Origin of the sequence: Candidatus Tisiphia endosymbiont of Thecophora atra, from assembly GCF_964026395.1 — a bacterium.
GTDB lineage: Bacteria > Pseudomonadota > Alphaproteobacteria > Rickettsiales > Rickettsiaceae > Tisiphia.
Genome location: NZ_OZ032145.1, coordinates 865,071 through 1,095,756 on the forward strand (window position 1 = coordinate 865,071; position 230,686 = coordinate 1,095,756).

Consider the following 230,686-nt stretch of genomic DNA (forward strand, 5'->3'; position numbering starts at 1 on the left):
CATGGATTGCCACGCTCACGTACGTTCGCTCGCTAATAGACGATTTAAGTCTTACAACAGCACTTAGCAATGACGATTTTTGAACTTTCGACAGTTGTGGGGGTTATGCGTAAGGTGAGTTTGTAAGCAATTAATTATATACAACTCTAGACAATATAACTTAAGGGTTTAAGCACTAATATGAGCAAATTTGTACGAGCAGATGGCAGAGTTATCTATACCCAGACCAGCCTAACTAGAGAACAAAAACAAGCTGTTGGGTTGCTGTCGATCGGGACGTTCCTAGAATATTTTGACTTGATGTTATATATTCATATGGCGGCTTTTCTTAATGAGATCTTTTTTGAAACCACTGATTCTCATACAAGCTCTTTAATGACATCTTTTGCCTTCTGTTCTACATTTGTTTTTCGGCCAGTTGGTGCGTTAATATTTGGTTGGTTAGGCGATAATATAGGTCGTAAGTCAACAGTGATCATCACAACTTTCATGATGGCTGCATCCTGTCTTGTCATGGCTAACCTGCCCACTTATGCTCAAATAGGCAGCTTGGCAGCTTGGATATTGACCATCTGCCGTATCGTGCAAGGCATATCTTCTATGGGAGAAATAACAGGAGCACAGCTTTATATAACTGAAACGATTAACCCACCAGCCCAATATGTAGGTGTGGGATTGATGTGGGCTTTCTCTTCTTTAGGAGAGGTAGCTGCTTTAGGGGTTGCCTCACTTGTTACTGCTTATGGTTTTAATTGGCGTCTAGCATTTTGGCTAGGTGCAGTAATTGCACTAATTGGTTCTGTTGCGAGAACGAGGCTACGAGAAACACCAGAATTTGCTGATGCCAAACGTCAACTAAAGAAAGTTTTTGCAGAAACTAATACAGATACCAGTACTTTAGCAAACCATCCTATTTGGACAATAAAAGTTACTAAAAAAACAGTACTAGCTTTCTTTTTATTAAAATGTGCTGTCCCGGTATGTTTTTATTTTGTCTATGTATATTGTGCTAATATTTTACAAACTAGCTTTGGTTATACAACGGTTGAGGTTATTCATCATAATTTTATTATCTGTATAATAGAGTTCTTAACAATATTAATATTATCTCGTTTAAGTTTAAAAGTGTATCCATTATTAACCGTGAAAATTATACTCATAATATTTTCTATTTTTATCATATTTTGTCCATATTTGCTGAATAATCTTCATTCTCCCTATGAGTTATTTTTGATTCAATTCGTTATCGTTTTATTTTACGAATCCTCAGGTCCTGCTATGCCAATTTTTTACAAAAACTTTCCGGTATTTAAACGTTTTACCTGTGCTAGTATGACATTCGCTATATCTCGAGCTTTGATGTATGTTATTACTGCTTTTGGCTTTGCCTACCTTATTGATCATTTTGGCAATTATGGATTATGGATTATTATGATTCCTATAATTGTGGGGTTCGCATACGGGCTATTACATTTTGAAAAGTTGGAGAAAATGGCTGGGAATTATCCTCAGCCAAATGTTAAATTGGCAACAAAGGTTGGATAATATATAGGTAAATATTGATAACATAAAGTAAAGGTTTAAATACTAATATGAGCAAATTTGTACGAGATGACGGCAGAGTTATCTATACCCAGACCAGCCTAACTAGAGAACAAAAACAAGCTGTTGGGTTGCTGTCGATCGGGACGTTCTTAGAGTACTTTGACTTGCTATTATATGTTCATATGGCGGCTTTTCTTAATGAGTTATTTTTTGAACCTACTGATCCTTATACAACCTCTTTAATGACAGCTTTCGCCTTTTGTTCAACCTACGTTTTTCGACCTATTGGGGCATTAATATTTGGTTGGTTAGGCGATAATATAGGGCGTAAATCTACCGTTATTATTACAACTTTTATGATGGCTGCATCATGTCTTGTCATGGCTAATCTACCTACTTATGCTCAGATAGGAGTAACAGCTACTTGGATAGTAACCATCTGCCGTATTGTCCAAGGTATGTCTTCTATGGGAGAGATAGTAGGGGCAGAACTATATATAACTGAAACGATCAATCCACCAGCCCAATATGCAAGTGTGGCATTGATAGGAGCTTTCTCTTGTCTAGGGGGGGGTATAGCTGCTTTAGGAATTGCTTCATTGGTTACTTCTTATGCTTTTAACTGGCGTGCAGCATTTTGGCTAGGTGCAATAGTGGCATTAATCGGTTCTATTGCTAGAACAACACTACGAGAAACACCAGAATTTGCTGATGCCAAACGTCAACTAAAAAAAGTTTTTGCACAAACTAATACAGATGCTAGTACTTTAGAAAGCCATCCTATTTGGAAAGAAAAAGTTAAGAAAAAAACATTTATAGCCCTCCTTTTGATACAATGTGTCACACCAGTATGTTTTTATTTTATCTATATGCATTGTGGCACTATTCTCAAGACCAATTTTGGTTATACAACATCTGAGGTTATTCATCATAATTTTATTGTTGCTATAATACAGTTTTTAAGTGTGTTAACATTAGCTTACTTAAGTTATAAAATTTATCCATTAGTAATCCTGAAAATTATACTGATAATATTTTCTATTTTTGTTTTATTTTGTCCATATTGGCTGAATAATCTTCATTCTCCTTATGAGTTATTTTTGATTCAGTCCATTGTTACTTTGTTTGCCCAATGTGAGGCACCTGCTGATCCCATTTTTTATAAAAGTTTTCCTGTTTTTAAACGTTTTACTAGTATTACCGTCATATTTGCTCTATCTCGAGCTTTTATGTATGTTATTACCTCTTTTGGTTTTTCCTACCTTACTAAATATTTTGGCAATTGGGGGTTATTGATTATTATGATCCCTATAAATATAGGATTCGCATACGGGCTATTACATTTTGAAAAGTTGGAGAAAATGGCTGGGAATTATCCTCAGCCAAATGTTAAATTGGCAACAAAAGCTGGATAATATTAGGTAAATGTTAATAACATAAAGTAAAGGTTTAAACACTAATATGAGCAAATTTGTACGAGATGACGGCAGGGTTATCTATCCCCAAACCAGTCTCACTAAAGAACAAAAACAAGCTGTTGGGTTGCTGTCGATTGGGACGTTCCTAGAATATTTTGATCTGATGTTATATGTACATTTAGCAGTATTACTAAATGAATTATTCTTTCCCAAATATGATCCTTTTACCACTTCATTGCTTTCGGCTGCTGCCTTTTCTTCTACTTACATATTAAGGCCTTTTGGAGCGTTATTGTTTGGTTATATTGGCGATTATTTAGGTAGAAAGACTGTCGTAATCATAACTACTTTTTTGATGGGTATTTCGTGTGTTATTATTGCAACTTTGCCTACTTATGCTCAAATAGGGATTACTGCGTCTTGGATACTTGTAATTTGTCGTATGATACAAGGTTTGTCAGCAAGTGCTGAAGCATGTGGAGCAGAAATTTATTTAACTGAAAGTTCAAGCCCACCTATTCAATATTCATTAGTTGCCTTAATAACTGTGTTTTCAGCTGTAGGAACGACAGCAGCCCTTGGAGTTGCCTCGATTTTTACTAGTACACATATTTATCAAAATGAATTCAGCTGGCGTACAGCTTTTTGGGTTGGGGCTGGCATTGCATTAATTGGTTCTGTTGCTAGGACTAGTTTAAAAGAAACCAGAGAGTTTGTGAATAAAAAAAAGAGGTTAAAAAATAGATTTATAGATAATAAAGTTGAATTTAATAAGCTGAATGAAGAAATTATTAATCAGCCAGTGCCAATTTCAACTTCAATCGCATATTTTTTTATTCAATGTGCTAGATCGCCATGTTTTTATTTCATTTATATATATTGTGGAGACATATTAAAACAAAAATGTGGTTTTTCGGCTAATCAAGTTATTAATCAAAATTTTTGGGTGTCACTGGTAGATTTATTTGGTTTAATTATGCTAGCTTATCTTAGCTATATAATCCATCCTTTAAAGATACTTAAAGCAAAGCTCTATTTATTTTTTGCTTCAATTATTTTATTCCCCATGGTGTTATCTTATAGCCTAAATTCGAATTATATTTTTATTTTTCAATGTTTGGCTGCTTTATTTGTGTTTGATAATGTGCCTGCAACACCAATATTTTATCGACATTTTCCTATCTTCAAAAGATTTACTCATACTAGTATATTAAGTGCCATAGCCAAATTATTCACTTATTTTATAACATCGTTTGGTTTAGTATTTACTACAGAATACTTAGGTTATTGGGGATTATTTTTAATTCTAGTACCTGTGGGTATAGGCTTTTTTATAGGAGTGTCTTATTTTGAGAAAATGGAGAAGCAATAACTTGAGATAGTTTAGTAAAAATATCAGCGTTATTTTTTATAACTCCCAATCTTATGTTATGCTTATAACATTTCTCATATAGGATATCGCAAAGCCATGGTAGCTCTACTACTTCACATAAAATTAAAGAATACTTTAAAGTTTCTTCAATTATCTTCTTCGCTTTTTCTGGAGACTTAGCTTCTAGAGTCTCAATATTGTGAAGCCTATCAAATATCTTAATAATTAAGGTATCATATTTCTTTTGTCTATATAACGATTCCATCATCTCCGCCGAGCTAATCTTCCCGTGAGGCTTGTTCCTGCTTAAGTCTTCTACTTGACTAGCAACCTGCTCCCCAAAAATATAAGCAATCATCTTTTCGGTAAGTTCTGTATCCTCGATGGTATCATGCAGTATGCTGGTAACAATAATGTCAGTGCGGAAAAGATAATCAGAAATCATATAAGCCACCTCTAGTGGATGGGAGTAATAAGGCTCACCAGACTGCCTCATTTGGCTGCCATGATATTTCTTGGCGTAATAAATAGCCTTTCTAACCTCATCAATATCTATTGGCCTATTTACTTCCTCATTCATCTTACGTAATTTGTCCAGTAACCTAGTAGCATATTGACAAGGTGCATACTTTGAGTTGTCCCAATAATTGATCTCTTCTTCTTCCATAAAAAAACCATACTCTATATTTTAAATATATAAGTTAAACTAAAAATTAGAATATTACTAGGAATTTATTATATTTTTTTGAAAAAGTGTAAGCTGTAAGTGACTAGACAAATATTATCAGCTTTTTAGGATAAACAAAAAAAAATGTAGAAAACATTTTGAAAAATAATAATATTATGCTACTATGTTATAATACTAGACAACTAATGCGATTTTTAGATTATAGAAATGTCAAAAGATAATTTAGATACTGGCAGAAATACCGATAGTAAATTTGTTGAAACAGAAGAAGAAAGAGAAAAACGACTGGATCGTGAAGAATCAGCTAGGAAACTAAAGGCAATTCTCTTTGTATTTATACCGCTTTTAGTTGCTTTCCTAACCTTCACTTATTTCTTTCTTAATTCAATAGAAGAAAAAAGTAAACTACTAAAAGAACAAACAAGTCAAAATATATCAACACCAAATAGCTCAGCAAAATAGGTAGGTTTGGCTAAAAAAATTAGTTTATTGGTTGAAAGGACAACATAAGACTGTTTTTAAGAGCGATAGAGTTGTTATATGGATTTAAAATTTGTTACTTTAGAAACGCTTTAAATCAGATGGTATTTTTAGGAAAAAAGTAAAAATTGCAAAGTTACCAAGAACGCTAACTATTCCATAGATGATCCATCCATAGAACGTTCTACACGGTTACAACAATGTTGCACACTGATATTATTTTTATACTCAGGCAATTTGTTTACTTTATACACAACATTGATTTCTTCACTTCCAATTTCGATTCTTTTCACCACACATCTAATCATATTTCGTTTACCATGCCAATCCAATTTGTCAAGATTCTCATCAATTCCGACTGTAAAATTCTCTAAATTAGTAACAATCAACCCTATTTCTTTTGTTAAAGTTTCTTTCTCAACTAATTTATTTTGCTGCTCTTGAGTTCTCTTTAGACTTTGTCTCATAGTTTGGATTCTTGGCTCAAACTCATCTTTAATAATATATTGTTGTGCATAACTGTCAATCAACAATGAAATACCTTTTTCTAATTTTATTTTTCGTTTTTCAAGAGAAGCATATGCTTCATCTATAGGAGACTTTTCCAGTTCTACCAAACGTCGTTGATATTCTTCAAAAATACGCTTGGGATTTTTTAGCATTTTTTTTACTTCTTCCACACAACCAATTCTATTGCAGTAGAACCCACTTGTTTATTATTGCACATTTTTGTGCCACCAAAGCGAGCAGAATCTGTGCCAGTACAACGATAATATAAATAAACAGTCTCATTTTTTGCATAACGTTTTGTAGATTTCCCACCACAATAAGCCCGCCCACAATACTTGCATACTAACAAACCTTGCAGTAAATAGGTTTCACCTTTTTTATGAATTCTTGCTCTTTTTCTATTTTCTTCTATTTGCTCTTGTACAGCATCAAACAATTGTTCATCTATAATGGTAGGTACAGAAATATAAATCCAATCTTCTTTATCCACAGAATACCTAGATGAATTGTTTTTTGGCTGCTCGCTCGAATCTCTTCGTGGTCTTATGTAGGATAATCTTACTCCAGTTTTTCTTCTTCCAAATGCAGCTTGCCCTTTATAGGTAGGATTTTTTAGCATGTACCAAACCGTACTTCTATCCCACCACATTTTGCCTTTCTTGGTCAAAATCTTATCCTTATTTAACAGGCGTATCACTTCTCCAATGGTTAGGCGATCTTTTCCAACCCAGTTGAACATTTTTCTTATAATTTCTGCTTCATCATCAATAACCTCAAAAGAGGCTTCTCCCTGACCTGTATGTTTGTCAATATAACGATAACCATAGGGTGCAACCGAAAGTACATTGACAGAACCTCTTTTTGCTGCATGAATTTTTCCCCGGCGATGTCGCTCCATAATTTTTGAACGTTCATATTCAGCAATCATTCCCTGCATTTGTAATAATAACTGTGACTCTGGATTTTCATTCGATTTTTGAAAATTTAAGAAAACAACGTCCGCACCATACCTCTCAAATTCTTCTATTAAAATCATTTGGTATGCGTATTTTCTCGATAATCGATCAGGTGAGTGAATGTAAATTTTGTCTATTATACCTGCTGCAACTTGATCACGTAGTTTTTCTAATGCGGGGCGAACAAGGTTTGAGCCACTATAACCATTATCAATAAATTGATGCTCGTCTAATAGAGGTAAACTATCAGCAATTATTCTCGATTTTAAAGCTTCTACTTGACTTGCTACTGTATTTTCTTGAGCTTGTTTCTCCGAAGATACCCTTGCATATAATGCTGCTGTTATCATTTTAAATTTTCTCGAAAAATGGTTAAACAAGGTTTCAATTCAATATTCATTTCAGATTCTTTATTTTTCACTTTATACTTTTTTCTAGGTAATAATTTTTCATAAGCGTCTATTAAATTGTTTAACGCTAGTCGATTTGGTTCATAGTTGTTAGATATATACCATTTTTTTTCACTTCTTTACTCCATTAAATTTAAACACGGATACACGATTTTCAGAGTAGAACTCAATGAATTAACTTCATAAGTAAATTTTTTCCCTGGATTATTGAATGTAAAAGCTCGTGGAATAATTTGCATGATTTCTAGAGAGTTTGCAATATTATTGTAACTGTATAGTCTAGTTTTAGGGTATGATGGTTAGTAATATGTAAGATTAAATCTCCGGGCTGTTGAAAAAGTCATAAGAAGAAGTGGAAGAAAGTTAAGATAAGAAATAAGATGTATTTTTATGCTTAAATGCAGGTGTAAAGATGCAGGATTATAAATCTGATCAAGAAGGTGTGAGCTGTGATAGAGTTAGCTTAAGGTGCATGATACCTGATGATCATTTATTAGTGAGAATTCATGAAAGTAAAGAATTAGATAGTACTAGGGAGTTTGCTACTTATGCAGGACTTACACCTAAACATAGAGTATCTAGAAAAGTGCTATATCAAAGATTGGTTCAGCTAAACTACGTAAAGCACTATACTTTCCTGCTATAGTAGCTAAAAATCATAACCCTATATTTAAACAATTTACCCAAAAGCTATCTAGTAAGGGTAAACCTACTAAGGTTATTATTGTTGCTATTATGCGTAAACTATTACATATTGTCTTTGGAATAATTAAAAATAATTCTATCTTTAATCCTATTTTAGTCCTTGACTCTTAAGACAGTATCAGAACCCACCGTCAAGTTAACTTGAATTTAACAAAAAATGAGTATTTTGTGAACGATACTATGCTGCTTACAGACCGAAAATTTTGTTAAAATTGGCGTTTTTCAGTTAACTTGACGGTATCGTTAAAACTTATATTATATTTTTATATGTTTCTTTGTAAAAAAATATTATAAAAATAGCTAAAATAGCTAGGAAGGTTAAATAATAAGACATCGCTAATCTATCTCCTGTAACCTGATATATCCAAGCACCAATCATAGGGACTGTCCCTCCAAATATTGCTGCACTTATGTTGCATGATAGTGCTACTCCTGTAAAACGAACACTAGTTGGAAATAGTTCCACTAGAATCGTTGGTATTGCACCCATATGAAATGCTACTATTACAGCAAATAAAATTTGTGCTGTAGTTGCAAGATAATAAGATTTAGTATTTATCATGAGAAAAATTGGGTAGGTGAGTATTATAAGTGCTAGGCAACTAAAAAGAATTACAGGTTTGCGTCCTATCTTATCTGAGATGTAGGCAGTAATAGGAAAAGTAATGATCATGGTAACTAAAGTTAAGCTTCCTAATGTTGAGCATTCAGTTTGGCTATATCCAAGGGACAACATGTAGTTTGGAATGAAAATAGTTGCAGCATAGAAAGGTGCTGTAACATTAATATAAAGACCTATTGCTAACCAAAGTTTTTTCTTATAGTTTAATAGTAGTTCTCGCAAAGGGTATTGTAAGACTAGTCCACAATCTCTTACCTTGGCATATATTGGGGTTTCTGAAATGCTATTTCTTATGTACATTCCTATCATACCAACAAAAAAACTACTAATAAAAGGTAATCGCCACCCAAAAGACCATAAATCTTCTTTTGATAACAAGGAACTGAGTAAATAAGCAATTATTATCCCTAACAACATTCCTAAGCATTGACTAATATATACAATACTTCCAATTATACCCCTGTTATTTGCTGGTGCATGTTCTGTAAGGTAAATAACGCAACCACTAAATTCCCCACCTAATGAAAATCCCTGAACTAACCGTACTATAGTTAAAATTATTGGAGCAACTAAACCAATTGAATTATAACTAGGTAGTAATCCTATTATGGTAGTGGGAACTACCATTGTCAAAATACCTATAACCAAGGAAATACGTCTCCCAAATTTGTCACCAATATTACCAAAAATAATTCCTCCAAACGGTCTTACCACAAACCCAGCTGCAAATATTGCAAAAGTCAGTATTTCACTAATAGAACTATCTGGCAAAAATTTTTGTTTTAGTATATAAGCAAACTGAGCATATAAAATAAAATCATACCATTCCAATGCGTTGCCAATCATACAGGTCAAAACAATTTTTTTCATAGAAACCTATTTTGTAGACACAGGAATAATACTATTTGGAATGTAATGTAGGAAACCACTATTAATTGCTTTTTCTATAAGTTGAGATTTATTACTGCACCCTAACTTTAATTTGATTATCGCAAAGTATGATTCCACAGTACGTACTGACAGGTTTAATATAGTGGCGATTTCTTTCATGGATTTACCACGTAACAATAAGAATACACATTCTTGTTGTTTTTTGCTTAAAGGAAGAGGAGAATGCTCCTGATTTAAAATATAAATTATAGGTTTATCCTGCGAATTTATAAATTTTTTATCAAATTGATTTAATGCTAGATACCAATTAAACATATTAGTGTTAGATATGTCCATAACTTGACCAAATATCCCAGTGATTTTCCCATCTTCTTGTTGTATGGGGATCTTATGGCTCATTAAGGTTTTCCAGCCAGATGAATAATTGCAAATATATAAGCTTAATATCGCCTTAGTAGTATCGATAACTTTCTGATCAAGGGTTATAAATTGCTCAGCTGCTTTTACGGCTTCACAAGGTATGTCAAAATCTGTTAAATCAATGCAGTGGTCTGGACTCTTCCAACCCAGTAGTAGAGCATAATCTTTACTAATAACGGAATACTTAGAATTGATGTCTTTAGCGATAACAAAGCCAGGTACATTTACTATAGAAGCAAATTCAGATTTTAAATCATTTTGTTTAGTACAAATGATTGATGTATTTTGTACTGAGCTTTTATCTTGGACAGGCTTCAACATAATTTGTTACACGAATATTTTGTTGTTATAATTAGCTGGACACTTAGTTGGACACCTCTACACTATAAACTATTTTTTCAATATTACCATTATATCCTAGTTCTCCTATAATAATCTTGGAAGCTTTACATACCATATTTTCTTTGAAAGAGGCTGCTACTCTCTTTGCGGTATCCTGTAATTCGAACCTTGGTGGGTATTGGTAAAACAACGTCATATGAGGATTATATAACTCCAAAACTCCACTAACGCCATAATTATCGACTTGTTCACGTTGGACATTTGACATATCTTTATAAACATCTTTAGAGCGAGCTAATGGATGTTTGTGGAAAGGGCTAGCTAAATGAACGATGGATGCGTGTAATTCCTGAAGATATTTAGTTTTTTCTGCTCCTAAGTCTATCCACCTATCTGCAGTAGAGTAAATTTTACTAAGATTTAAGGTAACAGGTTGGAGCTTTAGTCCTTTAATTTTGTTATATATTTGTTGTAGATCTTTTGTTTCATATGCTCCGTGATATAAGGTAACATGCCAATAATTTTTAACATTATTTAAACGACTTAATATTTTTGCAATATCCTGATTTAGTTTTTCAGCTACTCTTACACATTGTTTCTTTTGGTAATATAACAATCCCATATTCTTTTATATTATACTCATTCAAAATGAAGATGCTTTTGTAGATGCTTGTAAATGCGGGAGTTTAGGCTATTATTTAAAGCATCTTCATTTTGAATGAGTATATTATTTTTTCCTGCTGCTAATGTTCTGCTACTATACGCAAATACAAACCAAACTATAACAAAAAAGAAGAATGATTTTTTAATTAAACTCCTAATAGTTGCATGTGACATAGAGCATTTTCCTAATAAATCCTATACTTGAAATTGCATAATTTATACCTCAAAATTATTTTTTCATTATCGGATGACTAACTTTATACATAAATAATATGTAAAAAATCAACTCATATCAATACCGTAAAAAATACTGTAGTAATTAATACATCAGTAAGTTATAATAATATTTTTTCGAATATTAAGTAAAGTAAAAAATAGGATTTACTAAATGATTAAAATAAATACGTATAGCAGCAATCAATCAGCCGACCTTATCTAGCCTTACAACAGGCTATACGGACAAACATAACATTAGCAAACAAAAGAAGTAGAACATGAATTACCAAATATTAGCCCTGGTCATTGGAGTATTTAGCCTAATCATCGGACAGATATTATTAATACTACTCTCGGTCAAATGGCTTAATCAAATCAGATCAACCTGTAGTGACATCAAGGTTATTTGCAATAATTTTTCTAACGTCTACATCAAAGCACAAGATGAAATAGTAGCTCTATATCAAAAGAGTACAGAGCTAGCTAATAGTACAGTTAAGAAAGAACATCATATATTACATGCTACCTTTCAGTTAGAAGACATAAATGTCAATCTTAAAACACTACTTGACGAGTGTAAAGTATTTACTAGCTCTAGCAATACTACGCCACAGACCAAGGAACAAAAATAATTAACATTAACTAACTAACCCCAGTTGATTCTGTCGCATCTGTAAATCGTGGTCTAGCGAGAATCGTAAAACCTCAGATTTTGGACATTATGATGCCATGAGCATAACAAAATTTTCAAAAGTAGAAAAATTATTATTAGCTCCAGTAATTTGTCTTTTTTGAATCATACGAATATTTTCTATATCAGTGATAGTAACCACAGCAGAACAAAAAATTTTAAACCAAGCATTGGTTTAGCTCGTTTCTTGATAAAGCGGTGTTCTTGTTCAGCTATATTATTCAGATATACTCTTCTGCTCCTACGAATTGTTTTTTGAAAATATCATGGATTCGCATGCGTAACTATACTATATGTACGCTACGCCTTCTCACCATTCATTTTCAAATCCAATTCTTCAAATCATTTGAGTATAGTTGCAAGAATGGAAGATATAAAAGATTAGAGAAATTAAGATTGATCAATAAATATGGACTTTACTCCTAAATAGTAAACCTATATGTATACAAGATATTTCAAATTAAATTTAAATCACAAGCAAACAGCTTTCTTATGGGGAGCTAGAAAAGTAGGAAAATCAACTTACTTAAAAAACCTATACCCTAATTCAATATATTATGATCTATTAAAAACTGACTTATATTTTAAGTATCTAAAACAACCATCAAATTTTAGAGAAGAAGTATTAGCACTACACTCAGCTAAGCTTGATCTTTCTATAATAGTAGATGAAATACAAAAAGTACCAGCGTTACTTGATGAAATACATTGGCTCATAGAAAATACTGATAGTTATTTTATTTTATGTGGTTCAAGTAGTAGAAAATTAAGAGCATATGGTACAAATTTATTAGGCGGTAGAGCAATAAAATATAATTTTTTTCCATTAGTATACCCTGAGGTGAAGGAGGATTTTGATCTTTTAAAAATATTTAATAATGGCTTAATTCCATCGCATTTTATCAGTAATAATCCTCGTAAATTACTAAAAGCATATGTTGAGGATTATTTAACTAATGAGATTTGGGCTGAGGGACTGGTAAGAAATATTACAGCGTTTAGTAGATTTATAGATAGCACGGCTTTTTCCTCTGGCGAACTAGTGAATTATTCTAACATATCTCGCGATTGTTTTATTGATGCTAAAACAGTTAAAGAATATTACCAAATATTGGTTGATAGTTTGGTAGGATATTTAGTTTATCCCTATCAAAAAAAAATTAGTAGAGAAATTATATCATCTAATCCTAAATTTTATTTTTTTGATGTAGGCGTTGCAAGTAGTATTAGCCAAAATCATTTTAATAATACCAAAGGATCAGAAGCAGGAAGGGCTTTAGAACATTACGTATTTACTGATACTAATTATCTTTCAATATAGAATGTCGGATGCTATATTAAAATATGAAGCAAGTCCTCAAATTATTAAGTCTATCACTCGTTGGAACTGGATTATTAATCCTATTAATTCTGTATTGAAAGATAATTAGTATGAGTTGATTATACAACTATCTCTTTATTACTCGTCACCCAATTCAATGTATTTAACTATATTTGGTACTTTTGTAAGTTCTCTAATTAAATGGCGTGAATATGGGGTTCTATGTCTTATTTCCTGTAGTTTCACTAGAGTAGAGCTGTAACCATGATAGCATTCTAGCCATCTCTTTAATTTTTCTTTAACTCAAATACCGGTCTATGTTTTCTTTAGTACTCTATTTTTTAGACCAAAATAATATGAGTTTCTTTAACTAAAAATTATACTTTAATCAAAAAAAATGTTATATTTAAGATGTAGTACTTTATTAATTTGATAGGAACAGCAATTGATAACGAAGAACATTTTATGAAGTATAAAAATTATAGCATATCTAATCATATAAAACTTGCACTACAAAAAGCAAATTTTATAGTTTATTATTTTAATAATTTGCCTGATAGGTATCAAATTACAGAAGACAGTTTTAGAGAAGAAAACATGTGCCTAGATTATCCAAGGAGTTCTTATAAAATTAAGCTACATGATAAATTAACAAAAAGTACTATTGAAGTAAAACAGTTTAATTATGACTGGGCTCCTCCTGCTTATGATTGTCCATCTCTTTGGGCTAATAATATAATATTTGACCATACATTAATTCCAAAACCTTTACATTTTGTAGTTAATAGTAAAGTAGGTTGGATAGGAAAGAACTATAGAAATGAACAAGCATTATCAGTTATACAAAATAGAACTACAACTGAGATTTGTATTAAAGACAGTGCTGGTAAAGAAGTAGATGTTGATTTACAGGAACTAACAAGATATTTAAAGCCCGCTGATTTAAAAGCACAAAGTCAGTTACTTGATAAAACTTATGCAGAATTAAGCTATGCCGGTTCAGGTAGTGTAAATATAGTTGATGTACCATTTAGTTTTTGGAGAACCTCTTCAAGTAAAGAGCTAAAGTATCAGAAAGCTTTTTCATATCCTAATTTGCCTGATTTTATGGCTAAATTAAAAATTAGCATACCTGACAGTTATAAATATAACCTTGATACAGTTTTTTACTATTTTAAAACTTCAGAAATGGAGAAAACAGGTAGGGTAGAATTTATATATTCATACCAAAATGATAGAGATGTAAATATTAGGGTTGTGGTATGGTCTAGTTCTGAGAATCATAGTATAAAATATCCCCCAGAACCAGACATTACTCAAAAGTTTGAGTATTCTGTTTTAAAGATAGGTGATAAAGAAGTTTATGTTGCATATAGAAACAAAGAGGTGGGACCATTTGAAGCAGTGTGGAGTAGAGAAGACTACAATTACCTGTTAATTACTAAACCTGAGGTGTTCACGGACGATAAATGGTTTCAAAATTTACTATGGGATGTGATTCAAGATAATAATTTTGATACATGACTAGAAACAACCTAGGTGTCTTTTTGGAAACAGACATTACTCCTTATGAACAAAACAAGAAAGAGTTAACAGATACTAATTATAAGCATTGGTATACCCAAAAAGGATGAAGAATAACTATTTTTTTCTTATGAATTCACAGCAATTATCTTTTTAAAAAAATTATGGAATCATGAGATTTTTAAGTGAATATTTAAAATAATATACTCAAATGATTTGAAGAATTGGATTTGAAAATGAATGGTGGGCATACTAGGCGTACATATAGTATAGTTACGCATGCGAATCCATGATATTTCCAAAAAACAATTCGTAGGAGCAGAAGAGTATAACACTATTATTCATTAGAGTTATATAATTTCATTCCTTCATGTGTTGCTTCAAAACCAAGTCTTTCATAGAACTGTTTGGCTCTTGGACGTTTTTTATTAGTTGTAAGCTGAACAATGGAGACACCTTTTGATTTGCCATATTTCATTGCAATACTCATCATCCATTCACCGAAATGTTGTCCTCTATACTTTTCTGAGATACGAACAGCTTCAATTTGCATCCTAGTTGAACCTATGAAAGTTAGCGATGGCATGATAGTCAAATGGCAAGTGCCAACTATTTCTTTATTCATTTCAACTATCATCAAATATTGATTTGGATCACTATCTATCTTGTAGAACGCATCAATATAAGCTTGATCCAATTCTTCTGAAAACTGTTCTCTTGTTTGTCCAAGTTCATCTTCTAAAAGAAGGTTGACAATTGTTCTTAAGTCAGCAATTGTGGCTTTGCGATGGGTAAGGTTTTGATTCATTGTAATCCTACTTCACTCTATTAGTTTCAACTTGCTTCAATAACTCCTCAACTTTGTAAGCATTATCAAATCCGTGATCATAATGAAAACGAATTTCCGGTGAATATTTTAAATTAATTTTAGCAGTTATAAAATTTCTTATAGCATATTTCGAATTATTTAAAGAGTCAATAAGTTGTATCTCATTAAAAGTAGTATTAAATGGTAGAAAGTAACAATCTGCTACTTTTAAATCAGCAGTAACTAAGACTTTAGTAATAGTTACTGGGCAATTAATCAGACGTTCATCTAACATCTTACCACGCCTTAGTACTTCCACTAATGCTTCATTTATTAATATTGCCACTTTTTTTTGCCTTTGTGACCTATTTTGTGACTTGTCTTTATCAGAAAGTTTTTGCATTTACAATAACTGTTTTTTTTCTTCAATAATTTCGAAGACTTCTACTATATCACCTTCTTTTATATCATCATAATTTTCAAAAGCGATACCACATTCAAAATTCTCGTGAACTTCTTTGACATCATCTTTAAAACGTTTTAGAGTCTTAAGTTTTCCTTCGTGAATAACAATATTATCTCGTAACAAGCGAACTCCAACACCTCTTTTAATAGTACCCTTGGTAACATAACTACCTGCAACTTTACCAACTTTTGAGACAGTGAATAGCTGTCTAATCTCTGCTGTACCAATATATTGTTCACGAATAATTGGTGAAAGCATACCACTCATTATTGATTTAATATCATCTAACAAATTATAGATAATGGAATAATATCTAATATCCACTTTTTCTTTTTCTGCCATAGCCAAAGCATTATTATTAGTTCTAACGTTAAAACCAACAATAATAGCGTTGGATGCTTTAGCTAAAGTAACATCTGACTCCAATATTCCACCTACTGCATGATGTAAAATCTTTAAACGAACTTCATCATTTGGCAACTTTAATAGACTAGTGATAATTGCTTCAATTGAACCTTGCACATCACCTTTAACAATTATCGGTAACTCTTTTATCATACCGCTATTACCGGAGGCTTTTAGGAATAATTCTTCTAGAGTTGATCTTTGGGTAACAGAAATTTTCTTTTCTTTTGCAAGGCGTTCACGATACTCTACAATATCTCTAGCCTGCTTTTCATTCTGCACTACATTAAACTGATCTCCTGCTCGCGGAACTTCATTTAAACCATAAATCTCTACTGGTAAAGTTGGTTCTGCCTCGGTAAGATCTAATCCTTTGTCATTATTCATCCTCTTAATTCTACCATATTTCGTTCCAGCAACTACTATATCTCCATTTCTTAGAATACCACGTTGTACCAATATAGTAGCAACCGCTCCTTTACCTTTATCAACTCTTGCCTCTATGACTACCCCAGCAGTGAGTCCGCTAAAGTTAGCCTTAAGATCCTGCATTTCTGCAACCAATAATATAGCCTCTTCTAACTTATCTAAATTAGTTTTCTTTAAAGCTGAAATTGGTACAATTATAGTATCACCTCCCAACTCTTCACTAACTAAATCATAAATTAATAGATCATTTTTAATTCGGTCAAGATTAATATCCGGTTTATCTATCTTATTTATTGCAACGATTATAGGAACATTTGCCGCTTTAGCGTGATTAATTGCTTCAATCGTTTGCGGCTTTATTCCATCATCTGCAGCAACTACTATAACCACTATATCTGTTACCTTTGCCCCTCTAGTTCTCATATCTGAAAACGCTTCATGTCCTGGAGTATCAATGAAAGTAATAGCCCTCCCATCAGCCAAGGTGACTCGATAAGCACCAATATGCTGGGTAATCCCACCTGTTTCCTGACTTGCCAAATCAGTTGACTTTAAAGCATCAAGTAACGAAGTTTTACCGTGGTCGACATGTCCCATAATCGTTACAATAGGAGCCCTATGCTTTAAATCTTCTTCCTTATCAGCTTCACTAATCAATATATTTTCAACATCGGACTCTTGAACCCTTTTTACTGTATGCCCTAAGGTCGTAGCAACAAGCTCTGCTGTATCTGCATCAATTGTTTGGATGGTTGTAGCCATAATACCGAGCTTCATCAATTCTTTTATAACATCTGTGGCTCGCTCAGACATTTTATTGGCTAGATCTCCTACAGAAATAGCTTCCGGAATAATAACTTCCCTGTATACTTTATCTGGTGTTTGTTGCTCGGCTTTACGTTTTTCTTTTTTTCTAGCTCTTTTTATTGATGCAAGGCTTCTAGTTCTACCAGTATTATCGCTTCCATCTGCATCAAGCATATTGAAGATATCTGCCTTTTTTAATTTTTTAGACTCCTCAACTTTAACCTTTGGTACTACTATTTTATTATCACCAGTCTTATCCACCCCAAAAACATCTTCAGGTGCAACGCCAAAATTACTCTGAGAACCAATCAGTGTTGATCTAACAAAAGACTTGGATGGGTTGTTATCCTGTGAAGATGTAGGTGCTAATGTAGTAGGTGGTATTTCAGAATCATTTTCGATATCTTGTAACTCATCCTGAACATTTTCTTCAATATCGTCTATATAGTCTTTTTTCACAGGTTGATTGATAGTTGCAAGTTTACTCAGAGTGCTAATCTTACTATCAGTACTCTGAGATTTTGCATCTTCTGCTGCTTTTTTTAAAATAGTTAAGCGTCTGTTAAATTCTTCTCCAGCAGTAGATTCGCCGCCTTGAGAAGTAGAACCACTAGACCAAAGTTTGTTAAAAGACAAAGTATTAGCTGGAGTGCTACTCTTCCTAACTTCTACAATTGTTTTTGCAGAACTAACAAAACCTCTAGTAACATTGGTGGGTTGGGTTGGCTTACTAAGCGATAGTTTAGGACCACCAAGTGTTAGTTTCTTTGGTTTAGGTTCTTGGTTATTCGTCATAAATATTAAACCTTTAAATAGCAATTATATTTGTGATAAAGTTTTTTAAATAATTTTGCTATGTGATTAATGATTAACAGATATACTCTTCTGCTTTAAAGAATTGGCTTCTGCAAATATTTGTGGGGAATAGTAAGGTACACTCACCCCTTGTTTGTTGTCTCCATTCTTCAAATCATTTGAGTATATCGAATAATTTACAAATTTCTAATTTATCATTAGACCTTTTGTAGAATTCACTTCTGTTAGGGAATTTGTAGGAGACACGAAACCTTGACCCGCAACATACTCTAGAGTACGTGAGGAGCAGAGTACCGGTATCACACACAAATTACCAGTAGAAGTAGAATGATGCAAGAGGTCTATTAGATTTTCTCTTGCACTTGACTTGCATCTCATGCTTACACTATAATACCATTTTTTTTAAGGGAATTGTTAATTTTTTCTTTACCCAAAATTAAATTACCAAGTTTCTGTTATTAGAAATGGCTAATTTTGCTAGTAGTTCTTCAGTATATCAATAAAATTCTTAGCACTAATACTTAATGCTAAATTTTTTAAAATTTTCTTGCTTTGACTGACAACTAATTAAACATTTTATATCCTCGTCTACGCACATGGCAACTTAAGTAGTTTAGGTAGCATCCCCACAACTGTTGAAAGTTAAAAAATCGTCATCGCGAGGCGTCGATAGACGCCGTGGCGATCTCATGAAGTAAGCTCTTCTTCACAAGATTGCCACGTCGTCGCTTACAGCGACTCCTCGCTAATAGACGGTTTAGGGCTTACAAAGCTCCTCGCGATGACGGCTTTTTAACTTTCAACAGTTGTGGTAGCATCCCCTGTCAGGATTGATACTGAGGTTGCTTAAATTTATTCATCTTCACGAGTACGAGCTGTACGAATCAGTAATTCTATATCATCATCTACCATGTTAGAATTAGGCACTAATGATTTAAATTCATTAACTGTCAACTCTCCCAAATCTTCTATAGTCTTTACACCATACTCAGCTAATTTTAATATGAATTCTGGTTGTAAATCCAATACATCAATTAATTCTTGTTCAACACCTAAAGCTTCGAGTTTAATAATAATTTTTTCATTTTTAGCATTTACATAATTTATTGCTCGTTCTCTTATCTCAGTTGCTAATTCTTCTTCAAAGCCTTCAATATTCATTAAAGTTTCAATTTTACTGGAAGCTAACTGTTCTAGAGAGGTAAAACCTTGTGCAGATAACAGTTGTGCTATCACTTCTTCAACATCTAAGGTCTCCATAAATAACTCAGTAGCAGAGCAAAACTCATCATTTCTCCGTTTGGATTCTTGATCTTCCGTCATTACATTAATATTCCAGCCAGTAAGTTTAGAGGCTAAACGAACATTTTGACCTCTTCTACCAATTGCAAGACTCAAATTATCTTGAGACACAACTACATCAACTATATTCTTATCTTCATCAATAACAATTTTTGCAATTTCTGCAGGAGCAAGTGCATTCATAATAAATTGGGCAATATTCTTGCTCCATAATATTACATCTATTTTTTCGCCATTAAGTTCATTAGTAATGGCCTTAATCCTATTACCTCTAATTCCTACACATGAACCTATAGGATCAACACTGGAGTCAGAAGCAAAGACTGCAACTTTTGCCTTTGATCCAGGATCACGAGCTATAGCTCGCAATTCAATTATATTATCATAAATCTCTGGAATCTCTAATTCAAATAATTTTATTAGCATTTGGTCGTCAGTTCTAGATAGAAAAATTTGTGACCCTTTAGACGATAATCTTACGTCTTGTACATAAGCTTTAATACGATCATTAACCTTAAAGCTTTCTCCTCTAATGAGCTGCTCCTTTTTAATCATTGCTTCAGCACGACCACCAAGGTCAACTATGATATTATTAAACTCTACTCTCTTAACAGTGCCGTTTAAAATCTCACCTTTCTTATCTTTAAAATCTTCATATTGTTTTTCTCTTTCCGCTTCACCAACGCGTTGTATTATTATTTGCTTAGCGGCCTGAGCTGCAACACGTCCAAGATCAATAGGCGGTAAAAATTCATAAATCTCATCGCCAATTTTAGCATCGACTTTCTTTTCAACAGCATCCTTTAAAGAAATTTGAGTAAAATAATTCTCCACATCATCCACTACATCAAGGATTCTAAAAAGATTAATATTACCATTTTTCCTATCAATCTCAGCTTTTATATTATGTTCATTTCCATATTTTCTGCGTCCTGCAATCTGTACAGCCTGTTCCATTGCCAAAAGTAGTGCTTCCTTAGGAAGATTCTTTTCTCTAGCTACAGAATCTATGATCTGCAGAATTTCTATGTTACCAATATTAATCATAAATTCACTGCCTTTTAATGTTAAACTTCTTGCATCTACTTGCTACTGGTAATTTGTGCGTCGGTATACTCTTCTGCTCCTACGAATTATTTTTTGAAAATATCATGGATTCGCATGCTCATGTACTATATGTACACCTAGCATCATAGTACATTTTTTATATAACCACTATTAAAATGGCTGCTGATCGTCTATTAGCGAGGAGTCGCGAAAAAGCGGCGACGCGGCAATCTAGGATACACGAAGCGTTACTCTAAAAAAATTCGCTGTTTACCTAGATTGCCACGGCATCTAAAGAGCCTTGCTATGACGATTATAGAAAAATATAGGGTACTATGACCTAGCATGCTCACCATTCATTAGACTTCCTGCATAATTCTACTTTTGTTGGTAATTTGTGCGTCGATCCGGCACTCGAATCCGTAACGGAATTTGAGTACGCTGTGGGTTGAGGTTTTGATCCTCCTACAAATTCCCTAGCAGAAGCAAATTATCCAAGAAGTCTATTTTTTATTCATTAAATTCCTAAACATTTCATCTGTTAATACCAAAGAGGCTTTTTTTATCATATCAAATGAAAACACTATGTCTTCACCATGGTTATTCAGATGAATTTTATTATCTTCAGCTTTAACTATCTTTCCCTGATATCGAGTTTGACCATTTAATAATTCTTTTAATTTTATGGTAGCCTCCCTACCGAGGAATCTAGTATAATCTTCAAATTTTATTAATGGGCGTTCAATACCTGCTGAAGAAACTTCTAAAAAATATTTATCACTAATTATATCTTCAACATCTAAAAGGGCTGAGATAATTCTACTGCTATTCCGACAATCTATTATAGTAACCTTTTCACCATCCAACCTATCTATTAATATTTCAAGTACTTTATGGGTTGAACCCTTTAAAGTTACTTTTACTAAGTCAAAACCAAGATCTTTTAGGTTATCTTGCACCGCATCAATAATTTGTTGCTCTATAGTTTGCATTACAACATAAATATTTAAAGATTTTAATAAAAAAGGTGGGGTTAACCCCACCTTTGTTTTTTCAACTTTATTTACAAAAATTTCAACCCGCAAAGCTAGAATACAATATTTTTATGATATTAGCAACAATTAAAAAAAATGTTATATTAGTTGTAATTTTATCATTAAAATAACAAAATTTGTCTGAATAATCATAGTTATTTACAAAAATTTGTTACATTATGGTTTATCTTCTGCTATAAATACTCTAAAATAGAAATGTATTATGTTCAATGAACTCGACTACATAATAAAGAACATAATGAATAAAGAGTTTTGGTATTACTATGAAAAAATTAATAATGTTGCTTTGTGTCTCTTGTTTGTCTAGCACAGCCTTTAGCAGTTCTACTCCTTCAGCTGAAGCTGCTTCAGATACTGAAATAAAATTAGAAGGGTTTTTTGGTTTCCAAGCTGGTTATAGTACTCAAGGCAAATTGTCGTCAGAACAAAGTAAATATATTACTGATAATAAGAAAAAGCTTGGATTTTATAGTGAAGCAGCTTTCTCTGCCACTGCTAAGCAAGAATTTAATGATGTAATAGCTGGAGTTAAAATGGTTTTACTACCAACAACTAAACCAAAGGGTTCTGCAAGTGTCAATGGCTCTTTCATATTCTTAGAGACAGATTATGGTAAAGTAGAGCTAGGCTCTCCTTATGATGCTGCAAATAAGATGGGTATTAGTGGTGCTAAAGTTGCAGCAGCTAGTTGTGGTTTTGGTTGGAGTAAGTATGTATCACTAGACGATAGCAGTATGCAATATGAAGGTATGAAGCCACAATTTGAGGTAGTCCCACCCTCTGTCATAGACTCATTTACCAATGGCTTCGATGACATAAATAAAGGAACAGAGCCAGCTAGAAAAGTATCTTATTATACACCAGAGATGCAAGGCTTTCAGTTTGGTATTTCTTATATTCCTGATTCAGCAAATACTGGTGGTCATCGTAATATAAAAAATTTAGATAGTAAAACGGGTCGCAGTACATTAAAGACTGGTATAACTGAAGTAGAACTACCTGGTATAGATGGTGGTAAAGGTGATACAGTAATTTATAATTACAATGTCAAAGATGCGATTTCTGCAGGGATATCCTATAAGTATGAGATTTTAGATGATATGGCAGTAGAAGTTGGTGTTACAGGAGAACATGCCAAACCAGCTCGCAAACTTATAGTATTAGATCCTAATGGAAAGATACTATCTAGCAACAAGCTATCAGATCTAAACGCTTACAATTTAGGTGCAGTCTTAACTTATGGTAATATTTCTTGTGCTGGTTCTTATGGTAGTTTAGGTAAAAGTTTGACTTCAAAAACTTACCATAAAGTTGGTCGTGATACGAAATATTATAATGGTACAATTGCCTATGGGCAAGGTCCTATAAAAACAAGTCTTTCCTATTTTAAATCACTAAAGTATAAAAATACGGTGGATACAGTAAGCCTAGGTACTGAATATAAGATAACCCCAGGCTTGTTGCCTTATGCTGAAATCTCTTATTTCCAAGCTAAGGGTAAGCCAGTTTACCTTATTGAAGCTCCTAAGAAAAAAACCAAAGGTACAGTTGCTCTTATTGGTGCAAAGCTTAAATTTTAACCTTTAATAAGCCTTCGTTGTCATTCCAGCTTTTAGCTGAATGACAACGTTTTTGGTTATGTAAGTACCATTACTTATGTTGTTTTTTTGATCCACGTGGGCAAAGGTTTCGCAGGAATGACAGCTTTTTTACATAAGATATTTTTGTAATAATGCTTCTAAAATTGCCACGGTCTCGACATCTAATATTCCAGAAAAATTCTTTGGGCGGAAATGCATTTGGAACGATACTACAACATCCGTTGTCTGTTGATCAATTATTCCTGTCGGCTGCAACACATAACCATATTTGCTAAATTGTTCTTGGATTAACTTTACATTAGACAGATCTACCTTGGGCATTAGAGCATTAACAGTATCTTGATCATACCAAGCTCCGATATTATTATCATATAATTGTTTCCATGGAAATAGGGGACCTGGGTCTTGTTTCCTTCCCGGAGCAATGTCAGAATGCCCAACCACGCAAGTAGGGTGAATATTGTAGCGGGCTATAATATCTTGACAAAGGGCAATTACTGATTCAACCTGATCTGATGCGTAAGGATGCCAAGTGATCTCTCCTTGAGTATTTTGAGTGTAGCCAAGATGTACTATTTCAATACCGATAGAAGTATCGTTTAGCTTTTGATGTCCTTGCCAGCTACTAGTACCAGCATGCCAAGCTCGTTTGGATTCGTCTACTAATTGGAATATATGATGTGGGTTAGTATCAGAAACTAGGTAGTGACTACTAACTTCTGAACCCAATAATAGCTTTAAGGATATCTCTAGATATCTTTCAGTGTAATGCAGTACTAAGAATTTAACTCTTTCATTAAAGGACGAAGCTCTGTAGGTTGTTCTATCAACTATTATCATTTCTGAAAAACCTATTTTATAAGTTGCATTAATTCATCCCATTCTCTTTTGTTTATGCCACTAGATTCTTGAGTAATTTCTTCATTATTGAGTAGTTTTTTTATAACAGCAAGTCCTTTTTTAGAAATATTATTTCCTCCTAGCCTATATTCCTCGAAAGCATCATAAGTGAAAGGTACCCAAGCTTTTACTATTTCTAGCATTTTCTCTGCATATACTCTGATTTCATATTGAGCATGAGAATCCCCACGTAACAGTAAAAAATGTAATAGATTATGTAAATTAATTTTCCAATACCATTCTGTATAATAGTTTAAGGTTAAATTCATTCTCGCAAGTTCCCTAGTAATACCTATAGTATTTTCATCGATAATATTGCCATGTTCATCCTGGTTCATCATTTCAGTATAATGCTGATAGCATAGTTTAGCATCTTTTTCTAGTAGCACTAAGACTTTATCTGCAATTTCTTTTGGAATTTCTTCATCACTTCTTCCTTGTTTATTTATTGTGGATTGAGCAGCAAGATTCTGTTTTTCTGGTAAATAAAATTCATTTCCTAATATAGAATATCTAGCTGAATATTCATTAACACTAGCAGTTCTATGACGTATCCATTGTCTTGCAACGAAAATAGGCAGTTTAATATGAAATTTGATATCACACATTTCAAATGGTGTTGTATGGTGGTGACGCATTAGGTAATTGATTAAACCTTTATCTTGGCTTAGTTGTTTTGTACCTTTACCATATGATACTCGTGCTGCTTGGACGATGCTACTATCATCACCCATATAATCAATAACTCTGATAAAACCATGATCTAGTATTTTTATGGGTTCAAATAATAATTCTTCTAGAGCTGGTACTGTGGCTCTTCTTGTCTTGTAATTATTGTCGTGCATTCTTTTCTCTATTATTCTGTTTGAAAATTTGTTAATTCCAGCATCAAATATTCATCCATAGGAATCTTATCTTGATTAAGCATTTTGTTGATATTAGAACCAAGTGCCTTAAATGACTTACCTTTGGCAATTACTGTTCTAGTGCCAACTGGCACTTTACCATGTAGAGCATATGAAACGATTAATGGATAATTAATATCACCAATTTTTATATCTAATTTCTTACCTTTCTGTACTGAATCATAAATTACCTGACCATTCGATAGTTTAGTAATCTTTACGTCAACCCCTACTTTATCTCCGCATAATAATGGCATTCTATAAGCTATTTCATCATCAAATATCTTTACTTCATTACTATCAACAAAATTATTAGGTAATATTGAATTTAAGACAATATTAACTCTATAAGGTGCATCATGATCTCTATCTTCTTCTTTATATTGCTGGTTATAATATGCATATTTTGCAGGAAGCACCGCTTGTCTTGTTTGTCCAACCATCATACCTACTACTACAGAATCAAGACCTAGCATGATCGCTCTAGAACCAAGTGTAAAGGTCTTGGTATTTTCGCTAAGTAAATTATTGTTAATATCCAATAATTGATAACGTAATGTGACTACGTGACCACAAGTAGCTGGTCCTTTAGTCCCATTACCAAAGCTATTGATCTTAAACATTGGTTGTATTAAGTCTCTATTAACCTCTATAGTATATTTACCATCAGTAATAGGTTTGTTCGTTGGTTGTAGTAAATGCTCAAAAAATAGTCGACCTTCTTCTGTCTTAAGAGCATTTATCAAAACCTTTGAAACAGTTTTTTCAAGAAAATTACCAGTTAATGGTATATTTGCTTGTTCAGGAGCAGCTTTAGTATTTTTATTATTTTCAGCATCATTAGTCGTCTGAACTTTAGGGTCTTTGTCCTCGGGAGGAGAGAGCATCTTCATTTGGACAATAGAGTAAATAATTGCTGCAGCAATTATAAGACTTAAAGCTTTTTGCATATAATATTTCTTTCTTAAGTATTTCTTAGTTTGTTTTTAAAATATATAGCTAACTCCGATTAGCATTACTCCGGCTATTAGCGAAGAGTACATAAATCCTAGTGTCATTGCGAGGAGGCGTGAGCCGACGAAGCAATTGTAAGTTAAAAGTATGATATAATAGATATTGAAGTCAATGTAAATAATGATTTATACTGACTTATAAGGGGGTATTACAGCGATAGTCATTAATAATATAAATGACTATCGCTGTGCAGGCGTGAGCGACCGTGAAGCAATTGGTTTTAAGACCGAATGGATATTGGTACTCTAGCCCAAATCCCCGAGACGTTTGAATAGTTGATTGGGATGCCTTTGCACGCCCGCTTACAATCGTAAACAACATTAAAAGTCTTCGAGGTATTATGCTATTATATAATAATTTTATCGGTCTTGATATAGGAAAATTCAATTTTGTTGTTGCTATTCATGGAAAAAAAGAAACTAAAGAATATAATAACAACTCTAATGGAATAGCTGATTTTATCAAGGATTACAAAAAAGAGATTAGTTCTGCATTGTGTGTTTTAGAAACTACTGGTGGATATGAAATGGAACTATTACTAACGCTTTGCAATCAGGGTTTTGCTGTACATAGAGCCAATACTCGTAAAGTTAAAAACTTTATTAGGTCTTTTGGTAATGCAGCTAAAACTGACAGTCTTGACGCTAAAGCTCTAGCACTTTATGGTTTTGAACGATCAGAAAGATTAGAGCTATTTAAAGTACAATCTAAGCAAGCTTTAAACTTGTATGAATTAGTAGGACGTAGGAACGATCTTAAACAAATGTTGATTGCAGAAAAAAATAGGTTTCAGTCCCCGAGAGCTGATTTAATCAAGTCTAGTTGTGTTAAAATGATCGAAGTACTAGAAGAACAAATTGCATCTATTACTAAAGAAATAGATGACTTAATAGCAAAAGATAAGCTCTTGCAAGCTAAGAAAGAGACTCTGCAAACTATTAGTGGTATAGGCGCAGTAGTATCTAATGAGCTTATAGCTTTGTTACCTGAACTTGGTACATTGAACCGCAAACAAATAGCATCATTAGTAGGTGTTGCACCAATATCTAATGATAGCGGTAGATATAGCGGATATAGACATACAGGTCATGGTCGAAATTTTGTTAGACCTATGTTGTTTGTAGCTGCTATGGCTGCTAGAAATTCTAACTCTGAACTGAAGGTATTTTATGAGAAATTGATCAATAGAGGAAAAAAGAAAATGGTGGCGATGGTAGCATTAATGCGTAAAATCATTGTGATTGCAAACGCTAAGTTACGTGATTTAACTAGCTCTGCACAAGCAATAAAAATTTAAACCAAATTTATTTAAATTTTTATTGCGAACATAGTTGATCCATATGATAAGCTTCATGGATTGCGCGCTCACGTACGTTCGCTCGCAATGACGGTTTAGGGCTGACAACGCTCATCGCAATGACGTTTGTTGAACTTTCGACAGTTGTGGTGACATTGTAGGATCGTATCTAACCTCAATTAGCCTTTTTTAGGGTGTTTTTCCCGCCATTGGCTAAGAATGACATCGTTTTTGTCATATAACTACCTCCCACATCTTTCCAAAAGCAGAATTTTAAACCACCTGACAAACAGCAGTCATTTCTTCTATATCACCACTACAATGTAGCACTAAGTCGCAACCAGCTACAATAGTTTGCCTAGCAACTTCAGCTATACTTGCAACAAATTCTGCCTTCAGTTTTGGGAATTCTTCTACTAAATATTTTTTTAGTCCGGTTTGGTCGGATTTGTCTTTAATAATTCCGTATTCAATAAGTTTTTCTAAATCTTGATCACTTATCGTAGTCGTAGAATCCTGCTTTTCAAAAATCGTCAGAGGTTTTTTAACTATGGAGTATTTAGCTCCAATTTCACCATGCAGGGCAAGCATACAAATATCATCTGAAACTAACATACCTTTAAAACCAATGTCATTTCTAATGAACTTTATGGCAATTGGCGATAAAGTTACTGGTAGTTTGGTATCTAAAGCCTCAAATACAATGTGAGCTGTCATAGCCCATCCTGCTTTAGCATTTTTAGATAATTGTCTAAACACTTCAAAATCTGTATTATTTAATTCAGCAAGTGAACTGGTAACACGCGGCAACTTATAATGACTATCACACGTAGCTCTGCCATGCCCTGGTATATGCTTAATAATGGCAACGCCTCCCTGCCCTTCTATCGCCTCTATTGTTTTTGTACATAAGTCAACTACTTTTACTACAGAATCTCCAAAGCTACGATCTCCAATAGCATTATCAGTATAAGGGTAACGCAAATCAGCAACTGGACAACATGGCGAGTCTATTCTATATGCTTTTAAACTCTTCATCAGGCTTGAATAATTTGCAAAAACTTTTAAATATGCATTCTCTGCACCTTCTTGATCATATATCTTAGCGAAATCACCAGCAGGGGGATATTCTATATCTATGATAGGTGGCTTCAACCTTGCAACCCTGCCTCCTTCCTGATCGACAAAAATCAATATCTTATAGTCATATAAGCCTCTTAAATCTTGTACTAACTTTAGTAACTGTTCTCGATCTACAATATTTCTCTTAAAGAGAATAAAGCCATATATTGTATTTTTTGACAATAATTCCTTTTCTTGCACAGTCAAACTAGTACCAGCAATACCAAATATTAAAGGTTTCTTGAACATTTATTACCTCTATAACATGAATTATAGATTGCTTCGTCGACCTACGGTCTCCTCGCTAATAGACGTTTTATAGACGTATATGTCTATTAGCGAGCGAACATGCGTGAGCGTGGCAATCCATTTTGCTAAAAATATGATTTTAATCTTTTAAAATCATGTTTTTAGCTTTAGAAAGGTTTAAAATGCATTCGTAAAACCGCTTTAAGAATGCATTTTTCCTTCGTCATTGCGCATAGGCGTCAACTTAAGAGCGTAATGATTGAACATGTATAAACAAATTAAACACAGCCGTCATCGCGAGGCATCGTTAGATGCCGTGGCGATCCAGATAAACAGCGAAGCTGTTTTTTAGAGTAACGCTTCGCGTATCTTAGATTGCCGCGTCGCCGCTTGCAGCGGCTTCTCGCAATGACGTTTAGGTTTGATTTACTTATACATGCTCAATCATTACGCTCTTAAGTTGACACCTATGCGTCATTGCGAGGAGCTACTTTAGTAGCGACGAAGCAATCTAATGAATAGTGGATTGCCACGACCACTACGTGGTCTCGCAATGACGTATGCACCAAATATTAAAGCCAATTTGGGATAAGAATTAACTAATTCTTATCCCGCCCGAATGGGGGTCTATAGTGTTTTCTGTAAATTACTAAATTTTGAATATTGACCATCATAATGAAGCTTTATGCTACCAACACGACCATTACGATGTTTTGCTATTATAATATCGGCAATATTATATACTTGATTTAAATTACTCAACCATTCTGCGTGTTTTTCTGCGTATTTTGCATCACTCGAAGGAGGCTCTTTACGAGTTAGATAATATTCTTCTCGATAAATAAACATCACTATATCCGCATCTTGTTCAATAGCCCCAGATTCTCGCAAGTCAGATAACATTGGTCTCTTATCTTCTCTAAGTTCTACAGCTCTAGATAATTGTGATAAAGCAATTACTGGGATATTTAATTCTTTTGCTATAGCTTTTAATCCTTGAGTAATTTCTGAAATTTCATTTACTCTATTATCAGATTTATTTATTCCTCTAATCAACTGCAGATAATCTATAAATAATATACCAAGATTATGTTTACGCTTCATTTTTCTTGCCCTAGTACGAATAGCCGCAATGGATAAAGATGGCGTATCATCAATAAAAAATGGTATGTCAAGAGCTATAATTTCTCTACGTAATCGATTATAATTCTCTTCTGTCACATGACCAGACCGTAAGGCTGAAGAGTCAATGTTAGTATGCATGGAAAGAATACGAGTAGCAAGCTGCTCAGATGACATTTCAAGAGAGAAAAAACCTACTGACTGATCTTTTTCTTGTTCCTTATTTTTTAACTTCATAGAATTACAAGCATTTATCGCAAGATTTATGGCAAAAGCTGTTTTCCCCATTGATGGGCGTGCAGCAATGACAACTAAATCTGAATTATGAAAACCTGATAACTCCCTATCTAAATCAATTAATCCTGTAGAAATACCTATTACATGATTAGAATTCTTCATAGCTCTGTCAATATTGGCAAGGGACTCCGAGAGAGACACAGCAATTTTAACAAAACTCTTGTCATTAATTCCTTCACTAGCAAGGTTATAGAGTTTACCCTCTGCATGCTCTATTTGTTGACTTGCATCATATTCTAAAGAGGAGTCATAAGCATTATTAACTACCTCCTCCCCTATCTGAATTAAATTACGCCTTATTGCCAAATCATAGATTATTCTTCCATAATCAAGGGGATTAATTACCATCATCGATAAAGTAACCAGCTTATTTAGGTATTCGCTGCCACCTAATTGCTGAAATAATTCATCTCGTTCTAACATACTTCTAAGCGTTACCGGAGTAGCAATTAAGCCTTTTTCGGTAATAACCTCAATAGCATTATATATCTTTTGATGTATCGGCTCAAAAAAATGATCTGATCTTAGGAATTCTGAGACAGTATTTAAGTAATCATGGTTGACTAAAATTGCTCCTATCAACATTTGCTCGGCCTGAACATTTGCTGGTAAAGTTCGAGCAACAGGTAAAACTATACTTGTCTCATTTGATCCACTTAACTTATCTGCTTTATCACTCACTTTTTTACTACGAGGCATAATTTTTTATTTAATGATTTAAAAACTTTTCTACTTCTAAAGCCGCCATACATCCTGTACCAGCAGCGGTAACTGCTTGTCTAAAAATTTTATCCTGTACATCTCCAGCAGCGAAAACACCTTTAACACTGGTTTCCGTTGAATTTGGTTTAGTAATAATATAATTATCACTATCTATATCTAATTGTCCTTTGAACAAACCAGTATTCGGCATATGACCAATTGCTACGAATATACCAGTACAATTAATTAAACTAAGCTCACCTGTTTGAGTGTTTTCAAGCTTGGCTGAATTAACCGATTTAGGATTATCAGTACCAATGACCTCAATCAGTCTATGATTCCACATGACCGATATTTTGGGATTTCTAAATAATCTCTCTTGTAAAATCTTCTCGGCTCTAAAACTATCCCGGCGATGAACAATAGTCACCTGACGTGCATGATTAGTTAAATATAATGCCTCTTCAACAGCACTATTCCCCCCACCAATAACTAATACATCCTGATTCTTGAAAAAAAAACCATCACAAGTAGCACAAGCTGAAACACCATACCCTTTGAATTGTGCTTCGGAAGGAATATTAAGCCACCTTGCTTCTGCACCGGTACATATTATAACGCCGTCCGCCCTAATTATACCAGACGAGGTGGTCACCACTAAGGGTTTTTTTGAAAAATCAACCTTTTCTACATAATCATAGATAATTTCCGCACCAACATTTTTTGCCTGTTGCGTCATTTGTTCCATTAACCATGGACCTTGAACAGGTTCTGCAAAACCTGGATAATTTTCAACATCTGTAGTAATAGTTAGCTGCCCACCTGGCTGCATACCATGCAATAATATCGGTTTTAGTGCTGCCCTAGCTGTATAGATTGCTGCACTCAGTCCAGCAGGACCTGAACCTATAATAAGTACTTTAGTAGAACGATTCATAGCAACCTAAATTTTTATATTTTCAAAGCATTTACCCAAGATTTTATATAACTAATCTGATCATCGGTCATTAATGAAGGTGTATGACCAGCATAATCAACAACGAAAAGATCAAAATCTTTGGTTTTCTTCATCTTCTCAATAGTAGATTGTTGTAAAATTTCTGATTTAGCCCCGTGGATAACCAACAATTTACAAACAATCTTATTCCATATAGTCCATATATCAACATTTTTTGGCTTATTTGCATTAGCATTCATACCTTGTACTATGGCAGGATCATAATTCATTTTATATTTTCCATCTTGGATTTTTATAAAACTATATTTGGTAAGATGATCCCAATCTTCCTCACTACTAATACCGAATTGGCTATATATTAGCTTTAAATGTTGCTTGGCACTAACTAAATCAACAAATGAGGGAGTTTGACCTGCATATTGACCGATTTTAACTAGAGGAGAGGCTGGAATAAAAGGCCCTACATCATTTATAATCATTGCTTTGATAAGTTCCTTATATTTACTAGCTAGCACATAACCAATTATTCCACCCATGGAAGTACCAAGGCAAATACAGTTGTTAATACCTAATTTTTTTAAAAAAAGCACTGTATCTTTTACATATACTTGATAATTATAATGCTTTTTCGTTTTAAAAACATCACTATTCCCACGTCCTGGATAATCTATAGCAATTACTCGAAAATTATCACTTAATGTCATAGCGATTTTATCAAAATCATGAGCATTCCTAGTTAAACCATGGGTACAAATTATTACATTTTCATTATTAGGGTCACCAAACTCAAGATAAGCTATTTTATGAGCTGGAATATATTGTGAGCCTAACCAATTAATATAAGGTCCAATTTGGATAAATTTTTGTATCATTTTTTTCTACTAATTAATTTTAAGTCGGGGATGTCATCCACAACTGTTGAAAGTTAAAAAACCGTCATTGCGAGGAGGCACAAAGTGCCGACGTGGCAATCTCATGAAGTAATATCTGCTTTTGTTAGGCGGCCTCGAGGTGATTTGAGCACTACTTCACAAGATTGCCACGTCGGCACTTTGTGCCTCCTCGCAATGACGGTTTTTTGGCTAAAACCTTTCCAGTTTAGCTATATGTCTTACATCAATAGCTGAGGTTAGTTAATTCAAATCGCTTAAAAATATAGTTACCATAACTGGTATATATACTACACCAAAAAGCAGGGAAAGAAATACTGTGGTAGCAACTTTTTCTGGATAAAATTTTTGTAAACTGGCTATGACAATTACGTTTGCTGCCATAGGAGCAGTTGAAAGAAGCCTTAGAGCATTGTAATAATTCTCATCATACCATCCTAAAACAAACTTATCCAAAAGAATAAATATGTTAACCCCTAATGGATAGAATAAAAATTTTGCCATGAAAGTAGCTAAAGTAAACTTTATGTCTATTTCAAATTTTTGCAAAGCTGAAAGAGCTAAACCAACCATAACCATACCAAGTATAGAAAATGCCCCCCGCATGTTATATATAAAATCATCTAGGAAATCAGGTAAAGTAAAACCAGCAAAACTAAATAAACAACCAAGTAAAAAACCGTTTAAAATTGGTAACTTTACAACCTTCAAGATACTTTCACTACTATTAGCAAAGCTCCTAGCACAAATATAAAAACCTACTGATGATTCGAAAATATTTATTCCTATAACTGCCATCATATAGATGCTTAAAACATAATCATCAAAGAGAGCAGCGGCTATTGGCAGCATAAAATAACCACCATTAGCGGTACCCGCAGATAATGCTATAATGTTTCGTGTATGATCAAGCCAATATCGCCCAAAAAAATAGTAAGAAAATATTGATAACAAAGTGGCGATGAAAAAAACAACTACAGTAACGCTTAATGCCGATAAAGTCAAAGTAGTACTGGCGGGAATAGCAAAAAAAACAATAGGAGATATAAAATAGAATAACAAAGAAGCTATACTATCTCTCTCAACTTTAGAATATCTTCCTGCTAAAAAACCAATTACTACGCTCAGTAATACAGAAATGGTTTTAAAAAAAACTATAGTAAAAATTGCCATGCTATAAAAGCCAAAAGATATCAGATGCTGTTTTACTCGATAATCAAGTTTTTTAGAATTATTAAAAAATACGTCTATTAGCGAGGAGTCGCGAAAAAGCGACGACGCGGCAATCTAGGATACGCGAAGCGTTACTCTAAAAAAACAGCTTCGCTGTTTACCTAGATCGCCACGGCATCTAAAGAGCCTTGCTATGACGGTTAAGGAAAAACTTGATTATCGAGTATAAATCTACTCATTAGACTTCCTGCAGAATTCGCTTTTGCTGAGGAATTTGTAGGAGACACGAAACCTCGACCCGCAACGTACTCAAATGTACGTGAGGAGCAGAGTACCGGTATCACGCATAGGCGTCAACTTAAGAGCGTAAAGATTGAACATGTATAAACAAATTAAACATAGCCGTCATCGCGAGGCATCGTTAGATGCCGTGGCGATCCAGATAAACAGCGAAGCTGTTTTTTAGAGTAACGCTTTGCGTATCTTGGATTGCCGCGTCGCCGCTTACAGCGGCTTCTCGCAATGACGTTTAGGTTAATTTACTTATACATGCTCAATCATTACGCTCTTAAGTTGACACCTATGCGGATCGACGCACAAATTACCAGCAAAAGTAGAATTATGCAGGAAGTCTATTACATAGAAATGTTCATAGAACCTACTTAACCTTTTAGAAAATAGCAAATTTATTCCACAATTAACATAAATAAAGTACCTTTATTCACCTAATTCTTGTATAGCAAGACACAGATCTGCTAATTGAGTTCTATATTTTTGTTTACTAAGATAGCGACTATTTAATTTAAGATTTTCAAAATCTTTATTACTGGTAGGTAAATATTGACAAATCTGTACTAATTCCTCATCAGAAATAAAATGTCTCCTTGGTAAATCTATTGTACTTGCTTGTTCTTCCCGATAAGCTGCCATAATTTTCATTTTATGAATAAAAGACTCTGAATGATTATCGAATCTGACTTTTTGCCAAGCTTTTTGTGCATTAACAATATAATTTTCAATATTAAGCAAAGATTTTATTTGCTCATCATATTCGTTTTGTAAGTTATTATCTTGAATTATTTGTTGCAATACCTTGTAAATCGGTTCTAAATATTCAACATCTTTAATAGCATAATTTAACATATTAGCATTAATTGGACGCTTTAACCAATCAGACCTTTGGTAAGTTTTATCAATGTGAACGAAGCAAATTTTGCTACATATATCCGAATAACTCAAATATTTACCAAAATCACAAATACCAGCTGCAATTTGTATGTCAAAAACATTTTTTGGCAGTTTCTTAAATAAATGATAAAATATCTCAAAATCCTCTCTAGGGGCGTGAACTATTTTAAGAATCTTATCGTTCAGAAATATTTCGTTAATAGGAGAAAGATCCAAATTGCTCAAAGTGTCAATTATCACTTTATAACTACTGGCCATAATTTGAATTATGCTAAGCTGAGCAAAATAGGTATTTTTACGCAAGAACTCAGTATCAACACTTATAGTCTTACAATCTAATAACTGTCGACAGAATTCATTTAATGCTTTCTGATTATCAATAATAAGTATTTTTGAAGTATTAGTAATTAAATTGCTCCTATATAATAAATTTGGTATTTTTCTATACGCGAATTTGGGATAAGAATTTGTCAATTCTTATCCCAAATTGGGATTCTATGCTTTTTTGTGGTTAAAAGTAGCGTAACACTTTTACGCTACTTTGTCAAAGATGGAATCCTTAATTTATAACACTTATCTTAAAATAAGTGTTTCATAAGTGCTACAATTAAAAAAACAATTAAGACATTTCAAGAAACAGATAATCGGAACTATTAAACTGATGTCTCCCATCGAACTAAGGTAAAATAGTCAAATAAGATTCTAATAATAACCTGAATTCGATGTAACAAGTTACATCGAATTCAATGTTATATATAGAAACAATCAGGTTTGAAGCGGCTGCCCACCTGATTGTTAAAATATAACACTCCATTCAATATGTGATTTTAATTATTAAAATCACATATTGAATGATGAAAAAAGTTAAAATGCACTCGTAGAACCGCTTCAAGAGTGCATTTTTCCTTATAACAAAGCAAGTATCGATATAAGAATTATTAATTCTCCTAACAAACTGGTTTGAAAGAAGGTTTTATTTTTACCATAGCTCACCACCAACAGTTTGTTTATGTTATTACATAATGCTTAGCATTTTGTTTGGTGCTTATATCGAACTGAGGTTAATAATACTATTAGAATTTCATAAGTGTGAATTTTAACTATATCAACTCTTTCAATTCTTTTATATTACTAATTGGGCAAATTAGGTTATTACTTAACTTTTCAAGTTTGGAGCAAATTAATTTATTGAATCCTAATTTCGTTGCTTCTTTTATTCTCATTTCTGCTGCATTGACTTTTCTTATTTCACCAGATAAACCAATTTCTCCAAAAAAAACACTATGTTCTAGCACAGCTTTATTATTTGCTGCAGAAATTAAAGCAGCTGCAACAGCTAAGTCTGAAGCTGGTTCTGAAATTTTAAGCCCACCAGCAACAGTTAAATATACTTCCTTAGAAGTTAAGTTAAGCCCAAACCGTACATTGAGTACAGCTATTATCATTGATAATCTATTTAAATCCCATCCTACAACCGAACGTCTTGGCATTGGCATATTGGAAGGAGCAATTAATGCCTGAATCTCAATTAATAACGGTCTAGACCCTTCAATTCCAGCAAATACCGTTGTCCCGCTAACATTTTTATCCCTTTTCATTAGAAATAGCTCGGAAGGACTAGAGACTTCCATAAGACCACTAGCAGTCATCTCAAAAACACCGATTTCTCCTATTCCACCAAATCTATTTTTAATAGAACGCAAAATACGAAAATGACTATTAGGATCACCTTCAAAATATAGTACGGTATCAACAAGATGTTCAAGTAACTTAGGACCAGCTAATTGCCCATCTTTTGTCACATGACAGCTAAGTAAAATAATAATATTATTTTGCTTAGCATAGCTAACCAATTCATTAGCACAGGTTCGAATCTGCGAAATAGTGCCAGGTGGTGATGATAGTGTGCGAGTTACCATTGTCTGAATTGAATCGATTACTACCAAATCAATATTGTTTTTATCAGCATCAATAGTTGAGATAATATCTTCGATATTAGTGGCAGCTAAGATAGATGTTGTTTCATTATTAAGGCCTAATCTTAAGGCTCTTAGCTTTATTTGGTCAATGGATTCCTCACCAGTTATATATAAGCAATTCATTCTAATTTTATCACAAAAAGAACTTGCCACTAAGTGTAATAATAAAGTTGATTTACCAATGCCAGGATCACCACCAATTAAAATTGCCGAAGAGGAAACCAACCCGCCACCCAACACCCTATTTAATTCATTTATAGGCGTAGGAGTACGTAATGATTCCACAACAACACCATCAAGCTTTTGTATTTGTTGTTTATTGCCTAACCTAACTTGTACTTGACTAATTACCTCTTCCTCAATTGCTCCCCATAAGCCACAATCAAAACATTGTCCTGCCCATTTTGATGTACTATTACCACAATTTGTACATATATATTGCTTTTTAATTTTACTCACTTTCCTAATTTTAATTCCTAGTTAACCTAGATTCAATGTAAGACATCGGTTTAATAGCCTATTACGCGAATTCAGGATAAGAATTTGTCAATTCTTATCCTGAATTCGCATTATATGGTATTATGCATAGTACCCATTTTTCTATAATCGTCATCGCGAAGCATCTTTAGATGCCGTGGCGATCTAGGTAAACAGCGAAGCTGTTTTTTTAGAGTAACGCTTCGCGTATCCTAGATTGCCACGTCGCCGCTTGCAGCGGCTCCTCGCAATGACGGTTAAGGAAAAAATTGATTGTCGAGTTATATGGTATTATGCCGCCAATAATTGCTCCAGCAGACTATTCGCTTCCTCTATAATATCCTTTCCTACCAATGTTTTGGTAAATACTAACTTAGTATCCGGTTTTATTTTGGTTTGTTGAGGATATTTTATAACAAAATTTCTAATCTTATCAGCTATATCTGATTCTTTATAAAATTTTAAAACAAATCCTCGATCACCAGAGTCTAAATTTTCAATATTAAGCTTACTGCATTTATGCTTTATTTTTACTATATTAAGTAGATTATTAAACTCTGATGGGATAGGACCAAAACGATCAACCATTTCGTCCTTAAAATTTTCAATATCTATATCATCAATTAAATTTCCAACTCTTCTATACAAACTTAGTTTAAGAGCAGAATCTGCAATATAATTGTCAGAAATGAAAACAGGTAATCCCAAATTAATTATTGGAACAAAAGCTTTTGGCTGCTCAATAACTTCATCCTTAAGAATTGCTATTTGTTCATCTAACATCTCCTGATAAAGCTCCACTCCTACTTCTTTAATCTGTCCGGACTGTTCTTCTCCTACTAAATTGCCAAAACCACGTAAATCCATATCATGGCTGGCAATGGTAAAACCAGAACCAAGAGTACAGCTACTCTGCATTATTTCTAGACGTTTTATTGAATGTGTGGTCATTTTCTTATAATTAGCTAAGGTTAAATAGGCATAACCTCTGACTTTACTTCGTCCTATTCTACCCCTGAGCTGATATAACTGACTCAAACCAAGCATATCAGATTTATGAATAATCATTGTATTAGCTTCGGCAATATCTATACCTGACTCAATTATTGTGGTAGAAACGAGTATATCAAACTTACCATCACAAAATTCACTCATAATCTCATCTACTTTGGCAGCTGGCATTTGGCCATGAGCAACTTTGTACTTTAGTTCAGGTACACTTTCCTGTAAGTATCTCTCTATATCCGGGATGTCCTTAATTCTAGGCACTACATAGAAGCTTCTACCACCACGGAAACGTTCTTTAAGTAAAGCATCTCTAATAATCACTGGATCAAACGGCATAACTGTTGTCCGAACTTCTAGCCTATCAATCGGTGGTGTGGCAATGATACTAAGGTCTTTCAGCCCTACCATAGACATCTGCATTGTACGAGGAATTGGGGTTGCCGAAAGAGATAGAACATGCATTGTAGTTCTTAGTTTCTTTAAATGTTCCTTTTGAGCAACACCAAAATGTTGTTCTTCATCAATTATTAATAATCTGAGGTTACTAAATTCTATATTCTTACTCAGCAAGGCATGTGTACCAATTATTATATTAGCTGTACCATTTTTGATTTGTTCTTTAATAATTTTAGCCTCACTATTGGTAACTAGGCTAGATAATTGTACTATATTCAGCCCTAAATCCTTAAATCTTTTGCGAAATCTTAAATAATGCTGCTTACCTAGAATAGTAGTTGGTACGACAATGGCTACTTGAGAGGGGGTGTCACAGTTTGCGTTACAGTTTGCATCATAGTTTGATTTAGCTACCATAAAAGTTGCCCTTATGGCCACTTCAGTTTTTCCAAAACCAACATCACCACAAATTAATCTATCCATTAAAAGACCTGAGTCAAAATCTTTTCTAATATCATTTATGGCATTTAATTGATCTTCAGTTTCGGTATATTTAAATCTCTGGCAGAATTTGTCATATTCTTCATGATCAAACTCTATTGGATTAGTTACAGTTAATTTCCTCTTAGCGGCTATTGCTAATAATTGTTCGGCAATTTCTGTAATACGATTCTTGAGTTTAGCCTTACTTCTTTGCCAGCTACTGCTACCTAACTTGGCTAGCTGTGCTTCACTACTACCATATTTCTTAATTAGCTCTATATTTTCAACAGGAATATATAATTTATCATTATTCTCATATAAAATTTTTAAGAAATCATGAGCTTTGCCTTTAACATCTAGTGTTTCAACATTAAGAAATTGACCAATACCATGATCCTTATGAACAACTAACTCCCCTTCACCTAAATTATCTAATTCCATTAGAATGTTTTTAAGCTTACGTTTAGCACCTTGCTGGCGAACGTTTGCCGCACTTTTTCCTAAAATATCGTGAGCTGCAATAAACAAATATCTATCACTATAAAATCCTTGACTCAGTTGGACATATGCAAGATTTATCACACCAATTTTTGCCTGTTGTAGATTGTCTATCTCGATATATTCTCGTGAGTAGCTATTTATCAAGCTCTTCAGTCTTTCCAAATTACTTTTAGACTGACAAAAAATAATTGGTATTTTAGTATTATTGTTCTCTATAATCTCAAATAGCTTATCAAAAACTGTCTTATCCTCAATAAAACTAGTTGCAATAATTTTTTCTAATGAATATGCATAAGATGAATCTTCAGGAGTAATTAAAATATTCTTATCCTGTTCTAGTAAAGTTTGTATTTCCTGACTGGTAAAGTAAATCTGCTCAGGAGGCAACGCAGGATAGAATGTGTTTAATTTTATTTTATTAGACTCAATACGGGATCTGTAAAGATCTGTATAATTATTCTCCTGCTCAAGAATTGATTGTAACGACAAATTATCATAAATAATAATAGGATCATCTAAATAATTAATTAAACTACTGAAAGAATTATAGAATAAAGGAGATAAATGTTCATATCCTTGAAATTTTTTTCCTTCAGTTATTGATTCATATAAAGGGCTATTCACGTAATTAACACCAAAAGCTTTTAGATAATTATCTCTAAAATTCTTTATTGTTTCTAGATTTAATATTACCTCACTGGCAGAATTAATTATTAGCTCCGTGCAGCTATTAGTAGAAATTTGACTATCAATATCGAATTTTTTTATTGACTCTATGTGATCCCAACTAAAATTAATACGATAGCCCTTAGAACCAGGTAAAATTATATCTACTATCTCTCCTCTTACTGAAAATTCGCCACTATCAATGCTACTACTACTCCTTGTAAAACCATTATGTACTAGGAATTCAGCGAGCTTACCCGCTGAAAGCTTCATTTTATTATGTAATTTCAGAAAAGACTTAACTAGGAATTCCGAAGGCGGTAATTTGCTCAGTAAATTCACCGCATTAGTAACTACCAATTTTTTTTCATTATTAGTTGCTAAATAACTTAGTGTATTAGCTCTTTCTGATAAAATGTTAGACTGGGGTGAAATGCGATCATATGGTATAGTATCAAAACTAGGAAAATATAATATATTACTAGTCTTAATGCTTTGTGCAAAAAATAATAACTGTTTATGGCTATTAATTGCATCATCTTCACTAGCAAAAATAAGTAAAATATTCTTGGTTGGTTTATTTGAGAAATACTCATTAGCAAAAAAACTTTTTGCACTGAGCGGTAGAGGTTGTTGTATCATTGTTTATTAAGCTTATAGGCGGTTAATATCAAAATTAAGTATTTGTAACATCACTTTTGACTTTAAGTGAACAGGAGGAGTTGTTTTATTGGTAATCCAATCATAAATATCTATATCATTTTGATTAAGTATTAAAGCAAAATCTGTTAAACTATCTATGTCCATATTAGCAAGAAATTGTTCAGCAAATTTACCTAATATTAACCCGGTTTCTTTGCAACCACGATTTTTGCTTTGGTATAGTAATTTTTTAGTTAGGAATGCTTTTTTTAAATAGTCCATATTGATAATCTGACAAAAAAATATCATAATATGATTCAGATAGTTTGACAATTACCAAATATAAAATATAAATTGTATATGTAGTATATACTCAAATTTAATTAGTCTAAATCTTGTTCTTATTCAATAAATTTTAATATATTCAAAAAAATGCAGATGCCTATAAGTATCAAAAATATATCTTCCTTAGAAGCTTATAAGTTGCTAGGAATGGATGAGTGTACCATTGTTGTTGATGTTAGAACTACTGAAGAATGGCAAAAAATAGGTATTCACAAAGCTTGATAAAGATCAAGTACTTTTTCTTAGCTGGCGTTTATTGCCTGATATGTCCTTAAATCATGAATTTAACAACCAGTTCATATCGAAAGTCAGGAATAAAAATAATGTATTATTCCTTTGCCGTTCAGGTGTACGATCTCATGAAGCGGCATCGTGTGCTGGTGGTTTAGGTTATCCAAACTGCTACAACATCATTGATGGTTTTGAAGGAGGAGATAATGGAGCTGGTTGGAAACAAAATAATTTACCATGGCAAGTTCTGTGAATACTAACCAAAATCAATTGACTGTAGAAAAGGAAGTAGCTCATTATAGAGATATTTGGCAGCATGTTTGTTCTGATCTTAATAAACATTATGGTGAGTCTTTGTATAAAAGTTGGTTCAGTAAGATTAACTTTCTAGAAGCTTCTACTACTACTGTTATACTTTCTACACCAACAAATTTTATTCGAGATTGGATAAAATCAAGATATGCACGTGATATATTGCAATCTTGGCAGTCCTACGACAAAGATATTAAATCAATTGAGATAGTTACTAAAGAATTACTAGAACAAAATCCAAATATACCTGAATATTTAGCAAAAATTCCATCAATAAAAGAAGGAATGGATATCAATTCCGAAGGCATTTTTTCAGCATTAGACTTACGATTTACTTTTGAAAATTTTGTAGTTGGTGGACCAAATGAGTTAGCATATGCAGCCTCTAGAGCAGTTGCTGAATCAGAGAGTGCCGTAGCTGAATCTAACCCCTTATTTTTGTATGGGGGTGTTGGCCTTGGTAAGACACACTTAATGCATGCTATTGCTTGGTATATAAGACATAATAACCCGACTCGCAAAGTAATTTACATGTCGGCAGAAAAGTTTATGTATCAATTCATCAAAGCACTTCGTAATAAAGATGTTATGTCCTTTAAAGAAGAATTTCGTTCAGTTGACGTGCTAATGATCGATGATATTCAATTTATATCTGGTAAAGATAGTACTCAAGAAGAGTTTTTTCATACTTTCAATGCTTTGATTGATAATAATCGTCAAATGGTTATATCATGTGACCGTTCACCGTCTGATTTAGATAATATTGAAGAGCGGATTAAATCTAGGCTTGGTTGGGGATTGGTTGCAGATGTTCACAGTACTACTTATGAACTAAGATTGGGAATATTAGAATCTAAGCTTGAACAGATGAATATTCACATACCTAAAAATGTTGTAGAATTCTTGGCATCAAAAATAACGTCAAATGTTAGAGAGTTAGAGGGGGCTCTTAATAAAGTTATTGCTCATTCAACTTTAGTTGGTAGGGAGATAACTTTAGAAAATACCCAAAATATTTTACGTGACTTACTACGTTCCAATGAAAGAATTATAACGATTGAAGATATTCAAAGAAAAGTAGCTGATCGTTATAATATTAAATTTTCTGATATGTCTTCTCCTAGACGTATTCGCTCAATAGCTAGACCAAGGCAAGTAGCTATGTATTTAAGTAAAACATTAACCCCAAAAAGCCTTACTGATATTGGTAAGAAATTTGGTAAGAAAGATCATACTACAATAATGCATGCCATCAAAAAAGTAGAAGAATTATGTGAAATTGATGCAGAATTTCGAGAGGAACTTAGTCTGTTAATGAAGATACTGCAAAACTAGATTACTATGAACTTAAAGAAAAGCACGTTTCCCATAATAGAAATATTGTCTTATCCCAAATTCGCGTATCTTGAAAATATATTAGACTTACCTAAATAACTTATCTATATTAGAGGTATATAAGCTATATTAAACTCATAAATTAAAAAAGCGGAATCATGTCAGGGGAAGTTGGAAAAAAAGAATTAAACTGTTCTTTTTGTGGTAAAAATCAATATGAAGTAATAAAATTAATTGCTGGACCAACAGTATTTATTTGTAATGAATGTATTGAACTTTGCCGTGATATTATAAAAGAAGAGACTAAAGTAACTCTTAAACAAGTTGCCTCTTTAATTCCAACACCACAAAGAATTTTTTCTACTCTTAATGATTACGTAATTGGTCAAGATCAAGCAAAAAAAGTCTTATCAGTTGCGGTATATAATCACTATAAACGATTAGAATATATCGAGTCAGGTAATAATGATGTCGAATTAAATAAATCAAATATCCTAATTATTGGTTCTACTGGCTCTGGTAAAACCCTTTTGGCACAAACCTTAGCAAAAATTCTTGATGTACCTTTCACTATGGCAGATGCCACTTCTTTAACCGAAGCTGGCTATGTTGGTGAAGATGTTGAAAATATCTTGCTAAGATTATTACAAGCAGCAGACTTTAATATAGCCAAAGCCCAACGAGGCATTGTTTATATAGATGAAGTAGATAAAATCGCTAGAAAATCTGAAAACCCTTCCATAACAAGAGATGTATCGGGAGAAGGAGTCCAACAAGCATTACTTAAAATCATGGAAGGAACTATTGCTTCTGTTCCCCCCCAAGGTGGCAGAAAACACCCACAGCAAGATTTTGTTCAAGTAGATACTTCCAATATTTTGTTCATATGCGGTGGAGCTTTCATGGGGATAGATAATATCATTAATGCCCGTACTGCTCAAAGTTCGATTGGTTTTGCGGCAAATGTCCAATCAAAACAAGAAAAAAAACACAGTGAAATACTCAAATCATTAGAAATTGAAGATCTAGTAAAGTTTGGGTTAATTCCAGAATTCATCGGTAGGCTTCCAGTAGTAGCAACTTTAGATGACCTAGACAAAGCATCTTTGGTGGCAATTTTAACTCAACCCAAAAATGCTGTTATCAAGCAATATCATAAATTATTTGAGTTAGATGATGTTGAACTATCAATTGATAATGATGCTTTAGAAGGAATAGCCGAGAAAGCACTGGCACGAAAAACCGGAGCTAGAGGCCTTAGATCGATAATTGAGACACTGCTACTTGACAGCATGTATAATGTTACCAATCTGAAAAAAATGCATGTACATATTTCAAAAGATGTTATAGATGGCAAAGCTACCCCCATAATTACACCAAGAAACTACGGAAAAGCTACTAAAAAGCGTATGGCGGTATAGAATAAAGAATTTATTAATTCATTTCTTAATTAATAGTTGACATTCTTTTTGCAAATAGTTACAATTTTCTTTATATTTCAAATTAACAGAGGATTATATATGATAAATAATGATAATGATGCAATAATGATTCAAAGAATAATTAACCGGAATTGTTTACATCCTGAGCATGTAGCAGCTTTAAAAGCCGCTCTTATAAATTATTTCAGAAACAACGGTGATAATAATTTTAATGCTAACAACAGGGTAGAGGATAATGATTTAAATGTTAACAACCAAAATGTTGGCAACTTTATTACTACAGAGGTAGCTAGTCTTAATACATCTGATGCCACACTACCACTAGCAGGAGAAGCCGAACATCCTACAGAATAACTACAAATACTACCGCTTCAAGAGCTGTAAAAACAGCTCTTGAAGTTAGTTGCAATGTAATTAAAAAGGTTTTACTAATTTGTCATAAAGTAACATGATTCCCGTAGAAAAAAAATGGGGCAAATATACTCTTTACTTCCAATAATGAGGATTCATTACTAATTTCTTGTTGTAAATCTCCTCTGATTAAATCAAAGATTTCCTGTAAACTTTTACCACCATCTATCATTTGTTTAAAAACATATTTGGTATAATTAGAAATTGGTATAGTAATATTGATATTTTTTAATAATGAACTATTTAATGTAAAGTTAACCTCAAATATTGATGTAATAAGTTAATAATAGGCTCAAGTAGTCATCGCCATTAGGGGTAACATCCATAACTGTCGAAAGTTAGTAAATATAGCTTCCCTAACCTGAATTCGATGTAACAAGTTACATCGAATTCAGTATTATATATAGAAACAATCAGGTTTGAAGCGGCTGCCCACCTGATTGTTAAAATATAATACTCCATTCAATATGTGATTTTAATAATTAAAATTACATATTGAATGATGAAAAAAGTTAAAATGCACCCGCGTCAGCCGCTTCAAGAGTGCATTTTTCCTTATAACAAAGCAAGTATCGATATAAGAATTAATAATTCTTATATCGAACTGAGGTTCCCTATACGTCTATTAGCGAGGAGGCAATGGAATCGCCAACGCGGCAATCTTGTTGTGAAGTAGGGACAAGTATTACTTCAAAAGATTGCTACGACGACGCTTTTCGCGGCTTCTCGCTAATAGACAGTTAAGGAAAAACTTGATTATCGAGTATAATGAGATATGCATAAACTAATACAGCTAATAAAATGGGAATACTTAATTCAAAATCGTATTAATAATCTTAGCAAATATCTATTTATATTTTTTTTATTTTGTATTTTCAGCACTGCTTTAATCAATGACCAAGTAGATATTAAGAAATTTGGGATTATTTTTTCAGTAATTTTTTTACCAATAGCCCTAATTGGCTTCTCTAGTCTAATATTAAAGCAAGATGTGGAGGATGGAAGTTTAGAGCTACTATTATCCAGTTTCAGTGAGAGTGAAATTGTTACATCTAAATTATTTGCTATATTTTTTAGTTCACTTACTAGCTCTTTATTAAATATCCCAATAATTTATATTATTTTCGATCTTGATCTAATAACAGTAACCTATCTTTTTATCACTCTAACTTTGCTATTAACTTTGTCCAGTAGCCTACTAGTTTTAATTGGATCTATTCAAAGCTATTTTAGGTCAAATACTAACCTACTAGCAATATTAATCATGCCACTATTAATACCCAACATAATACTTACCGGTCTTGTTTTACAAAATCTTGAGAATATAAGTCTAATTTTTGTTATGATTGGTATCAATATGCTTCTTTTACCAACCATATTTTATCTCTCATCATATCTAATTAAGAATATTTACAACATTTAATTTATATTATACACCATACTGACCCCTGCACTAATAAAAAAATTGTTATTTTTTTATTATTCATGTAATTTAATCGTAGTTTTTTAACCATTTTTCGGTAGTTTATATATGTGGCAAGCTTTAAGAAGACTAATAGCAGCTAACCCTATGGGGGTGTTTTTATGGAGTATCATAGCTAAATGGTACTTTATGATAGCAGTTGCCTCTTTGATAGTATTATTTTGGGTAGCCAAGGGTCTTGAACAAATTGGATTTATAAAATATATGACCGATGCTACAATTGAAATTCTTGATACATCTAAATCAATTGCTCAAAATTGTACTACAAAATTAGGTCCCAACTTTGAGAGCTTAACCAATTTTTGGAAATGTTTAGGAGACCCACCAAAATACGAAATTAGAGAAGAAGAAACAGGGGAAAAAGTTTTAGAGGATGGATTAAATAAGTTATTGCCTAAAGATAAGACAGTACCGGAAATGCTTCCATATCGCAATCCTTATGATTCTCCTAACGATTCTACAGATAGTGATGATAAATAAACCGATGGTAATTAACCTGAATTCGATGTAACAAGTTACATCGAATTCAGTATTATATATAGAAACAATCAGGTTTGAAGCGGCTGCCCACCTGATTGTTAAAATATAATACTCCATTCAATATGTGATTTTAATTATTAAAATCATATATTGAATGATGAAAAAAGTTAAAATGCACTCGTAGAACCGCTTCAAGAGTGCATTTTTCCTTATAACAAAGCCAGTTCGATATAAGAATTATTAATTCTTATATCGAACTGAGGTTAATTAAGTAAATTATCTAAACAATCAGATTTGAGACGGCTCTGCATCTGATTCTCGATAATCAAGTTTTTCCTTAACCGTCTATTAGCGAGAAGCCAAGCCGCGAAAAGCAGCGTCGTAGCAATCTTTTGAAGTAATACTTGTCCCTACTTCACAAGATTGCCGCGTCGCCGCTTCCATCGCCTCTTCGCAATGACGTATCTTTTAATAATTCTAAAAAACTTGATTATCGAGTTAAACCTTTTCGAGTTAGCTATACTAAAACTAAATCAAACAATAATAAACCACATACAGCCAAGAAAACAAGCCATGTACGATTGCCCATAATACAGAGTGGTTTATATTAAATGAAATAGCCATAGCAAGTGCCGCACCAAATGACACGCCATGCTGCATAATAATGTTTATTTTCTTCCTTGGTGGATAAACTCCATAATCTTCAGTATTCATTTTACTCATTTTTTTTCCTCATATAATTCTAGAACAATTTATAACATAATTTATGCTTACCACTAAGTATATTTAAAAAAAATTATTCACTCACATTACACATGACAGTTTAAAATCGTAGGGAAAACAGTCTAGCGTCATTGCGAGAAGCCACTTTAGTGGCGACGAAGCAATCCATTTCTAGTCATTTTCCTAGATTGCTTCGTCGACCTACGGTCTTCCTCGCAATGACGTCCTGTACTTTCCAGCAACTTTAAATTGCTATGGGTTACGCGTAAGGCGAGTTCTTTAAATATGAATAGCCCTACCATAAGCCTGTAATACCGCTTCTCCCATCATTTCAGATAAAGTTGGATGTGGAAAAATGCTATTCATTAAATCAAGTTCCGTACCCTCCATAGTTCTAGTGATTACATAACCTTGAATTAGTTCGGTAACCTCTTCACCTATCAAATGAGCTCCTAACAATTCTCCAGTCTTTATATCAAAAATCGTTTTTATCATCCCTTCATTATAACCATCAACCAAGGCTTTACCGTTAGCGATAGATGGGAATCTGCCAATTTTTACTTGGTAACCATCTTTTTTCGCTTGTTCTTCAGTAAGCCCTACACTAGCAATCTGTGGTGAGGAATAAGTACAGCCTGGAATATTACGTTTCTCTATAGGATGAGCCTTAAGACCCGCTATAGTTTCCGCAGCAATAATACCTTCATGACTTGCCTTGTGGGCAAGCCATGGCGCTGATGTTACATCACCTATTGCATAAATGCCTTCTTCCGAAGTTTGCATAAACTGATTGGTAATAATATGACCTCTATCTATTTTGATATTAGTTTTTTCTAAATTAAGGTTTTCCGTGTTACCAACTATACCAACGGCTATAAGCAAAATTTCAGCTTGTATCTTGTAATTTTTTCCATCTATCTCAACTTCAACTACAACATGGTCTTGGGTTTTGCTATGATTTAACAATTTGCTATTAGTATGAATTTTTATACCTTTCTTTTCAAAGGTTTTTCGTGCCATTAAAGAAATTTCCTCATCTTCACTAGGTAAAATCCTATTTTGTGCTTCAATTACAGTGACATTTGTTCCTAAATCATTATAAAATGAAGCAAATTCTATACCAATCGCTCCTGATCCAACAATAATCATAGATTTTGGTAATTTATCAAGAACCATAGCCTCTTTGGAGGTAATAACTTGCTTGCCATCCGGCTCAAATCCATCTAAGATTCTAGATCTTGCACCTGTTGCAATTATTATGTCCTTTGCTTTAATCGAAATCTTTTGACCATTATTATTGATATCTACTACCTTGCCTGTTCCTAGCCTAGCCGTGCCATCAATTATCGTAACCTTATTTTTTTTTAGCAGAGATTTAATACCAAATGTTAACTGTGTCGATATGTCTCTAGAACGCTGTACTATTTTTTTTAGGTCAAAACTTGCTTCACCTACTATAATACCATAATCTTTAGCATGTCTAATTTTTTGAAATAATTCAGCTGATTTAAGCAGTGCTTTTGTTGGGATACAACCCCAATTTAAGCAAACTCCCCCTAAATGCTCCTTCTCAATCAACACAACTTTTTTATTTAGTTGTGCAGCCCTAATCGCAGCCACGTAACCACCTGGACCACCACCAATAATCGCTAGATCGTAATTTTCCATTAATATATCCACTCATTCTTTCTAGATTTCTTTTATAACTTAATTTAACGGAAGAGTCTATTATTGAAATTTATAACAAGTTTGATTTTTTATACCTTTATGAGTTAGGATACCTTCCTTAACTCCAAAGATTAGATCACGACTGGCCGACACAGAAGAAATATCCTTATGTAATAGAATATAATCTTTCCTTGAAAACCAACTATTTGGTAATTTTATTTTAGCAAATTCTAACCTAGACTTAGGAGTTTTGACTTGAGATACTACATTATTAACATATAGTTGCAGAGCTTTTAGTATCTGTGTTGCCATAAATTCAATGAATAAGGTAGACTCCCCTACTTTATCACACTCAGCTAAAACGTTATAGTACTCACTTTGTTCGTTTTTTATTAGTACCTCTACCGAAATATATTTAAAAATTGGATCTGCTTTCATTAATAATAATTGTTGCCATAACCTACCCATTCGCCCATTACCATCTGAGAAAGGATGGATAAATTCTAGCTCATAATGAAATACGCAAGCTTTAATTAGCCACGGAATATCCTTATTTTCTTTTATGAACTGAAATAATTTATCCATTAATAATGGGATACGACTCGCTTTAGGAGCTATATGAGATATTTCATTGCCTTTAAATATGCCAACTCCGCTGGCTCGAAAATAGCCATTATCAACTATTAACTCTTGCATCAATAATCTATGTGCCTCTAGTAAACAATCTATTGATAATGGATTTAATTTATGTAAATTATTGTATAATTTAATGGCATTGTTAACTTCAATAATATCATTTTTAGAACCTAGCACCAGTTTTCCGTCAATTATATCGGTTATTTGGTCTAAACTTAAACTATTGCCTTCAATTGCTAAAGAAGAATGGATCGTCTTTATTTGGTTACTTTTTCTAAGTTTTACTGCAGGCAAAGGAAGCTTAGCTCCGGATAAAATACCAAGCTCATATGCAATATCTTGCAGTAATGTAAGTATTTTATTACTTACTTGAAAAGGTGGGTTTTCCTGACTTCCGCAGATTTTTTGATATTAGTTGTTATAAGTGGCATTAGTAAGGAGGTGAAGTGGTACTCTCGTTCTGTTGTGCCTAGTAGATATTTTATTATTGACTTTAACTGCGATGTTGTTTATTATTTAATTAATTGAATATAGCCTCATATTTTATAGCCCTAATATGTACATACGTCGTAAAAAAACTCCTAATAGTCCAAGGCAATCTATTCAAATAGTGGAAGGTTATCGTGATAGTAAAGGTAACGTCAAACAGCGTATAGTACGTCATTTAGGAGTCTTCATAGATGAAGTAGAAGAAGCTAAATTAGTTGCCCTAGCACAAGATTTGATTGCCAAGATTAAAGCTGAGAGAGAAGCTGCAATTGGGCAGAGGAATTTGTTTACTGATGATACTAACGAGGTTAAAAGAGGTCGTCCAACTAACAAGTTGTTAAAAGATATTCTACCTGTTAACGAAGTAAAACTAAATGAGGTTGTAGAAGTCAAGCGAGTTGTTGAAGGAGTGCATCAAATAGGGGGGCATGTTTATGATCAAATGCATTTTAACCAGTTACTAGCAAGGAAACGTGACGCTGGGATGCTGAAGGATTTAGTGTTAGCCCGTATGGTAAGACCAAATAGTAAAAAAGGGATAGTTGAGTATTTAAGCGATCAATTTGACAGGCATCATGATCTAGATGCTACTTATCGGATGATGGACAAATTACATGAGCAAATACCTAAAATTAAAGAATTATGCTTTAAAAACACCCTAACCCTGATTCCTAATAAAGAGATTAGCCTAGTATTTTTTGATGTCACTACACTATACTTTGAATCAGTAGAAATAGATGAGCTAAGAGCCTTTGGCTATAGTAAAGATCATCGCTTTAATACTACCCAACTAGTTCTTGCCCTAGCAACTAATGAGGATGGATTACCACTTGGCTATGAGCTGTTTAGTGGTAATACCGCAGAAGTTAGCACCTTAATTAAATCAATTAACAGCTGGCAAGCGTATCTTAAAGTTAAAGATGTCTGTTTTATTGCTGATCGTGCAATGTTTAGTAAAGCTAACTTGCAAGCTCTCGATGAAGGTGGTTATCGTTATATTGTGGCAGCAAAGCTTAAAACACTCAAGAAAGAAAAGAAAGAAGAAATATTATCAGAGGAAAACTATAAGCCTACTGTTATAGGCAATGATCTTACTTGGATTGCCGATCTAGAGCATGATGGTAAACGTCTAATTACCAGTTATAAATCTAAAAGGGCTATTAATGATGCACAGGAGCGACAAAAAATTTTAGATAAAATTAATAAGACTATTGGTGAGTCTGGTAGTACTAAAAAACTTATATCTAATAGTGGAGTAAAAAAATATACTTCTAGTGAAAATGGCAAGAGCTATATTGACGCAGAGAAGATAGAGCAGGATGCGTTGTGGGATGGCATACATGGGGTAATCACCAATGACCAAACTATAACTCCACATGAAGCAATAGCAAAATATGCTAGATTATGGGTAATTGAAGAGCAATTTAGAATCAATAAACATAATTTACAAATGCGTCCAATTTTTCACTGGACTAAACAAAGGATAGAAGCACACATAGCTGTGTGTTATATGAGTTTTGCAGTGCTTAAAACTATAGAATACAAGGTTGCTCTGACCCAAAAGATCAGTGTAACTAACATCGTTGAATTATTAATATCAGTACAGGCTTCAATCTTAAGACATACAAAGACTGGTGATCTTTATAGACTACCAAGTGCAATAAAAAACGAAGCTAGAAAAATCTATAAAACCTTTAACATCAAGCGTTCAGACCATGCTGAAATATATTTAAAATAACAAAATAATGTTGTGCCTAAATTTTAAAAATCCTAGCACTATGAGCCTTCTAAGCTTATGCCTTATTAAAAAATGCGGAAGTCGGGGGATAAAATACCAAGCTCATATGCAATATCTTGCAGTAATGTAAGTATTTTATTACTTACTTGAAAAGGTGGGTTTTTATTCATAAAATGATAGTATCATATGATACTATCATTGGCTATAAAATAATATTAGCTAGTATTTATACTACTCGTAAATGAAGAGTTGATAGACGAAGATTAAAATCATGAGGATTAATAGAGATTCTGCTTTCCAAATAGTGAATTATACGCTGTTGTATATCTTTATTTAATTTTGAAAATTGTTTTCTACTACGATCCGTAAACAGAATACTATAAGCCATTTTCCTTTTTAATTTGATTTAATGAATAAGTTTTAAAACCATCGTTATAAAACTCATCTAAAGCTTGCCTGCCAATTGTAAGATCCTTTTGATCGACTAAATATAACTCTACAGCTTTTCTTAATACATAGGCTTTACTACGGTCATGTACTTTAGCAAAAGTTTCAATTTGTTCATTTAACTGATCATCTACGTTAAAAGATAAAGTATGCATAATTAAGTTACTCTTAATAAATTTAATTAACTATTATTATCAATATACTATATTAATAATAATTTTTAAATTAGATTTTAAACATGAAACATCAGCAGATTACTTTAGACAAACTAGGGGCTGATATTGACATTCCAGTAAGATATAGTAATAAAGCCAAACGAATTAGCATTAGAATAAACCACAAAGGAGCTGAATTAGTTTTACCTAATAAAAATTTTAATACAGGATATAAATTTTTATTAGAAAAAGAATCTTGGGTTAGGCAAAAACTACAAAAATTCTTAAACAAACCCCCCTTTGATTATAACACAATAACAGTCTTTGACGAAGTATATTCGTTATTAAATATTGATGCAGATTATAAAAAAGTACAAATCACAGATGATGTTATTCAAATATATTCTTTACCCTCACAACACAAAAGTACTTTAGTAAGGTTTTTGAAAGATATGTTGTTACTAGAAACCACAAAACTTGCTACTCTTCTAGCGAAAGAACATAATATAAACTTTACTAAAATTAAAATTATGAATAATAAGAGCAAATGGGGAAGTTGCTCTAGTAAGGCTGTACTTGCTTTTAATTGGCGTCTTATTTTTGCTCCAAAAAAAATATTAAAATACTTAGTGGTCCATGAAATATGTCATATAATTGAAATGAATCACAGTCCTCATTTTTGGAATTTAGTAGCAAAACTTTATCCAGACTATAAGTTGGCTAGATTATGGCTTAAGGAAAATGGCAATAATCTCCATCAATATTTAATGTCTTAGTAAGTCCATTTGTTTTTGATAATCTTTTGATTGGAAAATAAAATTACCTGATACTAAAATATCAGCTCCAGCTTTTATACAGTTCTTACCGGTAACATCATTTATTCCTCCATCTACAGAAAGCATTATAGGTTTACCAAAATTTTTGATTTTTTCTGAAATAATTTTGATTTTCTCTAGCTGATTCTCTATAAATTTTTGGCTAGAAAAACCGGGATTTACGGTCATTGCTAGAATTAGATCTATTTTATCAATAATATAATCTATAAAATTTGGACTTGCAGAAGGAAGTAGTGCCACCCCAGCTTTTAACCCTAAATTTTGAATAATACTTAAAGTTCTGTCAAGATGAATAGTGGTTTCAGGATGGATAGTGATAATATCCGCTCCGCTACTAGCATAGTCTTTAATCGAATATTCCGGGTTATTAATCATTAAATGTACGTCAAATGGTAATGTAGTATGAGGTCTTAAAGCTTTTATTATAGGAGGCCCAAATGTTAAGTTAGGTACAAAATGTCCATCCATAACGTCTATATGGATCATATCAGCACCAGCTTCTTCTAAAGCACTGATTTCTTTTTGCAAATTAGCAAAATCTGCTGATAGTAACGAAGGTGCGATCTTAATTATTTTCACTTTTGTTTTTATCCTCAATATGAACTTTTTGGCTATTTTTTCTTCTTGCTATATTCTGTTTTAAAGCCCTAGACAGTTTTTGAAATTTACTGTCACTATAGTTAATTGATTTGGACTTGCATACGTTGTTGCTCGGTTGCTTACCTAGTAATTTTCGGCTTCGATCCTCGCTCCTAGTATCAAGTCCAACTGAATTAACTATAAAACTTTTTTGCTTCTGCTGTTTTTCCTTTGTTATAAAACCCTTCCTATAAACTTTTTTAAGTTTTTTACTGCATTCTATAAAATACATATCACTTATGTTATACCACCCAAAAACTATAGATATATATACTCGGTGAACTTCAAGAATTGACGTCGTCGTGTCTAAAGATCTCCGCTGCTCACGTACTAATGTACGCTCCGCTGCTCGACTTTGACACTCCTAGCTCTTCTTGAAGTTGACCTTCGTCTACCAACTCTTCATTTACGAGTAGTATACCCACAGTTAAAATGTTTTTAAGCTTATAGCTATTCTATTTAAGGCATTCATAATTGAAATACAAATAGTAATATCTACAATTTCTCTCTCAGAAAAATACTGTAATATTTCATCTTTCATTGCGTCAATTTCCTCGAAGAAACCCCGCGTTATTAATTCACACCATCTTAGAGCTATAATTTCTTTTTCACTAAATACCTCTTTACTAGAAGACCAAATTGGTAATAAATCTAACTTCTTTTGAGGGACATTATTCTTTCTAGCATCTGTAAGATGTAAATTGCAACAATAAAAGCAGCTATTTATTTGTGATACCCTCAGTTCAATTAAGTATCTTAGTCCCTTATCAAGAGGAGATTCATTAAGACTTTCATAAGATTTATATATACATGACATTGTGTTCTTAGAGATTTCGACATAGTTCATTTTTTTCCTTTGGATTTAGTTATTTAGTAAATATTATTCCTGAACAATGTCTATATCTAAACCATTTCATCTGTCAAGTAAAGAACTGACAAATTCAGTAGTAAGTTACATTCTATAACTATTCAAATAAATTTCTACTATCTTTTCGACATTTTATTATTATACTACAGGTTATGATTTTATAATGAACTAGTATAGCCATAATGAATCAACATATTGTAAATTCTCCTGAATCACTTGATGAAAAACGTAACAATGCCCGTCAAGGTGGGGGGGGAGAGAGAATCGCCTTACAACATAAAAAAGGTAAACTTACTGCAAGAGAAAGGATAGAAGTATTGCTAGATCCTGAGAGTTTTGAAGAAACAGGAATGTTTGTTGAACATAGATGCAGTAATTTTGGCATGAACGACAAAAAATTCCTAGGGGACGGTATAATAACTGGACATGGCACCATAAATGGTAGGTTGGTTTTTGTGTATAGCCAAGATTTTACGGTGTTAGGTGGATCTCTTGGAGAATATCACGCTAAGAAAATTTGCACTATACTCGATTCTGCTTTAGCAGTAGGAGCACCAGTTATTGGCATAAATGATTCGGGAGGTGCAAGAATTCAAGAAGGGGTTGACGCCCTTGGTGGTTATGGAGAATTATTTCAACGTAATGTAATTGCTTCCGGTATTATTCCACAAATCACCTTAATTATGGGACCTTGTGCTGGTGGTGCTGTTTATTCTCCCGCCTTAACAGATTTCATATTCATGGTTAAAAATACTTCTTATATGTTTGTAACAGGACCAGACGTAGTTAAAACTGTTACAGGTGAAGAAGTAAGCCAAGAACAACTTGGCGGGGCAAAAATGCATACTACCAAGAGTGGTGTTGCTGACCTTGCTTTTAAAAATGATATAGAGCTACTTCTAGAAACTAGAAGATTTTTTAATTTTTTACCTCTATCAAATCGTAGCCCCCTGCCACATCGTCGTACCGAAGACCCAGCTGATCGGGTTGATATGTCCCTAAACACCTTAGTCCCAAGCATTCCGAACAAAGCTTATGACATGAAAGAATTAATTGAGCGTATTGTTGATGAAGGGGAGTTTTTTGAGCTGCAACCAGATTTTGCTAGAAATATTATAATCGGCTTTGGTTATATGGAAGGAAGACCTATAGGATTTGTTGCGAATCAACCATTACATTTAGCTGGCTGTTTAGATATTAACGCATCAAGAAAGGCAGCAAGGTTTGTTCGTTTTTGTGATGCGTTTAATATCCCAATAGTAACTCTAGTTGATGTACCAGGTTTTTTACCTGGCACTGATCAAGAGCATAACGGAATTATTAAACATGGAGCAAAATTGTTATATGCGTACGCTGAAGCGACTGTACCAAAAATTACCATAATCACTAGGAAAGCTTATGGTGGAGCTTATATAGTGATGAACTCAAAACATCTTCGTGGTGATGTAAATTACGCGTGGTTCAACTCAGAAATTGCAGTACTTGGGGCTGAAGGAGCTGCTGAAATAATATTTAAAGAAGAATGCAAAGATCCAGAATCAAAAAAACGAAAAATCCAAGAGTATAAAGATACTGTTACTTCTCCTTTCGCTGCAGCATCTAGAGGATACTTAGACGATATTATAAAGCCTCAAAATACTAGATGGCGTATATGTAAAGCACTAAACTTTCTTCAAAACAAAAAAATACAATTACCATGGAAGAAGCATGATAACTTACCACTTTAGTATACTTAAGCACGAGATTTTATGACTAAACCATTATTTGATAAAATTTTAATCGCCAATCGTGGTGAAATAGCTTTGAGAATAATGCAAACCCTAAAGAAGATGGGTATTAAATCAGTTGCCGTATACTCTGAAGCAGATACACATTCAATGCATGTACAATATGCTGATGAAGCGTATTATATCGGCAATTCTCCTGCCACTGAGAGCTATTTATCAATTAAAAATATTGTAAATGCTATTAGAGCAAGTGGCGCTTCGGCAGTGCATCCAGGATATGGATTTTTATCAGAAAATTCAAATTTTGCAAATATCTTAAAAAGGGAAGGAGTTGCCTTAATAGGTCCCAATGCTTCTGCTATTAAGAAAATGGGTGATAAAATTGAAGCAAAAAAAATCGCTATGGAAGCAGGAGTCAGCCTAGTCCCTGGCTATATTGGTACTATCAGCAATATAAATCAGGCCATAGAAATTGCAGAAAAAATAGGTTTCCCTGTTATAGTTAAGGCAACAGCTGGTGGTGGTGGTCGTGGAATGAGAGTGGTAAAAAACTCTGAAGAAATGGCTAATGCCTTTGAATCAGCTAAGCTTGAGGCAGTAAATAATTTTAGCGATGGTAGATTATTCATTGAAAAATTAATTCAGTCCCCAAGGCATATTGAAATACAATTATTAGCTGATCAGTATGGTAACAGTGTTTGTCTTGGTGAGCGAGAATGTTCAATTCAACGTTATCATCAAAAAGTGATTGAAGAAGCCCCAAGCTCCTTTATTACCGAGGAAATACGGCAAAAAATGTATAAAGAGACCTTAGCTTTATCTAGCAAGGTCGGTTATTACTCAGCCGGTACAGTTGAATTTATAGTTGATTTAGATAAGAACTTTTATTTCCTTGAGATGAATACTAGGCTACAAGTTGAGCATCCAGTAACTGAACTGATCACTGGTATTGACATAGTAGAAGAGATGATAAAAATTGCTGCTGGTGAAAAATTATCATTTTCTCAAGAAGATATAAAATTAAAGGGGCATGCGTTTGAATCTAGAATTTGTGCAGAAAATCCAATGCGTGGATTTCTGTCGTCTAGTGGCAGAATTACTGAATATGCAGAACCACCAAAAAATGCTAACATACGTGTGGATACAGGTCTTGGACTTGGTGGAGAAGTCAGTATGTTTTATGATTCAATGATTGCAAAACTTTGTACTTACGGAGAGACTAGAGAACAAGCTATTGAGGTTATGCGTTCTGCTTTAAGTGCTTACATAATACAAGGTATTTCTCATAATATTAGTTTCTTAGAAGCAGTAATATCACATCCTCGTTTTATAGCAGGTGATATAAATACTGCATTTATAGAAGAAGAATATCCAGATGGTTTTTCTGGAGCAAGCTTAACTTCTGAAATCACTAAAATATTTCTAGCTACAGCCATTTTTGTTTATATTGCCGAACAAAAACGTGCTTCGTTAATCTCTGGTCAAATAGTCGATCAAACTCACAAAATCGGTACTAGATGGGTTGTATCAATTGATGACAAACTATTTCCAGTTTTAATTAAATCAGTAGATTATGGTTATAATATAAGACAAGAAAATGATAGAATTTATATACGTAGTAACTGGAACTTAGGTAGTAGACTCTTTTCCTGTATTGTAAATGGTAGAAAAGCCAATGTAAAAATTGGCAATATCTTAACAGGTTATATGTTATCACATTCAGGTATTACTGTTAAAGCCTATGTCCGTTCCCCACGGATGTCTGAACTAGAAGCGTTGATGATTACAAAAAATATCCAAGAAGAGCAAACAGAACTGCACGCCCCGCTTGCAGGACAAATTATTGCAATTAAGGTTCAAGAAGGTAGTAAGGTAGTTATTGGTCAAGAGATTATGGTTTTAACTGCCATGAAAATGGAAAATATACTTGTTGCTGAGCGTAATGGGAAAATTGCTAAAATCCTAGTTAATGAGAAAGATCAGGTGATTAGTGGGCAGGTGTTACTTGAATTTGCTTAGGTTTAAATTAGGTAGGGGTAGAACTTCAAATATACTCAAATGATTTTGAATAATAAAAATGTTGAATTACTTTTATCGAGATATTAAAAAATATTGTAGTAGCGGTAAATTAATATTTGTTCTAATAATTGTAGCCATTATATTGGCTTGCTCGACTTATTATGTGATTTCAATTGAGTCGAAATCTCTTGGTCCAGACCCAAGTAGAGTTATAGGGCTTATATTAGTAGATCTTGCTGTATTCTTACTTTTAGGCATTTTATTAGCTCGTAAATTTTTACGAGATTTTATTGATAAAGGTGAAAGGGAGACGTCTTCGAAATTACAAAATCGTATCATTATTGCCTTTAGTTTAATTGCTACAATTCCAACCATTATTGTTTCAGTCTTTTCAGCATATTTCTTTAACTTTGGTATTCAATCTTGGTTCGATAAAAAGATTTCTGCTGTGCTTGATCAGTCGATAATAGTAGCAGAATCTTATATAGACGAACATAAACTACAGTTACGCGAAACAGCATTATCCGTCGCTGATGATTTAACTGAAATGTATTATAATTTAATACATAATCCCCTTTCATTTAATGAAGCATTAAATACTGAAGTTGAGATGCGCTCTCTTGACGAAGCTATGGTTTTACATAGACCTACTAATACTGTTATTGCTAATACATTCTTAAGTTTCGCAATTTCATTTGCTACTATTCCAGCTCATTTAATGAAAAGAGCTGAGCTAGGAGAAATTGTTGAGATAAAATCTGATCCTAAAAAGATTCGAATGCTTACAAAACTTAAAGATCATAATGATATATATTTGTTGGTAGGTAGATTGATTGATGCTAAAATTATTGATCATATTGATAAAACTAACGGTGCAGCTGAAGAATATTATCGTCTTAAAAAACATATATCCAGTATGCAGATCAAATTTTCTATAGTATTTATTTTTATTGCTTTATTACTGCTATTAGCTGCAATAAGCTGGGGGATGATTTTTGCTACAAAGATAGTAAAGCCTATTCGGAAATTAGTGATTGCTACTGAAAAGGTTAAAAATGGTGACTTAACTATTCAAGTACCAGAAGACCTTGTTAATAAAGATGAAATAAGCGTTTTATCCTCAGCTTTTAATAGGATGATTAAACAAATTGACCATCAACAAAGAGATCTAGTTATAGCTCAACGTGCACTTGCTTGGTCTGACGTAGCAAGGAAAGTAGCTCACGAGATTAAGAATCCTTTGACGCCTATTCATCTTGCCTCCGAAAGATTACTTAGGAAATTTAGTAATCAAGTTGAAGATAAGACAGAGTTCAACAAATACATACAGATGATTGTACGTCATACTGACGATATTAAGAAAATTGTCTCTGAATTTGTTAATTTTGCAAGACTACCAGCCCCAATATTTATGGATTGTGATCTAGTAATTCTTATAAAGAATATGGTTGAATCACGAAAATTAATTAATGATAAAATATTATATAAGTTCCTCACAACTGATCAGCACATAGATTTTATCTGTGATACAACTCAAATTAATCAGATTATGGTTAATTTATTAAAAAATGCCGAAGAATCTATAGGACTTACTAGATTTCAACAAGGTGTTATTGCTGTTTCTATAACCAAGTCTAACCATCAGATTACTATTACAGTAAATGACAATGGAGTAGGATTCCAAGCAAATTTAATTGATAGGGCTACAGAAGCCTATATAACAACTAGATCTAAAGGAACTGGTTTAGGGCTAGCCATTATCAAAAAAATAGCACAAGATCATTGTGCAACACTAGAGTTAGCAAACAAGCACGAGGGCGGGGCCATTGTCAACATAACGTTCAACCCTGATGAATTAAAATTAAAGATCAATAATTCGAAGTCGATAAATCACATTTTCACTTAATATTCTTTCCTTACTTTACTTTTTTCTTGGTAACTCTCTTATATTTAAAGTCATACTTTATAACAATATACTTAATCTGCAATCGTGATTTTTATCACATATTAGTAAATTTTCCTTTAAAAATAAAATTACAAATACACTTTTTACTTTCCCTTACTATGACAATTGCGTTAACATTAATTAATCTTTAATAAATAAATTAACTAATAGGTAATACAATGGTTTTATTTAACAAGCTACAAAATAACTTTCTTATTAAGATATCTAATAGATATTTAGTAACAAGGTGCATAATTGTTCTTTTTTTGTTTATTCTATTTTTTTTATTACAAGGGTTTGGTACATCTAATGTTTTGGCAGCAGGAGTGAATAATGAGCAAATAAATCTACCTCATTTAGACCCAACTACTAATAGAGAATACTTTGAAAATGAAATAGAGGCAACTCGGCAACTTATTGATGAAGCTCGTGGTGAGTTGAAAACACTAGAACAAGAATACAATTCACATAGAGTAACAAAAGCATTGGGTAAAAAAAACAATTATTATTCAGAAGCAGTTGATTTACTAGAAAAGGAGTCTTTAAAGTCTCTTGAGTTAATGAAAGAATATACTTTTGAGCAAGAAAAAATTTTAGACGAGATATCATATAATGAAACGCTGCAAAGTATAAAGAAGAAAGGTTTAATACTAATAAATCAATTAATAAAGAGAAATGATGAAGAATATTATGAAGAATATTATAAAGCTCAATCAGAAGCTAAACTAACGGCTTTGGTGGAAAAGGACGAATTATTATTAAAAATAAAAGAAGAATTAGAGAAAACCTTACCTCAAGATGCTGTATACTTGGATAATTTGCAGAATGAGAACAACAAACAAGGAGGGAGCGAATATAACGTAGTAAACACAGACCCCGAAATTTACGAAGACAATTTTTCAGATCATTCAACTATAGTTGAAATTCTAAAAAAAATAGACATATCTCCACATCCACAAGACCTAAAGTACGATGATAACAAAAAAGAAACTCTCGATACTGAACTTAATAAAGTAAATAAAAAGTTAGGAGATTTGGCACAGAAGATAAGGGAGATAGAACAGCAAAGTCAATACTCAACCAAGAAAAAGATAATTACGACCGACTATCAAGTTCTATTGATATAAAAAAAGATAGAATCCGCAAGTTAAAAGAAACAAAAAAATACTTTGCATCTAAGTTAAATTGTAAAGAGGCTAATAATTCATTACCTACTTTACCAAAGAAGAAACTACAGTTTATGGATGTGGCAGCACACATTATTTCTATTATCAAAGCACAACCTCAAACTTCTAATAGTTTGGTGTCAGTAAAATCACCTTATATATCTCCTGATGACCAATCTCCAACTCCAAGCTTAAATATGCAAACAGAGATATTACCATACCAAGTAGAGGATTCTGTTGTTACGCCTCTACTATTAGATACCACTCAACCTAATAATGAAACGCTAACCGATAAAGCTATACCACAAGTAAACACTAAAAGTTTACACGATGAATTGCAAGAATTTTCAACAGAAAATGACGGTAATAATCAACGTAAGGAGATTATTACTCGCAGGCATAGCATCGAAACAGAACAACCTAAACATTATAAAAATAAGAAAACTATTACTCGTACGTTTAGCCTCCAATTCCCCCGACCCCAATCACTAGACGAAGGATTTTTTTCTCATCACAGCACACCAGAATCTGAAGAGGAAGAGTGGAGCGACTCTGAAGATGAATCCCTCATAGATATTCCCTTAAAAAGGTTTTCACGGTCATCTTCATTAGCCCCACTTGATCCACAATATTATTCAAGAAGATCATCAGATGCTTCAAATCTTGATTCTAGTGATGAAGTAGCAGTAGTAACGTTTCCCCCCCTACCAATAACTCAAGAACAATCTTCAACAACGCACACAGTAGTTGACCAAGTTGTAGTATACAATGTGGACAATAAACAAGGGGTAAGCGAAAACAACATAGAACTACATGAATATGAGAATCCATCGAAACTTTACAAAACTAAAAGGCAGAAAAGGAGTATAGCTGTACAGGATATATTTGATGAAAATAATCTTGGATTAGAAGAATTGTTTAAAGAAAAGGCTGTGCCAATAGTAGCTAATGTTCAACTTCCTGAACCTGAATATCACACAGTTGAACAGTTTGTAGATAAGCCTGTATATCATACAGTTGAACAACTTGTAGCTAATGTTCTACCTCAGCAGGCTGAATATCATGCACATGAACAACATCATACAGTTGAATATCATGTAGCTAATGTTCTGCCTCTAGTAGCTGTTCATCAAGCCCCTACTAAAAGGCAAAAAAGGAGTATAGCTGTACATGATAATGTAGTTGTTGTTCAAAATGAAGTATTTGATGAAGATAATCTTGGGTTAGAAGAATTGTTTAAAGAAAAAGCTGTGCCAATAGTAGCTAATGAGCAACTTCCCGAGGAAGAACATCATGCAATTCAACCTCTTGAGGCTGTACCTCAACCTCCTGCAGATGTAGTCCACGTAGAAAATAATCCTCCTGCAGTTCAACCTCTTGAGGCTGAACATGATATATTTGATGAAGATAATCTTGGGTTAGAAGAATTGTTTAAAGAAGATGCTGTACCAATAGTAGCTAATGATCAACCTCAGGAGGCTGAACATGATACAGATGGACAACATGTAGATGAACAACAACACGCAGATGAACATCTTGCAGCTAATGATCAACCTCCTGAGGCTGAACATCATGCAGATGGACAACATGTAGATGAACAACAACACGCAGATGAACATCTTGCAGCTAATGATCAACCTCCTGAGGCTGAACATCATGCAGATGGACAACATGTAGATGAACAACAACACGCAGATGAACATCTTGCAGCTAATGATCAACCTCCTGAGGCTGAACATCATGCAGATGGACAACATGTAGATGAACAACAACACGCAGATGAACATCTTGCAGCTAATGATCAACCTCCTGAGGCTGAACATCATGCAGATGGACAACATGTAGATGAACATCAGAAGGATGAACATTTTGTAACTAATGAGCAGCCTCTTGCAGCTGCACCTCAAACTCCTCTAGAAACTATAGCATTAGTTGAAAAAAAATCTTATATCCCACCTATTAATTTTGATATCGAACAAAATATAGCAAAATATACTACATATATAGAATTTGATTACTTGGATTTAATTTCAAATGCTTTAAGTAGTCGAAATAATCTATTAAAACATGATTTTACGGTAAATATGGTAGCGGCAGGGGATAATGATTATTATATTAAAAAAGGAGGGTGGATTCAAGTTATGAGGTCTACTAGCAAACAAAAAGGAAATACTTTACCCTTTAAAAATAATCAGCAAGGCTTCGTTCTAGGTTTTGATGCACAGCCTCTTGATGAACTTATTATAGGAATCGCATATGCTAATGCAAATTCATATACTAAATTTCAAAATATCTTTAATGACAAGCAAAATATTATTTTACATGTAGCTGCAGTTTACAGCAAATATACATTATCACCAAATATGTATCTGAGTTCTTATCTTAAATATGGTAAAGCCTTTATTAAAAATCTAGGGAAAAGAGATACTATATCCATTAATAGCAAGACTAACGGTTATGTAGGACGTGCGAAGCTTGAAACTCACTATAAAGTTGATTTAGATAAATTTTTGTTCAAACCAATGGTAGGAATAATATTTGATCGTTTTCTAATCAAAAATTTTACAGAATATAGGAAAGATTTTAATATTAATGTACCAACTAGGAAAGGAAAAAGAGTATCATTTGAAACTGGCATTGATTTCAGTAAACGCATTTTGGTAAAAAATATTTCAATTATTCCTAAGGTACACTTTAAACTAGATCAGACTATTCTACTAAATAATTCAACCGACATTATTAATTTTACTAGCATAGAACACCATACTCAAACAGTAGCTATCACAAAATCTCTAAGACCATCTCCAAAAAATGTTATGTACACTTTAGGAGGTTGTATAAACATGCAATCTGTATCAGCACTTGAATTAGGTGCTGGTTATGATTATAGTTTAAAGAAAAGTTTTACTACCCACTCTTTCTATGTTAATGGATCAGTGAAATTTTAATATAAGTTGCTAATTATTACATAATTAGCAACTCTCGTTAACAATCTCTACCACCACCTACATTTCGGTTAGGTTGTTTATTAGCAAGTCCTTTCTTATCTAGAGAACCATCTAGAGCAGGGGTAGCATTAGCATCATGTAATAGCTGAGACGCATCCTTAAAAAGAGGGTCAGCTGTTACACGATCAGGTTGCAACCCGGGAACAGCAGCTGAATTTACCCTAATATTACCTCGGGCATTTTTAACTATTCCTACATATTCTCCTTTGTTTTTAAGAACTTCTTGCTCAAGTTTCTCAAGAGTGCTTTTATCTACTGGTAAAGTATAAGTTTTACCCTTACGTTTCAAATATAAAGGTGACTTATTGTCCTCAGAACAAGAAAATATTTCTGTAGGTTTGGTCAGATGCACCAACTTGCCATTCTTATAGTGAGCAGTCAAATATACAGCATCTTCTTTACTAATATTACGTCCATTTGTATCTTGTACTGCAAAAGACATATGGCACGCCCCCTGCATATCTATAGATAACGGTATATTTACCATACGAGCATTTTTAATTTCTTCTCCCTCACTAGTTTTATATTTAGCATTTTTGTCATCATGACTCAATATTGTTTCATTTATTGTCACAACATCCTTACCGTTTTGCTGCAAACTAAAGCTCTTATCTGCTCCTTTATCTTGCCATTCAATATCTTTATACTCAGCTGCAAATTTTTTATGAATATCTGTATAGCCTCTTTGTTCAATATTTTCTATCTCTCGTAGTACTTCTGAGTCCCGCAATACTTCGGATAATCCGCCAACATTTTTTTGGGCAAATTGAGCAAAACTGCTTGTAGATTCCAAAGAAAATTTATTAACAATTGGCTGGACTTGCTCTCTTGACAATTCCTTAAAAGCTTGCAATATTTTATCATCGTCATAAACACTACCCTTAGTTTTATCCTGAACTAATACTTTATCTACAGACATGCCACTATCCATCCTAGGGCTATACTCTGTACCTACTGATTGATACAACTTTTGCCTATTATCTGTTTGGCTATCAACTGCTCTAAACTCTTTAGTAATAATCTCTGTTTCCGTACCTATTGACTGACTAACTATCTTATCTGTTTGTACAGAAGCTCCTTGTACTTCCGCCTTAATTTGTAATTTTTCCAACTGCTCTAGAAGTGCAGCATTTTGCCTTTCAAGAGCAGCTATCTTAGCATTCTTATCTTGAATATCTTTTATCCCAGCCTGCTCAACTCCTTGCATTATTTGGTTATGTTTCTCAGCATCCTTCAACCGTCCATAAAGTTCATCCATACTCCTTTTTTGTTCTTCTTTTAAGGCATTATACTCTAAATCTTTTCTTGCACTAAGTGTTTCTAGCTGATTTTTTGTATCTTCTTTTATTTTTTCTAACTGAGATTTTAAACCCGCATTCTCGTCGGTTACTTTATTTAGCTGAGTTTTAAAGTTTTTATTTTGGTCATATTGCTCATCAGAAATAGCTTTTTCCAACGTTAGTTCTTCTTGGGCTTCGGTTAATTCTTGTTGAATTTTCTTTAGCTCTGCCTGTTGTTTTTCGTATTCTGCCTCTAAATAATTATACTCTAAATCTTTCTTCCCACTAAGTACCTCTAACTGTTTTCTTTCATTTTCTATTTCTTCTAACTGAGTTTTTAAACTATTATTCTCATTGGTTAATCCACCTAGCTGAGCTTGTAATTCTTTAGCTTGCTTACTTTCTACACCATATTCTTGCTCAGCTGCCTTTAGGCTTTCTTGAACGATTATTAATTCTTGTTGCTTCTTTTCTAGCTCACTCCAACTTTTTTGCTGTTCTAATTTTAGTTGTGATAATTCCTCATTTAGTGTTCGCAATTCTGCTACAGCTACCTCTGATTGTCCTTTAAGCATTGCTGCATATTTTTCTTCTGCTGCCTGTAAATCCAAATTGGCTGCTTCTTTTGCTTCAGTAAGAGCCTTTATCTGACTTTCTTTTTCCTCTCTTATTTCTTTTAACTCAGTCGTCAATTTATGCTGAACCTTGGTTAATTCATCTAGCTGATCTTGTAATTCTTCAGCCTGCTTACTTTCTTTTCCATGCAATTCTTCAACTTTAACCAATTCTTCACGAGTATTGGTTAATTCTGCTTTCGTCTTTTGTAGCTCTGCCTGCTTTGCTTGCTGCTCTGATTTTAGTTGTGATAATTGCTCATTTAGTGTTTGCAATTCTGCTGCAGCTACCTCTGATTGTCCTTTAAGCATTGCTGCATATTTTTCTTCTGCTGCCTGTAAATCCAAATTGGCTGCTTCTTTTGCTTCAGTAAGAGCCTTTATCTGTCTTTCTTTTTCCTCTCTTGTTTTTTCTAACTCAGTCGTTAATTGACGCTGAGCCTTGGTTAATCCATCTAGCTGATCTTGTAATTCTTTAGCCTGCTTACTTTCTTGTCCATGCAATTCTTCAGCTTTAACCAATTTCTCACTAGTACCGGTTAATTCTTCTTTTGTTCTCTCTAACTCTGCCTGTTTTTCTTGCTGCTCTGATTTTAGTTGTGATAATTTCTCGTTTATTGTTTGCAATTCTACTGCAGCTGCCTCTGATTGTCCTTTAAGCATTGCTGCATATTTTACTTCTGCTGCCTGTAAATCCAAATTGGCGGCTTCTTTTACTTCTGTAAGAGCCTTTATCTGATTTTTTACATCTTTTTCTGTAGCGTCTAAGTTAGTCGTTAATTGATGCTGAACCTTGGTTAATTCCTCTACCTGATCTTGTAATTTTTTAGCCTGCTTACTTTCTTGTCCATGCAATTCTTCAGCTTCAAGCAATTTCTTACTAGTACCGGTTAATTCTTCTTTTGTTCTATCTAGCTCTGCCTGTTTTTCTTGCTGCTCTGATTTTAGTTTTGATAATTCCTTATTTATCTCTTGCAATTTTGCTGCATAATTTTCTTTTGCTTTATACTCTAAATCTTTTTCCTCACTAAGTACCTCTAGCTGTTCTTTTGCATTTTTCTCTGTAGCTTCTAACTTAGCTCTTAATTTATCATTTTCACTGGTTAACTTATCTATCTGATCTGACAAAGATCCATCTGATTCACCTAGCTCCTGTAGTTCATCTGCCCAACTACGTCCGTGAGATATCGTAGATTGTTGTTGCTCTTCCTTTTCTCCCTCCAGTTCCCTAATCCGTTCTTGGAATTCACTTATTCGTTCTAGATTTTTTTTGCTTTCTTGTTCTGCAGATAATTTTTCCGTATCTATCAATGATTTTAATTGCTGTAATTGATGATCTTGATCATCTATTTTACCCTGTGCAATCTTAAGCTGTTCATTCAACTTATTAATCTCAATTTGACGTTTCACTGACGCCTCAGCATCATTAGCTCTTTCTTGTAATATAGAATACTGGCTAACTGAACCTTGTTGTTGTTTTGCACTGGATAGAGGGGGGTAAGATTTTTGTTCCAATTGCTTTAATTCTTCAAACAACTGCTCTTCTTTTTGCTTGCTTTGTTCAATGATTTTAGTCTTTGCATCTATTTCGTCTTGGATTGTCTTTATTTCTTCTTCTCGTAGTTTTACATTTTCATATTGCTCCACTATTATAGGATTTTCTGCTAATATAACGTCTATTTCTTTTGTTATCTCCGCTTGCCGTGCCTTAAACAATTCTTGTAGTTTTGGCTGAACATAAGCTGTCAAATTATCAGGTAAATCTTTCTTTTGTAACTCCTTTTTTAGCTCTATTAAATTTTTATCCCTTTTTTCTAAATTCTGCATACTGGCATTAAGCTCGACCATAAGCTGCGAATTTTTCTCAAGTAATTGTTCTTTGTTATCTTCGCTAAGTAATTCATTTCCTGCAAGAAATTGAGCAAATGCCTCTTTGTGTTCAATGCTCCTATGAGAAGTATCTTTTCCATCTCCATGTAAAAACTGCTCAAACTCTCGACATAGCTCAAGATTTAATACAATGTTTTCATATTGCTGCTTGATCAGTTCTAACTCTGAATCTATAAATTCATTTTGTTCTTGAACTGCTTTTTTTATTTCGTCTGCTGATTGAGCAGCTAGGTGTCCTTTTATTTTTTCCTGCTGTTTCCAAAGTTTTCCCAACAATTCTGATGCATCCTTATCTTGTTCCTGCAAATTCTCTCTTAGAGTATCTAATGCTGTTTGCTTCTCTCGGATATCTCTTTGTAGCACTTTGAGGTCTTTATTAGCTTCTTCAAATATACCCTGCTCAGTTTTCATCTTTTCTCGAAGTTGTTTTATTGCGGATAAAGCTTCTTCTGATTCTGGTAATGACATTTTATTTACCCATAGTTTAAATTATCTAAATTAATATTATAAAAATTATTTGAGTATAACTATAACTTCAAAAGTTGTTAAAAACAACTTTTAGAAGTAAAATCTCTAGATTATTGGAAATTCTTTATGTTAATTTCGTGGATTTATAAGAATTATTGCTAAAGCAAGAGCCCCTCAACTGTTGAAAGTTTACAAATACCTATACCACAACGTCATTGCGAGCGTAAATGAAGCAATCTAGGAAACAATCTATAGATAAATGATGTTACTGGATTGCTTCGTCGGCCTTACGGCCACAACTGTCGAAAGTTCAACAAACGTCATTGCGAAGAGACCGTAGGTCGACGAAGCAATTGTAAGTTAAAAGTATGATATAATAGATATTGAAGTCAATGTAAATAATGATTTATACTGACTTATAAGGGGGTATTACAGCGATAGTCATTAATAATACTAAATGACTATCGCTGTGCAGGCGTGAGCGACCGTGAAGCAATTGGTTTTAAGACCGAATGGATATTGGTACTCTAGCCCAAATCCCCGAGACGTTTGAATAGTTGATTGGGATGCCTTTGCACGCCCGCTTACAATCGTAAACAACATTAAAAGTCTTCGAGGTATTATGCTATTATATAATAATTTTATCGGTCTTGATATAGGAAAATTCAATTTTGTTGTTGCTATTCATGGAAAAAAAGAAACTAAAGAATATAATAACAACTCTAATGGAATAGCTGATTTTATCAAGGATTACAAAAAAGAGATTAGTTCTGCATTGTGTGTTTTAGAAACTACTGGTGGATATGAAATGGAACTATTACTAACGCTTTGCAATCAGGGTTTTGCTGTACATAGAGCCAATACTCGTAAAGTTAAAAACTTTATTAGGTCTTTTGGTAATGCAGCTAAAACTGACAGTCTTGACGCTAAAGCTTTGGCACTTTATGCTTTTGAACGATCAGAAAGATTAGAGCTATTTAAAGTACAATCTAAGCAAGCTTTAAACTTGTATGAATTAGTAGGACGTAGGAACGATCTTAAACAAATGTTGATTGCAGAAAAAAATAGGTTTCAGTCCCCGAGAGCTGATTTAATCAAGTCTAGTTGCGTTAAAATGATCGAAGTACTAGAAGAGCAAATTGCATCTATTACTAAAGAAATAGATGACTTAATAGCAAAAGATAAGCTCTTGCAAGCTAAGAAAGAGACTCTGCAAACTATTAGTGGTATAGGCACAGTAGTATCTAATGAGCTTATAGCTTTGTTACCTGAACTTGGTACATTGAACCGCAAACAAATAGCATCATTAGTAGGTGTTGCACCAATATCTAATGATAGCGGTAGATATAGTGGATATAGACATACAGGTCATGGTCGAAATTTTGTTAGACCTATGTTGTTTGTAGCTGCTATGGCTGCTAGAAATTCTAACTCTGAACTGAAGGTATTTTATGAGAAATTGATCAATAGAGGAAAAAAGAAAATGGTGGCGATGGTAGCATTAATGCGTAAAATCATTGTGATTGCAAACGCTAAGTTACGTGATTTAACTAGCTCTGCACAAGCAATAAAAATTTAAACCAAATTTATTTAAATTTTTATTGCGAACATAGTTGATCCATTTCTAATAACTTTTTTGGATTGCTTCGTCGCCACTAAAGTAGCTCCTCGCAATGACGGAGTAATGTTACTCGGGTTAGCTATACATTCTATAATTTTTAATGTTTTGCCCTAAGTTGCTTTGCCTTGCTAAATGCTTCTTCTGATTGCGAGTATTTACCTAACTTGTTCAAGGCAACACCTTTGTTATTATAAGCTTTAGCAAGATCAGGTTTATATTTAATTGCTAAATCAAAGACTATAGGAGACGACATTGAACTAAGCGGGTTTTTCTGTTGTTTTATGTTGATTATTTTCATAAACTACCTCTTTGTAACTGTAAATTACTATATTCCAAGATGGTCAAAGGCATTTTTAGTAATAACTCTACCTCTTGGGGTACGTTGTAATAACCCTATTTGTATTAAATATGGTTCTATAGTCTCTTCAACAGCATCACGTTGTTCTGATAGAGCTGCTGCAATTGTCTCTATACCAACCGGACCACCAGCATAATTATCAGCTATAAATTTTAAGTATCTATAATCATTACTATCTAAACCTATTTTGTCAACTTCTAATCGATTTAGGGAGATATTGGCAATATTTTTATCAATTTCTAGCTTATCATCGACAGAAGCAAAATCTCTCACTCGTCTAACTAGCCTAAGGGCAATTCTTGGAGTTCCTCTACTACGCCCCGCTATCTCTTCTAATGCCTCATCGGTTAAATTAATTGCTAACAATTTACTAGCTCTACTCAAAACAAGTTTTAATTCAGCCATATTATAAAAATGCAAACGCAATGGTATACCAAATCTATCTCTCAAAGGGTTGCTGAGTAAACCGAGCCTAGTAGTTGCTCCAACTAAAGTGAAATTGGGTAGATTGATTTTTACTGACCTTGCTGAAGGTCCTTCACCAATAACTATGTCTAAAGCAAAATCTTCCATTGCTTGGTACAATACTTCTTCAATATTTGTACTAAGACGGTGAATTTCATCGATAAATAACACATCATTATCTTGCAAATTAGTAAGTATAGCAGCTAGGTCAGCTGCTTTTGATATAGCAGGTCCTGAGGTGGATTTAAAATTTACTCCCATTTCCTTAGAAATAATTTGTGCAAGAGTGGTTTTACCAAGTCCAGGAGGACCGTAAAATAATGTATGATCTAAATGTTCAGACCTATTTTTAGCTGCTTGGATAAAAATGGATAAATTCTCCTTAATTTGTTGTTGTCCGACAAATTCTCTTAAATAGCTAGGCCGTAGAGAAAATTCTTGATCACTCGGAAGTATATCAGCTGACAAAATATTTTTAGACATTGGATCCACGTGCTTTTAGTGCAAGTTTAATTAGTTCATTAATAGAGAGATTAGAATTTTCTGCAATAATTCCCTGTACTAAATTCTGTGCTTCAGTTTTACCAATACCAAGCGAGGTTAACACTAATGTGGCATCAGATGATATCTTAGCTAAGTCAGTATCATTGTTATCCATGGTAAGGTTGTTAGTAAAATTAGTTAAAGCTTTATCCTTTAACTCTATGATAATTCGTTCAGCTAGTTTTAGCCCAACACCAGAAATAGCTTTAAAAGCTTCTTTATCCCTTCTTGCTATCGCTGATTGGATTTGCTCGGGTGATAAATTTGATAAAATAGCTAAAGCCATTCTTGTACCAATACCGTTTACCGATTGTAATAAATTAAAAAAAGCCTTCTCTTCAAGAGATAAAAAGCCGTAAAGATTAATATGATCTTCTCTTACATGTGTTTCAATAAATAATTGACAAAACTCATTAACGACTAACTTATTTAAAGTTTTACTAGAACAATACACTAAATATCCAACACCACTAACATCAATAATGACATAATCATTAAAACATGCATCTATTTTACCTTTTAATTTACCAATCATAATTTATTTAGTATCAGACTTTACTTTTGGTTTACGATTTTTTGTACATATATGTGCTATTACTGGCAATATAGTTACTATCGAAGCTAAAATATAATGCAGTAACGTTGGAGTTTCAGTGCAATGGCATTGACCATCATCAGGAAATGTTGATATAAGTATAATTCTCGCAGTAACCCAAGTAATCACTATATATATAAGCAAGTATACTACATATTTAACTTTTGCCCAAATACTCTTAATCATAATTTCCTCTTCTGCTATAGCTAACCATTACATAACAATAATAGAATATGTTAGTAAATGATAGTAAATGATAAATTTGAGGATCGTAAGTCATTTTAGATTTTCTATTTGAGATTTACTTAACTTAGTGTATTTAATAATTTTTTCCATCGGCTCATTGTTTAATAGCATTTCTTTTGCTATAGCTATTATACCTTCCTCTCTACCTTTCTCCAGTTGTTTTTTCAGAGTATTAGCTTCGATACGCAGCCATTTAAGATGGTCTTCATAGGTCTCTCTTTCTTCGTCAGTAAAGTTCATAACATCTAGCACTGTTAGAGCTTTTTTTAAGGCAACATTGTCTAATTCTTTAGGCAAATTATCTTTGTTAAGTAGGTCATGTCTTGTTAGAAAAGCTGTCCACATGTCTAGAGAGTTTTTTACTTTTTTCAGTATATCAGGTAATTCCTCATAAGAATTATCAGTAAACTTATTAAGCTCAATAGTATGTAATTCGAGGTCCTTGAAATACAACAATCCACTATCTTTTTCTACTATATGGAAAACATTGTGATACTTAGTTACATTCGGAATAGAAGTAAAGTTTAGAATATGAATACCGATGGCTTTGCTTAGGGTAGAATAGTCCTGAGCTACCTTTAATTGCTCGGTATATAATTTAGCCCAATAATATAAAGCTCGCTTATCATAATCAGCTTCGTCGCTAATTTGAATTTCAATATTGAACCTTTTGCCATCAACGGATTTGGCTTTTACATCTAATATTGAGAGTTTATCACTCTTAAAGTTCTTTGGATTATATGGATTAAGCAGCGTTAGTTCTGCCACTTGATCTTCCTTAGATACAATTGAATTAATCAAGGATATCAGCAAGTCCTTATTCTCTTCTACACCAAAGATTTTCTTGTAGAGTAAGGGGCTACGGAATGGTAGAACTAACATTCTAAACCCCTCCTCGTGGAACTGAACGTGAACCTTTCAATTCATTCAGCTCGAGCCATCTAAAATACTTGCTATAAGTACCGGCAACCATTTTTGATGTAATATTTTTAGTTTTATCTGACATTTTCACTCTATATTCTGTTCAGGGTAGGGTAACGTTCTTTAAAATAAGAGATCCACTCTCTACAAAATGGGTTAGCTGCTGCTCTGATTTTTCTGTGTCTGCGAATTGGAAGGCTCGTAGCTTTAAACAATTCTTTAAATGCGACTTTACCTTCTTTGGTAGTCTTTAGCAAGAAACACCAACTTTGCGTGCCTTTTGTCTTAAAGTATTTCTCTTTAATCCAACATAACCCTTTGTTAGGATGTCTCCTTTTAGACCATCTCCACAACATTTGAAAAATCTCGTGATCTACTTTCTCAAAAACTTTTCTTGCACATACTTTATGGTGGTAATAGGCCCATCCTCTAATGAGAGGATTAAGTATATCTATTAAATATCCTTGAGTTTGTGCTTGATTATTCTTAATTGTCTGACGCACTCTATCCAGCAATCTCTTAATACCTTCTTTAGATGGTTTAATAATTATGCTTGAGCCATATTTACGTACATTTTGGCTAAGAAAATCAAAACCTGACCTTACATTTGTTATCTTTGTTTTCTTAGGTGAAAGAGTTAGCCCTCTTGTTGTTAAGAATTCTTGTAGTAACGGTAACACTTGAAATTCTAATATTTCTTTAGTTTTTCCTGTGATTATAAAGTCATCTGCATAACGTATCAAGTGTACACCACTTTTCTTTCGCTTCTTTTCATCTTTCTGACCGAATTGTTTTGATAAAATATCTTCTATCCCATCAAGGGTCATATTAGCAAGTGTAGGTGATATGATACCACCTTGTGGAGTACCCCATTTTGTAGAACAAAACATTTGTTTCTCTATATAACCAGATTTTAACCACTTTTGTAAAATCCTTGTTTCCATAGGAATATTATTTAGTAGCCAGTTATGGTCAATTTCATCAAAAAATTTCCTGACATCTATTTCTAAAATCCATTCCGCACGATTCTTTCCAGCCAAAGTTTTAAATATTTGGCTCATAGCATCAGCAGTAGAACGATAAACTCTAAATCCATATGAGTGATTATCTCCTGTAGTTTCTGCTATTGGGGATAATCCCATAAGATGTATTGCTTGCATCGCCCTGTCTTTCATTGTTGGTATGCCAAGAGTTCTTTTACCGCCATCTGATTTAGGAATATATATTCGTCTTAATGGTTGAGGTTTATAACCTTTATGCTTTAATTCAGTAATAGCTTGAAACTTAGAACTTAAAGATTGCCACAACTTGCCATCTACGCCAGCTGTACATTTTCCTCTGTTCGTTGTAACTCGTTTTACTGCTAAAGCTTTACTACTAAAACTACGAGTTAAAATGTGTTATAAAGCTTTTACTTTATTCCATCTTTTCTCTTTTGTTGCCTGAACAATACGAGTTTGTAGCCTTCTAATGTTTTTATCACATCGTTGCCAATTAATTTGGCTCCAACTAGTTATCTCATTGAAAGATGCACTTACAATTTTATTTGTAACCATTTGCTTTCCTTTCTTCAAAGGTTCTATAAACGCTCTTATCCAAGATGACCAAGTGGAAGTGGGCTCTTTTTCAAGTCAAGTAACATTTAAACTTGTATCTTGTTCATTACAAACAAGCATTCGCTTTTTCCACCATCCCATTCCCGCACACCGATAAGCATTTCTTGCGATTTGCTATACGACAATATACGGGGTTTCCATGTTCCACCAATTAAACAATAGTACGGGTTAGGATTGATCTATACACCGATGATATTTTGTTTGCGTATCAAATGCATTCATTTTGATAACCTATCATATACCTTTTGGTTCAAGCCTGTCAGTGTCTTTGGCTTGCTTAGATTTTACGATGCTTACAATCATTCGCTTATGCTATCCATACCGTACACCCTAGCCCCCATACCGATTTGACACTATCAGCATCTTGTCCTCCTCACGGATTCTTCTTCTCCCTAACGGGTGGGATTCATTGTCCTAAACGCTTTACGCAAAACATTACTGCAAGTACGTAGTTTAGTAGGGTACAAGTGGCAAAACACTTGGTTTAGTCAGATTTAACTCAGCTAAACAATTCAATTAGTGACTTCATGTCACACAAATGCCAAATCTACTCGAGGAGTTATTTTATCCATATATGTTGCTATTAGTAGTTATCAATTATAAAGCTAGTATAGCACAGAAATTATAAAGCACTAAGATATAATGTGGAAAATATAATAGATATCTTTGGCAAACTCTACTTCTGCTGGTAATTTATTCGTACTACCGATACTCTGCTCCTCACGTACATCATTGTCCGCTGTGGGTCGAGGTTTCGTGGCTTCTTTAAATCCCTCAGCATTATGTATTTAAAATAAAAGAAAGTGTTGCAATAATTAGTTATCTAGGATAGATTGGTATTAAAAGATACTGACACCGTGAATTCTAGGAACAGATAAAAAAATGCAATATAGTCAAATACATTGAGTTAGGTGGAAAGATAATTGATAAAATCAGTTGATTGTAAAAACTACTTCTATGTTTTTACCACCTAATTCAATGTATTTGACTATATAATTTATCATTAGAGTATCTAATTTTATGTAAGAAAAAGAAAGGTCAATCAAATCAGTTAACTTTTGGGATAATGTTAGTGTATTTCAAAAAATACATATACTCTTCTGCTCCTACGAATTGTTTTTTGAAAATATCATGGATTCGCATGCGTAACTATACTATATGTACACCTAGCATGCTCATCATTCATTTTCAAATCCAATGCTTCAAATCATTTGAGTATACATTTTCCCTCTAATAAAGCTAACACAGTTTCGATGTAATTATTGTTACAGCCGTACTAATCAAAAGATTTAGTAATAATAAATATAAGAAATTAAAATTAATAAAAAATAAGATTATGACAAGGGTAAAACCCCATAAAAAAATTATATCTTTCGCTGAAAACAAATCTGATTTAGATAAAATTACTCAATTTATTATGGATGGTTGGGCAATAGTAAAACTAATGCCACATGGTAATTATTTTATTGGTGTCATGGAAAAGATGCATCATGACGTTACTATAGATGATCAAGATAAAATTGTTTATATCCCTCCAAGAAAAAAGATCATTTTTACTTAGGGGTCTCTATTTTTTAGTTTATAATACCTTATAATGCTGGTAACTAAGGGGTATTTCTTTATTTTTAGGATTATTTATAATGACTTATTTAAAATTTTGTCTTCGTCTAATATTATTAGTATTTTTAATAAACTACTCCGCTCAAGGAAGATGGAGTAAGTACGAAGATGCTCCTGTTGAAATAAAATTTTGTAACAACGATATTACTATTAACCAAGATGGTACTTCTGAAGAAATAGCGGAAATGCACGCAAAAATACTAAAAGAATCAGGACGTAGTCAGTTCTCTCAATATAGATTGACTTATAATAACTATAGTTCCAAAATCTCTATATTAGAAGCCAAGACTATTTATAATGGGCAAGAATATGTAGTTTCTAAAGATATGATTGAGGATAAACCGTTAGCTAGTTTTGGACAAGGTTTTGATCAGCTAAATCAGATAACTATCTCATTCCCTAAAGTGGAACTTGGTGCAGAAATATACTTAAAATATAAGTATCTTGAAACAAAAGTTGCTATAGATGATTTTTATGGTGATACCATATTCTATGGTAGGGAAGGTTACTGGCAAGCAAGTAGAACTAAGATTAATTCCAAATTACCTCTAAATATCAAAGTAAACGACCCAAAAGGCGTATTAAAAGTTATTACCGATGCTGAAAGTGACTTTCATTCGGCAGAGATTATCCTAGAGAAACCTGTTTATAATCAATTGACCAATGAACCAAGTAATGGTATATTAAATATTAAGCAAAAAACTTGGGTATCTTTATCAAGTTTAACCAAATGGCAAGATTTGGTCAAACAATTAGCTCCTGGCTATTCTAAGGTAATCAATCAACCACTTCCTACAATTTTCATGAATATAGCGGAATCTGCTCTAGATAAAAATACCGATGAAGAAAAAATTAATTTTGTCACTTCTTCATTAGCTGAGAAAATCCAATATATGGGCGATTGGCGAACAGTATCAGGTCGGTATTTTCCTAGAGATTTAGAAAAGATTGCTACTTCTCAAATTGGTGATTGCAAAGATTTTTCTGCAAGTACTGCTGTTATCTTGCAAAAGCTTGGGTTTAAGGTTCAACCCATTTTAGTAATGCGAGGTATTACTAATTTTTCTAACCCAGATGCACTACCTAATATGGGAAATTTTAATCATGTGATGCTTAAAGTAGCTAATAAAAATGGAAAAATATATTGGATTGACCCAACAAACTTTGTCAGTATGGCACAAGGAATTTTTCCAGATGTTGCAGGTAAGTTAGCCTTGGTATTAGATATTCAACAAGCAGATTATATCAAAATTCCTGAAATAGCCCATCAAAATTCACAAGCTATAATGCACAATGAGTTTGTAATAAGAAATAATATTGTAGATGTGCATGGTCAGCTTGATTTACAAGGAGAAACAGCAGCAAATATAACAGGTGCTGGGTTATATGAATCAAATGAACAGCTAAGGGATTTTACTTTCCACATGTTGACAGGAGTATATCTTGATGAAGAAGACAAGAAATTTCTAGAATTACCTGATCTTACTTCTCGTATTGTCAAGGATATTACAATTAAATACGCATATCAGCAAAAAAATCGAATTTTTAAAACCAATAAGGGGTCCGGTTTAAGGTTAAGATTATATGGAATGGAGGATATTACAAATACAGCTTTTGACCAAGTATCAGACCTTTTTATAGGTGTACCTAACACTAATATAAGACATATAATTATAAAAGATATTATAATTAAAGACTGTAAAAAATTAAACTTTGAGGTTGATACTCCGTGGATATATGTCAATAGATCATGTAAATATCAGAATAAAGATACTGAATTCACAGATATAATATCGATAAAAAAAAGCTTGATTACCAATAAAGAGTTAAAAACTCCTCAATATAAAAACCTTAAAAGCAACTTAGAAAATAAATTTGAGCGAGCTGCGATAGTTATTGAATGAGTATAATTATCCCACAACTGTTGAAAGTTAAAAAACCGTCTATTAGCAAAGAGACCGTCGCACAACTGTTGAAAGTTAAAAATCGTCATCGCGAGGCGTCGATAGACGCCGTGGCGATCTCATGAAGTAAGCTCTTCTTCACAAGATTGCCACGTCGTCGCTTACAGCGACTCCTCGCAATGACGGTTTAGGGCTTACAAAGCTCCTCGCGATGACGGTTTTTAACTTTCAACAGTTGTGGTCTTACAGCCTCCTCGTAATGACGCTGTGGTATAGGTGTTTGTAAACTTTCAACAGTTGTGGTGTTATACCATTTCCGAAAACTAATCATCACGTCGTCGTACTTCATAATCTCCGCTCCTCACGTACTAGTTGTACGCGACTCATCTTCTAGACGAAAAAGTGCTTAAAACACCTAAAGAATCAGGTTTGCAGTGGTTTTGGCATGAAGTTTGTAGTCATGTAAATGATATTTTTTATTTGACAATGCTGGAATTTAGAGATATAATCTCTTTCATGTATATTACAACTGTTCCAAATAGAAATTCTCGTCCTGCAATATTGCTTCGTACCTCTTATCGCGAAGACGGGAAAGTATTAAATAAAACCATAGCTAATCTAACTAATTGGGATGAGTTACGTATTGAAGCTTTTAAGAAGATGCTTAAAGGTGAATTTGATGGTTTAGATGGTGTTCCTGAGGTTGGTGAAAGTTTTGGGACTATTTTTCTACTAAAAAGAATTGCTGATGAAATTGGTATTACTAAGGCTCTTGGTACTAGAAGCAAAGAAGCTTTATTGAGTCTATTTTTGGTTTTAGCACGCTTTGCTCACCAAGGGTCTAGACTTTCCAGCGTGAAATGGGCGAAATCGCATGCGATATCTGATGTATTATCTGTCGATTCATTTGATGAAAACCATTTATATCAGGCTCTAGAATGGTTAGAAGAGAACCAAGAAAAGATCGAATTAAAATTATTTAAAACTTATCAAAAGAAAAATAACAAGCCGCCTGTTATGCTTTTATATGACGTCACTTCCAGCTATTTCGAAGGAACAGAGAATGAACTTGCGGAATATGGGTACAATCGGGATAAAAAGAAGGGTAAAAAGCAAATAGTGATTGGTCTATTAACTGATGATCATGGCGAACCTTTGGCTGTTAGAGTTTTTAAGGGTAATAGTGCTGATCCTTCTACCATTTATGAGCAGATTGAGCTAGTAAAATCTAATTTTGGTATTAAGAATATCGTCTTTGTTGGTGATAAAGGAATGATTAAGAGGACAGGCAAAGAAGCCCTGAGCAAAGAAGGATGGGACTATATTACAACCTTAAGTAAAGTTGAGATTGAAAGCTTAAAGAAAAGCGGAGTTTTGCAATATAGTTTTTTTGAAGAACAGCTATGCGAAGTAACCAATAATGGCAAAAGATATATTTTAAGGAAAAATGGTTCTATAGCCCGAAAAGTTGAGTTTGATAGGAATAACCGAGTTGAAAAATTGGTTGCAAAGATTGAAGAACGTAATATATATGTATCAACCCATAAGAAAGCAAAGCTAGAACTTGGTTTAAATAATATTCAAAAAATTGCCAAAGAATGGCGGATAGATAAATTTATCAACCTAAAATTAGATGGCAACCAAATAGTGGTTGAAATTGATCAAGATAAGAAAAAAGAGTTGTTTGCTCTTGATGGTTGTTATGCGATTGAAACACAGATTGAAATTAAACTGATGAGTAAAGAATTGGTTGATAAAGCTTACCATAATTTACATGAAGTAGAATCGAATTTTAGCAGTATGAAGACAGGATTACTCGAAGTAAGACCGATCTTTTTAAGGAAAAGCAACAGAACGAAGGGACATGTATTTGTTTGTATGTTGGCATTAAAAATATGGCACTATATGAAAAATAAGTTGAAACAAGGTTGTGGCGTAACCAAGGATGGTAAATATAATGTGACCATTGAGGAAGCATTAAGAGAGCTGGATAAAGTATGTTTTTTATATTACACAATCAAGGGTTGCAAAGTTGCAAGATTACCAAAATTAAGCGAGTTTCAACAAAATTTATTCAATTTATTTGATTTAACGATGCCCCAAATGACAAAATCTGCAAAATGATAAAATAATGGTATGGACCTCCTGATATACAGAATGAAAAGCAGTTGCTAATCTTCTAAAGTTAATATTAAATATTAAAATAACAATCAGGAGGCTAAGATGGAAGTTACCACAATTGGTATAGATATTGCAAAAAGAATTTTCTAAATTCATGGTGTAGATAAAAATGGTAAGACGGTATTAAAGAAAAAATTAATGAGAGATCAAGTTTTAACATTTATGGCTAATTTACCAAAATGTTTGGTAGGGATGGAAGCTTGCGGCGGAGCTAGTTACTGGGCAAGAGAAATAACTAAATTGGGGCATACAGTAAAACTAATGGCAGCACAATTTGTCAAACCGTATGTTAAAACTAATAAAAATGATCAAGCTGATGCAGAAGCTATATGTGAAGCGGTAACAAGACCAAATATGAGGTTTGTACCAATTAGAACTGTAGAACAACAAGATATTTTATCAATTCATCGAGTAAGAGAGAGATTGGTAAAAAATCGTACTGCCCTTGCTAATGAAATTAGGGGTCTACTACATGAATTTGGTTTTATTATTCCTCAAGGGATCAATAAGGTTATGACAAAATTAACCGAGATTTTAGATGAAGGGAATTTAAGCCAGCTGGGTTATCAAACATTTAGTGAACTGAAAGAGGAATTTTTGGATAATGACAAAAAAATAAAAGAGATAGAAAAAAGATTAAAAATAATAGCTAGCAACTTAACTCAATATCAACGATTAACAGCTATACCTGGTCTTGGTTTAATTACTGCTACTGCTTTAATAGCATCAATAGGTAATGCTACAAGTTTTGAGAATGGTAGGCAATTATCGGCATGGTTTGGATTAGTGCCAAGGCAGCATTCCAGTGGAGGGAAAGATAAGTTGCTTGGAATTAGCAAGCGAGGTGATGTTTACTTGCGTACTTTATTGATCCAAGGAGCTAGAGCTGTACTAAATGCCAAGATAAGATTTACATCGGAAGAACAAAAATCTAAAAAAGATTTTAGCAAATTTACGCAGTGGATGTTTAATTTATCTGAGCGAAATGGACATAATAAAATAGTAGTTGCTGTAGCTAATAAACTGGCAAGAGTGGTGTTTGCAGTACTAAGGTCAGGGGATGATTATGTAGAGAGTAAAGTTTGTAGCACAAAGCTATTATAATTAACATAAAATAAATAGTGGTTTATTAATTAATAGGTAAACAAAGAATATGTAAGAGATTCCAACCCGGAATATGCGTGAGATAATAATATTGATGGTAAATAAGACAAACCTTAGCTTACAAAAAAACTGATGACTACAATGGCTCTTTGAAGCCGATAAAATGATAAGTATATAGTAAATTTGTAAGCCAGCGAATTCCATCAGGGCTGTAGGATAAATTACACATAATTTATTAACTATAAGCCGGATACATGTATGCATTTGCATTTTTGCTATTAGATGTTATTTTTTTCTTGCATTTTACAGGAGGTTCATACATGTAGTCAGTAACGAGAATTTAATTCTACACTCCACTCGTCGCATAATACTCACGTTCTATAGCATAATTTCTGCTCATATTTATCTCGAAGATGAGTCGCGATGACGATTTTAACTTTCGACAGTTGTGGTTGATGACACCTAGGCTATTAAACCGATGTCTTACATCAAACTAATGAGGTTAATTAGTTTTTTTTAAATTAGTATTTAATTTTGTCTGAATATAATTTTACCTATAACCCTTAAGCTAAAAATTTCTTTCTTGCTTTTCTACTTGGAAATAGTGTTTTCAGGAAAATAGTGTTATCATCTTCTTTTATATAAGGTACAGCATATATTTCAGTTAGTATCCTTACATATAGAATTTGCTGATCAGGATATTGTTCTTGATTATGATGTTTAGTTATATCTAATAGATTCCCATCTGCTATAGCTTGAATTATTTCTTCAAAACCTATTCCCCTTTCAAGCAACAATTTTGAATTCTTTTCATAATTATATCTGAATTTAATCAACTTAAACTACCTAATAACTACAATTTTGTGGCTTCTTTATGAATTAACATATTAATATATGTTTGATATGCTAACCCAAGTTTTGAAGCCTTAATTTTTATAGCTTCAATATCCTGCTCAGCTACTCTTATAGTAATAGGATACTTTCTCTTTAGGTGTGTTTTAGCTGCATTTTGAAATAGTTTAATATCATTTTGATTTTTAATACTAGGTTGTTTTTCAAAATTAATCTCTATCTCCTGCTCATATTTATCTAATTTGTAGCTCATAGTTTCATATATTTTATTTAATATAATAATAAATAGTACATACTATGTCAATACATTATACGCGAATTCGATAAGCGAACAATAGTGTACTGCTCGTAAATGAAGAGTTGGTAGACGATAGAATCAAAATCATGATAGTAGCAGGAGTCAAAGGGTTGAGGTACACAACTGTTGAAAGTTAAAAAACCGTCATTGCGAGAAGGCCGTAAGGCCGACGAAGCAATCCAAGAAAAATCGGTTAAACAATATTTTCATATAAATCATGCCATCCTGGATTCATTATCTCAATTAATTGTAACTTTTTAGCTCTGCTTCCAACTTTAATTTGTTTTTCTCTAACAATAGCAGCATTCATTGTATCTAAGATTTCATAAAAGACTAATAGTATACAATTATACCGTGAAGTAAAACCTTTGATCATAGAATTCTTATGCTCATAAACTCTTTTAACCAAATTTGAAGTAACGCCTACATATAGAGTACCATTCTTTTTGTTTGTCATAATATAGACTGTAGGTTGTTTCATATTTTGCCTATCTAGGTTTTCTGGATTGCTTCGTCGGTGCAAGCACCTTCTCGCAATGACGTTTTATTTAGGCAATTTTCTTATACTCAAAGTATATTTTTCTTACCGAGTGAATCCATACAATACAAACAATGGTAAATACCACCATTAAAAATGGTGATATAGAGCTAAAAGTGGCTGTTGGTATTAATGTGAAAATAATTGACTGTATTAAACCGCTCGAAGATTTACCAACCTTCGAGCTAATGACGTCTACAGCTGCCTTACCTTTTGTCTTTAGCTCTTGGTCAAGAGGAATATATAACATTTCTCTTGAGGTATCCCAAATTGAATATTTACTACCTTTCACTAGAATGTTTTGTAAAGCACCAATTGACACCGCAAGAGCTAAGGGTGTCATGAGAATGCTACTATCAAATATCGATAATACTTGGTGGTCAAATACGATTAAGATAAAAAACAATATACCAGTAATCATCATGACAATTGGTGGAATTACTGCAGCAACAAACCAGCCATGGCTACGCATTATATTATTGCCTATTATAGTCATTACCATAATAGCAACTCCAGTCCAAAGAATGTAAAGACTATTGAATTCTGCATAACTATTAACAGTGGGGTATAGTTCCTTAATTTTTGCTTTCCATACTGCTTCTACCAAATTCATTGATAAACCAAAGGCAGCAGAGCAAATTAGCATTAACCATAAATATTTTGATCTTGTTATATATTTAAAACTTTCAATTAAACCCATTCCTTCTTTAGTGGATCTACCACTTTTAGCATTTGCATAAAATGTTGGATTTGTAAAAACATTTTTAGTAATAAATTTTACAAGTAAACATGATATAACAGCAGAAACTACCACGAGACTTGTTGATATTTTTATAAGTGTAGTTTTGTTGTCCGATACGGTTAAGAAATATTTAGCAATACTGTTCTCAGATGATAAGTTCATCATCAAAAAGCCCACAAATATTAAAGAAGAATTGCCAAATAATGAAAAAAGCGTGTAAAACCTTTTTGCTTCTTCTGTTGTAGTAAGTTCATTAGCAAACTGCCAAAAAAGTAAAACATAAAAGATATTTGGCCAAAGTTCAGATAATGTATAGAAAACCATATAACTCCAATTACCAATTAAAGCTATATACCATTTAAGATGAGGATAAGCCCCCATAACTTGTTCTAGCGAATTTGGATTAATATGGAAAATATCGACATTTGGATAAATAATGAAAGCAAAAAGAATGAAGAATCCAACAAAGAAAGTGATTAAATAGCAAAAAATCTTTTCAAAACTAAAATGATTAAGCATCTTAGCATAGATTATAACGAATAAAGTTGCTGCAGGTGTTACACAATAAACTTTAGTAAAACTTACTACTTCAGCACTAATCTCTGAAATTAAAATACTATCTTTTAAAATTCTTAATATGTTTTGATTGAATAGGACACAAAACATCAGACCGCACATAGGTATGAATTTTCCAAGTTCATGATTATGGATAGGCCAAAATATAGTTCTGAATTTGCTTTTAAATAAGTTTGACTGTATATTAGTCATAATAAGGATTCCCTAAGACAAAAAAAAAACTTGAGGATATGTTCAAGAGTTTCTCTATAATGGCTTAAGGCTATTATGAAAACCAAAGAAAGTTAGGAACTTATATATTATTAGCCTCCCTATGTCAAGATATTTAATATTGGTCTTTAAATTGGTTCTTCCTAGTAATTATTAGTGTATAAAAAAACATGTTGGACAATGACAAATATCAAAAATATTTTGATCAATATAGTGATTATTCATCAAAATATTTATTGGGTAATAAGTATTGTTCCTTGGGTAAGGAAATAACTAAAACAAAATATTATCAAATTTTATATTATAAAACACTGGCATCGCAAGATTACATTATCAGTAAAAAAAGAACATTTTTAGTTATTCCTTCGATCTTTAACTCCCCGGAAATTCTCTTCTTAGCTAAATCAAAAAGCTTTGTTGATAATTTAAGACATTATGGAGAGGTGTTTCTAGTTGATTGGTTTGAAGTTGATGAAGCTGATTATTTGTTAGAAGACTACGTAAAGAGGGTAGTTGAAATTATTAGCAATTTAAGACAAAAAAATTATCAAATAGACTTAGTGGGACACTGCATTGGTGGTATTATAGGAGTGGCAGCCACTATAATAGTACCAAACATGATAAGAACATTAACATTACTTTCAACACCTTGGGATTTCTCCCATTTTGCTACAGCAAGGAATATATATCAATATCTTGGTCTAGATTATTATGTACGAAATTTGCCAATGATTCCCAAACTACATATTCAGATTCTTTTTTTCCTATTAATGCCAAATTATTTCAGTACAAAACTTGATAAATTTTTTACCATAACTGTACCAAAAATAAGAGATTTATCTTTTAGAGTAGAAAATTGGTTGATGTCTGGAACTGCTTTGTCTAGAAATACATATATACAAATTATGGATGATGTAGTAGGCAATAATATGCTTGCAAAACTTCAATGGAAAGTCAATAATATCATCATTGATCCGACATTAATAAATAAACCAGTATATCAAATAATTGCAACTAATGACAAAATAGTACCAAAATCATCTATGTTATCCTTACACAAATTATTTAGAGAATCTATGATCTTCGAAGTACCAAGTGGTCATATTAGCTATTTGATTAATGATAATTTAGATACCTTATTTAAGGAGTATACTCGATGAGTAAAAAGGCAGTTTATATAACTCATGCAAAAAGAACGGCAATAGGATCTCTGCTAGGAAGCCTAGGATCAATTCCAGCAACCAAACTTGCAGCTATCATTATAGAATCAATTTTAAAAGATAGTAAACTAGATCCAGCCATTATTAATGAAGTAATAATGGGGCAGGTAATCACTGGTGGCGTAGGACAAAATCCTGCTAGGCAAGCTCTAATCCAAGCTGGATTACCTAAAGAAGTTACAGGCTTCACAGTTAATAAAGTATGTGGATCTGGGTTAAAAACGGTATGTTTAGCGGCAAGTAGCATTATTGCAGGTGATAATGAGATTGTGATAGCTGGCGGGCAAGAAAATATGTCTTTGGGTTTACATGGATCGTATATTCGTGCTGGTCATAAGTTAGGTAGTACACAAATGGTAGATTTGATGCAGTATGACGGTTTGACCGATGTATTTTCTAATAATTTAATGGGGATTACCGCTGAAAATATATCTAAAAGATTTAATATTACTAGAGAAATGCAAGATGAGTTTGCACTAAAATCACACCAAAAAGCACGTGAAGCACAAGCAGAAGGTCGTTTTAAAGACGAGATCTTACCAGTAGAAGTTAAGATGCAAAAAGCTACATTAGTGTTTGATCAAGATGAGGGAATTAGAGCTGATATTAAATTAGAAGTTCTAGCTAAACTACGTCCAGCTTTTGACAAAGAAGGTACTGTAACAGCTGGTAATGCTTCTTCTATTAATGATGGAGCAGCTTGTTTAATGGTAGTATCTGAAGAAGCATTAAAGAGATATAATCTAAAACCTCTTGTGAGAATTGTATCATATGCTGAAGTAGGGGTAGATCCAAATATTATGGGAACAGGTCCAATACCAGCATCGAAGAAGGCTTTGGATAAAGCTGGTTGGAAAGTAGAAGATTTGGACATAATAGAAGCTAATGAAGCTTTTGCCGCTCAAGCTATTTATGTAAATCAACAGATGAATTGGGATATTAATAAAGTCAATATGAACGGAGGGGCTATTGCTCTTGGTCATCCAATAGGAGCAAGTGGGGCAAGAATTTTAGTAACATTAATTCATCAAATGCAAAAAATTAACGCGAAAAAAGGGCTAGCAACACTTTGTATAGGTGGAGGGATGGGGATAGCTATGTGTATTGAAAAGGTAAATTAATAATGCAAAAATTTTCATTTGACTTAAAATTTCAACATAAAAAAGCAAGAACTGGTGTTATTACTACTAGGCACGGTCAGATACGTACCCCAGCTTTTATGCCAGTCGGTACGAAAGGTACGGTAAAAGCCATGTTACCCGAAGCAGTGGAGTCTACCGGAGCTGATATAGTACTTGGTAATACTTATCACTTAATGCTGCAACCAACTGCTGAAAGAATTGCTCAGCTTGGGGGCTTGCGTAAATTTATGAACTGGTCAAAGCCTGTACTTACTGACTCAGGTGGTTTTCAGGTCATGTCCCTATCGAAATTACGTAAAATTACCGAAGAAGGTGTAATTTTTAACTCTCATATTGATGGTAGTAAGCATATGTTAACTCCCGAACGTGCAACTGAGATACAATATCTTCTTGATAGCACTATTACTATGGCGTTTGATGAATGTACCCCATATCCTGCAACATTTGAGCAAGCAAAATCATCTATGGAATTGACATCTAGATGGGGAGAGAGGTCAAGAAAAGCCTTCGTTCAAAGAGAAGGTTATGGTCAATTTGGTATTGTACAGGGGAGTATATATCAGGAGTTACGTGTTCAGTCAGCACAGAATTTGGTAGAATTAGATTTTGAAGGGTATGCTATCGGGGGTCTAGCAGTAGGTGAGGGGCAAGAACTAATGTTCAATGTGTTAGACTATGCTCCGGATTTGTTACCTAAATATAAGCCAAGATATCTTATGGGGGTTGGTAAACCAGCTGATATTATTGGTGCGGTTGCCAGGGGGATAGATATGTTTGATTGCGTTATTCCAACCCGCTCGGGTCGGAATGGTCAAGCTTTTACTAAATATGGTATAGTAAATATTCGCAATAGTAAGTATAGTAGTGATCATGAACCGCTAGAATATGATTGTCCATGCCCAGCATGTAAAAATTATAATAAAGCTTACTTACATCATTTGGTAAAGGTAAAAGAGATTCTAGGGGCGGTACTTATGACGTGGCATAATTTGGTGTATTTCCAAGAATTAATGTCAAGAATAAGACAATATATTCAACAAGGAAAAGACTTTGATTTTGAAAATTAGTTATAAAAGACAATTTCAAGTATATCTTTATAAGAAAATATCAATTAGCAGCTGTAAATAAATAATAAATAGTATAAAATAGCCAAATAGTTATATTTGAAAGACAATAGATTGATTACAGAATGTTAATATATAAACGTTATATAATAAGAAATATTGTACCATCCTTGGTGATAATTATTTTCTCGATCACTAGCCTTGTATGGATTACTCAGATATTAAAGTTTTTATACTTAATTGATAAAGGAATAAAAGCTCAGGATTTCTTAAATTTAATTATTTTAGTTATTCCATCTTTGTTATTTATTTTGCTACCTTTTGCAACTATTATCACTATTATTTATACTTATAATGCTTTAAGTGAGAGGCGTCAGATAATTATTCTACAAAATTTGGGATTAAGTAATATACAACTAGCTAGTCCAGCATTGATTGTAGCCTTGACAGTTACGTTATTTGCTTATTATATTTCGACTAGTTTATTGCCGTTATCTTATGCAAAGCTTAAATCAGATCTTAATTTCATGAAAAATAATTATGCATCCACTCTACTAGATGAGAAGACATTTAATACAATTTCTAAAGATATCACAGTTTATTTTGATAAAAGATTGGCTGATGGTACTATGAAAGATTTAATCCTTTTTGATAATCGTAAACATGATAATCATGCAATTTTATTTTCTAGATCGGGGATATTTAAAATATATAATAACTCTTCGTTTGTTCAGCTAAAAGATGGGGTTAGGCAGGTATATGACTATAATGGTAATTTAACTAATTTATCATTTGATGTTCTAACAGTAGAATTAGTCAGTAATGATGCTAAAAGATTGGTAAAGGAAGAGTATAGTCGAGAAATCAATGAATATTATATTCATGAATTATTAAAACCCAGCAATAATCTATCGAAGCAGAGGAAGATTAAATTAGTTGCTGAGGGACACCAAAGGTTGATTTGGCCAATGTATAATTTTGTACTTGTTTTTCTAACATTGTCGGTTTTTTTAAGACAGCCTTATAATAAAAAATCTAGTCTAAAGCAGATTTTAATTACGGCACTTTCTGCAATAATTATTACATATTTGCACTTTGTATTACAAAATCTTGCTTCTAAAGATTTAAATTTTATCTTTGCTTGTTATGCTAACATTATTATCGCTATTATTTTAAGCCTGTATTTATATTTTCGTAAAATTATATGAGTTTTCAAGATTTACCACAATTCCTAAAAATTTTAGAGCAAAATGGTCTCTTAAATCGTATATCTTATCCTGTATCATCTAACCTTGAAATAACAGAAATCAGTAGAAGAGTTTTAATAAAAGATGGTCCTGCTCTTTTGTTTGAAAATGTTATTAGAGATGATGGGACTAAGTCTGATATGCCAGTTTTAACCAATTTATATGCCAGCACGCGGCGGATTGCCTTAGGACTTGGTTTAAAAAATACAGAAGAGTTGAAGAAATTTGGTGAATTGCTAGCTTTTCTTAAAGCACCAGAACTGCCTTCTTCCTTTAAAGAAACCTTTGCTATGTGGCCACTCGCCAAAAGAATATTAGCCATGTCACCCAAGATGTTGTCAAAAGCTCCTTGTCAAGAAGTGATAATTAATGATCCTGATGTTAATATATTGCCTATACAAACCTGCTGGCCTCTTGATATTTCACCACTACTTACTTGGTCAATAGTTGTTACAAAAGGACCTAGCTTAGAAAAAATAGATAATTTTAACCTTGGTATATACCGAATGCAAGTAGTAGAGCGTAACAAACTTATTATGCGCTGGCTTAAAATGCGAGGTGGAGCACAACAACATAAGCGTTGGCAATCAGCAAAGATTGATCCTTTTCCTGCTGCAGTGGTTATTGGGGCAAGTCCTGCTGTAACTATGGCTGCTGTTATGCCGCTACCCGATAATATGTCTGAGTATAATTTTGCTGGATTAGTAAGAGGTAAGTCAATTGAACTGGTAAATTGCGTCAGTATAGATATGAAAGTGCCAGCTCATAGTGAAATTGTGATTGAAGGGCATGTAAGTTTTGAGGAATATCTACTAGAAGGACCATTTGGCGATCATACAGGTTACTATAATGACGTTGAATATTTCCCAGTATTTAATGTTAAGACTATTACTATGAAAAAGCAACCTATATATTTAAGTACTTATACTGGTAAACCCCCAGATGAGCCATCTATACTTGGTGAAGCATTAAATGCAATGTTTATTCCGATAATTCAACAGCAATTTCCAGAGATTGTTGATTTTTGGTTGCCACCTGAAGGTTGTTCTTACAGAGTTGCTGTGGTATCTATTCGTAAGGCTTATGCAGGTCATGCAAAAAGAATAATGCTGGGGATTTGGTCATTTTTAAGACAATTCATGTATACAAAATTTATTATTGTGGTAGATGATGATATAGATATTCGTGACTGGAAGGAAGTGGTTTGGGCAATATCGACTAGGGTAGATCCTTCTAGGGATACTACTTTTATCGATAATTCACCAATAGATTATCTTGACTTTGCCTCACCTGTGTCTAGCCTTGGTAGTAAAATGGGAATAGATGCAACTAATAAAATAGCCCCAGAAACTAATAGAGTTTGGGGTAAGAAAATAGAAATGACTAGCGAAGTTGTGGAAAAGATTGATAAAATTTGGGATATGCTTGGTATATCCGCAAAAACTTGAAATATAGCTAAACTGGAAAGGTTTTAGCCAAAAAATCGTCATTACGAGAAGTCGCGAAAAAGTGGCGACGCGGCAATCCAGGCACAACTGTTGAAAGTTAAAAAACCGTTATTGTGAAGTGCTGTTGTAAGGCTTAAACCGTCTATTAGCGAGCGAACGTACGTGAGCGTGGCAATCTAGATCATACTTTTAACTTACAATTGCTTCGTCGACCTACGGTCTCCTCGCAATGACGGTTTTTGGCTAAAATTTTTTCGGTTTAGCTATAAGCCAATAATTTTTTCTTAAAACACTTAGTGTTAGAAATTTATAGTATATATTATATACTCAAATGACTTGAAGAATTGGAATTGGATATAATGGATAATATTTCTAGTGATGAAATAATCAAAAATATAAAAAAAGTTAGTGATAAATACCAAGAGATAATACTTTGTCTTATGCAGGGTAGGGGGAATATGATCCCTGCATCTCTTATTGATATGGATAAAAATAAAGTTATATTATCAAGCTTAAGTGAACAATTTATAAAAAATCCTGAGAAATTTTGGCAGCTAAATATTCAGTACGTTGAAAAATTTCAGAATCTTGTCATAAATTCAGTAGAGAAATTTGTAGGGAAATCAACCACTCCTCTTTTTTCACCAAATAGTAAAGATAGAAGGTTTAAGGATTTAGCTTGGCAGGATAATGCGTATTTTGATTTTGTTAAGCAATTCTATTTAATGTCTTCAGAATGGTTACAGGATAATATCGAACAATATGAACTAGCACCTGACCTTAAACAACATTTGGCATTTATGACGCATCAATTTATTAATGCCTTCTCTCCGTCAAATTTTGCTTTTGGTAACCCGATAGTTCTTAGTAAAATTTTGGAAACAGGTGGTCAAAATCTTGTTCAAGGCTTAGAAAACTTTCTTGCAGATATAAGAAATTCTAGTGATATATTCAATATAAAAACTACCGATAATAATGCTTTTTTACTTGGCAAAAATATAGCTACTACTAAAGGAAAAATTGTTTTTCAGAATCAATTAATACAGTTAATATGTTATGAACCTAAGCAAAAAACACGGGCAATACCATTGCTTATAATTCCACCCTGTATTAATAAATACTATATACTTGATCTATCTGAACATAATTCAATGGTAGCGTTTCTTGTCGAACATAATTTTCAAGTATATATGGTTTCTTGGGTTAATCCCGATGAAACTCTGGCTGATAAAAGTTTTGAGGACTATGTAAAAGAAGGAGTTTTAGAAGCTTGTGAATATATAATGCAGTTTGGATATAACCATATTAATGCTATTGGTTATTGTATTGGTGGAACTTTTCTTGCGACTGCCATTGCTTATCTGAAGGCAAATAATTTAAATTATATTAATAGTGTCAGCTTTATTACTGCCCTTTTAGACTTTAAAAATCCTGGGGAAGTAAGTATTTTTGTCAATGAGTCATCGATTGCCATGATCGAACAAGAAATGAATTCTAAAGGATATTTTGATGGTCGTTATTTGTCGAATAGCTTTAGTTTGCTAAGAGCTAATGATTTAGTATGGTCGTTTTTTGTTAATAACTATCTGCTTGGTCAAACTCCAATAGCATTTGACTTATTATATTGGAATGCTGATCCAACGAATTTACCAACTAATATGTATAGCTATTACTTACGTAATATGTATCTAAATAATTTATTGAAAGAACCGAGTAACTTATCATTATTTGGTACGCCAGTTGATTTGAGCAAGATTGACTGTAATTCTTTTTTCCTTGCTGCAAATGACGATCATATAGCTCCGTGGCGATCGGTGTATGAAGGATTAAAACTATTAAAAGGTAACAAAACCTTTTGTCTTACAAGTTCTGGACATGTTGCAGGTGTGGTTAATCCTCCTGCAACGTCTAAATATAATTATAAAACTAATAAAGACATAGCCTCTACTAGTGAATCATGGTTTATTAATGCTGACGAGCATCAAGGATCATGGTGGTCTTACTGGCTTACTTGGTTAGAAGATAATAGTGGTGAGTTAATAAAATCGATAGATTATGGTAGTTTAAAATCCATCGAACTTGCCCCCGGCAAATATGTTCATAAAAGAATATAATCCCTAACTTTTTTACCTAATCTCAACTTGATAGAGCTAAATAAAGTGAGCCGATGAAAATATAGAATCAATTAATGTGAGCCAAGAAATTTTGAGAGTCAATTAAATCAAGCTAGACTGTATTTTTAAAGTCAGTTAATTTAAGCCGCTTGTTGCTGATGAAAGCAAGCCAGTGTCATTTCAAAATCAGGTCGTCATAATTAAGGAAGCTGCTTTAAGTATTTATTTTTAATAGCTCTCTAATTTTGGTAATAGATAATTTTGTCATTCTAGAGATTTCTTCAATAGAACTACCACTTTTTATCATCGTTTTTACTAATCTAGCTTCACCTCTAGCTTCACCTATTTGTTCCCAATGTTGTGCCAAACTACCCATAAGCTTTGTACCTGTTTCCTGATTTAACTTACTTGTTAATAATTTTTCTAACTCTATTCTATCCGATTGATCTATTTTTGTCAAAGTGTAAGAAAGAATCATTTCAATATAGTTATAGCCGATAGTCACTTTGGTAAATTCAGGTAAAATATTGGCTATTTCCTGCCATTTCTTTAATAGATTACGTTTTTTTATATGTTTCATAAAAAATTCAAGAATGCCTGACCACACTCTTTTTTTCAGTTCCTCATCAGCAATATCATGCACATTTACTAGTTGATAATCATTTGCCCAAATATCCCTAACTAATTTACTATTGTCAAATAAACTCCACAAATTACGAGACACATTATATTTTCTTGTGCCGTTAAAAAATATTAACGGATAGACTAACGGTAAAGTTTTGGTTTTAGGATTCTCAGTTAAATATCTGTCACAAATATTCATCATATATTTGAAGAGACGGAAAGCCATGAAATGATCAGGGCTGCTTTGATGCTCGACGAGCAGGTACAGATAACCATCTTGCTTACCAAATTTAGTATAAAACAACACGTCTGAGATAGTATCTCTTAAATTTGGTTCAACAAAAGTTGTATTGTCCATTTCTAGGCTAGTGAAATCTACTAAATCCTTAATATGTTTAGGTAAATGGGCATCAAAAAATTCATGTGCTACTAGTGGATTTTCCATAGCTTTACGAAAGATTTGATCATGCTTTAAGCGTCCAGCCATTTTCCTTACCTATTTTAACAAATCTTACAAGTTCTATATAGTTCATTGATGAGAATTTAGTGACGTCGTCTTCGATCACTCGCCTATTATCTATAGGCTTTGCTCCATCGTTCTTGCTATCCAATTCTCCTGAATTGACTATATTTGAGGTTACTTAGAAACTCTTGCTACCCTTATAGTTATTATGTCTGAATTTAATTCAATATTAGTCATATATTCTGGCGTGAAATCGCTAGCAAATTCACTTAAGGTTTGCTCAAGAATGAATGTACTATGTTGCTCAACTATTTGCATAAAACCAAGTTTGCCTATAATTTCTAGGAAGATTCTATCATTCATGGCAAAATTGGCATCTTTTCTCGTTTGTTGAATAAAGCGTACTAAATCTCTTGCAATACCTTCTTCGTATAGTTCTTTTGTTATTTCTAAATCCAGTAATATTAGTCCATGATTATTAGCTAAAGACTTTGTACCTTTAACATTTTTAGGTTCTAAAACTAGAGAGAACTCACCTTGATTTAATGTTTCTCCCGCTATTACTAGATGCTCATTCATCAGTTGCCACTGATGGTTTTTAGAAGCTATTATGATATCCTTGACTTTATGAGGTAGACGTTTTCCTAAATTAGGGAAGTTAATCGATAATTTGTAATCAGCATGATTTTCTACATCATCTTTATAAATTACCTTTTTAACATTAATCTCATCTTTAATTAATTCTTCAAATTTTACTAGTAATTCATTATTTTTACTAATGATCGTTAAACTGCTAAGTGGTTGCCGAACCCGGATATTTTCGTTACTTCTAATGAATAAAGCATTACTACAAATATCTAATACTTGATCCATGATGCTGACTAAATCATAATCGACTTCTATCATATCAAGTTTAGGAAAATCCGCTAAATGAACACTGCCTCCTTGCTTTTCTAGCCTTGTAAGTCCTAAATAAATTTCCTCAGAAATTAATGGTAGTAAACTAGATTGAGCAATAGACATTATTTCAAGACAACTATATAAGGTATTATAAGCATTTTCTTTATCTTGATCTTTTTCACTTTTCCAAAAACGATTTCTACTTCTTCTAATATACCAATTATTTAATACTTCAAAAAAATTGCCGACATTATTATAAGCTATTTGAGTATCAAAATTATCTAGCCCATACTGGATTTTTTCTACTGATATTTTTAGTTTGGATAAGATATAACGATCTAGCACATTTTGAGAATTAAAGTTGCTTTCCGCTTTTATCTGATCGCTATTAGCATATAGAGTAAAGAAATGGTAAGCATTCCAAATGGGCTTGATAAATAAACGTAAGCTCTCATAAACCATTTTACCGTCTTTATCGATCAGCAGTTCCTGACCTTTGACTACATTGGAAGAGAGCATGGTAACTCTTAGAGCATCAGAACCATATTTATCAAATAATTCTAGCGGATCAGCATAATTATTAAGACGCTTTGATAATTTTTGCCCGGTGCTGTCTAATATAACCCCATGGCAAATACAATTTAAAAAAGGTGGTTGGTCAAAAAGGGCTGTTGACAGTACCATTAAAGTATAGAACCAACCGCGTGTTTGTGCTGAATATTCTACTATAAAATCGGCAGGAAAATGCTTTTCAAACCACTCTTTATTTTCAAATGGATAATGTACTTGCCCATAAGGCATAGAGCCGCTTTCAAACCAGCAATCAAAGACATCTTCTACTCTAACCATCATTGATTTACCTGTTGGATCATCCGGATTTTTTCTAGTTAGTTGTTCAATAAAAGGTCTATGTAAATCGGTAACTGTAACCCCAAAATCTTTTTCTAACTCCTCTATTGATCCATACACATCAATTCTAGGATAAGCCGGATTATCTGATTTCCATACAGGTAGCGGTGTACCCCAAAATCTATTGCGGCTAATTGACCAATCCCTAGCATTTTCTAGCCATTTGCCAAATAAATTATCCTTGACATGCAAGGGTATCCAGTTAATTTGTTGATTTAATAGAACCATTCTGTCTTTAAATTCGGTAACTTTTACATACCAAGAAGGAACGGCTTTGTATATAAGAGGGGTGTCAGTACGCCAACAATGGGGATAATTATGAATATATTGCTCGGTTTTAAGCCAATTACCCTGATTTTTTAGCTTAATAATAATTTGATCATTAGCATCAAATACTTGCATACCAGCCAAGTCAAAAATTTCTTTGGTGTATTTCCCGCTACTATCTACCGGACAAACTAGTTCTATACCATGGGCTGCACAAAGAATCTGATCCTCTTCACCAAAACCAGGAGCCATATGAACGATACCAGTACCGTCTCCCTCAACAACAAAATCTCCGGAAAGTACTTTAAAGCTACTTGGATGATTGGCAAAATAATTGAATAATGGCTTGTAAGTGAGATTTAATAGGTACTTACCTTCAATTATATCATAATTTTTTTCATCACTAAGTCCTAACTCTTTTTTATATTTAGCCAAAGCAAATTTAGCCAAAATATAACAAACCTGACCATTTGGTACTAAAGCATATTCAATATCAGATCCAATAGCTAATGCTAAATTAGCTGGCAAAGTCCATGGCGTCGTAGTCCATGCCAGCATTCTGTACTCGTTATATTGTACAGAATTTGGTAATTTACCCTCAAGTACAAAACTTACTGTAACTGCCTTATCAGTTCGTTCTCTATATGCATTATCTAGCCTTGTTTCAAAATTAGATAAAGGCGTTTCACATGCCCAAGAATAAGGCATTACTCTCATTGATTCATATAGCAGTCCTTTGTTATATAATTCTTTGAAAGCCCACAGCACAGATTCCATAAAAGCTTTATCCATGGTTTTATAGGAATTGGTAAAATCCACCCATCGTGCTTGTCGATTAACATATTCCTGCCACTGATTAGCATATTTCATGACCGATGATCTACAATGTTCGTTAAATTTATCAATACCAAAATTGATAATGGCCGTTCTACCAGAAATACTTAATTCTTTCTCTGCTTGCATTTCAGCAGGGAGTCCATGACAATCCCACCCAAAGCGTCGCTCGACTCTTTTGCCTTTACTAGTTTGATAGCGTGCATAAACATCTTTGATAAAGCCAGTTAGCAGATGACCATAATGTGGTAGACCATTAGCAAAGGGTGGACCATCATAAAAGATGAATTCGTTATTTTGTCCATTATTTATTGATGGTCTAGCATCTATCGTTTTTTGGAAAATATTATTCTTCTGCCAATAAGCTAAAATCTTTTTTTCAATCGTTGGAAAATCGACATTAGATTGGATATCTGGGTAGTATTTATTAGTCATGTTGTAATCTTGATTATTATAAAAATAGTCGAATAATTGGTATATCGACGGGATTTGGTAATTTAAAAATATTCTTACATTTAGAGAACATAGTTATGATACTAGATAAAGACTTGGTAATATATTTATCGGTATCTATATTATTTTCTGACTTGTCTTGAATGTAATAGAGTATCGAACTTATATAAACGCTAAATAACAAACTTCTCTTAGTATAATAATTATGATCTATAGATGTATCTCCTGCATAACGCCAAATTAAATCGCAGGTACGAAAGGCTATTTTTGTAGCAAATAGAGTGTTTGATGGTGTGGTAAAATAAGTACGATTCTTCAAATGTATACTCTTCTGCTTTGAAGAATTGGTTTCGCAAAACTGCGGGGTATTCGCGTACTCACGTACTTCATGTACGCTCCGTTCGCTCACCCCTTGTTTTACGTTCCAATTCTCCAAATCATTTGAGTATACAAGTTTAGGTGTACAATTTTTTATTCTAACTTTTAAGGCTAAATCAATTTTATCCCTTATTTTAGCTGGGGTTTCTTGCTGAGATAATAACTCAAGCATTTTTTGGTCTTGCCAGCTTTCAAAAAAATCAACTATTTCCCTTAGACCATTTGGAAAAATTATATGACAATACCCCTTAACAAAACCACATTCCTTTTCCGCATCTGCCAATAATTTATTATTCCACTCATCAAAGATTAGCAGTTTTGCTAGAACTTGTACAAATTGTACTTTCAAACTATGATATTTTTCGTAAGTAGTCATAAAAAATAGTCGTTAAATGCATCTTTTAATCTTGACATATAAGCTTAGTATATAGATAATGTTACTATCATTCAATAGTCTAATTTATGCTAAATAGGGGGTAATTAAAAGTGATACTAGTAAACGTTCATGCTGGGAATGGTGAGCAAGCAATTAAAAATTTGAAAAGAAAAATGCAAAGAGAGCTTGTGTTCCGTTCAATGAAAATGTCGCGTTTCTATGAACCTCCTTCAGTAAAACGTGTTCGTAAAGATCAAGAAACAGAAAGAAGAAAAAGAAAAGTTGCTCGTAAACAACTAATGGAAGGTTAATCGAGCTTAAAACTAACGTTTATTAGCGAGATAAGCACAACTGTTGAAAGTTAGTAAATACAGCTTTCCTATGTGTCTATTAGCGAGGAGGCTGTAAGGTCGACGAAGCAATCCAGTAACATCATTTATCTATAGATTATTTCCTAGATTGCTTCGCTTACGCTCATAGGCGTCAACTTAAGAGAGTAATGATTGAACATGTACAAACAAATTAAACACAGCCGTCATAGCAAGGCTCGTTAGATGCCGTGGCGATCCAGATAAACAGCGAAGCTGTTTTTTAGAGTAATGCTTCGCGTATCTTAGATTGCCGCGTCGCCGCTTGCAGCGGCTTCTCGCAATGACGTTTAGGTTTGATTTACTTATACATGCTCAATCATTACGTTCTTAAGTTGACACCTATGTGCCACTTTGTGGCTCGCGATGACAACTATTTATTCCTATAATTTAGTATTTTCTATCATTAGTTGGGGCTTTTAAATTGCCCTGCCTCAGCAATAACATTTGGGTGATGACACAATTCTAAATTTGAGATATTATGATTATTAGACCATATTTTTGCTACATTTTTTTTATAGTTTTAATAATATCATCTTTTATGATGCACACTCACGCAGCTGAAACAAAGAGTGTTAATTTGTATATCATAAGCGATAAAGCTTTTGTTGGGGATCGTAGTCAATTGCTAGGAGTAGCAAGAGAAAGCGAGAAATACTTTAAAAGCAAGTATGTTATGCTGAACGTTGAGGAATACGATAAATCTCAATTAGAAACCGTTAAGAATCAAATTGGCAGGAACAAAAATCTTGCCATTATAGTTTCAGTTGGTTATTACGGCATAGAATCAATAACTAAATTAAAGTCAGATCCTGAACTGGCAAAAAATATTATCGCAGTACATCTTTCTCACCAACTATTAGATAATGGCACTTTATCACACAAGCAACTTGTCCAAGAAAAACGTGATAATTTTTTGGGTGCAGACATAATAGCATTGCCTAGTCATGCATTAGATAAGCAGAATACTAAACTTACTGGTAAGCTTACTGGCGTGAACACTATACTACTTACTACTAATGGGGTGGCTCATAATATGCAGGTCTCTGATATTGAATCAGAATATGCTGCATTTAAATCAATGTTTTCTTCCTTTGATAAATATTTAGCAGTGATTTTAGCAGGGGATGTACCGGAAAATGGTACATATCATTGCTACACAAATAAAGAAGCAGAGAAGTTAGCCAATTATGTTAGTAATCTTGCATTAAAAAATAATTATTTCGTATTAGTATCCAATGGTCCACGTACAGGAAAATATGATTGTCAAAACAATAAAGAACTTAGTGTACATGAAAAAGATAGTATAATGGATACGGTGACCTCAAGTTTCCAAAGGGTTTTACAAGAAAATCGAGTACCCTTTAAATTATTTGACTTTAAGAAAGGACAACCAAGTATGTATAAGGCTATTCTTGGAGCTGTTTTATATAACAAGCATAGTTTGATTATAGTACCAGGTGAGTCTACTTCTATGGTCTCGGAAACCGTAGATATGTTACCTGCTAAAACTGTTACGGTGTATTATAACTCCACAATGAACGAAACCCATAAAAGACATATAAAAAACGAGTTTAATGAAGGAAGAGTGTCAATTATTGATGAGAATATGCATCTTCATTTACCTAATATACCTAATAATATGCGAGTTAAGTATTATTCTGCTAGTGAGAATATAGCTAAGGGTATATATACTTTGTGGCATACTCGTACAGTTACTATCCCAAAGATTATTAAACTGCCCTGATGTTACCCCTACAACTGTTGAAAGTTAGTAAATACAGCTTCTTTATACGTCTATTAGCGAGAAGGCCGTAAGGCCACAACTGTCGAAAGTTCAATAAATGTCATTGCGATGAGCGTTGTCAGCCCTAAACCGTCATTGCGAGCGAACGTACGTGAGCGCGGCAATCCATGAAGCTTGTCATATGGATCAACTATGTTCGCAATAAAAATTTAAATAAATTTGGTTTAAATTTTTATTGCTTGTGCAGAGCTAGTTAAATCACGTAACTTAGCGTTTGCAATCACAATGATTTTACGCATTAATGCTACCATCGCCACCATTTTCTTTTTTCCTCTATTGATCAATTTCTCATAAAATACCTTCAGTTCAGAGTTAGAATTTCTAGCAGCCATAGCAGCTACAAACAACATAGGTCTAACAAAATTTCGACCATGACCTGTATGTCTATATCCACTATATCTACCGCTATCATTAGATATTGGTGCAACACCTACTAATGATGCTATTTGTTTGCGGTTCAATGTACCAAGTTCAGGTAACAAAGCTATAAGCTCATTAGATACTACTGTGCCTATACCACTAATAGTTTGCAGAGTCTCTTTCTTAGCTTGCAAGAGCTTATCTTTTGCTATTAAGTCATCTATTTCTTTAGTAATAGATGCAATTTGCTCTTCTAGTACTTCGATCATTTTAACGCAACTAGACTTGATTAAATCAGCTCTCGGGGACTGAAACCTATTTTTTTCTGCAATCAACATTTGTTTAAGATCGTTCCTACGTCCTACTAATTCATACAAGTTTAAAGCTTGCTTAGATTGTACTTTAAATAGCTCTAATCTTTCTGATCGTTCAAAAGCATAAAGTGCCAAAGCTTTAGCGTCAAGACTGTCAGTTTTAGCTGCATTACCAAAAGACCTAATAAAGTTTTTAACTTTACGAGTATTGGCTCTATGTACAGCAAAACCCTGATTGCAAAGCGTTAGTAATAGTTCCATTTCATATCCACCAGTAGTTTCTAAAACACACAATGCAGAACTAATCTCTTTTTTGTAATCCTTGATAAAATCAGCTATTCCATTAGAGTTGTTATTATATTCTTTAGTTTCTTTTTTTCCATGAATAGCAACAACAAAATTGAATTTTCCTATATCAAGACCGATAAAATTATTATATAATAGCATAATACCTCGAAGACTTTTAATGTTGTTTACGATTGTAAGCGGGCGTGCAAAGGCATCCCAATCAACTATTCAAACGTCTCGGGGATTTGGGCTAGAGTACCAATATCCATTCGGTCTTAAAACCAATTGCTTCACGGTCGCTCACGCCTGCACAGCGATAGTCATTTAGTATTATTAATGACTATCGCTGTAATACCCCCTTATAAGTCAGTATAAATCATTATTTACATTGACTTCAATATCTATTATATCATACTTTTAACTTACAATTGCTTCGTCGACCTACGGTCTCTTCGCAATGACGTTTGTTGAACTTTCGACAGTTGTGGCCGTAAGGCCGACGAAGCAATCCAGTAACATCATTTATCTATAGATTGTTTCCTAGATTGCTTCATTTACGCTCGCAATGACGTTGTGGTATAGGTATTTGTAAACTTTCAACAGTTGAGGGGCTCTTGCTTTAGCAATAATTCTTATAAATCCACGAAATTAACATAAAGAATTTCCAATAATCTAGAGATTTTACTTCTAAAAGTTGTTTTTAACAACTTTTGAAGTTATAGTTATACTCAAATAATTTTTATAATATTAATTTAGATAATTTAAACTATGGGTAAATAAAATGTCATTACCAGAATCAGAAGAAGCTTTATCCGCAATAAAACAACTTCGAGAAAAGATGAAAACTGAGCAGGGTATATTTGAAGAAGCTAATAAAGACCTCAAAGTGCTACAAAGAGATATCCGAGAGAAGCAAACAGCATTAGATACTCTAAGAGAGAATTTGCAGGAACAAGATAAGGATGCATCAGAATTGTTGGGAAAACTTTGGAAACAGCAGGAAAAAATAAAAGGACACCTAGCTGCTCAATCAGCAGACGAAATAAAAAAAGCAGTTCAAGAACAAAATGAATTTATAGATTCAGAGTTAGAACTGATCAAGCAGCAATATGAAAACATTGTATTAAATCTTGAGCTATGTCGAGAGTTTGAGCAGTTTTTACATGGAGATGGAAAAGATACTTCTCATAGGAGCATTGAACACAAAGAGGCATTTGCTCAATTTCTTGCAGGAAATGAATTACTTAGCGAAGATAACAAAGAACAATTACTTGAGAAAAATTCGCAGCTTATGGTCGAGCTTAATGCCAGTATGCAGAATTTAGAAAAAAGGGATAAAAATTTAATAGAGCTAAAAAAGGAGTTACAAAAGAAAGATTTACCTGATAATTTGACAGCTTATGTTCAGCCAAAACTACAAGAATTGTTTAAGGCACGGCAAGCGGAGATAACAAAAGAAATAGACGTTATATTAGCAGAAAATCCTATAATAGTGGAGCAATATGAAAATGTAAAACTACGAGAAGAAGAAATAAAGACAATCCAAGACGAAATAGATGCAAAGACTAAAATCATTGAACAAAGCAAGCAAAAAGAAGAGCAGTTGTTTGAAGAATTAAAGCAATTGGAACAAAAATCTTACCCCCCTCTATCCAGTGCAAAACAACAACAAGGTTCAGTTAGCCAGTATTCTATATTACAAGAAAGAGCTAATGATGCTGAGGCGTCAGTGAAACGTCAAATTGAGATTAATAAGTTGAATGAACAGCTTAAGATTGCACAGGGTAAAATAGATGATCAAGATCATCAATTACAGCAATTAAAATCATTGATAGATACGGAAAAATTATCTGCAGAACAAGAAAGCAAAAAAAATCTAGAACGAATAAGTGAATTCCAAGAACGGATTAGGGAACTGGAGGGAGAAAAGGAAGAGCAACAACAATCTACGATATCTCACGGACGTAGTTGGGCAGATGAACTACAGGAGCTAGGTGAATCAGATGGATCTTTGTCAGATCAGATAGATAAGTTAACCAGTGAAAATGATAAATTAAGAGCTAAGTTAGAAGCTACAGAGAAAAATGCAAAAGAACAGCTAGAGGTACTTAGTGAGGAAAAAGATTTAGAGTATAAAGCAAAAGAAAATTATGCAGCAAAATTGCAAGAGATAAATAAGGAATTATCAAAACTAAAATCAGAGCAGCAAGAAAAACAGGCAGAGCTAGATAGAACAAAAGAAGAATTAACCGGTACTAGTAAGAAATTGCTTGAAGCTGAAGAATTGCATGGACAAGAAAGTAAGCAGGCTAAAAAATTACAAGATCAGGTAGAGGAATTAACCAAGGTTCAGCATCAATTAACGACTAACTTAGACGCTACAGAAAAAGATGTAAAAAATCAGATAAAGGCTCTTACAGAAGTAAAAGAAGCCGCCAATTTGGATTTACAGGCAGCAGAAGTAAAATATGCAGCAATGCTTAAAGGACAATCAGAGGCAGCTGCAGTAGAATTGCAAACAATAAACGAGAAATTATCACAACTAAAATCAGAGCAGCAAGAAAAACAGGCAGAGTTAGAGAGAACAAAAGAAGAATTAACCGGTACTAGTGAGAAATTGGTTAAAGCTGAAGAATTGCATGGACAAGAAAGTAAGCAGGCTAAAGAATTACAAGATCAGCTAGATGGATTAACCAAGGCTCAGCGTCAATTAACGACTGAGTTAGAAAAAACAAGAGAGGAAAAAGAAAGACAGATAAAGGCTCTTACTGAAGCAAAAGAAGCAGCCAATTTGGATTTACAGGCAGCAGAAGAAAAATATGCAGCAATGCTTAAAGGACAATCAGAGGTAGCTGCAGCAGAATTGCAAACACTAAATGAGCAATTATCACAACTAAAATCAGAGCAGCAAGCAAAGCAGGCAGAGCTACAAAAGACGAAAGCAGAATTAACCAATACTCGTGAAGAATTGGTTAAAGTTGAAGAATTGCATGGAAAAGAAAGTAAGCAGGCTGAAGAATTACAAGATCAGCTAGATGAATTAACCAAGGTTCAGCATAAATTGACGACTGAGTTAAAAGAAATAAGAGAGGAAAAAGAAAGTCAGATAAAGGCTCTTACTGAAGCAAAAGAAGCAGCCAATTTGGATTTACAGGCAGCAGAAGAAAAATATGCAGCAATGCTTAAAGGACAATCAGAGGTAGCTGTAGCAGAATTGCGAACACTAAATGAGGAATTATCACAACTAAAATTAGAACAGCAAAAAAGTTGGAGTGAGCTAGAAAAGAAGCAACAAGAATTAATAATCGTTCAAGAAAGCCTAAAGGCAGCTGAGCAAGAATATGGTGTAGAAAGTAAGCAAGCTAAAGAATTACAAGCTCAGCTAGGTGGATTAACCAATGAGAATAATAGTTTAAAAACTCAGTTAGAAGAAATAGAAAATGAAAGAAAACAGTTAGAGGTACTTAGTGGGAAGAAAGATTTAGAGTATAATTATTTAGAGGCAGAATACGAAAAACAACAGGCAGAGCTAAAGAAAATTCAACAAGAATTAACCGAAGCCCAAGAAGAACTAACGTTGGAAAAAGCTATTTCTGATGAGCAATATGACCAAAATAAAAACTTTAAAACTCAGCTAAATAAAGTAACCGACGAGAATGCGGGTTTAAAATCTCAGTTAGAAAAAATAAAAGAAGATACAAAAAATCAGCTAGAAACACTTAGTGCAAGAAAAGATTTAGAGTATAATGCCTTAAAAGAAGAACAAAAAAGGAGTATGGATGAACTTTATGGACGGTTGAAGGATGCTGAGAAACATAACCAAATAATGCAAGGAGTTGAGCAGGCTGGGATAAAAGATATTCAAGATAAGAATGCTAAGATAGCTGCTCTTGAAAGGCAAAATGCTGCACTTCTAGAGCAGTTGGAAAAATTACAAATTAAGGCGGAAGTACAAGGAGCTTCTGTACAAACAGATAAGATAGTTAGTCAGTCAATAGGTACGGAAACAGAGATTATTACTAAAGAGTTTAGAGCAGTTGATAGCCAAACAGATAATAGGCAAAAGTTGTATCAATCAGTAGGTACAGAGTATAGCCCTAGGATGGATAGTGGCATGTCTGTAGATAAAGTATTAGTTCAGGATAAAACTAAGGGTAGTGTTTATGACGATGATAAAATATTGCAAGCTTTTAAGGAATTGTCAAGAGAGCAAGTCCAGCCAATTGTTAATAAATTTTCTTTGGAATCTACAAGCAGTTTTGCTCAATTTGCCCAAAAAAATGTTGGCGGATTATCCGAAGTATTGCGGGACTCAGAAGTACTACGAGAGATAGAAAATATTGAACAAAGAGGCTATACAGATATTCATAAAAAATTTGCAGCTGAGTATAAAGATATTGAATGGCAAGATAAAGGAGCAGATAAGAGCTTTAGTTTGCAGCAAAACGGTAAGGATGTTGTGACAATAAATGAAACAATATTGAGTCATGATGACAAAAATGCTAAATATAAAACTAGTGAGGGAGAAGAAATTAAAAATGCTCGTATGGTAAATATACCGTTATCTATAGATATGCAGGGGGCGTGCCATATGTCTTTTGCAGTACAAGATACAAATGGACGTAATATTAGTAAAGAAGATGCTGTATATTTGACTGCTCACTATAAGAATGGCAAGTTGGTGCATCTGACCAAACCTACAGAAATATTTTCTTGTTCTGAGGACAATAAGTCACCTTTATATTTGAAACGTAAGGGTAAAACTTATACTTTACCAGTAGATAAAAGCACTCTTGAGAAACTTGAGCAAGAAGTTCTTAAAAACAAAGGAGAATATGTAGGAATAGTTAAAAATGCCCGAGGTAATATTAGGGTAAATTCAGCTGCTGTTCCCGGGTTGCAACCTGATCGTGTAACAGCTGACCCTCTTTTTAAGGATGCGTCTCAGCTATTACATGATGCTAATGCTACCCCTGCTCTAGATGGTTCTCTAGATAAGAAAGGACTTGCTAATAAACAACCTAACCGAAATGTAGGTGGTGGTAGAGATTGTTAACGAGAGTTGCTAATTATGTAATAATTAGCAACTTATATTAAAATTTCACTGATCCATTAACATAGAAAGAGTGGGTAGTAAAACTTTTCTTTAAACTATAATCATAACCAGCACCTAATTCAAGTGCTGATACAGATTGCATGTTTATACAACCTCCTAAAGTGTACATAACATTTTTTGGAGATGGTCTTAGAGATTTTGTGATAGCTACTGTTTGAGTATGGTGTTCTATGCTAGTAAAATTAATAATGTCGGTTGAATTATTTAGTAGAATAGTCTGATCTAGTTTAAAGTGTACCTTAGGAATAATTGAAATATTTTTTACCAAAATGCGTTTACTGAAATCAATGCCAGTTTCAAATGATACTCTTTTTCCTTTCCTAGTTGGTACATTAATATTAAAATCTTTCCTATATTCTGTAAAATTTTTGATTAGAAAACGATCAAATATTATTCCTACCATTGGTTTGAACAAAAATTTATCTAAATCAACTTTATAGTGAGTTTCAAGCTTCGCACGTCCTACATAACCGTTAGTCTTGCTATTAATGGATATAGTATCTCTTTTCCCTAGATTTTTAATAAAGGCTTTACCATATTTAAGATAAGAACTCAGATACATATTTGGTGATAATGTATATTTGCTGTAAACTGCAGCTACATGTAAAATAATATTTTGCTTGTCATTAAAGATATTTTGAAATTTAGTATATGAATTTGCATTAGCATATGCGATTCCTATAATAAGTTCATCAAGAGGCTGTGCATCAAAACCTAGAACGAAGCCTTGCTGATTATTTTTAAAGGGTAAAGTATTTCCTTTTTGTTTGCTAGTAGACCTCATAACTTGAATCCACCCTCCTTTTTTAATATAATAATCATTATCCCCTGCCGCTACCATATTTACCGTAAAATCATGTTTTAATAGATTATTTCGACTACTTAAAGCATTTGAAATTAAATCCAAGTAATCAAATTCTATATATGTAGTATATTTTGCTATATTTTGTTCGATATCAAAATTAATAGGTGGGATATAAGATTTTTTTTCAACTAATGCTATAGTTTCTAGAGGAGTTTGAGGTGCAGCTGCAAGAGGCTGCTCATTAGTTACAAAATGTTCATCCTTCTGATGTTCATCTACATGTTGTCCATCTGCATGATGTTCAGCCTCAGGAGGTTGATCATTAGCTGCAAGATGTTCATCTGCGTGTTGTTGTTCATCTACATGTTGTCCATCTGCATGATGTTCAGCCTCAGGAGGTTGATCATTAGCTGCAAGATGTTCATCTGCGTGTTGTTGTTCATCTACATGTTGTCCATCTGCATGATGTTCAGCCTCAGGAGGTTGATCATTAGCTGCAAGATGTTCATCTGCGTGTTGTTGTTCATCTACATGTTGTCCATCTGCATGATGTTCAGCCTCAGGAGGTTGATCATTAGCTGCAAGATGTTCATCTGCGTGTTGTTGTTCATCTACATGTTGTCCATCTGTATCATGTTCAGCCTCCTGAGGTTGATCATTAGCTACTATTGGTACAGCATCTTCTTTAAACAATTCTTCTAACCCAAGATTATCTTCATCAAATATATCATGTTCAGCCTCAAGAGGTTGAACTGCAGGAGGATTATTTTCTACGTGGACTACATCTGCAGGAGGTTGAGGTACAGCCTCAAGAGGTTGAATTGCATGATGTTCTTCCTCGGGAAGTTGCTCATTAGCTACTATTGGCACAGCTTTTTCTTTAAACAATTCTTCTAACCCAAGATTATCTTCATCAAATACTTCATTTTGAACAACAACTACATTATCATGTACAGCTATACTCCTTTTTTGCCTTTTAGTAGGGGCTTGATGAACAGCTACTAGAGGCAGAACATTAGCTACATGATATTCAACTGTATGATGTTGTTCATGTGCATGATATTCAGCCTGCTGAGGTAGAACATTAGCTACAAGTTGTTCAACTGTATGATATACAGGCTTATCTACAAACTGTTCAACTGTGTGATATTCAGGTTCAGGAAGTTGAACATTAGCTACTATTGGCACAGCCTTTTCTTTAAACAATTCTTCTAATCCAAGATTATTTTCATCAAATATATCCTGTACAGCTATACTCCTTTTCTGCCTTTTAGTTTTGTAAAGTTTCGATGGATTCTCATATTCATGTAGTTCTATGTTGTTTTCGCTTACCCCTTGTTTATTGTCCACATTGTATACTACAACTTGGTCAACTACTGTGTGCGTTGTTGAAGATTGTTCTTGAGTTATTGGTAGGGGGGGAAACGTTACTACTGCTACTTCATCACTAGAATCAAGATTTGAAGCATCTGATGATCTTCTTGAATAATATTGTGGATCAAGTGGGGCTAATGAAGATGACCGTGAAAACCTTTTTAAGGGAATATCTATGAGGGATTCATCTTCAGAGTCGCTCCACTCTTCCTCTTCAGATTCTGGTGTGCTGTGATGAGAAAAAAATCCTTCGTCTAGTGATTGGGGTCGGGGGAATTGGAGGCTAAACGTACGAGTAATAGTTTTCTTATTTTTATAATGTTTAGGTTGTTCTGTTTCGATGCTATGCCTGCGAGTAATAATCTCCTTACGTTGATTATTACCGTCATTTTCTGTTGAAAATTCTTGCAATTCATCGTGTAAACTTTTAGTGTTTACTTGTGGTATAGCTTTATCGGTTAGCGTTTCATTATTAGGTTGAGTGGTATCTAATAGTAGAGGCGTAACAACAGAATCCTCTACTTGGTATGGTAATATCTCTGTTTGCATATTTAAGCTTGGAGTTGGAGATTGGTCATCAGGAGATATATAAGGTGATTTTACTGACACCAAACTATTAGAAGTTTGAGGTTGTGCTTTGATAATAGAAATAATGTGTGCTGCCACATCCATAAACTGTAGTTTCTTCTTTGGTAAAGTAGGTAATGAATTATTAGCCTCTTTACAATTTAACTTAGATGCAAAGTATTTTTTTGTTTCTTTTAACTTGCGGATTCTATCTTTTTTTATATCAATAGAACTTGATAGTCGGTCGTAATTATCTTTTTCTTGGTTGAGTATTGACTTTGCTGTTCTATCTCCCTTATCTTCTGTGCCAAATCTCCTAACTTTTTATTTACTTTATTAAGTTCAGTATCGAGAGTTTCTTTTTTGTTATCATCGTACTTTAGGTCTTGTGGATGTGGAGATATGTCTATTTTTTTTAGAATTTCAACTATAGTTGAATGATCTGAAAAATTGTCTTCGTAAATTTCGGGGTCTGTGTTTACTACGTTATATTCGCTCCCTCCTTGTTTGTTGTTCTCATTCTGCAAATTATCCAAGTATACAGCATCTTGAGGTAAGGTTTTCTCTAATTCTTCTTTTATTTTTAATAATAATTCGTCCTTTTCCACCAAAGCCGTTAGTTTAGCTTCTGATTGAGCTTTATAATATTCTTCATAATATTCTTCATCATTTCTCTTTATTAATTGATTTATTAGTATTAAACCTTTCTTCTTTATACTTTGCAGCGTTTCATTATATGATATCTCGTCTAAAATTTTTTCTTGCTCAAAAGTATATTCTTTCATTAACTCAAGAGACTTTAAAGACTCCTTTTCTAGTAAATCAACTGCTTCTGAATAATAATTGTTTTTTTTACCCAATGCTTTTGTTACTCTATGTGAATTGTATTCTTGTTCTAGTGTTTTCAACTCACCACGAGCTTCATCAATAAGTTGCCGAGTTGCCTCTATTTCATTTTCAAAGTATTCTCTATTAGTAGTTGGGTCTAAATGAGGTAGATTTATTTGCTCATTATTCACTCCTGCTGCCAAAACATTAGATGTACCAAACCCTTGTAATAAAAAAAATAGAATAAACAAAAAAAGAACAATTATGCACCTTGTTACTAAATATCTATTAGATATCTTAATAAGAAAGTTATTTTGTAGCTTGTTAAATAAAACCATTGTATTACCTATTAGTTAATTTATTTATTAAAGATTAATTAATGTTAACGCAATTGTCATAGTAAGGGAAAGTAAAAAGTGTATTTGTAATTTTATTTTTAAAGGAAAATTTACTAATATGTGATAAAAATCACGATTGCAGATTAAGTATATTGTTATAAAGTATGACTTTAAATATAAGAGAGTTACCAAGAAAAAAGTAAAGTAAGGAAAGAATATTAAGTGAAAATGTGATTTATCGACTTCGAATTATTGATCTTTAATTTTAATTCATCAGGGTTGAACGTTATGTTGACAATGGCCCCGCCCTCGTGCTTGTTTGCTAACTCTAGTGTTGCACAATGATCTTGTGCTATTTTTTTGATAATGGCTAGCCCTAAACCAGTTCCTTTAGATCTAGTTGTTATATAGGCTTCTGTAGCCCTATCAATTAAATTTGCTTGGAATCCTACTCCATTGTCATTTACTGTAATAGTAATCTGATGGTTAGACTTGGTTATAGAAACAGCAATAACACCTTGTTGAAATCTAGTAAGTCCTATAGATTCTTCGGCATTTTTTAATAAATTAACCATAATCTGATTAATTTGAGTTGTATCACAGATAAAATCTATGTGCTGATCAGTTGTGAGGAACTTATATAATATTTTATCATTAATTAATTTTCGTGATTCAACCATATTCTTTATAAGAATTACTAGATCACAATCCATAAATATTGGGGCTGGTAGTCTTGCAAAATTAACAAATTCAGAGACAATTTTCTTAATATCGTCAGTATGACGTACAATCATCTGTATGTATTTGTTGAACTCTGTCTTATCTTCAACTTGATTACTAAATTTCCTAAGTAATCTTTCGGAGGCAAGATGAATAGGCGTCAAAGGATTCTTAATCTCGTGAGCTACTTTCCTTGCTACGTCAGACCAAGCAAGTGCACGTTGAGCTATAACTAGATCTCTTTGTTGATGGTCAATTTGTTTAATCATCCTATTAAAAGCTGAGGATAAAACGCTTATTTCATCTTTATTAACAAGGTCTTCTGGTACTTGAATAGTTAAGTCACCATTTTTAACCTTTTCAGTAGCAATCACTAATTTCCGAATAGGCTTTACTATCTTTGTAGCAAAAATCATCCCCCAGCTTATTGCAGCTAATAGCAGTAATAAAGCAATAAAAATAAATACTATAGAAAATTTGATCTGCATACTGGATATATGTTTTTTAAGACGATAATATTCTTCAGCTGCACCGTTAGTTTTATCAATATGATCAATAATTTTAGCATCAATCAATCTACCTACCAACAAATATATATCATTATGATCTTTAAGTTTTGTAAGCATTCGAATCTTTTTAGGATCAGATTTTATCTCAACAATTTCTCCTAGCTCAGCTCTTTTCATTAAATGAGCTGGAATAGTAGCAAATGAAATTGCGAAACTTAAGAATGTATTAGCAATAACAGTATTAGTAGGTCTATGTAAAACCATAGCTTCGTCAAGAGAGCGCATCTCAACTTCAGTATTTAATGCTTCATTAAATGAAAGGGGATTATGTATTAAATTATAATACATTTCAGTTAAATCATCAGCGACGGATAATGCTGTTTCGCGTAACTGTAGTTTATGTTCGTCTATATAAGATTCTGCTACTATTATCGACTGATCAAGCACAGCAGAAATCTTTTTATCGAACCAAGATTGAATACCAAAGTTAAAGAAATATGCTGAAAAGACTGAAACAATAATGGTTGGAATTGTAGCAATTAAACTAAAGGCAATAATGATACGATTTTGTAATTTCGAAGACGTCTCCCTTTCACCTTTATCAATAAAATCTCGTAAAAATTTACGAGCTAATAAAATGCCTAAAAGTAAGAATACAGCAAGATCTACTAATATAAGCCCTATAACTCTACTTGGGTCTGGACCAAGAGATTTCGACTCAATTGAAATCACATAATAAGTCGAGCAAGCCAATATAATGGCTACAATTATTAGAACAAATATTAATTTACCGCTACTACAATATTTTTTAATATCTCGATAAAAGTAATTCAACATTTTTATTATTCAAAATCATTTGAGTATATTTGAAGTTCTACCCCTACCTAATTTAAACCTAAGCAAATTCAAGTAACACCTGCCCACTAATCACCTGATCTTTCTCATTAACTAGGATTTTAGCAATTTTCCCATTACGCTCAGCAACAAGTATATTTTCCATTTTCATGGCAGTTAAAACCATAATCTCTTGACCAATAACTACCTTACTACCTTCTTGAACCTTAATTGCAATAATTTGTCCTGCAAGCGGGGCGTGCAGTTCTGTTTGCTCTTCTTGGATATTTTTTGTAATCATCAACGCTTCTAGTTCAGACATCCGTGGGGAACGGACATAGGCTTTAACAGTAATACCTGAATGTGATAACATATAACCTGTTAAGATATTGCCAATTTTTACATTGGCTTTTCTACCATTTACAATACAGGAAAAGAGTCTACTACCTAAGTTCCAGTTACTACGTATATAAATTCTATCATTTTCTTGTCTTATATTATAACCATAATCTACTGATTTAATTAAAACTGGAAATAGTTTGTCATCAATTGATACAACCCATCTAGTACCGATTTTGTGAGTTTGATCGACTATTTGACCAGAGATTAACGAAGCACGTTTTTGTTCGGCAATATAAACAAAAATGGCTGTAGCTAGAAATATTTTAGTGATTTCAGAAGTTAAGCTTGCTCCAGAAAAACCATCTGGATATTCTTCTTCTATAAATGCAGTATTTATATCACCTGCTATAAAACGAGGATGTGATATTACTGCTTCTAAGAAACTAATATTATGAGAAATACCTTGTATTATGTAAGCACTTAAAGCAGAACGCATAACCTCAATAGCTTGTTCTCTAGTCTCTCCGTAAGTACAAAGTTTTGCAATCATTGAATCATAAAACATACTGACTTCTCCACCAAGTCCAAGACCTGTATCCACACGTATGTTAGCATTTTTTGGTGGTTCTGCATATTCAGTAATTCTGCCACTAGACGACAGAAATCCACGCATTGGATTTTCTGCACAAATTCTAGATTCAAACGCATGCCCCTTTAATTTTATATCTTCTTGAGAAAATGATAATTTTTCACCAGCAGCAATTTTTATCATCTCTTCTACTATGTCAATACCAGTGATCAGTTCAGTTACTGGATGCTCAACTTGTAGCCTAGTATTCATCTCAAGGAAATAAAAGTTCTTATCTAAATCAACTATAAATTCAACTGTACCGGCTGAGTAATAACCGACCTTGCTAGATAAAGCTAAGGTCTCTTTATACATTTTTTGCCGTATTTCCTCGGTAATAAAGGAGCTTGGGGCTTCTTCAATCACTTTTTGATGATAACGTTGAATTGAACATTCTCGCTCACCAAGACAAACACTGTTACCATACTGATCAGCTAATAATTGTATTTCAATATGCCTTGGGGACTGAATTAATTTTTCAATGAATAATCTACCATCGCTAAAATTATTTACTGCCTCAAGCTTAGCTGATTCAAAGGCATTAGCCATTTCTTCAGAGTTTTTTACCACTCTCATTCCACGACCACCACCACCAGCTGTTGCCTTAACTATAACAGGGAAACCTATTTTTTCTGCAATTTCTATGGCCTGATTTATATTGCTGATAGTACCAATATAGCCAGGGACTAGGCTGACTCCTGCTTCCATAGCGATTTTTTTTGCTTCAATTTTATCACCCATTTTCTTAATAGCAGAAGCATTGGGACCTATTAAGGCAACTCCTTCCCTTTTTAAGATATTTGCAAAATTTGAATTTTCTGATAAAAATCCATATCCTGGATGCACTGCCGAAGCGCCACTTGCTCTAATAGCATTTACAATATTTTTAATTGATAAATAGCTCTCAGTGGCAGGAGAATTGCCGATATAATACGCTTCATCAGCATATTGTACATGCATTGAATGTGTATCTGCTTCAGAGTATACGGCAACTGATTTAATACCCATCTTCTTTAGGGTTTGCATTATTCTCAAAGCTATTTCACCACGATTGGCGATTAAAATTTTATCAAATAATGGTTTAGTCATAAAATCTCGTGCTTAAGTATACTAAAGTGGTAAGTTATCATGCTTCTTCCATGGTAATTGTATTTTTTTGTTTTGAAGAAAGTTTAGTGCTTTACATATACGCCATCTAGTATTTTGAGGCTTTATAATATCGTCTAAGTATCCTCTAGATGCTGCAGCGAAAGGAGAAGTAACAGTATCTTTATACTCTTGGATTTTTCGTTTTTTTGATTCTGGATCTTTGCATTCTTCTTTAAATATTATTTCAGCAGCTCCTTCAGCCCCAAGTACTGCAATTTCTGAGTTGAACCACGCGTAATTTACATCACCACGAAGATGTTTTGAGTTCATCACTATATAAGCTCCACCATAAGCTTTCCTAGTGATTATGGTAATTTTTGGTACAGTCGCTTCAGCGTACGCATATAACAATTTTGCTCCATGTTTAATAATTCCGTTATGCTCTTGATCAGTGCCAGGTAAAAAACCTGGTACATCAACTAGAGTTACTATTGGGATATTAAACGCATCACAAAAACGAACAAACCTTGCTGCCTTTCTTGATGCGTTAATATCTAAACAGCCAGCTAAATGTAATGGTTGATTCGCAACAAATCCTATAGGTCTTCCTTCCATATAACCAAAGCCGATTATAATATTTCTAGCAAAATCTGGTTGCAGCTCAAAAAACTCCCCTTCATCAACAATACGCTCAATTAATTCTTTCATGTCATAAGCTTTGTTCGGAATGCTTGGGACTAAGGTGTTTAGGGACATATCAACCCGATCAGCTGGGTCTTCGGTACGACGATGTGGCAGGGGGCTACGATTTGATAGAGGTAAAAAATTAAAAAATCTTCTAGTTTCTAGAAGTAGCTCTATATCATTTTTAAAAGCAAGGTCAGCAACACCACTCTTGGTAGTATGCATTTTTGCCCCGCCAAGTTGTTCTTGGCTTACTTCTTCACCTGTAACAGTTTTAACTACGTCTGGTCCTGTTACAAACATATAAGAAGTATTTTTAACCATGAATATGAAATCTGTTAAGGCGGGAGAATAAACAGCACCACCAGCACAAGGTCCCATAATTAAGGTGATTTGTGGAATAATACCGGAAGCAATTACATTACGTTGAAATAATTCTCCATAACCACCAAGGGCGTCAACCCCTTCTTGAATTCTTGCACCTCCCGAATCATTTATGCCAATAACTGGTGCTCCTACTGCTAAAGCAGAATCGAGTATAGTGCAAATTTTCTTAGCGTGATATTCTCCAAGAGATCCACCTAACACCGTAAAATCTTGGCTATACACAAAAACCAACCTACCATTTATGGTGCCATGTCCAGTTATTATACCGTCCCCTAGGAATTTTTTGTCGTTCATGCCAAAATTACTGCATCTATGTTCAACAAACATTCCTGTTTCTTCAAAACTCTCAGGATCTAGCAATACTTCTATCCTTTCTCTTGCAGTAAGTTTACCTTTTTTATGTTGTAAGGCGATTCTCTCTCCCCCCCCACCTTGACGGGCATTGTTACGTTTTTCATCAAGTGATTCAGGAGAATTTACAATATGTTGATTCATTATGGCTATACTAGTTCATTATAAAATCATAACCTGTAGTATAATAATAAAATGTCGAAAAGATAGTAGAAATTTATTTGAATAGTTATAGAATGTAACTTACTACTGAATTTGTCAGTTCTTTACTTGACAGATGAAATGGTTTAGATATAGACATTGTTCAGGAATAATATTTACTAAATAACTAAATCCAAAGGAAAAAAATGAACTATGTCGAAATCTCTAAGAACACAATGTCATGTATATATAAATCTTATGAAAGTCTTAATGAATCTCCTCTTGATAAGGGACTAAGATACTTAATTGAACTGAGGGTATCACAAATAAATAGCTGCTTTTATTGTTGCAATTTACATCTTACAGATGCTAGAAAGAATAATGTCCCTCAAAAGAAGTTAGATTTATTACCAATTTGGTCTTCTAGTAAAGAGGTATTTAGTGAAAAAGAAATTATAGCTCTAAGATGGTGTGAATTAATAACGCGGGGTTTCTTCGAGGAAATTGACGCAATGAAAGATGAAATATTACAGTATTTTTCTGAGAGAGAAATTGTAGATATTACTATTTGTATTTCAATTATGAATGCCTTAAATAGAATAGCTATAAGCTTAAAAACATTTTAACTGTGGGTATACTACTCGTAAATGAAGAGTTGGTAGACGAAGGTCAACTTCAAGAAGAGCTAGGAGTGTCAAAGTCGAGCAGCGGAGCGTACATTAGTACGTGAGCAGCGGAGATCTTTAGACACGACGACGTCAATTCTTGAAGTTCACCGAGTATATATATCTATAGTTTTTGGGTGGTATAACATAAGTGATATGTATTTTATAGAATGCAGTAAAAAACTTAAAAAAGTTTATAGGAAGGGTTTTATAACAAAGGAAAAACAGCAGAAGCAAAAAAGTTTTATAGTTAATTCAGTTGGACTTGATACTAGGAGCGAGGATCGAAGCCGAAAATTACTAGGTAAGCAACCGAGCAACAACGTATGCAAGTCCAAATCAATTAACTATAGTGACAGTAAATTTCAAAAACTGTCTAGGGCTTTAAAACAGAATATAGCAAGAAGAAAAAATAGCCAAAAAGTTCATATTGAGGATAAAAACAAAAGTGAAAATAATTAAGATCGCACCTTCGTTACTATCAGCAGATTTTGCTAATTTGCAAAAAGAAATCAGTGCTTTAGAAGAAGCTGGTGCTGATATGATCCATATAGACGTTATGGATGGACATTTTGTACCTAACTTAACATTTGGGCCTCCTATAATAAAAGCTTTAAGACCTCATACTACATTACCATTTGACGTACATTTAATGATTAATAACCCGGAATATTCGATTAAAGACTATGCTAGTAGCGGAGCGGATATTATCACTATCCATCCTGAAACCACTATTCATCTTGACAGAACTTTAAGTATTATTCAAAATTTAGGGTTAAAAGCTGGGGTGGCACTACTTCCTTCTGCAAGTCCAAATTTTATAGATTATATTATTGATAAAATAGATCTAATTCTAGCAATGACCGTAAATCCCGGTTTTTCTAGCCAAAAATTTATAGAGAATCAGCTAGAGAAAATCAAAATTATTTCAGAAAAAATCAAAAATTTTGGTAAACCTATAATGCTTTCTGTAGATGGAGGAATAAATGATGTTACCGGTAAGAACTGTATAAAAGCTGGAGCTGATATTTTAGTATCAGGTAATTTTATTTTCCAATCAAAAGATTATCAAAAACAAATGGACTTACTAAGACATTAAATATTGATGGAGATTATTGCCATTTTCCTTAAGCCATAATCTAGCCAACTTATAGTCTGGATAAAGTTTTGCTACTAAATTCCAAAAATGAGGACTGTGATTCATTTCAATTATATGACATATTTCATGGACCACTAAGTATTTTAATATTTTTTTTGGAGCAAAAATAAGACGCCAATTAAAAGCAAGTACAGCCTTACTAGAGCAACTTCCCCATTTGCTCTTATTATTCATAATTTTAATTTTAGTAAAGTTTATATTATGTTCTTTCGCTAGAAGAGTAGCAAGTTTTGTGGTTTCTAGTAACAACATATCTTTCAAAAACCTTACTAAAGTACTTTTGTGTTGTGAGGGTAAAGAATATATTTGAATAACATCATCTGTGATTTGTACTTTTTTATAATCTGCATCAATATTTAATAACGAATATACTTCGTCAAAGACTGTTATTGTGTTATAATCAAAGGGGGGTTTGTTTAAGAATTTTTGTAGTTTTTGCCTAACCCAAGATTCTTTTTCTAATAAAAATTTATATCCTGTATTAAAATTTTTATTAGGTAAAACTAATTCAGCTCCTTTGTGGTTTATTCTAATGCTAATTCGTTTGGCTTTATTACTATATCTTACTGGAATGTCAATATCAGCCCCTAGTTTGTCTAAAGTAATCTGCTGATGTTTCATGTTTAAAATCTAATTTAAAAATTATTATTAATATAGTATATTGATAATAATAGTTAATTAAATTTATTAAGAGTAACTTAATTATGCATACTTTATCTTTTAACGTAGATGATCAGTTAAATGAACAAATTGAAACTTTTGCTAAAGTACATGACCGTAGTAAAGCCTATGTATTAAGAAAAGCTGTAGAGTTATATTTAGTCGATCAAAAGGATCTTACAATTGGCAGGCAAGCTTTAGATGAGTTTTATAACGATGGTTTTAAAACTTATTCATTAAATCAAATTAAAAAGGAAAATGGCTTATAGTATTCTGTTTACGGATCGTAGTAGAAAACAATTTTCAAAATTAAATAAAGATATACAACAGCGTATAATTCACTATTTGGAAAGCAGAATCTCTATTAATCCTCATGATTTTAATCTTCGTCTATCAACTCTTCATTTACGAGTAGTATAAATACTAGCTAATATTATTTTATAGCCAATGATAGTATCATATGATACTATCATTTTATGAATAAAAACCCACCTTTTCAAGTAAGTAATAAAATACTTACATTACTGCAAGATATTGCATATGAGCTTGGTATTTTATCCCCCGACTTCCGCATTTTTTAATAAGGCATAAGCTTAGAAGGCTCATAGTGCTAGGATTTTTAAAATTTAGGCACAACATTATTTTGTTATTTTAAATATATTTCAGCATGGTCTGAACGCTTGATGTTAAAGGTTTTATAGATTTTTCTAGCTTCGTTTTTTATTGCACTTGGTAGTCTATAAAGATCACCAGTCTTTGTATGTCTTAAGATTGAAGCCTGTACTGATATTAATAATTCAACGATGTTAGTTACACTGATCTTTTGGGTCAGAGCAACCTTGTATTCTATAGTTTTAAGCACTGCAAAACTCATATAACACACAGCTATGTGTGCTTCTATCCTTTGTTTAGTCCAGTGAAAAATTGGACGCATTTGTAAATTATGTTTATTGATTCTAAATTGCTCTTCAATTACCCATAATCTAGCATATTTTGCTATTGCTTCATGTGGAGTTATAGTTTGGTCATTGGTGATTACCCCATGTATGCCATCCCACAACGCATCCTGCTCTATCTTCTCTGCGTCAATATAGCTCTTGCCATTTTCACTAGAAGTATATTTTTTTACTCCACTATTAGATATAAGTTTTTTAGTACTACCAGACTCACCAATAGTCTTATTAATTTTATCTAAAATTTTTTGTCGCTCCTGTGCATCATTAATAGCCCTTTTAGATTTATAACTGGTAATTAGACGTTTACCATCATGCTCTAGATCGGCAATCCAAGTAAGATCATTGCCTATAACAGTAGGCTTATAGTTTTCCTCTGATAATATTTCTTCTTTCTTTTCTTTCTTGAGTGTTTTAAGCTTTGCTGCCACAATATAACGATAACCACCTTCATCGAGAGCTTGCAAGTTAGCTTTACTAAACATTGCACGATCAGCAATAAAACAGACATCTTTAACTTTAAGATACGCTTGCCAGCTGTTAATTGATTTAATTAAGGTGCTAACTTCTGCGGTATTACCACTAAACAGCTCATAGCCAAGTGGTAATCCATCCTCATTAGTTGCTAGGGCAAGAACTAGTTGGGTAGTATTAAAGCGATGATCTTTACTATAGCCAAAGGCTCTTAGCTCATCTATTTCTACTGATTCAAAGTATAGTGTAGTGACATCAAAAAATACTAGGCTAATCTCTTTATTAGGAATCAGGGTTAGGGTGTTTTTAAAGCATAATTCTTTAATTTTAGGTATTTGCTCATGTAATTTGTCCATCATCCGATAAGTAGCATCTAGATCATGATGCCTGTCAAATTGATCGCTTAAATACTCAACTATCCCTTTTTTACTATTTGGTCTTACCATACGGGCTAACACTAAATCCTTCAGCATCCCAGCGTCACGTTTCCTTGCTAGTAACTGGTTAAAATGCATTTGATCATAAACATGCCCCCCTATTTGATGCACTCCTTCAACAACTCGCTTGACTTCTACAACCTCATTTAGTTTTACTTCGTTAACAGGTAGAATATCTTTTAACAACTTGTTAGTTGGACGACCTCTTTTAACCTCGTTAGTATCATCAGTAAACAAATTCCTCTGCCCAATTGCAGCTTCTCTCTCAGCTTTAATCTTGGCAATCAAATCTTGTGCTAGGGCAACTAATTTAGCTTCTTCTACTTCATCTATGAAGACTCCTAAATGACGTACTATACGCTGTTTGACGTTACCTTTACTATCACGATAACCTTCCACTATTTGAATAGATTGCCTTGGACTATTAGGAGTTTTTTTACGACGTATGTACATATTAGGGCTATAAAATATGAGGCTATATTCAATTAATTAAATAATAAACAACATCGCAGTTAAAGTCAATAATAAAATATCTACTAGGCACAACAGAACGAGAGTACCACTTCACCTCCTTACTAATGCCACTTATAACAACTAATATCAAAAAATCTGCGGAAGTCAGGAAAACCCACCTTTTCAAGTAAGTAATAAAATACTTACATTACTGCAAGATATTGCATATGAGCTTGGTATTTTATCCGGAGCTAAGCTTCCTTTGCCTGCAGTAAAACTTAGAAAAAGTAACCAAATAAAGACGATCCATTCTTCTTTAGCAATTGAAGGCAATAGTTTAAGTTTAGACCAAATAACCGATATAATTGACGGAAAACTGGTGCTAGGTTCTAAAAATGATATTATTGAAGTTAACAATGCCATTAAATTATACAATAATTTACATAAATTAAATCCATTATCAATAGATTGTTTACTAGAGGCACATAGATTATTGATGCAAGAGTTAATAGTTGATAATGGCTATTTTCGAGCCAGCGGAGTTGGCATATTTAAAGGCAATGAAATATCTCATATAGCTCCTAAAGCGAGTCGTATCCCATTATTAATGGATAAATTATTTCAGTTCATAAAAGAAAATAAGGATATTCCGTGGCTAATTAAAGCTTGCGTATTTCATTATGAGCTAGAATTTATCCATCCTTTCTCAGATGGTAATGGGCGAATGGGTAGGTTATGGCAACAATTATTATTAATGAAAGCAGATCCAATTTTTAAATATATTTCGGTAGAGGTACTAATAAAAAACGAACAAAGTGAGTACTATAACGTTTTAGCTGAGTGTGATAAAGTAGGGGAGTCTACCTTATTCATTGAATTTATGGCAACACAGATACTAAAAGCTCTGCAACTATATGTTAATAATGTAGTATCTCAAGTCAAAACTCCTAAGTCTAGGTTAGAATTTGCTAAAATAAAATTACCAAATAGTTGGTTTTCAAGGAAAGATTATATTCTATTACATAAGGATATTTCTTCTGTGTCGGCCAGTCGTGATCTAATCTTTGGAGTTAAGGAAGGTATCCTAACTCATAAAGGTATAAAAAATCAAACTTGTTATAAATTTCAATAATAGACTCTTCCGTTAAATTAAGTTATAAAAGAAATCTAGAAAGAATGAGTGGATATATTAATGGAAAATTACGATCTAGCGATTATTGGTGGTGGTCCAGGTGGTTACGTGGCTGCGATTAGGGCTGCACAACTAAATAAAAAAGTTGTGTTGATTGAGAAGGAGCATTTAGGGGGAGTTTGCTTAAATTGGGGTTGTATCCCAACAAAAGCACTGCTTAAATCAGCTGAATTATTTCAAAAAATTAGACATGCTAAAGATTATGGTATTATAGTAGGTGAAGCAAGTTTTGACCTAAAAAAAATAGTACAGCGTTCTAGAGACATATCGACACAGTTAACATTTGGTATTAAATCTCTGCTAAAAAAAAATAAGGTTACGATAATTGATGGCACGGCTAGGCTAGGAACAGGCAAGGTAGTAGATATCAATAATAATGGTCAAAAGATTTCGATTAAAGCAAAGGACATAATAATTGCAACAGGTGCAAGATCTAGAATCTTAGATGGATTTGAGCCGGATGGCAAGCAAGTTATTACCTCCAAAGAGGCTATGGTTCTTGATAAATTACCAAAATCTATGATTATTGTTGGATCAGGAGCGATTGGTATAGAATTTGCTTCATTTTATAATGATTTAGGAACAAATGTCACTGTAATTGAAGCACAAAATAGGATTTTACCTAGTGAAGATGAGGAAATTTCTTTAATGGCACGAAAAACCTTTGAAAAGAAAGGTATAAAAATTCATACTAATAGCAAATTGTTAAATCATAGCAAAACCCAAGACCATGTTGTAGTTGAAGTTGAGATAGATGGAAAAAATTACAAGATACAAGCTGAAATTTTGCTTATAGCCGTTGGTATAGTTGGTAACACGGAAAACCTTAATTTAGAAAAAACTAATATCAAAATAGATAGAGGTCATATTATTACCAATCAGTTTATGCAAACTTCGGAAGAAGGCATTTATGCAATAGGTGATGTAACATCAGCGCCATGGCTTGCCCACAAGGCAAGTCATGAAGGTATTATTGCTGCGGAAACTATAGCGGGTCTTAAGGCTCATCCTATAGAGAAACGTAATATTCCAGGCTGTACTTATTCCTCACCACAGATTGCTAGTGTAGGGCTTACTGAAGAACAAGCGAAAAAAGATGGTTACCAAGTAAAAATTGGCAGATTCCCATCTATCGCTAACGGTAAAGCCTTGGTTGATGGTTATAATGAAGGGATGATAAAAACGATTTTTGATATAAAGACTGGAGAATTGTTAGGAGCTCATTTGATAGGTGAAGAGGTTACCGAACTAATTCAAGGTTATGTAATCACTAGAACTATGGAGGGTACGGAACTTGATTTAATGAATAGCATTTTTCCACATCCAACTTTATCTGAAATGATGGGAGAAGCGGTATTACAGGCTTATGGTAGGGCTATTCATATTTAAAGAACTCGCCTTACGCGTAACCCATAGCAATTTAAAGTTGCTGGAAAGTACAGGACGTCATTGCGAGGAAGACCGTAGGTCGACGAAGCAATCTAGGAAAATGACTAGAAATGGATTGCTTCGTCGCCACTAAAGTGGCTTCTCGCAATGACGCTAGACTGTTTTCCCTACGATTTTAAACTGTCATGTGTAATGTGAGTGAATAATTTTTTTTAAATATACTTAGTGGTAAGCATAAATTATGTTATAAATTGTTCTAGAATTATATGAGGAAAAAAAATGAGTAAAATGAATACTGAAGATTATGGAGTTTATCCACCAAGGAAGAAAATAAACATTATTATGCAGCATGGCGTGTCATTTGGTGCGGCACTTGCTATGGCTATTTCATTTAATATAAACCACTCTGTATTATGGGCAATCGTACATGGCTTGTTTTCTTGGCTGTATGTGGTTTATTATTGTTTGATTTAGTTTTAGTATAGCTAACTCGAAAAGGTTTAACTCGATAATCAAGTTTTTTAGAATTATTAAAAGATACGTCATTGCGAAGAGGCGATGGAAGCGGCGACGCGGCAATCTTGTGAAGTAGGGACAAGTATTACTTCAAAAGATTGCTACGACGCTGCTTTTCGCGGCTTGGCTTCTCGCTAATAGACGGTTAAGGAAAAACTTGATTATCGAGAATCAGATGCAGAGCCGTCTCAAATCTGATTGTTTAGATAATTTACTTAATTAACCTCAGTTCGATATAAGAATTAATAATTCTTATATCGAACTGGCTTTGTTATAAGGAAAAATGCACTCTTGAAGCGGTTCTACGAGTGCATTTTAACTTTTTTCATCATTCAATATATGATTTTAATAATTAAAATCACATATTGAATGGAGTATTATATTTTAACAATCAGGTGGGCAGCCGCTTCAAACCTGATTGTTTCTATATATAATACTGAATTCGATGTAACTTGTTACATCGAATTCAGGTTAATTACCATCGGTTTATTTATCATCACTATCTGTAGAATCGTTAGGAGAATCATAAGGATTGCGATATGGAAGCATTTCCGGTACTGTCTTATCTTTAGGCAATAACTTATTTAATCCATCCTCTAAAACTTTTTCCCCTGTTTCTTCTTCTCTAATTTCGTATTTTGGTGGGTCTCCTAAACATTTCCAAAAATTGGTTAAGCTCTCAAAGTTGGGACCTAATTTTGTAGTACAATTTTGAGCAATTGATTTAGATGTATCAAGAATTTCAATTGTAGCATCGGTCATATATTTTATAAATCCAATTTGTTCAAGACCCTTGGCTACCCAAAATAATACTATCAAAGAGGCAACTGCTATCATAAAGTACCATTTAGCTATGATACTCCATAAAAACACCCCCATAGGGTTAGCTGCTATTAGTCTTCTTAAAGCTTGCCACATATATAAACTACCGAAAAATGGTTAAAAAACTACGATTAAATTACATGAATAATAAAAAAATAACAATTTTTTTATTAGTGCAGGGGTCAGTATGGTGTATAATATAAATTAAATGTTGTAAATATTCTTAATTAGATATGATGAGAGATAAAATATGGTTGGTAAAAGAAGCATATTGATACCAATCATAACAAAAATTAGACTTATATTCTCAAGATTTTGTAAAACAAGACCGGTAAGTATTATGTTGGGTATTAATAGTGGCATGATTAATATTGCTAGTAGGTTAGTATTTGACCTAAAATAGCTTTGAATAGATCCAATTAAAACTAGTAGGCTACTGGACAAAGTTAATAGCAAAGTTAGAGTGATAAAAAGATAGGTTACTGTTATTAGATCAAGATCGAAAATAATATAAATTATTGGGATATTTAATAAAGAGCTAGTAAGTGAACTAAAAAATATAGCAAATAATTTAGATGTAACAATTTCACTCTCACTGAAACTGGATAATAGTAGCTCTAAACTTCCATCCTCCACATCTTGCTTTAATATTAGACTAGAGAAGCCAATTAGGGCTATTGGTAAAAAAATTACTGAAAAAATAATCCCAAATTTCTTAATATCTACTTGGTCATTGATTAAAGCAGTGCTGAAAATACAAAATAAAAAAAATATAAATAGATATTTGCTAAGATTATTAATACGATTTTGAATTAAGTATTCCCATTTTATTAGCTGTATTAGTTTATGCATATCTCATTATACTCGATAATCAAGTTTTTCCTTAACTGTCTATTAGCGAGAAGCCGCGAAAAGCGTCGTCGTAGCAATCTTTTGAAGTAATACTTGTCCCTACTTCACAACAAGATTGCCGCGTTGGCGATTCCATTGCCTCCTCGCTAATAGACGTATAGGGAACCTCAGTTCGATATAAGAATTATTAATTCTTATATCGATACTTGCTTTGTTATAAGGAAAAATGCACTCTTGAAGCGGCTGACGCGGGTGCATTTTAACTTTTTTCATCATTCAATATGTAATTTTAATTATTAAAATCACATATTGAATGGAGTATTATATTTTAACAATCAGGTGGGCAGCCGCTTCAAACCTGATTGTTTCTATATATAATACTGAATTCGATGTAACTTGTTACATCGAATTCAGGTTAGGGAAGCTATATTTACTAACTTTCGACAGTTATGGATGTTACCCCTAATGGCGATGACTACTTGAGCCTATTATTAACTTATTACATCAATATTTGAGGTTAACTTTACATTAAATAGTTCATTATTAAAAAATATCAATATTACTATACCAATTTCTAATTATACCAAATATGTTTTTAAACAAATGATAGATGGTGGTAAAAGTTTACAGGAAATCTTTGATTTAATCAGAGGAGATTTACAACAAGAAATTAGTAATGAATCCTCATTATTGGAAGTAAAGAGTATATTTGCCCCATTTTTTTTCTACGGGAATCATGTTACTTTATGACAAATTAGTAAAACCTTTTTAATTACATTGCAACTAACTTCAAGAGCTGTTTTTACAGCTCTTGAAGCGGTAGTATTTGTAGTTATTCTGTAGGATGTTCGGCTTCTCCTGCTAGTGGTAGTGTGGCATCAGATGTATTAAGACTAGCTACCTCTGTAGTAATAAAGTTGCCAACATTTTGGTTGTTAACATTTAAATCATTATCCTCTACCCTGTTGTTAGCATTAAAATTATTATCACCGTTGTTTCTGAAATAATTTATAAGAGCGGCTTTTAAAGCTGCTACATGCTCAGGATGTAAACAATTCCGGTTAATTATTCTTTGAATCATTATTGCATCATTATCATTATTTATCATATATAATCCTCTGTTAATTTGAAATATAAAGAAAATTGTAACTATTTGCAAAAAGAATGTCAACTATTAATTAAGAAATGAATTAATAAATTCTTTATTCTATACCGCCATACGCTTTTTAGTAGCTTTTCCGTAGTTTCTTGGTGTAATTATGGGGGTAGCTTTGCCATCTATAACATCTTTTGAAATATGTACATGCATTTTTTTCAGATTGGTAACATTATACATGCTGTCAAGTAGCAGTGTCTCAATTATCGATCTAAGGCCTCTAGCTCCGGTTTTTCGTGCCAGTGCTTTCTCGGCTATTCCTTCTAAAGCATCATTATCAATTGATAGTTCAACATCATCTAACTCAAATAATTTATGATATTGCTTGATAACAGCATTTTTGGGTTGAGTTAAAATTGCCACCAAAGATGCTTTGTCTAGGTCATCTAAAGTTGCTACTACTGGAAGCCTACCGATGAATTCTGGAATTAACCCAAACTTTACTAGATCTTCAATTTCTAATGATTTGAGTATTTCACTGTGTTTTTTTTCTTGTTTTGATTGGACATTTGCCGCAAAACCAATCGAACTTTGAGCAGTACGGGCATTAATGATATTATCTATCCCCATGAAAGCTCCACCGCATATGAACAAAATATTGGAAGTATCTACTTGAACAAAATCTTGCTGTGGGTGTTTTCTGCCACCTTGGGGGGGAACAGAAGCAATAGTTCCTTCCATGATTTTAAGTAATGCTTGTTGGACTCCTTCTCCCGATACATCTCTTGTTATGGAAGGGTTTTCAGATTTTCTAGCGATTTTATCTACTTCATCTATATAAACAATGCCTCGTTGGGCTTTGGCTATATTAAAGTCTGCTGCTTGTAATAATCTTAGCAAGATATTTTCAACATCTTCACCAACATAGCCAGCTTCGGTTAAAGAAGTGGCATCTGCCATAGTGAAAGGTACATCAAGAATTTTTGCTAAGGTTTGTGCCAAAAGGGTTTTACCAGAGCCAGTAGAACCAATAATTAGGATATTTGATTTATTTAATTCGACATCATTATTACCTGACTCGATATATTCTAATCGTTTATAGTGATTATATACCGCAACTGATAAGACTTTTTTTGCTTGATCTTGACCAATTACGTAATCATTAAGAGTAGAAAAAATTCTTTGTGGTGTTGGAATTAAAGAGGCAACTTGTTTAAGAGTTACTTTAGTCTCTTCTTTTATAATATCACGGCAAAGTTCAATACATTCATTACAAATAAATACTGTTGGTCCAGCAATTAATTTTATTACTTCATATTGATTTTTACCACAAAAAGAACAGTTTAATTCTTTTTTTCCAACTTCCCCTGACATGATTCCGCTTTTTTAATTTATGAGTTTAATATAGCTTATATACCTCTAATATAGATAAGTTATTTAGGTAAGTCTAATATATTTTCAAGATACGCGAATTTGGGATAAGACAATATTTCTATTATGGGAAACGTGCTTTTCTTTAAGTTCATAGTAATCTAGTTTTGCAGTATCTTCATTAACAGACTAAGTTCCTCTCGAAATTCTGCATCAATTTCACATAATTCTTCTACTTTTTTGATGGCATGCATTATTGTAGTATGATCTTTCTTACCAAATTTCTTACCAATATCAGTAAGGCTTTTTGGGGTTAATGTTTTACTTAAATACATAGCTACTTGCCTTGGTCTAGCTATTGAGCGAATACGTCTAGGAGAAGACATATCAGAAAATTTAATATTATAACGATCAGCTACTTTTCTTTGAATATCTTCAATCGTTATAATTCTTTCATTGGAACGTAGTAAGTCACGTAAAATATTTTGGGTATTTTCTAAAGTTATCTCCCTACCAACTAAAGTTGAATGAGCAATAACTTTATTAAGAGCCCCCTCTAACTCTCTAACATTTGACGTTATTTTTGATGCCAAGAATTCTACAACATTTTTAGGTATGTGAATATTCATCTGTTCAAGCTTAGATTCTAATATTCCCAATCTTAGTTCATAAGTAGTACTGTGAACATCTGCAACCAATCCCCAACCAAGCCTAGATTTAATCCGCTCTTCAATATTATCTAAATCAGACGGTGAACGGTCACATGATATAACCATTTGACGATTATTATCAATCAAAGCATTGAAAGTATGAAAAAACTCTTCTTGAGTACTATCTTTACCAGATATAAATTGAATATCATCGATCATTAGCACGTCAACTGAACGAAATTCTTCTTTAAAGGACATAACATCTTTATTACGAAGTGCTTTGATGAATTGATACATAAACTTTTCTGCCGACATGTAAATTACTTTGCGAGTCGGGTTATTATGTCTTATATACCAAGCAATAGCATGCATTAAGTGTGTCTTACCAAGGCCAACACCCCCATACAAAAATAAGGGGTTAGATTCAGCTACGGCACTCTCTGATTCAGCAACTGCTCTAGAGGCTGCATATGCTAACTCATTTGGTCCACCAACTACAAAATTTTCAAAAGTAAATCGTAAGTCTAATGCTGAAAAAATGCCTTCGGAATTGATATCCATTCCTTCTTTTATTGATGGAATTTTTGCTAAATATTCAGGTATATTTGGATTTTGTTCTAGTAATTCTTTAGTAACTATCTCAATTGATTTAATATCTTTGTCGTAGGACTGCCAAGATTGCAATATATCACGTGCATATCTTGATTTTATCCAATCTCGAATAAAATTTGTTGGTGTAGAAAGTATAACAGTAGTAGTAGAAGCTTCTAGAAAGTTAATCTTACTGAACCAACTTTTATACAAAGACTCACCATAATGTTTATTAAGATCAGAACAAACATGCTGCCAAATATCTCTATAATGAGCTACTTCCTTTTCTACAGTCAATTGATTTTGGTTAGTATTCACAGAACTTGCCATGGTAAATTATTTTGTTTCCAACCAGCTCCATTATCTCCTCCTTCAAAACCATCAATGATGTTGTAGCAGTTTGGATAACCTAAACCACCAGCACACGATGCCGCTTCATGAGATCGTACACCTGAACGGCAAAGGAATAATACATTATTTTTATTCCTGACTTTCGATATGAACTGGTTGTTAAATTCATGATTTAAGGACATATCAGGCAATAAACGCCAGCTAAGAAAAAGTACTTGATCTTTATCAAGCTTTGTGAATACCTATTTTTTGCCATTCTTCAGTAGTTCTAACATCAACAACAATGGTACACTCATCCATTCCTAGCAACTTATAAGCTTCTAAGGAAGATATATTTTTGATACTTATAGGCATCTGCATTTTTTTGAATATATTAAAATTTATTGAATAAGAACAAGATTTAGACTAATTAAATTTGAGTATATACTACATATACAATTTATATTTTATATTTGGTAATTGTCAAACTATCTGAATCATATTATGATATTTTTTTGTCAGATTATCAATATGGACTATTTAAAAAAAGCATTCCTAACTAAAAAATTACTATACCAAAGCAAAAATCGTGGTTGCAAAGAAACCGGGTTAATATTAGGTAAATTTGCTGAACAATTTCTTGCTAATATGGACATAGATAGTTTAACAGATTTTGCTTTAATACTTAATCAAAATGATATAGATATTTATGATTGGATTACCAATAAAACAACTCCTCCTGTTCACTTAAAGTCAAAAGTGATGTTACAAATACTTAATTTTGATATTAACCGCCTATAAGCTTAATAAACAATGATACAACAACCTCTACCGCTCAGTGCAAAAAGTTTTTTTGCTAATGAGTATTTCTCAAATAAACCAACCAAGAATATTTTACTTATTTTTGCTAGTGAAGATGATGCAATTAATAGCCATAAACAGTTATTATTTTTTGCACAAAGCATTAAGACTAGTAATATATTATATTTTCCTAGTTTTGATACTATACCATATGATCGCATTTCACCCCAGTCTAACATTTTATCAGAAAGAGCTAATACACTAAGTTATTTAGCAACTAATAATGAAAAAAAATTGGTAGTTACTAATGCGGTGAATTTACTGAGCAAATTACCGCCTTCGGAATTCCTAGTTAAGTCTTTTCTGAAATTACATAATAAAATGAAGCTTTCAGCGGGTAAGCTCGCTGAATTCCTAGTACATAATGGTTTTACAAGGAGTAGTAGTAGCATTGATAGTGGCGAATTTTCAGTAAGAGGAGAGATAGTAGATATAATTTTACCTGGTTCTAAGGGCTATCGTATTAATTTTAGTTGGGATCACATAGAGTCAATAAAAAAATTCGATATTGATAGTCAAATTTCTACTAATAGCTGCACGGAGCTAATAATTAATTCTGCCAGTGAGGTAATATTAAATCTAGAAACAATAAAGAATTTTAGAGATAATTATCTAAAAGCTTTTGGTGTTAATTACGTGAATAGCCCTTTATATGAATCAATAACTGAAGGAAAAAAATTTCAAGGATATGAACATTTATCTCCTTTATTCTATAATTCTTTCAGTAGTTTAATTAATTATTTAGATGATCCTATTATTATTTATGATAATTTGTCGTTACAATCAATTCTTGAGCAGGAGAATAATTATACAGATCTTTACAGATCCCGTATTGAGTCTAATAAAATAAAATTAAACACATTCTATCCTGCGTTGCCTCCTGAGCAGATTTACTTTACCAGTCAGGAAATACAAACTTTACTAGAACAGGATAAGAATATTTTAATTACTCCTGAAGATTCATCTTATGCATATTCATTAGAAAAAATTATTGCAACTAGTTTTATTGAGGATAAGACAGTTTTTGATAAGCTATTTGAGATTATAGAGAACAATAATACTAAAATACCAATTATTTTTTGTCAGTCTAAAAGTAATTTGGAAAGACTGAAGAGCTTGATAAATAGCTACTCACGAGAATATATCGAGATAGACAATCTACAACAGGCAAAAATTGGTGTGATAAATCTTGCATATGTCCAACTGAGTCAAGGATTTTATAGTGATAGATATTTGTTTATTGCAGCTCACGATATTTTAGGAAAAAGTGCGGCAAACGTTCGCCAGCAAGGTGCTAAACGTAAGCTTAAAAACATTCTAATGGAATTAGATAATTTAGGTGAAGGGGAGTTAGTTGTTCATAAGGATCATGGTATTGGTCAATTTCTTAATGTTGAAACACTAGATGTTAAAGGCAAAGCTCATGATTTCTTAAAAATTTTATATGAGAATAATGATAAATTATATATTCCTGTTGAAAATATAGAGCTAATTAAGAAATATGGTAGTAGTGAAGCACAGCTAGCCAAGTTAGGTAGCAGTAGCTGGCAAAGAAGTAAGGCTAAACTCAAGAATCGTATTACAGAAATTGCCGAACAATTATTAGCAATAGCCGCTAAGAGGAAATTAACTGTAACTAATCCAATAGAGTTTGATCATGAAGAATATGACAAATTCTGCCAGAGATTTAAATATACCGAAACTGAAGATCAATTAAATGCCATAAATGATATTAGAAAAGATTTTGACTCAGGTCTTTTAATGGATAGATTAATTTGTGGTGATGTTGGTTTTGGAAAAACTGAAGTGGCCATAAGGGCAACTTTTATGGTAGCTAAATCAAACTATGATGCAAACTGTAACGCAAACTGTGACACCCCCTCTCAAGTAGCCATTGTCGTACCAACTACTATTCTAGGTAAGCAGCATTATTTAAGATTTCGCAAAAGATTTAAGGATTTAGGGCTGAATATAGTACAATTATCTAGCCTAGTTACCAATAGTGAGGCTAAAATTATTAAAGAACAAATCAAAAATGGTACAGCTAATATAATAATTGGTACACATGCCTTGCTGAGTAAGAATATAGAATTTAGTAACCTCAGATTATTAATAATTGATGAAGAACAACATTTTGGTGTTGCTCAAAAGGAACATTTAAAGAAACTAAGAACTACAATGCATGTTCTATCTCTTTCGGCAACCCCAATTCCTCGTACAATGCAGATGTCTATGGTAGGGCTGAAAGACCTTAGTATCATTGCCACACCACCGATTGATAGGCTAGAAGTTCGGACAACAGTTATGCCGTTTGATCCAGTGATTATTAGAGATGCTTTACTTAAAGAACGTTTCCGTGGTGGTAGAAGCTTCTATGTAGTGCCTAGAATTAAGGACATCCCGGATATAGAGAGATACTTACAGGAAAGTGTACCTGAACTAAAGTACAAAGTTGCTCATGGCCAAATGCCAGCTGCCAAAGTAGATGAGATTATGAGTGAATTTTGTGATGGTAAGTTTGATATACTCGTTTCTACCACAATAATTGAGTCAGGTATAGATATTGCCGAAGCTAATACAATGATTATTCATAAATCTGATATGCTTGGTTTGAGTCAGTTATATCAGCTCAGGGGTAGAATAGGACGAAGTAAAGTCAGAGGTTATGCCTATTTAACCTTAGCTAATTATAAGAAAATGACCACACATTCAATAAAACGTCTAGAAATAATGCAGAGTAGCTGTACTCTTGGTTCTGGTTTTACCATTGCCAGCCATGATATGGATTTACGTGGTTTTGGCAATTTAGTAGGAGAAGAACAGTCCGGACAGATTAAAGAAGTAGGAGTGGAGCTTTATCAGGAGATGTTAGATGAACAAATAGCAATTCTTAAGGATGAAGTTATTGAGCAGCCAAAAGCTTTTGTTCCAATAATTAATTTGGGATTACCTGTTTTCATTTCTGACAATTATATTGCAGATTCTGCTCTTAAACTAAGTTTGTATAGAAGAGTTGGAAATTTAATTGATGATATAGATATTGAAAATTTTAAGGACGAAATGGTTGATCGTTTTGGTCCTATCCCATCAGAGTTTAATAATCTACTTAATATAGTAAAAATAAAGCATAAATGCAGTAAGCTTAATATTGAAAATTTAGACTCTGGTGATCGAGGATTTGTTTTAAAATTTTATAAAGAATCAGATATAGCTGATAAGATTAGAAATTTTGTTATAAAATATCCTCAACAAACCAAAATAAAACCGGATACTAAGTTAGTATTTACCAAAACATTGGTAGGAAAGGATATTATAGAGGAAGCGAATAGTCTGCTGGAGCAATTATTGGCGGCATAATACCATATAACTCGACAATCAATTTTTTCCTTAACCGTCATTGCGAGGAGCCGCTGCAAGCGGCGACGTGGCAATCTAGGATACGCGAAGCGTTACTCTAAAAAAACAGCTTCGCTGTTTACCTAGATCGCCACGGCATCTAAAGATGCTTCGCGATGACGATTATAGAAAAATGGGTACTATGCATAATACCATATAATGCGAATTCAGGATAAGAATTGACAAATTCTTATCCTGAATTCGCGTAATAGGCTATTAAACCGATGTCTTACATTGAATCTAGGTTAACTAGGAATTAAAATTAGGAAAGTGAGTAAAATTAAAAAGCAATATATATGTACAAATTGTGGTAATAGTACATCAAAATGGGCAGGACAATGTTTTGATTGTGGCTTATGGGGAGCAATTGAGGAAGAGGTAATTAGTCAAGTACAAGTTAGGTTAGGCAATAAACAACAAATACAAAAGCTTGATGGTGTTGTTGTGGAATCATTACGTACTCCTACGCCTATAAATGAATTAAATAGGGTGTTGGGTGGCGGGTTGGTTTCCTCTTCGGCAATTTTAATTGGTGGTGATCCTGGCATTGGTAAATCAACTTTATTATTACACTTAGTGGCAAGTTCTTTTTGTGATAAAATTAGAATGAATTGCTTATATATAACTGGTGAGGAATCCATTGACCAAATAAAGCTAAGAGCCTTAAGATTAGGCCTTAATAATGAAACAACATCTATCTTAGCTGCCACTAATATCGAAGATATTATCTCAACTATTGATGCTGATAAAAACAATATTGATTTGGTAGTAATCGATTCAATTCAGACAATGGTAACTCGCACACTATCATCACCACCTGGCACTATTTCGCAGATTCGAACCTGTGCTAATGAATTGGTTAGCTATGCTAAGCAAAATAATATTATTATTTTACTTAGCTGTCATGTGACAAAAGATGGGCAATTAGCTGGTCCTAAGTTACTTGAACATCTTGTTGATACCGTACTATATTTTGAAGGTGATCCTAATAGTCATTTTCGTATTTTGCGTTCTATTAAAAATAGATTTGGTGGAATAGGAGAAATCGGTGTTTTTGAGATGACTGCTAGTGGTCTTATGGAAGTCTCTAGTCCTTCCGAGCTATTTCTAATGAAAAGGGATAAAAATGTTAGCGGGACAACGGTATTTGCTGGAATTGAAGGGTCTAGACCGTTATTAATTGAGATTCAGGCATTAATTGCTCCTTCCAATATGCCAATGCCAAGACGTTCGGTTGTAGGATGGGATTTAAATAGATTATCAATGATAATAGCTGTACTCAATGTACGGTTTGGGCTTAACTTAACTTCTAAGGAAGTATATTTAACTGTTGCTGGTGGGCTTAAAATTTCAGAACCAGCTTCAGACTTAGCTGTTGCAGCTGCTTTAATTTCTGCAGCAAATAATAAAGCTGTGCTAGAACATAGTGTTTTTTTTGGAGAAATTGGTTTATCTGGTGAAATAAGAAAAGTCAATGCAGCAGAAATGAGAATAAAAGAAGCAACGAAATTAGGATTCAATAAATTAATTTGCTCCAAACTTGAAAAGTTAAGTAATAACCTAATTTGCCCAATTAGTAATATAAAAGAATTGAAAGAGTTGATATAGTTAAAATTCACACTTATGAAATTCTAATAGTATTATTAACCTCAGTTCGATATAAGCACCAAACAAAATGCTAAGCATTATGTAATAACATAAACAAACTGTTGGTGGTGAGCTATGGTAAAAATAAAACCTTCTTTCAAACCAGTTTGTTAGGAGAATTAATAATTCTTATATCGATACTTGCTTTGTTATAAGGAAAAATGCACTCTTGAAGCGGTTCTACGAGTGCATTTTAACTTTTTTCATCATTCAATATGTGATTTTAATAATTAAAATCACATATTGAATGGAGTGTTATATTTTAACAATCAGGTGGGCAGCCGCTTCAAACCTGATTGTTTCTATATATAACATTGAATTCGATGTAACTTGTTACATCGAATTCAGGTTATTATTAGAATCTTATTTGACTATTTTACCTTAGTTCGATGGGAGACATCAGTTTAATAGTTCCGATTATCTGTTTCTTGAAATGTCTTAATTGTTTTTTTAATTGTAGCACTTATGAAACACTTATTTTAAGATAAGTGTTATAAATTAAGGATTCCATCTTTGACAAAGTAGCGTAAAAGTGTTACGCTACTTTTAACCACAAAAAAGCATAGAATCCCAATTTGGGATAAGAATTGACAAATTCTTATCCCAAATTCGCGTATAGAAAAATACCAAATTTATTATATAGGAGCAATTTAATTACTAATACTTCAAAAATACTTATTATTGATAATCAGAAAGCATTAAATGAATTCTGTCGACAGTTATTAGATTGTAAGACTATAAGTGTTGATACTGAGTTCTTGCGTAAAAATACCTATTTTGCTCAGCTTAGCATAATTCAAATTATGGCCAGTAGTTATAAAGTGATAATTGACACTTTGAGCAATTTGGATCTTTCTCCTATTAACGAAATATTTCTGAACGATAAGATTCTTAAAATAGTTCACGCCCCTAGAGAGGATTTTGAGATATTTTATCATTTATTTAAGAAACTGCCAAAAAATGTTTTTGACATACAAATTGCAGCTGGTATTTGTGATTTTGGTAAATATTTGAGTTATTCGGATATATGTAGCAAAATTTGCTTCGTTCACATTGATAAAACTTACCAAAGGTCTGATTGGTTAAAGCGTCCAATTAATGCTAATATGTTAAATTATGCTATTAAAGATGTTGAATATTTAGAACCGATTTACAAGGTATTGCAACAAATAATTCAAGATAATAACTTACAAAACGAATATGATGAGCAAATAAAATCTTTGCTTAATATTGAAAATTATATTGTTAATGCACAAAAAGCTTGGCAAAAAGTCAGATTCGATAATCATTCAGAGTCTTTTATTCATAAAATGAAAATTATGGCAGCTTATCGGGAAGAACAAGCAAGTACAATAGATTTACCAAGGAGACATTTTATTTCTGATGAGGAATTAGTACAGATTTGTCAATATTTACCTACCAGTAATAAAGATTTTGAAAATCTTAAATTAAATAGTCGCTATCTTAGTAAACAAAAATATAGAACTCAATTAGCAGATCTGTGTCTTGCTATACAAGAATTAGGTGAATAAAGGTACTTTATTTATGTTAATTGTGGAATAAATTTGCTATTTTCTAAAAGGTTAAGTAGGTTCTATGAACATTTCTATGTAATAGACTTCCTGCATAATTCTACTTTTGCTGGTAATTTGTGCGTCGATCCGCATAGGTGTCAACTTAAGAGCGTAATGATTGAGCATGTATAAGTAAATTAACCTAAACGTCATTGCGAGAAGCCGCTGTAAGCGGCGACGCGGCAATCCAAGATACGCAAAGCGTTACTCTAAAAAACAGCTTCGCTGTTTATCTGGATCGCCACGGCATCTAACGATGCCTCGCGATGACGGCTATGTTTAATTTGTTTATACATGTTCAATCTTTACGCTCTTAAGTTGACGCCTATGCGTGATACCGGTACTCTGCTCCTCACGTACATTTGAGTACGTTGCGGGTCGAGGTTTCGTGTCTCCTACAAATTCCTCAGCAAAAGCGAATTCTGCAGGAAGTCTAATGAGTAGATTTATACTCGATAATCAAGTTTTTCCTTAACCGTCATAGCAAGGCTCTTTAGATGCCGTGGCGATCTAGGTAAACAGCGAAGCTGTTTTTTTAGAGTAACGCTTCGCGTATCCTAGATTGCCGCGTCGTCGCTTTTTCGCGACTCCTCGCTAATAGACGTATTTTTTAATAATTCTAAAAAACTTGATTATCGAGTAAAACAGCATCTGATATCTTTTGGCTTTTATAGCATGGCAATTTTTACTATAGTTTTTTTTAAAACCATTTCTGTATTACTGAGCGTAGTAATTGGTTTTTTAGCAGGAAGATATTCTAAAGTTGAGAGAGATAGTATAGCTTCTTTGTTATTCTATTTTATATCTCCTATTGTTTTTTTTGCTATTCCCGCCAGTACTACTTTGACTTTATCGGCATTAAGCGTTACTGTAGTTGTTTTTTTCATCGCCACTTTGTTATCAATATTTTCTTACTATTTTTTTGGGCGATATTGGCTTGATCATACACGAAACATTATAGCATTATCTGCGGGTACCGCTAATGGTGGTTATTTTATGCTGCCAATAGCCGCTGCTCTCTTTGATGATTATGTTTTAAGCATCTATATGATGGCAGTTATAGGAATAAATATTTTCGAATCATCAGTAGGTTTTTATATTTGTGCTAGGAGCTTTGCTAATAGTAGTGAAAGTATCTTGAAGGTTGTAAAGTTACCAATTTTAAACGGTTTTTTACTTGGTTGTTTATTTAGTTTTGCTGGTTTTACTTTACCTGATTTCCTAGATGATTTTATATATAACATGCGGGGGGCATTTTCTATACTTGGTATGGTTATGGTTGGTTTAGCTCTTTCAGCTTTGCAAAAATTTGAAATAGACATAAAGTTTACTTTAGCTACTTTCATGGCAAAATTTTTATTCTATCCATTAGGGGTTAACATATTTATTCTTTTGGATAAGTTTGTTTTAGGATGGTATGATGAGAATTATTACAATGCTCTAAGGCTTCTTTCAACTGCTCCTATGGCAGCAAACGTAATTGTCATAGCCAGTTTACAAAAATTTTATCCAGAAAAAGTTGCTACCACAGTATTTCTTTCCCTGCTTTTTGGTGTAGTATATATACCAGTTATGGTAACTATATTTTTAAGCGATTTGAATTAACTAACCTCAGCTATTGATGTAAGACATATAGCTAAACTGGAAAGGTTTTAGCCAAAAAACCGTCATTGCGAGGAGGCACAAAGTGCCGACGTGGCAATCTTGTGAAGTAGTGCTCAAATCACCTCGAGGCCGCCTAACAAAAGCAGATATTACTTCATGAGATTGCCACGTCGGCACTTTGTGCCTCCTCGCAATGACGGTTTTTTAACTTTCAACAGTTGTGGATGACATCCCCGACTTAAAATTAATTAGTAGAAAAAAATGATACAAAAATTTATCCAAATTGGACCTTATATTAATTGGTTAGGCTCACAATATATTCCAGCTCATAAAATAGCTTATCTTGAGTTTGGTGACCCTAATAATGAAAATGTAATAATTTGTACCCATGGTTTAACTAGGAATGCTCATGATTTTGATAAAATCGCTATGACATTAAGTGATAATTTTCGAGTAATTGCTATAGATTATCCAGGACGTGGGAATAGTGATGTTTTTAAAACGAAAAAGCATTATAATTATCAAGTATATGTAAAAGATACAGTGCTTTTTTTAAAAAAATTAGGTATTAACAACTGTATTTGCCTTGGTACTTCCATGGGTGGAATAATTGGTTATGTGCTAGCTAGTAAATATAAGGAACTTATCAAAGCAATGATTATAAATGATGTAGGGCCTTTTATTCCAGCCTCTCCTCTAGTTAAAATCGGTCAATATGCAGGTCAAACTCCCTCATTTGTTGATTTAGTTAGTGCCAAGCAACATTTAAAGCTAATATATAGCCAATTCGGTATTAGTAGTGAGGAAGATTGGGATCATCTTACCAAATATAGTTTTATAAAAATCCAAGATGGAAAATATAAAATGAATTATGATCCTGCCATAGTACAAGGTATGAATGCTAATGCAAATAAGCCAAAAAATGTTGATATATGGACTATATGGAATAAGATTGTTTGTAAATTGTTGGTTATCCACGGGGCTAAATCAGAAATTTTACAACAATCTACTATTGAGAAGATGAAGAAAACCAAAGATTTTGATCTTTTCGTTGTTGATTATGCTGGTCATACACCTTCATTAATGACCGATGATCAGATTAGTTATATAAAATCTTGGGTAAATGCTTTGAAAATATAAAAATTTAGGTTGCTATGAATCGTTCTACTAAAGTACTTATTATAGGTTCAGGTCCTGCTGGACTGAGTGCAGCAATCTATACAGCTAGGGCAGCACTAAAACCGATATTATTGCATGGTATGCAGCCAGGTGGGCAGCTAACTATTACTACAGATGTTGAAAATTATCCAGGTTTTGCAGAACCTGTTCAAGGTCCATGGTTAATGGAACAAATGACGCAACAGGCAAAAAATGTTGGTGCGGAAATTATCTATGATTATGTAGAAAAGGTTGATTTTTCAAAAAAACCCTTAGTGGTGACCACCTCGTCTGGTATAATTAGGGCGGACGGCGTTATAATATGTACCGGTGCAGAAGCAAGGTGGCTTAATATTCCTTCCGAAGCACAATTCAAAGGGTATGGTGTTTCAGCTTGTGCTACTTGTGATGGTTTTTTTTTCAAGAATCAGGATGTATTAGTTATTGGTGGGGGGAATAGTGCTGTTGAAGAGGCATTATATTTAACTAATCATGCACGTCAGGTGACTATTGTTCATCGCCGGGATAGTTTTAGAGCCGAGAAGATTTTACAAGAGAGATTATTTAGAAATCCCAAAATATCGGTCATGTGGAATCATAGACTGATTGAGGTCATTGGTACTGATAATCCTAAATCGGTTAATTCAGCCAAGCTTGAAAACACTCAAACAGGTGAGCTTAGTTTAATTAATTGTACTGGTATATTCGTAGCAATTGGTCATATGCCGAATACTGGTTTGTTCAAAGGACAATTAGATATAGATAGTGATAATTATATTATTACTAAACCAAATTCAACGGAAACCAGTGTTAAAGGTGTTTTCGCTGCTGGAGATGTACAGGATAAAATTTTTAGACAAGCAGTTACCGCTGCTGGTACAGGATGTATGGCGGCTTTAGAAGTAGAAAAGTTTTTAAATCATTAAATAAAAAATTATGCCTCGTAGTAAAAAAGTGAGTGATAAAGCAGATAAGTTAAGTGGATCAAATGAGACAAGTATAGTTTTACCTGTTGCTCGAACTTTACCAGCAAATGTTCAGGCCGAGCAAATGTTGATAGGAGCAATTTTAGTCAACCATGATTACTTAAATACTGTCTCAGAATTCCTAAGATCAGATCATTTTTTTGAGCCGATACATCAAAAGATATATAATGCTATTGAGGTTATTACCGAAAAAGGCTTAATTGCTACTCCGGTAACGCTTAGAAGTATGTTAGAACGAGATGAATTATTTCAGCAATTAGGTGGCAGCGAATACCTAAATAAGCTGGTTACTTTATCGATGATGGTAATTAATCCCCTTGATTATGGAAGAATAATCTATGATTTGGCAATAAGGCGTAATTTAATTCAGATAGGGGAGGAGGTAGTTAATAATGCTTATGACTCCTCTTTAGAATATGATGCAAGTCAACAAATAGAGCATGCAGAGGGTAAACTCTATAACCTTGCTAGTGAAGGAATTAATGACAAGAGTTTTGTTAAAATTGCTGTGTCTCTCTCGGAGTCCCTTGCCAATATTGACAGAGCTATGAAGAATTCTAATCATGTAATAGGTATTTCTACAGGATTAATTGATTTAGATAGGGAGTTATCAGGTTTTCATAATTCAGATTTAGTTGTCATTGCTGCACGCCCATCAATGGGGAAAACAGCTTTTGCCATAAATCTTGCGATAAATGCTTGTAATTCTATGAAGTTAAAAAATAAGGAACAAGAAAAAGATCAGTCAGTAGGTTTTTTCTCTCTTGAAATGTCATCTGAGCAGCTTGCTACTCGTATTCTTTCCATGCATACTAACATTGACTCTTCAGCCTTACGGTCTGGTCATGTGACAGAAGAGAATTATAATCGATTACGTAGAGAAATTATAGCTCTTGACATACCATTTTTTATTGATGATACGCCATCTTTATCCATTGCGGCTATTCGTACTAGGGCAAGAAAAATGAAGCGTAAACATAATCTTGGTATATTATTTATAGATTATCTGCAGTTGATTAGAGGAATAAATAAATCTGATAATAGAGTAAATGAAATTTCAGAAATTACTCAAGGATTAAAAGCTATAGCAAAAGAATTAAATATCCCAGTAATTGCTTTATCACAATTATCTAGAGCTGTAGAACTTAGAGAAGATAAGAGACCAATGTTATCTGACTTGCGAGAATCTGGGGCTATTGAACAAGATGCGGATATAGTGATGTTTATTTATCGAGAAGAATATTATCTAACTCGTAAAGAGCCTCCTTCGAGTGATGCAAAATACGCAGAAAAACACGCAGAATGGTTGAGTAATTTAAATCAAGTATATAATATTGCCGATATTATAATAGCAAAACATCGTAATGGTCGTGTTGGTAGCATAAAGCTTCATTATGATGGTCAATATTCAAAATTTAGTAATTTACAGAAAACACTATAGACCCCCATTCGGGCGGGATAAGAATTAGTTAATTCTTATCCCAAATTGGCTTTAATATTTGGTGCATACGTCATTGCGAGACCACGTAGTGGTCGTGGCAATCCACTATTCATTAGATTGCTTCGTCGCTACTAAAGTAGCTCCTCGCAATGACGCATAGGTGTCAACTTAAGAGCGTAATGATTGAGCATGTATAAGTAAATCAAACCTAAACGTCATTGCGAGAAGCCGCTGCAAGCGGCGACGCGGCAATCTAAGATACGCGAAGCGTTACTCTAAAAAACAGCTTCGCTGTTTATCTGGATCGCCACGGCATCTAACGATGCCTCGCGATGACGGCTGTGTTTAATTTGTTTATACATGTTCAATCATTACGCTCTTAAGTTGACGCCTATGCGCAATGACGAAGGAAAAATGCATTCTTAAAGCGGTTTTACGAATGCATTTTAAACCTTTCTAAAGCTAAAAACATGATTTTAAAAGATTAAAATCATATTTTTAGCAAAATGGATTGCCACGCTCACGCATGTTCGCTCGCTAATAGACATATACGTCTATAAAACGTCTATTAGCGAGGAGACCGTAGGTCGACGAAGCAATCTATAATTCATGTTATAGAGGTAATAAATGTTCAAGAAACCTTTAATATTTGGTATTGCTGGTACTAGTTTGACTGTGCAAGAAAAGGAATTATTGTCAAAAAATACAATATATGGCTTTATTCTCTTTAAGAGAAATATTGTAGATCGAGAACAGTTACTAAAGTTAGTACAAGATTTAAGAGGCTTATATGACTATAAGATATTGATTTTTGTCGATCAGGAAGGAGGCAGGGTTGCAAGGTTGAAGCCACCTATCATAGATATAGAATATCCCCCTGCTGGTGATTTCGCTAAGATATATGATCAAGAAGGTGCAGAGAATGCATATTTAAAAGTTTTTGCAAATTATTCAAGCCTGATGAAGAGTTTAAAAGCATATAGAATAGACTCGCCATGTTGTCCAGTTGCTGATTTGCGTTACCCTTATACTGATAATGCTATTGGAGATCGTAGCTTTGGAGATTCTGTAGTAAAAGTAGTTGACTTATGTACAAAAACAATAGAGGCGATAGAAGGGCAGGGAGGCGTTGCCATTATTAAGCATATACCAGGGCATGGCAGAGCTACGTGTGATAGTCATTATAAGTTGCCGCGTGTTACCAGTTCACTTGCTGAATTAAATAATACAGATTTTGAAGTGTTTAGACAATTATCTAAAAATGCTAAAGCAGGATGGGCTATGACAGCTCACATTGTATTTGAGGCTTTAGATACCAAACTACCAGTAACTTTATCGCCAATTGCCATAAAGTTCATTAGAAATGACATTGGTTTTAAAGGTATGTTAGTTTCAGATGATATTTGTATGCTTGCCCTGCATGGTGAAATTGGAGCTAAATACTCCATAGTTAAAAAACCTCTGACGATTTTTGAAAAGCAGGATTCTACGACTACGATAAGTGATCAAGATTTAGAAAAACTTATTGAATACGGAATTATTAAAGACAAATCCGACCAAACCGGACTAAAAAAATATTTAGTAGAAGAATTCCCAAAACTGAAGGCAGAATTTGTTGCAAGTATAGCTGAAGTTGCTAGGCAAACTATTGTAGCTGGTTGCGACTTAGTGCTACATTGTAGTGGTGATATAGAAGAAATGACTGCTGTTTGTCAGGTGGTTTAAAATTCTGCTTTTGGAAAGATGTGGGAGGTAGTTATATGACAAAAACGATGTCATTCTTAGCCAATGGCGGGAAAAACACCCTAAAAAAGGCTAATTGAGGTTAGATACGATCCTACAATGTCACCACAACTGTCGAAAGTTCAACAAACGTCATTGCGATGAGCGTTGTCAGCCCTAAACCGTCATTGCGAGCGAACGTACGTGAGCGCGCAATCCATGAAGCTTATCATATGGATCAACTATGTTCGCAATAAAAATTTAAATAAATTTGGTTTAAATTTTTATTGCTTGTGCAGAGCTAGTTAAATCACGTAACTTAGCGTTTGCAATCACAATGATTTTACGCATTAATGCTACCATCGCCACCATTTTCTTTTTTCCTCTATTGATCAATTTCTCATAAAATACCTTCAGTTCAGAGTTAGAATTTCTAGCAGCCATAGCAGCTACAAACAACATAGGTCTAACAAAATTTCGACCATGACCTGTATGTCTATATCCGCTATATCTACCGCTATCATTAGATATTGGTGCAACACCTACTAATGATGCTATTTGTTTGCGGTTCAATGTACCAAGTTCAGGTAACAAAGCTATAAGCTCATTAGATACTACTGCGCCTATACCACTAATAGTTTGCAGAGTCTCTTTCTTAGCTTGCAAGAGCTTATCTTTTGCTATTAAGTCATCTATTTCTTTAGTAATAGATGCAATTTGTTCTTCTAGTACTTCGATCATTTTAACACAACTAGACTTGATTAAATCAGCTCTCGGGGACTGAAACCTATTTTTTTCTGCAATCAACATTTGTTTAAGATCGTTCCTACGTCCTACTAATTCATACAAGTTTAAAGCTTGCTTAGATTGTACTTTAAATAGCTCTAATCTTTCTGATCGTTCAAAACCATAAAGTGCTAGAGCTTTAGCGTCAAGACTGTCAGTTTTAGCTGCATTACCAAAAGACCTAATAAAGTTTTTAACTTTACGAGTATTGGCTCTATGTACAGCAAAACCCTGATTGCAAAGCGTTAGTAATAGTTCCATTTCATATCCACCAGTAGTTTCTAAAACACACAATGCAGAACTAATCTCTTTTTTGTAATCCTTGATAAAATCAGCTATTCCATTAGAGTTGTTATTATATTCTTTAGTTTCTTTTTTTCCATGAATAGCAACAACAAAATTGAATTTTCCTATATCAAGACCGATAAAATTATTATATAATAGCATAATACCTCGAAGACTTTTAATGTTGTTTACGATTGTAAGCGGGCGTGCAAAGGCATCCCAATCAACTATTCAAACGTCTCGGGGATTTGGGCTAGAGTACCAATATCCATTCGGTCTTAAAACCAATTGCTTCACGGTCGCTCACGCCTGCACAGCGATAGTCATTTATATTATTAATGACTATCGCTGTAATACCCCCTTATAAGTCAGTATAAATCATTATTTACATTGACTTCAATATCTATTATATCATACTTTTAACTTACAATTGCTTCGTCGACTCACGTTTCCTCGCAATGACGCCGGCTCACTATGGCTAAATGTTAATCAGGTTAACTATTTAGCTATAAGTTTAATACGGCTTAAATGCTTCATTAAACACACACACTATTTTTTTACCATGACGTATTGACAGCTTGTGAAATACTTGTTCAATAATCACCATATTAGGGTTATCTTGTGAGAGTCTATAATTTACCATCGACTCTCTAAGAGCTTCATCAACTGCAAAAATAGCTGGTAACTCAGCATTTTTATCTCTGAATTGTAGGTAAGTATACACTCCATCATCAAAAATTTTAATTGGTGCAATCGATTCATTACCACTTATGGAATAATTAAAATTATATTTTTCAGGATGCGATAAATCAAGGTTAGCTGAAGATGTAACGTAATTTTGTAAGTGATCTCCAGAATTTTCATCATCAGGATAAATAAACCTTAAATTAAAAACCATATCTGGATCTCTCATATCTAAGGCTTCTGTAGCATATAGTTCAAAAAAGTAAGTTCGCTTATTAGTAATAAGCGTCATATTAGTTGTAGCATCTTGTTCCATCGGTTTAATGAAGATCCTATGACCCGCTGGTACTATTTGCCAAGAAGTGGTGTCTCCCATGGAAATACTAACTATTTCTTCATCTTTTGCTAGCTCTATACTAGCCTGATAACCATAATATCCAGTAAACTTAAATACATCATCAGGACTATAAACCATTACCCTAATTCTACTATCAATCGGCATTGGTCTAGATTCCCTAACGGCTAACGCAGTATTTACAAAAAATACTACTACAAAAAATATTATTAGTTGCTTCATCTTATTTTTTTACTTTTATCTTCTATTAACTTAAGTTTGTAACCAGTGACAGCAAAATTAAATCTTGAGTTAGGTGGTAGATGTATATTAATTGCATCTATTTCAAAATTTATTGTAGCTTGCCACACCATATTTTCTAAAATATCATTAGAAGCGTTTTTTGCCAAAGATGTAAATGTAACTTCAGCCTTATTATTTTTATGATAAACCACTGATGATATATTAACAGAACGCTTTAAGGACTTTTGGTAACGCATAACTGGAGACAATGGATTGTCAATATTCATAAAATTGGCAAATTGTCTAAATATTATACGCGTAGAGTTATTCTGCATAAATATATATTGAGGACGAAGTAAATCATAGTCATATGATTCTCTATGTATAACGTAATTTCTAATCATAATATCTGCAATAGAATTAATTGCATTATGCTTAATATGATTAGCGTTAGTTATTGTTGCACTTTTAAGGGATTTAGCACTAATTGCGTATCTCACCTGACGCTTTACTGGTAATAAAGTCTCAAAATTAATCACCACACTTAGAAATAATACAAAAAGAACTACACTAAATATCAACAAAAATGTTCTGTGTACAAGTGGATATATATATTCAAAATTATACCATCTTTTAGCATCAACAAAATATTCACCAGACTTAATATATTCTTGAACAGAACTTAACACCTTATCCATTAGCTTTAAAATAATTGCTTACCTATATCGGATTCTAACACATATTAGAAAAGATGTTATAATTTTTTATAAAAATTATTCTTTTAGCCTGTTCAAAAAGCTAATTTTGTGTCTACAATACCAATAAAAATCGTATTAAGAATAGTCAAATTAAAAAGAGTATTTGACTCAAGAAATGTTTGTTGTTATAAGCTCTGTGTATACTAAGTGTACACTTATACACTAGTATTTAATGATGGGGCGTAGCCAAGTGGTAAGGCAACGGTTTTTGGTATCGTCATTCGGTGGTTCGAATCCATCCGCCCCAGCCATTCTCTGATTTCAGTGCATTTTGTGAACATATCAAACGGTGGACGCAAGGTATAGTCTAGCTTACAGCCATTCAATTCTAGATTCGAAAATACAAGATTTAACAATTTACGTTTTTTCTCAATATTCGAACCTTTAAAGGTTTCTAACGCTCCGGAAGCCAGTTCTACTAGGTTAACCAAGCATTCTGAAAATTGATCATCAGTATAATTATGGCTTTCTAGTTCTCTCATGATATCTTCACGTTTTTGTATTAATTGCTGACGTTTTTCTTCATGATCTTCCTTGCTAATATCACCGTCTAAAAATAAATCAGTTAACCTATCCATACGAGTTTTAATCTTAGTATGTTCAGTATGTAGCTCTCCTATACGCATTTTATAAAAACCTTGCTCTATTTTTGCTGAAGCTTTAATATAACCAATTACTTCAGCTAACAATTCAGGCTCTAAATGGAGTGTTGCTAGTACTTGCTCAACTTCTTGTAGTATTATTTCTTCTTTCACGTATATTCTTTTATTAGGATTATCAGGATGCCATCCTAGTAAATATATCCACTCTGCTGTGATACCATTAGGATAAGTCTTCTTCTTAGTATCAGCAGTGATCACACGACCAGTAACAGCACATTTTATCAATCCTCTAAATATATATTCTTTTTCTCCATATTTAAACGGTTTTTTATTCCAACCAAGGCGTACTGCTTGACAAGCATCAAATAACTCCTTACTAATGATTGATGGATAAATATGCGGGTATTCTTTTTTAGTTTTTAGGACTCGCATTACTCCGTAATAAAATGGATTTGTAATAATAGAATGAAGATGAGAATGACACAAATAACCTTGATGACCTCTAGAATTACGCAGCCCCCATTCTTTGGTTTTCTCTAGTATTGCGGGAAGAGTATGACTACCTGTAGCATATGTTTCAAATATTTTTTTATTAAATGTGAGCGTTCATGATCAACTATTATTTGCCCCTTACCTCGATCGTTACTATTACTACTTTTTATATGCAAATAACCAATGGGAGCAGTGCTTATCCATTCTCCTTGATGTAGTTTTTGAGCTATACTGCGGTTTACGTTATCTCTAAGAGCTTGTCCGCAAACTAAGTATAGAAGTAATCCTACGAAGAAGTAATCGACTCATAGCCAAAAAAATTATATTTTCACTAGAATCAGTAAGAAAATCATATTCCTTGGAGAGCCTTCTATTTCTATTTATCCAAGCAAAGGTTCTCTCAACAACCCATCGCCTTGGCTGTACTTTAAACCCAACTTCCCTTTTGGCAATAGTTCTAGTGGTGTATTTTTTGGTATCCAAAATCTGCACACTGGTCGTTTAACAATTTCTAAATCTATGTTATACTTTTCCTTCATGAGACCCTTTAAATCTTTAGACTGATACCCCATATCAGCCCACATTTGTTTAATAGTAGTGTACTCTTTTTGCATGTTACTGAGTGGCACTGTAGCTCCGTATCGATCATTCTCATTCGCAGAACCGACATAACAACCTAACACAAAGCCTTGTGTATCGGTAATAATATGCCTCTTTCTGCCCTTAATTTTCTTAGCTCCATCATAACCTTTAGCTCCCCTTTTTCTGTTGTCTTGACAGACTGACTATCTATTATGCAAGCACTAGGATACTCATTTCTACCTAATTTTCTTCTAATATCCTTGATAAGTTCATGGTTCATACGTTCAAATACACCTTGCTTCTTCCATCTTCTAAATTGTTCATATACTGTCTTCCAAATTGGAAAGTCATGCGGCATATATCTCCACTGACACCCAGTACGTAATACATAAAAAATTGCATTCAAAATCTCTCTTTTGCTATGTTTTAAAGGTCTACCTCCCTTTACATACGATACTTGAAACAACCCCTCTATCCTTAACCATTCTTCATCTGTTAAATCTGTTGGATAATTTTTTCTGCTCATTCTTTTATACTTCTTACTAATAATACTTTGTTCACTTCATCATACCTTAATTTTAGTTTGAGGACAAGCCTAAAGCGATACTGCCCACACATTATAAACGTGACGGTGATGGCAAAAAAGATGATGTACTTAATCCTAAAATTTGGCACATAGATTTAGAAGAAAGCATGAGGATTAAATGAAGATAAAATACGGAACAAAAAATTGCCAAAAAAACAAAAGTGCAGCAAAGATGCAGTAAAAAAGCACTGCTCTTTTGGATTACCCGCAAACCCTTTTAGAAACTGGGATACAAGGCAAGCCAAAAAAGCAGTATGCTTTTAAATAAAAATGCGTTTTTGGACTACCCGCAAGACCTTATACTACAAGGCTTTCAAGGTAGGTCAAAAAAGCAGGATTTTACATATATATAAATATATATAGCAGACTTATAAAAAGTCTGCCGTAGATATATATTTTTGCTTCTGCTGGCAAAGTGGAACTGCAATAATTTTTACAAGGTAACAAACATGAAACATCATAAAACTGAAAGAACAGAATTAAACAAATTCGACAAAAGACCAATAGCTAGATTTTATCGTTGTTGGCTGGAGGATGAGGCAAATGGAGTAGCAGAAGGTAAGAGGCATGAGATCAACCATGAGCAGTTTAGGGTAGCTGATCGCCTAGCTTGTAATAGACTTCTTTCGAAACTCTACTTCTGCTGGTGATTTGTATGTCGATGCGGTACTCGAATCCTCACGTACATTAGAGTACGCTGTGGTTCTGCGTTCCGTGTCTCCTTCAAATCCCTCAGCATAAGCGAGTTTCGAAAGAAGTCTAATTACCAAAGAACAACCATGTTTGGTGGTAGCGGTATAATCCAAATTGAGGCAAACAAAGACTTTAGCAAAATGCTGGGGTTGGAGAGGCAAGTACAGGCAGCTCGCATTCATCAACGAATATTTGCTAAGCTTGGTAGGAAGTCACAGGAGATAGTTGAGCATTTTTGCTTACTGGAGCTGCCGTTGCGGCAATTTGAGCTAAAGCAAATACCACAGTGGCCTAAAGGTGCGGGCAGCACTAGATTACGTGAGGCACTAGATGATTTGATTGAGGTTTATCGGCAAGAGGGGCTAAAGAATTCTAGCAAAAGTGTAACTTAAAGTAACATTTTTTGCCTTGAAAGCAGTATAACTCTAAGGGTAAGTAGTAACTTGCAGTAACTTTTAGTTTTAGGCTATTGCAAGCTGGTAAACCTTAGGGTATAATGAAAGGTAATAATGGGATAGTAGGTTTGGTAGCTTGGCGTAAGGGGAAAAGAGGAATAAATGACGATAACAAGAGAAGAAAAAACAAAGAAGATGGCAAGAATTTTGGTAAAATGTAACTTAAAGTAAAATTTTTTGCCTTGAAAGCAGCATAACTCTAGGGGTGAGTAGTAACTTATAATAACTTTTAATTAAAAATTATTGCAAGTTAATAAACCTTAGGATATAATAAAAGGCAAGAATGGGATAGTAAGCTTGGTAGCTTGGCGTAAGGGAAAAAGAGGAATAAATGGCAATAACGAGAGAAGAAAAAACCAATAGCAAACTGCAGCAATTGTTAGCACCAGTAGCGATTAATGTAGATAAACTTGATGTAGAGGCGGTGGATGTATCAGGTTTTGAAAGTGGTATTTTTACGGTAATGGTAGGAGCGGCTAACGTGAATCCGAATGATGACAGGCATGTACAAATCAGGTTGCAACATTCAAACGACAATGTTAACTTTACTGATTGTCTTGATACAGAGATTATAGGAGCTGTGCTTGGGGAGAATACTGGCACTTTTGCTTACCTTAAAACTAGACCTGATGATACTACTGCTTTTATGGCAGGTTATATTGGTGATAAGAGGTTTGTAAGACCAGCAATTAAAGTAACAGGTGACCTTGGAGAGGGGGTTTTAATGGGTGTTGCTGCAATATTGCACGATCCTAAATATCGTCCAGTAGCTTAAAAATTAGAAAGGTTGCAGTTATGAGTTTTACTATTGATGTGAAAAGTGATATAAACAAGATAGCCCGTTATATGGATAATATCGAAAAGAAACAGTTACCATTTGCAGTTAACTTGACTTTGAACAAAATAGCATTGCTTGTTCAAGAGCAAATCTGCAAAAGAGTACCAATAAGGCTCATTTTGCCTACATTCAGGAAGAAGGTGGAATTAAAGTGTCATATCGTGGCAGTATGATTGCTGTACCAACCAGTAATGTACCAAAAAAGCAAAGAAGTTCAAAAGCTTTGAGAGATCAACAGGGGAATAGAAGTATATTTAAACTTGGCAAATCTATTTATCGTAGGGGTAGTAGTCAAAGACTGGAAAGGCTATATAGCCTAACCCATGAAGCTAAAGTTAACCCAAGATTTGGGTTTAAGGCTACAGCAGTTAATACTTTTAATAGCCGCTTTGATAAAGTGTTTACGACTTCTTTTAACTTTGCCTTAGACACAGCAAAATAAAGGAGACAGAAGCAATTTAACAAATAGTATGGAAAAAACGAAACGAAACAAGGTACTTTCTAGGTTTGTCGAACCTAGGTGACTGACCACCCCGACCCTTGCCTAGCGATAAAAATTTTTGGTATATTTCGTTTCTTTTAATTTAACAAAAGCTCTGTAACCCTTTAAATATAAGACTCTTACATTTAATGAGCTGTAGTAAAAAACGAAATTAAGTATAAACTTGTAAGCCATATATCTATTTTTAAACATTGTCTATACATATAATAAAATTTAGTTTAATCTTAATTTTTAAGAAGAATTAGAGAAAAGGAATGCAAATAGCAAGTATACATGAAGCGAAAATTCATTTTTCTGACTTAATTAAAAAAGTTCAAGAAGGAGAAGAAGTAATTATTTGCAAAGCAGGCAGACCAACAGTTAAAATAATAAAATATAATGCTTTATCAATTCCACGTAAAGCCGGAGTGTGGAAAGGAAAAATAAAAATTGCTAAAGATTTTGATCAATTGCCACAAAACTTATTGGCAAGTTTTATGGGGAAAGAGTAGTGAGTTATTTACTTGATACTCATACTTTATTGTGGTGGTTAGAAGACAACCCAACCTTAACAGTAGAATCTAGAAAAATTATTAGTAACCCTAATAACCTAATTTTTGTCAGTTCAGTAAATAGTTGGGAAATTACTATTAAAAAAGCTCTTGGCAAACTAGAAGCTCCCAATAACCTTGAACAAGTAATATTAGAGAGCGGTTTTGATCCTTTGCCTATAAATATCAATCATACAATTTTTGTAGAAAAGTTAGAAAATTATCATGATGACCCTTTTGATAGACTCCTTATATCTCAGGCTATTATAGAAGGTTTAACTATAATTACTAGAGATAATAAAATAACTCAATATTCAGTTCCTATTATTATTGCATAAGTATGATTTTAAGAATTGTTATTTTGAAATAAACTAAGTTTAATGAATAACCATAAAGTATCAGACATTGCCAAAGCTTTGCAATTAAGTGAACGTAGAGTGCAACAATTGGTTAAGGAAGCTATACTGCCTGCTCCAGTAGCTGGTAAGTATGATTTAGCTGACTGCATAAAGTCTTATGCACGGTATCTTGAATCAAGGTCAGTTGGCAAAAATACCTCTGATAATTTAAACGCCCAAAAACTACGATTACTTAAAGCTCAAGCTGATAAAGCAGAATTAGAAGTACAGATACTAGAAGGCAAATACTTAGCTAGCGGTGAGGTGGAGCTTCATTGGTCTAATTTGATCATTGCCTTTAGAGCTAGGATGCTAAGTCTTCCAAACAATATAGCTAGGCAAATAATAGTACTTGATAATGATTTTGTAGCCATTGTGCATTGCTTAGAGGCGGAGATACATAAGGCACTTTTGGAACTTAGCAATTATGGGACTGTTGTAAACTGATTCAAAAAATTTTCATCTTGCAACAATCCCATTATGCCAACAAGCCAAATAATTTGGAGTCAGATTACCAAGAAAATAGCCAAACTAGTAGCACCACCACCAAAGTTAAGCGTAAGCCAGTGGGCTGATAATTACCGTAAGCTGTCAAGTGAGTCTTCGGCTGAGCCGGGCAGCTGGCATACTAGTAAGACTCCGTATCAGCGTGAAATCATGGATGCAGTAAATGATCCTAAAATAGAGATGATCGTAGTAATGTCATCAGCACAAGTTGGTAAAACCGAAGTGATCAATAATATTGTTGGCTATCATATTCATCAAGACCCAGCACCAATGCTGATAGTGCAACCTACTGAAAAGCTAGCAGAAAGCTGGTCAACGGATCGTTTAACTCCTATGCTGCGTGATAGTGAGGTGTTTAAGAACTTAGTCAAAGACCCAAAAAGTAGAGATTCCGGCAATAAGATCTTATACAAGCGTTTTCCGGGTGGACACATTACCATGGCTGGTAGTAACTCACCTTCTTCACTGGCAAGCAGGCCAGTCAGGATTGTGCTATGTGATGAGGTAGATCGTTATCCTGCTAGTAGTGGTTCAGAAGGAGATCCAGTTAATTTAGCCAAAAAAAGAGCCACAACTTTTTGGAATAGAAGAATTATTTTAACTTCCACCCCAACTATCAAATATTTTAGCAGAATAGAACTGGCTTATCTGCAAAGTGATCAAAGACGTTATTATGTTCCATGTAAATTATGCGGTGAGTACCAAACCTTAAAATGGCCTCAAGTACGGTGGCCTAAAGACAAACCTGAAGAAGCACATTATGTTTGTGAGGTAAATGGCTGCATTCTGCACGATAATGATAAAATGTCGATGCTGCAGCGTGGCGAGTGGATATCTGAAGCTAAAGGAGAAAGTAACAACATTGCTGGTTTTCATTTAAGCGAGATCTATTCGCCTTGGGTTACTTGGGCTAGAATGACGGCAGAATTCCTGAAAGCGAAAATGATGCCTGAAACCTTAAAGACTTGGGTTAATACCAGTCTTGGTGAAACTTGGGAGGAAGGAGGAGATAAGGTAGATGAGACTTCACTATTATCGAGAAAAGAAAATTGGGGCAATGTTGTACCTAACGGTGTTGTTATTATTACTGCTGGTGTAGACGTACAAAATGATCGACTTGAAGTGGAAATAGTTGGTTGGGGTGTAAAAGAAGAAAGCTGGTCGCTTGATTATAGAGTAATCTATGGTGATCCTGCTAGGAGTGAGATATGGGACGATCTTGATAACATCCTAGAGCAGAACATTAAACACCAAAGCGGCATTAACCTTAGGATTGCCTCAGTTTGTGTTGATTCAGGCGGTCATCACACCCAAGCAGTTTATGCATACTGTAAGAAAAGACAGTTACGTAGGATATTTGCCATAAAGGGTTCATCAATAGCAGGTAAAGCCTTGGTTAGTAGACCATCAATTGCCAATAGAATGCGAGTTAAGTTGTTTTCCATTGGCACTGATACAGCCAAAGAAATGATCTACAGCCGGTTAAAAATTACTGAACTAGGGCCGGGATATTGTCATTTCCCAATAAATTATGATGCTGAATATTTTAAACAACTAACGGCAGAGAAAATCGTTACTTATTATAATAAAGGCTTTCCAACCCGCAAATGGGAGAAGCCAGCTGGTAAACGTAATGAGGCACTTGATTGCAGGGTTTATGCCTTAGCAGCCTTGTACATACTAAACCCAAATTTAGAACTTTTAGCAAATAAAATGCTTGAGCAAACAACAAAAGTAGAAGTTAAAGAAACTGAGAAAAAGCTGAGTTTAAACTTTATCAAGCCAATCAGAAAAACAACTAGCTTTGTCAAAAATTGGTAGATTAAAATATTGTTAAAACCTAAATTAAGTACTATAATAGGTATATAATTAAATATTAATCATGGTATAACAATGAATCATATTTATACTAATCTTACTGCCAGTATATCAGAATTTAAAAAAAGTCCTACAGCATTGCTTGCTAAGTCTAGTGGTGAGCCTATTGCTTTATTGAATCATAATAAACCAACGGCTTATTTAGTTCCAGCTGAACTATACGAACAAATGGTTGAAATATTAGATGATAGAGATTTACTTAAACTTGCTGAAGAAAGACTAAAAGAAAAGAAAGAAGCTATAGCAGTTGATCTAAATGATTTATAAACTTGAATTTGTTCCTGCTGCAAAGAAAGAATGGGATAAATTAGGTGAAGTTATTAAACAACAATTTAAAAAGAAATTATCAAGCAGATTAATTAATCCTCATATACCAAAAGATGCCCTAAGTGGAGGGACTAATTTATATAAAATAAAGCTAAAGTCTGCAGGATATAGGTTAGTTTATGAGGTTGATGACATACGAATAACAGTACTTGTTTTAAGCATAGGGAAAAGAAACCGTAACGAAGTATATAAACAATTAACTTCTAGGCTGGAAAAAAACAAGTAAGTACGGGAATTTAAAAAAACCTCGATATATTATGCATTGCCGCCTTTATGTAATTCTTCATCATCGAAATCTATTGTTGCTTTAGCAGCATGCATTATAACGTTAAAATATGAGAAACAGAATTTTAATAAATAATGCTCAGTTATTATGTTAGTTGCTAAAAAATTATCAAATTTATCTTTTTCAGTATTGGTAGTATGCAATATATTTTCTTGAATATAAAGCCTATTAATCAGCTTAGCTTCTAATAAAGTAGTAATTACCACCCAAGTTACGAAATAACAAATATTACCAAATATACTGTCATCGATGATTAGATTAATAGGACTATTATAATTATTTTGTTTGCTTACTGTATAAATTAATTCGCGAAGTATACTGTCATCGTATTTATTTGGTGCGTCGATAATTTTTATTATTGTAAAATTATTTTCCTTACAAAAATTGATCAAAGATTGCCTTATGAGTTCAAAACGGGCATGTGATGAATATAATAAGATAATGGCTTGTTGGTTGTTCATATGCGATCCCTTCTCTAATGTTTTAATAATTAAGAGTTTTGACCGCCAAAGATAAAATGATAAAAGAAAATTTTATAGGTTATACATATCTTGGCGATCGGGGGGTAACAACACCGTCAGCAGACAGCACAATAGCTTTTAGGCTTGAGATTTACACCCCAAGCCCTGAACATAGCTATCATCACCCCGATCGTAATAATCGAGGAACATCATTTTTACGGGCTGATGTCTACCGCTGCTGAATGGAGGTTGTTACACTCCAAAATAACTTTGCAGTTATTTCACTCTTAATTTTAAACTATAGTTAGCAAAAGTCAACAATAAGTTTTTTCAATTACTAATCATATCTTACGGTGATTTCTGAACCAACATCATTTACTGCAGGTGAAACTGTCGAATGGCGACGATATTTAAACAAATATCCTGCTAATGAAGGCTGGAATTTATCTTATAGCTTTCGTAATTATACCACTAGTTTTGACGTTGCTGCTATTGCTGAAGCAGATTATTACCTTGTGCTGCTAAGCTCTGAAACAACAGCTGCTTATCTAGCCGGTAATTATTGGTGGCAAGCGACGGTACATAAAGAGAATTTGCGTTATATGATTGCTAAAGGTAATTTAGAAATTAAACCTAATTTAGCACTACTTGCAACTTATGATGGTCGCCCGCATGTTAAGAAGGTTTTGGATGCTCTAGAAGCTACCATTGTTGGCAAGGCAAGCCGAGATCAATTGTCATATTCGATCAGCGGTCGTAGCCTGTCACGGTTAAGTCCAGCAGAATTACTAAAATGGCGTGATATTTACAAAGCTGAATATGCTAGGAATTTGCAAGAAGAAAGGATAAAGAATGGGCTTAGCTCAGGTAACCTGATTAAGGTTAGATTCAATAACTCATGAAGCTATTTGATTTCTTCAAAGGTAAATCGGTTATTAAGGAAAAGCGTAAATACGCAGCCGCTAGCATTAATCGTTTTACTAATGATTGGATTACTGGGAATCTATCAGCAGATGCAGAGTTATATAGAGACCTCAAAACACTACGCAGCCGATCACGAGAACTTTGTATCAATAACGATTATGCTCGACGGTTTTTAAAAAGAACTTCTACTAATGTTATAGGTGCTAATGGCATACGGTTACAACTACGTGCCTCTAGTAATAGTGAAAATTTTCTGCAAGATAAAAATAATTATATTCTAGAACAATTTGATAACTGAGCAAAAAAGGTATTTGTACGGTAGATGGTAGATTATCTTGGATAGATTGTCAAAAATTATTTCTAGAATCAGTGGCTCGTGATGGAGAGGTTATTATTCGTTTAGTCAAAGGCTTTGATAATGAGTTTTGTTTTGCTCTGCAGTTTATTGAAGCTGATCATTTGGACGAGGAGTTAAATGAACCTCTAGCGGATGGTGGATATATTCGTATGGGGATTGAATTTAATAAATGGAATAGACCTGTAGCCTATTATTTACTTACCTCCCATCCCGGTGAAATCTTTAAAAAATATAACAATAATAAGCAATACCAAAGAATTACTGCTAATGAGATTATTCATGGCTATATTTTAGGAAGACCTTCGCAAAGTAGAGGCGTGCCATGGATGCACAGTGCCATGTTACGTCTGCGGATGCTGGGAGCTTATGAAGAAGCGGAGTTGGTAGCAGCTAGAGTTGGTGCATCAAAAATGGGGTTTTTTGTTTCTCAAGATGGTAGTGGCTATCTTGGTCAAGATGATGGTTTTGGTAGCAAGATAATGGAAGCTGACCCCGGGACATTTGAACAACTGCCTGCTGGTATGGATGTGCGGCTATTTGACCCTAATCATCCAACAAGCAGCTTTGCTGATTTTGAGAAGTCAATACTCCGGGGAATTGCTAGCGGATTGGATATTTCTTATGCGACCCTTGCCAATGATCTTGAGAATGTAAACTTTTCGTCAATTAGGCATGGTAGCCTAGAGGATCGTGATACTTGGCGTATGCTGCAAAATTGGGTGATAGAGCATTTTTGTAACTCGGTATTTGAGAACTGGTTATTAATGACCATTACTACTGGTCGAATTAAAATACCGCTATCAGAATTTGATCAATACAACAAACCGATATGGCGAGCTAGAGGATGGGCTTGGGTTGATCCACTTAAAGAAAGCCATGCCAATCAAATTGCGATTGCTGAGAAAACTAAAACTAGGAGTCAAATAGCAGCAGATCAAGGTATGGATATAGATGAATTATTTCAGCAGATAGTATTTGAACAACAATTAGCTAAAAAATATGGCTTAGATTTAACATTAACAACTACCAACAAAGAAAATGAACAGCAAACAATTAGCACAGAAGAATCTAATGACGATTAAATGTAAAAGTGAAATGCTATATCGACATACGGTTTTAAATCAGCTACTTAGAGAAGATCGCAGTTTTGAACTGTCTTTTTCAAGCGAAGAACCAGTAGAGAGATTTTTTGGTCTTGAGATACTTGACCACAAACCTGAAAGCGTCAAGCTGGATTGGTTAAATTCTGGTCATGCTCCTCTACTTCTTGACCATGACCCAACTAAGCAAATTGGTATTGTTGAAGCTGCTGAAATAACTAGTGATGGTAAAGCTAGGGGCAAAATAAGGTTTGGTAAAAGTACTTTAGCTGAAGCAGCTTACCAAGACGTGCTAGATGGCATTAAAAGTAACATATCAGTAGGCTATTGTTATTTACCAAATGGCATAGTACTTGAGCAAGAGTCAAAAGGGGATAATCCTAACATTTATCGGATCAACAAATGGAAACCCCTAGAAGTATCATTAGTATCAATACCAGCTGATCATACAGTGGGCATTGGTCGAAACCAACTAGAAATAATTGCTAATAATATGACTAATATGAGGAAAAACATGCAAAATGAAGTAATAGAAAATAGCCAACCACCGATTACCGTTAATACCGAACAAATTACCAAAGACATTAGGCAAAGTGAAGCTACTAGACTTAGTGAGATATTAACTATCGGTGATAAACATAATATGCACAATATGGCGATAGAATTTATTCGTGAGGGCAAAAGCATTAATGCTTTTAGGCAGAAGGTTCTAGAAACATTGAGCAACAATCCAATTATCAACACTACTTCACCAAAATCAGCTATTATCGGGATGAGTACAAAGGAAGCAAGAAGCTTCTCTATTTTAAGAGCCATTAGAGCAACGGTAACAGGCAATTGGAGTGATGCTGAGCTGGAAAAAGAAGCATCAATGGCAGTTGCTAAAAAAATTAATCGAGAGCCTTCTAGCTTTTTTGTACCTCTTGATGTCAATTTAGAACAAATAGAGCAAAGAAGTTATGTAAGCAGAACGCTGGAAAAATTATCAAATGTTGCCGGTGGTTACCTAGTTAGTACCGATTATCTAAGCAGCAATTTTATTGAACTGCTGCGTAACAAAATGCTTGTTAAGCAAATGGGAGCTAAAGTAATGAGCGGCTTGCATGGCGATGTAGCAATACCAAAACAAACTGGTGGAGCTACTACTTTTTGGGTATCAGAAGGGAGAAGCCCTGAGCATAGCGAGCAAGCCTTTGCCCAAGTAACACTCTCCCCTAAAAGCATTGCAGCTTACACTGATTTTACCCGCAAATTAGTGCTACAATCTAGTCCTGATATAGAAAATCTAGTACGCAGTGATCTTGCTACCGTTATTGCTCTTGAAATTGATCGGGCTGCGATAAGTGGTAGGGGCATTGGGGCTGAGCCATTAGGTATTCTTAACACAACTGGCATTGGTAATGTTACTTTTGATGACGATGATCCAATAAGTTGGGGTAAGATCGTAGACCTTGAAAGCCTAATTGCTGCAGGGAATGCTGATATTGGCACGCTTGGCTATTTATGCAATGCCAACATACGGGGAATTTTAAAGCAAACAGAAAAAGCTGAAGGAACTGCCCAATTTGTTTGGGAAAGTAGTAGTGAGCTAGGTTTTGGTTACCTTAACGGCTATAGAGTTGGAACAACCAACCAAATACCAGCTGATACTATATTATTTGGCAATTTTGCTGATCTAATTATTGGACAATGGGGAGTGCTGGATGTATTAGTAGACCCTTACACTTTAGGAACTAGCGGTGGCATTAGAATAAGAGTCATGCAAGATGTAGACATTGCAGTTAGACACTCTGAGAGTTTTGCAGTACTAACTAGACAATAATTATAGGTAATTATTTTTGATATCACGATAAGAACTTATAACCCGCAAAATTTGCAATGGCTTTGTTTTAGGATTATATATTATGTAGTAGTTATAAACTAACCAAAAACGTACAGGTTTATCAGTTAAATCTTCACGTTTACTTCCAATGTCAGGATTTGCAGCTAGTTTAAAAAACGCTTGTTCAAAAAGATTGGCTATTTTTTCAGCAGCTTTGGGGTTATTTTTGGCGATATATAACCAAATATCCTTAATATCTTGCTCTGCTTGAACAGTTAAGCAAAAATTATTTTTACTCATGAGACTTTAATTTATCTTTACGAAAATTCCTGAAATTTTGTAGAGCTTGGTCACCTGAAATAACCTTACCTTCAGCTGCTTGGTCAAGACCTATTTGAATTTCCTGATTAAGCCACATTTTATAGTTTTCAAAACTAGTGTTGTGAGTTTCTGATTTAATAAGTAAACGTAATGCAGCTCTTATAACTTCACTGGAAGAATGATAAAAACCACTTTCTACCTGTTTATCTATATATTTTTCGAGTTCCGGTGTTAAGGACACATTCATAATTATCAGCCATAATAACAATAATTGATATTATAATAACATAAATAGTTATGATCTTTCAAGAAGATTTTGCTGAGTTTTTAGACACAGAGCAAGGATTTGCAGTAGAGGCAACAGTAACGCCAAAAGATGGACTAGCTTACCAACTCAAAGGGATATTTGTTAGCAACTACTACCCTATAGATATTGGAACAAGTGGCTTTGTCGGATTCAATCCAAGCTTTGAATGCTGTGAGGAAGAGGCAAGAAAAATCAATGAAGGAGATATACTAACTATCCGGCAAATAAAGTACAAAATTATTGAAATCAAACAAGATGATACTGGTTGGGTAGTGCTGGAATTAGAGCGACAAAGCTGATATGCTGCATGCTAGAACCAGCATAAGGCAAACTTTTGTGGATATCCTTAAAGGAAAAACGGCAGCAAAAGATAAAGTTTACGATAGTCGTTTATACAGCATGAATGACAGCACTTTGCCGGGGATTATCATATTTTCTAGCCAAGAAGAAATAGTAACCAGCACTATCAGTCCACCAAGATGTCAGAACAGGACGGCACGAATAATAGTAGAATGTTATGCCAAGGCTACTACTTCGGTCAATATCATAGTTGATAATATGACAGCTGAAGTGGAAAGTGTAGTGTTAAATAATCCTGAACTAAGGAAGCTTTGTAAAGATTGCCGTTTGGAATTAACCGATATTAGCCTAAATTCAGATGGCGATCAACCAGTGGCAGTAGCAAGCCTCGTATTTGCAGTAAGCTACCAAACTAAAGAGACTTCACCGAATATAATAATATAAATCCAATAATGAGAAACCAATATGTCAACACATGCAGGATCAGAAGGAATAGTTAGAATTGGTACAACACAGGTAGCCGAAGTTAAATCATGGTTGCTGGAAGAGGTATGCGATACGGTAGATGCCAGCACTATTGGCACTGAGTGGCGTAAGTCTCAGGCTACTATTAAGAGTTGGTCAGGTTCGATAGAGGCCTTTTGGGATGAAGCTGATACTGAAGGTCAAGGAAAGCTTACCATTGGAGTGAGTGTACAGCTAAGTCTTTACCCAAAAGGCGAGAATGAAGAAAAGATATATTTTACGGGCATAGCAATTGTTACTGGCATTTCTCGGCAAGCTTCTCCCGACTTCCGCATTTTTTAATAAGGCATAAGCTTAGAAGGCTTATAGTGCTGGGATTTTTAAAATTTAGGCACAACATTATTTTATTATTTTAAATATATTGCAGCATGGTCTGAACGTTTGATGTTAAAGGTTTTATAGATTTTTCTAGCTTCGTTTTTTATTGCACTTGGTAGTCTATAAAGATCACCAGTCTTTGTATGTCTTAAGATTGAAGCCTGTACTGATATTAATAATTCAACGATGTTAGTTACACTGATCTTTTGGGTCAGAGCAACCTTGTATTCTATAGTTTTAAGCACTGCAAAACTCATATAACACACAGCTATGTGTGCTTCTATCCTTTGTTTAGTCCAGTGAAAAATTGGACGCATTTGTAAATTATGTTTATTGATTCTAAATTGCTCTTCAATTACCCATAATCTAGCATATTTTGCTATTGCTTCATGTGGAGTTATAGTCTGGTCATTGGTGATTACCCCATGCATGCCATCCCACAACGCATCCTGCTCTATCTTCTCTGCGTCAATATAGCTCTTGCCATTTTCACTAGAAGTATATTTTTTTACTCCACTATTAGATATAAGTTTTTTAGTACTACCAAACTCACCAATAGCCTTATTAATTTTATCTAAAATTTTTTGTCGCTCCTGTGCATCATTAATAGCCCTTTTAGATTTATAACTGGTAATTAGACGTTTACCATCATGTTCTAGATCGGCAATCCAAGTAAGATCATTGCCTATAACAGTAGGCTTATAGTTTTCCTCTGATAATATTTCTTCTTTCTTTTCTTTCTTGAGTGTTTTAAGCTTTGCTGCCACAATATAACGATAACCACCTTCATCGAGAGCTTGCAAGTTAGCTTTACTAAACATTGCACGATCAGCAATAAAACAGACATCTTTAACTTTAAGATACGCTTGCCAGCTGTTAATTGATTTAATTAAGGTGCTAACTTCTGCGGTATTACCACTAAACAGCTCATAGCCAAGTGGTAATCCATCCTCATTAGTTGCTAGGGCAAGAACTAGTTGGGTAGTATTAAAGCGATGATCTTTACTATAGCCAAAGGCTCTTAGCTCATCTATTTCTACTGATTCAAAGTATAGTGTAGTAACATCAAAAAATACTAGGCTAATCTCTTTATTAGGAATCAAGGTTAGGGTGTTTTTAAAGCATAATTCTTTAATTTTAGGTATTTGCTCATGTAATTTGTCCATCATCCGATAAGTAGCATCTAGATCATGATGCCTGTCAATTTTACAAACGTCCATTTGCACCCTTTCTCCTAGAATCTTGGAACTATAACGTTTAATCTGTTTACGATAATGACGTTTTTAATTCAACGGAGCTACATTATGTTTTTTAAGCACTTTATGTATAGTAGCTGTAGAAAATGAGATACCATATAAACGCTTTAATTCACTATGAATGCGTCGTGATCCTAGATTCCTTTCTTTCCTTAACTTAAGTATAAGATTTTCATCAACTTCACTTCTTTTTTGAAAAGGAAAGTTTTTGGGCTTACTACTAATATCACACAAACCATTTTTACCTAATACTTCATAGCGTTTGTACCACTTGCGTAATGTAAAGCGTGAAATACCATAATGTTCGCATACCTTTCCTGCATGCTCTAACTGTTTATATAACTTAATCCAACTCAAACGCAACTTAATCTTAGCATCCATTACAAATGACCTTATAAGTCTCTAACTTAATTCCTATTATAACAAGCTGTAGTAATCAAGTTTTTTAATAATTAGATACTATTTTATTTTACATCTCTGTTGCAACAAGGTCTATAAATCACACATATAAGGTACATAGAGTATCCTAGTTTATCGGCGGGAATTTGTGCTTTGGATACCACACACCTGTCTTGCTCCACCTTGCTCTGCAATAACTGCCTAAAGTCATCAGTGCCAGTTAGGATCATCCTTGGTGCTACTATAGTATTTGGAGCATTTATTGTTGTCACAAATATCAACTTTTTTCTTCAGTCTTACTTGTACCCAAAGTCACAAAGCGTTGACCCGAAGTATCTAAGGCACGGCAAGCAATTGATTGTACCTGCTTAGTTGCATTATCTGCTTTCTCAGTCAGTTCTTTTATATATGTTTCCTGTTTCTTGATTTTCTCTTCAAGATAACCAATACTCTGCTCGTTTAGTTTTAATATACCATCATATTCTTTCTGCTTCAATTGGCTATCAAACTCATATTGTTGTAATAATTGTGTACGTAACAATTCTTCGGCATTTGCCATAGCCTCTTTTATTTTGTTTGGCATTTCTTCCACTTGTACTTTTAAAACATCATAGTCCTGCTCTTTTGCTACTAAATCAGCTTCTCGTCTTAGTAAATTATCTTTTAAGTCAGATAATTCCTTTTCCATAATGGCTCTTTTGTTATTATATTCATCAGTTTCCTTGCGACGCTTTAATTCCAAAGCATAACTATATTCTTCTTCCTCACGCTTTCTAGTTTTTGCAAGAATATCTTTCTGTTCCTTGTAATCTTGCTCGAGAATTGTACGTTGTTGTTGCCAATGAGATTTTTCACTAGCCATTTCCTGTTGAAAATTCTGTTTTATTTGCTGCATTTCTAGCTCAAAACACTCTTTTTGTTCAGATTGAGCTTGCAATAAAGCTGATAAAGTATTTGCTGTTTCATGAATTTGATATAGTTCCTGTAGATGCGTTTGTTCTAAAATAATAGCCTCACGCAAATTGGCTAATTTTTGAAACTCATCCAACAATTGTTCTGATAAATTATCAATTTTTTTAATAGTCTTTGATTTTAAAGTACTTAAGTCAGCTAATATATCATCCGATGAATTATTGATTGCTTTGGTTACTATTTGTTGTTTCTCTTCCTGCTTTTTATGTTCTTGAGGACTCGCAACCTGTTTTTCAGTTAATTTTGTTACCACCTCATTATAGGCTGCTAAGATCTGATCCTTAGTACTTTTAACCGAAACTTCTTGAATATTCTGTTTTTTTGTCATCTTCTTAAAACTACTTATAATTTTTTACTATAAACACACGCATGGTAAACTTTTCTCTATTTCTTATAATTGTAATAGCAGATTAGATTGTAAACTAATATCAACCATTACACAAGTTAGATATAAAATACTTTTCTTTTTGAAAACGTATTATTTTGCTAAAATAGGAGACCATTCAAAAGCAGGGGCAAAGCTAAATTTTGCTAAAAAATATGCCTAGCTTTTTATAAAAATATATTACAAAATGAATCTATAACACCTGAAACATATTTTATCCTATTTGATGTAACTGATAAACTGATAAATTGCTTTTATTATGTCTGACAATACTAATTGTCTTGCAATATAGAATTAACAGGTATAATTAATATTAGGTCTATCACCAGTTGGAATAGAATTAATAATTCTATCTTAAAAAATAATCAGTATTACTCGCTTTTATGCACTCTATTGTCAAAAATAATTCTTCTTGGAATGAAAATTTATGTTAAGTTATTATTTTTTTATTGACTTCCATTACGGATGCTGAGGTTATTATACGATTAGATTTCTTAGCTTTAGTTGTTCCAAGGTATATATCTCAAGGAATGCATAGATGGGACGTTATAATTTATGCTATGATATGTTTTATAAAAAGAAGTTATTTTGGGCAAATTTCATGCTGCTAGTTAGCTTTTGCCCCGTTTCTGTAATTTGACCCCATATTTGTTTTTTAGAAAAACCGCGTTGGTTAGAAATAAACATTTTTGTAAATGCATTTAAAATAATTAGGAATATCTATGAATAAAATGCTAAATAATCAGTTAGTTATTTATCAAACTGAAAATGGTGAAACCAAAGTTGACGTACAAATATATGATGACACGGTATGGCTTACTCAACAACAGATAGCAGAACTTTTTGATAAAGATAGAACAGTAATTACTAAACATATTAATAAAATCTTAGCAGAAGAGGAGCTTGATAACACAGTATGTGCAAAAATTGCACATACTGCATCAGATGGTAAGAAATATGATACGAAATATTATAATTTGGACATAATAATATCCGTTGGATACCGGGTAAACTCTAAACGAGGAGTGCAGTTTAGGAAATGGGCAACCAAAATATTAAAAGATTATCTCATTAAAGGGTATAGCATTAATCAAGATAAAGTCGTGCAAAATAGGCTAGTTCAGTTAAAGCAAACAGTTGAGCTATTATCAACGACTTTGATCAATCATAATTTAGTTAATGATACTGGTAGAGAACTAGTTAGTCTAATTAAAGCCTATAGTAAAACATGGGATATGCTGATTAAGTATGTAAATTGTAATCATCTTTTGACCCCCTATTGTAATTAAAACTGACCCCATAAGAATTGAAAATTAAAACTCTAGAAGTTATATCTTAACTAGGTTCTAGCATGATTAGGTTAGGGGTCAACTTACATTACAATTTTTACTCAAAAAGGGTCAAAAGTTGATTACATTTTATACAAACTGTTGGTGGTGAGCTATGGTAAGAATAAAACCTTCTTTAGAACCAATTTGTTAGAAGAAATATGAAATGGCATAGCTATATCTTTTTTTTGACTATACCTAATTTTTCTACCATTTACAACAGATACGACAGAACCTGATTAAGGAGTAACATCTTCTATTGGTGTTTTTCCCAATGTATCAACATTAGCATCTTGTTCATTTCTAGAATTCATATTACTGCTCTGTAAAAAATCATCAGGATTATAGTATGAATTAATAGAATCAGGGTGATCCCAATAAGGTGCAGAACCGCCTCTTTTACCAATAGTATCATTTAACCAAGGTCGTTTAGGATCACAATAATGAGAGTCTGCGTGTCGGTTACTAGATGATGAATCATGATGAAGTGGTTGTACTGTTTGAAGTGGTTATGCTGCTTGAAGTAGTAGTTGTGTTTTTTGAACTATCCTTTGACATAAAATACTCTCTATAATATTAGTTAATGGAACTATTGCAAGATAATCTTTTTTGATCATTTTGGCGTCGCGTTAATTTTCGAATCCTCACGTACATCTTAGTCACACTACTGGACAAAAGAGATGGAGGGGTTGCAAGAGCTAGTAAATAGAGTATTTTAGATTGAATAGAAAAAAATCAGTGGTACTCTATGTTACTAGCTGAATTACTATATAATCATTTTGAGATGAAAGATTCAAGACTAAATACGTTCAAGGGCATAATAAAATCATTAATATTGTGTCGAGGAAGCAAATATAAAAATATGGCAGAAGGAATAGAAGGAGATAAATTATTAGATTCAAAAATAAAAGCGGTATATAGATTTCTGCAAGAAGACAATATCAATATTGACGATTATTATAAGTTTATGAGAAATTATATTCCTCAAGGAAAAGTGGGGTTCTGTCGCATCTGTTGTAAATGGTAGAAAAATGGAGACCATTCAAAAGCAGGGGCAAAACTAAATTTTGCTAAAAAATATGCCTAGCTTTTTATAAAAATATATTACAATATGAATCTATAACACCTGAAACATATTTTACCCTATTTGATGTAACTGATAAATTGCTTTTATATGTCTGATAATACTAAGATTTACCAATTCAAAGTACATCTTAAAGATATAACTCCAATGATTTGGCGTAGTTTTCTAATTCAAATTTAGTTTTGCCCCTGCTTTTGAATGCTCTCCATGTTCTAAATTAATTTTTTTAATGTACGAGGAATCTTCAGGAAAATTATCTTTTAGAATACTAAGGAGCTTGTTAATTAGGTATTTAGCTTTAGTGTAATAAATTTGACTTTGCTTAATATCGCCTTGCTGCTCTTCATAAATTGTCCTTTTTTTATATAGGTCTATTAAGCTTTCCAATACTCTATATGCCTTGGGATGCCTTTTATTTTGTAGTATTGCCAAAGATTGATTTAAATATTCCTCAGCTATTGTCAGATCACCTTCAAGAATCTTTGTTTTTCCTATATTATATAACAGAAAAGCAACTTGAGCGGAATTAATACCATAGTGTTTTTTACAAAGAATAAGACTTTGGTTGAATATATTATTAGCACTTATAAAATCCCCCAGTTCTCGATAGGTAACTCCTAACTTTTCTAATGCCCAAGCTATTTCATCATGATCCTTGCCATAATGTTGTATATAATATCCAAGGCTCTTTTGTATGAGCTGCTTTGCTCTTGACCAGTTACCAAGGTTACCATAAACTATAGCTAGATGTATCCGTGACCAAGCTACTTCTATATGTTCATCTTCTAAGGTTTCCTTGTAAAATGATAAACCTTTTTTGATTAATTTTTTTGCCTTTTCATTGTTTCCTAAGTTTTGGTGAACAATACCTAAATTAATAACCAACCAAGCATATTCTATCTGATTCTTTGCTTCATTATTTTGTTGAATAGTAATAGTTTGTTCAAGTAAATCTTTAGCCTTCTTATAATTGCCAAAACTTCTATAGAAACGCCCTAAATTTCCAAGTACCCATGATGTTTTTATATCATTTTCTCCATAATAATCTTTATAAATAGCAAGCCCCCTCTCAAAATACTCTTGAGTCTTTTGGTAATCTACTTTTCTATAAAAAGATGCTAAATTTACCAATAACCAAGCTATTTCAATATGTTTTTCCTCACCATAATAGTGTTGGTATAGTGCAAGGCTTTTTTCAAGGTACTCTTGTTCTTTTTTTCTATTACCAAGCATTTTATATGCTATTCCCAGCTGTCCCAAAGTATATGCTTTTCTAGGATTAGGAGTCTTATAATAACTTTTATAAAATCTTAAGGCTTGTTTAAGGCTGTCTACTGCCTTTGCACCATTAAGATATGTAGACCAATAGATATGTCCAAGCTTACTTGTTAAATGAGATTTAGTAAGTTCATTAACCAAATTTTTTTCTAAAAATGAAGTAAGATGAGGAAAAAGTTGTTTTATAATAATAATATCCTCAACTTCTAATATTCGATCTATATATGTTTCTAAAGTTGTAGCTATCGATTCAATTAGTTGGGAGTTTTTGTTTAAATTTAATACCTTAGTGAGGTAATGTAAAATGATAGCTTGCGTACTACGATGAAGGGAAAATGTAGAGTTAGTGTTGTTTTTATAACAATTCTTATTAATAATTGTATATTTACTTAGATTATGCAGAAAATTATCAACAGAGATTTTTCCTTTATAAGAATCTAATAAACTTCTTGGAATATTTTGTGAATCCACCATACTTATCAGTAATAAAAGAGAGCTAAAACTAGGTTCTTGTTCCATAAGATGTTTTAACGATAATGTTATAATACCATAACGGTTTTTAATGTAGCTACTTTTTTCTTTTATAATCTCTCCTTGAGTAACAGCAAATTCCTCACTACACTGTTCTTTACGGTTCAAGTACTCCTCATATGTAATGCCTATTTCCTTAATATAGTAAGCTGCTGTTGTTACATCTAAAGGAAGAGGTGGGATGTTTTGTAAAAACTGTAATGTTCTCTCTTGTTCTGAAGTAGAGTAATTGTATCTGTCTTCTGAATTCAAAATCTTAGTAAAAAGATCAAATTGTTCTGAATGACTTAGTTCTTCTAGGAAAATTACTTGTCCTCCACTAACGTAACTGTTATTTGCAATAGTGCTATTACGTGTTGTGATGATAATTTGTCCTGATCCCCAAGCTTTTTGATCATAAGGGAAATAGTCTTTAATATCTGAGAAAGTTTCTACATTATCGTAAATTAGTAACCAATTAGGATGTATTTTGAGTTTATTTCTAATAAATAACACAAGCCTAGCTTGTTTTTTATCAAAGTCCTGTATTTCTTGTATGGTCTTTAACTCTTGCTTCTGTTCTGCAGTTTGAGATAAAGCATAACCTAGATTCTCAAAAGAATTCATAATACTATCTTTGGTTTCTGCATTTATTTCCCAAGTAACATTAGCATTTTGTTTACTTGCATACAAACGAGCCAAAGTTGTTTTTCCTGCCCCACCTGTTCCAATTAGGACAACGGTTTGCATATTGTCTTTGTCGTTTAATTTCTCCTTAATTTCTGCAATTATAGAAGAACGTTCTAAAAGCGTACTCTTGTGGGGAATAATAAAATCTGATCTTATATTTTGAGTTATTATTTTATCTGAAACAAAAAAATTATTAGAAATAATCCATACTACTAAAATAGAAAAACAACTAATACACATCAATAAAATAATAAATTTTCTGCTTAATAACTTTTCTTTAAGTACGATAGATTGAGATGTAGGTATAATTTTATCTTTTAAATCTTCCTCTTCTAAATGAGAATTCAGCATATTTTGATATTCTGCTTTAAACTCCTTAATAATTTGATCTAAGTCAGTTTTATTTAAAATTTTCTTTATTAATCTCAGGGTAGAAAGGTAATAATCTTCTTCTTGTCTAAAATCTATATATTCAGCAGCATTAATATCTAAAAGGTTTAAATTTTTATCAACTACTAAAACAATACTGGTATTTAACTTGTTGTCATTTACTAGTTCTTTTTCGAAAATACACAAATTATGAGTAACTCCTGTAGTAGCTTGGTCTTTATCTTCCCTATTTATCAGAGTTATATTAGCTGCTTTTAAGTGTTCTTTTAACCGCTTTAGTAAATCTTCTTCATTTTTATTGATTTTTGTATAATGAAGTAGGCAACTACAATCTTGCCTATTTATAATCTTTCTTATTTTTTGCAATTGTCTTTCAAACAGATTCTGAGCTAATAAGTGCAAATAATATTTAGTTATACATTGTAATTTCCCAGATTCTCTCACAAGATCAATGATGTATTCACGTGAGCTATTGCCTAGCTTTTGCATTATGCTGCGAATATGAGTCTCTACAGTTCTAGGCGAAATTACTAATAAAGTCGCTATTTTCTTATCACCTCTATTATGAATTATACAAGCTATAATATCTATTTCTCTAGGTGTAAATTTTATACCACCTATTTCATTTAACTTTTTTGAAAATATCTCTTCCCTATCGATGCTCACCTTAAATACCAAGTCTAGTTCAGAACTCTCCTACAGTTTAGCAGACTTATAATTTGATTCCTAGGTACTTTTAAACCTACTCATTTTGTACTTAAGGGTAAAAATTAAGGGTATTTTACTGATTACAGTTTGATAAATTGCAAATAATCTAATTTTCCTAACAAAATTAAAAATTGGAGGAGAAATCAATATGAAAATACCAAATCGTTGGACTGAAGAAGGTATAAAGGCAGAACTCCATGGGTTTTGGAAAGGGGATATCGATTTCTTTCGTAATACTGAGTTTCTAAAACATTATAAAGTAGAGGAAGTAGATGGCATAACTATAATTAAGTATGATGTTTACGCAACTCCACTAACCTCGTGGTCACCACTAGGAGACGCAGTAGTATACGACCAAGAGCCACGACGTGATACAGTATATCTAGATTCTAATGGTAATAAAATAAGTGAAGTAGAAGCACAGAAACTTCAGAATCAGTATATAGCAGAACAGCAAAAAGCAAAGGAAGCGGAAGAAAGAAAGCAGCAAGAAGCTAATAAACGGAAAGCCCAAGAGGAGCAGGAGAAACAACGGAAAATCCAAGAAGAGCCTGAAGTTAAGGAGAAGGAAGAAGCAATAACTAAAACAGCCCATGAATGGGGGGAAATAGTAGGAGGAATATACAGTGGGTCTACTGGTGGAGAGATAGGCAATTATATAGGAAAAGCAGTAGGAGGAAAAATAGGGAAAAGTTTTGGATATCAAGGGGTTGGTGAGAAGACAGGAAAATGTTTTGGTAGTATCGCTGGAGCAGCAATTGGTGGAAATATTGGAGGAGCATTGGGAGGCTCAGTAAGTCAAGCCGTTGCTACTGAAATAGTAAAGATAGGAGGAATAGACACAGTAGGGACGACCTTACCACCATTAGTAGGAGCTGTGGTGGTAGGAGGGGTAGGAATAGCAACCTCTGCTTTCTGTAAGACTGCAAATAATCCACAAGGCTCTACCTTTAATAATGTAATAGATACAGCTAGTACAAGCATACCAATGGCAGCAATGGCAATGGCTAGGTCTATAGCGTTTATAGATAACTCACCAACAGCATTAGGGGTATTAAGCTATGGCACTCAGCAGGCTGTAAACTATTATAAGCACGGAAGTACTGATATAACGTTTACAAATGTAGCTAAAGGTCTTGGTAGTAGCATAGCAACTAGGACGATTTCTGCAGCGATAGCAGTGCCTGTAGGAGCTATCGTAGGTTCAACTATAGCAATAGTAGCAGTACCTGTGCTTGCTGCGTCAGCAACGGCTGCTTTAAGTTATGGAGTTAATCAAGGTGTAAGGTGCTATTCCAATTCATGTGATGCGGAGAAAGCAAAGAAGTTAAACGTGGAAGCGACAAAACATCATAGAGAAGGTCAATATGAAGAGGCTCTTGTAAAGTTTAATAAAGCTACAGCACTACAACCAAACAATAAGATTTATCACAAAAACAAGGCTGCGACTCTTATCAAACTAACTAAATATGATGAAGCCATAGAAGCTGCAGATAAGGCATTACATATAGACCTAAACTATAAACAAGCAAAAGAACAAAAAGCTTTTGCCTTGAATGAGTTGGCCAAGGTAGATTCTAATGCTCAAAATTATGAAGAAGCCCTTATAAAATTTAATGAAGCTATAGTACTACAACCAAACAATGAGATTTATCAAAAGAACAAGGCTACAGTTCTTAATGAACAAGGTAAAAAATTATGGAACGATGCTTGGACAGCAGAAGAAACAGCTAGCTTGGAAGAAATTGAAGAAACAGTAGAGCAATATCTTGCAGAAGCGAAAGAAAAGTTTAAGGAAACAAAAGTTAAGTTCAAACAAGCACATAAACTTGTACCTGACAATACTGAATATACACGAAACTTTCATATGATTAGTTTAAAGATAGAAGGTAATTCTAACTTTAATGAAGGAGTTAAATTACAATATGAAGCTAATAACCTAAGAGATCAAGGAAAATACGAACAAGCTTTAAAGAAGTATACAACTGCTATGCAAAAGTTTCAAAATGGTCTTAAGCATGACGCAAGATTTCAAGATTGTATAGACTTAGTTAAAGAATCTATCACAATATGTAATACAAAAATTGAAGAAATAGGTCAGCAACAACATTATGGAAATCTAGAAGAATACATACCTAATCCCGATACTCATAATCCCAATAATTTATCAGATAATCCCATCACCTCTTATGAGCATGTTGTTACTGTGATAGGAGTAGTTGATGTTGATTATTAGTATACAAGTTAATTGATAATAGAGGGAATCACATAAGCTAAATACTGATTTTTTACATAGAAAATGGAAGTAAAAATGAAAAGGTCTGAAGCAAAAAGAATTAATCGCAATACTGAGCTTGGCATAGAAATAACGTCAAAAATATTAACTAACCTTACTTTAGATAAGTGCTACAGTCAGGAGGATATTGCAAAAGTCATGGAACATCTTACTCGGAAATACGGATATGATTTTGTAAAACAATGTGAAGTTGCAGGTAGTATAGATCAATTAGGTAAATTTCTTGAAAAGTACGAAGAAGCTGATTCAGAGCCTAGATTTATTATATATAACAAAGAGGCTAATCACTGGGTTACTTTGTGCATTATGCATATAGGGCAGTCTACCCCCATTTTATATAAAGATTCTTTTGGCAGAGAAATTCCCGGCGATATTCATGATGTTTTATTTAAAAAGTTTGGGCTAGGTACAAGACTGAAAGTACACGCGAACAAAGAACAACAAGATTCCACTAGTTGTGGTCCTATGTCTTTAAAGAATATGGAAATAATAATGTCTTCCATAAAAGGTAACCAATTAGACTTTATCGAACACTTTGAGACTACACAATTTTGTCAACATAGACAAGTACAACAAGTTAAAGAATATTTTAAATCAGAACTAGGTCAATACATACGAGTTACTATAAATAAATATATCCTAGAGTTATCAGAAAATGTGGCGTTTAAGGTAGCGATAAAGAACTTTGTAGAAAAAATACCCTACGAAGCTTTTGACAAGATTAATGCTTATGGTCAAGCTTTACAACAGTACTTTGAAAAGCAACCAAAAGAAGTATGCTCTGAAATAGTAGATCATCTGCAAAAAGAAGTGCTAGAGAAAGCCCGAGAAGAAGCAAGAGCAAGGTTAAAGCAACTGCGTAAAGAAGCATTAGAAAATTTACCAAAATTAATGGAGTATGTTAAAACCATACTGCCAGAAGGGATTAAAACTGCAGAGGATGTGGATAAATTAAAAAGAACATTACCAACAGAGGTATCTAAGGTAATACTGCCTTTGGTAACACCGGTTACAAATGGGATAATTGAAGCAGGTGTAGTTGTAATAGCAGATTACTTACCAACTCTGTTAGCAGAACCAATTAAAGTAGGGGGAAGATTTGTTGCACATCAAGTCACTAATAAAATACAAGGAGCAGTGGAAGACACAGTACAAAAAGGAGTAAATAAAGTTAGTGAGGTGATGGTAAATGTCGCGAGTAGTGTCAAAGAAAAAACAATAGAAACTATTGATACCCTACAAGAATTAGTGGTAGATAAAAGCTCGACACTTGCAGCAAATACTACTAAGTCGATAGCTAGTCTGTTTATACGCAAAGCTAACGATATAATAGAATCACAATACTCTGAAGAGCTAAGGAAATTTACTCAAATATTTGATTTGTTAGCAAGATATAAAGTAAACGAGGAATTAGAAAACCTACTTAAAGATACTTGCCAAAAACTAAATTTAGACTATGACAAAGTAAAACCATTTTTTGATTTAATAAAGGTTCGACAAGAAAATAGTTCGCAGCAAAATAATGGTAGTTTACAAATAGATAATGCTAATGCTGAAGAAACTAATCATCTAGAAAAAAGAACAGAGCCTCCACTTAGTACTAATAATAAGTCTACAGAGCCAAACGTTAAGGATTTAGAACAATTATTAAGCGAAATAGTCTTAGGAGAAGATGGTGATAATTCGTTAGAAAGTCAAACATTAAAAGACAAATTAAGAGAACAATTTAACCAAGTAAAAAGTTCTTCTCTGTTATGGAATAGTAAGAGTCTAACAGATATTAGGAGTTGGGCTGATTCAAAAAAGGGAAAGCTCACTGCTATTGATATATACGAAGCTATAGCCATAATGGATAGAGTTAATGAATTAATCACCACTGACGGACATCGTTTAAGAGACACTCAAATATTATCTATTTTGGTATTTTTACAAACAAAAAATAACCAAGGGAAATTATGTCAAATTCATACAGGTGAAGGTAAAACTACTATAGTATCATTATTGGCAGTTATTAAAGTACTTCAAGGAGAAACTGTAGATATTATTACCAGCAACCATGTTCTTGCAGGAGAGGGGGTAGAACAGAGAGAAAATTTCTACAACGCTTTTGGTATAAGCGTTGCCCATAATAATACTGATGAAAATAAGGAATGTTATAAAGCAAATGTTTTATACGGTAGTATAGGTAATTTTCAATTTGATTATCTCAAAGACACTTTTTTGGGCTTGGGTATCCGTGCAGGTAGAGAATTTGCTACTGTTATTCTAGATGAAGTAGATAGCATGATTATAGATAATGCTGGCAGTATTGCGAAATTGTCAACTCCTTTCCCTAGTATGGAAAGTTTAAGATATGTTTATATTAAAATATGGCAAGAGTTACTCAAAGCAGAGAAAAGTTTAGAAAAAGAAATTGATAAAAAACTAAGAGAAAAGGCACAAGAGTTACAAGTAAGCAGTAAATCTGAAAAAGACAAGGAAACAGAATATATAAGCTTCCAACATGAATTAACAAAATCCGCAAGAGAAACAATTAAAGCTCAAATAAAGGCAAGTGATTTTAGCCAAATAGATACTCTAATACCTGAGCATCTTCAGGTTTATGAAAAAGCAAAATTAGAGCAGTGGATTGATAACGCTATTTATGCAAAATATGGTTGTCATGAAAATAGACAATATATTATCAAGGAAAAGGAAGATGAGAACGTTATAATCCCAGTTGATTATGCAAATACTGGAGTCACACTAAAAAATACAGTGTGGTCGCATGGGTTACACCAATTTGTACAATTGAAGCATAATTTACATCTTACCAGTGAAAGCCTAACTAGTAGTTTTATCTCTAATCTTGGATATATCAAAAAATACGGCAATAAAATATTTGGTCTTACAGGTACTTTAGGTTCAATAGCAGAGCAAGAATTATTATCATCTATCTATAATGTAGATTACGCCAAAATCCCTACATACAAAGCAAAAAAGTTTAATGAATTAGGTGGTATAGTCGTAGCAGATGATCACTTTGTTACTGTTGTTGCTTTAGATGCTTTAGAAAAGATCGAAGGTGGCAGGGCTTGTTTAATTATTTGTGAGACGATTGAAGATTTAAAAAATATAGAGAAAGCATTAAAGGTTCTACAGAAATTAACAAAAACAATTTTCTCTATCAAGCCTTATGGAGATGATAGTGACATTATCCCAAAAGAGCTGAAAGCTGGTACTATAATTGTTGCTACTAACATAGCGGGCAGAGGAACAGACTTTCAAACTACTAAAGAGTTGGAAGAAAACGGTGGGCTGCATGTGTGCGTTGTTTTCCTTCCGTGCAACCAAAGAGTAGAAGATCAGGCTTTTGGTAGAACTGCACGTCAGGGTAAGAAAGGTACTGCACAATTAATAATCAAAGTAAGCGAGGTGAAAAATTTAGGTATTGATATTGAACGACTAAATGATAGTGATTTTACTTTTAAAAACATAAAAGAAGCGAGAAATCAGAAAGAACGGGAGAGAATAAAGGAGCTTCAAGAAAGTAAAATATTAGAGTTAAATTTCCAAGATTTATTATTTAGTCAATTTTCAGAAAAATATCAAGATTTGCAGGGTAAGAATCAAGGTATATTAGGCTTTCATTATGTATTAGAAGATATTAAAGAATTTTGGGCTTTTTGGCTTGAGGCAAAGAACTTTAAAGGCAAAGAGCTAACAGAAGCAAAAGCTAAAGAAGAGTTTGAAGCTTTTATCTCACTTCCCACGACTAAATCTATAATGGGTGGGAAGATTTTACATAATCCTTATTATAGCATGAGACAGGCAGACGCTTTCTTATTAAATGAACAATTGCAGGACGCAGAGAATGCTTTAAATCACGCCATTGCATTAACTAAAACTCCTGAGATATTACACTCGGCTTACATCAAACTTTTTGAAATTGCCATGGAACGTGGTGGGCAAATGATGGAAAGATTTAAAAAAGCTCTAGCAAAGGTAATTTCTATAAATGTTGAAAAAGATGAAACATACAAAACCAAAGCCATATCGGCTTTAGAAAAAGCAAAAGAGGCTCTAGACCTAGAGGTTAGCTATATTCAGAAATATTTCTTTGCTAATCCTCAAACTGACGAGAGTCAAATTCAAGATTTTCAAAATATATTAATAGTACCTGAAGTACATGACAAAGAAAATATTTTCTTAAAGCATTTAAAGTCAAGAATGGTATGTCTAAATACTTACCGCAATATCATAGAGTGCCTAGACAAAGATGGTAAGGTAATTGGAGGTCTACTATATCAAATTAAAGAGGAATTTAAAGATGGGGTAACCATCCATAAAAAGATTCCTGATTACTTAAAAACCTTAGATCCTAATGATAATGCAGATCAACAACTAAAGCAGGCAATTACTGAAGCTGAAATCTCAGAATTAAATTTTGTAGGGCTAAACGCAATCTATTCAACAAGGGAAGTACACGATGTTCCTGATAATGTAATTACAAGGGTACAAGCCCAAATTGTTTCAGGTTTAGCAGCTTTAGCAGCTGGGTTAGTATTTCCGCCCTTACTAATAGTAACAGGTTCAGCTGCTGGGGTACTGATTTCTGAAGGGATATGCGATATTGTAATGGAGCTAATCAGCAGCGGCGAAACAGAATTTAATGAAGCCGAATATATTAAGGGAAAACTAATTAGTTATGGAATAAGTATAGCAACCATGGGTATTGGGGCGGTAGCAAGTTCTATGAAGATATTAAATAACTCAATAAAAGCTTGTAGAGGTTTATCCAAAGCATTTAAGAATAGTAAAACTATGAAGACTATATTCAATAAAGTCGCTGATAAAATAGACGATATAGAAAAAATGCTAGAGAAATCCTTAACAAAAATAAAGCTTGAAAAATCATTAAAAGCACAACAATTTGGTGAATTATCCCGACTTGAAAAGCTTTCTGTAGTAACAAAGAGTATAGGAAAGGAAACTATTATGGATGTTGCCGGATCTGTAATAATGGAAAAAATAGTAACAAAGGGGTTAGAGGAGTTACTCACTAGCTTAAAACCACAAATTCAAAAAAAAATTAGTGGTACATTATCTCAGAAAATAGATAGAATGAAGATACAGTTAGTAGAACAAATTAAGATATTCGAGTTAGCCTCAGAAATAATTACCGGTAGCAACGGACAAATAGCAGCGGAGATAGCAAAGGAAATAGCACTTGGAGTAGCAAGGCACGGGAATAATTGGAAAATAAAAGCAACTTCTTTGGTAATTGATAGTATAGTTACAGCAGATAGAATCAATCAGTATCCGCAAGATTTCTGTAAGAAATTAAACTATCGAATGGATAAAAAGTTGCAAGAGCAGAGGAGTAATATCCTAAAGAACGACAATGTTGATCTACTAATAGAGCAACTTAGCAAGCAAGTAACAGAAAAAATATACAGTTTAATTATCCATCTTAGTGGTAAATTTGCTCATACTTGTGTAGTAGAACCGACTTTAAGTAAAGTAAGCCAAGAGGTTTTTTCATCAGCAAGTAAGAGTAAAGCTAGTGATTCAATTGATAGTGAACAAAACCGGCAGAGGAAAAGTGAGGAAAGTGATGCACATAAAAATAAATGCCAAGAAGCCCTAAAATTATTAGGACTTGATGAAGGAGCTTCTTGGGTAGAGATACGTAAAGCTTATAAAACAAATGCACTTAGAAATCATCCTGACAAGAATCCAAATGAGGAAGCTAGTATAAGATTTCAACACATTAGGGAAGCATATGATTTCTTAGAAGTTAATCATTTTAACAAGGTCTTTGGGAATAGTGAAGCGGAGCTAAAGAAAACTTACCAAAAAGTAATCATAAACCTTCGTCGTGATAAAGACAGTACTACTGACTTTAACAAAGCATGTGACATGTACGAAATGTTATGGCCTCTTAAGCAAATAACAAATGAAGCTGATGTCAGTACACATCGACAAGGTAATTATTTTGATTTGAATGCAATAAGTAAAGCCTTGAAAGTAACTATCACTGTACATTTTAAGGATAAACCTAATTGTAAACCAGTGGTTATTGGTGAAAAGCACAGTAACGGATCAGGCAATAAAGTGGTAGAGCTTGATTATAAGGATGCTCATTATACACCACATAAAGTAGAGGATAAGACTAAGATACAGTCAACTGGTGCGAATAATTGTTTATTTGATTCCCTAGCTGTTCAACTAGATCATCTTGGTTCGTTGGAAAGCAATTATAGTAGTGGTGAATTAATTAAAATAGCTGATAAAGCAAAGAATAGCTTTAAACATAAAGTTTTTAGGAAAGTTATGGCATTTCTAGAGTCAATTGATCATGGAGTTCCACAATATCTGTATGAAAAAGGTCAGTCTATTTGGTTAATGGGAGGAGCAAAACTTGATCACCTTGAAAGTGGACGAATACCAAGATTTTTTGGTGGTTCTTATGGAAAATTGAACGAAGAGTTTTATGGTAGGATAGAACATACTGAAATTAATCATATACCACCAGAAGCCTCATACAAAGGAACTCCTTATGCAGGCATTAGTTCAAACCATAGGTCAGCTATAGCAATGGAGCTAGTACACCATCGTAATGAAGCAGGCTCTCTTGGTGCAGCTTCCTCAACTGGATCAGAACCATATAGAGATATGCTTAAGAAGTATTTGATACAGGGAAAATTTTGGGAGGCTCTAAAAGTAGATTGCAACGATGTATTAAATACTCCTAAAGGAACTGGAGTAGACCGAGATTATTACGCACCATCAATCGTAGAGATGCTTAACTATATAAAAGATACAAATATTCCAAATGCTCCAAATATTGTTGGAATACCTAGAGGACGCCTGATTAATGAAGAACAATATTGGCAAATAATTTATGATTTAAATCTAGAAGGGTTTCTAGCGAGGGAAGATCAAAGTAATGCAACTGGTAATGGTTTAAATGATTACGATTACTTGAATTACTGGAATGAATATAGCAAAGTAGCTATGGAAGCATTATTACAACTCAGGCTTGAAAGTGCTAACTTGGATAAATATAAAATAATCAGTCCAAATTATGTATGGGAAGGTTTTGAGGATGAAGGGGAAAAATTAATTAATGAAATTATCTCTAATTTAAAGGCAACTAAAGATAGATTATTAGTACCACTAAATTTGTATGGTAAACACTGGGTAGGGATTGTAATAGAAAAGACTGCTAGTGATATCAACATTATTTACATGGATTCAGAACAAAACACTATACCAAGTTTATTGAAAGTGCAATTAACTCACCAAATGTCAACCACATACCCCGGTTATAGGGTCAATTTGGTAGAAACAGAGCTAGAACCACAAAAATATAATAATTGCGGACCAGAAGTAATCGAGAATTTACTCAGTTATTTAACCCATGGTGATCGCTTACCACAAGAATGTGCAGTTTTAGGACATTCATTATTACTAGAAGATTTATTACTAATGGAGCTGTCGTGACGAATAAGTCAATCATTTAATTTGGTAGTTGTATTTTTTAATTCCAATAAATTTTGTCTAAGAGCTTGTCCGCAAACTAAAATTAAGGTATGATGAAGTGAACAAAGTATTATTAGTAAGAAGTATAAAAGAATGAGCAGAAAAAATTATCCAACAGATTTAACAGATGAAGAATGGTTAAGGATAGAGGGGTTGTTTCAAGTATCGTATGTAAAGGGAGGTAGACCTTTAAAACATAGCAAAAGAGAGATTTTGAATGCAATTTTTTATGTATTACGTACTGGGTGTCAGTGGAGATATATGCCGCATGACTTTCCAATTTGGAAGACAGTATATGAACAATTTAGAAGATGGAAGAAGCAAGGTGTATTTGAACGTATGAACCATGAACTTATCAAGGATGTTAGAAGAAAATTAGGTAGAAATGAGTATCCTAGTGCTTGCATAATAGATAGTCAGTCTGTCAAGACAACAGAAAAAGTGGAGCTAAAGGTTATGATGGAGCTAAGAAAATTAAGGGCAGAAAGAGGCATATTATTACCGATACACAAGGCTTTGTGTTAGGTTGTTATGTCGGTTCTGCGAATGAGAATGATCGATACGGAGCTACAGTGCTACTCAATAACATGCAAAAAGAGTACACTACTATTAAACAAATGTGGTCTGATATGGGGTATCAGTCTAAAGATTTAAAGGATCTCATTAAGGAAAAGTATAACATAGATTTAGAAATTGTTAAACGACCAGTGTGCAGATTTTGGATACCAAAAAATACACCACTAGAACTATTGCCAACAAGGGAAGTTGGGTTTAAAGTACAGCCAAGGCGATGGGTTGTTGAGAGAAGCTTTGCTTGGATAAATAGAAATAGAAGGCTCTCCAAGGAATATGATTTTCTTACTGATTCTAGTGAAAATATAATTTTTTTGGCTATGAGTCGATTACTTCTTCGTAGGATTACTTCTATTACTTAGTTTGCGGACAAGCTCTAACTCCGTTATTTTATCTAGAGTGCTAGATAAATATGGAAACCTTGCCAATAATAAAAAATTTTTGACAATACTAAAGAAAATATCGCCAGTTGCTTGGCATCATCATATTCATTTTCTCGGTCAATATACGTTTTACAATAAAGGTAATTCTATAAATATAGGTGAAATAATGAAAGATATCGAATTAACTTATTAATACATCTAGCAATCTACTTGCTTTGTAAATTAAATGCTAGTAAATAACCATTTATTGATTTGTGCTGCAACGACCAACAGCAGAGATAAAAAGTAAATATAAACTTGTCAAACAACTAAATCTTCCATCGTGGGAGAAGGCATACAAAGGCTAAGCTAAGATATTAACCTAGGATTATGAAGACTATATCTTATTCTCATGACTGTCAATTAGTAATTTCAATTCTGCTCGTAATCAAAAAAATCTGGGGTTCTATGTCAGAACGCCTACTTATACAAGTAGTGTGATATTGTTACAACTAAAAACTTATTCTTACAATTTTCTATATTATTTTTCTTATTATCACTATTAAAATTATTAATTAATTTTAATATAAATTACTTATCATTTAACTTGACGGTGTAATATAAAGTTTTCAAAAAGAAAAGTATCTTATACCAGTACTCATTCTTGGTAGTCCTTTTGTCTTTGGAAAACGAATATTATCATACATTTTGTTCATAGAACCTAGAGAGTTTAATAAGTGCAATTTAATGTTGCATAAATAGTGTAAAATAATTTTGCAAATGACAGTTTAAGCCAAAATTATGAGTAAAATGGATAAAAAAGTTTGTATTATAGGGTTAGGATATATAGGTTTTCCTATTGCTTGTGTTTTAGCAAATTCAGGTTATTCAGTTCTCGGGGTAGATATTGATGAAAAGGTAATATTGAGAATAAATACAACTAATCATATTACTTTTGAAGCAAAAGTAAAAGATTTATTTATAAAAGGAATGCATGATGGGAATATCAAAATATCTACAAAGATTGAACATTCCGATATTTATATAATTACTGTACAAACTCCTTTAAATTTAGAAAACAAACCAGATATCTCTTATGTAAATGCAGCAATTGAATCTATTACACCTTATCTTAGAACTGATAATTTGGTTATTATTGAATCAACATGTCCGATAGGAACAACCGAGATAATGGCTAAACAACTTCGAGCTGTTTGTGCTAATATATTTGTAGCTTATTGTCCAGAAAGAATATTACCTAGTAATATTCTTAATGAATTAATACATAATGATAGGGTTGTAGGGGGAATAGACAGACAATCTGGGATACGAGCATCTGATTTTTATAGATCATTTATTCATGGTGGGATAGAAGTTACTGATTCAAAAACAGCAGAAGCAGTTAAGCTTGCAGAAAATACCTATCGTGATATTAACATTGCTTATGCTAATGAGTTATCTATGATTGCTGATCATATTAATATAAACATAAATGAATTGATTTGGTTAGCGAACAAGCATCCTCGTGTAAATATTTTACAACCAAGTCCAGGTGTGGGTGGTCATTGTATAGCTATAGACCCGTACTTTTTAGCAAATGCAGCACCTAGATTTGCCCAATTAACACTAAAAGCAAGGGAAGTTAATATCAATAAAACTAATTGGGTAATTCAGAAAATAAATAAAGTAGCAAAAGAAAATAATGTTAGAACCATAGCTTGTTTAGGTCTAACTTATAAACCTAATGTACCTGACACTAGACAATCACCGGCTATCATAATAACTGAGACTCTTAAACAAGAATTTGATGTTATTGCTTTTGATCCATATGTTAAAAATATAAAATCAATAAATTATTTACTAATAAAAGCAGATATGGTGGTTGTGTTAGTTGCTCACAATGAATTTTTGGATATATCTAACCATTTGTTTCATGAAAAAATTTTTCTTGATTTTACCGGAGTATTTATAAAATGAAAACAGTAATGACAGTAATAGGGACACGACCTGAGGCGATAAAACTTGCCCCTGTTATTACAGCTTTTAAGGATAATAAGTATTTTAAGAATGAGATATGTATAACTGGACAACATACATCTTTACTTGATTCTTTGCTTTTAGATATGAACATTAAAGTCAGTTATCAATTTGAACCTATAGAAAGTAATGGTTCTCTTTGCCAAAGCACAGTGCATATGTTATCACAATTTAGTAATATATTAGAAAAATCAAGACCAAATTTAATTATTGTTCAAGGAGATACTACAACAGCTTTTGTAGCAGCCCTTGCTAGTTTCTATTTGCGTATACCATTAGCACATATTGAAGCAGGTTTGAGGACAGGTAATATATATTCACCATGGCCTGAGGAAGTACATAGATGTTTTATAGATAAACTTAGTACTTATTTTTTTACGCCAACCAATCAAGCAAAAATCAATCTTATCAAAGAAGGGGTACAAGTTGATAAAATTTGGGTAGTAGGTAATACATCCATAGATGCAGTAAGACTTGTTAATAACAAATTATATAGATTGGAAACAGATTATAAATCAAAATTTATCTTAGTTACAATTCATAGAAGAGAAAATCATGGTGAAGTGCTAAAGGAAGTTTGTAATGCTTTACATAATATTTCTAAACGGTTTTTAGATATAAAAATAATATTTTGTTTACATCCTAATCCTTCTATAAGTAAGGCTGTGAAGAAGTTATTATCAGATATAGATAATATTGATTTAGTTTCACCAATAGATCATGTTCTATTTATTAAATTGCTAAAAGAATGTCTTTTTGTAATAACTGATTCTGGAGGGATACAAGAAGAAGTAACATTTATTGGAAAGCCTGTACTCATTATTAGAGATACAACTGAAAGATTAGAAGTAATTGAAGCTAATACAGGTATATTAGTAGGAACAAAATCAGTTAATATTATAAAGAATTGCAATAATTTATTAAAAAATCCGAATTTGCTGGCTGCAATGTCAAGAGTGCATTTTCCTTATGGGGATGGTTACGCAGCAGAGAAGATAGTTAATATCTTGGAACAAGAATTTAAAAAAGAAACTATATGCAAAAGTTAGGTATTCTATTTTTTGCTGATCGTCTTCCTCCATTAATCGGTGGCATGGAAATGCATGCCAAATATTTTACAGAATATTTCACTACTCATTCTAGGTTTCCTATTTTGAGTATAATTACAAAAAATGCTGAAGGGCAAGATTGTATTATATTAAACAAAGAAACTAAACCAATAAATTTAAATAAATTAGATAATGTATTTAATCCAGTTATTATATTTTTTAATAGTGGGCGATGGATAGAAGATCTTAAACAACTTCGTAATATATTTCCAAAAACTAAATTTATATACCGTACAGGTGGTAATGAAATTTTGAAAGCTTCTTTGATTAGTGGAAAAATGTCAGAATATATTATGCGGCGATCATATTGGGTTGATATTTTAAATGATACTGTAGATTTATTAATAACCAATTCTACTTACACGGAAAATCGTTTAAGTAAAATTGGTATAAAATGTCCTTTTAAACGTTTTGTAGGTGGAGTAAATATATCTGCATTAAAGGCAGCAAGGATTTTAGATAATAAACCTTTTACTATCTTCTGTGCCGCTCGTTTTGTTCCATATAAAAATCATTCATTAATGATATCTTTGGTTCATGAGTTAGTGTTAAGAGGCTATAGCTTTAAGTTGAGGTTAGCTGGGGAAGGTCCTTTACTTGAACAAATAAAAGGACTAGTAGATAAGAATGATCTGAGTTCAGTTGTAGAATTTCTTGGAGTACTCGAAAATGAAAAAATATGTGAAGAGATTATCAATGCAGATATTTACATGCAATTAAGTTGTGATAAAGTAACAGAAGTTCCCGGTGGTTCATATATTCATTCAGAAGGAATGGGACGTTCTATTTTAGAGGCTTTAACAGCAGGAACTTTTATAATAGCTGGTAACAGTGGTGCTTTGCCAGAGGTTATTACAGCCGATCGTGGATTACTGGTTAACTTCAATGATTTTCAACAAATAGTTAATCAGGTTGAACAGATTTTAAAATATCCTCAAGTTAGAAAGCCTTTGGACGATAAATTTTGTTGGTTAAAAATTTTTAAAGGTTATGAAGAATTATTTAAGGATATATCTAACCCGATAAGGGTTTAGATATAAAAATTTCTTTTACCAACATATTTTGTTTAATCAATGATTTTTGTAAGTATTTACATACAGAATAAAGTAAATCTTTTGTTACCAAATCCTAAAAGTAAAGGTGTATCTAAACATGAAAATATTATTAGTTACAGAAAAATTTAGTCCTGATAAAACTCAACGTGATGGTGGAGCTAGGTTGGTAGATACCCTAAAACGAGGTTTTAAAAATTGCTTAAGCATAATGCAATTTGGTGGACAAACCAATTCGTCAGCAACTTGGAGTTTTGATTATCCTGTGAATTTGGATAATCGGTTTGAAAAAAGGCTTGCTAATGCTGAGTTTATTGCTAAAAAAGTAAAATCTGTTGAACAGCAATTTACTCATATAATTTTTATCCATATATCAATGCAATTTGGGTTTATTGATATTAAATTACGGGAAGAGATAAAAACATGGACATTCCCTATGTTTTTGACGCCTTCTTACCAAGCATCTGGCGAAAACGTACCATCCAAATATACAGAAATGGAGTTTTTGACTCTAGCTAATACTCAAAATGTCTTAACACCAAGTTACTTGGAAAAAAAGCAATTAATAGAATTTTATGCAGTTTCGAAACGAAAGATTCAAGTAGTTCCAAGAGGTGTAGATACAAGTTTACTTATACCTAAAATTCGTTTTTTTAATAAACTACCGGTATTTTGTAGTTTAGGTAGCATCAAGCCTCAAAAAAATACTCTTGGATTAATAGATTTATTTGCTAAAGTGAAAAACAGATTCTCTGAGGCAACACTCCGTATCATTGGCCCAGTTCAAAATCAGGAATATTATAATGCGGTTAAGAATAAAATTAAAAAATTGGGACTTGATAACATTATAGAATTAACCGGCTATATACCTCCAGCTAAACTTGCATCGGCTATTGAAGATTCACACATTCATATCTCTACCTCAGCTTGTGAAACCTTTGGTCGCTCAATCTTTGAAACTCTTGCTTCTGGTATACCGAATATAGCAAGAATACAAAATAATGCTGCCGCTGAATTCTTATCAGATTTACCTTATGCTAAGTTCGTAAGTAATAATAATGAAGCACTAGATGCTATTGAAGAAGTGCTTAATAATCTACCTAAACTATCAGAAATGTCGCTTGAAATTGGTAAACTTTATAGTGATAAAATACTTGAGAGGTTACTTGTAGCAAAAATTCATAATAAAAAAGCTGTAGCTATAAGTGATTTTGACGGTACACTTTTTCATAAAAATGATTATGAAAGAACAAAAAAATGCATGTCAAAATTCCAGCAATTTTCAACAAAAATTATATGTAGTGCACGTTCACTTAATGATTTGCTTAAAGAGATTAGACAGAACAATCTAAAAGTAGATTGGATTATAGCCTATAGCGGTGCTGTAATTGCTGACGGTGAAGGTAATATACTATTTATTACCCCAATTGATTTGAAAGATATTAAAAAGTTACAATCCTTAGTTCCAAAAGCAAGGAAGATAACTGTGTCAAAACAAGTTGTGCAAATGTCTATGCCAATAAGTTTATTACTAGATATTTTTGATTTGCATGTTGAAATTTATCAAGAAATAGCTTTTGTAGCTAATTGGCAGTCCTCAAAATTACGTGCAATTCATAGACTTTTAAATCATATTAGTTGGTCTGGAACAGTTGAAGCATTTGGAGATAGTGAATACGATAAAGAATTTTTAACTTACTTTGGTGGAAAGTTTGTTAAAACTATTAATAGAGTTCTTGTGTAATTAAACGATCGCTTAATTACACAAGAACTCTATTAAGGTATCAAAAAAATTAGTAGCTTAATAAAAACGGAGGAATGTATGAGTGATTCATATTACAAAGGCTATTGGATGATAACAAATCGTTGTAATTTAAGATGCAGTTATTGTGTACTTGAAGATGCACCGCATCAGCTCAAGGCAGAACTTAATCTAGAAGCCAAGAAAGAATTAGTGAGCCATTTGTATCACAAACTTAACTTTCGCCGTCTTACATTATCAGGTGGAGAAGTAATTATTTTTGGTAAACATCCACCAAAGGAGTTCATTGAGTTACTTCGTCATATTCGAAAATTTCGTTCAGAAGATCCAGCTAAAAACTTAACTATAGAGCTTTATACCAATGGTACTTACTTAGATGAAAATGTTGTTAATGAAATGCAGGGAGTAGTCGATATTGTTGCTGTTACGATTGATAGTACTGAAGATAGTTTTTTGACAGAAATTGGTAGAAATTTTGGTGGATATAAGGAGTATTATAAAAATATTATGAATAAATGTAGCTTAATTTCAAAGGCTGGTATTGAATTAAAGTTTCACAGTGTTATTAGTACTAAAAATTATTTAACATTACCGAGTCAAGTTAAAGATATTCTTAATTCTCTAAAAAGTGCAGGTGGTAACTTATCATGCTGGAAATTTTATCAGTATATGTCATACGACAACCCTGAAAAAGATAATGCCCATGCAATCTCAACTAAAATGTATGAACAGTTTAAGGATAGTAGTATGGAAGCCTTATCAGGAAGAAGAATAAGTTTGCATTTTAAGGATAATAAAGAAATGGATGCTTCATTATTTAATATCTTGTCTTATGGTAATGCACAATATATGAGAGATGATGATACATGGTCAACTAGTAAACGTACCGAAGACTTGCGTTCTTATGGTTCAATGTCAGAATTATTTGCAAAGCATGATATTAACGAAGAACGTTTTCGTAAATTTCATGAGATGTGCTTATGAGTGTTATAGTAACTGTTGACCTTGATTGGGCATGTGAACCTGCTATAGAAGGAATCTTAGCTTTTTTAGAAGATAAAAAGATTACTCCTACTATTTTTAGTACCCATAATTCATCTATAGTAGAAGCCGTTATAAATAAAATTGAAATAGGACTCCATCCGTATTTTGGTACAAATTCATCACATGGTACTACAATTTCAGAGGTAGTAAAGCACGTTATGGATTTGCCTCATAATTTGGCAGCTTTCCGTTGTCATCGGTTTGCCACATGTAATTTATCTAAGCAAGCTATGTTTGAGGCAGGTATGTTAATATCATCAAATGTATGTACGGATCTAGAAATAATTACTCCTTTTAAAGATCGGTTTGGTTTTCTTGAAGTCCCTATTTCTTTGGAAGATGGTGGATATTTGTGGCGTAATCACCCAATGCAACTGGATGAAAGGTTGCGGAATATTGTTTTGAATCAAGCAACAAAAGTTATTACTATTCACCCTATGCATTTTGCTATAAATACTCCCGATTTTGCTTACATGTATGATATTAAACAATCAGTAAGTCGGGAAGAATGGAAAAATATGACTAAATCTACCCTTAATAAGCTTAAGTGGCAAGGATATGGGATTAGAAATCTAATTATTGAACTATTAGGAATAGTACCGGAAACCTTACCTTTAAGAACGTTAATTACCACGAGTTAGGATTGCATAATTATCCATAATAGTTGCCTTGATTATAAAATTGAAGTGGTCTATTTTAAGACACCGAAAAAAATCTTCTTTAGGATATTGCCACTGGTCTTGAGAAAAAAAGTATTTGCCTGAACTTTCTCGAAGTATAGACAAAAATTTAGTCAAATTTGTCTTTTTTCCATTAATGAGATCTTTAATATATTCAGCACAAACATTATCTTCTAGGGAAGGAGTTGTACCCTCATGTCCCATAGGAATTATTATAACTTTTGCATTTGATAGTGTTTTAATATATTCGGCAGTTGCACCTGCATTAACAAAACCTGCGGCAAGTATTATATCTGCTTCCTTAGCAAGAAGAACTCCCCAAGCCCCTGCTTCTGTCCTATGTAATACACTTCTACCAGCTATAGTAACAGCTCTAACTCTTGTTGGAGAATTTGGAATATCATAAATGAGATCTACTCCTTTTTCTGATTTCCCAATTAATAAAGGGTTATTGAAATTTGTTGCCAAACGAGAAATGATAGTACTTTCTTTTGCCAGCATATATATTGTTGGATTACGGTCTAGGACATAAGCCGCTGTAGTAAAAGCACGAAATACATCAATAATTACTACCACCTGAATTTGGTGCTTTTTATTAAACCTTAATTGTGTTGGTGCTATTATATATATTTTTTGGCAACCTGAGTCACATAGTGAGGTCATCTTTTTTTTGTGTGTACAACCACTAAATAATATAATAATCACTAAGTAATGATATTGTTTCATAAGAAAAATTTAATTTTATTTAGTTTTTAAATCCTAATTACATATGTTGTACTTGCATGTATCTTAACACTAATAAGTCTATTCAAGACCATTCAAAAGCAGAGGCAAAGCTAAATTTGAATTAGAAATCTACATCAAATCATTGGACTTATATCTTTAAGATGTACTTTAAATTGGTAAATCTTAGTATTGTCAGACATATAAAAGCAATTTGACCTAATCACAACTTGCTCTATGATTAGATTTTTAGAATGAATGTTTAACTTGCTACAGATAAAGTACGTATTTTTTGTTCTGTGGTCTTCCAACCGTTATCTTCGGCAAATTCCAAATCGTATTGATTCTGCATGTTCATCCACCAGCGAGGATTCACATTAAAGTATTTCCCAAGCCTTAGAGCAGTATCAGCTGTGATAGAACGATGGTGTTTAATTATATTATTTATACGACTAACAGGTACACCAATATCACGAGCTAGTTGGCTTTGACTTATTCCCATAGGCTCTATAAATTCTTCAAGAAGAATTTGACTAGGTGAAATAAGGGATAATTTCTTTGTCATAGCTAATACCTCTTAATAAATTAGTGATAATCAACAATTTCTACATCGTAAGCATTTCCGTCATACCAAACAAAACACACACGCCATTGCTTATTGATACGAATACTATATTGGGTTTTACGTACACCTTTAAGAGCTTCTAGACGATTTGAAGGCGGAACACGTAAATCTTCTAAATTAATGGTTGTATGCAACATATATAATTTTTTGCGTGCCTGCTCGCCAAAAGCCTCAAAACGTTTAACTAGTTCTCTATTGTGTAATTTCTCAGTATGTTTACATTTAAAACTTACAATCATTTTATAACATTATCAGTTTAACTTCAAGCATTATAACATTTACTATCAGTAACATTTACATTAATTTTCATGCCGGTACACGTTAGCATTCGTATCTTAATTATTTGTGGTTAGGCGATTTAAAGTATCATACAAAGTAGAACGTTTAATGCCAAAGTTTCTACAGATAGAAGCTTTGGTTTTGCCAACTCTTAAAGCTTCTTGGATTTCTTGTAAATTGTAATCAGGTTTTGCCCCCCTATTGTAATGAACTATTGCCCCCCCTAACCGCATTAAAAATTAGTTAATTTAAGCACTTTTTAATTTAAATTCTAATCGAATCTAAATTAAAATTTAGATAATATTTAGTTACACTCAATTAGTGATTTTCAATTATAGTTTTTGCTAATTTACATCTTTTCCACCTCTAAAACTTTTATTACCGGTTTCTATGATGTGATAATGATGTGTCAGTCTATCGATAATTACTTTTGTTGCTTTAGCATTACCAAATATATCACCCCATTCTTCAAATCTCAAATGGCTAGTGATGATAAGCGAAGACTGCTCATATAATTTAGCAAATAGCCGAGTAACCCACCCCTACCTAGGTGTAGAAATATGAGGGGGCGGTATGCCCCCTTCTTAAACCCCTTTATAATAAAAAAGATGGTAAAGATTTATATAAGGTGGTGAAATAATAGATATAGTCAGTTCATTTAGTTTTTGCTAACTGCGTGCTTATACATTGACTTTCGTCAATGGGTGCGTTTAAATAATGATGTGTACAAATCGAATACAAAAACTTATGAAGTTATTGGGAATAATAGACTTAGCTAAAAGATGGAACTATACTAAGCAAGGGGTGAATCAAAAAATAAAACAGGATAAAAATTTTCTAAAACCAATAGCTATAATTAATAAAAATACACTAGGTTCTTATATCATAATTTAAAGATATAAGAACCTAGTATTACATATTTTTTAATTAATGTTTTTAAGAACGCTCTCTTTCTAGTGTTTCAAGCTTACTCAAAACCATTTTTACGTACATTTCTATTTGCTCTAAATGAAAAGTTGTATGTAACATATGTTCTTCTCTTTAATACTAAGGTTTATCAATTCTTGTAGCTTTTCAAATAAGGATAAAACCTCTTTTTTTTCATCATTAAAGACAATAGAGGTATTATTAGTACTAAGACTAAGGTAGATATGTTTCAGGAATTTCAAAGAAACTAATATAGATAATCCTTCAATAAGGATAAGTGATATCGTAATTATTTGGTACAACATATTAATTACCTCTATAATCTTTGTTAAAATAAAACACAAAGTGAAAGTATAAGAGGTTTCTATAAAGAATGAAGTTGATTTGACGGGTAAGTTTATTTATCATATTGTTTAACCTTGTTAACTATGGTTGAGACTGATTAACACATTTTGTGTTAATCAGTTTGTACTAAGTCTTCAGATATTTTTCGGTGGTCAAACTTTGAAATATGAAGATTTAGTACAGGACATTAGCACTCTAAGCAGAGATAAACTTTTATACTTGTTACGCTTATTCTTCGCTTTTTGCTTAATTGAGTTTAATATAAGGTTTTAGGAGCGTCAATAATAAATACTGCTTAGCAGTATTTATTTTTTAATTCATCTTATTTTTTTTATAGAATGTCACTTAGTATTAACTTACAAAATTTTTTAAGGATAAAATTTCAGGAAAAAAAACTTAAAAGAAAAGATTTTATATCTCAAAGTGGGATAAATCCAACTACAACAAACAAAATTATTGGTGGTAATTTCCGTAATCCCAGCCTGAAAACTCTATTAAAATTGGCTAATTACTTTAATTGTCACTTAGATGAAGTGATTGGCAGAGATAAAAAGTATTATACTGTTTTTACTAACAACTATAAGAAACTAACAGAAGATGAAATTAATACTAATCTCAAAAAACTAATTAAAGATAAAATTCAAGAAACTGGACTCAGTGCCTTTCAATTAGCTATTCGTATAGGATGTAGCCAAAATACTATTTTTAATTTTCTAGACGATAAAAGAGAGCAAAAAACTCTTGGTAGTCCTGTTATGGTAGCACTAGCCAATTATTTTCAGCTGTCAATAGATGAAATGATTGGCAGAATTTCCATTGAGTCTTCTAACAAACTGTTCTAATAGTTTGTTTATGTTTTTACATAATACGTAGCATTTTGTTTGCTGCTCTTAATAAAATTCCTAAAGATATTAATAGCCACTAAAGTTATGTTAAAAATTAAAAATCTAAGGTTCACGCTTAGAATCCCAGTATCAGAAGTAAAGGAACTGATTTTAATTACTATTATGGTTGCACATGCAAATCAATTGGCTTATCTACTGCAATAGCATATCTATAAATTGTTTGTAGACTTGGAAAATGCTTGCCACTTTCTAAACGAGTAATTACAGACTGGGTAGTATTCATTTTTTCTGCTACCTTGCTTTGAATTTTGAAAGTGAAAGTCAGTTAATATGATTCTAATAACTTAATTCTTTTTGAAGCTTTTTATCAAAGGTTTTTATTTTGTGACTTTTGTTTTTTTTACCTTCTACTAAAATCATATAATCTCCAAAATCAGCTTTGCCAGTTACATATTTTTCTAGAGCTTCTAGTACTACTTCCCTTTGACCTATAACGATACCTGTTGAATCAGTTAGTGTTATTATTGCTTGATATATCTCATCCCTAGAGAATCCTTTTACTTTCAAAACCCATGCAAATTCTAAAATAGCGTAAGAAGAAATAAACAATGAGTTTTCCTGAGTAATTTTTAAAAGAAACTCTTGAGCTTCTTTTGCCTGCTCCGGATTATCCTGTAAGTAAGCTCTAACTAGTACATTGGTGTCAACTCCTATCATTTTCAGCTATCGCTTTACTAATTGCATCATCTATGTCTTCAATAGACATCGGTTTCTCTTGAGATTTACTTTTACCCATACCAAAAAAGCTGGTAATACTTTTCTTTACAGAAAAAATTTCTAAGCTATCATTGTTTTTTATATTAATTAGTAGTTCTGAGCCAGAATGTAACCCTAACTTTGTTCTTAATGTCTTAGGAATTACTAATTGACCTTTTGAAGATAAAATTGCTCTCTCACTCATAAATATAAACACTTAAATAAATAAAATGTATCTAAAGTAAGTTAACATAACTTACTTTAGATTGTCAACATGTTAAAAATTATAAACCAAGTTCACCATGTGAGCCAAGGCGGACTAATTGAGACCATTCAAAAGCAGGGGCAAAGCTAAATTTTGCTAAAAAATGTACCCAGCTTTTTATAAAAATATATTACAAAATGAATCTATAACACGGAGAAATTGAATTATGGCAAAAATTACAATAAAAGAAGAAGAGGTTACTAGATTCAAAGAAAATCCAAAAGCGTTACAGGAGATTTTTATGTATGCTATTTGGGCTGAGGATGTTGAGGCTATTAAATTATTATGTGAACTTACACCAATAAAGTCTCATATAGACAAAAAAGCATTATTTGATGCATTAACTTACGTAGTCTACAATGATAAAAATCTCAACTTAGTAGAATTAGTAATTGATGGTTTAGAGATTGATTTAAGTAAACAAACATCTCCGGATACTGGAGGCACTTTACTTACTCTAGCGGCTTGTTATGGGAGTGTAGCAATTGGTAATTTCTTGCTCAATCGTAACTTTGATTCTAACCATCAAGATATAACGAAGCAAACTGCCTTACATTACGCGGTAATTTATGACAAAAAACCTTTTGTCAATTTGCTCCATAATCATCAAGCTAACCTAAATATTCAAGATAGTAACGGTTATACTGCACTTCACTTGACAGCATTGTATAAACATCGTGCGATGGCAAAGAAATTAGAAGACCTAAGAGCTGATACTACAATCAAAGATAAGCGTGGATATAATTATAAAAAGCTTCGCGAAGATGTAATAAAACAAAAGAATGAATTTCCTCCCCCTAAGTTACCGTCAATTGAATCACTTGAATATTTAAATTTATACAAAGGAATAGTAAGTTTTTATAAAGCCATGTTATTGGACAAAAACAGAGAGGAATATATTCTAACTACTATTGATAGTTTAGAAGAGTTTCTAAACCCATTAACCAAACCTTCAGCAAATGTATCACCTGCCAAAGAACTGCCGGTGAGTGTACCTATCGAAGAAGCATTACGTACATTAGCAGCAGTATATGAATGTTATAAAGAGAATAATAATAGTGCTGAACTAAAGGACTATATAATAGAGAAAGCAAAATATTGGGAAGCATTTGTTGTGCTAGCTATGTTATATAATACAATATGTGTAGAGTATTTAGACAATGCAGATTATTACAATGCTAGAAGATGTGCTGAACTAGCTTATGATAATATAAATCGTTGTACAAAAGCTCAAGATAACTCTTTGCAGGAATTATTGTATAATATTTTTTATAATCTCGGGAAAGTGTGGAAATATTTTGATAAAGAAATATCTATTCAATATTTTATTAAGGCAGAAGAATTAATAGCAGGTGATCAGGATACAGTGAAAGAATTATTAAACTATTACATTATTTGCCATAATGTTGAGAAATCCTTAGAGCAAATAAACAAAATAACCGATCCTGATCTTAAAACACTATACTCAATAAAACGGAAGTCCTATTTCCAACATGATGGTCATATTATTGATGAATTAAAGGAACATGCACAAAGTACAGAAGATGCAGAACTTAGAAAATTATACACTATCATGTTGGAATTTGTAGATCAAACAGATTCTACTATTGCAAAATTATGCGAAAAACATGGTTTTACATTTCCAAAACTTGGAAAGCCTGAAAACTTAAAATATGTTCTATGTGTAGAAACTTGGGCTGAAAAATTTTCCCAAGAACAACCTATTAAAGCCATTAATTGTTACCAAGAACTTAGTACCCATACAGAACGATATATCATACCAACATACTTATTTAAAATATTAGAGCTTTGCAAATACTCCAACTCTTGGAGAGAAGGGTTAGAGCATCTTACAACTATGTACGAGCAATATAGTGATATCTTATCAAATCATACTATGCTTCCTCTAAAATATTTAGAGTTTATTTTTTATGAAGCAAATGACTGTCAGCAACAATCTAAAGATTGTTGGGATTTTCTAGAAACCCATGCTAAGTCAGGCGATATAGCTTCTAGATTGTTCTCTTATGCTAAAGATTTTGCCTTGTATATAGCTATAGAAAAGAATGATTTTACTAAAGCGTCTGAGTATTTAAATTCACCTCTTGTTTGGGACATAAAACAAACTGGCATACAGTCTCCAAGGTTAGATGAGGCAACCAAAGAAGCTACAAAATTACGGTTATTGCTAGAAAAACTACAAAAAATAGGTAGTTTGACAACAGAACAAACTCCATCTGTTGCCACAGAAAAAACTAGTTTTACAGAGGAAATTGTTGCCATTGAATCAACCGAAAATCCTGATGAATTAAATGAACTTGTTAATACCTTATATCCCAAAGCAATACATGCTTATTTTCAACAAAAAAAGAAGGGGTTATTACAAAAGCCAATAGAGGCAACAGTAAAAGAACCACCATGCGTGTGGAATACACACACAGGAGTTGTTTACAGTTCTGATCAAGAAGATGTTTATCCTGTAACAGGTAAAGAAAATTTTTATGCAGTAATTAATCGCAAATTAGTTAAGAAATTAGAAAAAGAGGAGTTATTAACTAAATTTACTGATGCTTTATTAAAAGGTTTCACTGGCAGGGAGCAGGGTAGTAATGGGATAAAATTTCTCTCTACAACCTACGAACTCAAAATTACCGGTGATGATCGATTATATACCAAGCATGTATACACAAAGCAAGGTAAGTTTTTAATTGATTTTGATAATTGGGGAGGACATCAAGAAGTAACAGCAGCAATAAACGCAGGTCCTTTGGAAACTACTGAATGCGAGATATCTTATATTCCTAATATTCCTCAGGAGACTAAGAAAACAGAAACATCCTATTCACTTCAACATATCACTAGAGAGATAGAACATGTAAGCATTAGTGAAGAAGAAGGGACAGTTGAATTATCTGGATATAACAAATATTATGCAGATTGAGACGAAAAATAGTACATGGATTGAATGGAAACAAAAATGAGAACTTTTAGAAGGTTTAATTAATAACCAAAAAATACTCTGAAACTCGTATCATAAAAGACTTTGAGAATATATCAGTTTATCGGCGAGGATATGTATACTGCTCGTAAATGAAGGGTTGCAAAGATAGGAGAGATATTGTAGAGTTTAGGAGATTATGAGTAAGAATGTATTGACAGAAGAACAAAGAGAAAAGTTGAAGGAACGTCATAAGACAGAACGAGACGGACGCATACGTGATCGTATTAAGGCAGTTTTGATGTATGACGATGGGTATAGTAATGTAGAGATTGCTAAGGTACTACTCTTGAGCCACGAATCGATAAGAAAATATATTGTTGATTATCAAAAAGCCAATAAGCTTGATAGCAACAATGGAGGTAGCACAAGCAAATTAAGTGATGGTGAGAGGGAAGAATTAGCGAGTCACCTAGAAGCAAATAATTATGTTTATGCTAAAGATATCATGCATCACATTGAGAACAAATATGGGGTAACATATACGATAACGGGAGTAACAAAATTACTATACAAATTGGGTTTTGTTTACAAGAAGCCGAAAATAGTACCGGCTAAGCTGGATTTTGACAAGCAAGAATTATTTAAGTTAAACTACAGTTTACTAATTTATCATAATTTTGAACAATTTTCGGAAGCAATAAACAAATTTTTTAGCAACATTGGTGATTATAAAGATAGGTTACGTACCTTCATAAACGATAATTTCCAAACTATTACCGTTAACCATTTCTGCAACTCTTCAGGTTAATTGAGTATACCAAGCTATACAGTCTTTGTTCAGAGGTTGAATAAATTGGCTGATGCATTTATTGTAATTACTGAGATTTTGCATGAACAAATTCCAGTACATGAAAGTCAAAAAACATGCCAATTGATCAATTCTATGCCGGTAATTTTAGCACATCGTGGAAGAAGATTTAATGCAAAAGTAGCTCTAGAAATTGCCACAGCTAATGGTTATTGTGCAACTAAAAACTACATTACTATGGTGTCAAGTTGCATATTTTAGCTGGCTATAAGCAAGGTTTTCTGCTTATTATGTAGGTACAACAAAATGCATTAATTAATATTAATTATAAATTATGCGTGAACAATCATTGCATTGCTTAAATAGATTAACAAAAATTATATACGGAATATTTTTGTTAATCTTTATAATGTACACTATATTTAGTATATACATACATCAGTATTATCAAAAACAAGCTAGCCAAGAAAAGTTTCATATTTTACAAGAGTATTATAATAGAATATTAGAACTTACTTTAAACCATCTAAATTATTTAGCATTAAAAGTTCCTACAAATCTTGAAAAAAGTACTATTACAATAGATACAAATAACTACATCCAAATTTGTTATAATAAATGTATCAGTTATAACAAATTTAAATTTAGTACATTACTAGATAAATTTATTCCTAAGTTCATTTATTATAAGATTAAATTAAACAATGACATGCTTTGTGCAAATACCAATAAGTCAAAATATACAATTACAAAGGCTTATCGCATTAACGATCATATGCAACTTAATATAAGTATTTTAATTGACAAAGCATTTTGGAATAAAACAGAGCATAAGATTAAGAAACCATTTTATTTATTATCTTTATTTATATTAGTTAATTTCTTACTATTATATCTTTTATATAAAACAATGCTCAGTCATTGTAAAAAAGAATATAAATCTTATTATAAAAATGAAAATAGTGTTTATTTAAAACAACTAAAGGCAGAACATAAAAAAGAACTGTCAGATCGTGAAACATCTTTAATGAAAAAGATATGGGATATTGAGTTTGCAAAACAAAAAGACTTAGAAATCAATTGCTTATTCTCTCAAGCAGCAAATAAGTTAGTATTTATGAATGAACAACATAGTAATTATGACGAACTGATTAAAAATTACGGAGTGCAGAATATTAGTAATCGTATGCCGTGTTCTATAGTATTATATCAAAACCATATGGTAGAGGAAGTAAGTACTAGTAAACTAATTGAGTTTTTTACAAATAGATTTAAGAAAGAAGATGAAAATATATCAATTAAAATATCAAGCTCATTAGAAGTAATAAAGTTTGTATCTCAGGCAGCTTTATATCAGATAATATATAGTTTAATTAATTACATACTATTTTTATTAAAAAAACAATTTCCTGTGGTTAAACACCAAATTAACTTGTCTTTGAACCAAAAAGATACAAAATTCAAGTTGAATTTAGAATATGATGGTATCCCTATTAAGAATGAAGAAGAATTATTGAATATGTCTAGTAATTTCTTTAAAACTCATGCAAATCCATTTTTATTAAATATAAATCAAATATTTAATATGCTAAGGTTGAATGATTTTTATTGTAAAGTTAGTTATGATAAGATAAACGTGATAGAAATAGTAGAGAAATTTCAAAAAAGTACACGAATTGTAGACAAGAAAAATGATAATATAGTTCACATTACCTCTTTTAAGAAAGAAAAAAATGAATAAATATTTAACATTAACAATATTATTAATCATGCATAGTACATCTCTAGCAGTAGAACGAATATCTAATCTTGTAATACCAGTAAGTTATTTTGTTAATCATGTTAGACAGCTAGAAGAACTTAAAGATAATCTAAATAAATACCGACAAGCTAGTATTATTGGTACTAGTGGCATAGGTAAAACACAACTTGTTAGGACATACGCTTATGACAATAAGACCACTTACAACATCATTTGGTTTTTTGATTGTAATCAAGATATTAATATAGAATTTACTAAATTAGCTAAACAGCTTAATAAGAATCTACAAGCTAATATATCAGAAGATGCTGATCTAGCTAAGAGAGATGTAATGGATTATTTAGTAACTCAAGATAAATGGTTATTAGTTTTTGATAATTTAAAAATTGGAGAAAATAAAAAAATTCAAGATTTAATCGATTGGGAACATAATGGCAATATTATATTTTGCTCTCAAGATGGTAAGATATTACCAAATACCATAGAGATGACTTTATTTGTTAATAGTGATGCTATTACTTTAACAACTAATTTATTAAATAATCCAGATAAGAAAGATATTAAGTTTTTAGTAGAAGCTTTTAATGGGTATCCAATACTAATAGTTCAAGGAACTCAATTGTTAAATCAAGTTAAGGGTTTAGGTAGAGAAGAATATAAGAAAAAGATTTACCAATCGGCTGACAAGATCAAGCTGAATATCGAATTAGCAATGCAAGAGTTAACACCTTCAGCTGTTCAATTACTTAAAAAAATAGCTTTAATAAATAATCAAGCTTTTTCCAAGCAATTACTTGTTATTATTACCGATCATCCAAATACCATAGATGACGATATTTTCCAGTTATCAAAATTTGTATTAATTTCTAATATTGACTCAGATCAAGATAATCCTGTTTTTGAGATGCATGATGTTATAGCTCAGAAAACAATAAAGATTAATGGTTATCAGGATAATAAAGTTTATTTAGAATATATTATTGATAAAATCACTAAAGCTATACCTAATAATGGTAAACAGCCTCCGGAACATACTTTTCGTAGTGGTAAAACAATAAATGAAAATTTGAAAATCATTACAGACTATCAGCAAAGTTATAATCTTAGCATATACAAGTTACTGCCACTCAATTTACAATTATTTATAAATTATATTAATATGTTTCAGTTTTATGAGGCAGAAAAATTATTTAATTGGTTTGATGAATTAGATAAAAAAGAGATATTGAAATTATGGTTAATGAATAATGAAGAAAAATTATTTTATGCTAGATATCTAGGAGTGATCGGAGGGTATTATAAAATTAGACTGGCGAATTGGTATAAAGCTTTAGAATACTCCTTAAGAGCTAATCAAGTGTTAGAAAAAGTAGAAGGTTATCAAGCTATTAAGTGTAACGTTCTTTACAATATAGCAAGTACTCGTATTTCATTAGGTCAAATTAACGAAGCTCAAAGTGAGATTAATGCAATAGAAAAGAATACTAATTTTATAGGTTTAGGGCAAGTAACGCGTATAATGAAATCAAAGTTATATCATTATATTGGTAATGAGCAACAAGCGTTAGAGGAATGTGATAAAGAGATAATGCAAATCTCTAGAAGTGGTACTCGACTCAATGATGTGTTGTATTTTTCTAATAATTACATATTAAAAGCTGAAATATTAAACTCACTTGGTAGATATCAAGAAGCCTATGTACAAATACAACAGTTATATGATACTCATAAACTAGTAACAAAAGAGCATTGTGAAGTATTTGGTCGCATTTTTACTCAAATGGCAAGATCTGAACTTGGATTAGGAGAAATCAATAAAGCCTTAGAACACGCAAAAAAAGCTATAATAATTTTTCTTGCTGATGAGAAAAGAAATCCTAAAAATACTACCTATCTCATTGATCCTGATTTAGCAGCTAGTTATGTAGTTCAAGGTGATATTTTATTTGCTTTAAATAAGTTGGAGGAAGCTATAACATCTTATAGACAAGCTTATGGTATATATTTTTATCTATATAAGGATAGAAGAAAGAATGTTGCTTATACAAGTTACTTGTACCTTCAAGGTGCTAAAGCTGCATGTAAAAAACAAGATTTTCGTATTTATAAGGATTTTGGTAAATCACAAGTTGAAGAATTTGGAGTAGATCACCCTAACACTATCGCTATGTTTGAATATTGTAAACAGTATGGTATGAATTTAGAGAGGTGAAGTGCATTAGCATTTCAATTTGATGTATCTAATTTATAAGACAATGGTCAAGTTAACCTTAGCTTTGTATAATAACGCAAGCATCTGTAATAGAATATTTATGGTTCGTAGTGTTTATCTATTAACCAATCAACAAATGATTTATTAATAGGCTCAGGTTGTTTTTTTAGAGAGTAGTGATATACTTCTTTTATTAAATTTATAAGGTTTGTAAGTGAAAAGTTTATATTTTTTTCAAGTATAGTTTTAATTGTCACTTCAGTTGCTTCAAAAAAGACGTTTATTTGAGCATGACTTAGTAACTCAAGTGGTATTGCTTTTTCATCAATAAGTATTGATTCTAATGATACATCTAACCCTTTTGCTATTAATTGTAGATTATGAGCCGTAGGATTTTTAGAATTACCTGCTACTATTCCATATATTGTATTTCTGCTTAATCCAGTTTTCTTTTCTATATCAGTAGGACTGATGTTCTTCCTGACTTCCGCAGATTTTTTGATATTAGTTGTTATAAGTGGCATTAGTAAGGAGGTGAAGTGGTACTCTCGTTTTGTTGTGCCTAGTAGATATTTTATTATTGACTTTAACTGCGATGTTGTTTATTATTTAATTAATTGAATATAGCCCCATATTTTATAGCCCTAATATGTACATACGTCGTAAAAAAACTCCTAATAGTCCAAGGCAATCTATTCAAATAGTGGAAGGTTATCGTGATAGTAAAGGTAACGTCAAACAGCGTATAGTACGTCATTTAGGAGTCTTCGTAGATGAAGTAGAAGAAGCTAAATTAGTTGCCCTAGCACAAGATTTGATTGCCACCCGACTTCCGCATTTTTTAATAAGGCATAAGCTTAGAAGGCTCATAGTGCTAGGATTTTTAAAATTTAGGCACAACATTATTTTGTTATTTTAAATATATTTCAGCATGGTCTGAACGCTTGATGTTAAAGGTTTTATAGATTTTTCTAGCTTCGTTTTTTATTGCACTTGGTAGTCTATAAAGATCACCAGTCTTTGTATGTCTTAAGATTGAAGCCTGTACTGATATTAATAATTCAACGATGTTAGTTACACTGATCTTTTGGGTCAGAGCAACCTTGTATTCTATAGTTTTAAGCACTGCAAAACTCATATAACACACAGCTATGTGTGCTTCTATCCTTTGTTTAGTCCAGTGAAAAATTGGACGCATTTGTAAATTATGTTTATTGATTCTAAATTGCTCTTCAATTACCCATAATCTAGCATATTTTGCTATTGCTTCATGTGGAGTTATAGTTTGGTCATTGGTGATTACCCCATGTATGCCATCCCACAACGCATCCTGCTCTATCTTCTCTGCGTCAATATAGCTCTTGCCATTTTCACTAGAAGTATATTTTTTTACTCCACTATTAGATATAAGTTTTTTAGTACTACCAGACTCACCAATAGTCTTATTAATTTTATCTAAAATTTTTTGTCGCTCCTGTGCATCATTAATAGCCCTTTTAGATTTATAACTGGTAATTAGACGTTTACCATCATGCTCTAGATCGGCAATCCAAGTAAGATCATTGCCTATAACAGTAGGCTTATAGTTTTCCTCTGATAATATTTCTTCTTTCTTTTCTTTCTTGAGTGTTTTAAGCTTTGCTGCCACAATATAACGATAACCACCTTCATCGAGAGCTTGCAAGTTAGCTTTACTAAACATTGCACGATCAGCAATAAAACAGACATCTTTAACTTTAAGATACGCTTGCCAGCTGTTAATTGATTTAATTAAGGTGCTAACTTCTGCGGTATTACCACTAAACAGCTCATAGCCAAGTGGTAATCCATCCTCATTAGTTGCTAGGGCAAGAACTAGTTGGGTAGTATTAAAGCGATGATCTTTACTATAGCCAAAGGCTCTTAGCTCATCTATTTCTACTGATTCAAAGTATAGTGTAGTGACATCAAAAAATACTAGGCTAATCTCTTTATTAGGAATCAGGGTTAGGGTGTTTTTAAAGCATAATTCTTTAATTTTAGGTATTTGCTCATGTAATTTGTCCATCATCCGATAAGTAGCATCTAGATCATGATGCCTGTCAAATTGATCGCTTAAATACTCAACTATCCCTTTTTTACTATTTGGTCTTACCATACGGGCTAACACTAAATCCTTCAGCATCCCAGCGTCACGTTTCCTTGCTAGTAACTGGTTAAAATGCATTTGATCATAAACATGCCCCCCTATTTGATGCACTCCTTCAACAACTCGCTTGACTTCTACAACCTCATTTAGTTTTACTTCGTTAACAGGTAGAATATCTTTTAACAACTTGTTAGTTGGACGACCTCTTTTAACCTCGTTAGTATCATCAGTAAACAAATTCCTCTGCCCAATTGCAGCTTCTCTCTCAGCTTTAATCTTGGCAATCAAATCTTGTGCTAGGGCAACTAATTTAGCTTCTTCTACTTCATCTATGAAGACTCCTAAATGACGTACTATACGCTGTTTGACGTTACCTTTACTATCACGATAACCTTCCACTATTTGAATAGATTGCCTTGGACTATTAGGAGTTTTTTTACGACGTATGTACATATTAGGGCTATAAAATATGGGGCTATATTCAATTAATTAAATAATAAACAACATCGCAGTTAAAGTCAATAATAAAATATCTACTAGGCACAACAGAACGAGAGTACCACTTCACCTCCTTACTAATGCCACTTATAACAACTAATATCAAAAAATCTGCGGAAGTCAGGAGCATATGACTATATGTACGCCTAGCACCTCGATTTGGTAATGCCTGCTACTATCATGATTTTGATTCTATCATCTATCAACTTTTCATTTACAAGCAGTATACTATCACTGGTATAGAAAATATTCATATAATTCAAAAAAGACAAATTACTGGAGCTAATAATAATTTTTTTACTTTTGAGAATTTTGTTATGCTCATGGCAATAATGTCCAAAATCTGAGGTTTTACGACTTTTGCTAAACCACGATTTACAAATGAACCTTATGTCGTGTACTAAGCCCTAAATATTTAAAAATAACACCAGCGAATTTAATTCTATCAAATTCACTTTGCTCTAATTCAGATACAATTTGAGCATGAAATTTATCATTCATATTTAATAACTTTGAAGAATACTCAAAGTGTACGGCAGATAAAATTACATTTCCCTTATTATATTTGATTTTTAAAACTGCTGGTAAAACTGACTGGTCTATAAATTGATAGTAAGCAAGAGTATTTATATTTTTATATAATTGAGTATCTACAAAATAAGGGCCTCCATTATAATAAATCATAATTTTTTTAGATAAAGAATTATCGTCTATAGCTAACTTAATTAATGCTGCACGTACACCACTATTATTTTCATAATTATATTTTGCAAGAACAGGACCTATAGTTTTGTTGGGAAAAAATGCTAATTCTCTTTCTCCTAGGATTTCTAAAGAACCATCTTTATCAAATTCTACGAATCCTGAACCGTAATAAGCCCCTGCACAAATACCTAAATAATTACCCCCATTTTCTACATAATTCTTTATAGCTTTATTTCCTTTGCCATTAAGTTGTTTAGTATAATATAAATCCCTCCCTCCGGGCATTATTAATAGAGCTGCTTGATTTGACCATTTGTTTTCTATAATTTCTGAAGCACTAATGAAATGTATTTTATAGTTGGGTAAAACAATTTGCTTTAGTGTATACATGGTGTGCTTAATAGATTCGATAGACACTCCTAAATCATTATATAAATATATGATATTCTTCTTCATTCTATAAATATAATTAGTTAATTACCAAGAACGTGATTCAATAGCTTCAGCAATATTTTCTGCCGTTTTTAGAATTTTTATAATTGTAGGAATTATAGTTGCAATAAAATTACGTTCTAAACCACGGGTACGCTGAGCTACACTTATTTCCTGAAAGATACTAACAATCACAGGAATAAATCGTATGGCAAGAGATAGGGATAGACTTATTTTCTTATGATTAATCCCAACATAAGATAATAAAATTAAAATTTCATTAAGGCTATCAATCATTTCAGATATACGTGTTGTAAGTGTTATTAATGAAGCGAAAAGTAATAATGTTGCGAATCGAATGATGACTTGTACTCCTACTATCCAATTACTGGTAAATATATGAACAAGCAAAATAATTAATAATATAATAGTAATCGGGCGTAATTGAATAAATAATTTTTGTAGTGGTATTTTAGCTATAAAATATAAAAAAAATGTAAAAAATAAGCTTATACTAAGCAACAATAAATTAGATACTAAAAATAATCCGCTTGAAAAAACGACTAAAGAATATAGCCCAATCCTTGGGGATAAGCGATGGATAGGAGAGTTATATTGATAATAAGTATCTAAATTCATATCATCATATTTTTATATAAAGGTATAGTAATAGAAGGATGATCATCTCCAACTATTTGCCCTTGCTCAAAAACAATTACACGATCAAAATTTGATAATAATTCAAGGTCGTGAGAAATCATAATAACAACTTGCTTTAAATTTTCTATTACTTGGAAAATATTTTTTTTATTTCTTAAATCTAAAAGCGTCGTAGGCTCATCAAATACTATGTAATCAGGTTTCATCACTAATACCCCGGCAATAGCTAATAATTGTTTTTGTCCGCCACTAAGAAGATGAGATGGAGATTTACGCAAATTATGTATATTATATAAGGATAAGATTGAATTTATACTTTGCTCAATCTTATCTTTATTGTAACCAAGATTTTTTAAACCAAAAGCAAGGTCTTCTTCAACTATTGGAAAAACAATTTGATTGTCTGGATTCTGAAATACAAATCCAACTTTCCGTCTTATTTCTTTACCAAATTTACGTGTATCTAAACCATCAATTGTTACAAGTCCAGTAGTAGGTAGTTTAATGCCATTAAGAAGTCTTGCAAATGTACTTTTTCCACTACCGTTTGCTCCGACTATACCAATTTTTCTTTCACCTAGTGTTAAACTGATATTTGATAAAATGTCATAATTATTAACACTGTAACTAACATTTTCAATTTTTATCATATAGACTTTACAGCTTTACTTTCACTAATATTAAAATTATAAAATAAAAACTTAATCTTGTATTATAGGGTAAGAACGTTTTACTACCATTGCTATAGTAGTAGCAATAATTGCTTTAATAATATCTCCTGGGATGAATATCATACTTCCAATAAGAGCTTGATTTATAGAAATATTAATAATTATATTAAGCCATAAAATACCTATAATATACATAATTAGTATGCCTCCAATTATTATATATATAAAAGCACTAATATTAGTTAAATTAGACCAATTTTTTTTAAATAAAAAACCAATAACAAACGCTGCAATCGGCCATCCTAAAAGAAATCCACCACTAGGTCCTAAAATTGATCCTAAGCCTCCATGCCCACCAGCAAGAACTGGAAGACCAAGTGATACTATTCCTAGAAAAAGAATTTGAGATAAAGCACCTCTTTTAGCTCCTAAAATACTGCCAGAAAGCATAGCTCCTAGAGATTGTACACTTATAGGAACACCAATAACAGAAATTACGATACCAGGTATGATACCTAATGCAGCCGTAATTGCAGCAAAAAGAGCTATACAAACTATATCCTTAGTATTCATTAATTTATATCTTCAATTTCATTTAGCAAGTAACTTTATAAATCAAATATATCATTTTCATTTAATGATCAAGTTTTTTAATTATTAAATAATACTAATGATCTTTCAATATAGAATGAAAAAGGTATAATTTAAGTTATAGAATAAAAAAGCTAATGTCAGGTTATCAATATGTTTATCCATCAGAAACAGTTTGTCGGATGGAATTTTTGTTGAAATCAGCCCCAGATATAATAGCATTTGGTAAGATTCAATGTATTTATTTACGTGCCAAGTTTTCATATTTACCTAAGCAGATTTCTGAAATTACCGGTTTGAGTATTAGTCGAGTTAGGCAAATTCATACAGCTTATTACAAACTCGGAGAATCAGTATTAAAAGAAACTAAAAGAGGTGGTAGGAAGCAAGTCCTCAAATTATTAAGTCTATCACTAGTTGGAACTGGATTATTAATCCTATATTGAAAGATAATTAGTATAACCTTAGTTCGACGTAAGAAAAAGTATTTGAAAAGTAAGAAGGGAGTGTTTATAAACTTCTTTAACCGTGACGAAACGTGTGCTTCCTTAAACTTGGTATCCATTCACGACACCGCTCAAAATCCAATCATTAGGGGTCTATCAGAAAGATTGTGTAAGTATGATGTCAGAGTTAGTCCATCTTTGATCGACATTTGCCCATTTTTGGTCATCAGTACCACAAAGTATGGCAAATTGATTCAAGGCAACTGACCAATCTTTAATTGGCATTGTCCACTTTTTTTGAGCGTTTGTCAATGCCAAAAATATTATTTTCTGAATTGATTTATCATCTGGAAATACCCCTTTATTTTTTATAATTTTCCTGATTTGCCGATTGGCTGATTCAATAGTATTAGTAGTATATATTGCCTTTCTAATCCCTTCAGGAAAGCTAAAAAGCGGGGCTATACCTGACCAAAGACGTTGCCACATGTCAGAAATTACTGGATATTTTTCGTCCCATTTTTTACTAAAGTTTTGTAGTTCTCTAATCCCTTCCGCCTCGTTTATTGCTGTATAAATTTTCTTTAAATCAGCTGTTACCGATTTTAAATCTTTATATGACACGTACTTGGTAGAATTCCTAACCATATGCACGATACATAATTGTACAATAGTTTTAGGAAAAACACTATTTATAGCTTCAGGAAAGCCTTTTAGACCATCTACACAAGCAACATATATCTTTTCAATTCCCCTATTCTTTAGCTCAGTTACCACTTGCATCCAAAATTTAGAACCTTCATTCTTGCCAATCCAAATACCAAGTAACTCTTTCTTACCTTCCATATTAACACCTATAGCTATATAAACTGCTTTATTTATTATAGTGTGGTTGTCTCTTCCTTTAACATGTATGAACCTACCCAACAATGCAAGAAAAAAATAATATATAACAGCAAAAAAATCGAATGCAGTCATGTATCCGGCTTATAGACAATAAATCAAGCAATTTACCCTATAGCCCTGATGGAATTCGCTGGCTTACAAACTTATACTTATCATATATTCGACTTCTAAAGAGCCATTGCTAAATTCAGTTTTTTCGTAAGCTAAGGTTCGTCTTATTTACCATCAATATTATCATTCTTCGCATATTCCGGATTGGAATTTGTTAAACTTTTATTACCTATAATGTCATTTCATCAATTATTTGGAGCAGTTTTTTTAACTACAAACTTTACTCTCGGTATAATCATTACCTGAACTGAGTAATGCAAATACCACCCTTGCTAGCTTATTAGCTACCGCGACAACTGTTTTATTATGACTGTTTCTCTCAGATAAATTAAACATCCACTCAGTAAACTTGCTATAATCTTTTTTAGATTTTTGTTCTTCCGTGGTAAATCTTATCTTGCTATTCAGAACGGCTCTTGCTCCTTGAATTAACAAAGTACGTAAATAAATATCACCTCTTTTACTAATACCAAGCAACTTATCTTTACCACCACTAGAATGTTGCCTTGGCACTAATCCCAGCCATGCTGATAATTGCCTACCATTTTCAAAACAACTAGCATTCCCTATTGAGGCTATTAAGGCTGTGGCAGTTATTAAACCTATACCTGGTATCGTCATTAGTTGTTGGTGATTACTATACTGGCTAGCTATGATTTTTAATCGTTGTTCTAGCTCTTTTATTTTTTTATCATTTTCTACAAATTCTTCTTTTAACTCACTAAACGTTTGATAGCTTAGCTGGCTTAAAGCCCCTGCATCTAAAATCTCAGTTAATTTTGTCATAATCTTATTGATTCCTTGCGGAATAACAAAACCAAATTCATGTAATAATCCCCTGATCTCATTAGCAAGAGCAGTACGGTTTTTTACCAATCGTTGCCTTACTCTATGAATAAATAAAATTTCTTGTTGCTCTACAGTTTTGATAGGTACAAACCTCATATTAGGTCTTGCTACTGCCTCACATATTGCTTCTGCATCAGCTTGATCATTTTTATTAGTTTTAACATAAGGTTTAACAAACTGCGGGGCCATTAATTTTACTTTATGACCTAATTTTGTTAATTCTCTTGCCCAATAGCTAGCTCCACCGCAAGCTTCCATGCCTACTAGACATTTTGGTACGTTAGCCATAAAAGTTAAAATCTGCTCTCTCGTTAATTTTTTCTTCAATACTGTCTTGCCATTTTTATCTACACCGTGAATTTGAAAAATTCTTTTTGCAATATCTATACCAATTGTGGTAACTTCCATATGGATCTCCTTATTATTGTTTAGGATTCATTTCCTATCCTAGAAGATTAGCATACGCTTCTCATTCTGTATATAGGGTAGGTCCATACCATTATATATGCAGTCAAGATATATTATCGGATATATACTATCAAGGGGACGATTCTGCCAATTTATAATATCCTCCAAAACTCCGTCAGTTACTTTAGATATTAACTCTGCAGATACTTTGGTAGAATATATCTCCTCTAAATGTCCTTGTATCTCCCTTGTGGTCATACCTCTTGCATACAGAGATATTACCTTCTCATCAAACCCTTTAAATTATCGAACTCCCTTAGGAATTAATAGGGGTTCAAATTCTCCTTCTCTATCTCTTGGAACATCTACATTCCGACCATCTTCATCTATTATAGTCTTTTCATAACTACCATTGCGTCTGTTTTCAGATTCTTTCTCATCCTTGGAATGCTTCTCATATCCAATATAAGATTCCATCTCTTTTTCTAGAATCTTATTAACTAGTTGTTTTTTTAACTCTTGGAATATCCCATCTTTGCCAAAAATTTCTGATGGATTGCTTTGTGACAAGAGTTCTGACACTACTTTTTCTACAGATTGATTTATTGTTTTTGTTTTCTTATTCATATTAACAACCTCATGTAAGTGTTTTTTAGTAATCTTGTTTTACTACTTCTTGCAACTTACACAATCATTATGACAGACTCTTAGGGGCTAATTATTTTAGATTTTTTATTTGAAATTTGCTAAGGCAAGTAAATTAGGTAAGTACACATCCTATCAAAAATCCTGTTTATTCTCGCCTAAAATAGCTCAAAATATAATTAATTAGTTATTGCAGACAGTCTCCTAGCTCGTTTATATCACTATAAAACTAAGGCTAAAATACAACTATAGCACTAGGTCTTTTTTTATGCAATTCAATAGAATAGCGGCAAAGCAGAGATAGTAACTAAAAATTATTATTTTATATTGGGTAAATTTATTGTTATAGTTCGAAGCTAATGGCTACAGTTGTAAATTGTAATGAACTATTGACCCACTATTGTAACGAACTATTGACCCACCAAACCATACTAAAAAATAAAATGAAATATAGTTTTTTGATCAGATTTTAACCATTATTAAAATTCAGATTCAGATAATATTTAACTATACTCAGTTGATAATTTTTTTATTACAATATTGCTTTTTACTAATTTACATCTTTCCCTCCTCTAAAACTTTTATTACCAGTTTCTATGATTTGACAATGATGTGTTAATCTATCGATAATTACTTTTGTTGCCTTAGCATTACCAAACATATCACCCCATTCTTCAAATCTCAAATGGGTAGTAATGATCACTGAAGTCTGCTCATATAATTTAGCAAATAGCTCAAATAACAGGAATCTAACCTCGGCTTTTATGGGTACATAGCCTAATTCATCTACTACAATCAGATGAAATCTTCTAACAAACTGTTCTAATAGTTTGTTTATGTTTTTACATAATACGTAGCATTTTGTTTGCTGCTCTTAACTGAATCGATGAATTTGCTTTCATAATTATGGATTCTAGTATTGAGCAATTGGCTAGCTAATTCATTTAAAGTATAAAATCTTACCCTGTAACTTTTTTCAATGGCAGTGAACGCCAAACCAATTGCTAGATGAGTTTTTGCAGAACCAGAACCACCTATGAGCATGATATTTTGATGATTATCAATCACTTTTTGTATATCAATATTCTCAACCAATTTAGCTTGGCATGTATCTGATAGTAACTTTATGGTTGGAAACTTAGCTAACTGCAACCTATAATGCAGAGAACGTGACTTTTTATATTCACACTCTGCTTCAAGAAGTTTCTTTAACACATCATACACACTAGTAGTAGGGACATCATTTGTTAAATTACTTGACTCAGATAACTGCATCTTCATACCAACTAAACCTAATTTATCTAATAACAATATTAAGTCTTTCATTTAATTTACCTCCGTTGTTAAATGCAACTTGCTATAGATACTACAATCAGCATCAGGAGGATTTTTTAGCTGAATAAACTCACTCTCTTGGATATCTAGTTTCATTGCTGGTTGCAACAAATATTGCTCAACTAATTTAGAGCTACAGCCGCCAGCAGCAATTGTTAGGTTACAAGCATTTGTTACCTTTTCTAATCCATACTTATTAACAAGTAGTAGGATATCTATAAATTGTTTATCACCATCTTTGTAACTCTCTAACTTATTTCGTAGTTTGCCAAATATCTCAGGTAACAAACTCATTAACTCTTTGAACGGTTTACCATTACGTAAAGCACCGGGTTTACGTTCTAGGACTGCTATATAGTGCCATGGATTATAAATCTTCTGATAGCGTTTAAAACTACGAACATGCTCTGCAATAATCTTGCTTTCATGTAAAATTACTATCTGCCAAGCATAGGATTTAATCTGTACACTAAGTCCCACATATTCACACGGAACACTATACATATTGGTGTCGTATTGTATTAAACTCAAAGGTGATACGGTCGTTGGATGTAATCTATAACCCCTAAACTGCCCTCTATATCCTATTAAATATGCCTTCTCTTCCTCATATATTTCTAGAATCGTTTTTTCTGTAAATTCAGGATGTCTTTTAGTTTTAGCCCACTCTATAGACATCTCTCTTAGCTGAATGTTAATAGCTTCATAACTATCTCCTTTCAATATTGGAGTAAAAAAGTTACGTCTAGTGTCTCCTACTTGTTTCTCAACCTGTCCTTTCTCCCATCCCGATGCTGGAGTACAGGCAAGTGGCTCAAATAAATGGTGAGAGGCCATTTGGATAAACTTCTCGTTAAAGATACGATCCTTGCCAATCAATATTTTTTTGACAGCCGTCTTCATATTGTCATAAATACCATTCTTACAACAACCAGCAAAAAACTTGAAAGCTTGATCATGGGCATCCATAACCATTTCCAGCTGCTCATTAGGATAAACCACTACCAAAGAATAACGACTATAGCATAGCTTTATTCTCGCTGCTTTAACTCTAGTAACATCCCCATTTAAACATATTTCTTCCTCTCCCCAATCAAACTGAAACGCTCCTCCTAGCTCAAAATTTAGTGGAATAAAAACTTGCTTACCTTTTGCTTCATGATCTCTTCGGAATCTTCTAACTATTAGATTTACAGATTCATAACTATCCTGATAACCTGATATCTTCAACTGTTCGTATAGCTTCTTGCCAGTCATCCTACGTCTGACTGGTTCTTTGATATTCTCTGCTAATAGCTGGTTTAACATCGCAAGATATCCACCCAAAACTGGCTTAGCTTTGCTATATTTGGCTAATTCAAATTTGGTTGCATCACTGCGTATAACTTTCTTAACGGTATTTTTTGATATATTAAGCTCTTTGGCAATTGCTCTAATTGCCTTGCCATCAACATGATACATTTTACGTATCTTTGAAATTGATTCCACGATAAACACTCCCTAAAAACTCCTACACATTATTAACAAATTATTAATTTATGTAGGAGCTAATATTTCTTTTTAGGTGGGTCAATTCTTATTACAATTCTTGCTCTAAATGGGTCAATAGTTCATTACAATTTACAAAATAATATATACAATATTCTAAAGGGGATATCTAAAAAACCTTCAGCAGAGTTGTTACAAACGGTAGCCGATGTACTAGGTGTAACCGTTAAAGATTTATATAATCCCTTTATTGAAACAAAAAATTATTTAAATAATGATGATTTTGAATTGATGGAAAAAATACTTAAGACTGTAATAGAAGAGATAAAAAATCTTAAGTTAGAAGTTACTGAAGTGGATCTAGTCAATATTATGTTAGAAGTGTTTAATTACTCGAAACCCGAACCCAAAAAAGAACTAGAGAAAAGGTTTATTAATTGGATATTACAACAACGCATACAAAAAAAGTAAATTTGGGGCAAAAATGAATATTTTATCAAATTGTTATTAGTTTTTACACTTACTCAAAAGATCTATACTTCTAAAGTGGTTTTCACCAAATTTTTCTATGAGTTGGGTGCTAAATTTTATATACCAAAATTTATTTGGTAAATTGCAAGTTGCTTTTGCTGCAGCCCAATACAGGTAGCTTACTTCATCGACATTTTTCATATTGTCCCGATAATTATTATAATATAATACTTCTGCTGAAGCATAGGATTCAGCTGCTTTCTCATTTTGACCAAGAGCCGCTAACGCATCTCCTTCAACAACAAAAGCTTTCGCCAAACGTAGGTCTTGTAATTCCGTAAGATTAGCATTTTTTTTAGTTGGATCATTAATGAATATATTTTTAGCTTTTTGAGCATATTCTAAAGCTTTCCTAATATTTCCTAATCCCAGTTCTGCTCTTGACATCTCAGTAAAGATTCGACCAAATACTTCATGATCATCTTTTTTAGATGATTTGCACATATTGTATAACTGCTCAGTTTGTGCATAAGAATCCTTATACTGTCCAAGAATATTTAATATCTCAGCTTTAAGTACATAAGGATTTATAAAAAATAAATCCTCAGGCTGTAATCCATTGTTAATACATACTTCTATAGTTTTTTTAGTTTGTTCCAATGCTTCTAGGTATTTTCCTTGTACAAATAATAAATTTGCTCTTGCAAAATATATAAATATATTATCACTTTTACCGGTTAAGCCAGTGTTAAGCAAATTTTTCAAAATCTGTATATTTTCTTCTGCTTCTTTAATTTTTCCTAACATAATATTGGATATAACTAAATAATAAATTATATTAGATTTAGTAGATTCATAACCATCTATATTTTCAAACACTTTCTGTGCTTTTGTATAATAGTAAATTGCTGTATTATAATCAGAATTGTTATTTCTATAATATGTACCTACTAATTCTAGATAAGATGTATAATTATATTTTTTATTATTATTCATTAGCCATAATTTAAATACATTATTATTATCATTTGCAATAAACCAATCAACCAATTTTCTTGAATTACAGCAATCCAAAAAATAAACGTAGTCTATTAGTAAATGTAAATTTACTTCCAATAGTACATGTATATCTATCTTATATAGTTCCGCATTTCTTAAAATTACTTCTAAATTTTCATGCACTGTTTTAGCACTTCTAAAAATATACGCTTTTACTGTGTTCTTTGGTACAGAGTCAGTAAATTTAGTAACAATGTCTTCTAAATAATTTTTATTATTCTTATTTCCATTTATCTCCATTATCTTATTAGCAATAACATCATGCATTTCAAAAACAGGATTGGTTTCATTTGAGTCAATATTAGCTACTAAAGCAAATTTAGACAGTTGATAAATATCATCATCAATAGTATTCTTGTCATCAGTAATAATTCTTAGTAGTTCCTTAGAAAAACCTTGGTTATTGATTAGTGCTATTTTATTTAGTAATTTTTTAGCATTTGGCTTTAATTCCTTAATTGCTAGAGTAATGTTTAATTTAATTTTATCAGCAGAATCTCGTATCCTCTTTTTATATTCTTCTTGATTTAAACCCGGTACTTGGTTCAATAACTGTGTGCCTTGTACTATCAATATAGGATAACCACTAAATTCTTGAACTAAAAACTCTGCTAGTTTAGGATCATCTTTTTCTAAAATATTATTAGCAAGAGTAGTAGCATCATTTTTTTCAAATGCCATCATTTTGACTGTATTAGGTAATAGTTCACTATCTTGGGAAGCAAAAATAACATGACCATTATGTTCCCAATTAACAAATTCTTGCACCTTATGATTTTCTTTGATCTTTAAATTATCAAATACTAACAACCATTTATTCTTACTAGATAAGTAAGACAATACTTCTTTTTTTGCTGTTCTTACATCTTCTGATATTAAATTAGTCTTAGCTTTTTCATTAATTGATTTTGCTAGTTTTAGAAACTCTTCATTAATATCTAAATTGCAATCAATGAACCAAATGAGATCATAATTATTTTTATTCTCATAGGCATACATTCTCGCAAGCTGAGTCTTGCCCATACCACTAATGCCAACGAGACTTGTTTGTCTATATTTGATCAAATTATTCTTAACTAAAGTTAATTGTTTAACATGATCTACAAAATAGCTTACTGGTATAACAAGATTGGATATTTCTGCTTGAGCAACTGATATATAAGGCATTATTAATACCATTATTATTAATATATATTTCTTCATTTTTTCTTTCTAATATATTTAGCAAAATATAATATTTATCCTTGTGTTTACTTCGAATTATTTATTATTGTGGTACAAATAACTTCTACATCAAATTGTTATTAGTTTTTACACTTACTCAAAAGATCTATACTTCTAAAGTGGTTTTCACCAAATTTTTCTATGAGTTGGGTGCTAAATTTTATATACCAAAATTTATTTGGTAAATTGCAAGTTGCTTTTGCTGCAGCCCAATACAGGTAGCTTACTTCATCGACATTTTTCATATTGTCCCGATAATTATTATAATATAATACTTCTGCTGAAGCATAGGATTCAGCTGCTTTCTCATTTTGACCAAGAGCCGCTAACGCATCTCCTTCAACAACAAAAGCTTTCGCCAAACGTAGGTCTTGTAATTCCGTAAGATTAGTATTTTTTTTAGTTGGATCATTAATGAATATATTTTTAGCTTTTTGAGCATATTCTAAAGCTTTCCTAATATTTCCTAATCCCAGTTCTGCTCCTGACATCTCAGTAAAGATTCGACCAAATACTTCATGGTCTTCCTTTTTAGATGGCTTATGCATATCATATAACTTGTCAACTTGAGCATAGGCCTCTTTATATTGTCCAAGGATGTTTAACACCTCAGCTTTAAATAAATAAAGATGTGTAAGCAATAGATCATCTTGGTTTAATCCATTTTTTATACATGCCTCCATAGTTTTATTAGCTTGTTCTAATGACTCAAGATATTTTCCCTGTATAAAAAATAATCTAGCTTTAACAAAATACAGCATTGGTATATCTATTTTGTCAACAGAACCTTCATTAAACATCCGATCGATAATTTGAGTATTTTTCTCTACCTCTTGAATATCCCCTAATACAATATTAGACATTGCTAAATTGAAAAATACATTAAATTTTAAAGTGTCATATCCTTGTACGTTATCTAATACTTTTTTTGCTCTTACTAAATATTCAATCGCTGTCTTATTATCGGAACTTCTATAATATCCATATTGTCCATACTGTCCTATTATATGTAAATACGCTGCGTATACCCGCTTTTCATTATTGTTCATTAACCATAACTTGAATTTTCCATCCTGATCATTTTTATTAAACCAATTAATTAGTTCTGTTGCCTTATAGAAATCAAAAGAATTAATATATTTTATTATTAATTGTAAATTTAACTCCATAAGTTTATATACATTGATATTGTATTTTTGTTCATTTTTTTTGATTATTTCAAGATTTTCAGACACTGTTTTTGCATTCCTAAAAATATGGGCTTTTACCACACTACTTGGTATAGAGTTCATTAATTTAGTAACAATGTCTTCTAAAAAAGCTTTATTATTCTTATTTCCATTTATCTCCATTATCTTATTAGCAATAACATCATGCATTTCAAAAACAGGATTGGTTTCATTTGGATCGGTATTAGAAATTAAAGCAAATTTAGACAGTTGATAAATATCATCATCAATAGTATTCTTGTCATCAGTAATAATTCTTAGTAGATCCTTAGAAAAACCTTGGTTATTGATTAGTGCTATTTTATTTAGTAATTTTTTAGCATTTGGCTTTAATTCCTTAATTGCTAGAGTAATGTTTAATTTAATTTTATCAGCAGAATCTCGTATCCTCTTTTTATATTCTTCTTGGTTTAAACCCGGTACTTGGTTCAATAATTGTACCCCTTGTACTATAAGGATAGGGTAACCAACAAATTCTTGTGCTAGAAATTCTGCTGATTTTGGATTATTATTTTCTAAAATATTATTGGCAAGAGTAATAGCATCTTGCTTATCAAATGCTGTCATATTAATTATACTGTGTAATCCCTCGCTATCTTGGGAAGCAAAAATAACATGACCATTATGTTCCCAATTAACAAATTCTTGTACCTTATGATTTTCTTTTATCTTTAAATTATCAAATATTAACAACCATTTATCCTTACTGGATAAATAAGCCATTAGTTCTTTTTTTACTAAGGTTATATCTTCTAATATTAGATTAGATTTAAAAGTACTATTAATAGTTTTTGCTATCTTCAACAATTCTTCATTAATATCTAAGTTACAGTCAATAAACCAAATAATATCATAATTCTGTTTGTTCTCATAAGAATACATTCTCGCAAGCTGAGTCTTCCCCATTCCACTAACACCTACTACACTGGCTTGTTTATATTTAGTTAAATTATTCTTGAGTAGAGTTAGTTGTTTGATGTGATTAATAAAATAAGTGACCGGTACAACAGAATTGGATACTTGGTCTTGAGCAAGTGAAATACTGGACATAACTAATATTATTATTAATAAATATTTTTTCATTTTTTCTTTCTAATATTATTCACATATTTAGTAAAATCTAACACTTGTTTTTGTACGGATTTATCTATTATTATAGGATAAGTAATTTCAACTATATTAGATTCATCATCAGAAGATACACTGTACTTAAACTTATGCTCTTTTAGAGATTTGAATATTTTACGACAACTAAGTAGAAATACATCCATATATTCTAACACTATAGTTTCAGATAAATCCACCATTCTTTTTTCGTTTAAAGGAAAACTGTCATATTTAATAATAACTTTTTTGTTAGTAAAACTTATTTCCATTATTTTAGGAATTTCACTCTGCCTATCCATAAATTCCATTAAATTAAAAATAAGGCTAAAAATTAACTGATAAAAAACTTCGGTCGTACAATTAATATTAATTGTGTCTATATTAGTTTGTACCTTTAAGGCTATTGTAATAAAATAAGGAGAAAAATATTCTTCTAAATACTTAGTTAAATTTACTATATCTATTTTTTCAGGAGATGTATCGTATAAGCACATTGGAAATAAATAGTTACTTGGGGATATATTCTGAATTATTTTCTTATCACTTATACCCATTTCTTGCTTGATATACATCTCGGTTGCTTTTTTTATAAAGAGCTTCTTTAGTTTTTGATTAATTCTTTTGTTGCTCAGCAATGTACTATTAATCTTTTTTTCTTCGTATAAATCATGCTCTAATATATACAGTCTCTCTTCCCTTCTTTTTTTTATTCTGAGGTAAACATACAAAAACAATGAGCAAATTAAAAAAGTCAAAACGACAGTTATAAAAGTATATTGGCACACTTTATTATTGTTTAAAGGATAAAATTTAGAATTTTTGTTAATTCCTACTTTTATGGTCAAAACTGTGTTTAAATCAATTTGATAATCTTTTTTTACATTTAAATTTTTTTTATAGTCTAGACCAAATGCAACACTATAATCATTGATTATGATTGCATAACCTATGTAATGGGGAAATATTTTATTTAAATTATCCTTTAGTTCTTGTAAATCAAATATAAACTCCTCTGCTGAATTTTTAATAGAAATTGTATATGGTGTGGTTTTTATTGTATTCTCGCTTATACCATTATTTGTTCTTGAAAAATTTTTAAATAAAAAAAAGGTTTTATTATAGCTAGATTTGTTGAAGACTGTTGTCAAATCATGAGATAATAAACTACCAACACTATCTAAATAACCAGCAAGCATTAATTTTTCCTTTTCTTTTTGTAGATGTAAAAGGTAAATATAAAAACCAATATTAAAAAATAAAAAAACAATAATAGCAATAATGAACGATTTGAATTGCTGTATTAATTGTTGCATGATATTAGTTTGAACCAAACTTGTACTCAATATATCTATTGCTCTTCAAACTCAAACCTCATATAGATGGCAATAACATGTATTTATAATCTAGGCATATTCCCGTCTATATGCATTTAAAAATCATATCCGATTTAATTTTAACAAGATATACTAGTTGTTGTAAATCTTGTGTCTGTTTATCGCTTTCTCTTATTCCATATCTTGTTTTTCAAGTACTATTACTAATTATTATAACTTTATGATGTTTCAACTTCTTTAGTAATTAAATATCGTATCAATGCATTAACCGCTTGCTGTTGCTCTGAACTACGAATTTTCATAAAATTCTTTGAAACCTCTATGTACATATGCTGATTTTCAATAAATATTAGCTGTACAATATCAGTATCTTCTAAATCTTTATAAAAATACTCTATAATTTTTATCTAGTGCTTTAGCAATAAGAACTAATCTATCTATTGATATTCTATTAATGCTCCTTTCGTATTTTTGTAACTGCTGCCTCGTTACTTCTACTATATGCGCCAGTTGTTGTCGTGACAATCCTTTAGCAAGTCTTAGAGAATAAATCTTTTCTCCAATAAGTTGATCGATCTTATGTAAATAGTAATTTTTTCTTGATATCATTTTTTTAACATTGATTGTATCATATCTTAAAAGCCTTCATTATACTCTTCAAGTTTTCTAGATTATGCTACGATAAGTTACTTAACGTGTCAATAACTTAATTTATTATTATAAAAAGTAGCCTTATTTTTTTTCTTTGATATATAATTAATTTGTTGTTTGTCACAATTCCTCCAAATTTATAATCGTAATTGGGGTAAGGCTAAAAATAGCAACCCATCTCATCTTTAGCAAGTTGTTTAAAATCTGATGATCCTTAGTCCTAGACCTATATAAATCACGCAGCTTATATCTCCTTAATGATTTTTGCCCCACAAATCCATGTCATATTGTTTGCAATATTCAAACATATCAACTGTGTTAGGATGGTGTATGCCAAATTCCTTAATTTGTGGCTTGCCAAAGAATTTATAATTATATAAATCTTTGCTTTTACAGGCGGCTTTTGCCCCTTTGTTATATAATTCACTTACTTGAGCAACATTTTTACTTCTATTGCCATATAAATAATGATATATAACAAAAGCTTTTTTATAAGATTCCATAGCTTGCTTAAGCCTATCTTGGGCAAACAAAATATCACCTTGTACTACATAAGTAGCTGCTAAATCAAAATTTTTAGAATAATTTATGTTCTCCGAATTGTTGTTTTCCTCTGCTAACAATATAGCCTTATTAATGTATTCAGAAGCTTTATATACTTTACCTAAACCTAATTTACTTTTTGCCATTTCTGTATAAATACATGAAAATTTAATATCATAATCATACCCTATGAGTTTCTTAGATGTGTTATATAATTGTTGAGCTTGAGCATAAGCTTCTTGATATCTACCAAGACAATTCAGTACCATTACTCTATAAATATAAATTCTGTTAAGGTATAAGCCATTAGCATGGAATCCATTTTTTATAAGAAGCTCAATACTTTGATCTCTATATTCTAAAGCTTCGTTATATTTTCCTTGTGTATAAAATAAGTAAGCCTTTAAAAAATATATTGTATATATATGTTCTACTTCTTGTGTTGCTAATTTTTCAATCTTTTTAAGTAATTCTTCAGCCAATTTTATCTCACCTATGTTTATATACGTTATACATATTTGATGAATTAAATTAAATTTTAGAGCATCATTGCCTTCATCATTATCAAGTGTATATAAAATTTCTAATGATTTAGTAAAATAAGAAATCGCTGTTTCAAAATTTCTTATTAACCTATTATAGATTCCTATTGCCCCTAAATATCTACTGTAATAAAATTTGTAATTCTCAGGCATTTGCCATAATTTAATTTGTTGATTTTTTTGATTAAACCAATCAACCATTTGCTGGATTTTGCTATTATCACCAACGTTTATATATAAAAGTAATAACTCACTTCTTAATTTAAGTATTGTATATATGTTAATATTATATCCTTCAGAATTTTTAAGAATAATTTCTAAGTTTTCTGCTATAGTCTGAGCGGTTCTCCACAAATATCCTGAGAGAGTTCTTGTAGGTTTAGGTAATTTGGCAATAATATTTTCTAAATATATTTTATTATTATCACCATTTAGTTCCATTATTTTATTGCTAACTATGTCATGCATTTCAAAAATAGGGTTATTATCATTAGAATTAATATTAGTTATTAGCATAAATTTAGATAATTGATATATATCGTCATTAAGGGTATCCGGATTATCAGTGATGGCAGTAAGTAATTGTTTTGAAAAACTTTGATTGTTCAATAAAGCTATTTTATTCAGCAACTTTATTGCACTTGGTTTTAATTGTTGAATAACCATATTAATATTTGTTGCTATTTTATCAGTCGCTTGATAAATTTTCTTTTTATATTCCTCTTTATCTAAACCTTTAATTTTATTAAGCAATTGAGTTCCTTGCACTATCAATATTGGGTAACCACTAAAAGATTGCGTTAAAAATTCGATACTATTATTATCCTTGTTGTCTAATAAGTTATTAGCTAAAGCTACAATAGTAGGTCTATCAAGTAGGGTCATTGCTATAATATTAGGTAACTTTTCATTATCTTGCGAACAAAACGCGACATGACCATTATGTTCCCAATCAATTAAATCCTGTACTTTTTTATTTTCATTAACTTTTAAATTATCAAACACCAATAACCACTTATTAGTAGAAGTTAAATATGATATTACTTCTTTTTTTGCTAAAGCAACTTCTTCAGATATATTAGTTTTTCTAGTGCTATTTAGCTGCTTAGCTAACTTAACAAATTGTTCGTTCAAATCAAGGTTACAATCAAAAAACCAAATAAGATCATAATTATTTTTATTTTCATAAGCATACATCCTAGATAGCTGAGTCTTGCCTATTCCGCTAGTACCTACTAAACTTGTTTGTTTATATTTACTTAAATTGTCCTTAATAGTCTTAAGTTGTTGCTCATGGTTGACAAAATAACTAACTGGAGTGATTAAATTAGATACTTGTTCTTGAGCAAAAGTATTACTATAAATAATTAGTAATATAAATAATGTTAAAAATTTTTTCATACACTGAGCTTCTGCATATATCTTTTATTTGACTATACCTAATTTTTCTACCATTTACAACAGATGCGATAGCATCCCCCAAGACATCGATTTAGTAAACATTTTCAATGCTTCAAAATAAGATAATAAAACGTCTTATCTTTTAGTAATGTAGTATACTTCTCCTACTTCAAGAGTTGTGTTCACAACTCTTGAAGTAGGAGTTATTTACATCTTCATTATATTATTTTTTCCCGTGTTAGCTCTGATTGTTTTTGCTGATCTAGCTGTTGTTTTTGTCTATATATCTCTGTTAATCTTTTTTCTATTTCTGTATTCTTCAAATAAGGACCAATTAGCTTATCATTCATCCTATATTCTAAATAAGATTTTGCATCATAAGTATTATTGTTAATTTTTATCATCCCATGTTCTTTAAGCTCTTGTATTTCAGGACTCAATTCTTTTAGTACATGTGCTTGACGTTCTTTATATAATTGCCTTGTTAGCACAGCTACTTTCTTTGTATCTTTTATTCCTTCCACTAGCATTATTTCAAAATCAGCCCCTCTTATATAAGACCTTATTTCCTGATTATTCATTAAGTTATTTAAATAACTTTGCACGGTTTTAAATTGTTGTTTATTTTCTTTAATTAATATCCCTTGTTCTTTTATTATTTTTATATCTTGTTCAATTTGCTTCTTACAATGTTGTTGACTAAATTTAAACATTAATGGTGCTACTCTATCCTTTAACTCTGAAGTATTTCGTTTTAATTCCCTAATTAACAGTTCTTCTTCCCATATATTATGCTTTGCTATATATAAACTATCCCTTTTAATATTCTCTAATAGATCAGGCTGGCAGTCATACACTCTCCTTTTATCATTGATGCTCTCTTCTTCCATTTCTTCTGATATACGATAAGTTAAACTTTGATAGTCCTTACCCATCTTTAAACTTAAGTCCCTCTCTTGCTCTAGGCTATTCAGTAATCCATTAACTTGTTGTAATTCTTGCCGTTCCTTCTCTATTTTATTAAATTGTGGAATTATCCAATCTCTAAAACTATCGACCCGTATTTTATCTACCGCCTTTACCATATCGTTATATTTTAATGGCTTTATTTGATGCTTTAGATTCTCTACATTGAACTTATCATTAAATTTTTGTATTTCATCTATCCTATCCTTATACACTTCAAGTACTATTTTTAACTCTCTATTTTTATTATCATTAATGTTAACAGTTTCTTTAGATGCTTGTTCTAAGCCTTTTTCCTCCCCTATCTTAATAATGTCACTTAAACTATCTGCACTATATGTTTTTAGTTCTTCTAACTCTGAAGTCCATTTATTTACTAATTCAGGGTTTTGTCCTTTATATTTTTCTACTATTTCCTCTATTCTTCTCTCATAACTATTATTCTTAGCCAGTTTTGTTTGAACTTTTTGCTGTAGTTTTTGTACGTAGGTTATATCTTTTTCTACTAAACTTTGCCACCATTTACTACTACAAAGACTATCATATATTTTACTAGATATTTTTACCTTATCATCGTAATCTAGTTTATTACTTGTTTGATTTCTCGCTTGCCTTATTTGATAAGTTTTAATTTGCTGATATACTGTTTGCTCTATGGATCTTTGGTAAGCTTTAATTATTTTACCCTTTATCCCAATTAATTGTTCTTGATGTAGCAAGCTTACATCCCTGACCATAATATGATATAGTTCTACCCTATCAGTATCATAAGATTCTAAACTTGTAATGTAAGATTGATAATGATCATCATCACCAAAACTACGACCACTACTGTCATAACTTAAAGCTCTTTGTTTTTGCTCGTACTCATGTTGCAGTTCTGCTATTAATTTTGGTAATTCTAGACACTCTTTATCTTTGATTTTGCTATTCGTAGCTATAGCAACTAGTGTATCTCGGTATAGGCTATCTTGTAATCCTAAAAATTCATGTTTACTCCCATCTTTTTTGGTAGTTTCAGCATATTTCATGTAATAGTTAGCTTCTGATGAGGTAAGCTTCTCTTGCCAGCTGACTTCTTTTGCAGCTTCTTGTCTTATGTGTTCTATGGCTAGGATAGTACCGCTACTTCTAGCTTGCCACAATATTCTTTCCCCTATCGCTAGTGCTTTCTGTGGTAGTAATTGTTGTAGTCTTGCAGCCATAGAGTAACTATAAGATAAGAAACTATTTTGCTGCTGACAATTTATAATAGCTTCCCTGATATTGTCTATATTGCAACCTACTGGTAATTGGTCAGCCAAGTCCCATTTCTCTAGTAAGATGTCGGTATGGATAGTACCATTAAACTCTAGTTGACTTGGGTCAATGATAGTTACATTGCCAATATGACCATTAGCCTCATTAATCATGTGGCATATTGTTCTAGCCGCTTTGATGCCGGCTTGATCATGATCAGGGCAAATAACTACTCTTCTACCTCGCAATTGCTGCCAATTTGCTTTATCTGCCGAATTACTACCACCCAACCAAGATAGTACAATATATTCGGGCAGTAATTCTTGGGCTTTATCACAGGTCCTCTCACCTTCCACTATTAATATAGTAGTATTTAATTTACTCTTCTGCTCATCTGTTATTTTCTCTATATGATAGATCGGTTTATAACCATTATCACTAAAACCCTTTAACCACCAAGCTTCTTTATTTAATGATTCATTTTGGCAATAGCTCACTGGTAGTACTTGCTTCGTTCCATCTTGGTTACTTATCAGTCTAACCGTTAAACCTATTAGCTGGCTCTTATCATTTCTGTAATAATAGATGCCTGCAATAGTATTACTTTTCAGTATACCAGCCAAGTGAATATTAGGATCGAATTTAGGTGCAGATTCAGGGACGTAAGGCTGTGCATACCATTCATTGATTGGTTGTGTCACTATCTTTTCATATCCATCACTTCCTTGTAGTTGCTTATTGCTGCTGTAGTTATCATTATGATAATTATTTGCTCTAGCCCTAATACCAGATATCGAGGCTACTTGCTCTAATGCTTCTAATTTGCTGCAGTTAAGAGCCTTCTGAACAAAAGAAAATATATTGCCTCCCTCTCCAGTACTATGACGAATCCATAATCCTTTCCTTAAATTCATACTCAAACTGCCAAGGCTAATCTCAGCACCACTCCTTTTAAAATTTTTGCCATCACTATTAATCCTTCTAGCATAGCTTTCAAAAATATTACGATAATTATATTCACTCAAACTTTGGATAACTTCATTGAAGTCTAATCTCTCATTCCTAGCTGCATTAATGCTATCATATTTGTTAGTTTCTAGTCTAACTTTACCGTCTCTTACTTCCTCTATTTTGTTGCTAGTTATTTCTTTCTGATCTTCACCTTGAATATCAGCCGAGATGGATATAGCTAATTTAGCTAGTTCTGCATCATTAATATAGTTATAATATTCATAAATAAGCCCTTGTAGATCATCTTCTTTTGCTAGTGCTGCCAAATTTTCTATAGTTAGTTTTCCCTCCTTTTGTAAAAGGTAAAGCTGATCCAAAAAGCTCTGTTCATATTTATTAGGCAAACTAGCAGTTAACGACGTTATTTCTGCTGATAAGCTCTCAAGTAACTTCAGATAGTTTCCTGTTGTTAGTTTATTTTGTAGTTCTTGTGCTTTAATTGCACCTTGCTCATAATTTCTGAACCTTTTAGCTATGACCTCAAAATTGTTAATAGCATCTTTCCGACGCTGGCTAATACCCAAAATGTTACCAAAGCCAATACCTCTAAAATTACCCAGTAATTTAGGATTTTTCTTTACTTTAGAAATGGTATCTGCTAATTGCTCATACCGGCATTCTACTAACAAATCTTGCCATTTCTGCAGTATTTTTGATACAGGAGTTTTATATATACGACTTAAGAATTCAGGGAATAATTTTTCCCGATAAGTAATTATTTCTGCTAGTTCTTTTTTTATCTCTTGATGCTCTATACTAGTCTTTTCTAATAGTTCAGTTCTCTCTGTTAGTAACAGCTTGGTTTCAGTAATAAATTCATTGAGATTAGCCAAATTAGTGGTAAAGATATTTATCAAGTTTGTATTATTTAAGGAGTCAGTACTATCATTTTGGGTGGAATGCAAACCATGACAAATCTCCACCATTTGTCCCCAATGATTATTTGTAATTAATGTTGCTCCTTGATTGATGTTGTTCAAGAAGTATTTATAAGTTGAATAGCCGGCATGTTTTTGGATTGTCTGATAATTTAAATTAAGCTGGATAAGTCTATCACCCATCCTTACTTGATCCTTAACATCGCTACCTCCTGCGTCTTTAATACTGACACTACCATGATAATTATCACAAATAATTTTAGCATGTTCTTGCAACTTTGCCTTTGCTTCTTGTAGTTCCTTATAGATAGTTTCTAGTTCCTCCCTATCATACTCTGACAGATATTGCCAAATAAGCTGATTACGCTTCTCTTTTGATAATGTTGCCCATAATATTTTTTTACTACTAATATCTTTACTATCAATCTTTTCATCAACCTCTCTATTAAACATTAAATCATACGGGTCTATAATAATTTCTCTAACATTCTGTATCTCGACATTAGCACTTTGCTTAAATAGCACACATAGTCCAACTAGTTTAATAGGCATTTCTTGACGCTCTCGCCATTCTTGCATCTTACCACGTAAATCAAATACTTCTCGTCTAGAGTCTAAATAATTCTTAATTACTTGTTGATTAGGGGTTAAATTATCAAGCTTACGGTAATCAATTGCTAAATTATTATCTACTCTTCTACTGACCCCTAACATTAAACCAATATACCAAGTAGGTATTTCTTCCCTAACTAACTTTGAATCTTTTCCACCTGATACCTTATAGGTATATGATTCTATACTAAACCGTTCCCGTCCTTTTGCCGCATCCTCTTCCACTCTTCTATAAACTATATCTTCTAATACATCTCTAGCTCCATACAGTTTTACCTCATATCTAAACCTACTCATCAACACATTAAATGCTTCATAACCCATAATAGCTTCATGGTATATTTTCATATAGTCCACTGTCTCACCTTCTAGCTTATATCCAGTAACTACATAACCATATTGAAATTGAACAGGATATAGTGGGTCAGATGTATCAATCTTGACTATCTTCTTACTGCCATCAGCTTTATGTACTAGCAATTGCACGCAGCCAAGACCAAACTTATTGGGATTATTAAAATCTATAACTGTTGCTACCTCGCCATTTAGCACTCCATTAAACCCCTTGTATTCTGCCTTGTTACTGGTAAAAACTATTTGCTCACCTCGCAACAATTCTATCATCTCATAGCCAGATTTAAAATTACCACTCAGTCCCTTTAAAATACCAGCCTGTTTTAACTTTTCTCTAACTTGTATGTTAAAATAATTCACAGACACATTAGTATAAGCACCTATTACTATCGACCTAATCGATACTAAATCATCTCTAGCTAAATTCTTGGCTTGCTCTAAATACTCATTAATATAATCTGTTACTAACGCTTCTTTAGTTACTTGTACATTGTCATAAATATTAAATACTCCAAGCCCTTGATAAATCTCTAATGCTTTTTCTATC

The 230,686-nt window shown here is 32.8% G+C and carries 194 protein-coding genes, 1 tRNA gene and 6 pseudogenes (1 of these 201 running past the window's edge); 96 read left to right on the plus strand and 105 right to left on the minus strand.

All coding sequences use genetic code 11. From position 1 onward, the window contains the following. The first annotated feature begins 180 nt into the window (after positions 1–180). Genes AAGD45_RS04275 through AAGD45_RS04285 form a run of 3 tightly spaced genes read left to right on the plus strand, consistent with a single transcriptional unit; the run spans position 181 to position 4,335 of the window. The gene (locus AAGD45_RS04275; protein WP_341762138.1) at positions 181–1,545 is read left to right on the plus strand and encodes an MFS transporter; all 1,365 of its coding nucleotides are present in this window, start codon (positions 181–183) and stop codon (positions 1,543–1,545) included. A 47-nt stretch (positions 1,546–1,592) separates the two neighbouring features. Beyond that, complete coding sequence (locus AAGD45_RS04280; RefSeq protein WP_341762139.1) at positions 1,593–2,960, plus strand: MFS transporter; 1,368 nt, start codon at positions 1,593–1,595, stop codon at positions 2,958–2,960. Positions 2,961–3,006: 46 nt separating this feature from the next. Next, the gene (locus tag AAGD45_RS04285; protein WP_341762140.1) at positions 3,007–4,335 is read left to right on the plus strand and encodes an MFS transporter; all 1,329 of its coding nucleotides are present in this window, start codon (positions 3,007–3,009) and stop codon (positions 4,333–4,335) included. On the opposite strand, the gene AAGD45_RS04290 is transcribed toward AAGD45_RS04285, so the two are convergent. After that, positions 4,295–5,002 (minus strand): HD domain-containing protein, encoded by a 708-nt coding sequence (locus tag AAGD45_RS04290; protein WP_341762141.1) that lies wholly within the window; start codon positions 5,000–5,002, stop codon positions 4,295–4,297. The genes AAGD45_RS04285 and AAGD45_RS04290 overlap by 41 nt on opposite strands. A gap of 228 nt (positions 5,003–5,230) precedes the next feature. Between AAGD45_RS04290 and AAGD45_RS04295 the strand changes: the two genes are divergently transcribed. After that, positions 5,231–5,485, plus strand: a complete 255-nt coding sequence (locus AAGD45_RS04295) for a hypothetical protein (protein ID WP_341762142.1) — start codon at positions 5,231–5,233, stop codon at positions 5,483–5,485. A gap of 170 nt (positions 5,486–5,655) precedes the next feature. Here the strand turns inward: AAGD45_RS04295 and AAGD45_RS04300 are convergent, their stop codons facing one another. Further along, positions 5,656–6,165 carry a hypothetical protein gene (locus AAGD45_RS04300; protein ID WP_341762143.1) on the minus strand — a complete coding sequence of 170 codons (510 nt, stop codon included), beginning with the start codon at positions 6,163–6,165 and terminating at the stop codon, positions 5,656–5,658. Between the two features lie 5 nt (positions 6,166–6,170). Beyond that, positions 6,171–7,319: a recombinase family protein gene (locus AAGD45_RS04305; RefSeq protein WP_341762144.1), complete on the minus strand. Its 1,149-nt coding sequence runs from the start codon at positions 7,317–7,319 to the stop codon at positions 6,171–6,173. A 472-nt stretch (positions 7,320–7,791) separates the two neighbouring features. Between AAGD45_RS04305 and AAGD45_RS04310 the strand changes: the two genes are divergently transcribed. Together AAGD45_RS04310 and AAGD45_RS08725 are read left to right on the plus strand one after the other, a co-directional pair. Then, positions 7,792–8,025 (plus strand): hypothetical protein, encoded by a 234-nt coding sequence (locus tag AAGD45_RS04310; protein ID WP_341762145.1) that lies wholly within the window; start codon positions 7,792–7,794, stop codon positions 8,023–8,025. Then, entirely contained in the window at positions 7,980–8,195 is a 216-nt protein-coding gene (locus AAGD45_RS08725) for a hypothetical protein (RefSeq protein ID WP_410521086.1), read from the plus strand. Before AAGD45_RS04310 ends, AAGD45_RS08725 begins: the two co-directional genes overlap by 46 nt. A 139-nt stretch (positions 8,196–8,334) precedes the next feature. Here AAGD45_RS08725 and AAGD45_RS04315 read toward each other — a convergent pair whose 3' ends face one another. From AAGD45_RS04315 to AAGD45_RS04325, 3 genes are read right to left on the minus strand one after another with little or no spacing between them, the layout of a single operon-like run. Next, complete coding sequence (locus tag AAGD45_RS04315) at positions 8,335–9,576, minus strand: MFS transporter (RefSeq protein ID WP_341762146.1); 1,242 nt, start codon at positions 9,574–9,576, stop codon at positions 8,335–8,337. Between the two features lie 6 nt (positions 9,577–9,582). Beyond that, positions 9,583–10,338 (minus strand): LuxR C-terminal-related transcriptional regulator, encoded by a 756-nt coding sequence (locus tag AAGD45_RS04320; protein ID WP_341762147.1) that lies wholly within the window; start codon positions 10,336–10,338, stop codon positions 9,583–9,585. Between the two features lie 43 nt (positions 10,339–10,381). Further along, positions 10,382–10,981 (minus strand): hypothetical protein, encoded by a 600-nt coding sequence (locus tag AAGD45_RS04325; protein ID WP_341762148.1) that lies wholly within the window; start codon positions 10,979–10,981, stop codon positions 10,382–10,384. 535 nt (positions 10,982–11,516) lie between these two features. Here AAGD45_RS04325 and AAGD45_RS04330 point away from each other — a divergent pair. Then, a complete protein-coding gene (locus AAGD45_RS04330) occupies positions 11,517–11,870 on the plus strand; it encodes a hypothetical protein (RefSeq protein WP_341762149.1) in 354 nt (117 codons plus the stop codon). Positions 11,871–11,957: 87 nt separating this feature from the next. Here the strand turns inward: AAGD45_RS04330 and AAGD45_RS04335 are convergent. Further along, positions 11,958–12,157: pseudogene (locus AAGD45_RS04335) on the minus strand (DDE-type integrase/transposase/recombinase); the annotation flags it as partial. Positions 12,158–12,368: 211 nt separating this feature from the next. Here AAGD45_RS04335 and AAGD45_RS04340 point away from each other — a divergent pair. Together AAGD45_RS04340 and AAGD45_RS04345 are read left to right on the plus strand one after the other, a co-directional pair. Next, positions 12,369–13,250: an ATP-binding protein gene (locus AAGD45_RS04340; protein ID WP_341762150.1), complete on the plus strand. Its 882-nt coding sequence runs from the start codon at positions 12,369–12,371 to the stop codon at positions 13,248–13,250. Between the two features lie 465 nt (positions 13,251–13,715). Continuing rightward, a complete protein-coding gene (locus AAGD45_RS04345) occupies positions 13,716–14,774 on the plus strand; it encodes a hypothetical protein (protein ID WP_341762151.1) in 1,059 nt (352 codons plus the stop codon). 337 nt (positions 14,775–15,111) lie between these two features. Here the strand turns inward: AAGD45_RS04345 and AAGD45_RS04350 are convergent, their stop codons facing one another. The 6 genes from AAGD45_RS04350 to rimP all read right to left on the minus strand — a co-directional run bounded on the left by AAGD45_RS04350 (position 15,112) and on the right by rimP (position 21,846). Beyond that, positions 15,112–15,582 carry a GNAT family N-acetyltransferase gene (locus tag AAGD45_RS04350; protein ID WP_341762152.1) on the minus strand — a complete coding sequence of 157 codons (471 nt, stop codon included), beginning with the start codon at positions 15,580–15,582 and terminating at the stop codon, positions 15,112–15,114. A gap of 7 nt (positions 15,583–15,589) precedes the next feature. Next, positions 15,590–15,985: a 30S ribosome-binding factor RbfA gene (gene rbfA, locus AAGD45_RS04355; RefSeq protein WP_341762153.1), complete on the minus strand. Its 396-nt coding sequence runs from the start codon at positions 15,983–15,985 to the stop codon at positions 15,590–15,592. Further along, positions 15,986–18,484: a translation initiation factor IF-2 gene (infB, locus tag AAGD45_RS04360; protein WP_341762154.1), complete on the minus strand. Its 2,499-nt coding sequence runs from the start codon at positions 18,482–18,484 to the stop codon at positions 15,986–15,988. 207 nt (positions 18,485–18,691) lie between these two features. Next, complete coding sequence (locus tag AAGD45_RS08730) at positions 18,692–18,883, minus strand: hypothetical protein (RefSeq protein ID WP_410521078.1); 192 nt, start codon at positions 18,881–18,883, stop codon at positions 18,692–18,694. A gap of 474 nt (positions 18,884–19,357) precedes the next feature. Further along, positions 19,358–20,854 carry a transcription termination factor NusA gene (nusA, locus tag AAGD45_RS04365; RefSeq protein ID WP_341762155.1) on the minus strand — a complete coding sequence of 499 codons (1,497 nt, stop codon included), beginning with the start codon at positions 20,852–20,854 and terminating at the stop codon, positions 19,358–19,360. A 503-nt stretch (positions 20,855–21,357) separates the two neighbouring features. Continuing rightward, on the minus strand, positions 21,358–21,846 hold the full coding sequence (gene rimP / locus AAGD45_RS04370) for a ribosome maturation factor RimP (protein WP_341762212.1): 489 nt from the start codon (positions 21,844–21,846) through the stop codon (positions 21,358–21,360). A 326-nt stretch (positions 21,847–22,172) separates the two neighbouring features. Here rimP and AAGD45_RS04375 point away from each other — a divergent pair, with 326 nt between their 5' ends. Further along, on the plus strand, positions 22,173–23,489 hold the full coding sequence (locus tag AAGD45_RS04375) for a porin (RefSeq protein ID WP_341762156.1): 1,317 nt from the start codon (positions 22,173–22,175) through the stop codon (positions 23,487–23,489). A 129-nt stretch (positions 23,490–23,618) separates the two neighbouring features. On the opposite strand, the gene AAGD45_RS04380 is transcribed toward AAGD45_RS04375, so the two are convergent. Genes AAGD45_RS04380 through AAGD45_RS04390 form a run of 3 tightly spaced genes read right to left on the minus strand, consistent with a single transcriptional unit; the run spans position 23,619 to position 26,265 of the window. Continuing rightward, positions 23,619–24,350 (minus strand): N-acetylmuramoyl-L-alanine amidase, encoded by a 732-nt coding sequence (locus tag AAGD45_RS04380; RefSeq protein WP_341762157.1) that lies wholly within the window; start codon positions 24,348–24,350, stop codon positions 23,619–23,621. Positions 24,351–24,361: 11 nt separating this feature from the next. Then, positions 24,362–25,255 (minus strand): FAD-dependent thymidylate synthase, encoded by an 894-nt coding sequence (gene thyX / locus AAGD45_RS04385; protein WP_341762158.1) that lies wholly within the window; start codon positions 25,253–25,255, stop codon positions 24,362–24,364. 11 nt (positions 25,256–25,266) lie between these two features. Then, positions 25,267–26,265: an FKBP-type peptidyl-prolyl cis-trans isomerase gene (locus tag AAGD45_RS04390; RefSeq protein WP_341762159.1), complete on the minus strand. Its 999-nt coding sequence runs from the start codon at positions 26,263–26,265 to the stop codon at positions 25,267–25,269. A 404-nt stretch (positions 26,266–26,669) separates the two neighbouring features. Here AAGD45_RS04390 and AAGD45_RS04395 point away from each other — a divergent pair, with 404 nt between their 5' ends. Further along, positions 26,670–27,626 (plus strand): transposase, encoded by a 957-nt coding sequence (locus AAGD45_RS04395; protein WP_341760848.1) that lies wholly within the window; start codon positions 26,670–26,672, stop codon positions 27,624–27,626. A gap of 273 nt (positions 27,627–27,899) precedes the next feature. On the opposite strand, the gene AAGD45_RS04400 is transcribed toward AAGD45_RS04395, so the two are convergent. The 9 genes from AAGD45_RS04400 to AAGD45_RS04440 all read right to left on the minus strand — a co-directional run bounded on the left by AAGD45_RS04400 (position 27,900) and on the right by AAGD45_RS04440 (position 41,788). After that, positions 27,900–28,997 (minus strand): glycoside hydrolase family 3 N-terminal domain-containing protein, encoded by a 1,098-nt coding sequence (locus AAGD45_RS04400; RefSeq protein ID WP_341760847.1) that lies wholly within the window; start codon positions 28,995–28,997, stop codon positions 27,900–27,902. Between the two features lie 627 nt (positions 28,998–29,624). Continuing rightward, a complete protein-coding gene (locus tag AAGD45_RS04405; RefSeq protein ID WP_341760846.1) occupies positions 29,625–31,115 on the minus strand; it encodes a replicative DNA helicase in 1,491 nt (496 codons plus the stop codon). A 10-nt stretch (positions 31,116–31,125) separates the two neighbouring features. Continuing rightward, on the minus strand, positions 31,126–32,055 hold the full coding sequence (trxB, locus tag AAGD45_RS04410; RefSeq protein ID WP_341760845.1) for a thioredoxin-disulfide reductase: 930 nt from the start codon (positions 32,053–32,055) through the stop codon (positions 31,126–31,128). A gap of 14 nt (positions 32,056–32,069) precedes the next feature. Then, positions 32,070–32,948 carry an alpha/beta hydrolase gene (locus tag AAGD45_RS04415; protein WP_341760844.1) on the minus strand — a complete coding sequence of 293 codons (879 nt, stop codon included), beginning with the start codon at positions 32,946–32,948 and terminating at the stop codon, positions 32,070–32,072. Positions 32,949–33,209: 261 nt separating this feature from the next. Further along, positions 33,210–34,139, minus strand: a complete 930-nt coding sequence (locus AAGD45_RS04420; RefSeq protein ID WP_341760843.1) for an AEC family transporter — start codon at positions 34,137–34,139, stop codon at positions 33,210–33,212. Between the two features lie 717 nt (positions 34,140–34,856). Beyond that, positions 34,857–35,717 carry a ribonuclease D gene (locus tag AAGD45_RS04425; RefSeq protein ID WP_341762213.1) on the minus strand — a complete coding sequence of 287 codons (861 nt, stop codon included), beginning with the start codon at positions 35,715–35,717 and terminating at the stop codon, positions 34,857–34,859. Positions 35,718–36,427: 710 nt separating this feature from the next. Then, positions 36,428–37,765, minus strand: coding sequence for a DNA repair protein RadA (gene radA, locus AAGD45_RS04430; protein WP_341760842.1), 1,338 nt, complete (start codon positions 37,763–37,765; stop codon positions 36,428–36,430). A 309-nt stretch (positions 37,766–38,074) separates the two neighbouring features. After that, entirely contained in the window at positions 38,075–41,479 is a 3,405-nt protein-coding gene (gene mfd / locus AAGD45_RS04435) for a transcription-repair coupling factor (protein ID WP_341760841.1), read from the minus strand. A gap of 12 nt (positions 41,480–41,491) precedes the next feature. Further along, a complete protein-coding gene (locus AAGD45_RS04440; RefSeq protein WP_341760840.1) occupies positions 41,492–41,788 on the minus strand; it encodes a succinate dehydrogenase assembly factor 2 in 297 nt (98 codons plus the stop codon). A gap of 129 nt (positions 41,789–41,917) precedes the next feature. Between AAGD45_RS04440 and AAGD45_RS04445 the strand changes: the two genes are divergently transcribed. The 5 genes from AAGD45_RS04445 (at position 41,918) to AAGD45_RS04465 (ending at position 45,498) form a co-directional block, all read left to right on the plus strand. Next, on the plus strand, positions 41,918–42,046 hold the full coding sequence (locus tag AAGD45_RS04445) for a hypothetical protein (protein ID WP_341760839.1): 129 nt from the start codon (positions 41,918–41,920) through the stop codon (positions 42,044–42,046). 43 nt (positions 42,047–42,089) lie between these two features. Continuing rightward, complete coding sequence (locus AAGD45_RS04450) at positions 42,090–42,308, plus strand: hypothetical protein (RefSeq protein WP_341760838.1); 219 nt, start codon at positions 42,090–42,092, stop codon at positions 42,306–42,308. Continuing rightward, a complete protein-coding gene (gene dnaA, locus AAGD45_RS04455) occupies positions 42,293–43,702 on the plus strand; it encodes a chromosomal replication initiator protein DnaA (protein ID WP_375331319.1) in 1,410 nt (469 codons plus the stop codon). The genes AAGD45_RS04450 and dnaA (AAGD45_RS04455) overlap by 16 nt, the downstream gene beginning before the upstream one ends. 158 nt (positions 43,703–43,860) lie before the next feature. Next, positions 43,861–45,123 (plus strand): ATP-dependent Clp protease ATP-binding subunit ClpX, encoded by a 1,263-nt coding sequence (gene clpX, locus AAGD45_RS04460; protein WP_341760837.1) that lies wholly within the window; start codon positions 43,861–43,863, stop codon positions 45,121–45,123. Between the two features lie 99 nt (positions 45,124–45,222). After that, a complete protein-coding gene (locus AAGD45_RS04465) occupies positions 45,223–45,498 on the plus strand; it encodes a hypothetical protein (RefSeq protein ID WP_341760836.1) in 276 nt (91 codons plus the stop codon). 82 nt (positions 45,499–45,580) lie between these two features. Here AAGD45_RS04465 and AAGD45_RS04470 read toward each other — a convergent pair whose 3' ends face one another. Continuing rightward, a complete protein-coding gene (locus AAGD45_RS04470) occupies positions 45,581–45,727 on the minus strand; it encodes a hypothetical protein (protein WP_341760835.1) in 147 nt (48 codons plus the stop codon). A 603-nt stretch (positions 45,728–46,330) separates the two neighbouring features. Between AAGD45_RS04470 and AAGD45_RS04475 the strand changes: the two genes are divergently transcribed. After that, the gene (locus AAGD45_RS04475) at positions 46,331–46,978 is read left to right on the plus strand and encodes a heme exporter protein CcmB (RefSeq protein WP_341760834.1); all 648 of its coding nucleotides are present in this window, start codon (positions 46,331–46,333) and stop codon (positions 46,976–46,978) included. A gap of 108 nt (positions 46,979–47,086) precedes the next feature. Continuing rightward, positions 47,087–47,518 carry a DUF2670 domain-containing protein gene (locus AAGD45_RS04480; protein ID WP_341760833.1) on the plus strand — a complete coding sequence of 144 codons (432 nt, stop codon included), beginning with the start codon at positions 47,087–47,089 and terminating at the stop codon, positions 47,516–47,518. 528 nt (positions 47,519–48,046) lie between these two features. Here the strand turns inward: AAGD45_RS04480 and AAGD45_RS04485 are convergent. From AAGD45_RS04485 to AAGD45_RS04495, 3 genes are all read right to left on the minus strand, one after another. Continuing rightward, positions 48,047–48,241: a hypothetical protein gene (locus AAGD45_RS04485; protein WP_341760832.1), complete on the minus strand. Its 195-nt coding sequence runs from the start codon at positions 48,239–48,241 to the stop codon at positions 48,047–48,049. A gap of 279 nt (positions 48,242–48,520) precedes the next feature. Continuing rightward, positions 48,521–49,909 (minus strand): dihydrolipoyl dehydrogenase, encoded by a 1,389-nt coding sequence (lpdA, locus tag AAGD45_RS04490; RefSeq protein ID WP_341760831.1) that lies wholly within the window; start codon positions 49,907–49,909, stop codon positions 48,521–48,523. Positions 49,910–49,969: 60 nt separating this feature from the next. Further along, positions 49,970–50,947 (minus strand): Fic family protein, encoded by a 978-nt coding sequence (locus AAGD45_RS04495; RefSeq protein ID WP_341762215.1) that lies wholly within the window; start codon positions 50,945–50,947, stop codon positions 49,970–49,972. A gap of 154 nt (positions 50,948–51,101) precedes the next feature. Here AAGD45_RS04495 and AAGD45_RS04500 point away from each other — a divergent pair, with 154 nt between their 5' ends. Then, positions 51,102–52,772: an IS1634 family transposase gene (locus AAGD45_RS04500; RefSeq protein WP_341760830.1), complete on the plus strand. Its 1,671-nt coding sequence runs from the start codon at positions 51,102–51,104 to the stop codon at positions 52,770–52,772. 377 nt (positions 52,773–53,149) lie between these two features. On the opposite strand, the gene AAGD45_RS04505 is transcribed toward AAGD45_RS04500, so the two are convergent. Further along, positions 53,150–53,374, minus strand: a complete 225-nt coding sequence (locus AAGD45_RS04505; RefSeq protein ID WP_341760829.1) for a DUF6290 family protein — start codon at positions 53,372–53,374, stop codon at positions 53,150–53,152. A gap of 83 nt (positions 53,375–53,457) precedes the next feature. Between AAGD45_RS04505 and AAGD45_RS04510 the strand changes: the two genes are divergently transcribed. Continuing rightward, the gene (locus tag AAGD45_RS04510) at positions 53,458–54,150 is read left to right on the plus strand and encodes a SprT family zinc-dependent metalloprotease (RefSeq protein WP_341760828.1); all 693 of its coding nucleotides are present in this window, start codon (positions 53,458–53,460) and stop codon (positions 54,148–54,150) included. Here the strand turns inward: AAGD45_RS04510 and rpe (AAGD45_RS04515) are convergent. From rpe (AAGD45_RS04515) to AAGD45_RS04525, 3 genes are all read right to left on the minus strand, one after another. Continuing rightward, positions 54,139–54,789, minus strand: a complete 651-nt coding sequence (gene rpe / locus AAGD45_RS04515; protein WP_341760827.1) for a ribulose-phosphate 3-epimerase — start codon at positions 54,787–54,789, stop codon at positions 54,139–54,141. The genes AAGD45_RS04510 and rpe (AAGD45_RS04515) overlap by 12 nt on opposite strands. Continuing rightward, entirely contained in the window at positions 54,776–55,081 is a 306-nt protein-coding gene (locus tag AAGD45_RS04520) for a hypothetical protein (RefSeq protein WP_341760826.1), read from the minus strand. Before AAGD45_RS04520 ends, rpe (AAGD45_RS04515) begins: the two co-directional genes overlap by 14 nt. A gap of 195 nt (positions 55,082–55,276) precedes the next feature. Continuing rightward, positions 55,277–55,696 carry a carboxymuconolactone decarboxylase family protein gene (locus AAGD45_RS04525; RefSeq protein ID WP_341760825.1) on the minus strand — a complete coding sequence of 140 codons (420 nt, stop codon included), beginning with the start codon at positions 55,694–55,696 and terminating at the stop codon, positions 55,277–55,279. Between the two features lie 203 nt (positions 55,697–55,899). Between AAGD45_RS04525 and AAGD45_RS04530 the strand changes: the two genes are divergently transcribed. From AAGD45_RS04530 to AAGD45_RS04550, 5 genes are all read left to right on the plus strand, one after another. Continuing rightward, positions 55,900–57,444, plus strand: a complete 1,545-nt coding sequence (locus AAGD45_RS04530; protein ID WP_341760824.1) for an acyl-CoA carboxylase subunit beta — start codon at positions 55,900–55,902, stop codon at positions 57,442–57,444. A 21-nt stretch (positions 57,445–57,465) separates the two neighbouring features. Continuing rightward, positions 57,466–59,463 (plus strand): acetyl/propionyl/methylcrotonyl-CoA carboxylase subunit alpha, encoded by a 1,998-nt coding sequence (locus tag AAGD45_RS04535; protein ID WP_341760823.1) that lies wholly within the window; start codon positions 57,466–57,468, stop codon positions 59,461–59,463. A gap of 58 nt (positions 59,464–59,521) precedes the next feature. Further along, positions 59,522–61,369: a PAS domain-containing sensor histidine kinase gene (locus AAGD45_RS04540; RefSeq protein ID WP_341760822.1), complete on the plus strand. Its 1,848-nt coding sequence runs from the start codon at positions 59,522–59,524 to the stop codon at positions 61,367–61,369. Positions 61,370–61,587: 218 nt separating this feature from the next. Further along, on the plus strand, positions 61,588–62,535 hold the full coding sequence (locus tag AAGD45_RS04545) for a hypothetical protein (RefSeq protein ID WP_341760821.1): 948 nt from the start codon (positions 61,588–61,590) through the stop codon (positions 62,533–62,535). Positions 62,536–62,648: 113 nt separating this feature from the next. Beyond that, a complete protein-coding gene (locus AAGD45_RS04550; protein WP_341760820.1) occupies positions 62,649–65,522 on the plus strand; it encodes an autotransporter domain-containing protein in 2,874 nt (957 codons plus the stop codon). Between the two features lie 37 nt (positions 65,523–65,559). Here AAGD45_RS04550 and AAGD45_RS04555 read toward each other — a convergent pair whose 3' ends face one another. After that, positions 65,560–69,834, minus strand: a complete 4,275-nt coding sequence (locus AAGD45_RS04555) for a hypothetical protein (protein ID WP_341760794.1) — start codon at positions 69,832–69,834, stop codon at positions 65,560–65,562. A gap of 622 nt (positions 69,835–70,456) precedes the next feature. Between AAGD45_RS04555 and AAGD45_RS04560 the strand changes: the two genes are divergently transcribed. Then, on the plus strand, positions 70,457–71,413 hold the full coding sequence (locus AAGD45_RS04560; RefSeq protein WP_341760795.1) for a transposase: 957 nt from the start codon (positions 70,457–70,459) through the stop codon (positions 71,411–71,413). A gap of 139 nt (positions 71,414–71,552) precedes the next feature. Here the strand turns inward: AAGD45_RS04560 and AAGD45_RS04565 are convergent, their stop codons facing one another. The 7 genes and pseudogenes from AAGD45_RS04565 to ltrA form a co-directional block, all read right to left on the minus strand. After that, complete coding sequence (locus tag AAGD45_RS04565) at positions 71,553–71,753, minus strand: tetratricopeptide repeat protein (protein WP_341760796.1); 201 nt, start codon at positions 71,751–71,753, stop codon at positions 71,553–71,555. A gap of 27 nt (positions 71,754–71,780) precedes the next feature. Then, complete coding sequence (ruvB, locus tag AAGD45_RS04570) at positions 71,781–72,761, minus strand: Holliday junction branch migration DNA helicase RuvB (protein WP_341760797.1); 981 nt, start codon at positions 72,759–72,761, stop codon at positions 71,781–71,783. Then, the gene (gene ruvA / locus AAGD45_RS04575; protein ID WP_341751956.1) at positions 72,754–73,356 is read right to left on the minus strand and encodes a Holliday junction branch migration protein RuvA; all 603 of its coding nucleotides are present in this window, start codon (positions 73,354–73,356) and stop codon (positions 72,754–72,756) included. Before ruvA ends, ruvB begins: the two co-directional genes overlap by 8 nt. A gap of 3 nt (positions 73,357–73,359) precedes the next feature. Beyond that, positions 73,360–73,602, minus strand: coding sequence for a Holliday junction ATP-dependent DNA helicase RuvA (locus AAGD45_RS04580; RefSeq protein WP_341760798.1), 243 nt, complete (start codon positions 73,600–73,602; stop codon positions 73,360–73,362). A gap of 90 nt (positions 73,603–73,692) precedes the next feature. Continuing rightward, the gene (locus AAGD45_RS04585; protein ID WP_341760799.1) at positions 73,693–74,544 is read right to left on the minus strand and encodes an Rpn family recombination-promoting nuclease/putative transposase; all 852 of its coding nucleotides are present in this window, start codon (positions 74,542–74,544) and stop codon (positions 73,693–73,695) included. Between the two features lies 1 nt (position 74,545). Continuing rightward, entirely contained in the window at positions 74,546–74,668 is a 123-nt protein-coding gene (locus tag AAGD45_RS04590) for a hypothetical protein (RefSeq protein WP_341760800.1), read from the minus strand. A 7-nt stretch (positions 74,669–74,675) separates the two neighbouring features. Beyond that, positions 74,676–76,139 (minus strand): annotated as a pseudogene (gene ltrA / locus AAGD45_RS04595) (group II intron reverse transcriptase/maturase). Positions 76,140–77,535: 1,396 nt separating this feature from the next. Here ltrA and AAGD45_RS04600 point away from each other — a divergent pair. Both AAGD45_RS04600 and AAGD45_RS04605 read left to right on the plus strand, forming a co-directional pair. Continuing rightward, positions 77,536–77,760 (plus strand): DUF2674 domain-containing protein, encoded by a 225-nt coding sequence (locus tag AAGD45_RS04600; RefSeq protein ID WP_341760801.1) that lies wholly within the window; start codon positions 77,536–77,538, stop codon positions 77,758–77,760. A 79-nt stretch (positions 77,761–77,839) separates the two neighbouring features. Next, positions 77,840–79,723 carry a DUF3857 domain-containing protein gene (locus AAGD45_RS04605; protein ID WP_341760802.1) on the plus strand — a complete coding sequence of 628 codons (1,884 nt, stop codon included), beginning with the start codon at positions 77,840–77,842 and terminating at the stop codon, positions 79,721–79,723. A 187-nt stretch (positions 79,724–79,910) separates the two neighbouring features. On the opposite strand, the gene AAGD45_RS04610 is transcribed toward AAGD45_RS04605, so the two are convergent. Beyond that, a complete protein-coding gene (locus tag AAGD45_RS04610) occupies positions 79,911–80,072 on the minus strand; it encodes a hypothetical protein (protein WP_341760803.1) in 162 nt (53 codons plus the stop codon). A 53-nt stretch (positions 80,073–80,125) separates the two neighbouring features. Here AAGD45_RS04610 and AAGD45_RS04615 point away from each other — a divergent pair, with 53 nt between their 5' ends. Together AAGD45_RS04615 and AAGD45_RS04620 are read left to right on the plus strand one after the other, a co-directional pair. After that, positions 80,126–81,847 (plus strand): IS1634 family transposase, encoded by a 1,722-nt coding sequence (locus tag AAGD45_RS04615; protein ID WP_341760804.1) that lies wholly within the window; start codon positions 80,126–80,128, stop codon positions 81,845–81,847. A 147-nt stretch (positions 81,848–81,994) separates the two neighbouring features. Continuing rightward, on the plus strand, positions 81,995–83,008 hold the full coding sequence (locus AAGD45_RS04620) for an IS110 family transposase (RefSeq protein WP_341762176.1): 1,014 nt from the start codon (positions 81,995–81,997) through the stop codon (positions 83,006–83,008). Positions 83,009–83,571: 563 nt separating this feature from the next. Here the strand turns inward: AAGD45_RS04620 and AAGD45_RS04625 are convergent. The 4 genes from AAGD45_RS04625 to AAGD45_RS04640 form a co-directional block, all read right to left on the minus strand. Then, entirely contained in the window at positions 83,572–83,844 is a 273-nt protein-coding gene (locus tag AAGD45_RS04625; protein WP_341760805.1) for a hypothetical protein, read from the minus strand. Between the two features lie 17 nt (positions 83,845–83,861). Next, entirely contained in the window at positions 83,862–84,113 is a 252-nt protein-coding gene (locus tag AAGD45_RS04630; protein WP_341760806.1) for a CopG family antitoxin, read from the minus strand. Positions 84,114–84,351: 238 nt separating this feature from the next. After that, positions 84,352–84,639 carry a GIY-YIG nuclease family protein gene (locus tag AAGD45_RS04635; RefSeq protein WP_341760807.1) on the minus strand — a complete coding sequence of 96 codons (288 nt, stop codon included), beginning with the start codon at positions 84,637–84,639 and terminating at the stop codon, positions 84,352–84,354. Positions 84,640–84,706: 67 nt separating this feature from the next. Beyond that, the gene (locus tag AAGD45_RS04640; protein WP_341760808.1) at positions 84,707–86,206 is read right to left on the minus strand and encodes an Npt1/Npt2 family nucleotide transporter; all 1,500 of its coding nucleotides are present in this window, start codon (positions 86,204–86,206) and stop codon (positions 84,707–84,709) included. Between the two features lie 188 nt (positions 86,207–86,394). On the opposite strand from AAGD45_RS04640, the gene AAGD45_RS04645 reads away from it, so the two are divergent. The 6 genes from AAGD45_RS04645 (at position 86,395) to AAGD45_RS04670 (ending at position 94,459) form a co-directional block, all read left to right on the plus strand. Beyond that, on the plus strand, positions 86,395–87,384 hold the full coding sequence (locus tag AAGD45_RS04645; protein WP_341760809.1) for an alpha/beta fold hydrolase: 990 nt from the start codon (positions 86,395–86,397) through the stop codon (positions 87,382–87,384). Continuing rightward, positions 87,381–88,565 carry an acetyl-CoA C-acetyltransferase gene (locus AAGD45_RS04650; RefSeq protein WP_341760810.1) on the plus strand — a complete coding sequence of 395 codons (1,185 nt, stop codon included), beginning with the start codon at positions 87,381–87,383 and terminating at the stop codon, positions 88,563–88,565. Before AAGD45_RS04645 ends, AAGD45_RS04650 begins: the two co-directional genes overlap by 4 nt. 2 nt (positions 88,566–88,567) lie before the next feature. Continuing rightward, the gene (tgt, locus tag AAGD45_RS04655) at positions 88,568–89,653 is read left to right on the plus strand and encodes a tRNA guanosine(34) transglycosylase Tgt (protein ID WP_341760811.1); all 1,086 of its coding nucleotides are present in this window, start codon (positions 88,568–88,570) and stop codon (positions 89,651–89,653) included. Positions 89,654–89,775: 122 nt separating this feature from the next. Then, positions 89,776–90,858, plus strand: coding sequence for an LptF/LptG family permease (locus AAGD45_RS04660; RefSeq protein WP_341760812.1), 1,083 nt, complete (start codon positions 89,776–89,778; stop codon positions 90,856–90,858). Next, positions 90,855–92,345 (plus strand): UbiD family decarboxylase, encoded by a 1,491-nt coding sequence (locus AAGD45_RS04665; RefSeq protein ID WP_341760813.1) that lies wholly within the window; start codon positions 90,855–90,857, stop codon positions 92,343–92,345. Before AAGD45_RS04660 ends, AAGD45_RS04665 begins: the two co-directional genes overlap by 4 nt. Before the next feature lie 359 nt (positions 92,346–92,704). Continuing rightward, positions 92,705–94,459 (plus strand): PHA/PHB synthase family protein, encoded by a 1,755-nt coding sequence (locus AAGD45_RS04670; RefSeq protein ID WP_341760814.1) that lies wholly within the window; start codon positions 92,705–92,707, stop codon positions 94,457–94,459. A gap of 214 nt (positions 94,460–94,673) precedes the next feature. Here AAGD45_RS04670 and AAGD45_RS04675 read toward each other — a convergent pair whose 3' ends face one another. The 4 genes from AAGD45_RS04675 to AAGD45_RS04690 are packed head-to-tail and all read right to left on the minus strand — an operon-like array spanning position 94,674 to position 99,663. Further along, on the minus strand, positions 94,674–95,570 hold the full coding sequence (locus tag AAGD45_RS04675) for an Rpn family recombination-promoting nuclease/putative transposase (protein ID WP_341760815.1): 897 nt from the start codon (positions 95,568–95,570) through the stop codon (positions 94,674–94,676). Further along, positions 95,548–95,694, minus strand: a complete 147-nt coding sequence (locus tag AAGD45_RS04680) for a hypothetical protein (RefSeq protein WP_341760816.1) — start codon at positions 95,692–95,694, stop codon at positions 95,548–95,550. Before AAGD45_RS04680 ends, AAGD45_RS04675 begins: the two co-directional genes overlap by 23 nt. Positions 95,695–95,720: 26 nt before the next feature. Then, on the minus strand, positions 95,721–98,891 hold the full coding sequence (gene ileS, locus AAGD45_RS04685; protein WP_341760817.1) for an isoleucine--tRNA ligase: 3,171 nt from the start codon (positions 98,889–98,891) through the stop codon (positions 95,721–95,723). A gap of 16 nt (positions 98,892–98,907) precedes the next feature. After that, positions 98,908–99,663 (minus strand): COQ9 family protein, encoded by a 756-nt coding sequence (locus AAGD45_RS04690; RefSeq protein WP_341760818.1) that lies wholly within the window; start codon positions 99,661–99,663, stop codon positions 98,908–98,910. A 110-nt stretch (positions 99,664–99,773) separates the two neighbouring features. On the opposite strand from AAGD45_RS04690, the gene rpsU reads away from it, so the two are divergent. Then, positions 99,774–99,974 (plus strand): 30S ribosomal protein S21, encoded by a 201-nt coding sequence (gene rpsU, locus AAGD45_RS04695; protein ID WP_341748434.1) that lies wholly within the window; start codon positions 99,774–99,776, stop codon positions 99,972–99,974. A gap of 538 nt (positions 99,975–100,512) precedes the next feature. After that, on the plus strand, positions 100,513–101,778 hold the full coding sequence (locus AAGD45_RS04700; protein WP_341760819.1) for a hypothetical protein: 1,266 nt from the start codon (positions 100,513–100,515) through the stop codon (positions 101,776–101,778). A gap of 224 nt (positions 101,779–102,002) precedes the next feature. On the opposite strand, the gene AAGD45_RS04705 is transcribed toward AAGD45_RS04700, so the two are convergent. Beyond that, positions 102,003–102,959 (minus strand): transposase, encoded by a 957-nt coding sequence (locus AAGD45_RS04705; RefSeq protein ID WP_341760795.1) that lies wholly within the window; start codon positions 102,957–102,959, stop codon positions 102,003–102,005. A 622-nt stretch (positions 102,960–103,581) separates the two neighbouring features. On the opposite strand from AAGD45_RS04705, the gene AAGD45_RS04710 reads away from it, so the two are divergent. Beyond that, complete coding sequence (locus AAGD45_RS04710) at positions 103,582–107,856, plus strand: hypothetical protein (protein WP_341760794.1); 4,275 nt, start codon at positions 103,582–103,584, stop codon at positions 107,854–107,856. A 37-nt stretch (positions 107,857–107,893) separates the two neighbouring features. On the opposite strand, the gene AAGD45_RS04715 is transcribed toward AAGD45_RS04710, so the two are convergent. The 5 genes from AAGD45_RS04715 to AAGD45_RS04735 form a co-directional block, all read right to left on the minus strand. Beyond that, a complete protein-coding gene (locus AAGD45_RS04715) occupies positions 107,894–110,767 on the minus strand; it encodes an autotransporter domain-containing protein (RefSeq protein ID WP_341760820.1) in 2,874 nt (957 codons plus the stop codon). A gap of 113 nt (positions 110,768–110,880) precedes the next feature. Next, positions 110,881–111,828 carry a hypothetical protein gene (locus tag AAGD45_RS04720; protein ID WP_341760821.1) on the minus strand — a complete coding sequence of 316 codons (948 nt, stop codon included), beginning with the start codon at positions 111,826–111,828 and terminating at the stop codon, positions 110,881–110,883. A gap of 218 nt (positions 111,829–112,046) precedes the next feature. Beyond that, positions 112,047–113,894 carry a PAS domain-containing sensor histidine kinase gene (locus AAGD45_RS04725; protein ID WP_341760822.1) on the minus strand — a complete coding sequence of 616 codons (1,848 nt, stop codon included), beginning with the start codon at positions 113,892–113,894 and terminating at the stop codon, positions 112,047–112,049. 58 nt (positions 113,895–113,952) lie between these two features. After that, entirely contained in the window at positions 113,953–115,950 is a 1,998-nt protein-coding gene (locus tag AAGD45_RS04730) for an acetyl/propionyl/methylcrotonyl-CoA carboxylase subunit alpha (RefSeq protein WP_341760823.1), read from the minus strand. 21 nt (positions 115,951–115,971) lie between these two features. After that, positions 115,972–117,516: an acyl-CoA carboxylase subunit beta gene (locus tag AAGD45_RS04735; RefSeq protein ID WP_341760824.1), complete on the minus strand. Its 1,545-nt coding sequence runs from the start codon at positions 117,514–117,516 to the stop codon at positions 115,972–115,974. Positions 117,517–117,719: 203 nt separating this feature from the next. On the opposite strand from AAGD45_RS04735, the gene AAGD45_RS04740 reads away from it, so the two are divergent. The 3 genes from AAGD45_RS04740 (at position 117,720) to rpe (AAGD45_RS04750) (ending at position 119,277) form a co-directional block, all read left to right on the plus strand. After that, entirely contained in the window at positions 117,720–118,139 is a 420-nt protein-coding gene (locus AAGD45_RS04740; RefSeq protein ID WP_341760825.1) for a carboxymuconolactone decarboxylase family protein, read from the plus strand. A 195-nt stretch (positions 118,140–118,334) separates the two neighbouring features. Beyond that, a complete protein-coding gene (locus AAGD45_RS04745) occupies positions 118,335–118,640 on the plus strand; it encodes a hypothetical protein (RefSeq protein ID WP_341760826.1) in 306 nt (101 codons plus the stop codon). After that, the gene (rpe, locus tag AAGD45_RS04750) at positions 118,627–119,277 is read left to right on the plus strand and encodes a ribulose-phosphate 3-epimerase (RefSeq protein ID WP_341760827.1); all 651 of its coding nucleotides are present in this window, start codon (positions 118,627–118,629) and stop codon (positions 119,275–119,277) included. Before AAGD45_RS04745 ends, rpe (AAGD45_RS04750) begins: the two co-directional genes overlap by 14 nt. Here rpe (AAGD45_RS04750) and AAGD45_RS04755 read toward each other — a convergent pair. Continuing rightward, a complete protein-coding gene (locus AAGD45_RS04755; RefSeq protein ID WP_341760828.1) occupies positions 119,266–119,958 on the minus strand; it encodes a SprT family zinc-dependent metalloprotease in 693 nt (230 codons plus the stop codon). The two genes, rpe (AAGD45_RS04750) and AAGD45_RS04755, sit on opposite strands and share 12 nt — an antisense overlap. Positions 119,959–120,041: 83 nt before the next feature. On the opposite strand from AAGD45_RS04755, the gene AAGD45_RS04760 reads away from it, so the two are divergent. Beyond that, a complete protein-coding gene (locus AAGD45_RS04760) occupies positions 120,042–120,266 on the plus strand; it encodes a DUF6290 family protein (RefSeq protein ID WP_341760829.1) in 225 nt (74 codons plus the stop codon). A gap of 377 nt (positions 120,267–120,643) precedes the next feature. On the opposite strand, the gene AAGD45_RS04765 is transcribed toward AAGD45_RS04760, so the two are convergent. Further along, positions 120,644–122,314 carry an IS1634 family transposase gene (locus AAGD45_RS04765; protein ID WP_341760830.1) on the minus strand — a complete coding sequence of 557 codons (1,671 nt, stop codon included), beginning with the start codon at positions 122,312–122,314 and terminating at the stop codon, positions 120,644–120,646. A 154-nt stretch (positions 122,315–122,468) separates the two neighbouring features. On the opposite strand from AAGD45_RS04765, the gene AAGD45_RS04770 reads away from it, so the two are divergent. The 3 genes from AAGD45_RS04770 (at position 122,469) to AAGD45_RS04780 (ending at position 125,369) form a co-directional block, all read left to right on the plus strand. Continuing rightward, positions 122,469–123,446: a Fic family protein gene (locus AAGD45_RS04770; RefSeq protein ID WP_341762215.1), complete on the plus strand. Its 978-nt coding sequence runs from the start codon at positions 122,469–122,471 to the stop codon at positions 123,444–123,446. 60 nt (positions 123,447–123,506) lie between these two features. After that, positions 123,507–124,895, plus strand: coding sequence for a dihydrolipoyl dehydrogenase (lpdA, locus tag AAGD45_RS04775; RefSeq protein WP_341760831.1), 1,389 nt, complete (start codon positions 123,507–123,509; stop codon positions 124,893–124,895). A 279-nt stretch (positions 124,896–125,174) separates the two neighbouring features. Next, a complete protein-coding gene (locus tag AAGD45_RS04780) occupies positions 125,175–125,369 on the plus strand; it encodes a hypothetical protein (RefSeq protein ID WP_341760832.1) in 195 nt (64 codons plus the stop codon). Positions 125,370–125,897: 528 nt separating this feature from the next. On the opposite strand, the gene AAGD45_RS04785 is transcribed toward AAGD45_RS04780, so the two are convergent. Both AAGD45_RS04785 and AAGD45_RS04790 read right to left on the minus strand, forming a co-directional pair. Further along, positions 125,898–126,329 carry a DUF2670 domain-containing protein gene (locus AAGD45_RS04785; protein ID WP_341760833.1) on the minus strand — a complete coding sequence of 144 codons (432 nt, stop codon included), beginning with the start codon at positions 126,327–126,329 and terminating at the stop codon, positions 125,898–125,900. A gap of 108 nt (positions 126,330–126,437) precedes the next feature. Next, the gene (locus tag AAGD45_RS04790) at positions 126,438–127,085 is read right to left on the minus strand and encodes a heme exporter protein CcmB (RefSeq protein ID WP_341760834.1); all 648 of its coding nucleotides are present in this window, start codon (positions 127,083–127,085) and stop codon (positions 126,438–126,440) included. 603 nt (positions 127,086–127,688) lie between these two features. Between AAGD45_RS04790 and AAGD45_RS04795 the strand changes: the two genes are divergently transcribed. Further along, positions 127,689–127,835 (plus strand): hypothetical protein, encoded by a 147-nt coding sequence (locus AAGD45_RS04795; RefSeq protein WP_341760835.1) that lies wholly within the window; start codon positions 127,689–127,691, stop codon positions 127,833–127,835. 82 nt (positions 127,836–127,917) lie between these two features. On the opposite strand, the gene AAGD45_RS04800 is transcribed toward AAGD45_RS04795, so the two are convergent. The 5 genes from AAGD45_RS04800 to AAGD45_RS04820 form a co-directional block, all read right to left on the minus strand. Then, the gene (locus AAGD45_RS04800; protein WP_341760836.1) at positions 127,918–128,193 is read right to left on the minus strand and encodes a hypothetical protein; all 276 of its coding nucleotides are present in this window, start codon (positions 128,191–128,193) and stop codon (positions 127,918–127,920) included. Positions 128,194–128,292: 99 nt separating this feature from the next. Then, a complete protein-coding gene (gene clpX, locus AAGD45_RS04805) occupies positions 128,293–129,555 on the minus strand; it encodes an ATP-dependent Clp protease ATP-binding subunit ClpX (RefSeq protein WP_341760837.1) in 1,263 nt (420 codons plus the stop codon). Positions 129,556–129,713: 158 nt separating this feature from the next. After that, positions 129,714–131,123: a chromosomal replication initiator protein DnaA gene (gene dnaA, locus AAGD45_RS04810; protein WP_375331319.1), complete on the minus strand. Its 1,410-nt coding sequence runs from the start codon at positions 131,121–131,123 to the stop codon at positions 129,714–129,716. Beyond that, a complete protein-coding gene (locus AAGD45_RS04815) occupies positions 131,108–131,326 on the minus strand; it encodes a hypothetical protein (protein ID WP_341760838.1) in 219 nt (72 codons plus the stop codon). Before AAGD45_RS04815 ends, dnaA (AAGD45_RS04810) begins: the two co-directional genes overlap by 16 nt. Positions 131,327–131,369: 43 nt before the next feature. After that, entirely contained in the window at positions 131,370–131,498 is a 129-nt protein-coding gene (locus AAGD45_RS04820; protein WP_341760839.1) for a hypothetical protein, read from the minus strand. A gap of 129 nt (positions 131,499–131,627) precedes the next feature. Here AAGD45_RS04820 and AAGD45_RS04825 point away from each other — a divergent pair, with 129 nt between their 5' ends. From AAGD45_RS04825 to AAGD45_RS04865, 9 genes are all read left to right on the plus strand, one after another. Then, a complete protein-coding gene (locus AAGD45_RS04825; protein WP_341760840.1) occupies positions 131,628–131,924 on the plus strand; it encodes a succinate dehydrogenase assembly factor 2 in 297 nt (98 codons plus the stop codon). A 12-nt stretch (positions 131,925–131,936) separates the two neighbouring features. After that, on the plus strand, positions 131,937–135,341 hold the full coding sequence (gene mfd, locus AAGD45_RS04830) for a transcription-repair coupling factor (protein ID WP_341760841.1): 3,405 nt from the start codon (positions 131,937–131,939) through the stop codon (positions 135,339–135,341). Between the two features lie 309 nt (positions 135,342–135,650). Then, a complete protein-coding gene (gene radA, locus AAGD45_RS04835) occupies positions 135,651–136,988 on the plus strand; it encodes a DNA repair protein RadA (protein ID WP_341760842.1) in 1,338 nt (445 codons plus the stop codon). A gap of 710 nt (positions 136,989–137,698) precedes the next feature. Next, the gene (locus tag AAGD45_RS04840; protein ID WP_341762213.1) at positions 137,699–138,559 is read left to right on the plus strand and encodes a ribonuclease D; all 861 of its coding nucleotides are present in this window, start codon (positions 137,699–137,701) and stop codon (positions 138,557–138,559) included. A 717-nt stretch (positions 138,560–139,276) separates the two neighbouring features. Next, positions 139,277–140,206, plus strand: a complete 930-nt coding sequence (locus AAGD45_RS04845) for an AEC family transporter (protein ID WP_341760843.1) — start codon at positions 139,277–139,279, stop codon at positions 140,204–140,206. Between the two features lie 261 nt (positions 140,207–140,467). Next, complete coding sequence (locus tag AAGD45_RS04850; protein ID WP_341760844.1) at positions 140,468–141,346, plus strand: alpha/beta hydrolase; 879 nt, start codon at positions 140,468–140,470, stop codon at positions 141,344–141,346. A gap of 14 nt (positions 141,347–141,360) precedes the next feature. Beyond that, positions 141,361–142,290: a thioredoxin-disulfide reductase gene (gene trxB / locus AAGD45_RS04855; protein ID WP_341760845.1), complete on the plus strand. Its 930-nt coding sequence runs from the start codon at positions 141,361–141,363 to the stop codon at positions 142,288–142,290. 10 nt (positions 142,291–142,300) lie between these two features. Then, positions 142,301–143,791, plus strand: a complete 1,491-nt coding sequence (locus AAGD45_RS04860; RefSeq protein ID WP_341760846.1) for a replicative DNA helicase — start codon at positions 142,301–142,303, stop codon at positions 143,789–143,791. Between the two features lie 627 nt (positions 143,792–144,418). Beyond that, complete coding sequence (locus tag AAGD45_RS04865; protein WP_341760847.1) at positions 144,419–145,516, plus strand: glycoside hydrolase family 3 N-terminal domain-containing protein; 1,098 nt, start codon at positions 144,419–144,421, stop codon at positions 145,514–145,516. Between the two features lie 273 nt (positions 145,517–145,789). Here the strand turns inward: AAGD45_RS04865 and AAGD45_RS04870 are convergent, their stop codons facing one another. From AAGD45_RS04870 to AAGD45_RS04880, 3 genes are all read right to left on the minus strand, one after another. After that, the gene (locus AAGD45_RS04870) at positions 145,790–146,746 is read right to left on the minus strand and encodes a transposase (protein WP_341760848.1); all 957 of its coding nucleotides are present in this window, start codon (positions 146,744–146,746) and stop codon (positions 145,790–145,792) included. 352 nt (positions 146,747–147,098) lie between these two features. After that, positions 147,099–147,845 (minus strand): P-type conjugative transfer protein VirB9, encoded by a 747-nt coding sequence (virB9, locus tag AAGD45_RS04875; RefSeq protein ID WP_341760849.1) that lies wholly within the window; start codon positions 147,843–147,845, stop codon positions 147,099–147,101. After that, positions 147,842–148,543, minus strand: coding sequence for a VirB8/TrbF family protein (locus AAGD45_RS04880; RefSeq protein WP_341760850.1), 702 nt, complete (start codon positions 148,541–148,543; stop codon positions 147,842–147,844). The genes virB9 and AAGD45_RS04880 overlap by 4 nt, the downstream gene beginning before the upstream one ends. A 236-nt stretch (positions 148,544–148,779) precedes the next feature. On the opposite strand from AAGD45_RS04880, the gene AAGD45_RS04885 reads away from it, so the two are divergent. After that, positions 148,780–148,854, plus strand: a tRNA-Gln gene (locus AAGD45_RS04885). Positions 148,855–149,610: 756 nt separating this feature from the next. Here the strand turns inward: AAGD45_RS04885 and AAGD45_RS08735 are convergent. Both AAGD45_RS08735 and AAGD45_RS04890 read right to left on the minus strand, forming a co-directional pair. Further along, positions 149,611–149,790: pseudogene (locus AAGD45_RS08735) on the minus strand (recombinase family protein); the annotation flags it as partial. A gap of 156 nt (positions 149,791–149,946) precedes the next feature. After that, positions 149,947–150,805 (minus strand): annotated as a pseudogene (locus tag AAGD45_RS04890) (IS5 family transposase). 509 nt (positions 150,806–151,314) lie between these two features. Here AAGD45_RS04890 and AAGD45_RS04895 point away from each other — a divergent pair. The 10 genes from AAGD45_RS04895 to AAGD45_RS04945 all read left to right on the plus strand — a co-directional run bounded on the left by AAGD45_RS04895 (position 151,315) and on the right by AAGD45_RS04945 (position 157,219). Beyond that, positions 151,315–151,515 (plus strand): hypothetical protein, encoded by a 201-nt coding sequence (locus AAGD45_RS04895; protein WP_341762258.1) that lies wholly within the window; start codon positions 151,315–151,317, stop codon positions 151,513–151,515. A gap of 129 nt (positions 151,516–151,644) precedes the next feature. After that, positions 151,645–151,950, plus strand: coding sequence for a hypothetical protein (locus AAGD45_RS04905; RefSeq protein ID WP_341762259.1), 306 nt, complete (start codon positions 151,645–151,647; stop codon positions 151,948–151,950). Between the two features lie 394 nt (positions 151,951–152,344). After that, the gene (locus tag AAGD45_RS04910; RefSeq protein ID WP_341760852.1) at positions 152,345–152,788 is read left to right on the plus strand and encodes a hypothetical protein; all 444 of its coding nucleotides are present in this window, start codon (positions 152,345–152,347) and stop codon (positions 152,786–152,788) included. A gap of 214 nt (positions 152,789–153,002) precedes the next feature. Then, on the plus strand, positions 153,003–153,293 hold the full coding sequence (locus AAGD45_RS04915) for a hypothetical protein (protein ID WP_341760853.1): 291 nt from the start codon (positions 153,003–153,005) through the stop codon (positions 153,291–153,293). Between the two features lie 314 nt (positions 153,294–153,607). Continuing rightward, a complete protein-coding gene (locus AAGD45_RS04920; RefSeq protein WP_341760854.1) occupies positions 153,608–153,844 on the plus strand; it encodes a type II toxin-antitoxin system prevent-host-death family antitoxin in 237 nt (78 codons plus the stop codon). After that, the gene (locus tag AAGD45_RS04925) at positions 153,844–154,221 is read left to right on the plus strand and encodes a type II toxin-antitoxin system VapC family toxin (RefSeq protein WP_341760855.1); all 378 of its coding nucleotides are present in this window, start codon (positions 153,844–153,846) and stop codon (positions 154,219–154,221) included. The genes AAGD45_RS04920 and AAGD45_RS04925 overlap by 1 nt, the downstream gene beginning before the upstream one ends. A 42-nt stretch (positions 154,222–154,263) precedes the next feature. Then, positions 154,264–154,728, plus strand: coding sequence for a hypothetical protein (locus AAGD45_RS04930; protein WP_341760856.1), 465 nt, complete (start codon positions 154,264–154,266; stop codon positions 154,726–154,728). A 33-nt stretch (positions 154,729–154,761) separates the two neighbouring features. Further along, complete coding sequence (locus AAGD45_RS04935) at positions 154,762–156,609, plus strand: phage terminase large subunit family protein (RefSeq protein ID WP_341760857.1); 1,848 nt, start codon at positions 154,762–154,764, stop codon at positions 156,607–156,609. A 72-nt stretch (positions 156,610–156,681) separates the two neighbouring features. Beyond that, complete coding sequence (locus AAGD45_RS04940; RefSeq protein WP_341760858.1) at positions 156,682–156,933, plus strand: type II toxin-antitoxin system Phd/YefM family antitoxin; 252 nt, start codon at positions 156,682–156,684, stop codon at positions 156,931–156,933. After that, complete coding sequence (locus AAGD45_RS04945) at positions 156,923–157,219, plus strand: type II toxin-antitoxin system RelE/ParE family toxin (protein ID WP_341760859.1); 297 nt, start codon at positions 156,923–156,925, stop codon at positions 157,217–157,219. Before AAGD45_RS04940 ends, AAGD45_RS04945 begins: the two co-directional genes overlap by 11 nt. A 29-nt stretch (positions 157,220–157,248) precedes the next feature. On the opposite strand, the gene AAGD45_RS04950 is transcribed toward AAGD45_RS04945, so the two are convergent. Continuing rightward, a complete protein-coding gene (locus AAGD45_RS04950) occupies positions 157,249–157,740 on the minus strand; it encodes a hypothetical protein (protein WP_341760860.1) in 492 nt (163 codons plus the stop codon). A 353-nt stretch (positions 157,741–158,093) separates the two neighbouring features. On the opposite strand from AAGD45_RS04950, the gene AAGD45_RS04955 reads away from it, so the two are divergent. The 4 genes from AAGD45_RS04955 to AAGD45_RS04970 are packed head-to-tail and all read left to right on the plus strand — an operon-like array spanning position 158,094 to position 161,944. Next, the gene (locus AAGD45_RS04955; RefSeq protein ID WP_341760861.1) at positions 158,094–158,642 is read left to right on the plus strand and encodes a hypothetical protein; all 549 of its coding nucleotides are present in this window, start codon (positions 158,094–158,096) and stop codon (positions 158,640–158,642) included. Then, positions 158,639–158,962, plus strand: coding sequence for a phage portal protein (locus tag AAGD45_RS04960; RefSeq protein ID WP_341760862.1), 324 nt, complete (start codon positions 158,639–158,641; stop codon positions 158,960–158,962). Before AAGD45_RS04955 ends, AAGD45_RS04960 begins: the two co-directional genes overlap by 4 nt. Positions 158,963–159,003: 41 nt before the next feature. Beyond that, a complete protein-coding gene (locus tag AAGD45_RS04965; RefSeq protein WP_341762216.1) occupies positions 159,004–160,104 on the plus strand; it encodes a phage portal protein in 1,101 nt (366 codons plus the stop codon). Next, complete coding sequence (locus AAGD45_RS04970; protein WP_341760863.1) at positions 160,061–161,944, plus strand: phage major capsid protein; 1,884 nt, start codon at positions 160,061–160,063, stop codon at positions 161,942–161,944. Before AAGD45_RS04965 ends, AAGD45_RS04970 begins: the two co-directional genes overlap by 44 nt. On the opposite strand, the gene AAGD45_RS04975 is transcribed toward AAGD45_RS04970, so the two are convergent. After that, the gene (locus AAGD45_RS04975) at positions 161,945–162,244 is read right to left on the minus strand and encodes a type II toxin-antitoxin system RelE/ParE family toxin (RefSeq protein WP_341760864.1); all 300 of its coding nucleotides are present in this window, start codon (positions 162,242–162,244) and stop codon (positions 161,945–161,947) included. Then, positions 162,237–162,512 carry a type II toxin-antitoxin system ParD family antitoxin gene (locus AAGD45_RS04980; RefSeq protein ID WP_341760865.1) on the minus strand — a complete coding sequence of 92 codons (276 nt, stop codon included), beginning with the start codon at positions 162,510–162,512 and terminating at the stop codon, positions 162,237–162,239. Before AAGD45_RS04980 ends, AAGD45_RS04975 begins: the two co-directional genes overlap by 8 nt. A gap of 50 nt (positions 162,513–162,562) precedes the next feature. On the opposite strand from AAGD45_RS04980, the gene AAGD45_RS04985 reads away from it, so the two are divergent. From AAGD45_RS04985 to AAGD45_RS04995, 3 genes are read left to right on the plus strand one after another with little or no spacing between them, the layout of a single operon-like run. Next, positions 162,563–162,871, plus strand: coding sequence for a hypothetical protein (locus AAGD45_RS04985; protein ID WP_341760866.1), 309 nt, complete (start codon positions 162,563–162,565; stop codon positions 162,869–162,871). A gap of 37 nt (positions 162,872–162,908) precedes the next feature. Beyond that, the gene (locus tag AAGD45_RS04990) at positions 162,909–163,316 is read left to right on the plus strand and encodes a hypothetical protein (protein ID WP_341760867.1); all 408 of its coding nucleotides are present in this window, start codon (positions 162,909–162,911) and stop codon (positions 163,314–163,316) included. Positions 163,317–163,337: 21 nt separating this feature from the next. Continuing rightward, the gene (locus AAGD45_RS04995; protein ID WP_341760868.1) at positions 163,338–163,679 is read left to right on the plus strand and encodes a hypothetical protein; all 342 of its coding nucleotides are present in this window, start codon (positions 163,338–163,340) and stop codon (positions 163,677–163,679) included. Positions 163,680–163,744: 65 nt separating this feature from the next. Here AAGD45_RS04995 and AAGD45_RS05000 read toward each other — a convergent pair whose 3' ends face one another. The 4 genes from AAGD45_RS05000 to AAGD45_RS05015 form a co-directional block, all read right to left on the minus strand. Continuing rightward, the gene (locus AAGD45_RS05000) at positions 163,745–164,935 is read right to left on the minus strand and encodes an IS1634 family transposase (protein ID WP_341760869.1); all 1,191 of its coding nucleotides are present in this window, start codon (positions 164,933–164,935) and stop codon (positions 163,745–163,747) included. Positions 164,936–164,998: 63 nt separating this feature from the next. After that, complete coding sequence (locus AAGD45_RS05005) at positions 164,999–165,352, minus strand: helix-turn-helix domain-containing protein (protein ID WP_341760870.1); 354 nt, start codon at positions 165,350–165,352, stop codon at positions 164,999–165,001. Between the two features lie 83 nt (positions 165,353–165,435). After that, complete coding sequence (locus AAGD45_RS05010) at positions 165,436–165,642, minus strand: hypothetical protein (RefSeq protein ID WP_341760871.1); 207 nt, start codon at positions 165,640–165,642, stop codon at positions 165,436–165,438. 5 nt (positions 165,643–165,647) lie between these two features. Then, positions 165,648–166,670, minus strand: coding sequence for a hypothetical protein (locus tag AAGD45_RS05015; RefSeq protein WP_341760872.1), 1,023 nt, complete (start codon positions 166,668–166,670; stop codon positions 165,648–165,650). A gap of 779 nt (positions 166,671–167,449) precedes the next feature. Here AAGD45_RS05015 and AAGD45_RS05020 point away from each other — a divergent pair. Next, the gene (locus AAGD45_RS05020) at positions 167,450–168,016 is read left to right on the plus strand and encodes a virulence RhuM family protein (protein ID WP_341760873.1); all 567 of its coding nucleotides are present in this window, start codon (positions 167,450–167,452) and stop codon (positions 168,014–168,016) included. A gap of 787 nt (positions 168,017–168,803) precedes the next feature. Further along, positions 168,804–169,082 carry a hypothetical protein gene (locus AAGD45_RS05025; protein WP_341760874.1) on the plus strand — a complete coding sequence of 93 codons (279 nt, stop codon included), beginning with the start codon at positions 168,804–168,806 and terminating at the stop codon, positions 169,080–169,082. Positions 169,083–169,304: 222 nt separating this feature from the next. On the opposite strand, the gene AAGD45_RS05030 is transcribed toward AAGD45_RS05025, so the two are convergent. After that, entirely contained in the window at positions 169,305–172,673 is a 3,369-nt protein-coding gene (locus AAGD45_RS05030) for a tetratricopeptide repeat protein (protein ID WP_341760875.1), read from the minus strand. A gap of 190 nt (positions 172,674–172,863) precedes the next feature. On the opposite strand from AAGD45_RS05030, the gene AAGD45_RS05035 reads away from it, so the two are divergent. The 10 genes from AAGD45_RS05035 (at position 172,864) to AAGD45_RS05080 (ending at position 191,118) form a co-directional block, all read left to right on the plus strand. Then, entirely contained in the window at positions 172,864–174,951 is a 2,088-nt protein-coding gene (locus AAGD45_RS05035; RefSeq protein ID WP_341760876.1) for a hypothetical protein, read from the plus strand. A 75-nt stretch (positions 174,952–175,026) separates the two neighbouring features. After that, a complete protein-coding gene (locus tag AAGD45_RS05040; RefSeq protein ID WP_341760877.1) occupies positions 175,027–182,499 on the plus strand; it encodes a DnaJ domain-containing protein in 7,473 nt (2,490 codons plus the stop codon). 132 nt (positions 182,500–182,631) lie between these two features. Continuing rightward, a protein-coding gene (locus AAGD45_RS05045) for an IS5 family transposase (protein WP_341760878.1) occupies positions 182,632–183,473 on the plus strand; the annotation gives its coding sequence in 2 pieces (ribosomal slippage) (positions 182,632–183,004 and positions 183,004–183,473; 843 coding nt in all). 37 nt (positions 183,474–183,510) lie between these two features. Continuing rightward, the gene (locus AAGD45_RS05050) at positions 183,511–183,687 is read left to right on the plus strand and encodes a hypothetical protein (RefSeq protein ID WP_341760879.1); all 177 of its coding nucleotides are present in this window, start codon (positions 183,511–183,513) and stop codon (positions 183,685–183,687) included. Positions 183,688–184,274: 587 nt separating this feature from the next. Further along, positions 184,275–185,450, plus strand: a complete 1,176-nt coding sequence (locus AAGD45_RS05055) for a nucleotide sugar dehydrogenase (protein ID WP_341760880.1) — start codon at positions 184,275–184,277, stop codon at positions 185,448–185,450. Then, positions 185,447–186,559, plus strand: a complete 1,113-nt coding sequence (gene wecB, locus AAGD45_RS05060) for a non-hydrolyzing UDP-N-acetylglucosamine 2-epimerase (RefSeq protein WP_341760881.1) — start codon at positions 185,447–185,449, stop codon at positions 186,557–186,559. The genes AAGD45_RS05055 and wecB overlap by 4 nt, the downstream gene beginning before the upstream one ends. Next, positions 186,547–187,653: a glycosyltransferase family 4 protein gene (locus AAGD45_RS05065; protein ID WP_341751241.1), complete on the plus strand. Its 1,107-nt coding sequence runs from the start codon at positions 186,547–186,549 to the stop codon at positions 187,651–187,653. Before wecB ends, AAGD45_RS05065 begins: the two co-directional genes overlap by 13 nt. 118 nt (positions 187,654–187,771) lie before the next feature. After that, complete coding sequence (locus AAGD45_RS05070; RefSeq protein WP_341760882.1) at positions 187,772–189,415, plus strand: glycosyltransferase; 1,644 nt, start codon at positions 187,772–187,774, stop codon at positions 189,413–189,415. Between the two features lie 78 nt (positions 189,416–189,493). Next, positions 189,494–190,417 (plus strand): radical SAM protein, encoded by a 924-nt coding sequence (locus tag AAGD45_RS05075; protein WP_341760883.1) that lies wholly within the window; start codon positions 189,494–189,496, stop codon positions 190,415–190,417. Continuing rightward, positions 190,414–191,118 carry a hypothetical protein gene (locus tag AAGD45_RS05080; RefSeq protein WP_341760884.1) on the plus strand — a complete coding sequence of 235 codons (705 nt, stop codon included), beginning with the start codon at positions 190,414–190,416 and terminating at the stop codon, positions 191,116–191,118. The genes AAGD45_RS05075 and AAGD45_RS05080 overlap by 4 nt, the downstream gene beginning before the upstream one ends. On the opposite strand, the gene AAGD45_RS05085 is transcribed toward AAGD45_RS05080, so the two are convergent. From AAGD45_RS05085 to AAGD45_RS05105, 5 genes and pseudogenes are all read right to left on the minus strand, one after another. Next, the gene (locus AAGD45_RS05085) at positions 191,101–191,883 is read right to left on the minus strand and encodes a 2-phosphosulfolactate phosphatase (protein WP_341760885.1); all 783 of its coding nucleotides are present in this window, start codon (positions 191,881–191,883) and stop codon (positions 191,101–191,103) included. The two genes, AAGD45_RS05080 and AAGD45_RS05085, sit on opposite strands and share 18 nt — an antisense overlap. 259 nt (positions 191,884–192,142) lie before the next feature. After that, entirely contained in the window at positions 192,143–192,445 is a 303-nt protein-coding gene (locus AAGD45_RS05090; RefSeq protein ID WP_341760886.1) for a HigA family addiction module antitoxin, read from the minus strand. 20 nt (positions 192,446–192,465) lie between these two features. After that, the gene (locus AAGD45_RS05095) at positions 192,466–192,744 is read right to left on the minus strand and encodes a type II toxin-antitoxin system RelE/ParE family toxin (protein WP_341760887.1); all 279 of its coding nucleotides are present in this window, start codon (positions 192,742–192,744) and stop codon (positions 192,466–192,468) included. 96 nt (positions 192,745–192,840) lie between these two features. Beyond that, complete coding sequence (locus tag AAGD45_RS05100; RefSeq protein WP_341760888.1) at positions 192,841–193,017, minus strand: hypothetical protein; 177 nt, start codon at positions 193,015–193,017, stop codon at positions 192,841–192,843. Between the two features lie 132 nt (positions 193,018–193,149). Continuing rightward, positions 193,150–193,311, minus strand: a pseudogene (locus AAGD45_RS05105) (ATP-binding protein); the annotation flags it as partial. A gap of 220 nt (positions 193,312–193,531) precedes the next feature. Here AAGD45_RS05105 and AAGD45_RS05110 point away from each other — a divergent pair. Next, a complete protein-coding gene (locus AAGD45_RS05110; RefSeq protein ID WP_341760889.1) occupies positions 193,532–193,678 on the plus strand; it encodes a hypothetical protein in 147 nt (48 codons plus the stop codon). 716 nt (positions 193,679–194,394) lie between these two features. After that, positions 194,395–194,898, plus strand: coding sequence for a helix-turn-helix transcriptional regulator (locus AAGD45_RS05115; protein WP_341760890.1), 504 nt, complete (start codon positions 194,395–194,397; stop codon positions 194,896–194,898). 163 nt (positions 194,899–195,061) lie between these two features. On the opposite strand, the gene AAGD45_RS05120 is transcribed toward AAGD45_RS05115, so the two are convergent. The 3 genes from AAGD45_RS05120 to AAGD45_RS05130 are packed head-to-tail and all read right to left on the minus strand — an operon-like array spanning position 195,062 to position 195,862. Then, a complete protein-coding gene (locus AAGD45_RS05120) occupies positions 195,062–195,184 on the minus strand; it encodes a helix-turn-helix transcriptional regulator (protein WP_341760891.1) in 123 nt (40 codons plus the stop codon). A gap of 53 nt (positions 195,185–195,237) precedes the next feature. After that, a complete protein-coding gene (locus tag AAGD45_RS05125; RefSeq protein WP_341760892.1) occupies positions 195,238–195,618 on the minus strand; it encodes a type II toxin-antitoxin system VapC family toxin in 381 nt (126 codons plus the stop codon). Continuing rightward, the gene (locus AAGD45_RS05130) at positions 195,605–195,862 is read right to left on the minus strand and encodes an AbrB/MazE/SpoVT family DNA-binding domain-containing protein (protein WP_410521054.1); all 258 of its coding nucleotides are present in this window, start codon (positions 195,860–195,862) and stop codon (positions 195,605–195,607) included. Before AAGD45_RS05130 ends, AAGD45_RS05125 begins: the two co-directional genes overlap by 14 nt. A gap of 226 nt (positions 195,863–196,088) precedes the next feature. Between AAGD45_RS05130 and AAGD45_RS05135 the strand changes: the two genes are divergently transcribed. From AAGD45_RS05135 to AAGD45_RS05155, 5 genes are all read left to right on the plus strand, one after another. Next, complete coding sequence (locus AAGD45_RS05135; RefSeq protein ID WP_341760893.1) at positions 196,089–198,863, plus strand: ankyrin repeat domain-containing protein; 2,775 nt, start codon at positions 196,089–196,091, stop codon at positions 198,861–198,863. A 196-nt stretch (positions 198,864–199,059) separates the two neighbouring features. Beyond that, complete coding sequence (locus tag AAGD45_RS05140) at positions 199,060–199,671, plus strand: helix-turn-helix domain-containing protein (protein WP_341760894.1); 612 nt, start codon at positions 199,060–199,062, stop codon at positions 199,669–199,671. A 45-nt stretch (positions 199,672–199,716) separates the two neighbouring features. After that, positions 199,717–199,932, plus strand: a complete 216-nt coding sequence (locus AAGD45_RS05145; protein WP_341760895.1) for a hypothetical protein — start codon at positions 199,717–199,719, stop codon at positions 199,930–199,932. 148 nt (positions 199,933–200,080) lie between these two features. Next, a complete protein-coding gene (locus AAGD45_RS05150) occupies positions 200,081–201,412 on the plus strand; it encodes a hypothetical protein (protein WP_341760896.1) in 1,332 nt (443 codons plus the stop codon). After that, on the plus strand, positions 201,405–203,645 hold the full coding sequence (locus tag AAGD45_RS05155; protein ID WP_341760897.1) for a tetratricopeptide repeat protein: 2,241 nt from the start codon (positions 201,405–201,407) through the stop codon (positions 203,643–203,645). Before AAGD45_RS05150 ends, AAGD45_RS05155 begins: the two co-directional genes overlap by 8 nt. A 98-nt stretch (positions 203,646–203,743) precedes the next feature. Here the strand turns inward: AAGD45_RS05155 and AAGD45_RS05160 are convergent, their stop codons facing one another. Next, entirely contained in the window at positions 203,744–204,169 is a 426-nt protein-coding gene (locus AAGD45_RS05160) for a helix-turn-helix transcriptional regulator (RefSeq protein ID WP_341760898.1), read from the minus strand. A 125-nt stretch (positions 204,170–204,294) separates the two neighbouring features. Between AAGD45_RS05160 and AAGD45_RS05165 the strand changes: the two genes are divergently transcribed. Then, a complete protein-coding gene (locus AAGD45_RS05165; protein WP_341760899.1) occupies positions 204,295–204,564 on the plus strand; it encodes a hypothetical protein in 270 nt (89 codons plus the stop codon). Here AAGD45_RS05165 and AAGD45_RS05170 read toward each other — a convergent pair. The 5 genes from AAGD45_RS05170 to AAGD45_RS05190 all read right to left on the minus strand — a co-directional run bounded on the left by AAGD45_RS05170 (position 204,556) and on the right by AAGD45_RS05190 (position 209,312). Next, positions 204,556–206,226: an IS1634 family transposase gene (locus AAGD45_RS05170; protein ID WP_341760830.1), complete on the minus strand. Its 1,671-nt coding sequence runs from the start codon at positions 206,224–206,226 to the stop codon at positions 204,556–204,558. The two genes, AAGD45_RS05165 and AAGD45_RS05170, sit on opposite strands and share 9 nt — an antisense overlap. A 420-nt stretch (positions 206,227–206,646) precedes the next feature. Further along, entirely contained in the window at positions 206,647–207,432 is a 786-nt protein-coding gene (locus tag AAGD45_RS05175; protein WP_341760900.1) for a BPL-N domain-containing protein, read from the minus strand. A gap of 21 nt (positions 207,433–207,453) precedes the next feature. Further along, entirely contained in the window at positions 207,454–208,047 is a 594-nt protein-coding gene (locus AAGD45_RS05180) for an energy-coupling factor transporter transmembrane protein EcfT (RefSeq protein WP_341760901.1), read from the minus strand. Continuing rightward, complete coding sequence (locus tag AAGD45_RS05185) at positions 208,044–208,718, minus strand: energy-coupling factor ABC transporter ATP-binding protein (protein WP_341760902.1); 675 nt, start codon at positions 208,716–208,718, stop codon at positions 208,044–208,046. Before AAGD45_RS05185 ends, AAGD45_RS05180 begins: the two co-directional genes overlap by 4 nt. Positions 208,719–208,769: 51 nt before the next feature. Next, positions 208,770–209,312 carry a biotin transporter BioY gene (locus AAGD45_RS05190; protein ID WP_341760903.1) on the minus strand — a complete coding sequence of 181 codons (543 nt, stop codon included), beginning with the start codon at positions 209,310–209,312 and terminating at the stop codon, positions 208,770–208,772. A 155-nt stretch (positions 209,313–209,467) separates the two neighbouring features. Here AAGD45_RS05190 and AAGD45_RS05195 point away from each other — a divergent pair, with 155 nt between their 5' ends. Continuing rightward, a complete protein-coding gene (locus AAGD45_RS05195; protein WP_341760904.1) occupies positions 209,468–209,776 on the plus strand; it encodes a hypothetical protein in 309 nt (102 codons plus the stop codon). A 156-nt stretch (positions 209,777–209,932) separates the two neighbouring features. Here AAGD45_RS05195 and AAGD45_RS05200 read toward each other — a convergent pair whose 3' ends face one another. From AAGD45_RS05200 to istA, 7 genes are all read right to left on the minus strand, one after another. Further along, positions 209,933–210,754 carry an IS256 family transposase gene (locus AAGD45_RS05200; RefSeq protein ID WP_341760905.1) on the minus strand — a complete coding sequence of 274 codons (822 nt, stop codon included), beginning with the start codon at positions 210,752–210,754 and terminating at the stop codon, positions 209,933–209,935. Positions 210,755–211,000: 246 nt separating this feature from the next. Then, a complete protein-coding gene (locus tag AAGD45_RS05205) occupies positions 211,001–212,050 on the minus strand; it encodes an IS110 family transposase (protein WP_341760906.1) in 1,050 nt (349 codons plus the stop codon). 39 nt (positions 212,051–212,089) lie between these two features. After that, complete coding sequence (locus AAGD45_RS05210; RefSeq protein ID WP_341760907.1) at positions 212,090–212,308, minus strand: transposase; 219 nt, start codon at positions 212,306–212,308, stop codon at positions 212,090–212,092. Positions 212,309–212,353: 45 nt separating this feature from the next. Continuing rightward, on the minus strand, positions 212,354–212,677 hold the full coding sequence (locus AAGD45_RS05215) for a transposase (RefSeq protein ID WP_341760908.1): 324 nt from the start codon (positions 212,675–212,677) through the stop codon (positions 212,354–212,356). Positions 212,678–213,245: 568 nt separating this feature from the next. Next, positions 213,246–213,533, minus strand: a complete 288-nt coding sequence (locus tag AAGD45_RS05220) for an ATP-binding protein (protein ID WP_341762218.1) — start codon at positions 213,531–213,533, stop codon at positions 213,246–213,248. Next, a complete protein-coding gene (locus AAGD45_RS05225; protein ID WP_341760909.1) occupies positions 213,530–214,021 on the minus strand; it encodes an ATP-binding protein in 492 nt (163 codons plus the stop codon). The genes AAGD45_RS05220 and AAGD45_RS05225 overlap by 4 nt, the downstream gene beginning before the upstream one ends. Beyond that, positions 214,022–215,518 carry an IS21 family transposase gene (istA, locus tag AAGD45_RS05230; protein ID WP_341760910.1) on the minus strand — a complete coding sequence of 499 codons (1,497 nt, stop codon included), beginning with the start codon at positions 215,516–215,518 and terminating at the stop codon, positions 214,022–214,024. It lies immediately after the preceding gene. Between the two features lie 189 nt (positions 215,519–215,707). On the opposite strand from istA, the gene AAGD45_RS05235 reads away from it, so the two are divergent. Then, the gene (locus AAGD45_RS05235; protein ID WP_341760911.1) at positions 215,708–215,989 is read left to right on the plus strand and encodes a hypothetical protein; all 282 of its coding nucleotides are present in this window, start codon (positions 215,708–215,710) and stop codon (positions 215,987–215,989) included. Between the two features lie 36 nt (positions 215,990–216,025). Here AAGD45_RS05235 and AAGD45_RS05240 read toward each other — a convergent pair whose 3' ends face one another. From AAGD45_RS05240 to AAGD45_RS05265, 6 genes and pseudogenes are all read right to left on the minus strand, one after another. Further along, positions 216,026–218,251 (minus strand): tetratricopeptide repeat protein, encoded by a 2,226-nt coding sequence (locus AAGD45_RS05240; protein WP_341760912.1) that lies wholly within the window; start codon positions 218,249–218,251, stop codon positions 216,026–216,028. A 101-nt stretch (positions 218,252–218,352) separates the two neighbouring features. After that, a complete protein-coding gene (locus AAGD45_RS05245; protein WP_341760913.1) occupies positions 218,353–220,584 on the minus strand; it encodes a tetratricopeptide repeat protein in 2,232 nt (743 codons plus the stop codon). Then, entirely contained in the window at positions 220,581–221,921 is a 1,341-nt protein-coding gene (locus AAGD45_RS05250; protein WP_341760914.1) for a hypothetical protein, read from the minus strand. The genes AAGD45_RS05245 and AAGD45_RS05250 overlap by 4 nt, the downstream gene beginning before the upstream one ends. 239 nt (positions 221,922–222,160) lie before the next feature. Beyond that, positions 222,161–222,548, minus strand: a pseudogene (locus tag AAGD45_RS05255) (helix-turn-helix domain-containing protein). A gap of 299 nt (positions 222,549–222,847) precedes the next feature. After that, positions 222,848–225,079 carry a tetratricopeptide repeat protein gene (locus AAGD45_RS05260; protein WP_341760915.1) on the minus strand — a complete coding sequence of 744 codons (2,232 nt, stop codon included), beginning with the start codon at positions 225,077–225,079 and terminating at the stop codon, positions 222,848–222,850. A gap of 218 nt (positions 225,080–225,297) precedes the next feature. Next, positions 225,298–230,686 carry the 3' portion of an AAA family ATPase gene (locus AAGD45_RS05265; RefSeq protein ID WP_341760916.1) on the minus strand. Its footprint extends 218 nt past the window's final position, so only the last 5,389 of its 5,607 coding nucleotides appear in the window; its start codon lies beyond the right edge, outside the window; it ends in the stop codon at positions 225,298–225,300.

Coding starts and splice junctions, on each gene's coding strand:
- AAGD45_RS04275 (WP_341762138.1), top strand. CDS start 181: ATGAGCAAATTTGTACGAGCAGATGGCAGAGTTATCTATACCCAGACC.
- AAGD45_RS04280 (WP_341762139.1), top strand. CDS start 1,593: ATGAGCAAATTTGTACGAGATGACGGCAGAGTTATCTATACCCAGACC.
- AAGD45_RS04285 (WP_341762140.1), top strand. CDS start 3,007: ATGAGCAAATTTGTACGAGATGACGGCAGGGTTATCTATCCCCAAACC.
- AAGD45_RS04290 (WP_341762141.1), bottom strand. CDS start 5,002: ATGGAAGAAGAAGAGATCAATTATTGGGACAACTCAAAGTATGCACCT.
- AAGD45_RS04295 (WP_341762142.1), top strand. CDS start 5,231: ATGTCAAAAGATAATTTAGATACTGGCAGAAATACCGATAGTAAATTT.
- AAGD45_RS04300 (WP_341762143.1), bottom strand. CDS start 6,165: ATGCTAAAAAATCCCAAGCGTATTTTTGAAGAATATCAACGACGTTTG.
- AAGD45_RS04305 (WP_341762144.1), bottom strand. CDS start 7,319: ATGATAACAGCAGCATTATATGCAAGGGTATCTTCGGAGAAACAAGCT.
- AAGD45_RS04310 (WP_341762145.1), top strand. CDS start 7,792: ATGCAGGATTATAAATCTGATCAAGAAGGTGTGAGCTGTGATAGAGTT.
- AAGD45_RS04315 (WP_341762146.1), bottom strand. CDS start 9,576: ATGAAAAAAATTGTTTTGACCTGTATGATTGGCAACGCATTGGAATGG.
- AAGD45_RS04320 (WP_341762147.1), bottom strand. CDS start 10,338: ATGTTGAAGCCTGTCCAAGATAAAAGCTCAGTACAAAATACATCAATC.
- AAGD45_RS04325 (WP_341762148.1), bottom strand. CDS start 10,981: ATGGGATTGTTATATTACCAAAAGAAACAATGTGTAAGAGTAGCTGAA.
- AAGD45_RS04330 (WP_341762149.1), top strand. CDS start 11,517: ATGAATTACCAAATATTAGCCCTGGTCATTGGAGTATTTAGCCTAATC.
- AAGD45_RS04340 (WP_341762150.1), top strand. CDS start 12,369: ATGTATACAAGATATTTCAAATTAAATTTAAATCACAAGCAAACAGCT.
- AAGD45_RS04345 (WP_341762151.1), top strand. CDS start 13,716: ATGAAGTATAAAAATTATAGCATATCTAATCATATAAAACTTGCACTA.
- AAGD45_RS04350 (WP_341762152.1), bottom strand. CDS start 15,582: ATGAATCAAAACCTTACCCATCGCAAAGCCACAATTGCTGACTTAAGA.
- rbfA (WP_341762153.1), bottom strand. CDS start 15,985: ATGCAAAAACTTTCTGATAAAGACAAGTCACAAAATAGGTCACAAAGG.
- infB (WP_341762154.1), bottom strand. CDS start 18,484: ATGACGAATAACCAAGAACCTAAACCAAAGAAACTAACACTTGGTGGT.
- AAGD45_RS08730 (WP_410521078.1), bottom strand. CDS start 18,883: ATGAGATGCAAGTCAAGTGCAAGAGAAAATCTAATAGACCTCTTGCAT.
- nusA (WP_341762155.1), bottom strand. CDS start 20,854: ATGATTAATATTGGTAACATAGAAATTCTGCAGATCATAGATTCTGTA.
- rimP (WP_341762212.1), bottom strand. CDS start 21,846: ATGCAAACTATAGAGCAACAAATTATTGATGCGGTGCAAGATAACCTA.
- AAGD45_RS04375 (WP_341762156.1), top strand. CDS start 22,173: ATGAAAAAATTAATAATGTTGCTTTGTGTCTCTTGTTTGTCTAGCACA.
- AAGD45_RS04380 (WP_341762157.1), bottom strand. CDS start 24,350: ATGATAATAGTTGATAGAACAACCTACAGAGCTTCGTCCTTTAATGAA.
- thyX (WP_341762158.1), bottom strand. CDS start 25,255: ATGCACGACAATAATTACAAGACAAGAAGAGCCACAGTACCAGCTCTA.
- AAGD45_RS04390 (WP_341762159.1), bottom strand. CDS start 26,265: ATGCAAAAAGCTTTAAGTCTTATAATTGCTGCAGCAATTATTTACTCT.
- AAGD45_RS04395 (WP_341760848.1), top strand. CDS start 26,670: ATGCTATTATATAATAATTTTATCGGTCTTGATATAGGAAAATTCAAT.
- AAGD45_RS04400 (WP_341760847.1), bottom strand. CDS start 28,997: ATGTTCAAGAAACCTTTAATATTTGGTATTGCTGGTACTAGTTTGACT.
- AAGD45_RS04405 (WP_341760846.1), bottom strand. CDS start 31,115: ATGCCTCGTAGTAAAAAAGTGAGTGATAAAGCAGATAAGTTAAGTGGA.
- trxB (WP_341760845.1), bottom strand. CDS start 32,055: ATGAATCGTTCTACTAAAGTACTTATTATAGGTTCAGGTCCTGCTGGA.
- AAGD45_RS04415 (WP_341760844.1), bottom strand. CDS start 32,948: ATGATACAAAAATTTATCCAAATTGGACCTTATATTAATTGGTTAGGC.
- AAGD45_RS04420 (WP_341760843.1), bottom strand. CDS start 34,139: ATGGCAATTTTTACTATAGTTTTTTTTAAAACCATTTCTGTATTACTG.
- mfd (WP_341760841.1), bottom strand. CDS start 41,479: ATGATACAACAACCTCTACCGCTCAGTGCAAAAAGTTTTTTTGCTAAT.
- AAGD45_RS04440 (WP_341760840.1), bottom strand. CDS start 41,788: ATGATATTTTTTTGTCAGATTATCAATATGGACTATTTAAAAAAAGCA.
- AAGD45_RS04445 (WP_341760839.1), top strand. CDS start 41,918: ATGCCTATAAGTATCAAAAATATATCTTCCTTAGAAGCTTATAAGTTG.
- AAGD45_RS04450 (WP_341760838.1), top strand. CDS start 42,090: ATGTCCTTAAATCATGAATTTAACAACCAGTTCATATCGAAAGTCAGG.
- dnaA (WP_375331319.1), top strand. CDS start 42,293: ATGGCAAGTTCTGTGAATACTAACCAAAATCAATTGACTGTAGAAAAG.
- clpX (WP_341760837.1), top strand. CDS start 43,861: ATGTCAGGGGAAGTTGGAAAAAAAGAATTAAACTGTTCTTTTTGTGGT.
- AAGD45_RS04465 (WP_341760836.1), top strand. CDS start 45,223: ATGATAAATAATGATAATGATGCAATAATGATTCAAAGAATAATTAAC.
- AAGD45_RS04470 (WP_341760835.1), bottom strand. CDS start 45,727: ATGATAGATGGTGGTAAAAGTTTACAGGAAATCTTTGATTTAATCAGA.
- AAGD45_RS04475 (WP_341760834.1), top strand. CDS start 46,331: ATGCATAAACTAATACAGCTAATAAAATGGGAATACTTAATTCAAAAT.
- AAGD45_RS04480 (WP_341760833.1), top strand. CDS start 47,087: ATGTGGCAAGCTTTAAGAAGACTAATAGCAGCTAACCCTATGGGGGTG.
- AAGD45_RS04485 (WP_341760832.1), bottom strand. CDS start 48,241: ATGAGTAAAATGAATACTGAAGATTATGGAGTTTATCCACCAAGGAAG.
- lpdA (WP_341760831.1), bottom strand. CDS start 49,909: ATGGAAAATTACGATCTAGCGATTATTGGTGGTGGTCCAGGTGGTTAC.
- AAGD45_RS04500 (WP_341760830.1), top strand. CDS start 51,102: ATGTACATACGTCGTAAAAAAACTCCTAATAGTCCAAGGCAATCTATT.
- AAGD45_RS04505 (WP_341760829.1), bottom strand. CDS start 53,374: ATGCATACTTTATCTTTTAACGTAGATGATCAGTTAAATGAACAAATT.
- AAGD45_RS04510 (WP_341760828.1), top strand. CDS start 53,458: ATGAAACATCAGCAGATTACTTTAGACAAACTAGGGGCTGATATTGAC.
- AAGD45_RS04520 (WP_341760826.1), bottom strand. CDS start 55,081: ATGTATTTTATAGAATGCAGTAAAAAACTTAAAAAAGTTTATAGGAAG.
- AAGD45_RS04525 (WP_341760825.1), bottom strand. CDS start 55,696: ATGAACTATGTCGAAATCTCTAAGAACACAATGTCATGTATATATAAA.
- AAGD45_RS04530 (WP_341760824.1), top strand. CDS start 55,900: ATGAATCAACATATTGTAAATTCTCCTGAATCACTTGATGAAAAACGT.
- AAGD45_RS04535 (WP_341760823.1), top strand. CDS start 57,466: ATGACTAAACCATTATTTGATAAAATTTTAATCGCCAATCGTGGTGAA.
- AAGD45_RS04540 (WP_341760822.1), top strand. CDS start 59,522: ATGTTGAATTACTTTTATCGAGATATTAAAAAATATTGTAGTAGCGGT.
- AAGD45_RS04545 (WP_341760821.1), top strand. CDS start 61,588: ATGGTTTTATTTAACAAGCTACAAAATAACTTTCTTATTAAGATATCT.
- AAGD45_RS04550 (WP_341760820.1), top strand. CDS start 62,649: ATGGATGTGGCAGCACACATTATTTCTATTATCAAAGCACAACCTCAA.
- AAGD45_RS04555 (WP_341760794.1), bottom strand. CDS start 69,834: ATGTCATTACCAGAATCAGAAGAAGCTTTATCCGCAATAAAACAACTT.
- AAGD45_RS04560 (WP_341760795.1), top strand. CDS start 70,457: ATGCTATTATATAATAATTTTATCGGTCTTGATATAGGAAAATTCAAT.
- AAGD45_RS04565 (WP_341760796.1), bottom strand. CDS start 71,753: ATGAAAATAATCAACATAAAACAACAGAAAAACCCGCTTAGTTCAATG.
- ruvB (WP_341760797.1), bottom strand. CDS start 72,761: ATGTCTAAAAATATTTTGTCAGCTGATATACTTCCGAGTGATCAAGAA.
- ruvA (WP_341751956.1), bottom strand. CDS start 73,356: ATGATTGGTAAATTAAAAGGTAAAATAGATGCATGTTTTAATGATTAT.
- AAGD45_RS04580 (WP_341760798.1), bottom strand. CDS start 73,602: ATGATTAAGAGTATTTGGGCAAAAGTTAAATATGTAGTATACTTGCTT.
- AAGD45_RS04585 (WP_341760799.1), bottom strand. CDS start 74,544: ATGTTAGTTCTACCATTCCGTAGCCCCTTACTCTACAAGAAAATCTTT.
- AAGD45_RS04590 (WP_341760800.1), bottom strand. CDS start 74,668: ATGTCAGATAAAACTAAAAATATTACATCAAAAATGGTTGCCGGTACT.
- AAGD45_RS04600 (WP_341760801.1), top strand. CDS start 77,536: ATGACAAGGGTAAAACCCCATAAAAAAATTATATCTTTCGCTGAAAAC.
- AAGD45_RS04605 (WP_341760802.1), top strand. CDS start 77,840: ATGACTTATTTAAAATTTTGTCTTCGTCTAATATTATTAGTATTTTTA.
- AAGD45_RS04610 (WP_341760803.1), bottom strand. CDS start 80,072: ATGAAGTACGACGACGTGATGATTAGTTTTCGGAAATGGTATAACACC.
- AAGD45_RS04630 (WP_341760806.1), bottom strand. CDS start 84,113: ATGAGCTACAAATTAGATAAATATGAGCAGGAGATAGAGATTAATTTT.
- AAGD45_RS04635 (WP_341760807.1), bottom strand. CDS start 84,639: ATGAAACAACCTACAGTCTATATTATGACAAACAAAAAGAATGGTACT.
- AAGD45_RS04640 (WP_341760808.1), bottom strand. CDS start 86,206: ATGACTAATATACAGTCAAACTTATTTAAAAGCAAATTCAGAACTATA.
- AAGD45_RS04645 (WP_341760809.1), top strand. CDS start 86,395: ATGTTGGACAATGACAAATATCAAAAATATTTTGATCAATATAGTGAT.
- AAGD45_RS04650 (WP_341760810.1), top strand. CDS start 87,381: ATGAGTAAAAAGGCAGTTTATATAACTCATGCAAAAAGAACGGCAATA.
- tgt (WP_341760811.1), top strand. CDS start 88,568: ATGCAAAAATTTTCATTTGACTTAAAATTTCAACATAAAAAAGCAAGA.
- AAGD45_RS04660 (WP_341760812.1), top strand. CDS start 89,776: ATGTTAATATATAAACGTTATATAATAAGAAATATTGTACCATCCTTG.
- AAGD45_RS04665 (WP_341760813.1), top strand. CDS start 90,855: ATGAGTTTTCAAGATTTACCACAATTCCTAAAAATTTTAGAGCAAAAT.
- AAGD45_RS04670 (WP_341760814.1), top strand. CDS start 92,705: ATGGATAATATTTCTAGTGATGAAATAATCAAAAATATAAAAAAAGTT.
- AAGD45_RS04675 (WP_341760815.1), bottom strand. CDS start 95,570: ATGGCTGGACGCTTAAAGCATGATCAAATCTTTCGTAAAGCTATGGAA.
- ileS (WP_341760817.1), bottom strand. CDS start 98,891: ATGACTAATAAATACTACCCAGATATCCAATCTAATGTCGATTTTCCA.
- AAGD45_RS04690 (WP_341760818.1), bottom strand. CDS start 99,663: ATGACTACTTACGAAAAATATCATAGTTTGAAAGTACAATTTGTACAA.
- AAGD45_RS04700 (WP_341760819.1), top strand. CDS start 100,513: ATGATTATTAGACCATATTTTTGCTACATTTTTTTTATAGTTTTAATA.
- AAGD45_RS04705 (WP_341760795.1), bottom strand. CDS start 102,959: ATGCTATTATATAATAATTTTATCGGTCTTGATATAGGAAAATTCAAT.
- AAGD45_RS04710 (WP_341760794.1), top strand. CDS start 103,582: ATGTCATTACCAGAATCAGAAGAAGCTTTATCCGCAATAAAACAACTT.
- AAGD45_RS04715 (WP_341760820.1), bottom strand. CDS start 110,767: ATGGATGTGGCAGCACACATTATTTCTATTATCAAAGCACAACCTCAA.
- AAGD45_RS04720 (WP_341760821.1), bottom strand. CDS start 111,828: ATGGTTTTATTTAACAAGCTACAAAATAACTTTCTTATTAAGATATCT.
- AAGD45_RS04725 (WP_341760822.1), bottom strand. CDS start 113,894: ATGTTGAATTACTTTTATCGAGATATTAAAAAATATTGTAGTAGCGGT.
- AAGD45_RS04730 (WP_341760823.1), bottom strand. CDS start 115,950: ATGACTAAACCATTATTTGATAAAATTTTAATCGCCAATCGTGGTGAA.
- AAGD45_RS04735 (WP_341760824.1), bottom strand. CDS start 117,516: ATGAATCAACATATTGTAAATTCTCCTGAATCACTTGATGAAAAACGT.
- AAGD45_RS04740 (WP_341760825.1), top strand. CDS start 117,720: ATGAACTATGTCGAAATCTCTAAGAACACAATGTCATGTATATATAAA.
- AAGD45_RS04745 (WP_341760826.1), top strand. CDS start 118,335: ATGTATTTTATAGAATGCAGTAAAAAACTTAAAAAAGTTTATAGGAAG.
- AAGD45_RS04755 (WP_341760828.1), bottom strand. CDS start 119,958: ATGAAACATCAGCAGATTACTTTAGACAAACTAGGGGCTGATATTGAC.
- AAGD45_RS04760 (WP_341760829.1), top strand. CDS start 120,042: ATGCATACTTTATCTTTTAACGTAGATGATCAGTTAAATGAACAAATT.
- AAGD45_RS04765 (WP_341760830.1), bottom strand. CDS start 122,314: ATGTACATACGTCGTAAAAAAACTCCTAATAGTCCAAGGCAATCTATT.
- lpdA (WP_341760831.1), top strand. CDS start 123,507: ATGGAAAATTACGATCTAGCGATTATTGGTGGTGGTCCAGGTGGTTAC.
- AAGD45_RS04780 (WP_341760832.1), top strand. CDS start 125,175: ATGAGTAAAATGAATACTGAAGATTATGGAGTTTATCCACCAAGGAAG.
- AAGD45_RS04785 (WP_341760833.1), bottom strand. CDS start 126,329: ATGTGGCAAGCTTTAAGAAGACTAATAGCAGCTAACCCTATGGGGGTG.
- AAGD45_RS04790 (WP_341760834.1), bottom strand. CDS start 127,085: ATGCATAAACTAATACAGCTAATAAAATGGGAATACTTAATTCAAAAT.
- AAGD45_RS04795 (WP_341760835.1), top strand. CDS start 127,689: ATGATAGATGGTGGTAAAAGTTTACAGGAAATCTTTGATTTAATCAGA.
- AAGD45_RS04800 (WP_341760836.1), bottom strand. CDS start 128,193: ATGATAAATAATGATAATGATGCAATAATGATTCAAAGAATAATTAAC.
- clpX (WP_341760837.1), bottom strand. CDS start 129,555: ATGTCAGGGGAAGTTGGAAAAAAAGAATTAAACTGTTCTTTTTGTGGT.
- dnaA (WP_375331319.1), bottom strand. CDS start 131,123: ATGGCAAGTTCTGTGAATACTAACCAAAATCAATTGACTGTAGAAAAG.
- AAGD45_RS04815 (WP_341760838.1), bottom strand. CDS start 131,326: ATGTCCTTAAATCATGAATTTAACAACCAGTTCATATCGAAAGTCAGG.
- AAGD45_RS04820 (WP_341760839.1), bottom strand. CDS start 131,498: ATGCCTATAAGTATCAAAAATATATCTTCCTTAGAAGCTTATAAGTTG.
- AAGD45_RS04825 (WP_341760840.1), top strand. CDS start 131,628: ATGATATTTTTTTGTCAGATTATCAATATGGACTATTTAAAAAAAGCA.
- mfd (WP_341760841.1), top strand. CDS start 131,937: ATGATACAACAACCTCTACCGCTCAGTGCAAAAAGTTTTTTTGCTAAT.
- AAGD45_RS04845 (WP_341760843.1), top strand. CDS start 139,277: ATGGCAATTTTTACTATAGTTTTTTTTAAAACCATTTCTGTATTACTG.
- AAGD45_RS04850 (WP_341760844.1), top strand. CDS start 140,468: ATGATACAAAAATTTATCCAAATTGGACCTTATATTAATTGGTTAGGC.
- trxB (WP_341760845.1), top strand. CDS start 141,361: ATGAATCGTTCTACTAAAGTACTTATTATAGGTTCAGGTCCTGCTGGA.
- AAGD45_RS04860 (WP_341760846.1), top strand. CDS start 142,301: ATGCCTCGTAGTAAAAAAGTGAGTGATAAAGCAGATAAGTTAAGTGGA.
- AAGD45_RS04865 (WP_341760847.1), top strand. CDS start 144,419: ATGTTCAAGAAACCTTTAATATTTGGTATTGCTGGTACTAGTTTGACT.
- AAGD45_RS04870 (WP_341760848.1), bottom strand. CDS start 146,746: ATGCTATTATATAATAATTTTATCGGTCTTGATATAGGAAAATTCAAT.
- virB9 (WP_341760849.1), bottom strand. CDS start 147,845: ATGAAGCAACTAATAATATTTTTTGTAGTAGTATTTTTTGTAAATACT.
- AAGD45_RS04880 (WP_341760850.1), bottom strand. CDS start 148,543: ATGGATAAGGTGTTAAGTTCTGTTCAAGAATATATTAAGTCTGGTGAA.
- AAGD45_RS04895 (WP_341762258.1), top strand. CDS start 151,315: ATGAAACATCATAAAACTGAAAGAACAGAATTAAACAAATTCGACAAA.
- AAGD45_RS04905 (WP_341762259.1), top strand. CDS start 151,645: ATGTTTGGTGGTAGCGGTATAATCCAAATTGAGGCAAACAAAGACTTT.
- AAGD45_RS04910 (WP_341760852.1), top strand. CDS start 152,345: ATGGCAATAACGAGAGAAGAAAAAACCAATAGCAAACTGCAGCAATTG.
- AAGD45_RS04920 (WP_341760854.1), top strand. CDS start 153,608: ATGCAAATAGCAAGTATACATGAAGCGAAAATTCATTTTTCTGACTTA.
- AAGD45_RS04930 (WP_341760856.1), top strand. CDS start 154,264: ATGAATAACCATAAAGTATCAGACATTGCCAAAGCTTTGCAATTAAGT.
- AAGD45_RS04935 (WP_341760857.1), top strand. CDS start 154,762: ATGCCAACAAGCCAAATAATTTGGAGTCAGATTACCAAGAAAATAGCC.
- AAGD45_RS04940 (WP_341760858.1), top strand. CDS start 156,682: ATGAATCATATTTATACTAATCTTACTGCCAGTATATCAGAATTTAAA.
- AAGD45_RS04945 (WP_341760859.1), top strand. CDS start 156,923: ATGATTTATAAACTTGAATTTGTTCCTGCTGCAAAGAAAGAATGGGAT.
- AAGD45_RS04950 (WP_341760860.1), bottom strand. CDS start 157,740: ATGAACAACCAACAAGCCATTATCTTATTATATTCATCACATGCCCGT.
- AAGD45_RS04960 (WP_341760862.1), top strand. CDS start 158,639: ATGAAGCTATTTGATTTCTTCAAAGGTAAATCGGTTATTAAGGAAAAG.
- AAGD45_RS04970 (WP_341760863.1), top strand. CDS start 160,061: ATGAACAGCAAACAATTAGCACAGAAGAATCTAATGACGATTAAATGT.
- AAGD45_RS04975 (WP_341760864.1), bottom strand. CDS start 162,244: ATGAGTAAAAATAATTTTTGCTTAACTGTTCAAGCAGAGCAAGATATT.
- AAGD45_RS04980 (WP_341760865.1), bottom strand. CDS start 162,512: ATGAATGTGTCCTTAACACCGGAACTCGAAAAATATATAGATAAACAG.
- AAGD45_RS04985 (WP_341760866.1), top strand. CDS start 162,563: ATGATCTTTCAAGAAGATTTTGCTGAGTTTTTAGACACAGAGCAAGGA.
- AAGD45_RS04995 (WP_341760868.1), top strand. CDS start 163,338: ATGTCAACACATGCAGGATCAGAAGGAATAGTTAGAATTGGTACAACA.
- AAGD45_RS05000 (WP_341760869.1), bottom strand. CDS start 164,935: ATGGACGTTTGTAAAATTGACAGGCATCATGATCTAGATGCTACTTAT.
- AAGD45_RS05005 (WP_341760870.1), bottom strand. CDS start 165,352: ATGGATGCTAAGATTAAGTTGCGTTTGAGTTGGATTAAGTTATATAAA.
- AAGD45_RS05015 (WP_341760872.1), bottom strand. CDS start 166,670: ATGACAAAAAAACAGAATATTCAAGAAGTTTCGGTTAAAAGTACTAAG.
- AAGD45_RS05020 (WP_341760873.1), top strand. CDS start 167,450: ATGAATAAAATGCTAAATAATCAGTTAGTTATTTATCAAACTGAAAAT.
- AAGD45_RS05025 (WP_341760874.1), top strand. CDS start 168,804: ATGTTACTAGCTGAATTACTATATAATCATTTTGAGATGAAAGATTCA.
- AAGD45_RS05035 (WP_341760876.1), top strand. CDS start 172,864: ATGAAAATACCAAATCGTTGGACTGAAGAAGGTATAAAGGCAGAACTC.
- AAGD45_RS05040 (WP_341760877.1), top strand. CDS start 175,027: ATGAAAAGGTCTGAAGCAAAAAGAATTAATCGCAATACTGAGCTTGGC.
- AAGD45_RS05055 (WP_341760880.1), top strand. CDS start 184,275: ATGAGTAAAATGGATAAAAAAGTTTGTATTATAGGGTTAGGATATATA.
- wecB (WP_341760881.1), top strand. CDS start 185,447: ATGAAAACAGTAATGACAGTAATAGGGACACGACCTGAGGCGATAAAA.
- AAGD45_RS05065 (WP_341751241.1), top strand. CDS start 186,547: ATGCAAAAGTTAGGTATTCTATTTTTTGCTGATCGTCTTCCTCCATTA.
- AAGD45_RS05070 (WP_341760882.1), top strand. CDS start 187,772: ATGAAAATATTATTAGTTACAGAAAAATTTAGTCCTGATAAAACTCAA.
- AAGD45_RS05075 (WP_341760883.1), top strand. CDS start 189,494: ATGAGTGATTCATATTACAAAGGCTATTGGATGATAACAAATCGTTGT.
- AAGD45_RS05080 (WP_341760884.1), top strand. CDS start 190,414: ATGAGTGTTATAGTAACTGTTGACCTTGATTGGGCATGTGAACCTGCT.
- AAGD45_RS05085 (WP_341760885.1), bottom strand. CDS start 191,883: ATGAAACAATATCATTACTTAGTGATTATTATATTATTTAGTGGTTGT.
- AAGD45_RS05090 (WP_341760886.1), bottom strand. CDS start 192,445: ATGACAAAGAAATTATCCCTTATTTCACCTAGTCAAATTCTTCTTGAA.
- AAGD45_RS05095 (WP_341760887.1), bottom strand. CDS start 192,744: ATGATTGTAAGTTTTAAATGTAAACATACTGAGAAATTACACAATAGA.
- AAGD45_RS05100 (WP_341760888.1), bottom strand. CDS start 193,017: ATGCGGTTAGGGGGGGCAATAGTTCATTACAATAGGGGGGCAAAACCT.
- AAGD45_RS05110 (WP_341760889.1), top strand. CDS start 193,532: ATGAAGTTATTGGGAATAATAGACTTAGCTAAAAGATGGAACTATACT.
- AAGD45_RS05115 (WP_341760890.1), top strand. CDS start 194,395: ATGTCACTTAGTATTAACTTACAAAATTTTTTAAGGATAAAATTTCAG.
- AAGD45_RS05120 (WP_341760891.1), bottom strand. CDS start 195,184: ATGAATACTACCCAGTCTGTAATTACTCGTTTAGAAAGTGGCAAGCAT.
- AAGD45_RS05125 (WP_341760892.1), bottom strand. CDS start 195,618: ATGATAGGAGTTGACACCAATGTACTAGTTAGAGCTTACTTACAGGAT.
- AAGD45_RS05130 (WP_410521054.1), bottom strand. CDS start 195,862: ATGAGTGAGAGAGCAATTTTATCTTCAAAAGGTCAATTAGTAATTCCT.
- AAGD45_RS05135 (WP_341760893.1), top strand. CDS start 196,089: ATGGCAAAAATTACAATAAAAGAAGAAGAGGTTACTAGATTCAAAGAA.
- AAGD45_RS05140 (WP_341760894.1), top strand. CDS start 199,060: ATGAGTAAGAATGTATTGACAGAAGAACAAAGAGAAAAGTTGAAGGAA.
- AAGD45_RS05150 (WP_341760896.1), top strand. CDS start 200,081: ATGTACACTATATTTAGTATATACATACATCAGTATTATCAAAAACAA.
- AAGD45_RS05155 (WP_341760897.1), top strand. CDS start 201,405: ATGAATAAATATTTAACATTAACAATATTATTAATCATGCATAGTACA.
- AAGD45_RS05160 (WP_341760898.1), bottom strand. CDS start 204,169: ATGCCACTTATAACAACTAATATCAAAAAATCTGCGGAAGTCAGGAAG.
- AAGD45_RS05165 (WP_341760899.1), top strand. CDS start 204,295: ATGTACATACGTCGTAAAAAAACTCCTAATAGTCCAAGGCAATCTATT.
- AAGD45_RS05170 (WP_341760830.1), bottom strand. CDS start 206,226: ATGTACATACGTCGTAAAAAAACTCCTAATAGTCCAAGGCAATCTATT.
- AAGD45_RS05175 (WP_341760900.1), bottom strand. CDS start 207,432: ATGAAGAAGAATATCATATATTTATATAATGATTTAGGAGTGTCTATC.
- AAGD45_RS05180 (WP_341760901.1), bottom strand. CDS start 208,047: ATGAATTTAGATACTTATTATCAATATAACTCTCCTATCCATCGCTTA.
- AAGD45_RS05185 (WP_341760902.1), bottom strand. CDS start 208,718: ATGATAAAAATTGAAAATGTTAGTTACAGTGTTAATAATTATGACATT.
- AAGD45_RS05190 (WP_341760903.1), bottom strand. CDS start 209,312: ATGAATACTAAGGATATAGTTTGTATAGCTCTTTTTGCTGCAATTACG.
- AAGD45_RS05195 (WP_341760904.1), top strand. CDS start 209,468: ATGTCAGGTTATCAATATGTTTATCCATCAGAAACAGTTTGTCGGATG.
- AAGD45_RS05200 (WP_341760905.1), bottom strand. CDS start 210,754: ATGACTGCATTCGATTTTTTTGCTGTTATATATTATTTTTTTCTTGCA.
- AAGD45_RS05205 (WP_341760906.1), bottom strand. CDS start 212,050: ATGGAAGTTACCACAATTGGTATAGATATTGCAAAAAGAATTTTTCAA.
- AAGD45_RS05210 (WP_341760907.1), bottom strand. CDS start 212,308: ATGACCACAAGGGAGATACAAGGACATTTAGAGGAGATATATTCTACC.
- AAGD45_RS05215 (WP_341760908.1), bottom strand. CDS start 212,677: ATGAATAAGAAAACAAAAACAATAAATCAATCTGTAGAAAAAGTAGTG.
- AAGD45_RS05225 (WP_341760909.1), bottom strand. CDS start 214,021: ATGAAAGACTTAATATTGTTATTAGATAAATTAGGTTTAGTTGGTATG.
- AAGD45_RS05240 (WP_341760912.1), bottom strand. CDS start 218,251: ATGAAGAAATATATATTAATAATAATGGTATTAATAATGCCTTATATA.
- AAGD45_RS05245 (WP_341760913.1), bottom strand. CDS start 220,584: ATGAAAAAATATTTATTAATAATAATATTAGTTATGTCCAGTATTTCA.
- AAGD45_RS05250 (WP_341760914.1), bottom strand. CDS start 221,921: ATGCAACAATTAATACAGCAATTCAAATCGTTCATTATTGCTATTATT.
- AAGD45_RS05260 (WP_341760915.1), bottom strand. CDS start 225,079: ATGAAAAAATTTTTAACATTATTTATATTACTAATTATTTATAGTAAT.